This is a genomic window from Rhizobium sp. CC-YZS058, from assembly GCF_034720595.1.
In the GTDB taxonomy this organism is placed as follows: domain Bacteria; phylum Pseudomonadota; class Alphaproteobacteria; order Rhizobiales; family Rhizobiaceae; genus Ferranicluibacter.
The window spans coordinates 3195811-3422396 of record NZ_JAYESJ010000001.1 but is presented as its reverse complement, the minus strand read 5'-3'; the positions used below and the strand labels follow the sequence as shown (position 1 = coordinate 3422396).

The 226586-nt window shown below is 65.5% G+C and carries 207 protein-coding genes, 3 tRNA genes, 2 pseudogenes and 2 riboswitches (2 of these 214 only partly in view); of the genes and pseudogenes, 112 read left to right on the top strand and 100 right to left on the bottom strand.

The window, feature by feature from the left end; genetic code table 11:
* Window positions 1-42, bottom strand: partial view of an ROK family transcriptional regulator gene (locus tag U8330_RS16375; protein ID WP_323106311.1) — the 5' portion only. Its footprint begins 1191 nt before the window's first position; 42 of the gene's 1233 nt are visible here — the first part of the coding sequence; the start codon lies at window positions 40-42; the stop codon falls past the left edge of the window.
* 259 nt (window positions 43-301) lie between these two features.
* Here U8330_RS16375 and U8330_RS16370 point away from each other — a divergent pair, with 259 nt between their 5' ends.
* The 7 genes from U8330_RS16370 (at window position 302) to U8330_RS16340 (ending at window position 6993) form a co-directional block, all read left to right on the top strand.
* Entirely contained in the window at window positions 302-1324 is a 1023-nt protein-coding gene (locus U8330_RS16370) for a sugar ABC transporter substrate-binding protein (protein WP_323106310.1), read from the top strand.
* Window positions 1325-1580: 256 nt separating this feature from the next.
* A complete protein-coding gene (locus U8330_RS16365; protein ID WP_323106309.1) occupies window positions 1581-2684 on the top strand; it encodes an ABC transporter permease in 1104 nt (367 codons plus the stop codon).
* Window positions 2684-3481, top strand: a complete 798-nt coding sequence (locus U8330_RS16360; RefSeq protein ID WP_323106308.1) for an ATP-binding cassette domain-containing protein — start codon at window positions 2684-2686, stop codon at window positions 3479-3481. The genes U8330_RS16365 and U8330_RS16360 overlap by 1 nt, the downstream gene beginning before the upstream one ends.
* On the top strand, window positions 3478-4110 hold the full coding sequence (locus tag U8330_RS16355) for a nucleoside triphosphate hydrolase (RefSeq protein WP_323106307.1): 633 nt from the start codon (window positions 3478-3480) through the stop codon (window positions 4108-4110). The genes U8330_RS16360 and U8330_RS16355 overlap by 4 nt, the downstream gene beginning before the upstream one ends.
* A gap of 120 nt (window positions 4111-4230) precedes the next feature.
* A complete protein-coding gene (gene pyrC, locus U8330_RS16350) occupies window positions 4231-5289 on the top strand; it encodes a dihydroorotase (RefSeq protein ID WP_323107325.1) in 1059 nt (352 codons plus the stop codon).
* Window positions 5290-5330: 41 nt separating this feature from the next.
* Window positions 5331-6026, top strand: a complete 696-nt coding sequence (locus tag U8330_RS16345) for an orotate phosphoribosyltransferase (RefSeq protein ID WP_323106306.1) — start codon at window positions 5331-5333, stop codon at window positions 6024-6026.
* A 40-nt stretch (window positions 6027-6066) separates the two neighbouring features.
* Complete coding sequence (locus U8330_RS16340; RefSeq protein ID WP_323106305.1) at window positions 6067-6993, top strand: carbohydrate kinase; 927 nt, start codon at window positions 6067-6069, stop codon at window positions 6991-6993.
* A 38-nt stretch (window positions 6994-7031) separates the two neighbouring features.
* Here U8330_RS16340 and U8330_RS16335 read toward each other — a convergent pair whose 3' ends face one another.
* From U8330_RS16335 to U8330_RS16320, 4 genes are all read right to left on the bottom strand, one after another.
* The gene (locus tag U8330_RS16335; protein ID WP_323106304.1) at window positions 7032-7331 is read right to left on the bottom strand and encodes a type II toxin-antitoxin system RelE/ParE family toxin; all 300 of its coding nucleotides are present in this window, start codon (window positions 7329-7331) and stop codon (window positions 7032-7034) included.
* A complete protein-coding gene (locus tag U8330_RS16330; RefSeq protein ID WP_323106303.1) occupies window positions 7328-7591 on the bottom strand; it encodes a type II toxin-antitoxin system ParD family antitoxin in 264 nt (87 codons plus the stop codon). The genes U8330_RS16335 and U8330_RS16330 overlap by 4 nt, the downstream gene beginning before the upstream one ends.
* A gap of 228 nt (window positions 7592-7819) precedes the next feature.
* Entirely contained in the window at window positions 7820-9445 is a 1626-nt protein-coding gene (gene pgi, locus U8330_RS16325) for a glucose-6-phosphate isomerase (protein ID WP_323107324.1), read from the bottom strand.
* A gap of 150 nt (window positions 9446-9595) precedes the next feature.
* On the bottom strand, window positions 9596-11296 hold the full coding sequence (locus tag U8330_RS16320; RefSeq protein ID WP_323106302.1) for a long-chain-fatty-acid--CoA ligase: 1701 nt from the start codon (window positions 11294-11296) through the stop codon (window positions 9596-9598).
* Between the two features lie 343 nt (window positions 11297-11639).
* On the opposite strand from U8330_RS16320, the gene U8330_RS16315 reads away from it, so the two are divergent.
* From U8330_RS16315 to U8330_RS16300, 4 genes are all read left to right on the top strand, one after another.
* Window positions 11640-12851, top strand: coding sequence for an MFS transporter (locus U8330_RS16315; RefSeq protein WP_323106301.1), 1212 nt, complete (start codon window positions 11640-11642; stop codon window positions 12849-12851).
* A 110-nt stretch (window positions 12852-12961) separates the two neighbouring features.
* On the top strand, window positions 12962-14146 hold the full coding sequence (locus U8330_RS16310; protein WP_323106300.1) for an AI-2E family transporter: 1185 nt from the start codon (window positions 12962-12964) through the stop codon (window positions 14144-14146).
* 172 nt (window positions 14147-14318) lie between these two features.
* Complete coding sequence (locus U8330_RS16305) at window positions 14319-16379, top strand: NAD(+) synthase (protein ID WP_323106299.1); 2061 nt, start codon at window positions 14319-14321, stop codon at window positions 16377-16379.
* Between the two features lie 125 nt (window positions 16380-16504).
* Window positions 16505-16804 carry a hypothetical protein gene (locus tag U8330_RS16300; RefSeq protein ID WP_323106298.1) on the top strand — a complete coding sequence of 100 codons (300 nt, stop codon included), beginning with the start codon at window positions 16505-16507 and terminating at the stop codon, window positions 16802-16804.
* Here U8330_RS16300 and U8330_RS16295 read toward each other — a convergent pair.
* Window positions 16779-17498, bottom strand: a complete 720-nt coding sequence (locus tag U8330_RS16295; RefSeq protein WP_323106297.1) for a Crp/Fnr family transcriptional regulator — start codon at window positions 17496-17498, stop codon at window positions 16779-16781. The genes U8330_RS16300 and U8330_RS16295 overlap by 26 nt on opposite strands.
* A 345-nt stretch (window positions 17499-17843) precedes the next feature.
* On the opposite strand from U8330_RS16295, the gene U8330_RS16290 reads away from it, so the two are divergent.
* The gene (locus tag U8330_RS16290; RefSeq protein ID WP_323106296.1) at window positions 17844-20075 is read left to right on the top strand and encodes a PAS domain S-box protein; all 2232 of its coding nucleotides are present in this window, start codon (window positions 17844-17846) and stop codon (window positions 20073-20075) included.
* A gap of 20 nt (window positions 20076-20095) precedes the next feature.
* On the opposite strand, the gene U8330_RS16285 is transcribed toward U8330_RS16290, so the two are convergent.
* A complete protein-coding gene (locus U8330_RS16285; RefSeq protein ID WP_323106295.1) occupies window positions 20096-20983 on the bottom strand; it encodes a DMT family transporter in 888 nt (295 codons plus the stop codon).
* Between the two features lie 80 nt (window positions 20984-21063).
* Window positions 21064-21207, bottom strand: coding sequence for a hypothetical protein (locus U8330_RS16280; RefSeq protein WP_323106294.1), 144 nt, complete (start codon window positions 21205-21207; stop codon window positions 21064-21066).
* Window positions 21208-21329: 122 nt separating this feature from the next.
* Between U8330_RS16280 and U8330_RS16275 the strand changes: the two genes are divergently transcribed.
* Window positions 21330-22952, top strand: coding sequence for an ABC-F family ATP-binding cassette domain-containing protein (locus U8330_RS16275; RefSeq protein ID WP_323106293.1), 1623 nt, complete (start codon window positions 21330-21332; stop codon window positions 22950-22952).
* A gap of 62 nt (window positions 22953-23014) precedes the next feature.
* On the opposite strand, the gene U8330_RS16270 is transcribed toward U8330_RS16275, so the two are convergent.
* From U8330_RS16270 to U8330_RS16260, 3 genes are all read right to left on the bottom strand, one after another.
* Complete coding sequence (locus tag U8330_RS16270) at window positions 23015-23500, bottom strand: dual specificity protein phosphatase family protein (RefSeq protein ID WP_416236929.1); 486 nt, start codon at window positions 23498-23500, stop codon at window positions 23015-23017.
* A 175-nt stretch (window positions 23501-23675) separates the two neighbouring features.
* Window positions 23676-23843: a hypothetical protein gene (locus U8330_RS16265; protein ID WP_323106291.1), complete on the bottom strand. Its 168-nt coding sequence runs from the start codon at window positions 23841-23843 to the stop codon at window positions 23676-23678.
* A 147-nt stretch (window positions 23844-23990) separates the two neighbouring features.
* The gene (locus U8330_RS16260) at window positions 23991-24212 is read right to left on the bottom strand and encodes a hypothetical protein (RefSeq protein ID WP_323106290.1); all 222 of its coding nucleotides are present in this window, start codon (window positions 24210-24212) and stop codon (window positions 23991-23993) included.
* 288 nt (window positions 24213-24500) lie between these two features.
* Between U8330_RS16260 and U8330_RS16255 the strand changes: the two genes are divergently transcribed.
* Window positions 24501-26174 carry a methyl-accepting chemotaxis protein gene (locus tag U8330_RS16255; RefSeq protein ID WP_323106289.1) on the top strand — a complete coding sequence of 558 codons (1674 nt, stop codon included), beginning with the start codon at window positions 24501-24503 and terminating at the stop codon, window positions 26172-26174.
* A 217-nt stretch (window positions 26175-26391) separates the two neighbouring features.
* Window positions 26392-27522 (top strand): TadE/TadG family type IV pilus assembly protein, encoded by a 1131-nt coding sequence (locus tag U8330_RS16250; protein ID WP_323106288.1) that lies wholly within the window; start codon window positions 26392-26394, stop codon window positions 27520-27522.
* Between the two features lie 191 nt (window positions 27523-27713).
* Here the strand turns inward: U8330_RS16250 and U8330_RS16245 are convergent.
* Window positions 27714-27789, bottom strand: a tRNA-Thr gene (locus U8330_RS16245).
* 66 nt (window positions 27790-27855) lie between these two features.
* Window positions 27856-28878 carry a nitronate monooxygenase family protein gene (locus U8330_RS16240; protein ID WP_323106287.1) on the bottom strand — a complete coding sequence of 341 codons (1023 nt, stop codon included), beginning with the start codon at window positions 28876-28878 and terminating at the stop codon, window positions 27856-27858.
* A gap of 408 nt (window positions 28879-29286) precedes the next feature.
* On the opposite strand from U8330_RS16240, the gene U8330_RS16235 reads away from it, so the two are divergent.
* Window positions 29287-30636, top strand: a complete 1350-nt coding sequence (locus U8330_RS16235) for a biotin transporter BioY (protein WP_323106286.1) — start codon at window positions 29287-29289, stop codon at window positions 30634-30636.
* Window positions 30637-30903: 267 nt separating this feature from the next.
* The gene (locus U8330_RS16230; protein WP_323106285.1) at window positions 30904-32736 is read left to right on the top strand and encodes a methyl-accepting chemotaxis protein; all 1833 of its coding nucleotides are present in this window, start codon (window positions 30904-30906) and stop codon (window positions 32734-32736) included.
* A gap of 99 nt (window positions 32737-32835) precedes the next feature.
* On the opposite strand, the gene ppk2 is transcribed toward U8330_RS16230, so the two are convergent.
* The gene (gene ppk2, locus U8330_RS16225; RefSeq protein ID WP_323106284.1) at window positions 32836-33711 is read right to left on the bottom strand and encodes a polyphosphate kinase 2; all 876 of its coding nucleotides are present in this window, start codon (window positions 33709-33711) and stop codon (window positions 32836-32838) included.
* 178 nt (window positions 33712-33889) lie between these two features.
* Between ppk2 and phoR the strand changes: the two genes are divergently transcribed.
* The 7 genes from phoR (at window position 33890) to phoB (ending at window position 41709) form a co-directional block, all read left to right on the top strand.
* Window positions 33890-35119: a phosphate regulon sensor histidine kinase PhoR gene (gene phoR, locus U8330_RS16220; protein WP_323106283.1), complete on the top strand. Its 1230-nt coding sequence runs from the start codon at window positions 33890-33892 to the stop codon at window positions 35117-35119.
* A gap of 198 nt (window positions 35120-35317) precedes the next feature.
* The gene (locus tag U8330_RS16215) at window positions 35318-36352 is read left to right on the top strand and encodes a substrate-binding domain-containing protein (RefSeq protein WP_323106282.1); all 1035 of its coding nucleotides are present in this window, start codon (window positions 35318-35320) and stop codon (window positions 36350-36352) included.
* Between the two features lie 100 nt (window positions 36353-36452).
* A complete protein-coding gene (pstC, locus tag U8330_RS16210) occupies window positions 36453-37937 on the top strand; it encodes a phosphate ABC transporter permease subunit PstC (RefSeq protein WP_323106281.1) in 1485 nt (494 codons plus the stop codon).
* Window positions 37934-39259, top strand: a complete 1326-nt coding sequence (pstA, locus tag U8330_RS16205) for a phosphate ABC transporter permease PstA (RefSeq protein WP_323106280.1) — start codon at window positions 37934-37936, stop codon at window positions 39257-39259. The genes pstC and pstA overlap by 4 nt, the downstream gene beginning before the upstream one ends.
* A gap of 13 nt (window positions 39260-39272) precedes the next feature.
* On the top strand, window positions 39273-40088 hold the full coding sequence (gene pstB / locus U8330_RS16200) for a phosphate ABC transporter ATP-binding protein PstB (protein ID WP_323106279.1): 816 nt from the start codon (window positions 39273-39275) through the stop codon (window positions 40086-40088).
* A gap of 40 nt (window positions 40089-40128) precedes the next feature.
* A complete protein-coding gene (gene phoU / locus U8330_RS16195; RefSeq protein ID WP_323106278.1) occupies window positions 40129-40839 on the top strand; it encodes a phosphate signaling complex protein PhoU in 711 nt (236 codons plus the stop codon).
* Window positions 40840-41025: 186 nt separating this feature from the next.
* Complete coding sequence (gene phoB, locus U8330_RS16190; RefSeq protein WP_323106277.1) at window positions 41026-41709, top strand: phosphate regulon transcriptional regulator PhoB; 684 nt, start codon at window positions 41026-41028, stop codon at window positions 41707-41709.
* Between the two features lie 102 nt (window positions 41710-41811).
* On the opposite strand, the gene U8330_RS16185 is transcribed toward phoB, so the two are convergent.
* Window positions 41812-42366: a GcrA family cell cycle regulator gene (locus U8330_RS16185; protein ID WP_323106276.1), complete on the bottom strand. Its 555-nt coding sequence runs from the start codon at window positions 42364-42366 to the stop codon at window positions 41812-41814.
* Window positions 42367-42854: 488 nt separating this feature from the next.
* Here U8330_RS16185 and U8330_RS16180 point away from each other — a divergent pair, with 488 nt between their 5' ends.
* From U8330_RS16180 to U8330_RS16165, 4 genes are all read left to right on the top strand, one after another.
* Window positions 42855-44057 carry an aspartate aminotransferase family protein gene (locus tag U8330_RS16180; protein WP_323106275.1) on the top strand — a complete coding sequence of 401 codons (1203 nt, stop codon included), beginning with the start codon at window positions 42855-42857 and terminating at the stop codon, window positions 44055-44057.
* Between the two features lie 77 nt (window positions 44058-44134).
* On the top strand, window positions 44135-45052 hold the full coding sequence (gene argF, locus U8330_RS16175; RefSeq protein ID WP_323106274.1) for an ornithine carbamoyltransferase: 918 nt from the start codon (window positions 44135-44137) through the stop codon (window positions 45050-45052).
* 239 nt (window positions 45053-45291) lie between these two features.
* Complete coding sequence (locus U8330_RS16170) at window positions 45292-46278, top strand: Hsp33 family molecular chaperone (RefSeq protein WP_323106273.1); 987 nt, start codon at window positions 45292-45294, stop codon at window positions 46276-46278.
* 195 nt (window positions 46279-46473) lie between these two features.
* Window positions 46474-46956 (top strand): type II toxin-antitoxin system PemK/MazF family toxin, encoded by a 483-nt coding sequence (locus tag U8330_RS16165; RefSeq protein ID WP_323106272.1) that lies wholly within the window; start codon window positions 46474-46476, stop codon window positions 46954-46956.
* A gap of 220 nt (window positions 46957-47176) precedes the next feature.
* Here the strand turns inward: U8330_RS16165 and apaG are convergent, their stop codons facing one another.
* Complete coding sequence (gene apaG / locus U8330_RS16160; protein WP_323106271.1) at window positions 47177-47569, bottom strand: Co2+/Mg2+ efflux protein ApaG; 393 nt, start codon at window positions 47567-47569, stop codon at window positions 47177-47179.
* Between the two features lie 134 nt (window positions 47570-47703).
* Window positions 47704-48888 carry an O-succinylhomoserine sulfhydrylase gene (locus U8330_RS16155; protein ID WP_323106270.1) on the bottom strand — a complete coding sequence of 395 codons (1185 nt, stop codon included), beginning with the start codon at window positions 48886-48888 and terminating at the stop codon, window positions 47704-47706.
* A 41-nt stretch (window positions 48889-48929) separates the two neighbouring features.
* Window positions 48930-49008: riboswitch (SAM riboswitch) on the bottom strand.
* Between the two features lie 90 nt (window positions 49009-49098).
* Here U8330_RS16155 and U8330_RS16150 point away from each other — a divergent pair.
* The 3 genes from U8330_RS16150 to U8330_RS16140 all read left to right on the top strand — a co-directional run bounded on the left by U8330_RS16150 (window position 49099) and on the right by U8330_RS16140 (window position 52394).
* The gene (locus tag U8330_RS16150; protein WP_323106269.1) at window positions 49099-50196 is read left to right on the top strand and encodes a 2'-deoxycytidine 5'-triphosphate deaminase; all 1098 of its coding nucleotides are present in this window, start codon (window positions 49099-49101) and stop codon (window positions 50194-50196) included.
* Between the two features lie 74 nt (window positions 50197-50270).
* Window positions 50271-50344 (top strand) — tRNA-Gly (locus U8330_RS16145).
* A 334-nt stretch (window positions 50345-50678) separates the two neighbouring features.
* A complete protein-coding gene (locus tag U8330_RS16140; RefSeq protein ID WP_323106268.1) occupies window positions 50679-52394 on the top strand; it encodes a M10 family metallopeptidase C-terminal domain-containing protein in 1716 nt (571 codons plus the stop codon).
* 265 nt (window positions 52395-52659) lie between these two features.
* Here the strand turns inward: U8330_RS16140 and U8330_RS16135 are convergent, their stop codons facing one another.
* Window positions 52660-54585: a glycosyltransferase family 2 protein gene (locus U8330_RS16135; RefSeq protein WP_323106267.1), complete on the bottom strand. Its 1926-nt coding sequence runs from the start codon at window positions 54583-54585 to the stop codon at window positions 52660-52662.
* A gap of 57 nt (window positions 54586-54642) precedes the next feature.
* Between U8330_RS16135 and U8330_RS16130 the strand changes: the two genes are divergently transcribed.
* On the top strand, window positions 54643-55512 hold the full coding sequence (locus U8330_RS16130; protein WP_323106266.1) for a transporter substrate-binding domain-containing protein: 870 nt from the start codon (window positions 54643-54645) through the stop codon (window positions 55510-55512).
* Between the two features lie 33 nt (window positions 55513-55545).
* On the opposite strand, the gene U8330_RS16125 is transcribed toward U8330_RS16130, so the two are convergent.
* Genes U8330_RS16125 through U8330_RS16115 form a run of 3 tightly spaced genes read right to left on the bottom strand, consistent with a single transcriptional unit; the run spans window position 55546 to window position 57464 of the window.
* Window positions 55546-55947, bottom strand: a complete 402-nt coding sequence (locus U8330_RS16125; RefSeq protein WP_323106265.1) for a tellurite resistance TerB family protein — start codon at window positions 55945-55947, stop codon at window positions 55546-55548.
* Window positions 55948-55984: 37 nt separating this feature from the next.
* Window positions 55985-56806 (bottom strand): hypothetical protein, encoded by an 822-nt coding sequence (locus U8330_RS16120; protein ID WP_323106264.1) that lies wholly within the window; start codon window positions 56804-56806, stop codon window positions 55985-55987.
* 7 nt (window positions 56807-56813) lie between these two features.
* Window positions 56814-57464 carry a helix-turn-helix transcriptional regulator gene (locus U8330_RS16115; RefSeq protein WP_323106263.1) on the bottom strand — a complete coding sequence of 217 codons (651 nt, stop codon included), beginning with the start codon at window positions 57462-57464 and terminating at the stop codon, window positions 56814-56816.
* Between the two features lie 229 nt (window positions 57465-57693).
* Here U8330_RS16115 and U8330_RS16110 point away from each other — a divergent pair, with 229 nt between their 5' ends.
* A complete protein-coding gene (locus tag U8330_RS16110; RefSeq protein ID WP_323106262.1) occupies window positions 57694-58908 on the top strand; it encodes a calcium:proton antiporter in 1215 nt (404 codons plus the stop codon).
* Between the two features lie 5 nt (window positions 58909-58913).
* Here U8330_RS16110 and mntR read toward each other — a convergent pair whose 3' ends face one another.
* Window positions 58914-59363: a manganese-binding transcriptional regulator MntR gene (gene mntR, locus U8330_RS16105; protein ID WP_323106261.1), complete on the bottom strand. Its 450-nt coding sequence runs from the start codon at window positions 59361-59363 to the stop codon at window positions 58914-58916.
* A gap of 315 nt (window positions 59364-59678) precedes the next feature.
* Between mntR and U8330_RS16100 the strand changes: the two genes are divergently transcribed.
* The 4 genes from U8330_RS16100 to U8330_RS16085 all read left to right on the top strand — a co-directional run bounded on the left by U8330_RS16100 (window position 59679) and on the right by U8330_RS16085 (window position 63927).
* Window positions 59679-61043, top strand: a complete 1365-nt coding sequence (locus U8330_RS16100; protein ID WP_323106260.1) for an Nramp family divalent metal transporter — start codon at window positions 59679-59681, stop codon at window positions 61041-61043.
* Window positions 61044-61128: 85 nt separating this feature from the next.
* On the top strand, window positions 61129-61572 hold the full coding sequence (locus U8330_RS16095; RefSeq protein WP_323106259.1) for a DUF4174 domain-containing protein: 444 nt from the start codon (window positions 61129-61131) through the stop codon (window positions 61570-61572).
* A gap of 129 nt (window positions 61573-61701) precedes the next feature.
* Window positions 61702-62739 (top strand): glycerophosphodiester phosphodiesterase family protein, encoded by a 1038-nt coding sequence (locus U8330_RS16090; protein ID WP_323106258.1) that lies wholly within the window; start codon window positions 61702-61704, stop codon window positions 62737-62739.
* Between the two features lie 183 nt (window positions 62740-62922).
* Window positions 62923-63927, top strand: coding sequence for a Tim44 domain-containing protein (locus tag U8330_RS16085; protein WP_323106257.1), 1005 nt, complete (start codon window positions 62923-62925; stop codon window positions 63925-63927).
* Between the two features lie 80 nt (window positions 63928-64007).
* On the opposite strand, the gene U8330_RS16080 is transcribed toward U8330_RS16085, so the two are convergent.
* The 7 genes from U8330_RS16080 to U8330_RS16050 form a co-directional block, all read right to left on the bottom strand.
* Window positions 64008-64322: a type II toxin-antitoxin system YafQ family toxin gene (locus tag U8330_RS16080; RefSeq protein WP_323106256.1), complete on the bottom strand. Its 315-nt coding sequence runs from the start codon at window positions 64320-64322 to the stop codon at window positions 64008-64010.
* The gene (locus tag U8330_RS16075) at window positions 64309-64590 is read right to left on the bottom strand and encodes a type II toxin-antitoxin system RelB/DinJ family antitoxin (protein WP_323106255.1); all 282 of its coding nucleotides are present in this window, start codon (window positions 64588-64590) and stop codon (window positions 64309-64311) included. The genes U8330_RS16080 and U8330_RS16075 overlap by 14 nt, the downstream gene beginning before the upstream one ends.
* 58 nt (window positions 64591-64648) lie before the next feature.
* On the bottom strand, window positions 64649-66862 hold the full coding sequence (locus U8330_RS16070) for an FAD-dependent oxidoreductase (protein WP_323106254.1): 2214 nt from the start codon (window positions 66860-66862) through the stop codon (window positions 64649-64651).
* 14 nt (window positions 66863-66876) lie between these two features.
* Entirely contained in the window at window positions 66877-68085 is a 1209-nt protein-coding gene (locus U8330_RS16065; RefSeq protein ID WP_323106253.1) for an acetyl-CoA C-acetyltransferase, read from the bottom strand.
* A gap of 29 nt (window positions 68086-68114) precedes the next feature.
* Window positions 68115-68447 (bottom strand): type II toxin-antitoxin system PemK/MazF family toxin, encoded by a 333-nt coding sequence (locus U8330_RS16060; RefSeq protein ID WP_323106252.1) that lies wholly within the window; start codon window positions 68445-68447, stop codon window positions 68115-68117.
* Entirely contained in the window at window positions 68447-68665 is a 219-nt protein-coding gene (locus tag U8330_RS16055) for an antitoxin (protein ID WP_323106251.1), read from the bottom strand. The genes U8330_RS16060 and U8330_RS16055 overlap by 1 nt, the downstream gene beginning before the upstream one ends.
* Window positions 68666-68763: 98 nt before the next feature.
* Complete coding sequence (locus tag U8330_RS16050; RefSeq protein ID WP_323106250.1) at window positions 68764-70548, bottom strand: acyl-CoA dehydrogenase C-terminal domain-containing protein; 1785 nt, start codon at window positions 70546-70548, stop codon at window positions 68764-68766.
* Between the two features lie 348 nt (window positions 70549-70896).
* On the opposite strand from U8330_RS16050, the gene U8330_RS16045 reads away from it, so the two are divergent.
* The 5 genes from U8330_RS16045 to U8330_RS16025 all read left to right on the top strand — a co-directional run bounded on the left by U8330_RS16045 (window position 70897) and on the right by U8330_RS16025 (window position 77669).
* Window positions 70897-74676 carry a peptidoglycan-binding protein gene (locus U8330_RS16045; RefSeq protein ID WP_323106249.1) on the top strand — a complete coding sequence of 1260 codons (3780 nt, stop codon included), beginning with the start codon at window positions 70897-70899 and terminating at the stop codon, window positions 74674-74676.
* 187 nt (window positions 74677-74863) lie between these two features.
* Window positions 74864-75790, top strand: a complete 927-nt coding sequence (locus U8330_RS16040) for a sulfite exporter TauE/SafE family protein (RefSeq protein ID WP_323106248.1) — start codon at window positions 74864-74866, stop codon at window positions 75788-75790.
* Window positions 75790-76578 (top strand): TIGR02186 family protein, encoded by a 789-nt coding sequence (locus U8330_RS16035; RefSeq protein ID WP_323106247.1) that lies wholly within the window; start codon window positions 75790-75792, stop codon window positions 76576-76578. The genes U8330_RS16040 and U8330_RS16035 overlap by 1 nt, the downstream gene beginning before the upstream one ends.
* 82 nt (window positions 76579-76660) lie before the next feature.
* Complete coding sequence (locus U8330_RS16030; RefSeq protein ID WP_323106246.1) at window positions 76661-76897, top strand: Lrp/AsnC ligand binding domain-containing protein; 237 nt, start codon at window positions 76661-76663, stop codon at window positions 76895-76897.
* 10 nt (window positions 76898-76907) lie between these two features.
* Entirely contained in the window at window positions 76908-77669 is a 762-nt protein-coding gene (locus U8330_RS16025; RefSeq protein ID WP_323106245.1) for a class I SAM-dependent methyltransferase, read from the top strand.
* Window positions 77670-77690: 21 nt separating this feature from the next.
* Here the strand turns inward: U8330_RS16025 and pdeM are convergent, their stop codons facing one another.
* Window positions 77691-78419, bottom strand: coding sequence for a ligase-associated DNA damage response endonuclease PdeM (gene pdeM / locus U8330_RS16020; protein ID WP_323106244.1), 729 nt, complete (start codon window positions 78417-78419; stop codon window positions 77691-77693).
* 51 nt (window positions 78420-78470) lie between these two features.
* A complete protein-coding gene (locus U8330_RS16015) occupies window positions 78471-81005 on the bottom strand; it encodes a ligase-associated DNA damage response DEXH box helicase (RefSeq protein WP_416236870.1) in 2535 nt (844 codons plus the stop codon).
* Between the two features lie 163 nt (window positions 81006-81168).
* On the opposite strand from U8330_RS16015, the gene U8330_RS16010 reads away from it, so the two are divergent.
* Both U8330_RS16010 and U8330_RS16005 read left to right on the top strand, forming a co-directional pair.
* The gene (locus U8330_RS16010; RefSeq protein ID WP_323106243.1) at window positions 81169-81363 is read left to right on the top strand and encodes a hypothetical protein; all 195 of its coding nucleotides are present in this window, start codon (window positions 81169-81171) and stop codon (window positions 81361-81363) included.
* Window positions 81364-81448: 85 nt separating this feature from the next.
* Complete coding sequence (locus tag U8330_RS16005) at window positions 81449-81736, top strand: Rmf/CrpP family protein (protein WP_323106242.1); 288 nt, start codon at window positions 81449-81451, stop codon at window positions 81734-81736.
* A 74-nt stretch (window positions 81737-81810) separates the two neighbouring features.
* On the opposite strand, the gene U8330_RS16000 is transcribed toward U8330_RS16005, so the two are convergent.
* From U8330_RS16000 to U8330_RS15985, 4 genes are all read right to left on the bottom strand, one after another.
* Complete coding sequence (locus U8330_RS16000) at window positions 81811-83067, bottom strand: FAD-dependent oxidoreductase (protein ID WP_323106241.1); 1257 nt, start codon at window positions 83065-83067, stop codon at window positions 81811-81813.
* A gap of 118 nt (window positions 83068-83185) precedes the next feature.
* Window positions 83186-83941, bottom strand: a complete 756-nt coding sequence (locus U8330_RS15995; RefSeq protein WP_416236869.1) for an ABC transporter substrate-binding protein — start codon at window positions 83939-83941, stop codon at window positions 83186-83188.
* Window positions 83942-84096: 155 nt separating this feature from the next.
* Window positions 84097-84729, bottom strand: a complete 633-nt coding sequence (locus tag U8330_RS15990) for a YitT family protein (protein WP_323106240.1) — start codon at window positions 84727-84729, stop codon at window positions 84097-84099.
* 205 nt (window positions 84730-84934) lie between these two features.
* Window positions 84935-85876 (bottom strand): methyltransferase domain-containing protein, encoded by a 942-nt coding sequence (locus U8330_RS15985; protein WP_323106239.1) that lies wholly within the window; start codon window positions 85874-85876, stop codon window positions 84935-84937.
* Window positions 85877-86039: 163 nt separating this feature from the next.
* Here U8330_RS15985 and U8330_RS15980 point away from each other — a divergent pair, with 163 nt between their 5' ends.
* From U8330_RS15980 to U8330_RS15970, 3 genes are all read left to right on the top strand, one after another.
* Window positions 86040-86306 carry a DUF6460 domain-containing protein gene (locus tag U8330_RS15980; RefSeq protein ID WP_323106238.1) on the top strand — a complete coding sequence of 89 codons (267 nt, stop codon included), beginning with the start codon at window positions 86040-86042 and terminating at the stop codon, window positions 86304-86306.
* A 16-nt stretch (window positions 86307-86322) separates the two neighbouring features.
* Window positions 86323-86832: a CAP domain-containing protein gene (locus U8330_RS15975; RefSeq protein ID WP_323106237.1), complete on the top strand. Its 510-nt coding sequence runs from the start codon at window positions 86323-86325 to the stop codon at window positions 86830-86832.
* A gap of 101 nt (window positions 86833-86933) precedes the next feature.
* On the top strand, window positions 86934-88301 hold the full coding sequence (locus U8330_RS15970; protein ID WP_323106236.1) for an MATE family efflux transporter: 1368 nt from the start codon (window positions 86934-86936) through the stop codon (window positions 88299-88301).
* Here U8330_RS15970 and U8330_RS15965 read toward each other — a convergent pair.
* Window positions 88280-89365, bottom strand: a complete 1086-nt coding sequence (locus U8330_RS15965) for a quinone-dependent dihydroorotate dehydrogenase (protein WP_323106235.1) — start codon at window positions 89363-89365, stop codon at window positions 88280-88282. The genes U8330_RS15970 and U8330_RS15965 overlap by 22 nt on opposite strands.
* Entirely contained in the window at window positions 89362-89709 is a 348-nt protein-coding gene (locus U8330_RS15960) for a DUF952 domain-containing protein (RefSeq protein WP_323107321.1), read from the bottom strand. The genes U8330_RS15965 and U8330_RS15960 overlap by 4 nt, the downstream gene beginning before the upstream one ends.
* Before the next feature lie 126 nt (window positions 89710-89835).
* On the opposite strand from U8330_RS15960, the gene U8330_RS15955 reads away from it, so the two are divergent.
* Together U8330_RS15955 and U8330_RS15950 are read left to right on the top strand one after the other, a co-directional pair.
* Window positions 89836-90285, top strand: a complete 450-nt coding sequence (locus U8330_RS15955; RefSeq protein WP_323106234.1) for a hypothetical protein — start codon at window positions 89836-89838, stop codon at window positions 90283-90285.
* Between the two features lie 99 nt (window positions 90286-90384).
* Window positions 90385-91032, top strand: coding sequence for a response regulator transcription factor (locus tag U8330_RS15950; RefSeq protein ID WP_323106233.1), 648 nt, complete (start codon window positions 90385-90387; stop codon window positions 91030-91032).
* Window positions 91033-91041: 9 nt separating this feature from the next.
* On the opposite strand, the gene U8330_RS15945 is transcribed toward U8330_RS15950, so the two are convergent.
* Window positions 91042-94551 (bottom strand): PAS domain-containing hybrid sensor histidine kinase/response regulator, encoded by a 3510-nt coding sequence (locus U8330_RS15945; RefSeq protein WP_323106232.1) that lies wholly within the window; start codon window positions 94549-94551, stop codon window positions 91042-91044.
* A 229-nt stretch (window positions 94552-94780) separates the two neighbouring features.
* Between U8330_RS15945 and mscL the strand changes: the two genes are divergently transcribed.
* The 7 genes from mscL to U8330_RS15910 all read left to right on the top strand — a co-directional run bounded on the left by mscL (window position 94781) and on the right by U8330_RS15910 (window position 100407).
* On the top strand, window positions 94781-95218 hold the full coding sequence (gene mscL, locus U8330_RS15940) for a large conductance mechanosensitive channel protein MscL (protein ID WP_323106231.1): 438 nt from the start codon (window positions 94781-94783) through the stop codon (window positions 95216-95218).
* Between the two features lie 143 nt (window positions 95219-95361).
* Complete coding sequence (locus U8330_RS15935; RefSeq protein WP_323107320.1) at window positions 95362-96546, top strand: pyridoxal phosphate-dependent aminotransferase; 1185 nt, start codon at window positions 95362-95364, stop codon at window positions 96544-96546.
* An 85-nt stretch (window positions 96547-96631) separates the two neighbouring features.
* Window positions 96632-97627: a UDP-glucose 4-epimerase GalE gene (galE, locus tag U8330_RS15930; protein WP_323106230.1), complete on the top strand. Its 996-nt coding sequence runs from the start codon at window positions 96632-96634 to the stop codon at window positions 97625-97627.
* Window positions 97628-97803: 176 nt separating this feature from the next.
* Window positions 97804-98574, top strand: coding sequence for a glucose-1-phosphate cytidylyltransferase (gene rfbF / locus U8330_RS15925; protein WP_323106229.1), 771 nt, complete (start codon window positions 97804-97806; stop codon window positions 98572-98574).
* Window positions 98575-98576: 2 nt separating this feature from the next.
* Window positions 98577-99656 (top strand): CDP-glucose 4,6-dehydratase, encoded by a 1080-nt coding sequence (gene rfbG, locus U8330_RS15920; protein ID WP_323106228.1) that lies wholly within the window; start codon window positions 98577-98579, stop codon window positions 99654-99656.
* On the top strand, window positions 99653-100216 hold the full coding sequence (locus U8330_RS15915; protein WP_323106227.1) for a dTDP-4-dehydrorhamnose 3,5-epimerase family protein: 564 nt from the start codon (window positions 99653-99655) through the stop codon (window positions 100214-100216). Before rfbG ends, U8330_RS15915 begins: the two co-directional genes overlap by 4 nt.
* Window positions 100213-100407: a hypothetical protein gene (locus U8330_RS15910; protein ID WP_323106226.1), complete on the top strand. Its 195-nt coding sequence runs from the start codon at window positions 100213-100215 to the stop codon at window positions 100405-100407. Before U8330_RS15915 ends, U8330_RS15910 begins: the two co-directional genes overlap by 4 nt.
* 7 nt (window positions 100408-100414) lie before the next feature.
* Here U8330_RS15910 and U8330_RS15905 read toward each other — a convergent pair whose 3' ends face one another.
* A complete protein-coding gene (locus U8330_RS15905; protein ID WP_323106225.1) occupies window positions 100415-100738 on the bottom strand; it encodes a chorismate mutase family protein in 324 nt (107 codons plus the stop codon).
* Window positions 100739-100922: 184 nt separating this feature from the next.
* Between U8330_RS15905 and U8330_RS15900 the strand changes: the two genes are divergently transcribed.
* The 3 genes from U8330_RS15900 to U8330_RS15890 are packed head-to-tail and all read left to right on the top strand — an operon-like array spanning window position 100923 to window position 104568.
* A complete protein-coding gene (locus tag U8330_RS15900) occupies window positions 100923-102134 on the top strand; it encodes a glycosyltransferase family 2 protein (RefSeq protein WP_323106224.1) in 1212 nt (403 codons plus the stop codon).
* On the top strand, window positions 102134-103444 hold the full coding sequence (locus tag U8330_RS15895) for a glycosyltransferase family 2 protein (RefSeq protein WP_323106223.1): 1311 nt from the start codon (window positions 102134-102136) through the stop codon (window positions 103442-103444). The genes U8330_RS15900 and U8330_RS15895 overlap by 1 nt, the downstream gene beginning before the upstream one ends.
* A 20-nt stretch (window positions 103445-103464) precedes the next feature.
* Entirely contained in the window at window positions 103465-104568 is a 1104-nt protein-coding gene (locus U8330_RS15890; RefSeq protein ID WP_323106222.1) for a radical SAM/SPASM domain-containing protein, read from the top strand.
* Between the two features lie 100 nt (window positions 104569-104668).
* Here the strand turns inward: U8330_RS15890 and U8330_RS15885 are convergent, their stop codons facing one another.
* The 3 genes from U8330_RS15885 to U8330_RS15875 form a co-directional block, all read right to left on the bottom strand.
* The gene (locus tag U8330_RS15885; RefSeq protein WP_323106221.1) at window positions 104669-105481 is read right to left on the bottom strand and encodes a cephalosporin hydroxylase family protein; all 813 of its coding nucleotides are present in this window, start codon (window positions 105479-105481) and stop codon (window positions 104669-104671) included.
* 105 nt (window positions 105482-105586) lie between these two features.
* Window positions 105587-106663, bottom strand: a complete 1077-nt coding sequence (locus U8330_RS15880; RefSeq protein WP_323106220.1) for an FkbM family methyltransferase — start codon at window positions 106661-106663, stop codon at window positions 105587-105589.
* Window positions 106660-107880, bottom strand: coding sequence for an FkbM family methyltransferase (locus U8330_RS15875; protein ID WP_323106219.1), 1221 nt, complete (start codon window positions 107878-107880; stop codon window positions 106660-106662). The genes U8330_RS15880 and U8330_RS15875 overlap by 4 nt, the downstream gene beginning before the upstream one ends.
* Window positions 107881-108126: 246 nt before the next feature.
* Between U8330_RS15875 and U8330_RS15870 the strand changes: the two genes are divergently transcribed.
* The 3 genes from U8330_RS15870 to U8330_RS15860 are packed head-to-tail and all read left to right on the top strand — an operon-like array spanning window position 108127 to window position 111289.
* On the top strand, window positions 108127-108963 hold the full coding sequence (locus tag U8330_RS15870; protein WP_323106218.1) for an NAD(P)-dependent oxidoreductase: 837 nt from the start codon (window positions 108127-108129) through the stop codon (window positions 108961-108963).
* A gap of 20 nt (window positions 108964-108983) precedes the next feature.
* On the top strand, window positions 108984-110060 hold the full coding sequence (locus U8330_RS15865; RefSeq protein WP_323106217.1) for a radical SAM protein: 1077 nt from the start codon (window positions 108984-108986) through the stop codon (window positions 110058-110060).
* Window positions 110057-111289, top strand: coding sequence for a glycosyltransferase (locus tag U8330_RS15860; protein ID WP_323106216.1), 1233 nt, complete (start codon window positions 110057-110059; stop codon window positions 111287-111289). The genes U8330_RS15865 and U8330_RS15860 overlap by 4 nt, the downstream gene beginning before the upstream one ends.
* Window positions 111290-111342: 53 nt before the next feature.
* Here the strand turns inward: U8330_RS15860 and U8330_RS15855 are convergent, their stop codons facing one another.
* The gene (locus U8330_RS15855) at window positions 111343-112431 is read right to left on the bottom strand and encodes a hypothetical protein (protein WP_323106215.1); all 1089 of its coding nucleotides are present in this window, start codon (window positions 112429-112431) and stop codon (window positions 111343-111345) included.
* 443 nt (window positions 112432-112874) lie between these two features.
* On the opposite strand from U8330_RS15855, the gene U8330_RS15850 reads away from it, so the two are divergent.
* The 6 genes from U8330_RS15850 (at window position 112875) to U8330_RS15825 (ending at window position 118603) form a co-directional block, all read left to right on the top strand.
* Complete coding sequence (locus U8330_RS15850; protein ID WP_323106214.1) at window positions 112875-113288, top strand: hypothetical protein; 414 nt, start codon at window positions 112875-112877, stop codon at window positions 113286-113288.
* Between the two features lie 93 nt (window positions 113289-113381).
* A complete protein-coding gene (secD, locus tag U8330_RS15845; protein ID WP_323106213.1) occupies window positions 113382-115919 on the top strand; it encodes a protein translocase subunit SecD in 2538 nt (845 codons plus the stop codon).
* 383 nt (window positions 115920-116302) lie between these two features.
* Complete coding sequence (locus U8330_RS15840) at window positions 116303-116455, top strand: hypothetical protein (protein WP_323106212.1); 153 nt, start codon at window positions 116303-116305, stop codon at window positions 116453-116455.
* Between the two features lie 76 nt (window positions 116456-116531).
* Window positions 116532-116738, top strand: a complete 207-nt coding sequence (locus tag U8330_RS15835) for a hypothetical protein (protein WP_323106211.1) — start codon at window positions 116532-116534, stop codon at window positions 116736-116738.
* 196 nt (window positions 116739-116934) lie between these two features.
* The gene (locus U8330_RS15830; protein ID WP_323106210.1) at window positions 116935-117423 is read left to right on the top strand and encodes an Rrf2 family transcriptional regulator; all 489 of its coding nucleotides are present in this window, start codon (window positions 116935-116937) and stop codon (window positions 117421-117423) included.
* A 169-nt stretch (window positions 117424-117592) separates the two neighbouring features.
* Window positions 117593-118603 (top strand): KpsF/GutQ family sugar-phosphate isomerase, encoded by a 1011-nt coding sequence (locus U8330_RS15825; RefSeq protein WP_323106209.1) that lies wholly within the window; start codon window positions 117593-117595, stop codon window positions 118601-118603.
* On the opposite strand, the pseudogene U8330_RS15820 reads toward U8330_RS15825, so the two are convergent.
* From U8330_RS15820 to U8330_RS15800, 5 genes and pseudogenes are all read right to left on the bottom strand, one after another.
* Window positions 118573-119896 (bottom strand): annotated as a pseudogene (locus U8330_RS15820) (capsule biosynthesis protein). The gene U8330_RS15825 and the pseudogene U8330_RS15820 sit on opposite strands and share 31 nt — an antisense overlap.
* Complete coding sequence (locus tag U8330_RS15815; protein WP_323106207.1) at window positions 119886-121517, bottom strand: LTA synthase family protein; 1632 nt, start codon at window positions 121515-121517, stop codon at window positions 119886-119888. The pseudogene U8330_RS15820 and the gene U8330_RS15815 overlap by 11 nt, the downstream one beginning before the upstream one ends.
* 182 nt (window positions 121518-121699) lie before the next feature.
* Complete coding sequence (locus U8330_RS15810; RefSeq protein WP_323106206.1) at window positions 121700-122503, bottom strand: SDR family NAD(P)-dependent oxidoreductase; 804 nt, start codon at window positions 122501-122503, stop codon at window positions 121700-121702.
* Between the two features lie 31 nt (window positions 122504-122534).
* Entirely contained in the window at window positions 122535-123950 is a 1416-nt protein-coding gene (locus U8330_RS15805) for an aminotransferase class I/II-fold pyridoxal phosphate-dependent enzyme (RefSeq protein ID WP_323106205.1), read from the bottom strand.
* Window positions 123947-131461 (bottom strand): type I polyketide synthase, encoded by a 7515-nt coding sequence (locus tag U8330_RS15800; protein WP_323106204.1) that lies wholly within the window; start codon window positions 131459-131461, stop codon window positions 123947-123949. The genes U8330_RS15805 and U8330_RS15800 overlap by 4 nt, the downstream gene beginning before the upstream one ends.
* A gap of 424 nt (window positions 131462-131885) precedes the next feature.
* Between U8330_RS15800 and U8330_RS15795 the strand changes: the two genes are divergently transcribed.
* Entirely contained in the window at window positions 131886-132203 is a 318-nt protein-coding gene (locus U8330_RS15795; RefSeq protein ID WP_323106203.1) for a plasmid stabilization protein, read from the top strand.
* Window positions 132204-132250: 47 nt separating this feature from the next.
* Entirely contained in the window at window positions 132251-132736 is a 486-nt protein-coding gene (locus tag U8330_RS15790; protein WP_323106202.1) for a cupin, read from the top strand.
* Here U8330_RS15790 and U8330_RS15785 read toward each other — a convergent pair.
* The 3 genes and pseudogenes from U8330_RS15785 to U8330_RS15775 form a co-directional block, all read right to left on the bottom strand.
* Window positions 132733-134634 carry a potassium transporter Kup gene (locus U8330_RS15785; RefSeq protein ID WP_323106201.1) on the bottom strand — a complete coding sequence of 634 codons (1902 nt, stop codon included), beginning with the start codon at window positions 134632-134634 and terminating at the stop codon, window positions 132733-132735. The two genes, U8330_RS15790 and U8330_RS15785, sit on opposite strands and share 4 nt — an antisense overlap.
* A gap of 330 nt (window positions 134635-134964) precedes the next feature.
* Window positions 134965-136131, bottom strand: a complete 1167-nt coding sequence (locus U8330_RS15780; protein ID WP_416236868.1) for a nucleotide sugar dehydrogenase — start codon at window positions 136129-136131, stop codon at window positions 134965-134967.
* 801 nt (window positions 136132-136932) lie between these two features.
* Window positions 136933-137376: pseudogene (locus U8330_RS15775) on the bottom strand (hypothetical protein); the annotation flags it as partial.
* A 245-nt stretch (window positions 137377-137621) separates the two neighbouring features.
* Here U8330_RS15775 and U8330_RS15770 point away from each other — a divergent pair.
* Together U8330_RS15770 and U8330_RS15765 are read left to right on the top strand one after the other, a co-directional pair.
* A complete protein-coding gene (locus U8330_RS15770; RefSeq protein WP_323106200.1) occupies window positions 137622-138287 on the top strand; it encodes a response regulator transcription factor in 666 nt (221 codons plus the stop codon).
* Between the two features lie 3 nt (window positions 138288-138290).
* Window positions 138291-139706, top strand: a complete 1416-nt coding sequence (locus tag U8330_RS15765) for a HAMP domain-containing sensor histidine kinase (protein WP_323106199.1) — start codon at window positions 138291-138293, stop codon at window positions 139704-139706.
* Between the two features lie 112 nt (window positions 139707-139818).
* Here the strand turns inward: U8330_RS15765 and U8330_RS15760 are convergent, their stop codons facing one another.
* On the bottom strand, window positions 139819-140148 hold the full coding sequence (locus tag U8330_RS15760; RefSeq protein ID WP_323106198.1) for a hypothetical protein: 330 nt from the start codon (window positions 140146-140148) through the stop codon (window positions 139819-139821).
* A 375-nt stretch (window positions 140149-140523) separates the two neighbouring features.
* On the opposite strand from U8330_RS15760, the gene atzF reads away from it, so the two are divergent.
* Complete coding sequence (gene atzF, locus U8330_RS15755) at window positions 140524-142335, top strand: allophanate hydrolase (protein WP_323106197.1); 1812 nt, start codon at window positions 140524-140526, stop codon at window positions 142333-142335.
* 10 nt (window positions 142336-142345) lie between these two features.
* Here the strand turns inward: atzF and yacG are convergent, their stop codons facing one another.
* The 5 genes from yacG to U8330_RS15730 all read right to left on the bottom strand — a co-directional run bounded on the left by yacG (window position 142346) and on the right by U8330_RS15730 (window position 146359).
* The gene (gene yacG, locus U8330_RS15750) at window positions 142346-142573 is read right to left on the bottom strand and encodes a DNA gyrase inhibitor YacG (RefSeq protein WP_323106196.1); all 228 of its coding nucleotides are present in this window, start codon (window positions 142571-142573) and stop codon (window positions 142346-142348) included.
* Between the two features lie 164 nt (window positions 142574-142737).
* On the bottom strand, window positions 142738-143358 hold the full coding sequence (locus U8330_RS15745; protein ID WP_323106195.1) for a Maf-like protein: 621 nt from the start codon (window positions 143356-143358) through the stop codon (window positions 142738-142740).
* A gap of 17 nt (window positions 143359-143375) precedes the next feature.
* A complete protein-coding gene (gene infA, locus U8330_RS15740; protein ID WP_004435948.1) occupies window positions 143376-143594 on the bottom strand; it encodes a translation initiation factor IF-1 in 219 nt (72 codons plus the stop codon).
* 264 nt (window positions 143595-143858) lie between these two features.
* Complete coding sequence (locus U8330_RS15735) at window positions 143859-145361, bottom strand: glycosyltransferase family 39 protein (protein WP_323106194.1); 1503 nt, start codon at window positions 145359-145361, stop codon at window positions 143859-143861.
* On the bottom strand, window positions 145361-146359 hold the full coding sequence (locus U8330_RS15730) for a glycosyltransferase family 2 protein (RefSeq protein WP_323106193.1): 999 nt from the start codon (window positions 146357-146359) through the stop codon (window positions 145361-145363). Before U8330_RS15730 ends, U8330_RS15735 begins: the two co-directional genes overlap by 1 nt.
* A 151-nt stretch (window positions 146360-146510) precedes the next feature.
* Between U8330_RS15730 and U8330_RS15725 the strand changes: the two genes are divergently transcribed.
* Entirely contained in the window at window positions 146511-147485 is a 975-nt protein-coding gene (locus tag U8330_RS15725; protein WP_323107318.1) for a lysylphosphatidylglycerol synthase transmembrane domain-containing protein, read from the top strand.
* A gap of 32 nt (window positions 147486-147517) precedes the next feature.
* Here U8330_RS15725 and U8330_RS15720 read toward each other — a convergent pair whose 3' ends face one another.
* The 6 genes from U8330_RS15720 to U8330_RS15695 form a co-directional block, all read right to left on the bottom strand.
* Window positions 147518-147925 carry a low molecular weight phosphatase family protein gene (locus U8330_RS15720; protein ID WP_323107317.1) on the bottom strand — a complete coding sequence of 136 codons (408 nt, stop codon included), beginning with the start codon at window positions 147923-147925 and terminating at the stop codon, window positions 147518-147520.
* Window positions 147926-147998: 73 nt separating this feature from the next.
* Window positions 147999-148481 carry a UPF0262 family protein gene (locus tag U8330_RS15715; RefSeq protein WP_323106192.1) on the bottom strand — a complete coding sequence of 161 codons (483 nt, stop codon included), beginning with the start codon at window positions 148479-148481 and terminating at the stop codon, window positions 147999-148001.
* Window positions 148481-149782: a histidinol dehydrogenase gene (hisD, locus tag U8330_RS15710; RefSeq protein WP_323106191.1), complete on the bottom strand. Its 1302-nt coding sequence runs from the start codon at window positions 149780-149782 to the stop codon at window positions 148481-148483. The genes U8330_RS15715 and hisD (U8330_RS15710) overlap by 1 nt, the downstream gene beginning before the upstream one ends.
* A gap of 62 nt (window positions 149783-149844) precedes the next feature.
* Complete coding sequence (locus U8330_RS15705; RefSeq protein ID WP_323106190.1) at window positions 149845-150297, bottom strand: DUF2948 family protein; 453 nt, start codon at window positions 150295-150297, stop codon at window positions 149845-149847.
* 85 nt (window positions 150298-150382) lie between these two features.
* Window positions 150383-151675, bottom strand: a complete 1293-nt coding sequence (murA, locus tag U8330_RS15700; protein WP_323106189.1) for a UDP-N-acetylglucosamine 1-carboxyvinyltransferase — start codon at window positions 151673-151675, stop codon at window positions 150383-150385.
* A gap of 327 nt (window positions 151676-152002) precedes the next feature.
* On the bottom strand, window positions 152003-152263 hold the full coding sequence (locus tag U8330_RS15695; RefSeq protein ID WP_323106188.1) for a hypothetical protein: 261 nt from the start codon (window positions 152261-152263) through the stop codon (window positions 152003-152005).
* A 158-nt stretch (window positions 152264-152421) separates the two neighbouring features.
* On the opposite strand from U8330_RS15695, the gene U8330_RS15690 reads away from it, so the two are divergent.
* From U8330_RS15690 to U8330_RS15680, 3 genes are all read left to right on the top strand, one after another.
* Window positions 152422-152496, top strand: a tRNA-Thr gene (locus U8330_RS15690).
* Between the two features lie 181 nt (window positions 152497-152677).
* Window positions 152678-152848: a hypothetical protein gene (locus U8330_RS15685; RefSeq protein WP_323106187.1), complete on the top strand. Its 171-nt coding sequence runs from the start codon at window positions 152678-152680 to the stop codon at window positions 152846-152848.
* A gap of 221 nt (window positions 152849-153069) precedes the next feature.
* A complete protein-coding gene (locus U8330_RS15680) occupies window positions 153070-153321 on the top strand; it encodes a hypothetical protein (protein ID WP_323106186.1) in 252 nt (83 codons plus the stop codon).
* Between the two features lie 99 nt (window positions 153322-153420).
* Here U8330_RS15680 and U8330_RS15675 read toward each other — a convergent pair whose 3' ends face one another.
* On the bottom strand, window positions 153421-153684 hold the full coding sequence (locus U8330_RS15675; protein ID WP_323106185.1) for a hypothetical protein: 264 nt from the start codon (window positions 153682-153684) through the stop codon (window positions 153421-153423).
* A 90-nt stretch (window positions 153685-153774) separates the two neighbouring features.
* On the opposite strand from U8330_RS15675, the gene U8330_RS15670 reads away from it, so the two are divergent.
* From U8330_RS15670 to U8330_RS15660, 3 genes are all read left to right on the top strand, one after another.
* Window positions 153775-154713, top strand: coding sequence for a dihydrodipicolinate synthase family protein (locus U8330_RS15670; RefSeq protein WP_323106184.1), 939 nt, complete (start codon window positions 153775-153777; stop codon window positions 154711-154713).
* Between the two features lie 74 nt (window positions 154714-154787).
* Window positions 154788-155102: a hypothetical protein gene (locus tag U8330_RS15665; RefSeq protein WP_323106183.1), complete on the top strand. Its 315-nt coding sequence runs from the start codon at window positions 154788-154790 to the stop codon at window positions 155100-155102.
* 40 nt (window positions 155103-155142) lie between these two features.
* A complete protein-coding gene (locus tag U8330_RS15660) occupies window positions 155143-155883 on the top strand; it encodes a DUF72 domain-containing protein (protein ID WP_323106182.1) in 741 nt (246 codons plus the stop codon).
* A 2-nt stretch (window positions 155884-155885) separates the two neighbouring features.
* On the opposite strand, the gene U8330_RS15655 is transcribed toward U8330_RS15660, so the two are convergent.
* From U8330_RS15655 to U8330_RS15620, 8 genes are all read right to left on the bottom strand, one after another.
* Window positions 155886-156134, bottom strand: coding sequence for a DUF333 domain-containing protein (locus tag U8330_RS15655; RefSeq protein ID WP_323106181.1), 249 nt, complete (start codon window positions 156132-156134; stop codon window positions 155886-155888).
* A gap of 156 nt (window positions 156135-156290) precedes the next feature.
* Window positions 156291-158357, bottom strand: a complete 2067-nt coding sequence (locus tag U8330_RS15650) for an ATP-dependent helicase (RefSeq protein WP_323106180.1) — start codon at window positions 158355-158357, stop codon at window positions 156291-156293.
* Window positions 158358-158532: 175 nt separating this feature from the next.
* Window positions 158533-159015, bottom strand: a complete 483-nt coding sequence (locus U8330_RS15645; RefSeq protein ID WP_323106179.1) for a nucleoside deaminase — start codon at window positions 159013-159015, stop codon at window positions 158533-158535.
* A complete protein-coding gene (locus U8330_RS15640) occupies window positions 159012-160277 on the bottom strand; it encodes an amidohydrolase family protein (RefSeq protein ID WP_323106178.1) in 1266 nt (421 codons plus the stop codon). Before U8330_RS15640 ends, U8330_RS15645 begins: the two co-directional genes overlap by 4 nt.
* Window positions 160274-161851 carry a gamma-glutamyltransferase family protein gene (locus U8330_RS15635; protein WP_323106177.1) on the bottom strand — a complete coding sequence of 526 codons (1578 nt, stop codon included), beginning with the start codon at window positions 161849-161851 and terminating at the stop codon, window positions 160274-160276. Before U8330_RS15635 ends, U8330_RS15640 begins: the two co-directional genes overlap by 4 nt.
* Window positions 161848-163053 (bottom strand): amidohydrolase family protein, encoded by a 1206-nt coding sequence (locus U8330_RS15630; RefSeq protein WP_323106176.1) that lies wholly within the window; start codon window positions 163051-163053, stop codon window positions 161848-161850. Before U8330_RS15630 ends, U8330_RS15635 begins: the two co-directional genes overlap by 4 nt.
* A 166-nt stretch (window positions 163054-163219) precedes the next feature.
* Entirely contained in the window at window positions 163220-163861 is a 642-nt protein-coding gene (gene dhaL / locus U8330_RS15625; RefSeq protein WP_323106175.1) for a dihydroxyacetone kinase subunit DhaL, read from the bottom strand.
* A 44-nt stretch (window positions 163862-163905) separates the two neighbouring features.
* A complete protein-coding gene (locus U8330_RS15620; protein ID WP_323106174.1) occupies window positions 163906-164898 on the bottom strand; it encodes a dihydroxyacetone kinase subunit DhaK in 993 nt (330 codons plus the stop codon).
* Between the two features lie 368 nt (window positions 164899-165266).
* On the opposite strand from U8330_RS15620, the gene U8330_RS15615 reads away from it, so the two are divergent.
* The 5 genes from U8330_RS15615 to U8330_RS15595 all read left to right on the top strand — a co-directional run bounded on the left by U8330_RS15615 (window position 165267) and on the right by U8330_RS15595 (window position 171029).
* Entirely contained in the window at window positions 165267-166262 is a 996-nt protein-coding gene (locus U8330_RS15615; RefSeq protein WP_323106173.1) for an ABC transporter permease, read from the top strand.
* Between the two features lie 115 nt (window positions 166263-166377).
* Window positions 166378-167376 carry a substrate-binding domain-containing protein gene (locus tag U8330_RS15610; protein WP_323106172.1) on the top strand — a complete coding sequence of 333 codons (999 nt, stop codon included), beginning with the start codon at window positions 166378-166380 and terminating at the stop codon, window positions 167374-167376.
* Between the two features lie 80 nt (window positions 167377-167456).
* Window positions 167457-169028, top strand: a complete 1572-nt coding sequence (locus tag U8330_RS15605) for a sugar ABC transporter ATP-binding protein (RefSeq protein ID WP_323106171.1) — start codon at window positions 167457-167459, stop codon at window positions 169026-169028.
* On the top strand, window positions 169025-170056 hold the full coding sequence (locus U8330_RS15600) for an ABC transporter permease (RefSeq protein WP_323106170.1): 1032 nt from the start codon (window positions 169025-169027) through the stop codon (window positions 170054-170056). The genes U8330_RS15605 and U8330_RS15600 overlap by 4 nt, the downstream gene beginning before the upstream one ends.
* Before the next feature lie 25 nt (window positions 170057-170081).
* On the top strand, window positions 170082-171029 hold the full coding sequence (locus tag U8330_RS15595) for a sugar kinase (protein ID WP_323106169.1): 948 nt from the start codon (window positions 170082-170084) through the stop codon (window positions 171027-171029).
* Between the two features lie 19 nt (window positions 171030-171048).
* Here the strand turns inward: U8330_RS15595 and U8330_RS15590 are convergent, their stop codons facing one another.
* Entirely contained in the window at window positions 171049-172029 is a 981-nt protein-coding gene (locus U8330_RS15590; RefSeq protein WP_323106168.1) for a sugar-binding transcriptional regulator, read from the bottom strand.
* 178 nt (window positions 172030-172207) lie between these two features.
* Here U8330_RS15590 and U8330_RS15585 point away from each other — a divergent pair, with 178 nt between their 5' ends.
* The 7 genes from U8330_RS15585 to U8330_RS15555 all read left to right on the top strand — a co-directional run bounded on the left by U8330_RS15585 (window position 172208) and on the right by U8330_RS15555 (window position 180909).
* Window positions 172208-174259: a bifunctional aldolase/short-chain dehydrogenase gene (locus U8330_RS15585; protein WP_323106167.1), complete on the top strand. Its 2052-nt coding sequence runs from the start codon at window positions 172208-172210 to the stop codon at window positions 174257-174259.
* A 215-nt stretch (window positions 174260-174474) separates the two neighbouring features.
* The gene (locus U8330_RS15580; protein ID WP_323106166.1) at window positions 174475-175824 is read left to right on the top strand and encodes an LLM class flavin-dependent oxidoreductase; all 1350 of its coding nucleotides are present in this window, start codon (window positions 174475-174477) and stop codon (window positions 175822-175824) included.
* A 10-nt stretch (window positions 175825-175834) separates the two neighbouring features.
* On the top strand, window positions 175835-176674 hold the full coding sequence (locus U8330_RS15575) for an ABC transporter permease (RefSeq protein ID WP_323106165.1): 840 nt from the start codon (window positions 175835-175837) through the stop codon (window positions 176672-176674).
* A 53-nt stretch (window positions 176675-176727) separates the two neighbouring features.
* The gene (locus U8330_RS15570) at window positions 176728-177708 is read left to right on the top strand and encodes an ABC transporter substrate-binding protein (protein WP_323106164.1); all 981 of its coding nucleotides are present in this window, start codon (window positions 176728-176730) and stop codon (window positions 177706-177708) included.
* Between the two features lie 12 nt (window positions 177709-177720).
* Window positions 177721-178488 (top strand): ABC transporter ATP-binding protein, encoded by a 768-nt coding sequence (locus U8330_RS15565; protein WP_323106163.1) that lies wholly within the window; start codon window positions 177721-177723, stop codon window positions 178486-178488.
* 149 nt (window positions 178489-178637) lie between these two features.
* Window positions 178638-179573 carry a pirin family protein gene (locus tag U8330_RS15560; RefSeq protein ID WP_323106162.1) on the top strand — a complete coding sequence of 312 codons (936 nt, stop codon included), beginning with the start codon at window positions 178638-178640 and terminating at the stop codon, window positions 179571-179573.
* 79 nt (window positions 179574-179652) lie between these two features.
* The gene (locus tag U8330_RS15555) at window positions 179653-180909 is read left to right on the top strand and encodes a DUF5996 family protein (RefSeq protein WP_323106161.1); all 1257 of its coding nucleotides are present in this window, start codon (window positions 179653-179655) and stop codon (window positions 180907-180909) included.
* 44 nt (window positions 180910-180953) lie between these two features.
* Here U8330_RS15555 and U8330_RS15550 read toward each other — a convergent pair whose 3' ends face one another.
* The 4 genes from U8330_RS15550 to U8330_RS15535 all read right to left on the bottom strand — a co-directional run bounded on the left by U8330_RS15550 (window position 180954) and on the right by U8330_RS15535 (window position 185274).
* Window positions 180954-181676, bottom strand: coding sequence for an SOS response-associated peptidase (locus U8330_RS15550; RefSeq protein WP_323106160.1), 723 nt, complete (start codon window positions 181674-181676; stop codon window positions 180954-180956).
* Window positions 181677-181747: 71 nt separating this feature from the next.
* The gene (araH, locus tag U8330_RS15545) at window positions 181748-182698 is read right to left on the bottom strand and encodes an L-arabinose ABC transporter permease AraH (protein WP_323106159.1); all 951 of its coding nucleotides are present in this window, start codon (window positions 182696-182698) and stop codon (window positions 181748-181750) included.
* Window positions 182695-184227 (bottom strand): L-arabinose ABC transporter ATP-binding protein AraG, encoded by a 1533-nt coding sequence (gene araG / locus U8330_RS15540; protein ID WP_323106158.1) that lies wholly within the window; start codon window positions 184225-184227, stop codon window positions 182695-182697. Before araG ends, araH begins: the two co-directional genes overlap by 4 nt.
* 63 nt (window positions 184228-184290) lie before the next feature.
* A complete protein-coding gene (locus U8330_RS15535; RefSeq protein ID WP_323106157.1) occupies window positions 184291-185274 on the bottom strand; it encodes an arabinose ABC transporter substrate-binding protein in 984 nt (327 codons plus the stop codon).
* A 201-nt stretch (window positions 185275-185475) separates the two neighbouring features.
* Here U8330_RS15535 and U8330_RS15530 point away from each other — a divergent pair, with 201 nt between their 5' ends.
* Genes U8330_RS15530 through U8330_RS15520 form a run of 3 tightly spaced genes read left to right on the top strand, consistent with a single transcriptional unit; the run spans window position 185476 to window position 188205 of the window.
* Window positions 185476-186279: a FadR/GntR family transcriptional regulator gene (locus U8330_RS15530; RefSeq protein WP_323106156.1), complete on the top strand. Its 804-nt coding sequence runs from the start codon at window positions 185476-185478 to the stop codon at window positions 186277-186279.
* Entirely contained in the window at window positions 186276-187424 is a 1149-nt protein-coding gene (gene dgoD / locus U8330_RS15525; protein WP_323106155.1) for a galactonate dehydratase, read from the top strand. The genes U8330_RS15530 and dgoD overlap by 4 nt, the downstream gene beginning before the upstream one ends.
* Before the next feature lie 4 nt (window positions 187425-187428).
* Window positions 187429-188205 carry an SDR family oxidoreductase gene (locus U8330_RS15520; protein WP_323106154.1) on the top strand — a complete coding sequence of 259 codons (777 nt, stop codon included), beginning with the start codon at window positions 187429-187431 and terminating at the stop codon, window positions 188203-188205.
* A 39-nt stretch (window positions 188206-188244) separates the two neighbouring features.
* Here U8330_RS15520 and U8330_RS15515 read toward each other — a convergent pair whose 3' ends face one another.
* On the bottom strand, window positions 188245-188955 hold the full coding sequence (locus U8330_RS15515) for a RibD family protein (protein ID WP_323106153.1): 711 nt from the start codon (window positions 188953-188955) through the stop codon (window positions 188245-188247).
* Between the two features lie 176 nt (window positions 188956-189131).
* Here U8330_RS15515 and U8330_RS15510 point away from each other — a divergent pair, with 176 nt between their 5' ends.
* Genes U8330_RS15510 through arsC form a run of 4 tightly spaced genes read left to right on the top strand, consistent with a single transcriptional unit; the run spans window position 189132 to window position 191392 of the window.
* A complete protein-coding gene (locus tag U8330_RS15510; protein ID WP_323106152.1) occupies window positions 189132-189485 on the top strand; it encodes a metalloregulator ArsR/SmtB family transcription factor in 354 nt (117 codons plus the stop codon).
* On the top strand, window positions 189482-189928 hold the full coding sequence (gene arsN2 / locus U8330_RS15505) for an arsenic resistance N-acetyltransferase ArsN2 (RefSeq protein WP_323106151.1): 447 nt from the start codon (window positions 189482-189484) through the stop codon (window positions 189926-189928). The genes U8330_RS15510 and arsN2 overlap by 4 nt, the downstream gene beginning before the upstream one ends.
* Window positions 189929-189932: 4 nt before the next feature.
* On the top strand, window positions 189933-190967 hold the full coding sequence (gene arsB, locus U8330_RS15500; protein ID WP_323106150.1) for an ACR3 family arsenite efflux transporter: 1035 nt from the start codon (window positions 189933-189935) through the stop codon (window positions 190965-190967).
* A 2-nt stretch (window positions 190968-190969) separates the two neighbouring features.
* Window positions 190970-191392, top strand: a complete 423-nt coding sequence (gene arsC / locus U8330_RS15495) for an arsenate reductase (glutaredoxin) (RefSeq protein ID WP_323106149.1) — start codon at window positions 190970-190972, stop codon at window positions 191390-191392.
* A gap of 39 nt (window positions 191393-191431) precedes the next feature.
* Here the strand turns inward: arsC and U8330_RS15490 are convergent, their stop codons facing one another.
* The gene (locus U8330_RS15490) at window positions 191432-192154 is read right to left on the bottom strand and encodes a Crp/Fnr family transcriptional regulator (protein ID WP_323106148.1); all 723 of its coding nucleotides are present in this window, start codon (window positions 192152-192154) and stop codon (window positions 191432-191434) included.
* Window positions 192155-192298: 144 nt separating this feature from the next.
* Window positions 192299-193225, bottom strand: coding sequence for a LysR family transcriptional regulator (locus U8330_RS15485; protein WP_323106147.1), 927 nt, complete (start codon window positions 193223-193225; stop codon window positions 192299-192301).
* Window positions 193226-193348: 123 nt separating this feature from the next.
* Here U8330_RS15485 and U8330_RS15480 point away from each other — a divergent pair, with 123 nt between their 5' ends.
* The 6 genes from U8330_RS15480 to U8330_RS15455 all read left to right on the top strand — a co-directional run bounded on the left by U8330_RS15480 (window position 193349) and on the right by U8330_RS15455 (window position 198795).
* Complete coding sequence (locus tag U8330_RS15480) at window positions 193349-194548, top strand: MFS transporter (protein WP_416236867.1); 1200 nt, start codon at window positions 193349-193351, stop codon at window positions 194546-194548.
* On the top strand, window positions 194545-195012 hold the full coding sequence (locus tag U8330_RS15475; protein WP_323106145.1) for a cyclophilin-like fold protein: 468 nt from the start codon (window positions 194545-194547) through the stop codon (window positions 195010-195012). The genes U8330_RS15480 and U8330_RS15475 overlap by 4 nt, the downstream gene beginning before the upstream one ends.
* A 59-nt stretch (window positions 195013-195071) precedes the next feature.
* A complete protein-coding gene (locus tag U8330_RS15470) occupies window positions 195072-196154 on the top strand; it encodes an alpha/beta hydrolase (RefSeq protein WP_323106144.1) in 1083 nt (360 codons plus the stop codon).
* A gap of 73 nt (window positions 196155-196227) precedes the next feature.
* On the top strand, window positions 196228-197244 hold the full coding sequence (locus U8330_RS15465; RefSeq protein ID WP_323106143.1) for a zinc-dependent alcohol dehydrogenase family protein: 1017 nt from the start codon (window positions 196228-196230) through the stop codon (window positions 197242-197244).
* 118 nt (window positions 197245-197362) lie between these two features.
* Window positions 197363-197884 (top strand): cupin domain-containing protein, encoded by a 522-nt coding sequence (locus U8330_RS15460; protein WP_323106142.1) that lies wholly within the window; start codon window positions 197363-197365, stop codon window positions 197882-197884.
* Between the two features lie 188 nt (window positions 197885-198072).
* A complete protein-coding gene (locus tag U8330_RS15455; RefSeq protein WP_323106141.1) occupies window positions 198073-198795 on the top strand; it encodes a Crp/Fnr family transcriptional regulator in 723 nt (240 codons plus the stop codon).
* On the opposite strand, the gene U8330_RS15450 is transcribed toward U8330_RS15455, so the two are convergent.
* The 4 genes from U8330_RS15450 to U8330_RS15435 are packed head-to-tail and all read right to left on the bottom strand — an operon-like array spanning window position 198752 to window position 202219.
* The gene (locus U8330_RS15450) at window positions 198752-199285 is read right to left on the bottom strand and encodes a hemerythrin domain-containing protein (RefSeq protein WP_323106140.1); all 534 of its coding nucleotides are present in this window, start codon (window positions 199283-199285) and stop codon (window positions 198752-198754) included. The two genes, U8330_RS15455 and U8330_RS15450, sit on opposite strands and share 44 nt — an antisense overlap.
* A 12-nt stretch (window positions 199286-199297) precedes the next feature.
* Window positions 199298-199429: a cytochrome bd-I oxidase subunit CydX gene (cydX, locus tag U8330_RS15445; protein ID WP_323106139.1), complete on the bottom strand. Its 132-nt coding sequence runs from the start codon at window positions 199427-199429 to the stop codon at window positions 199298-199300.
* 36 nt (window positions 199430-199465) lie between these two features.
* A complete protein-coding gene (gene cydB, locus U8330_RS15440; RefSeq protein WP_416236866.1) occupies window positions 199466-200617 on the bottom strand; it encodes a cytochrome d ubiquinol oxidase subunit II in 1152 nt (383 codons plus the stop codon).
* A gap of 21 nt (window positions 200618-200638) precedes the next feature.
* The gene (locus tag U8330_RS15435) at window positions 200639-202219 is read right to left on the bottom strand and encodes a cytochrome ubiquinol oxidase subunit I (protein ID WP_323106138.1); all 1581 of its coding nucleotides are present in this window, start codon (window positions 202217-202219) and stop codon (window positions 200639-200641) included.
* A 103-nt stretch (window positions 202220-202322) separates the two neighbouring features.
* Here U8330_RS15435 and U8330_RS15430 point away from each other — a divergent pair, with 103 nt between their 5' ends.
* From U8330_RS15430 to hemN, 3 genes are read left to right on the top strand one after another with little or no spacing between them, the layout of a single operon-like run.
* Window positions 202323-203903, top strand: a complete 1581-nt coding sequence (locus U8330_RS15430) for an ATP-binding cassette domain-containing protein (RefSeq protein WP_323106137.1) — start codon at window positions 202323-202325, stop codon at window positions 203901-203903.
* The gene (locus U8330_RS15425) at window positions 203900-205525 is read left to right on the top strand and encodes an ATP-binding cassette domain-containing protein (RefSeq protein ID WP_323106136.1); all 1626 of its coding nucleotides are present in this window, start codon (window positions 203900-203902) and stop codon (window positions 205523-205525) included. Before U8330_RS15430 ends, U8330_RS15425 begins: the two co-directional genes overlap by 4 nt.
* Before the next feature lie 7 nt (window positions 205526-205532).
* A complete protein-coding gene (gene hemN, locus U8330_RS15420) occupies window positions 205533-206879 on the top strand; it encodes an oxygen-independent coproporphyrinogen III oxidase (RefSeq protein ID WP_323106135.1) in 1347 nt (448 codons plus the stop codon).
* 22 nt (window positions 206880-206901) lie between these two features.
* On the opposite strand, the gene U8330_RS15415 is transcribed toward hemN, so the two are convergent.
* A complete protein-coding gene (locus U8330_RS15415; RefSeq protein ID WP_323106134.1) occupies window positions 206902-207309 on the bottom strand; it encodes a DUF2000 family protein in 408 nt (135 codons plus the stop codon).
* On the opposite strand from U8330_RS15415, the gene U8330_RS15410 reads away from it, so the two are divergent.
* A complete protein-coding gene (locus U8330_RS15410; protein WP_323106133.1) occupies window positions 207308-208198 on the top strand; it encodes an AraC family transcriptional regulator in 891 nt (296 codons plus the stop codon). The two genes, U8330_RS15415 and U8330_RS15410, sit on opposite strands and share 2 nt — an antisense overlap.
* Window positions 208199-208208: 10 nt before the next feature.
* Here the strand turns inward: U8330_RS15410 and U8330_RS15405 are convergent, their stop codons facing one another.
* From U8330_RS15405 to zigA, 4 genes are all read right to left on the bottom strand, one after another.
* Window positions 208209-209228 (bottom strand): FecCD family ABC transporter permease, encoded by a 1020-nt coding sequence (locus tag U8330_RS15405; RefSeq protein ID WP_416236928.1) that lies wholly within the window; start codon window positions 209226-209228, stop codon window positions 208209-208211.
* Window positions 209225-210181, bottom strand: a complete 957-nt coding sequence (locus U8330_RS15400) for an ABC transporter substrate-binding protein (protein ID WP_323106131.1) — start codon at window positions 210179-210181, stop codon at window positions 209225-209227. Before U8330_RS15400 ends, U8330_RS15405 begins: the two co-directional genes overlap by 4 nt.
* Entirely contained in the window at window positions 210178-210990 is an 813-nt protein-coding gene (locus tag U8330_RS15395; RefSeq protein WP_323106130.1) for an ABC transporter ATP-binding protein, read from the bottom strand. Before U8330_RS15395 ends, U8330_RS15400 begins: the two co-directional genes overlap by 4 nt.
* 199 nt (window positions 210991-211189) lie before the next feature.
* Window positions 211190-211401: riboswitch (cobalamin riboswitch) on the bottom strand.
* Between the two features lie 62 nt (window positions 211402-211463).
* Window positions 211464-212666, bottom strand: coding sequence for a zinc metallochaperone GTPase ZigA (zigA, locus tag U8330_RS15390; RefSeq protein WP_323106129.1), 1203 nt, complete (start codon window positions 212664-212666; stop codon window positions 211464-211466).
* A gap of 222 nt (window positions 212667-212888) precedes the next feature.
* On the opposite strand from zigA, the gene U8330_RS15385 reads away from it, so the two are divergent.
* On the top strand, window positions 212889-213929 hold the full coding sequence (locus U8330_RS15385) for a zinc-dependent alcohol dehydrogenase family protein (RefSeq protein WP_323106128.1): 1041 nt from the start codon (window positions 212889-212891) through the stop codon (window positions 213927-213929).
* Between the two features lie 71 nt (window positions 213930-214000).
* Here U8330_RS15385 and U8330_RS15380 read toward each other — a convergent pair whose 3' ends face one another.
* Entirely contained in the window at window positions 214001-214732 is a 732-nt protein-coding gene (locus tag U8330_RS15380) for a GntR family transcriptional regulator (RefSeq protein WP_323106127.1), read from the bottom strand.
* A gap of 230 nt (window positions 214733-214962) precedes the next feature.
* On the opposite strand from U8330_RS15380, the gene U8330_RS15375 reads away from it, so the two are divergent.
* Both U8330_RS15375 and U8330_RS15370 read left to right on the top strand, forming a co-directional pair.
* Window positions 214963-215976, top strand: a complete 1014-nt coding sequence (locus U8330_RS15375) for an SIS domain-containing protein (protein ID WP_323106126.1) — start codon at window positions 214963-214965, stop codon at window positions 215974-215976.
* A 120-nt stretch (window positions 215977-216096) separates the two neighbouring features.
* Complete coding sequence (locus U8330_RS15370) at window positions 216097-216915, top strand: PfkB family carbohydrate kinase (protein WP_323106125.1); 819 nt, start codon at window positions 216097-216099, stop codon at window positions 216913-216915.
* Window positions 216916-217001: 86 nt separating this feature from the next.
* On the opposite strand, the gene U8330_RS15365 is transcribed toward U8330_RS15370, so the two are convergent.
* The 10 genes from U8330_RS15365 to hisD (U8330_RS15320) form a co-directional block, all read right to left on the bottom strand.
* Window positions 217002-217748 carry an amino acid ABC transporter ATP-binding protein gene (locus U8330_RS15365; RefSeq protein WP_323106124.1) on the bottom strand — a complete coding sequence of 249 codons (747 nt, stop codon included), beginning with the start codon at window positions 217746-217748 and terminating at the stop codon, window positions 217002-217004.
* A 12-nt stretch (window positions 217749-217760) separates the two neighbouring features.
* Window positions 217761-218630: a DMT family transporter gene (locus U8330_RS15360; protein WP_323106123.1), complete on the bottom strand. Its 870-nt coding sequence runs from the start codon at window positions 218628-218630 to the stop codon at window positions 217761-217763.
* Complete coding sequence (locus U8330_RS15355; RefSeq protein WP_323106122.1) at window positions 218620-219591, bottom strand: amino acid ABC transporter permease; 972 nt, start codon at window positions 219589-219591, stop codon at window positions 218620-218622. Before U8330_RS15355 ends, U8330_RS15360 begins: the two co-directional genes overlap by 11 nt.
* A 17-nt stretch (window positions 219592-219608) precedes the next feature.
* Window positions 219609-220889, bottom strand: a complete 1281-nt coding sequence (locus tag U8330_RS15350) for an FAD-binding oxidoreductase (protein ID WP_323106121.1) — start codon at window positions 220887-220889, stop codon at window positions 219609-219611.
* A gap of 157 nt (window positions 220890-221046) precedes the next feature.
* Window positions 221047-221871: a transporter substrate-binding domain-containing protein gene (locus U8330_RS15345; protein WP_416236865.1), complete on the bottom strand. Its 825-nt coding sequence runs from the start codon at window positions 221869-221871 to the stop codon at window positions 221047-221049.
* A 252-nt stretch (window positions 221872-222123) separates the two neighbouring features.
* Complete coding sequence (locus U8330_RS15340) at window positions 222124-223272, bottom strand: alpha-hydroxy acid oxidase (RefSeq protein WP_323106120.1); 1149 nt, start codon at window positions 223270-223272, stop codon at window positions 222124-222126.
* Between the two features lies 1 nt (window position 223273).
* Window positions 223274-224494 (bottom strand): hypothetical protein, encoded by a 1221-nt coding sequence (locus U8330_RS15335; protein WP_323107314.1) that lies wholly within the window; start codon window positions 224492-224494, stop codon window positions 223274-223276.
* Between the two features lie 88 nt (window positions 224495-224582).
* Window positions 224583-225332, bottom strand: a complete 750-nt coding sequence (hutC, locus tag U8330_RS15330) for a histidine utilization repressor (protein ID WP_323106119.1) — start codon at window positions 225330-225332, stop codon at window positions 224583-224585.
* 47 nt (window positions 225333-225379) lie between these two features.
* Window positions 225380-226393: a zinc-dependent alcohol dehydrogenase gene (locus U8330_RS15325; protein ID WP_323106118.1), complete on the bottom strand. Its 1014-nt coding sequence runs from the start codon at window positions 226391-226393 to the stop codon at window positions 225380-225382.
* Between the two features lie 3 nt (window positions 226394-226396).
* Window positions 226397-226586 carry the end of a histidinol dehydrogenase gene (gene hisD, locus U8330_RS15320; protein ID WP_323106117.1) on the bottom strand. It continues 1139 nt past the right edge of the window, so the window shows 190 of its 1329 coding nt (coding positions 1140-1329); the start codon falls outside the window, past its right edge — the gene reads right to left on this strand; the stop codon is at window positions 226397-226399.

Here is a 226586-nt window from a genome sequence, read left to right as displayed (position 1 = left end):
CGGAAGAGGGATCCCCCCATCCGCTGCGCTGAAATGGACCATGCTCTCCTCCCGCCGCGGCATGGCTGCCGGGCCGCACCTGGCCGCGCTGCTCCCAAACAAGGCGCTCTGCACAGGGCTTGGGCAGAGCATGCCATGGATTTTTAATAATTCAACTTGATTTATTTATTGACAGGCCGTTCCGGAATGTGTTTCCTCGCTAACGGAGACACGGTGGCTCAATGGAGGGATGCCAGAGCCGCCGCGTTGGCCAGAAAGGTTCGGCGCTGCCGGACCCGTTTTGATCCTTGGGAGGATATCCATGAAGTCTTTGATTCCCGCCGGTCTCGGCGCGCTGGCGCTTGGCGTCGTTTTCGCTGCTCCGGCCCAGGCTGCCGACGTTTCGGCCTGCCTGATCACCAAGACCGACACCAACCCTTTCTTCGTCAAGATGAAGGAAGGTGCTGAAGCCAAGGCCAAGGAACTCGGCGTTTCGCTGAAGTCCTATGCCGGCAAGATCGACGGCGATTCCGAAAGCCAGGTCGCTGCCGTTGAAACCTGCATCGCCGATGGCGCCAAGGGCATCCTGATTGCCGCGTCCGACACCACCGGCATCGTGCCGACCATCAAGAAGGCTCGCGATGCCGGCCTGCTGGTCATCGCGCTCGACACGCCTCTGACGCCGGCCGACAGCGCCGATGCCACCTTTGCGACCGACAACCTGCTGGCCGGCAAGCTGATCGGCCAGTGGGCTGCCGCCACGCTTGGCGATGCCGCCAAGGATGCCAAGGTTGCCTTCCTCGACCTCACCCCCTCGCAGCCGACCGTCGACGTTCTGCGCGACCAGGGCTTCATGATCGGCTTCGGCATCGACCCGAAGGACCCGAACAAGATCGGCGACGAGGATGATCCGCGCATCGTCGGCCACGACATCACCAACGGCAACGAAGAAGGCGGCCGCACCGCCATGGAGAACCTTCTTCAGAAGGATCCGACCATCAACGTCGTTCACACGATCAACGAGCCGGCCGCAGCCGGCGCCTATGAAGCGCTCAAGGCCGTCGGCCGCGAGAAAGACGTGCTGATCGTGTCGGTCGACGGCGGTTGCCCGGGTGTCAAGAACGTCGAGGACGGCGTGATCGGCGCCACCTCGCAGCAGTATCCGCTGCAGATGGCCGCGCTCGGCGTCGAGGCGATTAAGAAGTTCGCCGATACCGGCGAGAAGCCGCAGCCGACCCCCGGCAAGACCTTCTTCGACACGGGCGTCGCGCTCGTCACCGCCAAGCCCGCCGCTGGCGTCGAATCGATCGACGTGAAGGCCGGCAAGGACAAGTGCTGGGGCTGATCGGCAGTCCCGACGGGCACCCCCCGTTCGAAGGGCGGCTTCGGCCGCCCTTCCTTTGATCCTCTTCAAACCTATCCCCCGACGCTTCGCCGCGATCCGGGGACTGCCTGCAGAACCGCCGTGGCCGGCCCGGCCGCGATGAAGCGCTGCAGCATCGATCGAAGCGTGGAGCCAATCCTCATCCTCAGCGATGGGCAGCGCTCCGGACCCGGCCAGCGCGCAACAGCGCGGCCGTGGCGCAAGGGAGGCGAATGACATGAGCGAGCCAACAGCAGCAGCGACAGCACCGGGAACGCCGGGGCGCGCGCCGCAGGACTTCGAAACGGTCCTGTCCGGCAGTTCCAAACAGGTGGCATCCTTCGATACCAATCAGAAGAGCGCCCTGCAGCATTTCCAGCACTTCCTGCACTCGCGGCCCTCCGCCGTGCCGCTGATCGTGCTGGTCCTGTCGCTGATCATCTTCGGGTCGGTTCTCGGCAGCAAATTCTTCTCCGCCTTCTCCATGACGCTGATCCTGCAGCAGGTGGCAATCACCGGCATCGTCGGCGCCGCCCAGACGCTGGTCATCATGACGGCCGGCATCGACCTTTCGGTCGGCGCCATCATGGTGCTCTCCTCGGTCATCATGGGCCAGTTCGTCTTCCGCTACGGCTTTCCGGCCGAGCTTGCGATCCTCTGCGGCTTCGGCGTCGGGGCCCTTTGCGGGGCGATCAACGGCTGGCTCGTCTCCAAGATGAAGCTGCCGCCCTTCATCGTCACGCTCGGCATGTGGCAGATCATCCTGGCCTCGAACTTCCTCTATTCCGCCAACGAAACCATCCGCAGCCAGGACATCGAGGCCACCGCGCCTCTGCTCAAGCTGTTCGGCGAGAATTTCCGCATCGGCGGCGCGGTCTTCACCTATGGCGTCGTCGCCATGTTCCTGCTCGTCATCCTGCTCTGGTATGTGCTGAACAAGACCGCCTGGGGCCGCCATCTCTACGCGGTGGGCGATGATCCGGTCGCGGCCGAGCTTGCTGGCGTCAATGTCAAGCGCATGCTGATGTCCGTCTACACGCTTTCCGGCATCATCTGCGCGCTGGCCGGCTGGGCGCTGATCGGGCGCATCGGCTCCGTCTCGCCGACCGCGGGCCAGTTCGCCAACATCGAATCCATCACGGCCGTGGTAATCGGCGGCATCTCGCTCTTCGGCGGCCGCGGCTCCATCATGGGCATGCTGTTCGGGGCGCTGATCGTCGGTGTCTTCCAGCTCGGCCTGCGCCTCATCGGCACCGACCCGCAGTGGACCTATCTCATGATCGGCGTCCTCATCATCGCCGCCGTTGCAATCGACCAGTGGATCAGAAAGGTAGCCGGCTGATGGTCACGCCCTCCTATTCCGAAGCCCCCATCCTCACCGCGCGCAAGCTCGTCAAGCGCTATGGCCGCGTCACCGCGCTCGACCATGCCGATTTCGACCTGCACAAGGGCGAGATCCTGGCCGTCATTGGCGACAACGGCGCCGGCAAGTCCTCGCTGATCAAGGCGATCTCCGGCGCCGTCCGTCCCGACGAAGGCGAAATCCGGCTCGATGGGCAGCTGGTCAGCTTCAAGTCGCCGATCGAGGCGCAGAAGGCCGGTATCGAAACGGTCTATCAGAACCTCGCCGTTTCGCCGGCGCTCTCGATCGCCGACAATATGTTCTTGGGTCGCGAGATTCGCAAACCCGGCATCCTCGGCTCGGTGTTCCGCATGCTCGACAAGCCGGCCATGGAGAAGTTCTCGCGCGACAAGCTCTCCGAGCTGGGCCTGATGACCATCCAGAACATCAACCAGGCGGTGGAAACCCTCTCGGGTGGCCAGCGGCAGGGCGTGGCCGTCGCGCGGGCCGCCGCCTTCGGCTCCAAGCTCGTCATTCTCGACGAGCCGACGGCGGCGCTGGGCGTCAAGGAGAGCCGCCGCGTGCTGGAGCTCATCCTCGACGTGCGCTCGCGCGGCCTTCCGATCGTGCTCATCTCGCACAACATGCCGCATGTCTTCGAAGTGGCGGATCGCATCCATATCCATCGTCTCGGCAAGCGCCTCTGCGTCATCAATCCGAAGGATTACTCCATGTCAGATGCGGTGGCCTTCATGACCGGGGCCAAGGAGCCGCCGCGCGAGGCGATCGCGGCATGAGCATCAGCGTCGGCACGATCGCCGATCAGATCCTGGCGCGGGCCGAGGGCGCTCGCCGCTTCATCACCGCCATTGCCGGCCCTCCCGGGGCCGGCAAGTCCACGCTTTCCGAAGCGCTGCTCGAGGAACTGACCCGCCGCGGCGAGCGCGCTGCGATCCTGCCGATGGACGGCTTCCACATGGACAACGGCATTCTCGAGGAGCGCGGGCTTCTCAAGCGCAAGGGCGTGCCCGAGAGCTTCGATGTCCGCGGCTTTCTCGACATCGTCCAGGCCGTCCGCCGCGCCGACGAAGAGGTTCTCGTTCCGGTTTTCGATCGCGATCGCGAACTCTCGATCGGCTCGGCCCGGGCAATCGCGCCGCAGACCCGTCTCATCCTGGCGGAAGGCAACTATCTTCTCCTGAACGAAGCGCCGTGGACGCGGCTTGCGCCGCTGTTCGATTTCACGCTTCTCGTCGGCCCGCCCTATGCGGTGCTCGAAGAGCGGCTGCGCGCCCGCTGGGAGCATTACAAGCTCGACGAAGAGGAGATCCGCTGGAAGCTTTACGGCAATGATCTGCCGAATGGCGAGCGCATCCTCAACGGCTCGCGGCCGGCCGATCTGCGGATCGATCTCTTCGAACGTTAGGCCCATTCGACTGAGCGCGCCGCCGTGTTGTGGCGGGCAAAAAGAGGGAGCGGCATCACCTTGTCAAGCCGGGCGTGATGGGGCAAACGAAGGCGACACCCCAGAGAGCGAAGGCCGATGATGAGCGCTGAGCAGACCACCCACCTCACCCTTCGCCGCCCGGACGACTGGCATCTTCACCTACGTGATGGGGAGATGCTGAAGGGCGTTCTGCCGGACACCAGCCGTCATTTCGCGCGCGCCATCATCATGCCCAATCTCGTGCCTCCGGTGGTGACGACGGAGGATGCGGCAGCCTATCGCGCCCGCATTCTCGCCGTCCTTCCAAAGGAGCATCGCTTCACCCCGCTGATGACGCTCTATCTCACCGAGCAGACGCAGGCCGCGGATGTCGCGGCCGGCAGGGCAAGCGGGCTGATCACGGCGGTCAAGCTCTATCCGGCGGGTGCCACGACCAATTCCCACGGCGGCGTGCGCGACCTCGACAAGGTCATGCCGGTGCTTGAAAAGATAGCGGAGATCGGCCTGCCGCTCTGCGTGCATGGCGAGGTGACGACGCCGGAGGTCGATATCTTCGACCGCGAGGCCGTGTTCATCGATACCGTGCTCGACCCGCTGCGCCGCCGCCTGCCGGAGCTGAAGGTGACGATGGAGCATGTCACCACGCAGGATGGAGTCGAATATATTCGTGCAGCCGACCGCAATCTCGCCGGCAGCATCACCACCCATCACCTGATCATCAACCGCAACGCCCTTCTCGTCGGCGGCATCCGTCCGCATTATTATTGCCTGCCGGTCGCCAAGCGTGAGGTGCATCGTCTGGCGCTGCGCGCGGCGGCCACATCTGGCGATCCACGCTTCTTCCTCGGCACCGACAGCGCCCCGCATGTCGATCCGCTGAAGGAATGCGGCTGCGGCTGCGCCGGCATCTACACGTCGATCAACACGATGAGCTGCCTCGCCCATGTCTTCGAGCAGGAGAATGCGCTTGATCGGCTGGAGGCCTTCACCTCGCTGAACGGCCCGGCCTGGTACGGTCTGCCGGCCAACGAAGAGCGCATCACGCTCCACCGCCGCGAAGCGCCGCTTGCATTCCCAGCCAAGATCGAGACGGGCGCCGGGCCCGTGACGGTCTTCGATCCCATGTTCCCGCTGCATTGGGATGTTGTCGACGCCTGAAGCGTCCCATTCCACCCCCTCCATTTGCCAGGATGCCGCCCATGATGCTGAGTTCCTTTCCCGACAAGGCCGTGATGGCCGAGCTGCTTGCCCGGATGCTCTGGGAGATCAAGGCCGTGCATTTCCGGGCGGACCAGCCCTATAAGCTCGCCTCCGGCATGGCGAGCCCAGTCTATATCGATTGCCGCAAGCTGATCTCCTATCCGCGCATCCGCTCCACCGTCATGGATTTTGCTGCGGCCACGCTGGTGCGCGAAGCCGGTTTCGAAGCCTTCGACGTGGTGGCCGGCGGCGAAACGGCGGGCATTCCCTTCGCCGCCCTTCTGGCCGAGCGGCTGTCCCTGCCGATGATCTATGTGCGCAAGGCCCCGAAGGGCCATGGCCGCACCAGCCAGATCGAAGGCCATATGCCGGAGGGCGCCCGGGTCCTGGTCATCGAAGACCTGACGACGGCCGGCGTTTCCATGTTCACCTTCATCGACGCGATCCGCGCGGCAGGCGGCGTGGTCGATCACGGCATGGCGCTGTTCTACTACGATATCTTCCCGGAAGGCCGTGCCACCATGGCCAAGAAGGGCATCACGCTGCACAACATCGCCACCTGGCGGGAGGTGCTGGCGGTCGCGCGTGAGCAGGCACTCTTCGATTCGCAGACGCTCGAAAGCGTCCAGTCCTTCCTCGATGCGCCGCTCGACTGGTCCGGCCGCCATGGCGGCATCAGCGCGCTGGCCGGCTGAGATTGCATCGACACGACCCGTTCACAACCCGGAGACCGACATGATCATCTGCTGTGGGGAAGCCCTGATCGACATGCTGCCGCGCGAAAGCACGCTCGGCGAATCCGCCTTCGCGCCCTATGCGGGCGGCGCCATCTTCAACACCGCCATCGCGCTCGGCCGGCTCGGCATCCCCACCGGCTTCTTCACCGGCCTGTCCACCGACATGTTCGGCGATATCCTGCGCGAGACGCTCAAAGCCAGCAATGTCGACTTCGGCCCCTGCGCCACCTCCGATCTGCACACAACGCTTGCCGTGGTCAAGCTCGTGAACGGCTCGGCCACCTATGCCTTCTTCGATGAGAACACCGCCGGGCGGATGATCACCGAGGCGGACCTGCCGGCGCTCGGCGATTTCTGCGAGGCCCTGCATTTCGGCGCGATCAGCCTGATCCCCGAGCCCTGCGGCTCGACCTATGAGGCCCTGATGGTGCGCGAGCACGAGAAGCGCGTCATCTCCTTCGATCCGAACATCCGCCCCGGCTTCATCAAGGATCGCGCGGCGCACAAGGCGCGCATGCTGCGGATGGCGGCCATGTCGGACATCGTCAAGTTCTCCGACGAAGACCTCGACTGGTTCGGCGAGGAGGGCAGCCACGAGGCGCTGGCTGCCGAATGGCTGAAGCGCGGACCGAAGCTCGTCGTCATCACCAAGGGCGCGGACGGCGCGGACGGCTATACGAGCCGCGGCAAGGTCACCGTTGCCGGCGAGAAAGTCACGGTCGTCGACACGGTCGGGGCAGGGGACACCTTCGATGCCGGCATCCTGGCCTCGCTCAAACTCAACAACCTGCTGACCAAGCAGGCCGTGGCAAATCTGAGCGAAGCCCAGCTGCGCGATGCGCTGACGCTCGGCGCCAAGGCCGCCGCCGTCACCGTCTCCCGCGCCGGCGCCAACCCGCCTTTTGCGCATGAGATCGGGATGTGAACTTGATCGAAAGGTCGATTGGATAATCCGCCTCCGGCTCAGATCTCCGGAAACAGAAAGTCCTCATAGTTCTGCGCACCGTGAAGGATGTGCAGAACTTCAATCGTTTTACCCGTAATGCGGTAGAAGATCAGGTAGTTGCCGTGAACCCGTCTCCGCACACCAAGATGTGCGTAGCGCGGCAAGATTGGAAATGCCAAGGGCATGTCGCCAAGGCTTGTGCAGCGGGAGATGAGTTCCTGCACGAAGGTAACAGAGCGCTTGGGGTTGTCGAGCGCGATGCGGTCAGCAATTCTCTCCAGCTCGGCCTCCGCCGAACGGGAGATGAGGACGATCACGTCTGACGATCGGCTGTCATTCGTCCATATTTTTCGACGAGCCGATCCTCGACCTCTGCCACGGGCGAACTCCGCCCCGAGTCCATATCTGCGATGCCCCGCTCGATAGCGGCGTCGAGCGTTATAAGACGTTTCTCACGTTCCTCTAGCAACCGAACGCCCTCTCGCAAAACTTCGTCCCGCGAGCGGAAGCGCCCCGTGCTCACGAGGCTCTCGACGTAGTTTTCCAGATGTTCGCCAAGCTGCGCGCTCTGTGCCATAGCAAGTCTCCGCCACGGAGTTTAGAGTATGATCACCGACGACGGAAGTACGGATTCAACAAGGCGGCGGAAACCTTATCGCGGGCGTCAAGTTGCCCGGCGTGGCCTCATAAGGCCCGAGCGGCCGTCTCATCCGGCAGGTGAATGGTCAACGCAGTCATGCGGGTTCTCCAAGGCAGCCGGTCAAGTCTTGACCGGCCGCGTGGCTGCGTCAAGAGCGATGGCGCTTCACGATTTCGCCGCCAAGAGCGCCTTCACCAGGCCTGCCGTCGAGCTGTCATGGCCTTCGGGGCTTTGCTTGCCTTCCACCACCGGCAGCAGGCCGGTCGCCAGCTCCTTGCCGAGCTCCACGCCCCACTGGTCGAAGGAATTGATGTTGAAGAGCGCGCCTTCGACGAAAACGCGGTGCTCATAGAGCGCGATCAGGCGGCCGAGCGCGAAGGGCGTCAGCTGGTCATAGACGAGCGTCAGCGAGGGACGGTTGCCGGTAAAGACGCGGTGCGGGGCGATGTGGTCGGCCTTGGCCTCATTCATGCCCTTGTCGGTCAGCTGCGCCTTTGCTTCTTCCAGCGTGCGGCCCTTCATCAGCGCTTCCGACTGCGCCAGGCAATTGGCGATCAGCAGGTCGTGCTGGTGGCGGAGCTTGGGTTCATGGCCGTTGGCGGCGATCATGAATTCGGCCGGGATTACCGTCGTCCCCTGGTGGATCAGCTGGTAGAAGGCGTGCTGGCCGTTCGTGCCGGGCTCGCCCCAGACCACCGGGCCGCTGTCGCCCTGAACCGGCGTGCCGTCCAGCGTCACGCCCTTGCCGTTCGATTCCATGTCGAGCTGCTGCAGATAGGCGGGGAAGCGGGAGAGCCGCTGGTCATAGGGCAGGATGGCGCGGGAGGGGTAGCCCAGCACGTTGCGATGGTAGTAGCCGATCAGGCCCAGCAGCATCGGGAGGTTCTGGCGCACCGGTGCGGTCTTGAAGTGCATGTCGATGGCATGCGCACCCGCCAGGAATTCGCCGAACTTCTCCTTGCCGATGGCGATCATCAGCGGCAGGCCGATTGCCGACCAGATGGAATAGCGCCCGCCGACCCAATCCCAGAAGCCGAAGATCCGATCGCTGTCGATGCCGAAGGCGGCGACCTTGTCGAGCGCGGTGGAGACGGCGCAGAAATGGTGGCCGACGGCGGCCTCGCCCAGCGCATCGGCGATGAAGGCGCGCGCAGTCTGCGCATTGGTCATCGTCTCGATCGTGGTGAAGGTCTTCGAGGCGACGATGAAGAGCGACGTTTCCGGGTCGAGCAGCTTCAGCGTGTCGGCGATATGGGCGGCGTCGATGTTGGAGACGAAATGGGCGCGCGGGCCGTCATGCTCCGGCGCAAGCGCCAGCGTGGCCATGACCGGGCCGAGATCCGAACCGCCGATGCCGATATTGATGACGTCGGTGATCGCCTTGCCGGTCGCGCCCTTGAGCGTCCCGTTGCGGATTCCATCCGAAAAGCGGCCCATGGCCTCGAGCACGGCGTTGACGTCCGGCATCACATCCTTGCCGTCGACGAGGATCGGGGTGTTGGCGCGGTTGCGCAGCGCCGTGTGGAGAACCGCCCGGCCTTCGGTGAAGTTGATCGCTTCGCCGGCGAACATCGCGTCGCGCTTCTTGGCAACGCCTGCCGCTTCGGCCAGCTTCTCGAGGCCGTCGAGCACCCGGTCGTTGACTGCGCATTTGGAGTAATCGAGCAGCAGGTCGTCGAGCCGGACGCTGAAGCGCTGGAAGCGCTCGGGATCTGCGGCGAAAGCCGCGCGGATATCCGTTGCCTTTGTCTCGGCGGCGGTGCTCTTCAGTGTTTCGACCAGCGCTTGCATCATCGGGCTCCTCAGCAGCAGGGCGTCGGCGAACCGTCTCGCCGTCGGCCGAACCCTGTTTCGTGAAAACCGGCATTCGGCCGCGCTAGCTAGTCGCTTTGGAGCCTGCAAATCAAGACTCCTGCCGGCATTTTCGCCGCCCGCAGCGCTTCAGCCGCGCAGGTCCTTGCGCAGGATCTTGCCGACATTGCTCTTCGGCAGCTCTGCGCGGAATTCGATCAGGCGCGGCCGCTTGTAATTGGTCAGATGCGCGGCGCAGTGCGCGCGGATCGCCGGTTCGTCCAGCGTCTCGTCGCTTTTCACGACGAACAGCTTCACCGCCTCGCCCGAATGGCGATCCTCGACGCCGACGACCGCGCATTCCCGCACGCCCGGCATCATCATCACCACCTCCTCGATCTCGTTGGGGAAAACGTTGAAGCCGGAAACGAGGATCATGTCCTTCTTCCGATCGACGATCTTCACCAGACCCGACGCCGACATCAGGCCGATATCGCCCGTGCGGAAGAAGCCGTCGGGAAAGATGGCCTCGGCCGTTTCCTTCGGCCTGTTCCAGTAGCCGCGCATGACCTGCGGGCCGCGGATGCAAATCTCGCCGATATCGCCCAAGGGGAGCGCGCGGCCGTCGTCATCGCGGATTTCGACCTCGGTGGAGGAAAGCGGCAGGCCGATCGTGCCGGTGAAGTCCGGCAGGTCGAGCCGGTTGGCGGTGGCGACAGGCGCCGTCTCCGAAAGCCCGTAGCCTTCCTTGATCGGACATCCGGTCATCGCCTCCCAGCGCTCGGCCACCGGGCGCTGCACCGCCATGCCGCCGCCGAAGGTCAGGGTGAGCTGGGAGAAGTCGAGGTGCTGGAAATCGCGATTGTTCATCAATGCGTTGAAGAGTGTGTTGAGCCCGGGGAAGATGACGATCCTGTGCTTGCGCAGCTCCTTTACGAAAGCCGGAATATCGCGCGGATTGGGGATGAGCACATTGCTGCCGCCGAGCGCCAGTCCCATCAGCGCGTTCACGGTCAGCGCGAAGATATGGTAGAGCGGCAGGGCGCAGAGGAAGACCAGGGGGTCCGGGCGCGGCTTGCGCAGGAAGGCCGTTTCCACCCAGAGCGACATCTGGGCGATATTGGCGAGAAGGTTGGCATGGGTCAGCGTCGCGCCCTTGGAGATGCCGGTGGTTCCCCCCGTATATTGCAGGAAGGCCACATCCTGCGGCTTCATCGCGACAGGCGCCAAGCCGCGCCGGGCACCCTCTGCCAGCGCCCGGCGAAAGGACACGTGGCCGGGCAGCGACCAGGCGGGCACGAGCTTCTTGACCCGGCGCACGACGAGATTGACCAGATGGCCCTTCAGGCCCAGCATATCGCCCATGCTGGCGACGATGACATGGCGAAGGTCCGTGCGCGCGATGACCTCGGACAATGTATGGGCGAAGTTCTCCAGCACCACGATCGCCTTGGCGCCGGAATCCTTCAGCTGGTATTCGAGCTCGCGCGGCGTATAGAGCGGATTGATGTTGACGACGATCAGCCCGGCTTTGAGGATCCCGAAGAGGGTCACCGGATTTTGCAGGATGTTCGGCAACATGACGCCGACCCGGTCGCCCGGCTGAAGCCCGAGCGATTGCAGGTAGCTGCCGATCGCCGTCGCTTTCTGATGCAGGGTCGCAAAGGTCATGCTCGCGCCCAGCGAATGATACGCGGTTCGTTGCGCATGGCGCTTGCAGGACTGGTCGAAAAAATCGGCGAGCGAACTGTAGGGCAGGGGGTCGATCTCGGCAGGGACCCCGGGCGGATAGGACTTGAGCCAGGGCCGGTCCTCGACCAGCCCTCCCATGACTGCCGCACCGTCCACCATCCCGTCCTCCCTTAACCGCAGCCTTGGCAGGCTGCGCCTCCTCTGCCCGTCTTCTGCCGGCGCCGTCCTCCTCCGGAAGGGCCCGCATTCTTCGCAACGATCAGAAACGCAGTCTAGGCTAACATACAGACCGTTCAAGACACGTCTTCGTAGCTAACGTGTACGTCAACGTCAACAAGCCATGCGTCAGCGTCACTGTAGGCTTACCCCTGATGCATGGGTGACGCATCCGCCTTTGCCGCATCGGGCGAAGCGCGGTATTGCACTGCGAAACGAAAGCGCCCGCGGCCCTGTTCCCGGGCGGAGAGCCTCCCCCGATTCATCGAACACGGACGAAACCGCCATGTCGGACCACGTCATTTCCTCAACGGTCACGCCCCGGCGCGGCGGCATGTCTGCGGCCGAGCTGGCGCTCGCCGTCGGCGGCTTCGGCATCGGCACCGGCGAATTCGCGATCATGGGACTACTGCCGCAGGTGGCGGACGATCTTGCCATTTCCGTTCCCTCCGCCGGCATCGTCATCAGCGCCTATGCGCTGGGCGTGGTCGTCGGCGCGCCCTTGATCGCGGTGCTCGCCAGCCGCTATTCGCGCCAGCGCGTGCTTCTCCTGCTCATGGCGCTGTTCGCGCTCGGCAATTTTGCCAGCACGCTCGCGCCGAGTTTCGACCTCCTGGTCGGCGCACGGTTTCTGGCGGGCCTGCCGCACGGCGCCTATTTCGGGGTCGCCTCGCTGGTGGCGGCCGGCATGGTGGCGCCCCATCAGCGCGCCCGCGCTATCGGCCGGGTCATGCTGGGGCTGACAGTCGCGACGCTGGTCGGCACGCCGCTCGTCGCCTGGTTCGGCCAGGCGCTCGGCTGGCGCACGGCCTTTGCCATTGTCGGCGGCATCAGCCTCGTCACTATGGGCCTGATCAGCCTCCATGTGCCGAAGGACAGGGCCAATCCGGCCGCAACGCCGCTGCGCGAGCTCTCCGCGCTCGGCAAGACGCAGGTCTGGCTGACGCTCGCCATCTGCTCGATCGGCTGCGGCGGCATGTTCGCCGTCTTCAGCTACATCACGCCGGCGCTGACCGAGGTGGCCGGTATCCCGCTTTCAGGCGTGCCGCTGATGCTGACGCTGTTCGGTGCGGGCATGATCCTCGGCAACATCGTCGGTTCGCGGCTTGCCGACTGGTCGCTCTTGAAGGCGATCGGCCTGGCGTTGGTCTTCAACCTCGCCACTTTCGTGCTCTTCGCCCTGACGATGGACTCACCCTGGATCGCCGTCGTCAATGTCGTGATGGTCGGCGGCGGTTTCGCGGTCGTTCCCGGCATCCAGACTCGGTTGATGGATGTGTCCGGCGATGCGCAGACGCTGGCCGCGGCGCTGATGCATTCGGCCTTCAACCTCGCCAATGCGCTCGGCGCCTGGCTGGGCGGCCTGTCGATCGCAGCCGGCTACGGCTGGACATCGACCGGGATGGTCGGTGCCGTCATGGCGGTTTTCGGCATCGTGATCTTCCTTCTTTCAGTCAGTCTCGACCGGAAGAAGGGGCCAGGCGTCCGCGCAGGCTGAACTTTGCGCGAGGCGGGTCATATTTTGGCTGCCTTTATGCAATTGTCATCCCGGCCTGCGCAACATGGTGCTATAACCGCCGCACGGGCGGAGGAGCGAGAAGCAGGTTGATGAAGGATCAGGTGCGGGTGACGGCTGGCGATCGAGCACGGGTGCCGGCGGAGCCACGGCTGTTTGGGCGATCCGCCGCCTATGAGCGCTCGGCGTTGATCGGCCCCACATCGGCCGCCCGCTGGCTGCTGGTGTTCGTCCTTCTCGCCGGTGCCTATTTCTTCCATGGCTTCCTGGTTCCGGTTCTGGCAGCCACCGTCATCGGCTTTGCCAGTTGGCCGCTCTATCGCCGGCTGCTCGTGCTCGTCGGCGGCAGCCGCACGGTGGCTGCAACCGTTGCCATCATTCTGGTCGTCGCCTTCATCGTCACGCCGATTTCAATCGCCGTCGCCTATGCGGTGGACGAGTTCAGGGGCTGGGTCGTCTGGGCGATCGAGGCCAATGCGGCGGGGGCGCCGGTGCCGGCCTGGGTGCTGCAGCTGCCCTTCGGCGGAGCCTGGCTCGGCGCGCAATGGGCCAAGCATGTGGGCCATCCCGGTGCGCTGGGCGAGCTCGTGCAGCTCGTGTCCGGCTCCAATATCGGCAATATCTATCGCGGCGTGCTGCTGGTCGGCGCGTCGACGGCCAAGGCCTTCCTGACGCTGCTCTTCATGCTGATCACCCTGTTCTTCGTGTATCGCGACGGGGAGAAGTTCGTGGCCCAGCTCGATCGGCTGGGCGAGCGGATCCTGCCCATGCGCTGGGAGCGGGTATCGCGCATCGTGCCGCTGACGATCAGCTCGACCGTCACCGGCATGGGCTTGATCGCCATTGGCGAGGGGATCGTGCTCGGTATCGCCTACTGGATCGCCGGCGTGCCGTCGCCGGTCACGCTCGGCATCATCACCGGCGTCATGGCGCTGATCCCGGGGGGCGCGCCGCTCTCCTTCACACTCGTCTCGATCTATCTCGTCGCCGATGGCGCTGTGTTTGCCGGCACGGCCCTTTTCGTCTGGGGCACGGTCGAGCTCTTCATCGTCGACAAGACGCTGCGGCCGCGCCTGGTGGGCGGGCCGATCAAGCTGCCCTTCCTGCCGACCTTCTTCGGCCTTGTCGGCGGGGTGAAGACCATGGGCTTCCTGGGCCTCTTCGTCGGCCCCGTGCTGATGGCGCTGCTCGTGGCCATCTGGCGGGAATGGCTGCATGAAGCGGAAGCGCCGGTGGCCGCAGAGCCGGAGCCGGCGAAGCTCATCAAGCACGCCTAATCGCGTTTCTGCCTGTCCCTTCCGCCGGGAACCGGCAGGCACCCTGCCGTGTTGGCGCTTGCGGGCGCCCGGACTTCGACCGATAAAGAGCGCCTGAACGGCGGGCGCTGCAGATCCTCTGGCATCGTCCGTAATCGGATGAGAGGGGCTTCGCTCCGGAAGGACTGCCACGGTGAATTTCTTTTCTGCCTATGACCAGGGTTTCGTTCGCGTTGCCGCCTGCACGCCGCGCTGCGAGGTGGCCGACCCGGCCTTCAACGCCGACGAGGTGATCGCGCTGGCCCGACAGGGCCACGCCCAGTCGATCGGCCTGATGGTCTTTCCCGAGCTCTGCATCTCCAGCTATTCGCTTGACGATCTCCTCGGCCAGGCCGCACTTCACGAGGCGGTGCATGCGGCGCTGGCCACGGTTGTCGAGGCCAGCCGGACGCTGATGCCGGTGCTGCTGGTCGGCGCGCCGATCGAAAAGAACGGTCGGCTCTACAATTGCGCGATCGCCATCCACCGCGGCGCTGTTCTCGGCGCCGTGCCGAAGAGCTTCCTGCCCAATTACCGCGAGTTCTACGAGAAGCGCTGGTGCGCGTCGGGCCGAGACATGCGCGGCGAAACGATCACGATTGCCGGACAGACAGTTCCCTTCGGCGTCGATCTGCTGTTTTCCGCCAGCGACGTGCGGGGCTTCGTCTTCCATATCGAAATCTGCGAGGATGTGTGGATCGCGGCTTCGCCGAGCGACTTCGGTGCCTTGTCGGGCGCGCTGATCCTCACCAATCTCTCCGCCAGCAATGTCACCGTCGGCAAGGCGGCGACGCGGCGGCTGCTCTGCGCGGCACAGTCGGAACGCTGCTTCTCCGCCTATGTCTATGCCGCGGCAGGCCCGGGTGAATCGACCACGGATCTCGCCTGGGACGGCCAGGCCTGCATCTACGAGCTCGGCAATCGCCTTGCCGAGACCGAGCGGTTCCCCTCCGGCGCGCAAATGTGCGTGGCCGATATCGATGTCGACCGGCTGCTTCTCGAGCGGCTGCGCACCGGCACGTTCAACGATGCCGCAACCCATGCGGCCCGCGCCGACCGGGCTTTCCGCACGGTCGAGTTCCGCTTCCAGCCGCCGTCCGAGGACATCGGCCTCGTTCGTCCGCTCTCGCGCTTTCCCTTCGTGCCCAACAATGCCGAGCAGCTCGATCAGGATTGCTACGAGACCTACAATATCCAGGTGCAGGGTCTGATGAAGCGCCTGCAGGCGACCGGAATCCGCAAGATCTGCATCGGGGTCTCCGGCGGTCTCGACTCCACCCATGCGCTGATCGTCGCGGCGCGCGCCTTCGACCAGCTGGGCCTTCCGCGCGAGAACATTCTCGGCTTCACCATGCCGGGCTTTGCCACCGGCGACACCACCAAGTCGAATGCCTGGTCGCTGATGCGCTCGCTGGGGCTGACGGCGGAAGAAATCGACATCCGGCCGCTGGCCGAGCAGTTGCTGAAGGACCTGCGCCACCCCTATGCGGAGGGCAAGCCGGTCTATGACATCACCTTCGAGAATGTGCAGGCGGGCCTGCGCACCGATTTCCTGTTCCGCGCCGCCAACCGCTACGATGCGCTGGTGCTCGGAACCGGCGATCTTTCCGAAATCGCGCTCGGCTGGTCCACCTATGGCGTCGGTGACCATATGAGCCACTACAATGTCAACGCGTCGGTGCCGAAGACGCTGATCCAGCATCTGATCCGCTGGGTCGTGCGCAAGGACCTGTTCGACGCGGAGACGAACGCCACCCTGCTCGGCGTGCTCGACACGGTCATCTCGCCCGAGCTCGTGCCGGCCGACGAGACGGGCGCGCTGCAGAGCACGGAAGACAAGATCGGCCCCTATGCGTTGCATGATTTCGCGCTCTACTACATCACCCGCTTCGGGCTGAAACCGTCCAAGGTCGCCTTTCTTGCCTGGCACGCCTGGCACGACGCAAGCCTTGGTGCCTGGCCGGCCGGCTTCCCCGACGATGCCAAGGGCGCCTATGACCTTCCCACCATCCGGCGGTGGCTGGAGGCCTTCCTGTTCCGGTTCTTCACCACCGCGCAGTTCAAGCGTTCGGCCTCGCCCAACGGACCGAAGGTCACCTCCGGCGGCTCGCTGTCGCCGCGCGGCGATTGGCGCGCCCCGTCCGACGGCAATGCGCGCCTGTGGCTCGACGAGCTGCGCCGCAATGTCCCCGACCATGGGCCGGACAGGCACTGACCGTCGATCGACGGCTTTGGTCGAAACTGTGGCGGACCTCTGAAGGATTGGGGACGAAATCTCGCGATTGCCGTCGCTTTCGCTTCTGGCAGACTTGGCCCGTTCACATGCAGGCGGGCGAAGCGATGGCGTTGGTGCTGATCAGAGGCGGCAAGGAAGAGGCGAGCGAGGCGGTCACGGTTGCGGCCGTCGAGCGCGAGGCGCTCCGCCGACTGGCGCTCGTTTCCTTCCCGCGTGAAGCCGCACGGGAGGCGGCGACAGGGCGGCCGATGCCGCTTTCGTTGCGGATCTACGGCCTGCAGGTCCAGGCGATCGCGCTTGCACTCTGCAATCTCAATGAGATCCCTGCCGATTATTGCGCCGATCTCTATTGGCCGGCGCCGGAGGGCGTGGCGGCGCTCAGCGTGGTTCGACCGAAAGGCTGAGATAGGTCTCGTCGAAATCGGCGATGGCGGCCAGCTCGTCCCATTTCAAGATTTCGATCGTCTGGTTGGTCCAGCTGATCAATCCATCCCGGCGCAGGCCCTGGATCGTGCGGTTCATGTGCACGAGCGAGAGACCCAGCACATCGGCCATCTCGCCCTGCGACAGCGGAAAATGGAAGCCGTTGCCCTCGGTCAGCCCGACCGCGCGCAGGCGCACGAAGAGTTCGCAGATGAGGTGGGCCAGATGCGCCCGCTTCGAGCGGCGGCCCATCGCCACGATCCACTCGCGGTGGACCGCGCCATCCACCAGCGTCTTCAGCCAAAAAAGCCGCGTCAGGTGCGGAGCCGTGTGGGACAGCGTCAGAAGATCGGTATGATCGACGGTCACGATGCGGCAGGTGGACAACGCCACGATGCCATGATCCATCGTCTTCAGCATGAAGGCATGCAGGTCGACGAAATCGCCCGGCACATGCAGGGCGGTGATCTGGCGTGAACCTTCTGCGGTGAGCTTGTATCGCGCTGCGAAGCCCGCCGTCAGCACGGTGCTGACCAGGGGGCGGCTGCCTTGTTTGACGATGTCTTCGTCCGGCTCGACCTCCTTTTCCTTGTCGAGCACCGCGCGCAGCTGAGCACGTTCAGCCTCGGAAATGATGTCGTGGTTTTCCAGGCTGCGGATAAGAATGTCGATCACGTCCGGCTCCAACTCGTCCTTGCCGCAAGGGGCGGTCAAGGCGTTGGTTTCACCTTACCATCTCCAGCCGCTTCGTCATCATCTCGGTCCGCTTCTCGTCGGACTGAGTTGAACGAACCGTTCGGCGCCGCTTTAACTTCGCCGCTTGCGAGCGTGATACGCACCGGCCAACGGTGCGGATGACTGCGGCACGGTTGCCTCTTCTCTGTCCAAAACTATCAAACTTGAGGCAGACAAGATGTGCGCCATTGCAAATCGATGCTCGGCGCTCCATTGTCTGATGCATCGGGCCGTTCCGTCCACCGGGAACTCCTGTCGCAATTCAAGCCCGCATCGATCGTGTGAATGCAAGAGCCTGGTAACGTCAATGCCCAGCGACGCTTCGCGGCCCTTCGCCGAAGCGGTCTCCTCACCAGTGCCGGAAACAAGCATTTCGCCGCGCTGAGCGAACATGTGCGCGTCATGCTGGATGTGCCTGTCGCCATCATCTCGCTGGTGGAAGAGGACCGTCAGGTCTTCGCCGGCCAGTGCGGGCTGCCGGAGCCCTGGGCAACGCGTGGCGAGACGCCGCTTTCCCATTCCTTCTGCCAGCATGTGGTCGACCAGCGCGCGCCGCTCGTGGTCGGCGATGCGCGCGAAGCGCCGCTGGTGCGCGACAATCTGGCCATCGCCGAGATCGGCGTCATCGCCTATCTCGGCGTGCCGGTTCTGCTGCCGACGGGAGAATGCATCGGCGCGCTTGCGGCGATCGATACCGTGCCGCACCGCTGGAGCGAGCATGACGTGAAGGTCATGACTTCGCTGGCGCGGGTGCTGGAAAACGACATTGCCGTCACGGCCTCCGAACACAAGTTCCGCCGCATGTTCGAGGATATGCAGGAGGGCTATTATGTGGCCGAAGCGGTGCGCGACAGTGCCGGCCGGCTTACGGACATGGTCTTCGAGGAGGTCAATCCGGCCTTCGAGCGGTTGACGGGCCTCTCCGTCGATGCTGCCGTGAACGCGCGGCTCTCCGTTCTCGTTCCGGCCGCGCTCGAGGACATGCTGCCTGCCTATGACCATGTGCTGGCGACGGGCGAGGTCATCTCGCATGTCAACCGAACCGATCTCCTCGGCGGCCGCTGGTACGAAAACCGCATCCGCCGGCTGGACGACAGCCGTGTCGCCTCGATTTTCTCCGATGTCACCGACCGCAAGCGCGCCGAAGAGCGGCTGATCGCCAGCGAGGTTCACTGGCGAAACCTGTTCGAGCGCCTGCATGAAGGCTTCATTCTGGGCGAGGTCATCCGCGATGAGGCAGGCCAGGTCGTCGATTGGCACTGCCGCGAGGTCAACCGCGCCTTTGGCGAGTTGATGGGTGTTTCGGCCGAAACGGCGATCGGCCGCACGATCCGCGCCGTCCTTCCCGACGCCAACGAAACCTGGATGGATCGCGTCCAGGCCGCTGTCGATGCGGGTGCGCCAACGGTCTTCACCGGGCCGGCCGGACAGGACGGCCGGTGGTTCGAGGCCCATGTCCAGCCGTTCGGCGGCGAGGTCTTCGTGGCGCTGTTCGTGGATGTCACCGAGCGGCTGAAGATGGAAAGCGTGCTGCGCGACCGCGAGCGCCAGCTCCGCACGGTGGTGGAAACGGTGCCGCTCGGCGTGCTGCTGGCCGAGGCGCCAAGCGGGCGCATCATCATGCAGAACCGCCGCCTGGTGCGGATGCTCGGCCAGGACGCCATGGAGGCGACCTCGCGCGATCGATACACGATCTTCAACGCCAAGGATGCCGATGGGCGGCGCATTCCGCCGCAGGACTATCCGTTAAGCCGCATCGTCACCGGCCAGTGCGAAAGCGCCATGCTCGAGGTCATCTATCAGCGCCGCGACGGCAGCGAGACCTGGCTGTCCGTCTCCGCCGAAGCGGTGCATGACGCGGGCGGCAGCCTGACAGGCGCGGTTGTGGCCATTTCCGACATTTCCGACCGCAAGCGCGCCGAGGCCGAGCAGACGCTGATCAACCGGGAAATCAGTCACCGGCTGAAGAATACCCTGGCCATGGTCCAGGCCATCGCCACGCAGACGCTCAAGCGCGTGCCCGACCGCCAGATCGTCCAGTCCTTCGAACGCCGTCTTCATGCGCTGAGCTCGGCCCATGACGTGCTGTTTGCCCGGAATGCCTCTTCGGCGGCCGTCGGCGCGTTGATCCGCAACACGCTGGAGCGGATCGCGCCGATCGAGCGGATCGAGATGTCCGGGCCTACAGTCGATGTCGGACCGAAGGGCACCCTGTCGCTGGCGCTTCTCGTGCATGAGATGGGCACCAACGCCGTCAAATATGGCGCGCTTTCCAACGAGGAGGGCCGCGTCTCGTTGCTCTGGTCGATCGAGGGCGAGGGTGACGAAGCCGTTTTCCACCTGACCTGGCGCGAAAGCGGCGGCCCCGCTGTTTCCCCGCCCGGCGAGCGCGGCTTCGGCTCCAAGCTGATTGCAATGGGCCTTGTCGGCGCCGGCCAGGTGGAAACCCGCTTCGACCCGGACGGCTTCTCCGCCACCATGGCCGCCGCCCTTGCCAGATTGCGGCAGATGGACTGACGGCCGATCGGCGGCTCGGCTCAGGCGCGTCGCTTCCTGGCGCGCATTCCCGGCAGAAGGTCGAGCACCAGCAGGCATCCGAGCACGATGATCGCGGCGCCGGCAAGCTGCATGCCGGTCAAGGGTTCGCCAAGCACGACCGCGCCGACGAAGACCGCCACGATGGTGACGGCGAACTCGACGCTGATCGAGCGCGTCGCACCGATCGAGGCGACCAGCTTGAAATACAGCACATAGGTCAGCGCGCTCATTACCAGCGCCGAGGTGAACAGCGCCGCCCAGTCGAGCGGCCGCGGCCAGCCGGGGACGGGAATGATCAGCAAGAGGGGCAGCGTCATCAGCCCGCCGATCAGGAAAGCGGCCGAGGTGACCTCCAGCGCATCGACGCCGGCAAGCCGGGCGCTGACGACATTGCTGCCGAGTGCTGCGCAGAAGCAGCCTGCAAGGCAGGCCACGCAGCCGAGGATGAACGACGCGGTGACCGGAACGGCGGGAAAGCCGACCAGCAGCACGATGCCGCCCATGCCGAGCGCGAGGCCGAGAAGCCGGGACGGCGTCATGCGCTCCAGCCCCCAGAGCTGGGCGATGATCATGGAAAACAGCGGGATCGCGGCGACGATGATCGCCGCCATGGCCGTGCCGATCAGCGGCGTTCCATAGGAAAGGCCGATCAGCTGGCCAGCGACTGTGGTTGCGCCGACCAGCGCCAGCGGCCAGAAGCGGGCGGTAAACCGCAGCCGGCGGCCGGTAAGCCGGGCAAAGAGCAGGAGCGCGGAGCCTGCGATCAGCGCGCGCAGCGAGACCGCGCCTACCCAGCCGAAGCCGTCCACCACATGCAGAATGACGAGGAAGGACAAGCCCCAGGCGAGCGCCAAGAAGAGGTAGGAGGCAAGGTCGCGGGGCTGCATGCGGGCTCGAAGCGGCGGGAGAGACGATTGCCGGTGCTTACCCGATGGGGTGTCGCCGCGATAGCCCGTTTCTCCACTGATCAGCCGGGCAGCGTCACCGAACCGGGATCTGCCGGCATCAGAAACAGATAATAGCACGCCGCCACCACCATCGCGATGATGAAGATGGTGATCACGAAACGCCGCATGCCGCGGCCGGCTTTCTTGTTGGTGCTTGTCGTCATGGGCGCCCTAACTCGGCAGGCTCCGCTTTTGTTCCCGTCCATGCTGCAATGCGGAAAATGGGCGGGACAGGCGCGGCCGCCTATGCCATAAGGCGCCAAAATCGATCCAAGGCCGGGCCACCATGATCCGTATCGAAAATGTCAGCAAGCAGAACAGCCATCGTCTCCTCTTCATCGAGGCCTCCGCCGCGCTGAACAAGGGCGAGAAGATCGGCCTCGTGGGCCCGAACGGTGCCGGCAAAACCACGCTCTTCCGCATGATCACCGGCCAGGAAATCCCCGACGAGGGGCAGATCTCGGTCGAAAAGGGCGTCACCGTCGGCTATTTCGACCAGGATGTCGGCGAAATGTCCGGCCGCAGCGCGGTCGCCGAGGTCATGGAGGGGGCCGGACCCGTGAGCGTGGTTGCGGCCGAACTGCGTGACCTCGAAGCTGCGATGGTCGACCCGGACCGGATGGACGAGATGGACGCCATCATCGAGCGCTATGGCGAGGTACAGGCGCGCTATGAGGAACTGGACGGCTACGCGCTGGAAGGCCGGGCGCGGGAAGTGCTGGACGGGCTTTCCTTCACCCAGGCGATGATGGACGGCGATGTCGGCAAGCTTTCGGGCGGCTGGAAGATGCGCGTGGCGCTGGCCCGCATTCTGCTCATGCGCCCGGATGTCATGCTGCTCGACGAGCCGAGCAACCATCTCGATCTCGAAAGCCTGATCTGGCTCGAATCCTTCCTCAAGTCCTATGAGGGCGCGCTGCTCATGACCTCGCATGACCGCGAGTTCATGAACCGCATCGTGACAAAAATCATCGAGATCGACGGCGGCGGGCTGACAAGCTTTTCCGGCGACTATGCCTTCTACGAGCAGCAGCGCGCGCTGAACGAGAAGCATCAGCAGGCGCAGTTCGAGCGTCAGCAGGCCATGCTCGCCAAGGAGATCAAGTTCATCGAGCGGTTCAAGGCGCGCGCCTCGCATGCCTCGCAGGTGCAGAGCCGCGTCAAGAAACTCGAGAAGATCGACCGCGTGGAGCCCCCGCGCCGGCGCCAGACCGTCGCCTTCGACTTCCTGCCCGCGCCCCGCTCCGGCGAAGACGTGGTCAGCCTCAAGAAGGTGCAGAAGGCCTATGGCACGCGCACCATTTATGACGGCTTCGACTTCGTCGTCCGGCGCCGCGAGCGCTGGTGCATCATGGGCGTCAACGGCGCCGGCAAATCAACGCTGTTGAAGCTGGTGGCCGGCACGGCCCAGCCGGATGCCGGCACGGTGGCGCTCGGCGCCAGCGTGAAGATGGGCTATTTCGCCCAGCATGCGATGGACCTGCTCGATGGCGAGCGCACGGTGTTCGAATGGCTGGAGGACAGTTTCCCCAAGGCGGGCCAAGGCCCGCTGCGCGCGCTGGCCGGCTGTTTCGGCTTTTCCGGCGACGATGTCGAAAAGCGCTGCCGGGTTCTCTCCGGCGGGGAAAAGGCACGCCTGGTGATGGCCGCCATGCTGTTCGATCCGCCGAACCTTCTGGTGCTCGACGAGCCGACGAACCATCTCGATCTCGACACCAAGGAAATGCTGATCAAGGCGCTGGCGCTGTACGAAGGCACCATGCTCTTCGTCTCGCACGACCGCCACTTCCTCGCCGCACTTTCCAACCGCGTCCTCGAACTGACCCCCGACGGCATCCACCAATATGGCGGCGGCTACACGGAGTATGTCGAGCGCACAGGCCAGGAAGCGCCGGGGTTGCACAGCTGACGGATCGTCTTGGACAAGAAAGTCGATAGTCCGGAAGGCCGCCCGTTTTCAGCGGCTCGCACTCAGAACCCGATCGTTTCCTCAAACGCGTCCCAAGACTGGTACATCTGATAGCGACCGATTCCGCGGATGGGGACGTGGCCGTAGAGGGGGGAGATCTGGAGTTCGGCTTCGAGTTCGCTGCGGCCGGCGACAGCGCCGAGATAGATGGCGCTCGCCAGGCCCGTGCGGTTGGCGCCATGTTCGCAGTGGATGAGCAGCGGCTTCGGGGCGTCGCGCATCAGCGCGGCAAGGCGGGCGCCGTCCTCGTTCGACAAGACCTTCTTCGAACTCAGCGGAAGATCGATCAGGGTGATGCCGGCCTGCTTGGCCGCGGCCACTTCGTCCGCGTACCATTCAGTGCGCTTCTCGTTGCGCAGGTTCAGGATGGTCTTGATACCGTACTGCTTTGCGTAAAGGGCGACATCGTCGCCGCTCGGCTGGCCGGAGCGATAGAGTTCGCCGGGGATGACCGTGTGGAAATTTCCGGTCAGCTGGTCCACGCCCATCTTGGCGCCCAGCGTGGCAGGCAGTGCGGCAATGCAAAGGGCAGCGATGCCGGCGATGCGCAGGCGGCGGCGAAGGGGCGTCCGAGGGGCGGTCATGGGCTTTTCTATCCTGCCCCGAGGCAGGCATGCAACCCGTTCACGCAGAAGTCACCGCAATGCCGGACGGCCTTGGGTCTCACGAGCCGGCATCCTGATTGATGGCGTGGGGCGAGGGCTGGCTCGGCTGGTCGCGGGTGCGATCGGCCGACTGAACCCAGAAGACGGCCGCGGCAGCAGCGAGGCAGAGGATGACCACAAGGCTCGCGAGGAAGGTGGTGGTGCGGCGGGAACTCTGGGTGCGCATGGCGTGTTGACTCCGGGACAAGGGATGGCGCGCCTGCGCGACGCTCAGTAAGCGGGCCGAGCCTGCCGCAGAAACAAAGGAGCGCGAGGGATGGCGCTTTGGGTGTTGCCGGTCGAACCGGATGAAGGGGGAGGAGTTCCCGCGAGCTCAGGCGGAAAAGATGCGCTCGATGATGAAGACCATCTCCTGATCGTCCGAGCAGAGTTCGCAGCGCCCTTCGTCCACACAGGTCAGGATCGTGTCGATCTGGCGCTCGTTGCGCTCGCTGGCAAGCAGCAACACCCGGCGCAGATCGAACGCGCTGAGACTGACGGGCCGGCGCGTCAGGCGACCGGAACGGTAAACGCTCAACTGATAATTCTCGACCATTCCGGCCCCCGCTCGTTGGGCATAGAGATATCATGCTTATGCGAATGCGGATGTTTCAGTGCAGAAACGTACCAAGCTCGAAGGTTCGAAGAAGATCTCAGTCTTCTCGCGACACATGGACCTGTAGTTTCGAATATGTGATAATTCTTATATTATGTGGCGCAGCCTGTTTGTTCTTCTATCCGACTTAAGGTGCGGAGCATATCCATAGAATCAATGGGTCTACACGTGAGAATTGTTTAACCAGACCGTCGCAAACTATCCTTCCAAAAGAAGGAGGACGGGACCGTGTTGGGGCTAACGAGTTTCAGTGATGCAGCAAACGTTCTGCGCGCGCTTTCCCATTCGCAGGCAGTCATTGAATTCGATCTCACCGGCCGTATTCTTTCGGCCAATACCAATTTCTGCTCGGCCATGGGCTATGGTTTCGAGGAGATCCGCGGCCAACACCATTCCCTCTTCTGCGATCCAGCCACCGTCGCCTCTCCGGCTTACAAGGCCTTCTGGGCCGGACTTGCGGCCGGGCGGTTCGATGCCGGCGCCTATCGCCGGGTTGGCAAGGGCGGACGCGAGGTCTGGATCCAGGCCACCTACAATCCTGTCTTCAGCGGCTCCAAGCCGTACAAGGTCATCAAGCTCGCAGCTGATATCACTGCCGCCAAACATGCCGCCATCGAGAATGCCGGCAAGCTGGGCGCCATTTCCCGCTCGCAGGCCGTCATCGAATTCACCCCTGCGGGGGAGATCATCACCGCCAACCAGAACTTCTGCGCCACGCTCGGCTATCAGCTCGAAGAGATTGTCGGACGTCACCACCGGATCTTCTGCAAGCGCGACTATGTGGAAACGGCGGAGTACCAGAGCTTCTGGCCCCGCCTTGCCGGCGGCGAGTTCATTGCCAGCGAATTCGTCCGCATCGCCAAGAACGGCAGCGAGATCTGGATCCAGGCTGCCTATAACCCGATCCTCGATGCCGATGGCAAGGTGACCAAGGTCGTCAAGTTCGCAACCGACGTCACCGAGCGCATGAGCGCCATCAATGCGATGGGCGCGGCGATGAAGCGGGTGTCGAGGGGCGACCTGACCTGTTCGCTGAATGAGCGCTTTGTGCCCTCGATGGAGTCCTTGCGCGGCGATTTCAATGCCACGCTCGATCAGCTGCGCGAAACGCTGTCCGGCATCGGCATTGCGGTTGAGGCGGTCGCGTCTGCCGCCCGCGAGATCAGCTCCAATGCCGACAGCTTCTCGCGGCGGGTGGAGCAGCAGGCGGCGTCTCTCGAAGAAACAGCGGCGGCGCTGGAGGAAATCACCACGACCGTCAACGACACGAGCCGCGGTGCAGAGGAAGCCGGCCGTCTCGTCGCCAAGGCGCGCGAAAGCGCCGAATGTTCGGGCGATCTCGTCAGCACGGCTGTCGAGGCCATGGCCGATATCCAGAAATCCTCCGATGGGATTGCCAGCATCATCGGCGTGATCGACGAGATTGCTTTCCAGACGAACCTTCTGGCGCTCAATGCCGGGGTCGAGGCCGCGCGGGCCGGCGAGGCGGGCAAGGGCTTCGCCGTGGTGGCCCAGGAGGTGCGCGAGCTCGCCCAGCGATCGGCGCAGGCGGCCAAGGAGATCAAGAGCCTGATCGGCTCCTCCGGGTCACATGTGAAAACCGGCGTCGAGCTGGTCGGTCGCACCGGCGGAACCCTGCGGGCCATCGCCGACGAGGTGACGCGGATCGACAGCAATATCTCCAGCATCGCAGCTGCCGCCCGCGAACAGGCGAGCGGGCTGAGGGAGATCAACATCGCCGTCAACTCCATGGACCAGGCCACGCAGCAGAATGCCGCCATGGCCGAGGAAAGCACGGCTGCCTCCCATGATCTGGCAAACCAAGCTGCCGCCCTGCGCGAACTCCTCAGCCGCTTCGACTATGGCGCAACCAGCAGCCCCGCCCGGCGCGCCGCGGCCTGAGCGCGGCCAAAGACCCGGACTCATCCTGCGTTCGATCTTCAAGGCGCCCTGTCGAGACAGGCGGGGCGCTTTTGAGATGTCGTGCTGCGCGCAGTTTTCATCTCGCGCGCAATCCGAATGGTTCCATTCACCTTCGCTTAAGAGCGTTCGTAAACGGAAACATACGAATTCTGAGTCAGTGTAAGCTTACAATACATGATGAATGGAGTGACGAGACATGGATCGCCGGACCCGAGCCCTGCGGTTGATGCGTGGTTTTGCGCAGGCGCGTGGTGGCAATTTCGCCATGATGGGCGCCCTTCTGCTTCCTTTGCTGATCGGCGCTGCCGGCGTGGGTCTCGATGTGACGCGGCTCGTCCTGGCCAAGACCGAGCTGCAGGACGCCGTGGACATCGCAGCCTTGGCCGCTTCCTCCGGCCTTGCCAACGAGGTGATGACCCCGGACCAGGCAAAGGCCGCCGCCCGCAACCATCTCACCATCGCCATGTCCAATGCCAAGCGCTCGGGCATGACGGTGGAGGAGACGAAGGACGCGGAGGATGTGGCGAAGAACGCCGAGATCACGATCGATACTAGCGCCACCGGCGTCGGCAGCGGCAAGAAATACACCATCCTCGTCAGCGCCTCGCTGCACCAGAAGATGACGCCCTTGTCGAAGCTGCTGGGCTTGAGCGATGTCACCGTTTCGGCAAGCGGCCAATCGGTCGGCTCGACCGCGACCGAAAGCGCGCTGTCGATGTTCCTCGTCCTCGACCGTTCCGGTTCGATGGGAGAGGCGACCAACAAGCCGGGGATCAACAAGATCCAGTCGCTCAAGCTGGCTGTGGAGGCCCTGCTGGCCCAGTTCACCAAGGCCGACCCAGGGAACACCTATGCGCGCACCGCGGCTGTTTCCTATAATGGCAGCATGCAAACGCCCTCCGCCTTCACCTGGGACGAACAAACGACGCTCGCTTACGTCAAGGCGCTGACGGCGACCGGCACCACCGATTCGAGCAAGGCGATGGCGACGGCCTACACCGCGCTGACGAACGGCGACGAGGACAAGGTCCACAAGGACAAGACCGGTCTGATCCCGAAGAAGTTCATGGTCTTCATGACCGATGGCGACAATACCAGCACCGCCTTCGACACGGCCACCAAGGCAACCTGCGATACGGCGCGGGCGAACAAGGTGACCGTCTATACCGTCGCCTTCATGGCGCCCGCCAAGGGCAAGTCGCTCCTGCAATATTGCGCGACCTCGCCCAGCCACTACTTCCCGGCCGAAAATGCCGACGCCCTCATCGCCGCCTTTGCCTCCATCGGCCGCGACGCCTCGCAGCTCGCCGTGCGGCTGACGAAGTAGAGCGGACAAGGTCCGGCAAAACCAAAGGCTCTCTCCGCAGCACCAGGCAGCCGAGCGTGCGCCAAACCGGCTCAGGCTCGGCTGTTGGTGTTTTGAACGGCCGAAGGGCAACGTCTTGGTTCAGCCGAGAACGCCATCGGCGGATCTGCACCGATTAGGGTCAGTTCGAAAGATTTGTCTCTGGAGAAGAATGGTGCCGCTTACGTGACTCGAACACGTGACCCCATCATTACGAATGATGTGCTCTACCGACTGAGCTAAAGCGGCCCAAGGGGCGGCCCCGCTGGGGGCGGCCGGATGTGAGGGGGCTGATACCTGCAAAGCGGGGGAATTTCAAGACGTCTTCTGTGTCTTGTCGGAAAAAGCCTGTGCTTCGCTAGAGGGACGGGGCGCGACGCCGAGCCGCAAGCGGGCCTCGGCATATTCGGCCTCCAGCCGGTCGATCAGCGTGCTGACCGGTCCGCGGCTGGTCACCGCGCCGATCCCCTGGCCGGCGCCCCAGATGTCGCGCCAGGCCTTGGCGCCGCCATCGGCGGAGGCGGCGGCAAAATCGATGCCTTCGGCACTCATTCCCGAAAGCGCCGCGGGATCGAGCCCGGCCTTGAGGATCGACGCGCGGAGGTAGTTGCCGGGAATGCCGGTGAAATGGGCGGTGTAGAAAATGTCGGCCGCCTTGCTGTCGACGATCATCTGCTTGTAGTCGGCGCTGGCACGCGCCTCGTCGGTGGCAATGAAGGGCGAGCCGATATAGGCCATGTCGGCGCCCATGGCCTCGGCGGCGAGGATGGCGCCGCCGGTGGCGATCGCGCCGGAAAGCAGCAGCGGCCCTTCGAACCAGGCGCGGATTTCCTGGACGAGCGCGAATGGCGAGAGCGTGCCGGCATGGCCTCCGGCGCCGGCCGCCACCGCGATCAGCCCATCCGCGCCCTTGTTGATCGCCGAGCGGGCGTGGCGATCGTTGATGACATCATGCAGCACGAGCCCGCCATAGGCATGGATGGCCGCGTTGACCTCCGGAACCGCGCCCAGAGACGAAATGACAATCGGCACCCGGTATTTGACGCAAAGCGCGAGGTCGTGCTCCAGGCGGCGGTTGGTCTTGTGAACGATCTGGTTGACGGCAAAGGGCGCGCTCGGCCGGTCGGGGTTGGCGCGGTCATGGGCGGCAAGCGTTTCGGTGATCTCCGCCAGCCAGTCGTCGAGGGCCGAATCCGGCCGTGCATTGAGCGCGGGAAACGCGCCGATGACGCCCGCCTTGCATTGGGCGATCGTCAGGGCGGGATGGGAAATGATGAACAGCGGCGCCGCGATGACAGGCAGGCGCAGCCGGTCTTTGAGAATAGGGGGCAGCGCCATGCGATCGTCCTCGGTGTTGATTGACGTGTGCGTAAACGGAAGATAAGCCCAGCCTTCGTCGTTTGGCAAGCAAGGGACGCGGAGTTTTCCTGCGTCCACGTGGTCCTGATCCATCGGGCGGGAGACAGCGGCGGCGCGAGCGTTGCGCGACGTCGGGTGCGCTGCCGCGTGCTTCAGTGTCCTCGGGTTTCCGCTCGGCCTCGCAAGCTGTTCAGTCCGGCCGCGAGTTTGCCCTCCGCCCTTGCGGAACGCGGCGCCAACGGTTACCGAATCCTGAACAGCACCGGCATGCGGCGCTGGAGCATCGTCGGCCGGCCAAGACCGGCTGCCGGAACCGCGTGGATCTCTCGATCGCGTGCGGATGCCGGATCATCGGCGCTCCGACGTTCATGCCCAAGGGAGCAAGTGGTGAGCGGACTCGAAACGGCCATCAGGCAGGCGCTGGAGCGATCCGACCGCACGAGCGCGGAAACCCGCGCCAGGATCTACCAGTCGGCGCGCAATGCGCTGGAGGCGGGGCTGCGCAAGCAGAACATCGTTGACAGCGTGGTCGTGGCGCAGCAGCGCCACAGGCTGGAAACCGTCATTCACGGGATCGAGCAGGAGGAGCAGCGTGCAATCTCCTCTGCCCCGGTGAGCCAACCGGCCGCACCTGCGGCCAGGCCCGTCACACCGCCCGCTTCGTCGGCCATCCGCCCCGCAGAGGGCGGGCAACGCGCCGAGCCGCGGTTCGGGTCGGCCTCGACTCCGCCCTTCGCCGCCTCTCCGGCCGAGGAGCGACACGCCCCACGCGCGGATGCAGCGCCGAGCCTCGACGATGTCCATGATGATCCGGCCTATCCTGCGCCGCGCGAGACGCTCAGCGTTTCTCTCGACGGCGAGCGGTCCACGCGTGTGGATCCCCGTGCCCAGGAGCGCTTGGACGCGTCGCGCGATCGGAGCGCCGCGGGGTCCGATGCGCCGTCGCTCACCGCCGAACCGCGTGTCGCGCGCGATCGGGCTGCCGGTCGTCTGGCCGATCGGCGTGGTCGTGGCGGTCGGAAGAAGCAGGATCGTTTCGAGGACAGCAATGACCTCGGCCTGCCGGGCGTGGAGCCGCTCGTTCCGCGCCGCCGCCGCAGGGGGCGCTGGGTCTCCGGCCTGGCGGCCTTCGCCATTCTTTTCGGCGCGATCGGCAGTGCCGCCTGGTGGGTGGTCAGCACCGGCCTTCTCCAGGCGCCCGCGACGCTTCTGACACCGCAGAGCACCATCTCCGCCACCGATTTCGACGCCAGCGCCGGTCTGCGCACCCTCGGCGCCCAGGCCGGATTCTCCGGCGACTGGACCAATGTCTACCTGCCCGGCGAAGGCACGGCCACGCCAGGGTCCGCGGCAAGGCTCGAGGTTCTCGAGGATGAAGCCGGCAAGCGCCTGCGGATCATTTCGGCCGAAGAGGGCCCCGATGGCGCCGTCGCGATCGCGGTGCCTGCAGAAATCTTGGCACTTCTTTCCGGCAAAACCTCGACCCTGGCGCTGAGCGTGCGCGCGGACATGGGCAAGCCGACGCAATTCTCCGTCGAATGCGATTTCGGATCACTCGGTGGGTGCGAGCGTCATCGGTTCACGGTCAATGACGAGACGAGCGACATGCTGTTCAAGGTCAGCTTCGACCGCAGCCTCGCGCCGAACAGCCCCGGGCGGATTCTGATCAACAGCGATGTCTCCGGCCGCGGCGCGGCGCTGGACCTGTCGGCGATCCGCCTTCTGCCGGGGCAATGACTGAGTTCACGGGTGCGGCCAGCCTGACGCCACGGGCGCCCGCAGATTCTGCCGCGCACCGGCATTTTTGAACAAAAATAGGTCAGGCACTCGCCCTTGCGCCACTTGCATGCGCGTTCGAATAGTGTTCGATTTAAAGTTGCGTAAAAAAGCGACATAAGCTTAAAATTTAAGCGTAACTGACCGCTCATATTCAGACATCATCAAATCCTGATTTGTAAGCTGTGTTCACTGCCCGACCTAGCTTCAGGCATGAATGGAGCCAACATGTCCCTTCGCGGAAAACTTCTTGTCAGTATCGCCCTGCTTGTCGGCGTCATCGTCGGCATCTCGGCCTTTTCCTTCTCGGCGATGAGCCGAACCTCGCAGCTTGCAGCCTCGATCGTCACCGACCGTGTTCTGCCGATGGAGCAGCTGAAGGTCATTGCCGACCGTTATGCGGTCAATATCGTCGATACCGTCCACAAAGTACGGTCCGGCGCCCTCGGCTTTGCCGAGGGTTCCGCCAGTGTCGAGGCGGCGCTGCGCGACATCGATCAAAGCTGGAACGCCTATATGGCGACCTATCTCACCACGGAAGAAAAGGCGATGGCGGAGAGTTTCGCCAAGGATCGTCTGCAGGCCGATGCCAAGGTGAAGGTGCTGCTCGGGCTGCTGGCCAGCAAGGATCAGGCCGCGCTCGCCACCTTCGCGGATACGGAACTCTATCCGACCATCGACCCGCTGGGCGGCGATGTCGGCGCGTTGATCGATTTGCAGATCCGCGTATCGAAGGAAAAGTTGGCGGAAGGGCAGGCGTTGAAAACCCAGCTGACGCGCGTGATGATCGGCCTCTCGGCACTCGCCACCGGCATCGCAGCCTTTGCCGTCTATACCGTGGTTGCCGGCGTGGTTCGGCCGGTCAACTCCATCACCGGCGCCATGAAGGCACTTGCGGAAGGCAATGTCGATGTCGAGATCTATGGCGAAACGCGCCGCGACGAAATCGGCGTGATGGCGGGCACCGTTGCCGTCTTCCGGGAAAACGCGCGCGAGCGGCGCCGCCTGACGCAGGAAGCGGAGGCGAGCCGCGCTCTGTCCGAACAGGAGCGCCTGGCACGCGAACGGCGCCAGGCGGAAGAGGCGGAGGAAGTCCGCTTTGCCGTCGCCTGCATCGGCGATGCGCTTGGTCAATTGTCCGAAGGCCGGCTGACCTGCCGGATCAACGACCGGTTCGCCGAGCGGCTGGACCGGGTGCGGGTCGACTTCAACGCCGCGGTAGAGAAGCTCGAACAGGCCATGCGCAAGGTGGGCGAGAATGCCGAGGCGATCGCCGCCGGCTCGAACCAGATCCTGTCGGCCGCCGACGACCTCTCCCGCCGTACCGAGCAGCAGGCCGCCTCGGTGGAAGAAACCGCCGCGGCGCTGGAGCAGATCACCACCACCGTCAGCGATTCCAGCCGCCGTGCGGAAGAGGCGGGCGCACTGGTCAAGGAGGCCCGCAGCTCCGCCGAGCTGTCGGGTGACATCGTCGAGCGTGCCGTCCGGGCCATGCAGGACATCGAGGGCTCGGCGCGAGAAATCTCCTCCATCATCGGCGTGATCGACGAGATCGCCTTCCAGACCAACCTGCTGGCGCTCAATGCGGGCGTCGAGGCAGCGCGGGCGGGGGAGGCCGGCAAGGGCTTTGCCGTCGTCGCGCAGGAGGTTCGGGAGTTGGCGCAACGCTCCGCCGGCGCGGCCAAGGAAATCAAGGCGCTGATCAGCAAATCCGGGGGCCAGGTCAAGACCGGCGTCGAGCTGGTCACCCAGACGGGCGCCGCCCTTCAGCAGATCGTCGCCCAGGTTCAGGGCATCAGCATGAACGTCTCGGCCATCGTCGAAGGCGCGCGCGAGCAGGCGAGCGGGTTGAAAGAGATCAACCACGCCGTCAACACGATCGACCAGAACACCCAGCACAATGCCAGCATGGTGGAGGAATCGACCGCGGCCAGCCATTCGCTGGCGCGGGAGGCGGACGAGCTCTTCAAGCTGGTCGGCGGCTTCGAGCTTTCGCGAGGCGGCCAGCAGGCGAAGGTGCGGAGCGAGCGCGCGCCTCCTCGTTTCAACCGCGCCGCCTAAGCCGCGCTCAGCCGGCGCTCACACACCCTTAACGTCTGAAGGGCGGGCACCGTGCGGTGCCCGCCCTTCACCTGTCTTTCCCTCAGCGGCCGGCAGGATTCACTTCCTGAGGAAATCCGGACCGCTGCCCAGGATCTTGTCGTCGATCTCGCCGATCGCCACCGGATCCTTGCCGGCATAATCGAGCCGGGTCAGGATATGGCGGATGACATGCAGGCGCGCGCGGCGCCGGTCGTTCGCCCGCACCACGGTCCAGGGCGCCTTGTCGGTATGCGTCTCCTTGAACATGCGGTCCCGCTTTTCCGTATAGTCGTCCCAGCGCGTCAACGCCTCGATATCCATCGGTGAAAGCTTCCACACCTTCAGCGGATCATGGCGACGCTGGTGAAACTGCATCAGCTGCATTTCCCGGCCGATCTCCAGCCAGATCTTGATCAGCGTGATGCCCTCGTCGACGATCATCTTCTCGAAGCGCGGCGTCTGCGTCAGAAAGTGTTCGTACTGCTCGGGCGTGCAGAAGCCCATGACGGGCTCGACGCCGGCACGGTTGTACCAGGACCGGTCGAAGAGAATGAATTCCCCGGCCGAGGGAAAATGGGTGATGTAGCGCTGGTAGTACCATTGACCCTGTTCGGTTTCCGTCGGCTTGGTCAGGGCGACGATGCGGGCCGTACGCGGGTTCATATAGGCACGCGTCTCATGGATCGCGCCGCCCTTGCCGGCGGCGTCCCGCCCTTCGAACAGAACGATCACCCGCTTCCCGGTGGCCTGCTGCCAGGCCTGAACCTTGACGAGCTCGATCTGGAGGCGCTCGAGATCGGTCTTGAACGTGTCCTTGTCGAGCTTCTTGTCATAGGGGTAGCCGCCGGAAGACATGGCCTTCTTGGTGACCCAGTCCGGCAGTTCCGGCGTGTCGACATCGAAGCTCTTCGTCTTGCCGCCGATCTTCAGCGCCACCGGCAGAATGTCGTCCATTCGCAGTCCTCCTCGGTCTTGGCACCCGGCTCTCTCCCCACGGGTCTTTCGGGAGCTGGGCATAATTCCATTGTGGTTTCAAGCGGTCCGTGAAAATCATGTCACGGAACGGGTTTATGGCATGGTCGAGGCAGCAAAGGCTGCCGGTCGGAAAACGCGCCGACGCAGGAGGGGTTGCATGGCATTCTGGCGGCGTCTGGCGCGCAGGGCCTCGGGCGAATGGGGGCTGGTGCTGCTGTCGCTGCTTGCCGCCGTGGCCGTGGTTCTGTCGGCCGGCCATGTGGCGCTGGTGGCGCTCCTGTGGCTGGTCTTCATCGCGGCACTCCTGCGTCGCCCGAAGGAGGTGAAAGACGAGACTCACGTGATCGCCGACAGCCCGGAAGAGGCGCTGGACCTCGATGCGCTGGGGGCGGGCTTCGACGCGCTCGACATGCCGATCCTGGTGGTCGGGGCCGACGAGGCAGTGCTGTTCCAGAACCAGGCTGCCGAAAAGGCTTTCGGCGTCATCCCGCCGCTGACCGATCTCTCCGCCCGCGTCCGCTCGCCCGGCATTCTCGACATGGTGCGCGAAACCATCGCCACCGGCCGCGTCAACCAGATCGAGCATTCGGAGCGACTGCCGTCGGAGCTCGTCTACGTCGTGCGGGTCGCCCGCACCGTGATCGACGCGGCGGGCCGGACGACCGTCTACGTCATTTCCTACCGCGATATCTCGCAGGCGCGGCGGATCGACCGCATGCGCTCGGACTTCGTTGCCAATGCCAGCCACGAGCTGCGCACGCCGCTCGCCTCGCTGCGCGGCTTCATCGAAACCCTGCAGGGCCCGGCCCGCAACGATCCCAAGGCACAGGAGCGGTTCCTCGGCATCATGCTCGAGCAGGCAACCCGCATGAGCCGGCTGGTGGACGATCTCCTTTCCCTGTCGCGGCTGGAACTGAAGGCCCATATCGCGCCGGCCGACGAGATCGATCTCGTGCCGCTTATCAGCCATGTCTGCGATGCGCTGGGGCCGCTCGCCCGAGATCTCGACGTCGCCATCACCGTCAGTCCGCCGCCGGGCCCCGTCATCGTCCAGGGGGACCGGGACGAACTGATCGAAGTGTTCGAGAACCTTGTCGAGAATGCCTGCAAATACGGGCAGGAGGGCAAGCGCGTCGAAATCACCCTGTCGGGCGGCGGCAGCGACCCGGCCGAAGTCTCCGTGCGTGACCATGGTCCGGGCATTCCGGCCGAACATGTGCCGCGCATCACCGAGCGCTTCTACCGCGTCAATGTCGAGGCCAGCCGGTCGAAAAAAGGCACCGGACTCGGCCTCGCCATCGTCAAACATATCCTCACCCGCCACCGTGCGCGCCTCATCGTGCGCTCCACGCTGGGCGAGGGCACGGTCTTTACGGTCCGCTTTTGACAGCTTGACGGGATTATTGTGCAGCCGTTTTATTTTATTATTTCAAATCAGAGGGTTGCACTGTCATAAATGTTTTGCAGAACTGACATAAAAGCTCGGGGTGTCGGCCGCTAAAGGATTGGTTGCCGATAGATTGACGGCGAAAAAAGAGAGCGCTGCAGCGAAAGCGCACCCACCAGCCCACTTCGGGAGATTTCGATGAACACCCTCAAGCTTACCGCAGCCGCCCTCGTGGCGACCGTCGCCTTTGCCGGCGCTGCCGCCGCTCGCGACCAGATCCAGGTTGCCGGCTCTTCCACCGTTCTTCCCTACGCCAAGATCGTCGCTGAAACCTTCGGCGAGACCTTCCCCGACTTCAAGACCCCGGTCGTCGAATCCGGCGGCACCGGCGCGGGCCTCAAGGAATTCTGCAAGGGCGTTGGCCCGGACACGATCGACATCGCCAATGCTTCGCGCAAGATCAAGGACAGCGAGCTGGAGACCTGCAAGGCCGCCGGCGTCACCGAAGTCCAGGAAGTCAAGATCGGCTATGACGGCATCGTCTTCGCCACCGACAGCGGCAATGCCGACCTGAAGCTCGCGCCGAAGGATCTCTATCTCGGCCTCGCCGCCGAAGTGGTCGTCGACGGCAAGCTGGTCGCCAACCCCTACAAGAAGTGGTCGGACGTCAACAAGGACCTGCCGGACGCCACGATCGCCGCCTATATCCCGGGCGAAAAGCACGGCACGCGCGAAGTCTTCGAAGAGAAGATCCTGCATGCCGGCTGCAAGGACTCCGGCGCCGAAGAGGTCATCAAGGCTGCCGTTTCCGACGCCAAGGAGCAGGCCCGCAAGTGCATCGCGGTCCGCAAGGACGGCATGGCTGTCGACATCGACGGCGATTACACCGAAACGCTCGCCCGCATCGCGGCCAACAAGAGCGGCATCGGCGTCTTCGGTCTCGCCTTCTATGAAAACAATGCCGACAAGCTGAAGGTCGCCACCGTCAACGGCGTCGTGCCCTCGGTTGAAACCATCGCATCCGGCGAATATCCGGTCTCGCGTCCGCTGTTCTTCTACGTCAAGAAGGCGCATCTGGGCGTCATCCCGGGCCTGAAGGAATATGTCGAATTCTTCCTCGACGACCAGATGGTCGGTCCGGAAAGCCCGCTGGCCGCCTATGGTCTCGTCGCCGCTCCGGATGCCGAGCGCGAAGCCGCCCGCAAGGCCTTCACCGACGGCAAGCAGCTCTGATCCATGATGGATCATCCGGCGCGGCGCTTCGCCGCGCCGGACCCCTTTCGTCTCTGATTGGCCGGCTCTCCAGCGTGGACGAGACCGGGGGACCCGACCGATGACAGCATCACTCCTGTTCCTTCTCGTGCTCCTGATCGGAGCCGGTGCCTTTCTGATGGGACGCGCGCGCTCCATCGCTTCGGCCAAGGGCAAGCTCTCCTCCCTTCATTCGCTTCCCGGCTATCACGGCAGTTACGCAGCGCTTCTCTCGCTCCTGCCGGCGCTTCTTGTCTTCGCCGTCTGGCTTGCCGTCGCCCCGTCCGTCATCGATGATCGCACGCGCTTCGGCCTGCCGAACGACGTGCTGAACCAGGGCGCGGCCGCCACCGAGCTGGCGCTCGGCCAGGTCAAGTCTGTGGCCCGCGGCCTGCTTCTGCTCTCGCCGGAAGAGCGGGCCGCGATCGACAATGGATCGGTTTCGCTGCGCGACGGTCTGGCCGCCAGGGGCATTCCGCTCGCCGGTGACGGCGCGCCCTACATGGTCGAGTCCGCCAACCGGTATAATGCGATGAGCCAGACCAGCGCGCTCGCCATGGGCGGCGTGGTTCTGCTGCTTGCCATCGCCGGTGCGGTCTTTGCGCTACGCGGCATCGACCAGCGCTTCCGGGCCCGCAACAGGGTCGAGCGCGTCATCCTCGGCGCCCTCTTGCTCGCCTCCTCCATCGCCATCCTGACCACGATCGGCATCATCGGCTCGATGCTGACCGAGGCGCTGCGCTTCTTTGCCTCCGTCTCGCCGGCCGAGTTCTTCTTCGGCACGGTCTGGGATCCGCGCTTTGCCGCCGCGGGCAACACCGGCCAGGCCGGGCAGTTCGGCCTCCTGCCGCTGCTGGCCGGCACGCTCTACATCGCCTTCGTCGCCATGCTGTTCGCGGTGCCGATCGGCCTCTTCGCCGCCATCTACATGGCGGAATATGCGAGCAACCCGGTTCGCTCCATCGCCAAGCCGCTGCTGGAAATCCTGGCCGGCATCCCCACCATCGTCTACGGCTTCTTCGCCCTCGTGACCGTCGGCCCGTTCCTGCGCGACATCTCGGCCCAGCTGAACGGCCTCGTGACCGGCAATTATACGAGCTTCATCCAGGCCCAGAGCGTGCTGACGGCCGGCATCGTCATGGGTATCATGCTGATCCCCTTCGTCTCCTCGCTCTCCGACGACATCATCACCCAGGTGCCCCGCGCGCTGCGCGATGGCTCGCTCGGGCTTGGGGCGACCCGCTCGGAAACGATCAAGCGCGTGGTGCTGCCGGCAGCGCTTCCCGGCATTGTCGGCGCGCTGCTGCTCACCGCCTCGCGCGCCGTCGGCGAAACCATGATCGTGGTGCTGGCCGCCGGTGTTGCGGCGCGCATGCAGATCAATCCCTTCGAGCCGATGACGACCGTGACCGTCAAGATCGTCAACCAGCTGACCGGCGACCTTGAATTCACCTCGCCGCAGACGCTGGTCGCCTTCGCGCTTGGCATCACGCTCTTCGCCATCACACTCTGCCTCAACATCTACGCGCTCTACATCGTCCGCAAATATCGGGAGCAGTACGAATGACCGATTTCACCCATTCGCTGCCGGGTGCGCCCACCGCGCGTCCCGCCCAGGCCCGGCGCGATATCGGCATCAAGCGCCGCTACGCTTCCGAACGTCGCTTCCGCGCCTATGGCATTGCGGCGATCTGCACCGGCATTTTCTTCCTCTGCCTTCTGCTCTGGACGGTGATCTCCAACGGCTACACCGCCTTCCTGCAGACGACGGTCACGCTGCCGATCACCTTCTCCGAGCAGGTCATCGACCCCAAGAACGAGCGGGCGACCAATCCGGCCAAGCTGATGACGGCGAACTACCCGCTGCTGGTACGCGATGCGCTGGTGGCCAAGCTCGGCATCGATCCGAAGAACCGGGCGGATGTGAAGCTCGCCACCGACATGATTTCGGCGAGCGCCCGCACCCAGCTGCGCGACATCGTCGTCGCCAACCCGGCGATCATCGGCCAGACCATGCCGGTCGCCCTGCTTGCCGAAGGCAATATCGATTCCGCCAACAAGGGGCAGATCGATCTTTCGGTTGCGGAAGCCAACCGCAAGGTCAAGGACAAGCAGGTGGCCTGGATGAAGACGCTCGCCGAGGATGGCGCGCTGACGGCCAACTTCAACACCGGCCTCTTTACCTCGGGTGCGTCCTCGCGGCCGGAGGCCGCCGGCATCGGCGTCGCCGCTTTGGGCTCGCTCTACACGATGATGATCGTTCTGGTTCTCGCTCTGCCGATCGGCGTCGCCGCCTCGATCTATCTCGAGGAATTTGCGCCGAAGAACCGGCTGACGGACCTGATCGAGGTGAACATCAACAACCTCGCGGCCGTTCCCTCGATCGTCTACGGCCTGCTGGGCCTCGCCGTCTTCATCAACTTTGCCGGCCTTCCGCGCTCTGCGGCGCTGGTGGGTGGCCTGGTGCTGACGCTGATGACCCTGCCGACCATCATCATCGCCACACGGGCGGCGCTCAAAGCCGTGCCTCCATCGATCCGCGCAGCAGCCCTCGGTCTCGGCGCCTCGAAGATGCAGACGATCTTCCACCATGTCCTGCCGCTTGCCATGCCGGGCATCCTCACCGGCACCATCATCGGCCTTGCCCACGCGCTCGGCGAAACGGCGCCGCTGCTCCTGATCGGCATGGTCGCCTTCGTGGTCGATTTCCCCGGATCGCCGCTCGAACCCTCCACCGCACTACCGGTCCAGATCTACATGTGGGCCAACGAAGCCGAACGAGCATTTGTCGAACGGACCTCCGGCGCGATCATCATTCTCCTGATCTTCCTGGTGGTCATGAACCTTGGCGCAATCCTGTTGCGGCGTCGCTTTGAGCGTCGCTGGTAGTGAGGTAGAAACGATGAACATGATGACCGAAGCAGCACTCGAGAAGGCAGTGGACCAGAAAATGAATGCGGTGCCCCTGAAAATGGTCGGCAAGGATGTGTCGGTCTATTACGGCGAGAAGCGTGCGCTGTTCGACGTGAACCTCGACATCCGCGAAAACACCGTGACCGCGCTGATCGGCCCTTCGGGCTGCGGCAAGTCCACCTTCCTGCGCACGCTCAACCGCATGAACGACACGATCGACCATTGCCGCGTGACCGGCAAGATCACGCTCGATGGCGGCGATATCTATGATCCTTCGATCGATGTGGTGGAACTGCGCGCCCGTGTCGGCATGGTGTTCCAGAAGCCGAACCCCTTCCCGAAGTCGATCTACGAAAACGTCACCTATGGCCCGAAGATCCACGGGCTCGCCCGCACCAAGGCCGAGTTCGACGCGATCGTCGAGCAGAGCCTGCAGAAGGCCGGCCTCTGGAACGAGGTGAAGGACCGTCTGCACGAATCCGGAACCGGCCTCTCCGGTGGCCAGCAGCAGCGCCTGTGCATTGCGCGTGCCGTCGCCGTCAGCCCGGAAGTGATCCTGATGGACGAGCCCTGCTCGGCGCTCGACCCCATCGCCACCGCCAAGGTCGAGGAGCTGATCCACGAGCTGCGCGCCAATTACACGATCGTCATCGTCACCCACTCGATGCAGCAGGCCGCCCGCGTCTCGCAGCGCACCGCCATGTTCCACCTCGGCAATCTCGTCGAGGAGAACGACACCGACAAGATGTTCACCAATCCGGATGACCAGCGCACCCAGGATTACATCATGGGTCGCTTCGGCTGAGGCCCGTGCCCGCCGCGCCTCTTGAGACAAGGACAGGACCATGGCCAGCCATATCGTTTCCGTTTATGATGAAGACCTGAAATATCTGAGCCGCCGCATTTCCGAAATGGGCGGGCTCGCCGAGCAGATGGTCGCCGAATCCGTGCGCGCCCTCGTCAATGCCGATCTGGGCCTCGCCCAGAAGGTCATTTCCGACGATGTCGTACTCGACGATGCCGAGCGCCAGATCGGCGAAAAGGCGATCGTGACCATCGCCAAGCGCCAGCCGATGGCGGCGGATCTGCGCGAGATCATGGGCTCCATCCGCATTGCCGCCGATCTCGAGCGGGTGGGCGATCTCGGCAAGAACACGGCCAAGCGGGTGATCGCGGTGTCCAGCACCAGCCTGCCGCGCCAGCTCGCCCGTGGGCTCGAACATCTCGCCGAACTGGCGCTGATGCAGCTCAAGGAAGTGCTCGATGTCTATGCCTCGCGCTCGGCCGAAAAGGCCAAGAGCATTCGCGAGCGCGACAGCGAGATCGACGCCATCTACACCTCGCTGTTCCGCGAGCTCTTGACCTACATGATGGAAGATCCGCGCAACATCACCTCCTGCACGCATCTTCTGTTCTGCGCGAAGAACATCGAGCGGATCGGCGACCACGCGACCAACATCGCGGAAACGATCTACTACATGACCACCGGCGCCCAGCCGCTCGGCGAGCGCCCCAAGGATGATTCCGCAAACACGGTGGGTGCGCTCGCCACCTGAGTGATCCGGCTGCCGCGCGCCCCGTGTCTCAGGGCGGTCCCGCCTGCGTTCAACGGCGCTGGCGGCGCGGTACCCTCACTGTGCACTGACCCGCCGGCCTCCGGGGCCGGACAGCAAGAAGGGCCCTTGCGGCCAGTTGTGATCCCCGCACGCCGGACCGCCGGCGCGGGATGGGAGTAGGATGAAATGCAACCCAAGATAGCAGTCGTTGAAGATGAAGAGGCGCTGAGCGTTCTCCTCCGCTACAATCTCGAGGCGGAGGGCTTCGAGGTCGATACGATCGCGCGCGGCGACGAAGCGGAGATCCGCCTGCAGGAGCGCCTGCCGGACCTGCTCATCCTCGACTGGATGCTGCCGGGCGTGTCCGGCATCGAGCTCTGCCGGCGTCTGCGCCAGCGCAATGAAACGGAGCGGCTGCCGATCATCATGCTGACCGCACGCGGCGAAGAGAGCGAGCGCGTCCGTGGCCTGGCGACAGGAGCCGACGATTATGTCGTCAAGCCGTTCTCTACGCCGGAACTGATCGCGCGGGTGCGCGCCATGCTGCGGCGAGCCCGGCCGGAAGTGCTCTCCTCGCTCCTGAAATGCGGCGATATCGAGCTCGACCGCGAGACCCATCGCGTGCATCGCAAGAGCCGCGAGGTGCGTCTCGGCCCGACGGAGTTCCGCCTGCTGGAATTCTTCATGTCCTCGCCGGGCCGCGTCTTTTCGCGCTCGCAATTGCTCGACGGCGTCTGGGGACATGACATCTATGTCGATGAACGCACGGTCGACGTTCATGTCGGCCGGCTGCGCAAGGCGCTGAACTTCGCCAACATGCAGGACGTCATCCGCACCGTGCGCGGCGCCGGCTATTCGCTGGAAGGCTGATCGGACCCTCGGCCGGACGCTTCACACCCCGGCACGAACGAAAAAGCCCTTCCGAACACGAGGCGGGAAGGGCTTCTTCTCATTCGTTTTCCGTTTGCGCACTCAGCGCATGCGGCGGCGCTCGGCAGAGGGCTGGTAGGCGAGGCGGGCATGGAAGGTGCAGTAGGGCGACGTATCCGGCGCATCGTTGCCGCAGAAGTGGAACTCGTCCTTCATCGGATCGCCGATCGGCCATTTGCAGGTCCGGTCGGTCAGCTGCGTCAGCGCCAGCTTGCGCGACGAGGGCGATGCAATGTTGGTATTGGCCGGCTGCTGGGCGTCCTCGAAGAGAGCGACAGCGCGGTCCTGCGTTTCATGGATAACCATCGGGCTGGTGGCGCGGGCTGCCGGACGCGGCGCCACGGCGCGGGGCTGTTCCTGTGCCTGCGTGGCCGGCGCCGCGGAAACCGGACGAACGGGGGTCGCGGGCCGCTTCGGACGCGTAGCCGCCGGCGCGCTGCCGCCCGCCTTGGCACGACCCGGCAGGGACAGGCGATGCACCTTTCCGATCACGGCATTGCGGCTTACGCCGCCGAGCTGCGCGGCAATCTGACTCGCGCTCAGGCCTTCGGCCCAAAGCTTCTTGAGTTTCTCAACGCGCTCATCCGTCCAGTTCATGCTCTCGTGTCTCCCATCCCAGGCATTTCGGAGAGCGAATCCCTCACCGTGTTCCGGAAGCTCCGAAACCACAACGCCTTGACTCTTTTGGTGACTAGGTCCGCCGCATGCGTCTAGCAATTGAGAGTTAACCTAGAGATGGGGTGACTCCGTGACAAGAGTCGCCGGAATCGGCCCGAATCGATTTTTGAGTTTTCCCCAACTTGCTCCGTCGGTGTGATCATTTTGCAAGCCTGTCGGTGATGCGTGACGCGCATGGTTTCATGCGCCGCAAACCTCGACAAAAGCGGGAGTTTTGTTGACAGAAAGGCACGGAATGACAATAGTGCCGCTGCCGCCGCCAAGGCGGCATTTTTCATTGTTCCGGGCCGTTTCGAGCACCGGACGGCCACGCGGAGGTCCGCGCCGGCCGGCAAGGGAAGGCGCCGTTGCTTGAAAGACCGCGTTCAGCGCGCGGCGGTGGCGGCCAAGCGAAGGAGTTCCACGTCATGACCGAGGCCACGCCGCTTTACGACACCTATATGCGTGCGCCCCTCCGCTTCGAGCGCGGCGAGGGGGTCTGGCTGACGACGGAGGATGGCAACCGCTATCTCGATTTCGCGGCCGGCGTCGCCGTCAATTCGCTCGGCCATGCGCATCCGCATCTGGTCGCCGCGCTCAAGGAGCAGGCGGAAAAGATCTGGCATCTCTCCAATCTCTACGAGATCCCAGGGCAGGAGAAGCTTGCGGCGCGTCTGACGGCCAACACTTTCGCAGACAAGGTCTTCTTTACCAATTCCGGCGCGGAAGCCCTGGAATGCGCCATCAAGACGGCGCGCCGCTACCAGTTCTCCAAGGGCCGGCCGGAGCGCTTCCACATCATCACCTTCGAGGGCGCCTTCCACGGCCGGACGCTCGCAACCATCGCTGCCGGCGGCCAGGCGAAGTATCTCGAAGGCTTCGGCCCGAAGACCCCCGGCTTCGTTCAGGTGCCCTTCGGCGATCTGACGGCCGTCAAGGATGCGATCACCGACGAGACGGCGGCCATCCTCATCGAGCCGATCCAGGGCGAAGGCGGCATCCGCCTCGCATCGAAGGAATTCATGCAGGCGCTGCGGCAGCTCTGCGACGAGTTCGGCCTGCTGCTCATCTGCGACGAGGTCCAGTGCGGCATCGGCAGGACCGGCAAGCTCTTCGCCCATGAGTGGTCGGGCGTCACGCCGGATATCATGGCTGTGGCCAAGGGCATCGGCGGCGGCTTCCCGCTCGGCGCCTGCCTGGCAACGGCCGAAGCGGCCTCGGGCATGATCGCCGGCACGCACGGGTCTACCTATGGCGGCAATCCGCTGGCCATGGCCGTCGGTAATGCCGTGCTCGACGTCGTGCTGGCCGAAGGGTTCCTCGAGCATGTGCGCGACGTGGCGCTGGTCTTTCGCCAAGGTCTCGCCTCTCTGGCCGACCGCTATCCCGACGTGATCGCCGAGATCCGTGGCGACGGGCTGATGCTCGGCATCAAGGCCGTGGTGCCGGCGGCCGATCTCCTCAAGGCGATCCGTGCTGAGAAGATGCTGGCAGTGCCCGCGGGCGAAAACGTCATCCGCCTGCTGCCGCCACTGGTCACCAGCGCGGACGAGGCGCGCGAGGGTCTGGCCCGGCTGGAACGCGCCGCCGAGCAGCTGACCCGCGTCGAGCAGCAGCGCGCCAGCGCCTGATCCCAACCAACGGTTTCGTTTTTCCAGGCCGGGCGTTCCGACGCCCGGCATTCCGATTTTGAGAAGGACCGCATTTCATGGCCGAGACCCGACATTTCCTCGATCTGTCCGCGATGACCGGAGAACACCTGCGCGCGATCATCGAGGATGCGCGGGAGCGAAAGGCGGCCACCAAGGCGGGCACGGCGGAGAAACCGCTGGCCGGCAAGATGCTCGCGATGATCTTCGAAAAACCGTCGACCCGCACCCGCGTGTCCTTCGATGTCGGCATGCGCCAGCTCGGCGGCGAGACACTGTTTCTCTCCGGCACGGAAATGCAGCTCGGCCGGGCCGAGACGATCGGCGATACGGCCAAGGTGCTGTCGCGCTATGTCGACGCCATCATGATCCGCACCACCGACCACACCCGGCTGATGGAGCTTGCCGAACATGCGACCGTGCCGGTCATCAACGGCCTGACCGATGCCACGCATCCCTGTCAGATCATGGCCGATATCATGACCTTCGAGGAGCATCACGGACCGGTCAAGGGCAAGACGATCGCCTGGACGGGCGACGGCAACAATGTGCTCCACTCCTTCATCGAAGGCTCGGCCCGCTTCGGCTACCGCATGACCATGGCCGTGCCGCTCGGCTCCGAGCCGGAGGATCGCTTCCTCAACTGGGCGCGCAACAATGGCGGCGATGTCATGCTCTGCCATGACGCGGAAAAGGCGGTCGAGGGCGCCGACTGCGTGGTGACGGATACCTGGGTGTCGATGAACCAGGAGCATCGCGCGCGCGGCCACAATGTCTTCCAGCCCTTCCAGGTCAATCCGGCCCTGATGCAGCGGGCCGACCCCAAGGCGCTCTTCATGCATTGCCTGCCAGCCCATCGCGGCGAGGAGGTGGTGGACGAGGTCATCGACGGTCCGCAGTCTGTCGTTTTCGACGAGGCCGAGAACCGGCTGCACGCGCAGAAATCCATCCTTGCCTGGTGCCTCGGCGCGCTCTGAGCCTGCCCTTGAAAGGAACGGGCGTCATCCCGATCTAAGCCTCGACGACGGGTGCCAGGAGGAAGCTCTTGGCGCCTGTCTTGTTTTGTGATGATCACCCCACACGGATGCCGGCGCATCGCGCAAGGCCGGACGGCTGGAACCCCTGCCGTCCCGGTGCTTTATCAAGTGCGTGCCCGTCGCTATCCTGCAGGCCGATGCGCGATGCGCCGCTTGCAGGCAGGAAAGGAGCGTAGAGTATGACGCAGGAGAGCCATAGCCTCGGCCAGTTCGATTTCGCCGGCGACGATCATGTCGTGCCCTTCCAGGTCGAAGGGCTCGACGTGCGCGGCCGCGCCGTCCAGCTGGGCCCGATGCTCGACGCCATTCTCGAGCGCCACAACTACCCGCTGCCGGTGGCCCGGCTGGTGGCGGAAACGGTGGTCCTCACCGTCCTGCTCGGCACCTCGCTCAAGTTCGAGGGCAAGCTGATCATCCAGACCAAGAGCAATGGTCCGGTGGATCTGGTCGTCGCGGATTTCTCCACGCCCGATCGCGTCCGCGCCTATGCCCGCTATGACGAGGCGGCGCTGGCGCAGGCAGTGGAGCGCGGCGACACCCAGCCCCAGGACCTGCTGGGCGAAGGGATTCTTGCCTTCACCATCGACCAGGGTGCGCACACGCAACGCTACCAGGGCATCGTGCCGCTCGACGGTGCCTCGCTCGAGGAGATTGCCGGGGTCTACTTCCGCCAGTCCGAACAGATCCCGACCAAGGTGCGGCTCGGCGTCGCCGAATTGCTCGATCGTGACGAGAACGGCAAGCCGCGCCATCGCTGGCGGGCAGGGGGCATGGTCGCCCAGTTCCTGCCCGAGGCGCCGGAGCGCATGCGCCAGCCGGACCTGCCGGGCGGCGATGGCGCCGAGGACATGCCGGCGGAGATCGATGATCTATGGGACGAGGCCCGTGTCATGGTCGAGACGATCGACGCCGACGAACTGACTGATCCGATGGTTGGCACCGAGCGTCTGCTCTACCGCCTGTTCCATGAGCGCGGCGTTCGGGTCTATCCGCCGCAGCCGGTCTATGACCGCTGCACCTGCTCGCGCGAACGGCTGCGCGACGTTCTCGCCAGCCTCAGCCAGGAGGAGATCGACGCCTCGCTGGAAGATGGCGCCATCTCGGTGACCTGCGAGTTCTGCTCGACCACCTACCGCTTCGAGGCAACGGAGGTGCGGCCGCAGTAGAGCGGCGGTCCTTGAACGAATCCGGGTCAGCCGGGGGCAGACAGTGCCTCCGGCTTTTTCGTGCGCACAGCCTGCACGCCTGCGGCACACCCTTGCCGAATTTAAGAAGAAACTGATAAGCTTTTCGGATACGGAGCGAGCCGGGCGCTCGAGATCCGGAAGACAGGCAAGTCTAACGGGGCAGGTGGCGAAGGGATGGAGCAGGCCCATGATTCAGACCTCTGGATCGCCGAGTTTCTTGCCCAGATCGTCGCTGTGGACGCGTCTCACTTTCCCCGCCGTTACAAGCCGGTCATCCGCGCCGCGCCGCGCGTCGGCGACGTCTACTGGTGCGCCTTCAACGACCGACGGGACACCGCATTGCCGGAAATGTGGAAGACGCGACCGTGTGTGATCGTGAGCCGCAGAAACACCCTCCACGGCAAGGTCACCGTCCTGCCGTTCTCGACCGCACGCAGCAATGAAACCGATCCGATGGCCATCGAAACCAGCCGCGCTGTGCAGGAGCGCCTCGATAACCGTCGCAGCTGGATTTTGTGCGACCACCCCTGCATGGTCGCAACGAGCCGGTTGAGGCAGGTGAGAGGACAGGTTCCCAGGCTCTCCTCGAAGGAGCTCCAATCTGTCCTGACCCTGATGTCTCAAGCTCTCGCCGCGCCTCTCAAAGATTGCTCTTGACCAGACGAAGGATCGGCTTCATATTAGCATCATCTGCGGGGGTCAAAAGCCCTTTCGCCGCCCGGCAACGGGAGTTCGTCGCCAAGCCACCCTTCGGGGTGGCTTTGGTTTTTCTGGCAGGACGATCTGGGATAGAAGCTTCCCGAAATGTTCGAGCATAGCGCCGTCGCTTGGCGGTTGGCGATGCGGCCACGCGATGCGTTCGGCTTGCGTCCTGCCTTCAATTCAACGTCCGCGTCAGCCCCGGTGCATCCAGCGAGAAAGCCGGAATATCGACGGTGAAGGTTTCGCCATCGGCCGTGATCATGGAATAGTGGCCGAACATCATGCCGGAGGGTGTGTCGAGCGGGCAGCCGGAGGAATATTCGAAGCTTTCGCCGGGGTTGAGCACGGGTTGTTCGCCGATCACGCCCGGCCCGTTGACCTCGTCCACCTGCCCGTTCTCATCGGTGATGTGCCAGTAGCGGGTCATCAGCCGCACGGTTCGGGAGGAATGGTTGGCAATCTGGATGCGATAGCCCCAGACATAGCGACCATCGTCCGGGTCAGATTGCTCTTCCAGATAATAGGGCTCGACTGTCACCTCGATATCGCGTGTCAGCGCGCGGTACATGCTTCCAAAGTCTCCAGCGTTCCTGGCTGAAGTCTAAGACAAGATCGTTTCCCGAACGATAACAGATGCGTGTTGCTGTGCGCGATCGAAACGGGCCGCAGCAGGGCAGACCTGCCGCGGTCCGGCTTTGCAGATCAGGCCGAAACGCTGCGCAGCGCCTGTGCCAGGTCTTCCACCAGATCGGCGCCGTCCTCGATGCCGAGCGAAAGGCGAACGGTGCCGGGCGAAATGCCGAGTTCTGCGCGGGCTTCGTCCGTCAGGTTCTTGTGCGTCGTCGTGGCGGGGTGGGTAATCAGGCTCTTGGAATCGCCGAGATTGTTGGAGATGCGGATGATCTTCAGCGCGTCCTGCAGGGCAAAAGCCGCTTCCTTGCCGCCCTTCAGCTCGAAGCAGACGAGCGTCGAGCCGCCCTTCATCTGGCGGGCGATGATCTCGGCCTGCGGATGGTCCTTGCGGCCCGGATAGATGACGCGCGCCACCTGTGCCTGATCGGCCAGGAAATCGGCTGCCAGGGCGGCATTGGCCGTCTGTTGCCCGACGCGCAGCGGCAGCGTCTCGATGCCCTTCAGCAGGGTCCAGGCGTTGAAGGGCGACAGGGACGGGCCGGTATGGCGGAAATAATCGTGCAGATGCTCGTCGATCCAGTCCTTGGACGAAAGGATGACGCCGCCCAGGCACCGGCCCTGGCCGTCGATGTGCTTGGTGGCCGAATAGACGACGACATGAGCGCCGAGCTCCAGCGGCTTCTGCAGCAGCGGCGTCGCAAAGACATTGTCCACGACCAGCTTGCCGCCGACGCTGTCGGCGAGTTTCGCCACTGCGGCGATGTCGACCACTTCCAGCGTCGGATTGGTCGGGCTTTCCAGGAAGAAGACCTTGGTATTGGGACGAACCGCCTTTTCCCAGTTCTCGATGAAGCGCCCGTCGACCAGCGTGCATTCGATGCCGTATTTCGGCGCCAGGGTTTCCACGACCCAGCGGCAGGAGCCGAAAAGCGCACGGGCCGCGACGATATGGTCTCCCGCCTTCAGCTGGCAGAGAATGGCGGCCGAGATCGCGGCCATGCCGGAGGCGGTGGCGCGCGCATCCTCCGCACCCTCCAGCATGCACATGCGCTTCTCGAACATGTCATTGGTGGGGCTGCCATAGCGGGCATAGATGAAGCCGTCCGTCTCGCCCTTGAACCGCGCTTCGGCAGCCGCAGAGGTTTCGTAGACGAAGCCTTGTGTCAGGAAGATCGCTTCGGAGGTTTCGCCATGGTTGGAGCGCGTGGTTCCGCCATGAACGAGCTGAGTGGCCGGGCGCCAGGAATTGCTCATCGAACATCGCCTTCAAACAAAAAAACCGGCCGCAAAATGAGGCCGGTTTCCACCCGGCCTTTTTAGCTACTTGTTTAACGTGGCTGCAAGCCGGCCGGCCAAATCACCACGGAATTCGGCTTGCATACTGCCGGCTCGCGCTTGCGTCAATCTGGCTAGTCTGATTTTGTCCGCCGGGATGATGAAGGGCAGCATAAGGGTGGCCGGACGATGACGCGCGACAACGGCATTCTGGCGGACGGCGCGATTGAGGGCCTGTTTGCAAGCGGCGCGCTGATCAGCGAGGCACCGCTCGATCCCGACCAAATCCAGCCGGCGAGCCTGGATCTGCGCCTCGGCGCCACGGCCTTCCGGGTCCGCGCCAGCTTCATGCCGGGCCCTGGCCATCTGGTCGCCGACAAGCTCGACCGACTGAAGCTGCATGTGGTGGATCTGAGCGATGGCGCCGTGCTCGAAACGGGCTGTGTCTATATCGTTCCACTCATGGAGCGGCTCGATCTGCCGGCCGCCATGTCGGCCTCCGCAAATCCGAAGAGCTCGACCGGCCGGCTCGACATCTTCACCCGCGTCATCACCGACCGGGCGCAGGAGTTCGACAAGATTCCCGCCGGCTATCGGGGACCGCTCTACCTTGAAATCTCGCCGCGCACCTTCCCGGTCATCGTTCGGCGCGGCTCCCGCCTGTCGCAGATCCGCTTTCGCGTTGGCCAAGCCTTGCTGAGCGAAGCCGAACTTCTCGACCTCCATGCCCGCGAAACGCTGGTTGCCAGCGAAGCCCCCAACGTGTCCGGCGGCGGCATCGCGCTCTCGATCGACCTCAAGGGCACGGGTCCCGATGGGCTGATCGGCTATCGCGGCAAGCACCATACGGCGGTGGTCGATGTCGACAAGAAGGCCGGCCACGGGATCTATGACTTCTGGGAGCCTCTCTATGCCCGCGGCTCCGACGAACTGATCCTCGATCCCGATGAGTTCTATATCCTCGTCTCCCGCGAGGCCGTGCATGTTCCGCCGCTCTATGCCGCCGAGATGACGCCCTTCGATCCGCTGGTGGGCGAATTCCGCGTTCATTATGCAGGCTTCTTCGATCCGGGCTTCGGTCATGAATTGGCCGGCGGCCGCGGCAGCCGTGCGGTGCTCGAGGTTCGCAGCCACGAGGTGCCCTTCATCCTCGAACATGGGCAGATCGTCGGACGCTTGGTCTATGAGCATATGCTGGAACGTCCCCGCAGCCTCTACGGCCTCGGCGCCGGCTCCAACTACCAGGCCCAGGGCCTCAAGCTTTCCAAGCATTTCCGCGCCGAATAGCCCCGCCCATCCCGCCGCGCCTGACTGGCGGCCTTGACAGGCCGGCCGGCATGGGGGAAAGCTCTCGCTGCGTTGCGGGTATGATGTAATGGTAGCCTGTCAGCTTCCCAAGCTGAACGCGCGGGTTCGATTCCCGCTACCCGCTCCATAGAGGCTTGTCTTTCGTTCCATGCGCAGCTTCAAGCCACTACCTATGGGCATTCTCTGCGACTGGCACTGTGTTCATCCCACCTGCCGGTGATCTGGTATTGGCCAAGAACTGTTTGACGCAACCCTTTCTGCTTCGCACGCTCAGCCTCGCCGACGTCATCCATGCGTTCCTGTTGCCGTCGGTGTTAACCCCTTCATAATCGTTGTCTAGCAGCTACGAAAGTTGGCTATGTGGAACGCAGGTGATCTGCGCAATTATAACGTTTCCAAATTGAAAATATTAGTACCTATAAGGGAGTCTTCACCGCGACTGTATTTGCTTGAAAGGCGCGATGATGACGACTGTTCAGACCAGGACACTTGCCTCGGCACGAACTTTTGTTGAGACCATTGGTATCAATGTTCATGTCGGACAGAGTGGAACGGCCTATGCCGATCCTACAAAGGTCGCTGCGGCCCTTGGCTATTTGGGTGTCGATCTTGTGCGCACTCACCTGCCTTCCTACGCATCCGGCCTTGCCAGCATCAATGTTCTCGCGAAGAACGGCATCAAGTTCGATTTCACGCCGGTGCCGCATTTGACCGAGCAAACTGTGGACGTTGCCGGTTTTATTGCCGGGCTCGAGGCGCTGGAGAAGGTTTATCCAGGCAGTGTCGCAGCGATCGAAGGGCCGAACGAAGTCAATATCTATGCGGTCAGCGTGGGTGGAGTGAAATCGATTGCGTCAGCCGCCGAGGTTCAAAAGCAGCTCTACAGCGCTGTAAAACAGTCAGAAATCCTGAAAGACATCCCAGTCTACAATGTGTCGATCGGCGCAACAAATGCCGATCTTTTCAAGCAGCTCGGTGATCTTTCCTCATTCACGGATTATGCGAATTCGCATGCATACGCGATGTCGACCAGCAATATTTCCGCAGCTCTGGAGTACCTCATCGACTTCGCAAAAATTTCTGCGCCCGACAAGCCGGTCGTTATAACGGAAGCTGGTTACAACACGTTGGAGAGCTACTGGTACAACGGCGTGAGCGAGATCGTTCAAGCTAAGTACACGTTGGACACCCTGATGTCGGCCTTCGATCAGGGGGTCGCGAAAACCTATCTCTATGAACTCTATGATTTCCAGCCGGACTTACGCCCCAGTAGTGCAAACAGTCACTACGGTCTTTTCAATGCTGACGGCACGCCGAAATTAGCTGCCACAGCAATACACAACCTAACAACTATTCTGTCCGACAATGAATACGCGACCACTTCACTCGGCAATGAAGATTTTACCTATTGCTTGAAGGGGATGCCGTTCCGGGGACAAGATCTCGTTCTGGGCAAAACCAATGGATCCGTCGATCTGGTGGTCTGGTCGGAACCGATCATCTGGAGCCAGCTATCCCAGTCCGCGATCGTTGCCCCGACCTCGACAGTAACTGTCACCTTTGGTTCGGTTGAGGGGAGAGTTGACGTCTACGATCCGCTCCTCGGCACGTCGATCATCGCCACGTATTACGGTGTTAGCGAGATCAAGGTCGATATCTCCGATCATCCGCTGATCATCGAAGTCAACGCCACGGCGACATCCACAGCTGACAGCAGGACTTTTGCCGGTAACAACACCATGATCGGTGGTCAAAGCGCTGATCTCCTGAGGGGGTATGCTGGCGATGACACGCTGTATGGCAACGCGGGCAACGATAGAATTCATGGCTCGATAGGTGCAGACTTGCTTTACGGTGGCAGCGGTCTGGACACGTTCGTTTACAATAGCATCACAGAATCGACAGTCTCTTCGGGCGGACGCGATACCATTTTCGACTTCACCAAGGGGGACCGAATTGATCTCCGCGTCATCGATGCGAATTTCGGTGCGGCTGGAAATCAGAGCTTCACGTTCGTCGGCGAGGATGTCTTCCACGGCCTCGCTGGTGAGGTACGCTATGAAACGTCGTCGTCACAAGCGAAGATTTACGGCGACATCAACGGAGACGGTCAGGCTGACTTCTCGATCGTTTTGCAAAACGTGACGAAATTATCAGAAGGCGACTTTCTTCTTTAGACGATTGTTCTCTTCGCCTTCGTGTTTATGCGACGGCCATGGCGGGTTGCCGTCTGAAAGCGTGTTACCCTGCGGCCAGGTCAGGATGTCGCGCAAGATGTTTCCTTCGGAACAGTCCCGGGCCGATCGCATCGCTACACATCGAGCGCCGGTGACGCCGCCGGTTTTTTCAAGAACCTAGCCCTTTGGCCTCCACGGGCTCGCCCGTGGAGGCTTTCCGTTGTTGGAGGACCTCGAACGCTTTGGCGGTGCCGACCGCGAGCCTTCATTCAAGGCCATGTCCGACGTCGCTTTTCTCCGCCGGGCGGTGCGGCGTCTTTTGCCAGGCGGTGGGGCGGCGGCGGAGGTCGCGGACGGCGGACCAGGCTGCAGCGGAAATCGTCAACCAGTAGGCCGGCACCAGGAGCCAGCGCCATCCCACGGCCCGCTTCTCCACCCGTTGCATGGCCCCCAGCCCAAGGCCAATGGTAATGGCATAGCTGCCGAAAAGATTGAAAAGGTCGATTACGAGCAGAGTGGAGGACATCGTCCTGCCGATCAGCGAGGAGCCCGTCGAGAGAACGAAGAGCAGATAGGCGACGAAAGCCAGAATGAGCGGGTGGCCGAGCGCAGAGAGCAGCATGCCGCCGATCGTCACTTGCGCGAGGAGGAAGGCGCGGGGGCCGAGTTCGGCCAGGAGCCGACCCGGTTTGCGCATCATCACGATATAGGTCTGCAGCCAGCCCTTGTACCAGCGGGTGCGCTGCCCAAGCCAGACAGGCAGGGTCACCGGCGCATCCTCCAGCGTCGGCAGGCTGAGCACGCCGGTGCGGTACCCCAGTCGGTGCAGGCGCATTCCAAGGTCCGCATCCTCGGTCAGGTTGAACGGGTCCCAGCCGCCCACCGCGCGCAGCGGGTCCGTCTTGAAGTGGTTGGACGTGCCGCCGAGCGGCAGGGGCGCTTCGAGTTTTGCCAGCAGCGGCAGGAGGGCACGGAAAAGCCCGGCATAGTCGACCGCAAAGAGAGCGCTCAGCCAGGAGCTGCGGGCATTGCTGACGACGAGCGGCGCCTGAAGGCAGGCCACCTCCGCCGGCAGGGTGCGAAACGCGGCCAATGCCTCGCGCAGCTGGTCGGGGTGCGGGCGGTCTTCGGCATCATAGACGGTGACATAGTCTCCGCGCACGCCGGGCAAGGCATATTGCAGCGCCTTGGGCTTGGTGCGGGGGTGCGACGGCGGCACCAGCACGACCTCATAGTCGGGGCCGAGCCGCTGTGCCGCCACTGCCCGAAGGGTCGCTGCGTCATCCGCCTCGCAGACCAGCTTGATGTCCAGCCGGGAGCGAGGCCAGGAGAGAGCGTTCAGTGCGGCGATCAACTGCGGCACCACGGCGGCCTCGTCGTGAAGTGCCACCAGAATGGAATAGACAGGCAGCCTCTCTCCCTCTGCAATGCGGGGCGCAGGCTGGCCGCGGCGCGTGGCGGCAAAGGCCGAAACGCGCAGCAGGAATTGCAGGCAATAGACGCTCGTCAACAGACCATGGACGGCGAGAATCCAGCCGAAGGGGGCGAGGACGAGGCTGCTGAGCGAAACGGCGAGACCAAGACCCAGCAGGAAGCCCTGCCACCCCCGCCAGAGAACACGGGCGCTGAGATCGGGATCGGTGCGAAACAGCGTGTCGGTGGCCTGTTGCAGCCGCTGCTGCTCACCCGCTCTCCAGGCGGTGTCGCGCAGGAGGCTGGGCGATGCAATCGAGAGCATGGATGCCAGCGCCGGTCGGGAGGCCAGCCGCGCTTTCAGCCTCGGAAAAATGGCGAGCGTCGGGGCGATGACGGTCATGGGCGGCTGATCGGCCGAATAGACGCGCAGCATTTCCGGTCGGCGAAGCTGGCTGTCGAGATGGTGCGGGGTGGAGACCTGGTTGGGGTCGATCTCTCGCCGGAATGGCAGGCCGAGATCTTTGGCCATTGCCTCGAAAAGGGCGGCCTCGTCGACAAGACCGCTCGCCAGCGCTTCCCGATGCACGCTCGTGCCGCGGGCCTGGGCCTGCCACATCAGCGTCGCAACCATGCCGCCGGCCACGCCCAAGCGGAGCAGGGTCCGACCTTCCTCGATCTGCTCGGCCGAGAAGCTGTCGCTCGGTCGTGTCGGGCTGCAGGGTGCGGTCTCGGCTCTGGCCAGCGGCTGTGGGGCGAGATAGTCTGAAGGACGCATTGCAAATCCCGTCGAGAAGCTTGAAACAGTGCCTCCATCACGTGAGATCGGATGATAATGACGAGATCGGCCCTGCGGCAACGCCTGCGTTTCAGTCTTTTCTTATTAAGCTTACTTCTGGGCATGGCGGGCGTGCCTCTCCGGGCACAGGAAGCCGTCAAGGATCTGCCGCTGGCCTTCGACAGTCGGGAGCGGATCGCCAAGCCGGATCTGAGCGTGCTGCCTCGGCTTCGCTTTCTGACGACGGTCGATTTCCCGCCTTTCAACTTCATCGACCAGTCCGGCCGCCTCTCCGGTTTCCATGTCGATCTGGCGCGGGAGATCTGTCGCGTGCTCGAGGTGCAGCCGAAGTGCCAGATCCAGGCCATGACCTTCGCGGAGCTGCAACCGGGCCTAAGCGATCGGCAGGGCGAGGTGGTCATGGCCGGTGTGGCGGTGACCGAGGAGCTGCGCCGCAGCTTCGGCTTCAGCCGCCCTTATCTGCGTCTCCCCGCCCGCTTCGCGGCCAACCGCAAGGCTTTTCCCGCCTCACCCAGCGTGGAGGACCTCCTCGCACGGCCTGTCGGCCTTGTCGCCGGCACCACGCATGAAGCGATGTTCAAAGCCTTCTTTCCCGGCAGGGACGCGCAGAGTTTTCCCGAGCGCAGCGCGCTTCTGCAAGCGCTGAAGCGCGGAGAGGTCGGCTCCGTCTTTTCCGACAGCCTTCAGCTCGCCTTCTGGACGGCAGGCAGCGAGGCCGCCGGCTGCTGCCAGCTTGTGGGAGAAGCCTATATGTCGCAGCGCTTCCTTGGCGAAGGCCTGTCGCTGATGACGCGGAAGGACGAGCCGGCGCTGACCCAGGCGCTCGACCATGCGCTGCTGGAGCTGTCGCGCAGCGGCCGGCTGAACGAGATCTATCTGCGCTATTTCCCGACCGGCATTTACTGAGCGAGCGGGCCGCTTCTCCCGCGGCTAGCGTCGTTAGCGGGCAAGGGCGCCACGTTCGATCGCGGCACAGACGAGGCGGTCGAGGTCGAGCCGGTCGCTGATCAGTTTCAGGAGCCTGATCTCCTCGCTGCGAATGCGGCCATCGACGACGGCGATCTCCACCGCCAGCGCATAGGCCGTTTCTCGCAGACGGGGCGGCAGGGCCTCGCGCATGAGTTCGAGCGCGATATCGAGCCCTTCCGGTCCGGCAAGCAGCACCGCGCAATCTTCGGCGACCGTCACCAGCCGCTCGGTCTTGAAATCAGCGAAGACCGGCAGGGTGCGCAGCAATCCACCGATCTGCTCGAGCTCGCCTGCCGACATGGCACGATCGACGGCCGACATCATGACCATGGCATAGATCAGCGCATCCTCAGCGGGCAGATGCGAGGTCAAGGCGGGCTCCCTGCTGATTGGGGAAGGGGGCGCATGCCTAGCGACCGATCTCGGGAGCGGCGTCCTGGCCGGTGGCCGTATCGGCGAAGGGATCGTCGGACGGCGGCACGGTGCCCGGCATGGGGCCGCCCATCCGCGAGTCGGGCGCGCTGACGGGGCGGTAGAAGCCCTTGCCCAGCGACTTGGCGGTTTCCACGGCTGCGGCCAGCGGCGCCCCCGGCTCGGCTTCGGCCCAGCCGTTTTCGGCCAGCCACAGCGCCGGATCGTCGCCGCCGACCAGGCATTGCGTGGTCAGCGTTCCGCTCCAGCCATCCGTTGGGGTCCGGCACACAAGGGCACGGGCCCGCAGGAAGTTGCGAAAGGCGGTCCGTGCCAGCATGCCGCACGGCCATTCGCCCGAGGAGCCCTTGCAGCGGCGTTCGGGCGATTGCGGCTTCAGGCCTTCAAGCTGGATCTGGCGGCCCTCGAAATCGACGAGCCCCGCCGCCAGCGCCACGGGATGGCGCAGCACGGTGTCCACGCCATCCCCTTGAGCGCCCTGCTGGTCTTTGGCAGCAGCGGGTGCGGGGGCCTGCGGCGGGGGCAGGGGTTCGGATGTGACACTGGAGGCTGCCGGGTCATCGGTCTTGTCGGTGGACGATTCGGGCAGGACAGGCACCGCATCGTCCCCGCCGTCGGTGGCGGTTGCGCCGTTCTCCTCCGCGCCATCCAGTTCGCCCATGTCCGGCGTTTCCAGAACCAGATCGGGGGTGACGGCGCTTTGCCGGCCGGTGATGGCTGCCTTGCCGCTCAAGAGAATGGCGATCGTCAGCGCCAGGCAGGCGAGACCGCCCCCGGCCGAGCGGAGCGCGGGGTTCACCACGTCCTCACTGGCTGGCCCAGATGATACGCGCGATCCATTCGATGTCCTTCATGTCGAAACTGCGATTGGGATGGTCGGGATTGATCGAGTGGAGTTCGATGGCGCGGGCGCTCTGGCGCATCAGCACCTTGGCCATGACCTCGCCCTCGGTGGTCTTGACCACCACCCGGTCGCCGCGGCGCACCTGCGCGCCCGGCTCGACGATCAGCACATCGCCGTCGCGATAGAGCGGCATCATGCTGTCGCCCTGGATTTCCAGCGCGTAAAGCCCGGCCTTGGCCTGTGCGGCGGGAAAATCGACCACATCCCAGCCTTGCCCGGCGGGGAAGCCGCCATCATCAAAGAATCCGCCGGCGCCGGCCTGGGCGAAGCCGAGAAGCGGAACGGCCTGCGAGGGCAGGGTCCTGTCCATCGCCGCTTCGCCTTCGCTGCGCAAGAACTCCATGAACTGGGTGATGGTCGAGCCCGTGGCATCCAGCACTTTGGAGATCGATTCCGTCGAGGGCCAGCGCTCGCGCCCGTCGGCCGAATGCCGCTTGGACTTGTTGAACGATGTCGGATCGAGACCCGCGCGCCGGGCGAGGCCGGAGGGCGACATCTTGTGACGCTCGGCGAGCGCGTCGATCGCACCCCAGATGCGGTCATGTGAGAGCATCGGCGTCCTCATTCGAAAGGGCGGCTGCCAGCGGGTTCTCCTGGGCCTCCTCTGCGGACATTAGCGAATGCCGAAACCGGAGTAAAGGGAACGAGGAAAATAATCCTGTTGCAGGCGGATGCGCTAAAACTGCAATTGAAAAGCGGTGGCCCCGACCTATACTCGCCCTCACAATCCAGGCCGGCCGTTCGTCCCGGTCCCTTCCAACACATAGACAGGGTGACGCGGCGTGGTGCTGTCTCTCATTCGCTCCGAGCGATTTCTCATCCTGGCGATCCTGGTCGGGCTGGCCACCTTCTTCGTCGAGCACAGCCTGATCGAGGCGGGCCGGACGGTGGCGCTGATCGGCGCTGCGGTGCTGGTCGGAGCGATCATCCTGGCGTCCATGCGCGTGGCCCATCACGCAGAAGTGCTGGCCGCCAAGGTGGGCGATCCCTACGGCACGATGATCCTGACCCTGTCGGCCGTTCTGGTCGAAGTGATCATCCTCGCCATTCTGATGAGCACGGCCGGAAGTTCGCCGACGCTCGTGCGCGACACGATCTATTCCGCCGTCATGCTGGATATCAACGGCATCCTCGGCCTTGCCGCCCTGCTCGGAGGCCTCAAGCATGGCGAGCAACCCTATAACGACGATTCGAGTCGCACCTATTGCGTGATGATCCTCACCGCCATGGGCATTTCGATGATCGTGCCGGAGTTCGTGCCGCGCGAAAACTGGCACTATTACTCCGCCTTCACCATCGTGGCGATGATCACGCTCTATACCGTGTTCCTGCGCATGCAGGTCGGCCCGCACAGCTATTTCTTCAGCTACAGCTATCCCAAGACCCGCCGCGTGGCCCCGGCCGGCAAGCCGGGCGCGGCTGTGCCCGCCGCGGCCTCCGCATCGGTCTCCGCGGGGGCGGCCGTCGGATCGTCCGCTGCTGCCGCACCGGCCCAGGCCGTCGTTCCGGCGCCGAGCGAGGCGCATGAGGAGGCGGAAGACGAGCCCGCGTCCCGCTCCATTGCCGTGCTCATTGCCGGGGTCGTCATCATCGGCGGTTTGGCGGAGCTGCTTTCCGGCCTGATGGATGCCGGTCTCGAAGGAAGCGGCGCGCCGCCGATCCTGGCCGCCATCGTGGTCGCCGCCATTTCCGCCTCGCCGGAGATCATGACGGCGCTGCGTGCCGCGCTCGCCAACCGCATGCAGTCGGTCGTCAACATCGCGCTCGGCGCCTCGCTGTCCACCGTCATCCTCACCGTGCCGGTCATGGAAGGCATTGCGCTCTATACCGGCCAGCCCTTCATCATGGCCATGTCGCCGGTGCAGACGGTGATGATCACCATCACGCTCATCGCCGCGGCGATCAACCTCAATGATGGCGAGACCAATGCGATCGAGGGCATGACGCATTTCGTGCTGTTCGCCACCTTCATCATGCTGTCGCTTCTGGGGCTCTAGTCGCTTCAGACCTTGCCGGCAATGAAGCGGCGGAACGCTTCCAGCGTTTCCTCGCTGACATGATGCTCGATGCCCTCGGCATCGATCCGCGCCGTTTCGGTGCTGACGCCGAGGCACTTCAGCAGCGCTTCCACGGTCTGGTGGCGCTCGCGGCTGGCATGGGCCATCTTTTGGCCGGCTTCCGTCAGAAACACCCCGCGATAGGGCTTGCGCGAGACCAGCCCATCCGCCGCCAGCCGGGCCAGCATCTTGGCGACCGTCGGCTGCGCCACGCCCAGCCGCGCGGCAATGTCGACCTGGCGGGCTTCGTTGCCGTCCTCGATCAGATCGGCGATCAGCTCGACATAGTCCTCGATCAGCGCGCCCTTGCGCGCCTCCCGGGTCTGCCGGAAGCCTTCGGAGTGGATCTCCGCGCGCGGAAGCGGATCAGCGCGGGGAACGGTACGGCGCGCCACGGGTCTCGTCGTCCTCGCCTGGTTGGAACATCGGGTCCCGGCGTCTTAGCATGAGGAACCGCAAATCCTAGCGCCTTTCTCGCGGCATCCACCGCCGGCATCCCGCGCCCTTCCTGGGTGCGCCGCAATAAAAGCAGGATCAATGAAATATAGCCTCTTGCATAATGTTGGGGGCTGCCCTAGCTTCCGTGTCGTTGGACGTGCTGCGTCGCGCGGGCAATCCTGCCTCCTCCTGCCGCAGCCGCTCTCCGCTCGATTTGTCGTCTCGTGCCTTTTCTGCCTGTCCGATCCAGGCGGTCCGTTTCCGGAGCCTCCATGTCGCCTCACGATACCCTGCTTTCCACCGATCGACCCCATGCCGGCTGGCGCCATGCCGAACCGGGGGAGGAGCGCCGCAGCCTGGCGGATGTTCATTCGAGCGTGTCGGTGCCGAAGGGCGGGCTCTGGTTCCGGCGCTTCCTCGCCTTCGTCGGTCCCGGCTACATGGTCTCGGTCGGTTACATGGATCCCGGCAACTGGGCGACCGACATCGCCGGGGGCGCCCAGTTCGGCTATACGCTGCTGACCGTCATCCTGCTCTCCAACCTGATGGCCATTCTTCTGCAGTCGCTCGCCGCGCGACTCGGAATCGCCACCGGGCGCGATCTGGCGCAGGCCTGTCGCGATGCCTATCCGCGCCCCGTCGGCTTCGTGCTCTGGATCGCCTGTGAGATCGCCATCATCGCCTGCGATCTCGCCGAGGTGATCGGCACGGCCATCGCGCTCAAGCTCCTGTTCGGCATTCCGCTCATCGGTGGCGCGCTGATCACCGCGGCGGATGCCGTGCTCCTGCTCTTCCTCATGCATCGCGGCTTCCGCTTCCTGGAAGCCTTCGTCATCGCGCTGCTGACCATCATTGCCGGTTGCTTCATCGTTCAGGTCATCGCCGCCCAGCCGCCGGTGGCCGCCGTTCTGGCCGGCTTCCTGCCTTCGGCGGAGATCGTTTCCAACCCGGCCATGCTCTACATCGCCATCGGCATCATCGGCGCCACCGTCATGCCGCATAACCTCTACCTGCACTCCTCGATCGTGCAGACGCGCGCCTATGAGCGGACCGAGGCCGGCAAGCGGGAAGCGATCAAATTCGCCACCGCCGACAGCACCATCGCCCTCATGCTGGCCCTGTTCATCAATGCCTCGATCCTCATCGTCGCCGCGGCGGTCTTCCACACCTCGGGGCGTACGGAGGTGGCGGAGATCGAGCAGGCCTACGAGCTGCTGTCGCCGCTGCTCGGCCTCGGCATCGCCTCGACGCTCTTCGCCGTCGCGCTGCTCGCCTCGGGCCTCAATTCCACCATCACCGCCACACTGGCCGGTCAGATCGTCATGGAAGGCTTCCTGCAGCTGCGCATCCCCAACTGGGCGCGCCGGCTGATCACCCGCGGCATCGCCATCGTTCCGGTCGTCATCATCACCTGGATCTATGGCGAGCGCGGCACGGCCGAGCTTCTTGTGCTGAGCCAGGTCATCCTCTCCATGCAGCTGCCCTTCGCCGTCATTCCGCTGGTCAGCTTCGTCACCGACAGGGAGAAGATGGGCCGCTTCGTGGTGTCGCGCTGGGTGGGCGTTCTGGCCTGGATCGTCGCGGCCATCATCGTCGTGCTCAACATCAAGCTGCTGATCGACACCTTCTTCAGCTGAGAGCGCGCGCCTCGCGCAGACGTGAGGGAACGGCCGGGCGACCTCGGCCGTTTTCCGGCCATTCCCGCTTCGTGAAAGGCCGGTCATGAAAGCCCTCCTTGCCGCTCTCATCTTCGCCTGTTTCGTGCCAGGTCTGGCCAGCACCGCGGGGCTCGATACCTTCGCCTGGAAGAACCGCGTGCTGCTGGTGGTCGCAGGGGCCGGGAACAGCATGCTCGCGCAGCAGCGGCAGGGGATCGCCGCGCAGCGAGCCGCGCTTGCCGAGCGCGACATGGTCGTGCTGCAGGTGAGCGGCGACACGGTGACGCCGCTTTACGGCAATGCGCCGGGGGTCACCGCCGGAGAGCTTCTGAACGCCGCCAAGATCGATCCGAGCGCCAGCGGCTTCCAGGCCGTTCTGATCGGCAAGGATGGCGGGGTGAAGCTGCGCCAGGACCGCCCGGTCACCGCGGAGGCGCTGTTCGGCCTGATCGACGCGATGCCGATGCGCGCCGGGGAGCAGCGAGGGGCAAAGTCCTCCCGGCCGTGATCGCCCGTCGTCCCTCCCTGTCATCGGCGTGAAACGGAGACGTCATCGCCGCGTCACGACGCGGTCACCCGTCTGTCATCCCCATGCTCTACCCGCTGTCCGAACGGATACAGTTCGGGAGCTTCGACCATGCGTTGGCCTTTCCTCCTTCTCGCCGGCCTCGCGCTGGCTGCAGCGCCGGCACCTGTTTCGCCACGCGCTCCGCGCGCCGCCGAGGTAACCCGGACCAGCCAGATCCTTGGCCGACTGACCGATGCCAATCAGTGGCGCGCCCATGTCATGGTCGTTGCCCACCGAACGGGGTGGAAGGAGAATGGCCGGATCGTGCGGCCGGAAAATTCGCTGGAAGCGATCCGCAACGCCATCGCGCTTGGCGCAGAGATGATCGAGCTGGACGTCCGCCAAACCAGCGACGGCACGCTGGTGCTGATGCATGACGATTTTCTCGACCGCACCACGACCTGCCGCGGCGAGACGGCGAAGACGTCGCTTGCCCGCCTGAAAACCTGCCATCTCGTCATCGAGGGCACCGGCCGCGCGACGCAGGAGACCGTGCCGACCTTGGAAGACGCCTTCGCCGTCACCAAAGGGCAGATCCTCGTCAATATCGACAACAAGCTGACGCGCAAGATCCTGCCGCGCGTGGCGGCGCTTGCCCGTGCCCATGGCATGGCGCAGGAGATCCTGATCAAGGAAAACCTCTGGAACGAGACGCGGATCGGCGAGGCGAGGTCTCTCATCGCCGCTGTCGGACCGGATGTCACCTTCCTGCCGATCCTGGCCGATGATGCCGTTCGCGAGGCGGGCTTCATGGCCCGCGCCACCTCCGCGACCCATGCACCGGCCGCCGAGCTCGTCCACTGGCATGTCGACGGCACGCCGCTGACCGCCGATGGCGGGCCGCTTTTCTCCGCCAAGGCGAGGGCCGCCGCCATTCGCGGCAACTGGCATCTCTGGGCCAACACCTATCCGATCGTCAACCGCGCGCCGGGCCCGCAGGCCGGCGGCCGGGGCGATGAGCTGGCGGTGCGCGATGGCCGGTTTGCCGAAAGCTGGGGATTCTGGATCGACCGCGGCGCCACCATTCTGCAGACTGACGAACCGAAAGCGCTGATCGCCTGGCTCGACCAGAACGGCTACCGGATCCCCTATGATCTGACCAACTGAGGGTTCCTTTCAAGACGCCCGGCACAGGCGCGGTCGGCGGAGGGTCAAGCGGCGATGGCGTGATTGTGATGGGCCAGTTGGTCCGAAAGCGTGCTTTGGTCTTTCAGGAACCCCGCTGCCTCCCCATATAGGAGGCAACCCGCGGATGGGATGCGGGTCTTGAGGACAAGGAACAGATTGAACATGGCTCGCTTTTCACGCTCGCTCGCAATGGTCGCCGTGGCACTCACGGTCGTCGTCGCGGCCACGGATTTCGCGGAGGCGCGGCGCGCCGGCGGCGGGTTCGGCAGCCGTGGAACGCGCACCTTCTCCGCTCCTCCGGTCACCCGCACCGCGCCCGCTCCGGCGGCCCCCGTCGAGCGGACGATGACGCCGCAGACGACGCGTCCAGGCGCCAACCAGACCCAGCCCGGCATCGGCCAGACGGCGCAGGCGCGCCGGCCCGGCGGCTTCTTCTCCGGCTTCGGCGGCTCGCTGCTCGGCGGTCTCGCGCTGGGCGGCCTGATCGGCATGATGATGGGCCATGGCTTCGGCGGCGTCGCCGGCATGTTCGGCATGCTCTTCCAGCTCCTGCTGATCGCCGGCCTCGTCATGCTCGCCATGCGCTTCTTCGCCCGCCGCAACGCGCCGCGCCCGGCTGGTGCCTATGGCTCCGCGCGCGAGGCGAATGGCGGCTATGATGGACGTCCGGGCGGCGCCGGCTTCACCATTCCGAAGATCGGTGGTGGCCCGGCGGCACAGGCGGCCGCAGCGCCGAAGCGCGCCGGCGTGAGCGATGAAATCGGCATCGGCCCGGCCGATCTCGACCGGTTCGAGACGATGCTGAAGGATGTTCAGACGGCCTATGGCGCCGAGGATTACGGTGCGCTGCGCCGGCTGACCACGCCGGAGGCCATGAGCTGGCTTGCCGAAGAACTGAGCGAAAACGCCACCAACGGCGTACGCAACGAGGTGCGCGACGTCCGCCTGCTGCAGGGCGATCTCGCCGAGGCTTGGCGCGAAGAAGGTGGCGAGTACGCCACGGTCGCCATGCGCTATGAGAGCATCGACGTCACCCGCGACCGTGCGACCGGCAAGGTGGTCGAAGGCGATCCGGACCGGCCGACGGAAGCAACGGAAATCTGGACCTTCTTCCGCCGCCCCAACACCCAATGGCAGGTTTCGGCCATCCAGGGCGTGCAGGGTTGAGTTTCGACTACACATGACAGGAAAAGGGGAGGCGCCATCCTTCCCTTTTTTTATGCAGCGCTGCCGTCTAAGGGGTCGCGTCAGCTCTCGAAGAGGGCGGCATGCGTACCTGCACGCACGAAGACCACAAGCCCGGGCGCCCCTTCCTCCAGCCGGTACATCAACAGAAAATCGCCACCGATATGGCATTCCCGAAAGGCGCTGAGAGTGCCTTTGAGGGGGTGATCCATCGACTGCGCCGGAAGCGGTCCATCATTGGCGATCAACAATAACATCGCCTCCTTCATCCGCGCCAGGCCGAGCCGGCCGGAGCAGGAAAGCCGTTCCCAATCTCTCAGGAAGGCCCTGGTAAAATCGGCGCGCCGCGGAGGCGCGGCCCGCTTACCGGTCTTCACCGCTGTCGAGCGCGTCGATCAGCGCAGGGCCGTTTTCGAAGCGGGGCGTGTTCCCAGCGACGATCGAATTTGCTTCCTGCATGGCCGCGCGGGTCTCGGCATTCGGACGTGCGAGATCGAAGGGCAGGTCCTGCTCGTCGCGCACGCGCCGAAGGAACAGGCCGATGCCGTCCGAAAGAGACAGCCCCATGGCATCGAGTGCCTGAGCTGCCCTCTCTCTCGTCTCATCGTCCACCTGAATATGCAGTATGGATGTGCGTGCGGTCATGGCCGATCCTCTGCGCGCAGCTTGCCCTGTGGGTGGGATGTGCGCAAGGGCTCCGCCCTCAGGCCGCCTTCTCGACCGCACCATAGGGATCGAAGCGGCCGTAGAAGGTTTCGCCGCGCTCAGCCATTTCCTTGATGAGAGGGGTCGGCGCGAAGTGGCTGCCGTGGTCGCGGGCGAGCGTCTCGCAGAGCGCGGCGAAGGTTTTCAAGCCCATGCCGTCGATATAGGAGAGCGTTCCGCCGGTGTAGGGCGCAAAGCCGAAGCCGAGGATGGAGCCGACATCGGCCTCGCGCGGATCGGTAACGATGCCTTCCTCGATCGTGCGGGCGGCTTCGAGCGCGATGGTGACGAGGAAGCGCTGCTTCAGCCTTTCGACGCCGACTGCTTCCGCCGGCTTCTTTGGGAAGAGTTCGCTCAGCCCCTGCCAGAGGTGTTTCTTCGCCGGCTTGGCCGGATAGTCGTAGAAGCCCTTGCCGTTCTTTCGGCCCCGCCGGTCGAGATCGTCGACCATCGTGTTGATCAGCGCCATATGCCGCGGGTCGACCGAGGCCGCGCCGAGATCGGCGATGGAGGCCTTGAGGATCTTCTGAGACAGGTCGATCGCGACCTCGTCGTTGAGCGAAAGCGGGCCGACCGGCATGCCGGCCATCTTGGCGGCATTCTCGATCATGGCCGGCGGCACGCCCTCGAGCAGCATGTCATAGGCTTCGTGGATGTAGCGGAAGACGCAGCGGTTGACGTAGAAGCCGCGCGTATCGTTGACGACGATCGGCGTCTTCTTGATCTGGCCGACGAAATCGAGCGCGGCGGCGAGTGCAGCGTCCCCGGTCTTCTCGCCGAGGATCACCTCGGTCAGCGTCATCTTTTCCACTGGCGAGAAGAAGTGAATGCCGATGAAGCGATCCGGCCGCTTCGAGGCCTCGGCGAGGCCGGAAATCGGCAGGGTGGAGGTGTTGGAGGCAAAAATCGCATCCTCGGCCAGCACCGCCTCCACCTTGGCAATCACATCGGTCTTGACCTTCCGGTCCTCGAACACGGCCTCGATGACCAGCTTCACATCCGAAAGCGCGCCATAATCGGCCGTGGGCGTGATCCTGTCGAGCAGCGCCACGCCATCGTCCTGGCTGATCCGGCCCTTGCGGACCGAATCCTTGACCAGCCCTTCCGAATGGCTCTTGCCCTTGGCGGCTGCTTCCTCGTCGCGGTCGATGAGGATGACCTTGATGCCGGCGGCGGCGGCTACATAGGCGATCGAGGCGCCCATGAAACCGGCGCCGACGACGCCGATCGTCTCGAATTTCGTCTTGTCCACGCCCCCCGGCCGGCGGGCCCCCTTGCCCAGTTCCTGCATGGAAATGAACAGCGAGCGGATCATCGAGAAGGCCTCGGTCGTCTGGAGGATCTCGGTGAAATAGCGCTGCTCGATTTTCAGGCCCGTGTCGAAGGGCACCTGCAGCCCCTCATAGACGCATTTGAGGATGGCATGTGCACCCGGATAGTTGCCATAGGTCTCGCGGCGCAGAATGCCGGAGGCGGCCGGCCAGAGCTGCGCCGAGGCCGGCGTCCAGATGCCGCCGCCCGGTGCCTTGAAGCCACGCTCGTCCCAGGGCTGCACGGGCTTCAGCCCATCGCGGATCATCGCCTTGGCCGTGTCGATTAGCGCGTCGGGTTCTGCGAGCGCGTGGACGAGGCCCATGGCCTTGGCGCGCTGCGGCGTCAGCGTCTGGCCGGTCGTCATCATCTGCAGCGCGTCCTGCGCATTGGTCAGCCGCGGCACGCGCTGCGTGCCGCCGGCACCGGGGAAGATGCCGACCTTGACCTCGGGCAGGGCGATCTTCACCGATTTCTGATTGGAGGCGATGCGGCCATGGCAAGCGAGCGAAAGCTCGAAGGCGCCGCCCATGCAGGTGCCGTTGATCGCCGACACCCAAGGCTTGCCGCTGGTTTCCAGCTTGCGGAATACCCGCGTCAGGCTGCCGGCGAGCTCGAAGAGCTTGGCCGCCGCCTGGTCCGGATCGATCGCCTTCTGCTCCTCGTAGAAGGAGAACATGCCCTTGATCATGGAGAGATCGGCGCCGCCGGAAAAGGCCGCCTTGCCAGAGGTGATGACGGCGCCCTTGATCGCTGCATCGCCCGCCACCTGGTCAACGATCGCATCGAGTTCGGCCAGCACCTCCTGGGTAATGACGTTCATCGACTTGCCCGGCATGTCCCAGGTCACAAGCGCGATGCCGTTCTGATCCGTCTCCAGCGTGAAATTGGTGTAGCTCATGGTCTCTCTCCCTCTCACACGCGTTCGACGATCGTTGCCGTGCCCATGCCGGCGCCGATGCAGAGCGTCACCAGCGCCACGTTCAGGTCGCGCCGTTCCAGCTCGTCGAGAACGGTGCCGAGGATCATGGCGCCGGTGGCGCCGAGCGGATGGCCCATGGCGATCGCCCCGCCATTGACGTTGATCCGGTCGGCCGGGATGTCGAAGGCCTGCATGTAGCGCAGCACGACGGCTGCGAAGGCCTCGTTCAGCTCGAAGAGATCGATATCGGCAAGCGTCATTCCGGCGCGCGCGAGCAGCTTCTCGGTCACGTCGATCGGGCCGGTCAGCATCAGTGCCGGATCGGAACCGATATTGGCGAAGGCGCGGATGCGGGCGCGGGGGGTGAGCCCCAGCGCCTCGCCTCCCGCCTTCGAACCAAGCAGCACGGCGGCTGCGCCATCGACGATGCCGGAGGAATTGCCGGCATGGTGGACATAGTTCAGCCGCTCGATCTCCGGATGGGCCTGGATCGCCACGGCCTCGAAGCCGCCCATCTCGCCCGGCATCTGGAAGGACGGTGTGAGCGAGGCCAGCGCCTGCATGTCGGTGCCGGGGCGCATATGCTCGTCGCGGTCAAGGATCACCAGCCCGTTCTGGTCCTTGACCGGCACGACCGAGCGGTCGAAATAGCCGCTCGTCCAGGCATGGGCGGCTCGCTTCTGGCTTTCCACCGCATAGGCATCCACGTCATCGCGCGAGAAGCCGTATTTGGTGGCGATCAGATCCGCGGAGACGCCCTGCGGCATGAAATAGGCGGGCACGTTGACGGACGGATCCATGAACCAGGCGCCACCCGACATGCCGAGCCCGACGCGCGACATGCTCTCCACCCCACCGGCGATCACGATGTCGTCCGCCCCTTGCGCGATCTTGGCGGCGCCGAGGTTGACGGCATCGAGGCCCGACGCGCAGAAGCGCGAAATCTGCATGCCGGGCGCCGTCGTCGAATAGCCGGCCTCGAAGGCGGCCGCCTTGGGGATCACCGCGCCGGCTTCCATCACCGGATCGACGCAGCCCATGATGATGTCGTCCACCTGGCCCGTATCGAGCCCGGTGCGGTCGCGCAGCGCCTCCAGCATGCGCGCGGCCAGCCGCACGCTCGGCACTTCATGCAGCGCCCCATCCTTCTTGCCACGCCCCCGGGGCGTGCGCACATGGTCATAGATGAAGGCGTCGGTCATCGGTGTCTCCCATTCGACGTCAGCGTCGATCAGTATTCGAAAAGTGTCTGGAGGCGGGCCAGAACGTCGTCCACCACGGCGTCCGGTGCCTTTTCGACGAAGCGCCCGTGTCTTGCCTGCAGATCCACCGTTCGGATCTGATGGCAGAGAACGACACCCCTGGTCTTCATGTTTCCCTCGGGCAGCGGAACGGCAAAGCCGCGCATGCGCACAAAAGCACCGCCACTGCTGATTGGCGCAATCAACTGGACGCCAAGCATGTTGAACACCTGCGGCGAAACGATCATGACCGGTCGCGCCTTTGCCTGCTCGTGCCCGCGCGTGGGGTCAAGATCCACAAACCAGATGTCGCCGCGATCCATCAATCGGTCGTCTCATTGCCGAGCGCCGGCACGTCCATCCACTCGCGCTCGCTTTCTTCCCAGGCCGCATCTGGCTTGCATTGCGCGATCAGTGTCTCAAGCGCGTAGCGTGGGCGGGTACTAACGGCGACGAGACGACCGCTCTCCGCTGTGACATCGACCTTGTCGTTCAGATGCAGACCAAGCTCGTCCATGACGGCGCGTGGAATGGTCATCATCGCTGAGCCGCCTACACCGCGGATTGTTGAAACAGGCATGGCATCTCCCTCACAAGTTATACAAATATATAACTCTACGCCTGAATGATCAAGCCTTCCTAAAACACCGCCGCGTCCAGCGCCATCATCGTCTCCGCGCCGGCTTCGATGCGGGTGCGGCGGAGCGCGGTCTCGGGGAGGATGCGGCTCATATAGAAGGAGGCGGTCACGAGCTTGGCGTCGAGATAGGCGTCGCGCCCCTCGCTGCCTGCCGCAAGCTCGGCCTGTGCCGTCTTCGCCATCCGCGCCCACATGTAGCCGATGACCACGAGGCCGGCGAGGTGCATGTAGTCGGTCGAGCCGGCGCCGGCATTGTCGGGCTTGGCCATGGCGTTCGACATGAACCACATGGTCGCCGTCTGCAGGTCGGTCAGGCCCTTCTTCAGCGCCTTGGTATAGGGCGCCATGGCCGCGTCGTTGCGGTTCTCCTCGCAGAAATCGCCGATCTCCTTGAAGAGCGCCATGATCGCGCGTCCGCCGTTCAGCGCCAGCTTCCGGCCGACGAGGTCGAGGGCCTGGATGCCGTTCGCCCCTTCATAGATCATGGCGATGCGCGCATCGCGCACATACTGGCTCATGCCGTGTTCTTCGATATAGCCGTGGCCGCCATAGACCTGCTGCGCCATGACCGCATGGTCGAAGCCGCGATCGGTGAGCACGCCTTTCAGGATCGGTGTCATCAGGCCGAGCAGATCGTCCGCCTGCTGGCGTTCGGCCGGATCGGCGGAGCGGTGGGCGATGTCCGACTGCAGCGCGGTCCAGAGCGCGAAGGCGCGCCCGCCCTCATTGAAGGCGCGCATGGTCATCAGCGCCCGGCGGATGTCGGGATGAACGATGATCGGATCGGCCTTCTTCCCCGCCTCCTTGGCACCGGAGAGCGCCCGGCCCTGCAGCCGCTCGCGCGCATAGGCAACCGCATTCTGGTAGGCGATCTCGGAGATCGCGAGCCCCTGCATGCCGACGCCGAGCCGTGCCTCGTTCATCATCACGAACATGGCGTTCAGGCCGCGATTAGTCTCGCCTAGCAGAAAGCCGGTCGCCGCGTCATAGTTCATCACGCAGGTCGCATTGCCATGAATGCCCATCTTGTGCTCGATCGCGCCACAGGAGACGCCGTTCGGCGCGCGGCTGTCGTCCAGATGCTTGGGCACGATGAACAGAGAGATACCCTTGGTGCCCTCCGGCGCGCCTTCGATGCGGGCGAGAACCAGGTGGATGATGTTCTCCGCCATGTCGTGCTCGCCGGCGGAGATGAAGATCTTCTGGCCGGAAATCCTGTAGCTGCCGTCCGCCTGCGGCACGGCGCGGCTGCGCAGCAGGCCGAGATCGGTGCCGCAATGCGGCTCGGTCAGGTTCATCGTGCCCGTCCAGCGGCCGGCAACCATGTTCGGCAGATAGGCGTCCTTCTGCGCCTGCGAGCCATGAACGAGGATCGCGGCGATCGCACCCTGGGTCAGGCCGGGATACATCATCAGCGACATGTTGGCCGACGACATGTATTCAGCGACCGCCGTGTGCAGCGTATAGGGAAGGCCCTGGCCGCCGAACTCCTCCGGCACGGCAAGGCCAAGCCAGCCGCTGTCGCGATAGAGCGCATAGGCCTCGCGAAACCCCTTGGGTGTCGTGACCGAGCCATCCGGATGACGGGTGCAGCCCTCCTGATCGCCCGAAAGGTTGATCGGGAACAGAACATCTTCGGAAAGCCTGGCCGCCTCGCCGAGGATCGCCTCGATCATGTCCGGCGTCGCTTCGGCAAAGCCCGGCAGATTGTTGTGGCGCTCGATGCCGAGCACCGCATTCAAGATGAAGAGCGTATCGTCTACCGGAGCCTTGTAGATGGGCATCAGTTCCTGTCCTCGCCGCGGGCCCGCCTCAGGCCCGACCATATCCTCTCTGACGAGGCTAGCGAAATTTGACGTGCGCGTAAACGTCAAAAATGACGGAGAGCGGCAATTCCCGTCCCCTCGCATGGCTGCGCAGCCGCCGCGGCAAGGCAACGGCAAGAAAGGTTAAAAAATACGAACGAACCTTAACGGGTTGTTTACCACGTTTCGTGAAAGTGGCGCTTGGAGAGGTCACTGTTGATTCCGGATGCATCCCGCGGGTTCGGTCATCATGGCGCTCGATGAAGTCGGGAAGGGGGCGCTGCCTGCCCTTTGTCCGGTGGTGCCGCTAAGAGAGGCGAAGCAGACATGAACGGATCGCGACCAACTCCTCCGCGCCAGGGTTTTAGGGCTCAGGAGACTGCCCGTAGCAGGGACAGCGCCTCGCTCGAAGCGCTGAACCGGACGATCGAGGGGTTGGAAGCGCGGATCGAGGGACTGATGCCGGCCGCCGCTTCGGATCGCGCCGCGCGGCCGATGCCGCCCGAGCGCAGCGACCGGTCCATCTCCTCCCGTGCCGACGCGATCTCGGAAATTCTGGAGCGCCAGCGCACGCTGGCCGCAAGCCGCCTCGAGCGGGCAGCCAACCGGCCGGACACGCTGCGCACCGCGCCGCCGCGCCCTGTCGCGGCCACCTATGACGATCGCCGTCCGAGCGATACGGCAGGTCATTCGTCTCGCGCGTCTCAACCTGAATCCACTCGTCAGCCTGCCATGTCCGACACGGCCATGCGCGAGATCGCCGATGCGCTGGTCGGGCTCCGCCAGGAGCTCAAGCGCGATATCGAGGATGGGCTGACGCGGGAAATGATGGCTCTGCGCGCCGAAATCCGCGGAATCAAGGCCGAAGCCGCCCAGGACGATCGCCTTGCGGTCGATATCCGCTCCGATCTTCAGCGGCTGGCCGAGAGCATCAGCACGCTCGGCCACCAGGCGCCCTCCGCCGAACAGGATGCCTTGCGCGCCGAGTTCGACGATCTGCGCCGGATGATCGACGGGCTGGCCCGCGAAGACAGCGTCCGGCGGATGGAGACCCGCTGGAACGGCGTCGAGGAAGCGCTGTCGCTCTCCGACAGCAGCCGCGACGACGAACTCGTTGCGCTCGCCTATCGCCTCGACGAGATCAAGCAGCAGCTCGGCACGCTGAATGCCGGTCCGGCGCTCAACGCGTTGGAAGACAAGCTCTATGCCGTCGCCCAGGCCATCGACCTCATGGCCCGCAACATGCAGCCGGACGACCGTCGCTTCGACGGCCAGTTCGCCGATCTCGACCAGCGGCTGGACGAGATCAGCCGCGCCATTGTTGCCAGCGGCCGGACTGCCGATAGCCCCGGCGTCCTCCGTGTCGAAGGGCGGCTCGCCGATCTTTCCCGCCAGATCGACGGTCTGGCGCTACCGGACGAGAGCGGGCTTTCGAGCCGGATCGAAACCCTGGCGCTGCGCGTCGAGGATCTGGCCAATGCCCAGGCGGCCGCTCGGCTCGAGGAGCGCCTTGACCAGCTCTCGCTGATGATGGAGCGCGCCGAACGCGCCGCTCACCAGCCGGATCTCACCGATCACCTGACCGACATTTCCCGCAAGATCGATGCGCTCGACCAAGGCACCTTCAACGAGGCGCTGGCCGATCGGCTGGATGCGCTTTCGCGCCGGATCGAAGAGCTCGACATGCCGTCGGTCTCCCAGCATGAAGAGGCCGATCGTTTCGCCCGTCTGGAAGACCAGCTGACGGACATCGCGCTCCGCCTGCAGGAAACCCAGGCCGCCCCCTATGACGATGGCGCCGTGCTGCGCAGCCTGCAGGACCAGATCGCCAATCTGTCCTCGCTCGTCAGCCAGCCGCGCGAGGCGGCCCCGGTGGTCATCGCGCCGGAGTTCGAAGGCCGCATGAGCGCGCTTGAGGATTATCTGGCCTCCAGCGACGAATATATCATCGAAGCCGCCCGCCAGGCGGCCGAGGCGGTCATGGAGGCCTATTCGCGCAACGGCATCGGCCAGGCCGCCGGTGCCGCTCCGGCCGATATCGCCGCCATCTCCTCGCTTGCCGACGATCTGAAGACGCTCGAAACCTTGAGCCGCTCCAGCGAGGAGCGCACCGCGCGCACCTTCGAAGCGCTGCACGAAACGCTCGTGCATATTGCCGACAAGCTCGAGCGGATCGAGGAGCGGCACCAGGAGCAGATGCTCTTCAAATCCGCGCCGATGCCGCGCGCCGAAACCCCTCTCTTCTTCAACGAGCGCGCAGCAGCCGAGACCGAAGCGCGCCCGCAGCCGGCCGAGCGTCCGGCGATGGTGCGTGACGCGGCGCCTTCCGAAACCCTGACCTTCGGCCAGGCTGCGCCGCAGCCGGCACCGGACCTGTCGGCCGCGCTCGAAGATCCCTTCCTCGAGCCGGTGGATGAGACCGCCGAGCCGGCGCCAGCCAAGACCGGTTTCCTGGCCGGCCTCACCCGCCGCTTCTCGCGCCGCACGGCGAAGTCGGAAACGGCGCTGGTCACCAATGCCGTTGCCGAGCCCCGGGTCGACATGGACGGCCCGATCGCCGCGGACGTTGCCAACCAGCCGCTGGAGCCGGGCTCCGGCGTGCCGGACGTCAAGAAGATCCTGGAGCGCGTTCGAGCCGGACAGACGGCCCGCGGACCGGGCGTGGGCGAGGGCGACAAGTCGGACTTCATCACCGCCGCGCGCCGCGCCGCCAAGCTTGCCGCCGAAGAGGCCGACACGCAGACGCGTGCGCCGCTGCGGGCGGAAGCCAGCGGCAAGACCAGCCTGTTTGCGGCCAAGCGCCGGCCGATCCTGATGGCCGTCGGCGCCATCCTGCTCGCCATCCTGTCCTACAAGACCTTCGTGCCGATGTTCACCGGGGATGCCGCCGCGCCGGCCGCTGTGGTCGAACAGCCGCTCGAAGCCCCGGCCGATCCCGCATCCGAGGACGGAGCCGCCACGATCTCCGGCAGCGCGGACGCTGCCGCTCCGGTGGAGAGCGCTTCGAGCGCCACCGCTTCCACGCCTGCCGCCTCTGCAGAGCCTGTTCCCTCCGAACCCGCGGCGCCGGCAGTGGCCGGTGAGGCGACGGTCGAGGATCCGACGGCGGCGGCACCTGCGGCCGAGGCTTCTGCTTCCGACGCCGCAGAGCCCGCGGTCACCGAGCCCGCGGCCGAAGCTGCAGCACCCGCTGCCGTAAAGGTCGATGCTGCCACGCCGGCAGAGGCCGCGCCGCTTGCCGCCGCCCCGGTCGAGGTTCCGGCCGAGATCAAGCCGCAGGCGCTCGCCGATGCCGCCCGCAGCGGCGACCCGGCAGCCTTCTTCGAAATCGGGACCGTCTACACCGAAGGCCGCGGCGTTGCCGCCGATCTCGCCAAGGCGGCGCAATGGTACCAGCGGGCCGCCGATGCCGGCCTGACGCCGGCCGAATATCGCCTGGCCAGCCTTTACGAGAAGGGCTCCGGCGTACCGCGCGACGCGGTCAAGGCCCGCGCGCTCTACGAGCAGGCCGCCACCAAGGGCAATGCCAGCGCCATGCACAATCTCGCCGTGCTTTTGGCCAGCGGGTCGGCCGTCACCCCGCCGGACTTCACGGCCGCGGCCAAGTGGTTCGAAAAGGCGGCCGAACTCGGCGTGCGCGACAGCCAGTTCAACCTCGCCATCCTCTATGCCCGTGGCAATGGCGTGCCGCAGAATCTGGAAGCCTCCTACAAATGGTTCGCCGTGGCCGCCAAGGAAGGCGACGCCGATGCCGGAGCCAAGAGCGAGGAGGTTGCCAAGACGCTGTCGGCCGAACAGCTCGCCCGCGCTAAGGCCGCCGTCGACGCGTTCAAGATCACGACGCCGGATGCCGCCGCCAATGATGTGACGGTGCCGGATGCCTGGGTCGGCAAGGCGGAGAAGACCTCGAGCGTCGACATGAAGCGCGCCGTGCGCAACATCCAGGCAATCCTCAACAACAACGGCTTCGACGCCGGCAAGCCGGATGGCGAGCTTGGCGCGAAGACGATCGCCGCCATCAAGGGGTTCCAGACCTCGATCGGCCAGGAGCCGACCGGAAAGATCACCGATGCGCTGGTGAAGGAACTCCTGAAGCGCAACGGTTGAGGCCAAAGCGCCGCGCGGCGAGGAAAAAGGACCAGACGGACCCTGCCATGTCGCCCTTGGCGCTTCCTGGCCGGCGGGCCGTATCGTATGGCAAAAACAGGCGGCGCTCCGAAAAGGGCCGCTGAGCCGCATCCAGCCGCCCTCCGTTTTCCGGCGGGCGGCCTTCGCATGGCATCGAGGTCCTGTCGTGACGGTCTATCTGCCGATTGCCGAATTGTCGGTCAATATTCTCATCATCCTCGGCATGGGCGCCGCGGTCGGCTTCCTGTCGGGCATGTTCGGCGTCGGCGGCGGCTTCCTCATCACCCCGCTGCTGATCTTCTACAACATTCCGCCGGTCGTGGCCGTGGCCACCGGGGCCAACCAGGTCGTGGCCTCGTCGATCTCCGGCGCCATCACCCATTTCCGCCGCGGCACGATCGATATCAAGCTCGGCTGCGTCCTGCTTGTCGGTGGTCTTCTGGGCGCCACCGTCGGCATCTGGATCTTCGGGCTCCTGCGCCGGCTCGGCCAGCTCGATCTCGTGATTTCGCTCGCCTACGTCCTGCTGCTCGGCACGGTCGGCACGCTGATGCTGATCGAAAGCCTGCGGGCCATGCGCCGTGCCAAGCGCAACGAGCCGCTGTCGCTGCGCCGGCCCGGCCATCATGGCTGGGTTCACCGGCTGCCCTTGAAGATGCGGTTCAAGAAGTCGAAGATCTATCTGAGCGTCATTCCCGTCGCCGGCCTCGGCTTCTGCATCGGCGTGCTGACCTCGGTCATGGGGGTCGGCGGTGGCTTCATCATGGTTCCGGCCATGATCTACCTCCTGCGCATCCCCACCAATGTCGTCGTCGGCACCTCGCTCTTCCAGATCATCTTCGTCTCCGCTTATACGGTGATCGTCCAGGCAAGCGCCAACCGCTCGGTCGATATCGTGCTCGCTTTCGTGCTGATGATCGCCGGCGTGATCGGCGCGCAATATGGCGTGCGCGTCGGCCAGAAGCTGCGCGGCGAGCAGCTGCGGGCGCTTCTGGCCCTGCTGGTGCTGGCCGTCGGCCTGCGCCTCGCCATCGAGCTCGTTCTGCCGCCGGAGGATATCTATTCCATCGTCTCCGCCAGTGGAGGCTTCTGATGCGCCGGTTTCTGCTCTCGTTCTTGACCAGCCTCGCGCTCTCGCTCCCCGCTCTGGCGCAGCAGGCGCCGGCGGAGTTTCCCGAAAAGCTCGATATCGGCATCTCCACCAACGAGATCGCCATCACCTCCGATTTTCGTGGCGCGGACCTGACGATCTTCGGCGCGATCGACGGATTCGACGGCAATCTGCTCGCCCAGGGCAAGTACGATATCGTCGTCTCCCTGGAAGGTCCGAAGGAAAGCGCGACGGTGCGCAAGAAGACCCGCGTCTTCGGCATTTGGATCAACACCCGCGCGATGACCTTCGAGCTGGTGCCGGAATCCTATTCCGTCTCTTCCACGCGCGATATCGAGGCGATCGCGCCGGCCGAGGAGATGAACAATATGGGCATCGGCGTTTCGCATCTGACGCTGACGCCGATCGGCTTCATCGGCGATGGCAGCGGCGTGACCGAGTTCCGCGAGGCCTTCCGCCGGCTGCGGGAGACGAGCGGGGTCTATCAGCGCGATTCGGGCGGCGTGCAGTTCATCAGCGCCAGCCTGTTCAAGGCCTCGGTGCGCCTGCCGGCCGATGTGCCGAACGGCACCCATGTGGTGCGGGCCTTTCTCTTCCGCGATGGCACCTTCGTTGCCGCCAAGGCACTGCCGCTCCGCGTGGTCAAGACGGGGCTCGAGGCGGCGATCACCCAGGCCGCGCAGGAGAAGCCGCTGCTCTATGGCGTCATCGCCGTGCTGCTCGCCATCATCACCGGTTGGACCGCCAGCCTGATCTTCCGCCGCGACTGACCAAGGCTTTGACAGGGCGGCGAAACAGGTTATCTCGGCAGGCAGCCCGGCCGCTTGCGCGAAAGGGATCGAGGAGACCGAGATGAAGCCGATTTTCGTTCAGCTGCAATGCACCCCCGGCCAGACCTATGCGGTGGCCGATGCGATCTACAAGAAGGAGATCGTTTCGGAAATGTATTCGACGAGCGGCGAGTACGATCTGCTGATCAAGATCTACATCGAGGAAGGCCAGGATGTCGGCAAGTTCATCAATGATCACATCGCCACGGTGGCGGGCATCAGCCGCTCGCTGACCACGCTGACCTTCAACGCCTTCTGACGGACCGGGAATGGCGGACCAGCCTCAGGGCCGCAGGCCCGCGACCGGACGGCTCCTGGTCTTCGCGGCCGTGATCGCCGCCCAGGTGGCTGGTGCGCTCCTTGCTCATCTGCTGCCCTTCGAGGACCGCAGGGCGACATTGCTGGCGCAGGGGCTGATTGCCGCCGGCTTGACGGCCGGGTTCCGCCTGCCGCGGATCTGGCTCCCGGTCCAGATCCTCATGCCTTTCCTCGTCGTCTACGGTATCCAGCTGCCGGCCTGGGTCTTTCTCGCGGCCTTCGTGCTGACCCTGCTCATTTCCTGGAACAGCGCCGGCGAGCGCGTGCCGCTCTACCTCACGAATGCCACAACGGCGGCCGCGCTGGGGGAGCTGGCGGAGGAGGCCGGCGCGCGAAAGCTGGTCGATCTCGGCAGCGGGCTCGGCAGCGTTGTCCTGCCGCTCGCCCGGCGCGGCCCGCATCTCTTCGCGACCGGCATCGAGAACGCCCCGCTGCCCTATCTCGCTTCCCGGATCAGGCTGTCGGTCTCCGGCCTCGCCAATGCGCGGTTCCAGCGCCTCAGCCTCTGGAAGGCCGATCTTTCGGCCTATGACTTCGTCTACTGCTTCCTTTCGCCCGTGCCGATGCCGAAGCTCTTTGAGAAGGCGCGGGCGGAGATGCGGCCGGGGTCGCTTTTCGTCAGCAACAGCTTTCCCGTGCCGGACCAGACGCCGGAGCGCATCGTGCAGGTGGACGATGCACGGCAGACGAGGCTCTATCTCTATCGGATGTGAGGGTCGTTCCGGCCTGCCTCGTCAGGCAAGCAGCCGGTCGAAGCGGACGGAGTAGATCCGGTCGCGCCCGAGCATGTGGGCCATCAGCCGCGCCTGTTCGAAAAGGCCGGAAAAGGCGCGGTGCGCCAGGTCCATGCCGCCGGTGGTGACGCCGAAGGCCGGCATGACGAGCCGGGCGCCATCGGTCGCGAAGCAGGCGCGCCGAACCAGCGTCTCGCGCCGGCGGACGGTGGCGGCCGGATGCAGATGTCCGGCGATCTCGCCGGCGGCAGTGCCGGCTTCCGGCTCATGGCGGAAGGTCAGGCCGTTCAGCCGCAGCATCTCGAGTGACTGGCCGGGCAGGCCGGCCGGCGCCTCCGGGTCATGGTTGCCGGTGATCCAGATCCATTCGCGCCCGCGCGCCATGGTCTCGATCATGGCGCGGAAGGGGGCAGGCATATGGGCCGCGCCCTTGCGGTCGTGAAAGGCGTCGCCGAGACTGATCACCACCTTCGGATCGTGTCTGGCGATCAGCACTTCGAGCAGCTTCAGCGTCATCAGCGTATCATAGGGCGGCAGCATCATGCCGCGGCGGGCAAAGGCGGAGCCCTTTTCCAGATGCAGATCGGACACGATCAGCACCTTGTCCTCCGGCAGGTACAGCCCGCCCAGGGGATCGCACACGGCCTCGACGCCGTTGACGGTGATCCGCTCGGGAAGCGTGGGCGGCGTTTCGCCGAGGCGGCGAAGGGCATGGGACAGTCGGCTCATGGTCTCGTTCGGTCTTCGTCTTTCGCGCCGGACCGAAGTTTCGGTGGCCGGTCAGTCTGTGCCCATCGCCTCCGAGATCAGCTCGTCCGCGGCTCCCGCCAGCAGCAGATCCTGCGACTGGCCGGGCACCGCCTCGCGGCCGATCTCCAGCATGATCGGCACGGCCAGCGGCGACACCCGCGTCAGCGGCAAGTGGGTGATGTGGCTCTTGATTCGCACCAGCATATCGCCAAGCCGGCCGATATCCAAAAGCCCTGTTGCCGCATCGTTGCGCGTCGCTTCCAGAAGGATGTGGTCCGGCTCATGGCTGCGCAACACGTCGTAAATAAGGTCGCTCGACACGGTGACCTGCCGGCCGGTCTTCTCCTTGCCGGGATGGCGCGGCTCGATCAGGCCGGCAATGATCGCGCAGTTGCGGAAGGTGCGCTTCAAAAGAAAGCTCTCGTCGAGCCAGGCTTCCAGATCGTCGCCCAGCATGTCCTCGTCGAAGAGTTCGCCGAGCGAGGGCTGCCCGGCGGCAAAGGCCGCGCCGAGATCCTCCATGGCCCAGATCGCCAGCGAATAATCGGTGGCGACGAATCCCATGGGCTGCAGCCCGGCCCGGTCCATGCGGCGGGTGAGCAGCATGCCGAGCGTCTGGTGCGCCAGCCGCCCCTCGAAGGCATAGGCCACCATGAAGAAGCGGTTGCCGCGCGGAAAGGTCTCGACCAGCAGCTCGTCCTCGCGCGGCAGCATGGACACATCGCGCTGCACGGCCAGCCAGTCGCGCACCTGATCGGGCAGGTCGCCATGGGCTTCGGGATCGGCCAGCATGCGCCGCACGCGGCTGGCGAGGTAGGTGGAGAGCGGAAACTTGCCGCCGGCATAGGAGGGGATCTTCGGGTCCATCTGATAGCCCTGCGTCACCAGGCACTCGCTTTCGCGGATGCCTTCGAAGCGCAGCACCTTGCCGCCGAAGAGAAACGTATCGCCGGGAGAAAGCATTTCGAGGAAGAACTCCTCGACCTTGCCGAGCGTCAGCCCGCCGCGGCCGAGCATGGAGCGCCGACTGCCGCTGACGAGCCGGACATTGAGCATGGGCGATTCGATGATCGTCCCGACATTCAGCCGATATTGCTGCGCCACCTTGCCGTTCGAAACCCGCCAGAGCCCGTCTTCCGTCTTGCGGATCCGGGCGTAGCGCTCATAGGTGCGCAGCGCATAGCCGCCGGTGGCGATGAAATCGATGATGCGCTCGAAGGTCTCCCATTCAAGCGCGCGATAGGGCGAGGCGCTGGTGATCTCATCGAACAGGAGCAGCGGATCGAAAGGGGCGGCGCAGGCCATGCCGAGCACGTGCTGGGCGAGCACATCCAGCGCCCCGCGTCCCACAGGCGGCGTGTCCTGGGCGCCGAGATAATTGGCATCGAGCGCCGCCTGGCATTCCATCACCTCGAATCGATTGCCCGGCACCAGGATCGCCTGGCTCGGCTCGTCCATGCGGTGATTGGCCCGGCCGATGCGCTGGGCCAGACGCGAGGCGCCCTTCGGCGCGCCGACATGGATCACGAGATCGACATCGCCCCAGTCGATGCCGAGATCGAGCGTCGAGGTGGCCACGACCGCGCGCAGGCGGTTTTCCGCCATCGCCGCCTCCACCTTGCGCCGCTGGCCGGCATCGAGCGAACCGTGATGCAGCGCGATCGGCAGGCTGTCCTCGTTGATCGTCCAGAGCTCCTGGAAAAGCAGTTCCGCCTGGTTCCTCGTGTTGACGAAGAGCAGCGCCGTCTTGTGCCGCTTGATCGCCTCATAGACCTCGGCCATGGCATAGCGCGCAGAATGTCCGGACCAGGGCACGCGCCCATCGCTCTTCAGGATCGAGATCTCCGGCTTGGCGCCGCCTTCGACGAGGATCACGCCGGCATGGCGCTCCTCCTCCGGCGTCTGCGACACCAGCCAGCGCTGCAGGTCCATGGGGTCGGCGACTGTCGCCGAAAGGCCGATCGTGGTCAGGTCCGGCGCGAGCTTGCGCAGCCGTGCCAGGCCCAGGGCCAGGAGATGCCCGCGCTTGGAGGTCACCAGCGAATGCAGCTCGTCGAAGATGACGAATTTCAGGTCCTTGAAGAAGCGCTCGGCCTCGCCGTTGGCGATCAGCAGTGCCACCTGCTCGGGCGTCGTCAGCAGAATATCCGGCGGGTTCACCTTCTGGCGCTGGCGCTTGGCCTGCGGCGTGTCGCCGGTGCGGTTCTCGATGCGGATCGGCAGGCCCATCTCGCTGACGGGCTTCATCAGATTGCGCTCGATATCGACCGCGAGCGCCTTCAAGGGCGAGATATAGAGCGTGTGGATGCCGCGAAAGCCGCTGCCGGGCGGCACCTTGCCGCGCTCGGCGAGCGCCGTCAGCGCCGGCAGGAAGCCGGCCAGCGTCTTGCCGGCGCCGGTCGGCGCAATCAGCAACATGCTTTCCCCGGCCCGCGTCCGGCTCAAAAGGTCGAGCTGATGGGCACGCGGCTGCCAGCCCTTGTCCGCGAACCAGCGCAGGAACGGCGGTGGAAGGACAAGCGGGCCGGATGTGCCGGCGGGGGGAGGTGCGGAAAGCTGGTTCACGTCCTCAATGTAGCCTCGCCGCGGCGAATTTGAAGATCATCGGCCGCGCAGTGCCGGCTGCTTTCGAACGCTAGCGCACCGGCGCCGGGCTCTCGCGGAACCTTCCGCACGAGGCACCGTTCTCACCTCACTGTCACAACCGGAAGAACGGAAGGAGACGACGATGGACAAGGCACAGCCGAAGGCCGCGGAAAACGATATCCTGCAGGAGCCGGCAGAGGGCGATCGCGCCACGATCGACCGTGAACTGGCGCGCCAGGAGAGTGGCGCCGCCAAGGGTGAGTCCAAGGAAAAGAGCGCCGTGGGCAAGGCGATGGACGAGGCCGCGCCGCAGACCGGCGTGCGCCCGGGCCCTTGATGGATTACGAAAAAATGTCGTGCCTTAGCGGTTCCGAAAGGAGTAATATGGTTTGGGTGTCCTTCGAAACGGGAAGGGTGTGATCATGAGCTTCACGGAAAAAGAACGGGTCGAGAGCGCGGCTCCCGCCGAGCTCGCGCAGATCGGCCTTGGCACAGGGGTGGCAGCGGAGCGCCGGCCCGGTCTCAGCCTTGCCGAGGCCTACAGCCTGCCGGCCATGCCCGCCGAGCTTTGCGCGGCTGACATCCGTCGGTTGCGGCTTGAAGGACGGCGCGCGGCCTTCGAGGGACGCTCCATGGCCCGTTGCCCCTATGGACTGGCCGATCAGGCGCGGCGCAAGGCCTGGCTCTCCGGCTTCGGCGGTGAACGCTGAGAAGGACAGGTTTCTCGATCAGGCGTTGGTCTGCAGGGTAAACGTTGAACGGCGCGGACCCTTGCCCCGCAGGGTCAGCGCCCGAAACGGGCAGGCGAGAAGGGTTCAGTATCGGCAAAAGCTGGCTTGCCCGTCACGAGATCGGCCAGCAGCCGTCCGCTGACGGGCCCGAGCGTCAGCCCGTGATGGGCGTGGCCGAAATCGCACCAGAGACCATCTTGACCGGGAACGGCGCCGATCACCGGCTTCATGTCCGGCAAGCAGGGGCGAAAGCCCAGCCAAGGCTGCGCCTCCACCGGCGGCCCAAGGTCGAGCAGGCCGCGCGCTGCCGTCTCGCAGGCGGAGAGCTGGATGGCGTTGGCGGCACGATCGAACGAGGCGAATTCGATGCCGGTCGTCAGCCTGAGACCTTGCCGCATCGGCGCCAGCACATAGCCGGCCTCCTCGTCCACCACCGGCCGATCCGGCATGCCGCTCGCCGCCTGGCGATAATGGCGATGATAGCCGCGCTTGGCGGCCATCGGGATCCTGAGATTGAAGCGGGCGAGCAGCGTGGCGGACTGCGCCCCCAGCGCCACGACCACGTCACGCGCCCCGACACTCCCCTCCGACGTCTCGACGAGCCAGAGTTCTCCCTCGCGGCGCAGGCTCTCTGCCGAACCGATCGCAATCTGTCCGCCCTCACGGGTGAAGAGCCCGGCATAGGCGGTGGTCAGGGCAAGCGGGTCTTCCACCGTCAGCGGATCGCGCCAGTGAACGGCGCCGGCGATCGATGCTCCCGCATGGAAGGCCGGCTCCAGGGTCAGGAAGGCTGCGCGGTCGAGCACGGAAACGGCAAGTCCGTGGGAGGATCGCAGCGCCTCGGCTTCTTTCGCCGCCAGGGCAAAGGCGGCGGGATCCTTGTAGAGCGACACCCAGCCGCCGGCCCGCATCAGTCCTTCCGCGCCGGCGCGACGGGCGAGCGCCTTGTGTTCGTCGATCGAAGCCTCGATCAGCGGAAGCAGCGCCCTGGCGGAAGCCTCCAGAGCGTTCGGGGCCGAAGCCTGCCAGTAGCGCAGCAGGAAAGGCGCGATCTTCGGCAGATAGGACCAGTCATAGCGCACGTCCGATCGCCGGTTCATTCCATAGGCAAGAAGTGCGGAGAGCTTGCGCGGGAAGGCATAGGGAACGACCGAGGAGCGCTCGATCAGCCCCGCATTGCCATAGCTCGTGCCGTGGCCGGGTGCCGCGCGATCGAGGAGGAGGACCGAGCGCCCGCGGTCCTGGAGATGAAGCGCAGCGCTGACGCCGACAATTCCGGCACCAAGAACAAGACAATCGACGGTCACCATTCATTTCACCATGCGAGTCCGCCGCAGCTGGGGGCCAGGCGGCGCGAATGCAAAAGCCGGAGCGCAGGCGACTGCACTCCGGCGGAGGGTTCGGCAGACCGGCAGGCCGGTCAACGGATCAATAGATGTCGAAGGGGAAATACTTCTTGTTGATCTTGGCATAGGTGCCGTTCTTGACGATCGCGTCGATCGCGGCGTTGAACTTTTCCTTCAACGGATCGCCCTTGCGCAGACCGATGCCGACTTCCGTCTGCGTGCCGGGAACATCGCCCAGAAGCTTGCAGCAGTCCTTACCGTCCTTGTTCAGCCAGTCGACGAGAACGAACTTGTCGACGATCAGCGCGTCCAGACGGCCGTTCTGCAGGTCGGCGGTGGCTTCGTCGTTGCTCGGGTAGAGCTTCACCTCGGCGCCGGCCTTGCCATAGTGGTCCTCGGCATAATCGGCCTGGGTGGTGGAGCCCTGTGCGCCGATCGTGTGGCCTTTCATGTCCTCCGGCGTCAGCCCGGTCACCGCGCTGTCCTTCATCACGCCGACCGAAAGCGGCTGCGAATAATATTTGTTGGTGAAGTCGATCTGCTTCTTGCGTTCCTCGGTGATCGACATCGAGGCGACGATCGCGTCGAACTTCTTGGCGGTCAGAGCCGGGATCATGCCGTCCCATTCCTGGGAGACGATCGTGCACTTGGCCTTCATTTCCTCGCAGAGCGCATTGGCGATATCGACGTCCATGCCCTTCAGCGTGCCGTCCGTATCGGCATAGTTGAAGGGCGGGTAGGCACCTTCGGTCGCGATGGTGATCGTGTCTTCGGCCCGGGCGAGGCCGGTCGCGGCCAGTATCAGGCCAGCGGTCATCAGGATCGTCTTCACGCGCATTCCCCTTGTTCCTTCTTTTTAAGCCGTCGTCGGCCAGTGCAGCCTAACGCAGTCGCTGCGGCGCACAAGACGCAGAATGTAGGGGACGGGGTTCGACGTGCGGCAAGATGCCTGCCGGGGCCGCTCGCATCGCGCCTGCGCGGCGGGGACGAGGCTCAAAGAGCGATGTAGCGGTCGGCGCGGTGGTTGATCGTCAGGAAGAGATTGAGCGCCACGGCGCCCAGCACCGAATAGAGCACGATCGGCGGCGTGGTGACGAAGAAGGCGGCGGCGAGCACGCAGAGATCGATGGCAAGCTGCACGAGCCCGGCGCGGATGCCGAAGCGCTCCTGCAGGTAGATGCCGAGAATGCCGACGCCGCCGAGGCTTGCGCGATGGCGATAGAGCGCCAGCAATCCATAGCCGAGCAGCAACCCGCCAAGCAGCGCCGCCCAGCCGGGATGAATGGAGGAGATGACGAGGAAGCGCGACTGCAGGTCGGCGATCAGGGAGGTCAGCGCGATGGCCGCGAAGGTCTTGAGCGTGAAGGCGAGCCCCAGCCGTTTCAGCGAAAGATAGAAGAACGGCAGGTTGAGCAGGAAGAAGGAGAGGCCGAAATTGACGCCGAAGGCATAATGGAGAAGGAAGGCGACGCCCGCCGTGCTGCCGGTCAAAAGGCCGGCACTTGCCAGCAGGTAGAGGCCGAGCGCGGAGACGAGGCTGCCCGTCAGCACGCCTTGCACGTCTTCGAGAGGGGAATGCCGGGTGGCGTTGCTGTTCCACACGCCGAGAGCGGTCATCAGGGTCATGGCGCAAACTCCGCAAGAGAAAGGCGAGCGAGGGCGAGCGCCGGTGAGCCGGCGCGGCGTCAAGAAGTATTTCGATGACGTCTGGCGGGGAGAAGGGGGAAGCCCGAGCCGCTCCGACCCCTTCAAGATCAGGCTTTTCGCCCTGTTCGGCAAGCAAAATATGTAAGGATTGCTGACCTATTCCAACTTCGCAGCAATGTTGCGCTCACGGGTCACGCTGCGCAACGAACAGGATGCCGAAGATGGGGTTTCCGGCATCTTTGCGAATGGCCCTTCGCTCCAAAGTCACGATGCGGAAGCCGTACTGTGCGCAAAGCGATCGAATGTAGGCTTCCGAATGGGCGTAGCGCAGCGAGGGGCGCAGCACGACATCGCCATCCTCGCCCGCATCTTCCACGGAGAAGGCGAGCAGCCCTCCCGCTCGGACCAGGCGCGGAAGCAGGGCGAAGGGGGCCTTGAGATCGCCGAGATACATCAGCACGTCGGCCGCCGAGGCGAGATCGGCCCGCCCTTCGGCCAGCGCGCTGTTGAAAAGGCCCGAGGTTTCGGCGGGCAGGGAAAGGTCGGCCTGGCCAAGATGGTCGTAGAGCCCCTTCTCGGTCGCTTTTGCCAGCATGCCGGCAGAAAGGTCGAAGCCCTCCAGCCGCTTGACCGCCGTGCGGATCTCGGACCCGAACAGGCCCGTGCCGCAACCGAGATCGACCGCGAGTGGGAGAGGGCGCTCCGGCATGAGCGGCAGGACGAGGGCGGCCAGCGCCTGCGGCACGGTATACTCCAGCCGCTCCACGAGCGCCGTGTCGAACCGATCGGCATAATCGTCGAAAAGGCGGGCCACATAGGCGCTCGGCACCGGCGCCGGCGCCTCCTCCTGGCGCAGCACGGCCCGCTTCAGCCCGGCGCCGAACAGATCGTCCGGGCTCAAGGCCAGAACCGTGTCGAGAGCGGCGATCGCCGCCTCTTTCCGGCCGGATTTCTCCTCATAGTCGGCGAGCCGGAACCAGCCGGCCGCCCAGCCGGGCGCAAGCTCCAGCGCCTGGCGCACGAGATCCGCAGCGCCGGCATGGTCGCCGGCGTCCGCCAGCATCAGGGCATATTCGGCACGGCGGTCGGCAAGCAGATCGCCGGAGCTGAGCTGATGCGGGGTCATATGCGGGGTCCTTGAAAGCGGAGGGCCTTGGGGCAAGCGCAGATAGGGTCCGCAGCCGGCGAAAATCAAGCGGGCACCGGCCCCCTGTGAGTACGAGCCGCTTGCGGCGCAAAAAGTTTGGCCGCACAAGGCGGTGGAAGAACGAGAAAGGAAGAAGGGGCCGATGGCCGAAGGTCTGAACAGGTTTCTGGGCGATTCGCCGTTTCGGGTGATCGTCAAGCTGGTGATCGTGTCGATCATCGTCGGGTTCGTCATGACCTTCTTCGGCTGGACGCCCTATGAGATCTTCGACGGCGTGCGCTACTTCCTCCTCGATCTCTGGCATTCGGGGTTCGACGCGCTGGGCGCCGTCGGCGATTATCTGGTCATCGGTGCCGTGGTCGTCATCCCGGTCTTCTTCATCCTGCGCCTCTTGAGCTTCCGGCGCTGAGATGGACGGGGTTTCCATGACGAGCCGCCGCACCTTCCTGGCGGGCACCGCCGCCCTGTCGCTTGCCGCGCTTGCCGGCTGCACCACGACCGAAGTGCTTGGACCGCCAGGCTCGGGCAGCGACGAAACGGAAGCGGTGCTCGGCCTCGTCAATCAGCTGCGCCGCAGCCGCGGGCTCGGGCCCCTGTCCCGTGACCCGGCAGCGGCCAAGGCGGCGCTCTCGCAGGCCGATCGCATGGCCAAGGCCGGCAAGATGGCGCATCTGATCGGGCTGACCGACAGTTTCCTCAACCGGATGAAGAGCCAGGGAGTTTCCCTGCCGGCTGCGGAGAACATCGCCGTCGGCCAGGCCGACGCCGCCAAGGCCTATGATGCCTGGTTCCGTTCGCCCAAACATCTCGAAAACATGCTGGGGCCGCGCTACACCGGCCTCGGCGTGGCCGTGATGCGCAATCCGAAATCGGGCAATCATCCCTATTGGGCCATGGTGCTTTCCACGCCGCCGGTGCTCTCGGCCGGCGGTTGATCGCCCTATCAGCAAAACTCATTGGACGCGCCGGGGCGAAGCGGGTTTGGTAAGCGCAACGCCTGACTGACCGCGTTGACGGTCTCACACCGGACATTTCCATGCGCATCGAGAGCGACACCGCGCCCGCCGGCGAAGCCCGCCACGCGGGCGGCCCCTTTCTCGTCACCAACCGGCTGATCCTGTCGATCGCGGTGCCGATGACGCTCGGCTTCCTGACCACGCCGCTGCTCGGCCTCGTCGATACGGCGGTTATCGGCCATTTGGGCGATGCGATCCTGCTGGCGGGCCTGGCCGTCGGCGCCGTCATCTTCGACCTCATTTTCACCACCTTCAACTTCCTGCGCTCGGCCACGACCGGCCTCGTCGCCCAGGCCTATGGGCGCGGCGACCAAGTGGAGGAGCAGGCGGTGTTCTGGCGCTCGCTCGTCATCGCGCTCGGCTCCGGCCTGGTGCTGGCGCTTGCCTCGCCATTGCTGCTGTGGCTGGGGCTGCTGGTGCTTTCGCCGGGGCCGGAGGTGGAGGCGGTCACGCGCACCTATTTCTTCTGGCGCATCGTGGCGGCACCCGCTTCGCTCGCCAATTATGCGATCCTTGGCTATGTGCTCGGCCGCGGGCAGGGCACGCTCGGCCTCGTGCTCCAGACGCTGATCAACGGCGTCAACATCGTGCTGTCGATCACGCTTGGCCTCGTGCTCGGCTGGGGCGTGGCGGGTGTCGCCATCGCCACCATGACCGGCGAGATCGCCGGGGCGCTGATCGGGTTCACCCTCGTCTTCTCGCGGTTCGACCGGCGGTTCCGCCCGCCGCTGGCGCGCCTGCGCGATCCGGCACGGTTGCGGCTGCTGTTCAGCCTCAACCGCGACATCATGATCCGCTCCTTCGTCCTGCTGGCGACCTTCCTGCTCATGACCCGCGTCGGCACCGGCTTCGGCCCGGTCACGTTGGCCGCCAATGCGGTACTGATGACGATCTTCATGGTCGCCGGCTATTATCTGGACGGGCTCGCCAACGCGGCCGAGCAACTGACGGGACGGGCCATCGGCGCGCGCTATCGCCCCGCCTTCGACCGGGCGCTGAAGATGACGGCGGTGTGGTCCTTCGCGCTCGCCGCGCTGACGACGCTGATCTTCTTCCTGATCGGCACCTTTGTGGTGGAAACGCTGACGACGGCCGAGGATGTGCGGGCGGTGGCCACGCTCTACCTGCCCTGGGCGGCCATCACCGCGCTCACCGGAGCGCTCGCCTTCCTGATGGATGGCGTCTTCATCGGCGCCACCTGGTCGCGCGACATGCGCAACATGATGATCGCCGCCTTCCTCGTCTATCTGGCAGCCATTGCGGTGCTGGTCCCGGCTTTCGGCAATCACGGCCTCTGGGCAGCGCTCAACCTGTTTCTTGTCTGCCGCGGGCTCTTCCTGCTCCGGCTGGTCCCGCGCCGTGCGGCTCAGGCTTTCGCGGCCCAGTGATCGGTCTGGCTGTTGCGCAGCTCGCGGATCGAGGTGAGGCCACGCGCGTCGCACAGCTTGGAAAGGCCGCGCACGATCCGGCCGGGCAGGCTCGGTCCTTGATAGACCATTCCGGAATAGAGCTGCACGAGATCGGCGCCGGCTTCGATCTTGGCCACCGCTGTCTCAAGATTGTGAACCCCGCCGACGCCGATGATCGGCAGGCCGGGTCCCAGGCGCCGGCGCATCTTGGCAAGCACGATGGTGGAGGCCGCAAACAGCGGCTTGCCGGAAAGCCCGCCCGCTTCGCCGGCCTGCCGGACGTCGCGGAGCCCGTCCCGCGACAGCGTGGTGTTGGACACGATCAGCCCGTCGAGCGGATGGGCCAGCGCTTCGGCTGCAATATCGTCCATGCCCTCTTCGCTGAGGTCCGGGGCGATCTTCAGGAACACCGGAACCTTGCGCGCGCCGGCACCCACCTCCCCATCGCGCGCGGCGAGAACGGCCGAGAGCAGGGCGCCCAGGCTCTCGCGGGCCTGCAGGTCGCGCAAGCCGGGCGTGTTGGGCGAGGAGATGTTGACCGTGAAATAGCTGGCGACACCGGCAAAGGTGCGGATCCCCTGCACGTAATCGTCGATCCGGTCGGCCGAATCCTTGTTGGCGCCGATATTGACGCCGATCAGCCCGCCGCGCGTGCAGGCCTTCAGCCGCTCCAGCGCCGGGGCATGACCCTCATTGTTGAAACCCAGCCGGTTGATCACCGCCTCGTCGGCAACGAGGCGGAAGATGCGCGGCTTCGGATTGCCGGCCTGCGGCTTCGGCGTCAGCGTGCCGACTTCGGTAAAGCCGAAACCGAGCTTCAGCAGGGCTTCCGGCACTTCGGCATTCTTGTCGTAGCCGGCGGCAAGGCCGATCGGGTTCGGGAAGGCGAGGCCGGCGATGGTCTGGCGCAGGCGCGGATCGGCCGGCGCCGGCGCGCCGGGCACCAGCCCGGTCTTCAGCGCCTTGATCGACAGGCCATGGGCCTGTTCCGGATCGGTCAGGAACAGGGCCTTGCGGGCAATCTCGTCGATCCGGATCCTCATGCGAGCGGCTCGGGAAAACGATGCGTGCCATCGGGTGCGCGCGGCAGGGGATGCGCGCTCAGCACGGCGGAAACCGGCATCGGCCCGTAAAGATGCGGAAACAGCGCGCCCCCGCGAGAGGGCTCATAAACCAGCGCCTCGCCCAGCGCATCGCCGTCGATGGCGAGCAGCATCAGGTCGTCCTGTCCGGCGAAGTGACGCCGCGCGGTCTCCTGCACCTGGTCGGCGGTGGAAAAATGGATGAAGCCGTCGGCCTCGTCCACCGGTGCGCCCGTGAACAGGCCGGCCTCACGCGCCGCCGCCCACATCGGCGCGGGGAGAATCTTGTAAACAATGCCGCTCATCATCTGCCCTGCAAGCCTAGGCCCCCGCGCCGGCGCGGTTGCGCGTCTGTCGTGGACTTGCCGCAAATATGCGCAATTGTCCACAACCGACAGGCCATTCTGCCCCTTTCGACAGGAGACGGACCCATGACCCGACACGCTTTTCCCCTCGCAGCCGCCCTGCTGTTCTGCCCAGCCGCGCTTGGCGTCGGCGCTGCGCTCGCCGAAGAGGCGGCACCCGGACGCTATGCGATGCAGCGGGTGGAGGGCGGGATCGCCCGGCTCGATACGCAGACGGGGGAGGTGACGCTCTGCCAGGAGGCTGAGGGCCAGATGACCTGCCGCATGGCGGCCGACGAGAAGACGGCCTACGATCTGGAACTCGATCTTCTGACCAAACGGGTCGAGGCGCTGGAAAAGGCGGCGGAGCCGACGGCCGAGCGTTTCTCGCCGCGCCTGCCGACGCAGGAAGAGATTGACCAGACCATGGGCCTCATGGAAAGAATGATGCGCAGTTTCATGGGGATCGTCCGCGATCTCGACGGTGGGGAGAGGAGCCCCGCCCCAGAGCCCGGAAGCCAGCCCCAGAAAACGTGATGCCCATGGGCCGAGCCTTCGCCGTCACCCTGCCGGGATGATGGCCTCAAGCGCCCAGGGTCTGCTCTTCGTCAGCATGCGTTCTTGGGAGGGAACATCATGACGGACAGGATGACGATCATCGTGGCGGACGATCATCCGCTGTTTCGCGGCGCCATGCGTCAGGCGCTTGCCAGTGCGGCCGAGGGCGCGCTGATCGTGGAGGCCGGCGATTTTTCGGCCGCGCGCGCGGCGGCCGAGGCTCATCCCGAGGCCGATCTTCTTCTACTCGATCTCACCATGCCGGGCGTCAGCGGCCTGTCCGGGCTGATGGCGTTGCGCGCCGAGTTTCCCTCGCTCCCGATCATGGTCGTTTCAGCCCATGACGATGCGTCGACGGTGGAGCGCAGCCTGGCGCTCGGCGCTTGCGGCTTCCTGCCCAAATCGTCGAGCATCGAGGACATCCGCTCAGGGATCGAGACCGTCATGGCCGGCGATGTCCATGCGCCGGAAGGCATCCGCAGAGGCGGGGCGGAGGATGCCGATCTTCGCGGCCTCGTCCAGCGGCTCGCGACCCTGACGCCGCAGCAGTCGCGCGTGCTCTCGATGTTGGCGGAAGGCCTGCTCAACAAGCAGATCGCCTATGAGCTCGGGGTTTCGGAGGCGACGATCAAGGCGCATGTCTCCGCCATCCTTCTCAAGCTCAATGTCGACAGCCGAACGCAGGCGGTGATCCAGCTGGCGCGGCTGACCACCGTTCCCGCCTGAGCGCCCCCTTCATTCGGCCGCGGCGCGCTGCGCGAGAGAAGCCTGGGTCAGCCAGGCGCGCAGGGCGGCGGGGCGCACCGGCTTGTTCTGCAGCGCCACGCCATCCCGTTCCGCGGCAGCCCGCACCTCCGCCGAACGGTCGGCCGTGATCAGCAGAGCCGGGAGGGCGGCGCCGGAGAGGGCGCGCACGGCGGCGATGGCGCTGAGCCCGGTCGCCTGATCGAGATGGTAGTCGGCAACGATCGCATCGGGGCACGCGGCGCGGGCCGCCGCCTCGCCCTCTTCCCGCGATGCCGCCAGCGCCACCTGGCAGCCCCAGTTTTCCAAGAGCACCCGCATGCCGTCGAGAATGGCGGGCTCGTTGTCGATGCACAGCACCCGCAGTCCCGTTAGCGGCGTCGAGGCGGGCAGCGGTTTGGCCGAGCGGCGGCGTGGTGTCGCAACCGCCGTGTCGAGCGGTACGCCGACGCGGAACCGCGTGCCGCGGCCAGGGGTCGACTGCAGCTCCACCGCATGGTGCAGCACGCGCGAGATGCGATCGACGATCGACAGCCCGAGGCCGAGGCCGGAGGCCGTGCGCGCGCCTTCGTCCAGCCGGGCGAACTCCTTGAAGACCGTGCGGAACTTCGAAGCGGGAATGCCGATCCCGGTGTCGTAGACTTCGATCAGTGCCTGGCCACCGCGCCGCCGCACGCCGACGAGCACGCGGCCTTCGGGCGTGTATTTGATCGCGTTCGACACCAGGTTCTGCACCAGCCTGCGCAGGAGATTGGGGTCGGTGCGCACCGAAAGCTGGGTCGGCATCACGGTCAGCCTCAGGCCGCGGGCCCTTGCGACGGGGGCGAAATCCGTTTCGATCCGGCGCAGGAACTCGTTCAGCGGTACGGTCTGCAGCCGCGGTTTCATCGCCCCCGTGTCCAGTCTCGACAGATCGAGCACGGCGCCGAGAATCGTCTCGACCGATTCCAGCGAGGAATCGATGTTGTGAACCAGGGCGCGGTCGTCGGTCTCGCCGAGACGCTCCACCAGGGCGGAGGAATAGAGGCGCGCGGCGTTCAGCGGCTGGAGAATGTCGTGGCCGGCGGCGGCGAAGAACCGGGTCTTGCCATTGTTGGCCTCTTCCGCCGCGGCGCGGGCTTCCGCCACTTCGCGGTTCACCCGGGTCAGTTCCGCCGTGCGCTCGGCCACCCGCGCTTCCAGCGTCTCGTTGGCCTGTTTCAGCGCCATGTCGGCCGCCACGCGCTGGGTGATGTCGGTGCAGGTGGTGACGAGCCCCTTGTCCGGCATGGCATTGCTGCGCACCTCCACGATCCGCTCGCCGCCGCCAAGCGAGAGCTGGAACGGCTTTTCCAGCGTCAGGAAGCTGGTCGAAAGCGGGTCGCTCCCGTCCCGCACCCCGTCGCCGCGGGCTTCGAGAATGGCGACGATCTCGCTCAGGGGCACGCCGACCTGCCCGGTGCTTTCCGGCAGGTCCAGCAGATGGCGGAACCTCCGGTTCCAGATGATCAGCCGGTTGGCACTGTCGAAGACGGCGATCCCTTGGTCCATCTGCGACAGGGCGGTCTGCAGCATGTCTTGGTTATAGTGCAGGGCTTCGCTCGCCTGGTCGAGCAGCCAGGCGGTGTCGGACGAGGCGTCATCCAGCCGCTGCAGCACGAGCGAGAGCACAAGGCGGGCGGAAGAAGACCCGATGGCGCTGCCGAGCAGCTGTTCGGAGAAGGTGACGAGCGCCATGTCGGCGACCTGGTGATCCGCCAGCCGCCGGCCGATGCGGGTCTCGTAGCTGTGGAAGGATCTGAGCATCCGCTCTTCGCCAAGATAGCGCGCGATGGTGGTCTTCAGGTCCGAAACGGTGATCTTGGTCTTGCGGCCGCCAAAGGCGCGTTCGCTGCGCGAGGCCCGGCGGATGAAGATGCCGGCCTGCAGCCTCTCCAAAGGCTTCGGCGCGCGGGAGAGGGAGAAGAGCACGTAAGCGAGCCCGTTGATAATCAGGCTGAGCGCCGTTGCGTTGACCAGCGGATCGGCGCCGGGCCCGGAAAATGTGTCGGCGAAGGGAAAGAGGAAGGAAAGCAGAGCGGCGGCCACGCCCGAATAATCCGGTCCGCCGAGGCTCGGCAGGAAGAGGAGATAGGCCCAGGCAAGAAAGCCGAAGGTCATGCCGGCAATGGCACCCCGGGCATTGGCTTGGCGCCAGACGAGGCCGCCGAACAGCGCCGGCGCCATCTGCGCGATGGCCGCGAAAGAGAGCAGGCCGAGCGACGCGAGCCCTGCAGACATGTCGGCTGCCCGATAATAGGCATAGCCCAGCAGGAGCACGGCGAAAATTGCCCCGCGCCGCACATTGAGCAGCAGCCCCGCCATGTCGCGCGGCACGCCGCGGCCAAGCAGCTTGCGGCGCAGGAAGACCGGCATGACGATGTCGTTGGAGATCATGATCGACAGCGCCACGGAGGCGACGATGACCATGGCGGTAGCGGCCGAGAACCCGCCGATGAAAGCGATCATGGTCAGCGCCGGATTGCCATGGGCAAGCGGCAGGGTCAGGAGATAGAGGTCCGCCACGCCTTCGCCCTTGAAGGTCAGCATGCCGGCCACCGCCACCGGCAGCACGAACAGGTTGATGGCGATCAGGTAGAGCGGGAAGAGCAGGCCGGCGGTTCGCAGTTCCCGGTCGCTGCGGTTTTCCACCACGGTGACGTGGAACTGACGCGGCAGCAGAACGATCGCCACCGAGGAGAGGCCGATCAGCAGGATCCAGCGGGGAAGCGGCGTTTCGTAGGAGACCGCCGCCATGACCTGCGCATCGGCTGCCGCGCGCGCCATCAGATCCGCCGGGCCGTCGAACAGCGCGAAGACGACATAGAGACCGACCGCTACCAGGGCCACCAGCTTGACCACCGATTCCATGGCGATCGCCAGGATCAGCCCGTCCTGGTGCTCGGTCGCGTCGGTGTGGCGCGTCCCGAAAATGATGGCGAAACAGGCGAGAAACAGCGTGACGAGCAGGGGCAGTTCGACGAAGCCCTGCGGACCGGTGATCTGCGCGCCCATCATATGCGCGCCGATGCCGTAGCCGCTGGTATCGACCAGTGCCGCCACGGAGCCCGAGACGGCCTTGAGCTGCAGCGCGATATAGGGAATGGCGCCGACGAGCGAAATCAGCGCGACGATCGCCGCCACGGCCGGGTTCTTGCCGTAGCGCGCGCCGACGAAATCGGCGACCGAGGTCAGCCGCTCGGACTTGGCGAGCGCGATGATCCGGCGGATGACCGGCAGGCCGAGCGTGAACATCAGGATCGGGCCGATATAGATGCCGGTGAACTCCAGCCCGCGTTGCGCCGCCAGGCCGACCCCGCCGAAATAGGTCCAGGAGGTGCAGTAGATCGCCAGGCTCAGCGCATAGACGAGCGGCCTGCCGCCCGCCGCCGTGCGGGCCTTGCGGTCCCCATAGGCCGCGACCGCGAAGAGCAGCAGCAGATAGGCGAAGGCGGTGCCGAAGATCACCGAGCCGGACAGCATGCCCCATCTCCATTGCAAGAGCCCCCTTACCATAGGGGATGCCGGCCGCCTTGAACATTGGCGGCGGGCTGCGTCTTAAGTCGAAGACGGGGCCGGCAGCGACCGCAACTTCTTACAGTCATGCCTACGTAACGCTTCCCTTTCGTGCGCAGCAGGCTAAATTCAACGCAGGGGCGCACACGGGCGCGTCCCATCCGGGGACAGTGGATTTCGCCAGGAGAGTGGGAGCATGTTGAACGAGTTCAAGCAATTTATCGCCAGGGGCAATGTCATGGATCTCGCCGTCGGCGTGATCATCGGCGCGGCCTTCAGCAAGATCGTCGATTCCGTCGTCAACGATCTCGTCATGCCGGTCGTGGGCGCGCTCACCGGCGGCGGGTTCGATTTTTCCAATTATTTCATCGCTCTGACCGGCAATGTCACCGCCACGACACTGGCCGAAGCCCGCAAGCAGGGCGCCATCTTCGCCTACGGCAATTTCGTCACCGTCGCGATCAACTTCGTCATCCTTGCCTGGATCATTTTCCTCATGGTCAAGGCCGTGAACCGGCTGCGCGCCTCGGTGGAGCGGGACAAGGCGCAAGGTAAGCCGGAAGCGGCTCCGCCGCCGGCCGACGTGCTGCTGCTGACGGAGATCCGCGATCTCCTGCGCACCCAGCGCGTCTGACGCGGCTCCATTCATCAGCGGAGCTGATCGACGCGTCAGCACTTGTCGCGTGAACTCCGCCCGCGAAGCGGATAGAAGGCAGGCATGATCACTCACCGGCCGGGTCTCCCCGGCCGGTTTGCCGTGGAGACCCCGCCGTGGAAATGTCCGTGTCCAGCCTTGCCCGCCCGCTTGCCGCCGTCAGCCGCCGTGCGCTGGAGGCGCCGGAAAGCGGCATCGTCGAGGTGTTCAACTATGCCCGCGGGCGGGAGGGGCTCATTCCGATGTGGGTGGGTGAGGGGGACCTGCCGACCCCGGACTTCATCTCCCGCGTCGCCCGCCAGTCCCTTTCCGATGGCGAAACCTTCTACACCTGGCAGCGCGGCATTCCGGCGCTGCGCGAAGCGCTGTCGCGCTACTATGCCCGCCATTTCGATGCGGCGCTGTCCGTCGATCGGTTCTATGTGACCGGGTCCGGCATGCAGGCGATCAAGATTGCCGTCGAAGCGCTGACCTCGCCCGGCGACGAGGTGATCTATCTTACCCCCGCCTGGCCCAATATTGCCGCGTCCGCCGCCGTTTCCGGCGCGGTCCCCGTCGCGGTGCCGCTTTCCTTCGAAAACGGCCGCTGGCAATTGGATTTCGATCGGCTCGAGGCCGCCATCACGCCGAAAACGAGGGTGCTGTTCGTCAATACGCCCTCGAACCCCACCGGCTGGACGGCGACGAAGGACGATCTCAACGCGCTGCTGGCGCTCGCCCGCAAGCACGACCTCTGGATCCTCTCCGACGAAATCTATGCGCAGTATTTCTATGCCGATGCCCGGGCGCCGTCCTTCCTCGACGTGATGGAGGAGGACGAGAAGATCCTCTTCGTCAATTCCTTTTCCAAGAACTGGTCGATGACCGGCTGGCGCGTCGGCTGGATCGTGGCACCCGCCGCGCTGGGGCAGGTCATCGAAAATCTCATCCAGTACTCCACCTCCGGCGTCGCCGCCTTTATCCAGGCCGGCGCCGTCGCCGCGCTCGACGAGGGGGACGCCTTCCTCAGGGCCAACGTTGAGCGCGCCGCCCAGTCGCGCGACATCCTCTGCGACGCGCTGATCGCCACCAACCGGGTGGACACGCTGCGTCCGGACGGCGCGATCTATGCCTTCCTCAAGATCGACGGGGTCAGCGATTCCCGGCAGGCGGCGCTTGAGATCGTCGACCGGACCCTCGTGGGACTGGCGCCCGGCACCGCCTTTGGCGAGGGTGGCTCCGCCTTCCTGCGGGCCTGCTTCCTGCGCGATCCGCTGAAGGTGCGCGAAGCGGCAGGCCGCCTGGCGGACTATATCGCCAAGCTCTGAGCGGGACGCCTGTTTGAAGGGGACTTGTGCAGTGCGGCAAAACCGCGTTTTATCCCCGCACATTTGAGCAACAAGGGATTGGATAATGGCGGTATTGGTCACGGGCGGCGGTGGATATATCGGCAGCCACATGGTCTGGGCTCTTCTCGATGCCAACGAAGACGTGGTGGTGATCGACCGCCTGTCCACAGGCTTCCGCTGGGCGATAGCACCCGAAGCGCGCTTCTACGAGGGCGACATTGCCGACCAATCGCTGATGGCGACCATCTTCGCCGAAAACAGCATCGACGCCATCATCCACTTCGCCGGCTCGATCGTCGTGCCGGACTCGGTTGCCGATCCGCTCGGCTATTACGAGAACAACACGGTCAAATCGCGCAGCCTGATCGAGAGCGCGGTCAAGGCCGGCGTGCCCTATTTCGTCTTCTCCTCCACCGCGGCCGTCTACGGCACGCCGGATGTGCTCGAACCGGTAACGGAAACCGTGCCGCTGCGCCCGGAATCCCCCTATGGCTCGTCCAAGCTGATGACCGAGATCATGCTGCGCGACACGGCAGCTGCCCATCCCTTCACCTATACGGCGCTGCGCTACTTCAACGTGGCCGGCGCCGATCCGAAAGGGCGCTCCGGCCAGTCGTCTGCGCTTGCCACCCATCTGATCAAGGTCGCCTGCGCCACCGCGCTCGGCAAGCGGCCGTCGATGAGCGTGTTCGGAACCGATTACCCGACGCCGGACGGCACCTGCGTGCGCGACTATATTCATGTCTGGGACCTGGTGCAGGCGCATCTCAAAGCCCTGCAGCGCATGCGCGCCGGGGGCGGCTCGCTTGCGGCCAATTGCGGCTATGGCCATGGCTTCTCGGTGCTCGAAGTGCTCGACACGGTGAAGAAGGTGCATGGGGCCGAGTTTCCGGTCACCTTCGCGGGCCGGCGGGCCGGCGATCCGGCCATGATCGTCGCCAATCCGGCGCTCGCCCGCCAGGAACTTGGCTGGGAGCCGGAATTCGACGATCTGGAGCGCATCGTCCGCAGCGCGCTCGACTGGGAAGACCGCCTGTCGCGGCGCAACGCCGTCGATTGAAAGCCGCGGCTGAAACAGGCGGTTTCACGCCAGTTTGACAACAGCTTCGGCGCTTAAGGTCACGTCCACGATGAGCCTTCTCAGGACCTCTGGACGCCGATGCCTGTCATTGCCCTGCCACGCACCCACTGCCTTAACAGGCGCCCCGAAGGGCGCCGGGCGGAAGGACGTGTGGCATGAAGGCGGTCATCCTTGCCGGCGGGCTCGGTTCGCGCATTGCCGAGGAAACGCATCTGCGGCCCAAGCCGATGATCGAAATCGGCGGACGGCCGATCCTCTGGCATATCATGAAGATGTATTATGCCCACGGCATCCGCGACTTCATCATCTGCTGCGGCTTCAAGGGCTATGTGATCAAGGAATACTTCGCCAATTACGGGCTGCACATGTCGGATATCACCTTCGACCTTGCCCGCAACAGCGTCGAGTTCCATCGCCAGAGCGCCGAGAACTGGCGGGTGACGCTGGTCGATACCGGCGAGAGCTCCATGACCGGCGGTCGGCTGAAGCGGGTCGCGCGCTATCTGGATGAGGATGAAGCCTTCTGCTTCACCTATGGCGATGGCGTCAGCAGCATCGATATCGGCGCCACCATCGCCTTTCACCGCAGCCACGGCAGGCTGGCCACGGTTTCCGCCGTGCGCCCGCCGGCGCGCTATGGCGCGCTGCAGCTTGAAGGAACCGAGGTGCGGGGCTTCATCGAGAAGCCGGAAGGCGAGGGTGGCTTCATCAATGGCGGCTTCTTCGTGCTCTCGCCGCGCTGCATCGACCGCATCGACGGCGATCATGTGAGCTGGGAGGGCGAGCCGCTGACGGGGCTTGCGGCATCGGGCGAGCTGCGCGCCTTTCTCCACGAAGGGTTCTGGCAGCCGATGGATACCCTGCGCGACAAGAACCATCTCGAAAGCCTCTGGCAAAGCGGCGCTCCGCCTTGGAAGGTCTGGTAAGCATGACAGCGAATTTCTGGTACGGCAAACGTGTTCTCGTGACGGGGCACACCGGCTTCAAGGGAAGCTGGCTGGCGCTCTGGCTGAAGGAACTGGGCGCGGAGGTCACCGGCCTTTCGCTGGCGCCGCAGACCGAGCCGTCGCTGCACCGCCTGCTGGATGGTGCCTGCGAAGGGCCCGGCATTCTCGACATTCGCGACCGCACCGCCGTGCTCAACCACGTGCTGCGCAGCCGCCCGCAGATCGTCTTCCACCTGGCGGCGCAGGCACTGGTGCGGGCGGGCTATCGCAATCCCGCCGAAACCTACGACATCAACGTGCTCGGCACGGCCAATCTCCTCGATGCGCTGCGCGCCGCCGAGGATGTGCGCTCGATCGTGGTCGTGACCACCGACAAGGTCTACCACAATCCCGAAACCGGGCTCGCATTCATGGAGAGCGATCCGCTCGGCGGCGAGGATCCCTATTCGGCCAGCAAGGCGGCCGCGGAGATCGTGGCGGCCTCCTACCGGTCCTCCTATTTCGCGGCACGGCGCGTCGGGCTTGCCACGGCGCGGGCCGGCAATGTCATCGGCGGCGGCGACTGGGCGGAAGACCGGCTGATCCCCGATGCGGTGCGCGCCTGGCAGGCGGGTGCGACGCTGCATGTGCGCCGGCCGCGCGCCGTGCGCCCCTGGCAGCACGTGCTGGAGCCGCTCGGCGGCTATCTCGGCCTTGCCCAGCGCCTCTGGCACGCGCCCGAGGGGCTGGAGGCTTTCAATTTCGGTCCGGACCATGGCGAGGCCGCCTCCGTCGGCGCCGTGCTGACGATGGCGGAGCGCTATTTCGGCCGCGGCGGTGTGTTGCTGGGGGACGGAAGCGAGGGCCCACACGAGGCCGGCTATCTGGTGCTCGACAGCGGGAAGGCGCGCAGCGAGCTCGGCTATTATCCGCGCTGGCGGCTGCAGGAAACCGTGCGGCGAACCATGGAATGGTATCGCAAGCTCGATGACGGCACCTCTGCGCGTGAGCTGTGCCTGGCCGATATCCGCGACTTCATCCATGCCGGCCGGCGGGACATGCAGTGGAGAGCGGCGGGATGAGCGACCGCTTCGCCATCGAGACGCGCGCGCTCAACGGCGTTCTTCTCCTGGCGCGCAGGCGCTTGGGCGATGCACGCGGGCATTTTTCCCGCGTGTTCTGCGCACAGGATTTTGCGCCCTTCGGCTGGACGCAGCCGGTCGCGCAGATCAATGAAAGCCGCACGCGCCTGCGCGGCACGGTGCGTGGGCTGCACTACCAGGCGCCGCCTTACGCGGAGAAGAAGCTGGTGTCCTGCCTGGAAGGGGCGATCCTCGATGTCGCGGTCGACATCCGCCACGGGTCTCCCACCTTTCTTCAAAGCTTCGCCGCCGAACTTTCGGCCGAGAATGGCCGCTCCATGCTGGTGCCGGAAGGCTTTGCCCATGGCTTCCAGGCCCTGACCGACGAGGTTGAGGTCGTCTATGCCACCTCCGCGCCCTATGCGCAGGAGGCGGAACATGCGCTGCATAGCCTCGATCCGGCGCTGGCGATCGCCTGGCCGCTCGAGGTCGTCAATCTTTCGCCGCGCGACGCCGCGCACTCCTTCCTCTCCCCCAGCTTTACGGGACTGACGCTGTGATTGGACAAGGCACACCGGGGCTCGGCGCCCCGAAGACAGCAGACGACAAGGATATGCTTTGCCTGCCGGATCCGACGCCGGCCGTGGCCTTCGCGCTGCAGCGGCTCGGCTGGCATACGCTCGCCGCCGAAAAGGCGCTCGCCGATGCCAAGGCCGAAGAGGCGGCACTGGCCGCCCGGCCGGCGATCTGAGTGCTGCTCAGGCCCCGGGCGCTCCGTTCGCGTCGCGCCCGGGCGAAAGCACCTCGTCCTCGAAATCGATGCTGTGGCGGATCAGCTGCGACCACAGCCGATCGTAGAACAGCGGATCGAGCCCCAGCGCCTCGGCATGGGCGCGCACATTGGCCCGCACCTCGTCGACGCGCGAGGGAATATCGGCGGGCAGGCCGGCATCGGCCTTGATCTCGGCCGCCCGATTGATGAAGCTCCAGCGCTCGGCGAGAAGCTGCATCAGGCTGAGATCGATCCGGTCGATCTCCACGCGCAGCTCCTCCATCGACCGGCAGTCTGCAGCCTTTTTCATAGGTCTTCCGTTCCTCATCGTTCACGGCGCCGGCGTTTGGCGGAGGCCGGCCGGCTCCTGTCGAGCGGCTCTTCTAGAGCAATTCTTCGCCTCTGCGAACCGACTTTCGCAGCCGCACCACCGCCTGGCCAGATCAGCCTCGCGAAAGCCGCTGCGGATAGCCTGATCGAAACGGAGAATCCTGATGCGCACGCCGCCGATCCTGACCATTTGCGTTCCCTCGCGAAACCGCCAGGAGACCTTCAAGAAAACGATCGAGAGCCTCGTCGTCTCGCTGCGCACCGATATCGAGTTCATCTTCGCCGACAATTCCGACGATCCCTCGATCATGAACGGCTTCATGACCGAGATCAGCCGCGACCCGCGCGTCACCTATCTCCCCAGCACCGACCGCGTCCTTCCCATGAACGCGAACTGGGAACGCTGCATCGACACCGCCGCAGGCGACTTCATCTGTGTGATCGGGGATGATGATTATGTGGATCCGGAGGTGGCAGGCGTTCTGGACACGCTTTGCCGTGCCGAACAGGATGTCGATGTTCTGGTCTGGGCACGGCTGAACTACAATTGGCCCGACAATCGCCTTGTCCACTGCAATGTCGCGGTCCCGCTCGGAACCCGGCTTCAGGAGGTTAAGCGGGAGCACCTGTTTCAGGAATTCTTTTCCTGGCGGACCCATGATGCAACCCCGCATTGCCCCTTTTCGATCTACCATGGCGCCGTGTCGCGTCGGGTGATGAATGCGAACAAGGCGAAGTTCGGTGGCCGGCATTTCGGCCATCTCACCGTCGATTTCGAAACGAGCTGCAAGCTTCTGGTCAATGCCAAGCGGTTCTTCTACTGCGAGAGACCGTTCTCCGTGCTCGGAGCCTGCTTCGCTAGCAATTCCGGGACGATCGGCAACCCCGACGAGCTCAAGCGTCGGCATGCGCAGATCATGGCCGAGCTCGGCCGGAACATGGATGAAGATCCGTACATGAAGGATTTCCCGTTCGGTTGCATTCTCGGCGTGACCGCCGCAGTTGCGCAGGTTCAGCAATGGTTCTGCGTCACCTTCGGCTATACGCGTCCTGCCGGCTGGGAGCGGAACTTTGCCGAAGCCTGCGGAATCGACTGCGGCAATGCGAAGTCCCGCTATGCCTTCGATCTGATGGTCGCCGGATACAGGCAGGCGCTGAGCCAGTGGAAGGGTGGCCGCTTCCTCAAGTTCTTCAAGCCGAGATACAAGGAGGTGCGGGTCGGGAGCGTCTTCCAGGGCATGGACAAGACCACGCTCTATGTCGACGAAGTCATTCCAACCGTGGTGACGCCAGCCGATCTCTATCATTTCGTCGGCCAGGCACTCGTCTCTCCGTCCGAAATCGCAACAGCATTTGCCGGGAGAAAGGCTGCCTGATGAAGCGGAAAGTCGCGTCTTCTGCGGCGAAGTCGCACTCGCCGCGTCCCAAAGTTTCGATCCTGCTGCCCTCGCGCAATCGACAGCCTTACTTCAAGCAGCTGATCTTGGACATGATCAGCAACCCGCGTCGCGATCTTGAATTCGTCGTTGCCGACAACTCGGACGACGGATCGATCATGCGGGCGTTCATGGAGACGCTCAGCGACGACCGGATCCGCTTCCTGCCCTCTCTCGAGCGTCCGCTCGGCATGCGGGACAATTTCGAACGCTGTGTCGCCAACAGCCGCGGCGACTGGATGACGATGTGTGGGGACGATGACTACATCGACCCCAACATTCCGGATCTCCTGGACCGCGCGCTCCGTGAGAAACCCGATCTCGACATCATCTCCTGGTCCCGGATCTATTATCGATGGCCGGATAACCGAGAAAAAGACGGGAAAATCTCGATCAGCCTGCTGGATTTTCTTGGCGAAGTGCCAAAGGCCACTCTCCTTGACGAATATTTCATGTGGCGCCACCGCAGCTTGACGGCTGCTGTCCCCTTCACGATCTTCCATTGCCTCGTCTCACGAAAGCTGATGGACGCGATCCGCACACGGTTCGGGGGACGGTTTTTCGGCCATACGACGGTCGACGTCGACAATTTCTGCAAGATTCTCGTTACAGCAAACCGCTTTATGTATTCCGCACGCCCATTTTCAATCGACGGGGCCTGCAGACAGAGTAACCAGGCCCGCGCCCGGGGGGTTGAAAACTATTCGAAGCTGCAGAGCGAGATGGTCAAGGATCTCGGCTTCGACCCCAATGCCAATGGTCTCATTCGTGACTTCCCGTTTCCTTCCACCCTTGGCATCGCAGCAAGCGGCGCACAGGCCATCGAGTATTTCAAACGAAAGCACGGTCTTATGATCGATGGATGGCAGGAGAACTTCGCGAAATCATGCGAAGCGGACTGTTCTGCCTTTTCTCTGGATCAAGCAGACTACGAGCATGCCGTGGCGAAATACCGCGCCGCTTTCGCAGCCTGGGCGGATGGGCGTTATGCGAGGTTTTTCGACCCGCCGGCGCAGAAGCCGGTCCTCGAAACAAGCGAACTGCTCGGTGTCGTTGATCGCTCGCTGTTTGTCCCGGAATCAATCGGGGGCGTGGAGCGTCCCAAGCAGCTGTACGATTTCGTTCAATGGATTCTTGCTCCCATCGATCAACTCGTCACCGTGCCGTCCCTGTCTTTCGTGGCGAGGCCTGAGCAAGAGCAAGACAGTCCGAATATCCCAGATCCATCCCTGGAGCGCCGCTTCGGCTAACCGGATTTCGAGGAAAACTGATGCTGACCTTTCAAACAGCCAAGGATCCTGCGCAGAAGGCGTCTCGCGAAGAAAACCTGCTCCGTGCGCTGGAGCAGCGACGGATCATGACCCTGATCGTCGAGGTTGCCTCAAGCTGCAATCTCAAATGCACGTTCTGCGATGCGCATTCCGGCCGTGCACCGAAATTCCGCGAAAACGCGGGACTCATGAAGCCGGATACGTGGGCAACGGTGCTGGCAACCATTCAGGACTACTGCGCTCTGCGCGGTCCTTTGGAGATGATGCAGTTTTACGGCAATGGCGAGCCGCTTTTGAACAAGAAGCTTCCGGCGATGGTTGCGCAGGTCGTCGCTGCCGGCATTGCCCGCAAAACGCGTGTCATCACGAACGGTGTTCTGCTGACACCGGAAAAGTTGACCGAGCTTGCGGATGCCGGGCTCGACGAGATCCACATCAGCCTCGATACCATCGATCAGGGCCGCTATCTCGACATCAAGAAGAGCGATGAGGCAGGACGGGTCGTCGAAAACGTGCAGGCCTGCATTCCCGTCATCGAGGCGCGCGGGGACGTGCAGCTCTTCATCAAGTACTTCACGCGGGAGAGCAGCAATGCCTACGGCCTGGTGCCGGAGGACTCCGATTCCGTCCGTCAAACCTTCCTTGCCGCGTGCGAGCATTCCAACTTCGTGCATCTGAAGGAAATGCCGCTGGTGGATGTCGGGGTCGGCATGCTGAACGACAAGCAGGACTTCTCCTCGCCCTGCGAGATCCCGTTCTACCTCCTCTATATCATGCACAACGGCAAGGTCTCTGCGTGCTGCTCGGACGTCTTCAACGGTATGACCGTGGGTCGGCTGGTGGAAACTTCCGTCCCGCCCTTGGCCCCATCGCTGGTTCCAGCCAAACCTGCGGCCGTCAGCACCCTGACGCAGATCGTCGACTCCGCCGCCCTGCATGATATCCGCAAAAAACATCTCGAAGGGCGTTGCAACGAGATCAAGCTGTGTGCCGGCTGCGGAAACCGGACCCAGGTCGATCTCTCCCAGTTCTCCGACGAGACCATCGGGGCGATCCAGAGCTGGATCGCGCCACCGGCGGAGGAACCCGCCTTCTCTGCCTGAAGCACGCGAGTAACGGCTGTTCAGTGCAGTCAATGGAGACGGGTTTTCGCTCGTCTCCAAACGCTGTGTCGCCTAGGCAGAGAGACGGCCTTGGTTGCGATCACACCCGCTTCAAAAACCCATCCGGCGATGCCGTGATCGTCAGCTTGTTTTCGATCGTCCGGTCGTAGGCGAAGGAAAGCGGCGCGCCGTCGGCAGCCTGGCGGCCTTCCTCGGAGAGCGCCTTCATGTAAGCCCAGACGGCGGTCTTCGGATTGTCGCCCTTGCCCCAGGGGCGGTTGGCGCACATCTCGTCCGGCAGGTCCTCGACGCCCGTATCCCAGACGACGCAGTAGGAGCCTGGCGTCGTCAGCGGCGCATAGAGCTCCAGTTCGGCCAGCACGTGCTCATGCGTGTGATTGGAATCGAGAAATACCATGACCCGCTCGTAATCCTTGGCGATCGCCGCGATTTCGCCGAACAGCGCCGGATCGACCGAGGAGCCTTGGAATGTCTGGATCTTGTGGGCCAGCGGATGCCCCTCGATCCCGGCGCGGTTGTGCGGCCTGATATCGATGTCGACGCCAACCACCTTGCGCCGGCTGGCGCGCGGATCGAGGACTGCGCCGGCGGAAACCGCATCGGTGTAGTCGAGCAGCGCCAGCATCGAGGCGCTGAGCACCAGCGAGCCGCCATGGGCAATGCCGGTTTCGATGATCAGGTCCGGGCGGCAGGCCCAGATCAGCTCCTGCATGGCATAGCTGTCCTGCGGCACCTGGATGATCGGCCGGCCGAGCCAGGTGAAGTTCTGGGCATATTCGTGGCGGATCGATTCGCGAATCCAGATGTTGGACAGGCCGAGGAAGTCGCGATCCGCGCCGATCCCCTTGATGTTGCGATCAACGCGCTGACGGAAGTCTTCTACAGGGTCCATCCAGTCTCTCCTCGTAAGGTCACATCGCTGACCGTGAGCACAATCGAATCTGTTTCTCGTTCTAACCGAACTGAAAGGGGCAGGCGAGGCGGCGCAGCTGGCCGCTCACTCGACCCAGGCATAGAGAACCGTCTCCATCAGCTGCGGCGAATGATGTCTCAGGCTGAAGCGATAGTCGGGCACGAGCCCGCGGATCTCGGCCATGATCTCCGGAATGTCCGGTGGATAGTGGTAGACGCAGATGGCGAGCTTCGGTCGGTGCCGGCGGATCGTCTGCGCCGCGCCGGCAAGCAGCGGCAGCTCCATGCCTTCGACATCGGCCTTGATCAGCGTGACCTTTTCACCTTCCAGATAAGCATCCAGGGAAACGGCGGCAATCTCGCCCTCTGTGCTGGTCTGCAGGGCCACGCTCTGCAGAAGGCCGCTGGCGCTCTTTGCCGACATGCGGCCGCTGCCGCTCGACAGCCCAGCCTGGTTGAGGCGGATCTGGTCCGGCTCAAGTGCCCATTCCTGGTCCAGTCGGTCGCGCCGCGCCGTCAGGGCCGCAAATTGGCGGGGCGCCGGTTCGAAGGCGTGAATGGTGGAAAAAACCCCGGCATTGGCCCAGATGAACCTCTCGATCGAGTCGCCGACATAGGCGCCCGCATCGACATAGGCTTCCCGCTCGATGCCGCAGAAGCGCGGCAGGCAAAAATACTGGCTGGGCTCCCACACCGTGGAAAGCGGCGCGCGGTCGCCGGACAGCATGGCCGAAAGCACCGCGATCAGGGTTTCGCGCGAGCGCTCATCCTCCAACTGGGCCAGGCACTCGGCAAACCGCGCGAGCTGGTCGGCAACATACCAGGCGTCGAGCGAAACGGCGGCATATCCTGCCTGCGCAAGCCGGTCGGAGACCGGGCCGACGGCGTGGCGGGCCGTAATCAGCGTCAGGTCCGGCGCAAGGGCGGGCAGCGCCTCGATCCCGTGGATCTCGACCCCCTCCAGGAGCTGCCCCTGCTTGCCGGCATCGCCGTCGATGCAGCCGACCGGTTCTATTCCCTGCGCTTTGAGCCACGTGATCGCCCATGAGCCGAGAAAGCCGGCGCCGTAAAGGGCGATCCGGCCGCTGTCGGTCAGTGGAGCGGGGAAACGGGCGCGCAGCCGGGCCGCTTGCGCTTCAAGATCTGCGAAGGTCGTCATCATCGGCCATTGGGAACAGCATAGACCACCGCCCCCGTGCCACACCAGCCGTGCAGGCGGAAGAGGAGGGTGGTTTGGGGGAGGGTGTCGGCAAGAAAGGCAGGCGTGCGGAAGAGGCCGTCGTCATTGTGATAGACGGTGGCGGCGACCAGCGGCCGGTGGCGGGCAAGCGTGCGGCGCGCGCCCTTCAGGGCCGCCAGCTCCGCCCCTTCCAGATGCAGCTTGAGGAAGGTCGGCACCAGCCCGTCATGGCCGCTCAGCGCATCCACCGTCGTCGTTTCCACCATGGTCCGGCCGGTGGACGAGAATTGCGAGGCATAGCCGAGGCCGGCATGAAAGCAGCGTTCGCCGGCTTGCGCATCGAGCGCCATCGGGCTCAGCGCAATGCGCGTGCGGGTGTCTGCGTCGCGCTGGGCGAGGAAACGCGCGTAGCCGGCACGGTTGGCATCGTCCGGCTCCAGCGCCAGCACCCCGGCAAAGCGGCCTTCCGTCTGCGCCAGGAAGGCCTCGGTAACGCTGCCATGATGGGCGCCGGCATCCACCAGCACGGCGCGCGTGCCCAGCCGGGCCAGGATTTCCGGAATGAAAAACCGTACGCACTGGGTCACCGGCGCACCTTCGAAGGTCCACTCCTCGCGCAGCCGCCGCCAGGCGATGAACTGCAGGTGATGGGCGCGGGACAGGTCGTCGTCCCAGCGGGCAAGGGCCGCCTCCGTTGCCTCCAGCTCGTGGGGGAGGAGCGGCGGGGCGAACCAGCCGTTCGAAAGCGGATGACGGTCGCGAAAGCTTTCGGCCACATCGTAGAAGGGCACGACATGCTGCCATCCGTCGGCCATCAGCTCCAGTTCGAGCGGCAGATAGGCGCTCTGGGCAATGCTGACGGCAAGCAGGCAGTCGGCCTTGATGCTCTCCGGTACCGCATCGGGCGCCACCAGCCGCACGCCTGCCCAGGCCGGATCGCCTGCCAGGCGCTCGGCCTGGCGATCGACCACCATGGCGAAGTCGAGGCCGACGCTGCGCAGATGGTCGCGGGCAAGCCGACCGAGATTGCCGGCGCCATAGAGCACCAAGGGCCGCGCCGGCCGCACGGGTGCAAAGCGGCTCTCTGCGCGGTTGATCTCATGCAGAAGAGCGATCGCCTGGTCGGGATTGGGGCAGCGGGCGAAGCGCCGGCCGCGATGCGCGCCATCGGGACGGTCAAGCGGTCTGGCTGTCTGCATCACAGGTGGCTCCTCCCATCGGCGCCCGCCGCGGGCGCTCGCGGCAAAGTTTTGTTCCAGCTGGCCCCCTTGCCGGGCCGCGCGGAGGCGCGTTCGGAAGGGGGCGGACGTCCAAGGGGCTGCAACCCGCGTGCCCGTCGAGGCTATAGTGCTCGAAAGAGAGGCTGCGGGCGATTCGTCCTCGCGCCGCACAGCCGCCGTTCCTTTTCGATGACCTAACAGCCACCAGCTTTCCCGGACCTTGCCATGCCTCACATCCTCCTGACCGGCGCCACCGGGTTTGTCGGACGCCAGATCCACAAGCGGCTGGTCGCCAACGGCCATGCCGTCACGGCCATCCTGCGCCCGAACTCCGCCGGCCGGCTCGCCGCCCCGGTCGCAGGCAGCATCGAGACTCCGGATCTTTTTTCCGAGCCCGTTTCCTGGTGGCAGGCGGCTGCAGAGGGCATGTCGACGGTCATCCACGCCGCCTGGTTCGTCGAGCCGGGGCGCTATCTCGATGCGCCGGACAATCTCGCCTGTCTTGCCGGCACGCTGCGGCTGGCCGAGGGGGCGGAGGCCGCGGGCGTCGACCATGTCATCGGCGTCGGCACCTGTTTCGAATACCGGCTGCCGGGCGACCGTCTGAGCATCGACGCGCCCACCGGCCCGACCAGCCTCTATGCCGCCTGCAAGCTGTCGAGCTTCCTCACGCTCGAGGCCTTCTTCGCCAGCCGCCGGACGCGGTTTTCCTGGTGCCGGCTCTTCTACCTCTTCGGCGAAGGCGAGCATCCGCGCCGGCTGGTGCCCTATCTGCGCCAGCAGCTGGAACGCGGCGAGGTGGCGAAGCTTTCGGCGGGAACGCAAGTTCGCGACTTTCTCGATGTGGCTGCGGCCGGCGCGATGATCGCCGATGTGGTGGACACAGGTCAGCCTGGCGCAATCAATATCTGTTCTGGTGAGGCCGTGACGATCCGCCAGCTCGCGGAGCGTATCGCCGACGACTATGGCAGGCGCGACCTGCTGGAGTTCGGAACGGCGCCGCTCAACGCGACCGACCCGCCGGCGGTCGTCGGTCACTGCAACGCCCTTTCCAAAGGCTGATGGCCGCCGGAGACCTGCCGATGAAAGCTGAAATCAAGCCCCGCATCAATCTCGACGGGCGCACCGCGCTGGAAACGGTCATTCCGCTCGAAACGCCGTTCATCGTCTTCGTCGATCCGGCCAGCTCGTGCAATTTCAAATGCACCTTCTGCCCCACGGGGCACCGCGACATGATCGCCGAAACCGGCCGGTATCAGGGCGCGATGAAGTATGAGGTCTTCACCAAGGTGATCGACGACCTCGCCGCTTTCGACAAGCCGATCAAGGTCCTTCGCATGTACAAGGATGGCGAGCCGCTGCTCAACAAGCGCTTCGCCGACATGGTCGCCTATGCCAAGGCGAGCGGCCGGGTCGAATATATCGATACGACCACCAACGGCACCTTCATCACGCCCGAGCGCATGGCGCCGATTCTGGCCGCCGGCATCGACAAGATCAACATCTCCGTCGACGGCATGACGAAGGACCAGTATCTCCAGTTCACCGGCTTCAACTTCGATTTCCCGACCTTCGTCGAGAATGTGAAGTGGCTCTACGACAACAAGGGCCAGTGCGAAATCTCGATCAAGATCCCGGGCGAGCTGATCACCGAAGCGCAGAAGCAGGAATTCTTCGACACCTTCGGCGACTATGCCGACCGCATCTTCATCGAGAACTTCGCACCCTGCTGGCCGGAATTCGATATTGAGAAGCATACGGGCGTCAAGATCCAGACCGGCATCTACCAGCAGGAGATCGGCAACACCGATACCTGCCCCTATATCTTCTACGGCTGCTCGGTGAATGCCGATGGCCTCGTCTCCTCCTGCTTCCTCGATTGGGGCCGCAAGCTGATCATCGGCGATGTGCGCACCCAGTCGCTGAAGGAGATCTGGAACTCCGACACGATGAACGCGCTGCGCCTCCAGCATCTGGAAGGTCGCCGCTGCGAAAATCAGACCTGCGGCAATTGCGGCCAGCTGACCCATTGCCTGCCGGACAATATCGACCCCTATCGCGAAATGCTGCTCGAGCGCTTCCGCGCGGTCGTGCCGCTCAATCCCGCCGTCCGTGCCCCCGGCGGCATGCGGATCCCGGCGCCTATCGCGGCCGAATGAAGGTCCTGCACATCGCAGCGCATCTGGGCGGCGGCGTCGGCAAGGCGCATGCCGCCCTTTGTTCGTCGAGCGACCCGGCGATCGAGCGGCACTACTGCCTGCTCGAGCCTCCGCGCGACCGGCGTTTTGCCGATGAGATCGAGGCCAGCGGCGCGCGCATCACTGTCGCGCCGGATGCGGCCACCCTTCGCCGCGCGGCGGCGGCGGCGGATGTGGTGCAGATCGAGTGGTGGAACCACCCCCGTCTCTATGCCGCGCTGTGCGGGAGCGACCTACCGCCGCTGCGCAGCCTCGTCTGGTGCCATATTTCCGGGCTCTTTGCGCCCTTCGTCCCCGCGGCGCTTCTCGGCGCGGTCGATCGTTTCGTCTTCACCTCTCCCTGCTCGCTGCAGCAGGCCATGGTGGCGGAGCTCGGTGCAGAGGTCCGCGACCGGCTTCGCGTCATCGGCAGCGGCTTCGGGTTTCCCGTTCCACCATCGGTGCCGGCGGCCGAGCGCCATCCGCAGCGCATCACCTCGCTCGGCACGCTCGATTTCGCCAAGATGAGCCCGGCCTTTTTCGAGGTCGTGGATGCGCTGTCGCACCCGGTGGAGGTCACGCTCTGGGGCGGTGTAGACCCGGATGGGGCGGTCATCGCCGCCGCGCGGGCGATGCGCCACCCGGAGCGCATCGTCTTCAAGGGCCATACGGCCGATCCCGCCGCAAGCCTCGGCGAGGCCGGCATCTTTCTCTACCTCCTCCAGCCCCAACATTACGGCACGGGGGAAAACGGTCTCGTCGAGGCGATGTCGCTCGGCCTGGTGCCGCTCGCCTTCGACAATCCGGCCGAGCGCTGCATCATCGAGCCCGGCGTCAGCGGCTGGCTGGCCGCGAGCCCCGCCGAAGCCACGGCCCGTCTGGATGCCATGCTCGATGACGCGGCGGGCACGGCCGCCATGGGTGCGCGCGCCATGCAGGCCGCCGCGCGGCAGACGCCCGCAGCCTCGGCGGCAGCCTTTACGGCGCTCTATCGGGAGCTGATGCAGGTGGAGAAGCGCCGCATCGACTTCTCCCTCGTCCTCGGCAGGAGAGGCGCCGACTGGTTTCTCCAGACCCAGATGCGCGCGGGATGGGACGCCGCCGATCCGCGGCCGCTGCTCGCCCGCTTCTCGGGCGAGGGGGCGGAGGCCAAGGGCAGCCTTGCCCATTTCCGCGCCGCCCTGCCGGACGACCCCTCGCTTCGCGGCTGACACGCCATGAGAAAAGCCCCGCCGCGGGCTTGAGAGAGAAGAGACGGTAACGATCAGGCGACCGTTCCGCCGCAGATAAGGCCGACGGGCGCGATCATCGAGCGGACGATGCCGAAGAACTCGCGCGCATCGCGGGCACCGCCGATGAAGCGATCCACCATCAGCGCCTTGCCATGCAGGCCCCGGCGCCGATCCTGCGCCTTCGGCTCGCGGAATTCGGGCCTGAACAGCGGCGCCAGGTTGACATGGTCGAAGCGCTGCAGCGCCTCGAAATAGGCGTTGCCCTTCTGCACGAAGAGCGGCCGCTCGGTTTCCATCATCGCATCGATCATGCAGGCGCGCACGAAGTCCTGCGTGGCGGTGAAGGCGGTGCCGAACTCGCGCAGGCAGTGGAACTGCACTTCGGCGATCGCACCGGTCAGGCCAAGCGCGGCGGTGAAGGGGAAGCCCCAATTGGGATTGACGTCGGCGGCGGGCACATAGCCGCGCACGTTGATGGCCGAAAGCGGCCGCGCGCAGAAGGCCAGATTGTCCGCGAACAACAGAACCTTGGCCGCCCATTCATACTGCGGCACCAGTGTCTGCCAGTCGCTCGCCTCCGGCAGCGAGAGGATGCCCTCGACGATCGAGCGGCGAACGGCGCCGTGGTAAAGGCCGAACGGCATTTTCGGCACGTTCAGGCTGCCCTCCCAATAGAAGAAGGCCTTGAGCATGCCATCCTTCGAGAGGCGTTCGATCTGATAGTCGACGGGAATGGCCACGGGGCCGGCACGCGTCGGTTCATCCCGGCTGTCGATCTGGAAGATGTTCCAGCCAAGCGCGTCGATGTCGGGGACATTGGTTTTCAGGAAGCTGACGACCTTGGCAAGGTCGCTTTCCAGCGCATCGCCGGGTTTGACGAGCGTGACCCACTCGCCGCCACTCGCGGCGACCAGCGCGCGCCAGGCGGCCTGGGCGCCACGGCCTTCCGGCCAGGGAACGAAAGAGACGCGCGGATCGGCGGGGGCCTCGAGCGTGGCGCCGGGCGCAAGCGACACGAGAACCTCGATCTCCGCCTCGCGGTTCGCCAGGAGCGTGGCAAGCAGCGGCTCGGCGGCCGGATCGGCGGCTTCGACGGGAAGGCAGATGGAAAGCAGGGTCATCGGGATCTCCAAACCTTCGATCACTCGCCGCTGCGGAAGGATCGAAATGACGTCGGGCGGGCGCTGGCTGCCATGGTGCGGACACGGCCGCCGCGCAGCCACCCGACGATGCTGCAAGATCTAGAGCCACAATCTTTCGCGAGGCTGGTTTGCGCCGGCAAAACGTTAAACGCGTAAAATCGTCGTGATCGACTTAATCGTCCGCGAAAACCTGCTGCATTAGGGTTTGCTGGTCGCCGCGCTGCTTCATGCCGCCTCGGCGACCGACTGTCCCTCTCGCGCCGCAGGATCGTCCCGTTCTGCGGCGCTTTTTTTGCGCAGGCCGCGAGTCCTCGTGATTTGACTTTGGACCCGGTCGATGGTTCTTAGGCGCGCATTTCAAGCGGATGCAAGCGGGAGGCGAGGCCCCCGGCCTCCGCCAGGGCGGAAAAGGGCGAAACGCCGTGACGCGCGGATCAGGCAAGACGAGGTGGAGGGGCGAACCGGCACGGCTGGTGGCGCTTGTCTGGCTTGTTGCCGCCATGCTGGCGATGCCGATCGTCGCCTCCGCCCAACTCGTTGCGGCCAGGATCGCCTCCGAAGGCACGGCAAGCCGAGGCGCGGCGCCGGAAAACGGCGCAGCCGAGGTGGCGGCGCGCCAGGCGCTCAGGGCCGTTCCTGTCGCTGAGCTCCGGTTTCTTGCCGACCGTACGGATGCCAAGCCGCTGCCCGCCGGGCCCGATCCGTTTCTTCCCGCCACCGGTCTTCGCCTGGCACGCCTGCAGGGTGTTGCCCTTTCAAGCCCGCTTCCCTCTGCGGCCATTCGGGCGCACGAGGCTTCAACGCCGGAAGCACGGGCCCCGCCCGCCATCGGCTGACCCCTTTCTAGCGGCGGCGCGCCAAGCGCTGCCAGACGCCAAACTGGCAGGCTGCCCTCAAAAGGCATGGCCTGCGTACCTGGATCCATTCTCATGCGCACTTCGAAATGGGCCGTTCTGGCCTATGTCGCGATTACCCTGTTCGGGATTCTCGCGACACTCCCCAATGTCTTGACGGTCGAGCAGCGGCAGCGCTATGCCGCCTTCCTGCCCGTCCCCCCGGTCACCCTCGGCCTCGACCTGAAGGGCGGCTCGCATCTCGTTCTCGAGGTCGATGCGGCCGGCCTGCGTCAGGCGCGTCTCAACACCCTGCTCGACGAGCTGCGCGGCATTCTGCGCGGCGAGCGTGTGCCGGTGTCCTCGGCCCGCATCGCCGGCGATTCCATCGTCGTCACCATTGCCGATGCCGCCGTGCGCGACCGGGTTCGCCCGAAGGTGCAGGAGCTTGCCGCGCCGGCCAGCCCGCTCGGCTTCGGCACGGCCACCTCCGATATCGAGGTTACCGACGCCAACGAGGCGATCACCGTGCGCCTGACCGAGGCGGGCCTGAGCGAGCGCATGACCGCCGCCGTCGACCAGAGCCTCGAAATCATCCGCCGCCGCGTCGACCAGGTGGGCGTTGCCGAACCGCTGATCCAGCGCGTCGGCTCCGACCGCATTCTCGTCCAGCTTCCCGGCCTTCAGGATCCGACGCGGCTGCGCCAGCTGCTCGGCTCCACCGCGCAGATGAGCTTCCACATGGTCGACCAGACGGTCGATCCGAACGGCACGCCGCCGCGCGGCGTCGACATCCTGCCCGGCGCCAATGATCCCGGCAAATATGCCGTTGAGAGCCGCGTCGCCATTTCCGGCGAACGCCTGGCCGATGCCAAGGCCGGCTTCAACCAGCAGACCAACGAGCCGATCGTCTCCTTCTCCTTCGATGCGCAGGGCGCCCGGCAGTTCGCCGAAATCACCCGCGACAATGTCGGCAAGCCCTTCGCCATCGTTCTCGACGGCAAGGTCCTGACCGCGCCGGTCATCCGCGAGCCGATCATCGGCGGGCAGGGTCAGATCTCGGGCAATTTCACTGCCCAGGAAGCGACCGTGCTGTCGGCCCTGCTGCGCTCTGGCGCTCTGCCGGCACCGCTCACCATCATCGAAGAACGGTCCGTCGGCCCGAACCTCGGCTCGGACTCTATCCGCATGGGTGTCTATACCGGTCTTGCCGGCTTCCTCGCCGTCTGCCTGATGATGCTGGTGCTCTATACGTCCTGGGGCGTCATCGCCAATCTCGGCCTGCTGCTCCACACGATCCTGACGATCGCCGTGCTCGGCATGCTGGGCTCGACGCTGACGCTGCCCGGCATTGCCGGCATCATTCTTGGCATCGGCATGGCGGTAGATGCCAACATCCTCATCAATGCCCGAATCCGAGAAGAAACGGCAAACGGTGCCGGCGCCATGAAGGCGCTCGATGTCGGCTTCAACAAGGCCTATGCCACGATCGTCGATGGCAACGTCACGACGCTCGTCGGCACGCTGCTGCTCTTCCTGTTCGGCACCGGGCCAGTGCGCGGTTTCGCCATCACCATGATGATCGGCATCGTCATCTCCATGTTCACCTCGATCACCGTTGTGCGCCTGATGATGCAGCAGATGGTCGTGCGCCGGAAGATGAAGAAGATCGAGATTCATTCGATCTTCGGCAAGGTTCCGGCCCTGCCCAGCTTCTCCTTCATGCGTGGGCGCTTCGTCGCCATCGGCATGTCGGCCTTCCTGTCGATCAGCTCCGTCGTCCTGTTCTTCACCCCGGGCCTCAATTACGGCATCGACTTCGTCGGCGGCATCCAGGTGGAGGCGACCTCGCAGCAGCCCCTCAACCTGCCTGTCGTGCGCGAGCGGCTGGAGGGATTGAATCTCGGCGAAGTAGCGTTGCAGGATTTCGACCAGGGCAAGTCGGTTCTGGTGCGCGTCCAGCGCCAGCCGGGCGGCGAGGCCGAGCAGACGGTGGCGCTCAACGCCATCCGCGATGCCGTGGCGCAGGCCGTTCCGGGCGCCAGCTTCGAACGCACCGAAGTGGTGGGTCCGACGATTTCCACCGAGCTCGCCCGCTCCGGCTTCCTGGCCGTCGGGCTCGCCATGGTGGCGATCCTCTTCTACATCTGGTGGCGGTTCGAATGGCACTTCGCCATTGGCGCGATCGTGACGCTCATCCTCGACATTACTAAGATGATCGGCTTCTTCGCGCTGACGCAGATCGACTTCAACCTCACGGCCATCGCCGCGGTGCTGACGCTTATCGGCTATTCGGTCAACGACAAGGTCGTCGTCTATGACCGCATGCGCGAGAACCTGCGCAAGTACAAGTCGATGCCCTTCTCCGAGCTGATCGACATGTCGATCAACCAGGTGGTCATGCGATGCATCTTCACCTCGGTCGCCATCCTCGCCTCGCTGCTGCCGATGGCTATCTGGGGTGGTGATCCGGTCAAACCCTTTGCCTGGCCCATGGTGTTCGGCGTCATCGTCGCCACCACCTCGTCGATCTATATCGGCGGCCCGATCCTCCTCTTCCTCAGCCGCTGGTGGACCGAGCGCGAGGCGCAGCGCGCCCCGCAAGCGGGCCCCGGCCAGCCGGCCAAGGGTTGATCGAGCGGCCTCTCGCAGACAGGGTCGTCCTGCCTGCGAGGCGTTTCGGCACTGTCACCAAAATTTCATGGGGCGGCTCTCGGAGCCGCCCTTTTTTCGTCGCCGACTCTGCCTATATCGGGGCTCGAGATCGATGGAACAGCCAAGATCGCGATTCTGCTGTACTAGGATGAGTTTCCGCGGTGAAAGGCAGTTTGAGCATAATGCGCTTGATCATTCCCCGATCTTGAGAATCTAGGAATGAATTTGCGTAGAGATCGGTTTTGAAATTGACTCGATTGCTAGATTAGTCTAGCGTTCAGACATGCTGGGGGTCGTCCCCGGCCTTTGTCCACCTCCCCGCCCGCATCCTGCGTCGGGGCCTGAGCTGAAAGGAGAGTGCCATGTTCGACATTGCCGTGTTCGACCTTGCTCGTGCCGCCACTTTCTGTGGCTTTCGCCTTGCCGAGGATATGGGCTTTGCCCTTGGTGCTGCCGAGCTTTGGTGTCGGCCCGCCGGACCTGCATGCGAGATCTGTTCGCCGCCGCGAATGTGATCCGGACCAAACAGCAGACATTTCCAGGCAAGCCTATTGAGACAACCGTGCGTTTCAGCGCGGGGGAGAGACTGACATGAGCAAGCAAGTCATCGACTACAATGGAGAGCCGGTCGGCGTCGTCGTTCCCGATGCGGAATGGCTGAAGTTCGTCGCCGTCAAATATCAGGTCTGGGACCTCGATGCGCGCCGCTTCCGTACGGCCGCCGAAGCACGGGCTGCCGTCGAAGCGCATCTGGCGGCCGAACGCATTGCGCGCCCGCGCCCCGGTCTTGCGGCGTGAGTGCGATGGGGTCTGATTGAGCCCCCGCTTGCCAGCGCAGCCTGCGCTGGCATCATCACGCAGCTGTCACCTCCGATACAGAAGTTTCGCCACTTTTCAGCGTATGTTCATGTCCGCCGGCTTAGTCTTGTGCTAAAGCAGGTGGAATTCGCAGGGCTGGACCATTGCCGCCTGCGCGTCGTGAAAGAGCGGTCGGATGTTGACGAAAAAGGGAAAGTACGGGTTGAAGGCGCTGGTCGATCTGGCGCGTCTCGATCCGGGCGAGACGGCATTCATCACGGAAATTGCCACGCGCAACAACATTCCCAAGAAGTTCCTCGACGCCATCCTGCTCGAGCTGCGCAATGCCGGCGTGCTGAAGTCCAAGAAGGGCCCCGGCGGCGGCTACTCCCTGTCTCGTCCCGCCTCGCAGATCCGCATCGGTCATGTCATCCGCACGCTGGATGGTCCGCTCGCGCCGATTCGCTGCGCCAGCCGCACGGCCTATGAAATCTGCGACGATTGCAACGATCCGGACACCTGCGAGGTCCGTCGCTCCATGACCGTGGTGCGCGATGCGATGGCCGATATCCTCGACACGATGACGCTCGAGGATTTCGTCAACAATCCCGACATGACGCCCGCACGCCCGGCCACGCCGATCGAGGCCGGCTCGAAGGATCCGGTCGTCAAGCGCGTGATCTGAGTCACCGCTTCCGACGTGCGTGGCGCCTGCGGGCGCGGCGCCATTGATCTTTGCCGGCCTGCGCGGTAAGCCGCCCCTGCCATGGCGCGGACCTGTCCGCTTGTCCCGTTTTCGACGATGCCTGGCAGGAGCAGGGCTGCACGCCGCTGCGTCGCGTGGAGGATCATCAATGGCTGTGAGACAGATGGAAGACGGTGGCAGCGAGGCGGATCATGCGCTGGCCTCGATCGGCCGCTCGCTGGCAACGACGCTCGAGGGCGTCACCGCGCTGAACACGGCCTTTTCGACCGATCCCGTCCTGTCGCGCTCGCTGGCCGATGCCGTCGGCCTGATCGGGCAGGGCAAGGGGCGCGTCGTCGTGTCGGGTGTCGGCAAGAGCGGCCACATCGGCCGCAAGATTGCCGCTACGCTCGCGTCCACCGGCACCTCCGCCTATTTCGTCCACCCGACCGAGGCGAGCCATGGCGATCTCGGCATGATCACCTCCGACGATCTGTTGATCCTCTTGTCCTGGTCGGGCGAAACGGTGGAGCTCGGCAACATGCTGACCTACGCCCAGCGCTTCAAGGTGCCGGTCGTGTCCATTACCTCGAATGCCGAAAGCCTGATCGCGCGCAATTCCACCATCGCGCTCGTTCTGCCGCGCGTGGCCGAGTCTTGCCCCCATGGGCTGGCGCCCACCACTTCGGCGCTGCTGCAACTGGCCGTCGGCGATGCGCTGGCGATCGCGCTTCTGGAACGGCGGGGCTTCTCCGCCATGGACTTCAAGACCTTCCATCCCGGCGGCAAGCTCGGGGCGCAGCTGACGCTGGCCGAAGAGCTTGCGCATTCCGGTTCGGCGCTTCCCCTGCTGCCGCTCGGCAGCCGGATGGGCGAGGCGGTGATCGAGATGTCGGCCAAGGGATTCGGCGTCGTTGGCATCGTCGATGGCGACGGCCGGCTTGCCGGGATCATCACCGACGGCGACCTGCGCCGCCACATGTCCGGCGCCCTCCTGGAAACGGCGGTCGAGGATGTCATGTCGCGCAAGCCGCGCGTCATTCCGCCCAGGATGCTGGCGAGTGCCGCCATGCAGACCATGCAGGCGCAGAAGGTAACCGTGCTCTTCGTGATCGACGAAACCGGTCGTCCGACCGGCATCCTCCACATTCACGATCTTCTAAGGGCGGGTGTCGCCTGACGCTCGTCAGGTGCTGCGCTTGACCGGCCGCTTGCGCGGCGGCGGATCGACATAGGCGCCGGGCTCGTTCATCGTCCGCGACAGGAGCCGCTCTGCAATCGCCGTTGCGCCGGCATCCGTCCCGGCTGCGGAGTAGAAATTGCCGCGCACCTGGATCGCCGCCGCCATCAGCCGCAGAAAGGCCGAGCAGAGAGCGGCATCCGGCGCCATCGGATGCTGCCAGAACCGGTCGAGCGGCTGCTGGTCGGTCAGCCGGGCGATGTCGAAGACGGCCGCGCCCAGAACCTTGACCGGTTTGCGCTGCTGCAGCGCGTGCAGCCCCACGGTCGAGTTGACCGTGACGATCCCGGCAGAACGGGCAATCAGCCGGTTCAGGTCGCCACCGTCGAGGAAGACGATGCGGTCGCCGGCGCCGCTGCGCTCGGCACGCCGCCGCACCTCGCCCGCCCAGTCAATCAAGCCGTTGTCGAGCGGATGGATCTTGACGACCAGCCGCGCCCGCTGGTCCGCATGCGCGGCAAAGGAGGCGATGATCTCCTCGATCGCCTCGCGCTGATCGCGATAGGGGGAGTGGGCGCGCAGCTGGAAATCGGTCTGCAGCTGCAGGGGATAGATGAAGAGCGGCGCGTCCTCCGCGTCCAGGCGCGCGACAAGCATGTCCGCCGCGCGCTTCGCCCGCCGCTCGCCGGCGAGCCGCCGCAGCCAGCCGGCATATTCGATCAGCGGATGGGTGATCGCATGCCGGCGGTAATGCGGATAAAGGAACCAGAGAAACGCGTTCGGCAGATTGTAGAGCAGATCATAGCAGGCCTCTGCCAGAAAGGTCTGGCTGTAGCGGCGCGTCCAGTCCGGCTCCGGAAGCCCGTCTGCTGCGGCGAGAATTCGGTCCGGGTCGTTGGGAAAATGCGAGTTGGAGGACATGCCGTCGCGTTCGAGCGTCAGCCAGTCGGGTCGCAAATAGCCCATCTCGATCACCGCGATCGCAATGCCCTGCCGCTTTGCCACGCTGCAGGCGGTGCGGTGGTAGGGGCGCTCCTCGCCGAGCAGGATCAGGTCGGTGACCGCCTCGCGCCGGAGGAAGGCATCGATATAGGCGTCCCAAGCTTCCGGACGTCCCCGATAATCGTGCCCGCCGCCCCGGCGCCAGAAGATCCGGTCGCCGAGATTGAGATTGATCCGCAGGCAGCGATGACCCTGCGCCTCCAGCCGGTCGGCGATTTTCATGAAGATGGGCGAGGAGGGGCCTTCGAGAAACAGGAAGGTCCGATGCCCCGCCGCCCTCTCAGCGGTCAGGGTCGGCCTCATGGGTCACATCCTTGTGGATATTCGCGTGTTTCAGCGTGGCGCGCAGCAGATTCCAGGGCGCCTCGTTGCGGGGGAAGCCCGGGGCCTGTTTGGCGTTGCGCGCCGTGGCGAGCGGCACGATGAAATAGTCCGTGCGCGGATCGGGGAAGGGATCGGCGAAGGATTTGAGCAGCGGCGCGTGATCGCCGTAAAACACCAGCCAGACCGGCCGATCGAGACCGTTCAGATGGTCGACCAGCTGGCCGAGCGCCTTGTCCGATTGCTGCAGGATTTCCAGATAGATGCCGACCGGATCCCTGACCCCCGGCACGCGGCCTGGCTCCCAGGGGCCGTGATTGGCCATGGAGGCGACGAAGACGAAGCTGCCGGCCGAATCCGTCTGCGTGTCGATGATCTCGATCACCTTCTTCGTCAGCGCGGCATCGGACACGTAGGGGCCATCGCGCGAGGGATTGTGCTCGAACTTGTCGAGCATGGTCATCTCCTCGAAGCCCAGCAGCGGCATGGCCTTGTGGCGCAGGAAGAAGGTGCGGTCATAGGGGTGGACGAAATGGGTGGTGAAGCCGGCCTTCTTGAGCTTGGTCGGCCAGACGAGGTCGGTATAGTGCCGGGCGCGCAGATAGGGGTAGCTTGCATCCACATGCAGGTCGTCCGGCTCCAGCCCGCTCAGGACCGCGAATTCCGTGCGCAGCGTGTAGCCGCCCTCGAAGATCGTCGACAGACGGCCCCATTGGGTCGCCATGCGTTGCAGCCGGTCGATGGTCGGCAGGCGGATCGTATCGACGCCGTAATGGCGCATGTCGAGGAAGGATTCCGACTGCCAGACGAGCACCAGCGGCGCCTTGTTGTCGGCGTCGTGGCCGATCAGCTCGTTGACGGCGGCGAAGAAGGCCTCCTGCATCCCCGCCACCACCTTCTCGCGGCGCACGCCGAGCCAGAGGATGAAGTGGAAAATGACGGAGACGAAAGTGCCGAAGCGAACGGTGGAAACCTTGGCGTTGGGCTTGCCCACCAGCCGGCCGACCAGCGCCGCAATGGGCCGGTTCACGGGGCCCCAGAACAATGCGATCCAGGGCAGATCGGCACAGAGCACGAGCACGACGATCCAGAACAGCTTCGAATGGCTGGCATTGCCGGGCAGAATGCTCGGCTCGAAGATCATGTAGAGCGCAGAGACGCCGAAGACGTAGAGGAAGGCGATGATCCAGAAGACGATGTTCAGCGAATTCGCATAGAAGATCGACTTGTATTTGAAGACGTCGGCAACCAGCGCGATATCGGAAAAGACCAGCGGTTCGCGAATGAACTTGTACTTGGCGCGCGAGATGGCCGTGAAGATGATGAAAAAGCTCATACAGCCCGCCGCGGCATAGAGCGGGCGCCAGGAGATGGCGAAGAAGAGGGTAAAGATCAGCGCGATCACCGGCAGCCGCGCCACGACATCGCGGACGATGCCGAGCGGGCCGCGCCCCGGCGGCGTATGCACCCGCCGTTCGCGGGCAGGCAGGGCGAACTTGTCGGTCAGCACGATGACCGTGGCCGCCAGCACGAAACAGGCAAGGGTCAGCAAACGCGGATAATCGTGGAGTTCAAGCGAGATCGTCGCCAACGCATACCCTCATGGTCGCATCCAAAAATCCGGTCGGCCGGATCTTCGGCGGGTCGAAACCTGTGTCTGCCGCTTAAAGGGCGGTCGTCGCCCGCCTGTGGTCCGGCCTCCACCCTGTCGATCGGCCTTGGTCTAGAACCAATTGCAGGGGCGGGCAAGCAGCCTGCACGACCCTTTGCCACCTAGCGCCGCAACCGGCGGGCAAACCAGGTAAGAAGCAGGGGGCGGATGAGCGGCGCGAGCCGCGCCAGCGCAAAGAGCGTAGGCGAGAAAAACACTTCGCGCTCTCCGCGGTCGATGCCGACCCTGATTCGTTCGGCGACACGAACGGCTGGCCAGGGTTTGACCGTGCCCATGATCACCTCGGCCTCGCTCGGCCGGGTCAGCCGCTCGCGGTCGAGCTGCGGCGTTTCCGTATCCGGGGGATAGCAGATGCCGATCGTGATACCGAGCGGCGCCGCTTCGAAGGCGAGCGCCTCGGCAAAACCGCGCAGCCCGGATTTGGCAGCACAATAGGCGGCATAGCCTGGAATGCCGATCAATGCCGCGCCGGAGGAAACGAGCATGATGCGGCCCGCGCCCCGCGCAGCCATGCCGGCATAGACCGCGCGCACCGCATGAATGCAGCCTTGGAGATTGACCGCGATCTGCCGGTCGACGCTTGCCGCATCCTGCTCCAGGAAGCGGCCGGGCTCGACGATGCCGGCACTGGCAATCAGGATGTCGCAGGGGCCGAGGGCGGCCTCGCAGGCGGCCACGGCGCGGGCCAGGCCCTCGCCATCGGCCACATCCGCGCTTTCGACATGAAGGGAGGCCTGGGTGCCGAGGCTCAAGCGGGCTGCGTTCAGCGCATCGCGGCCACGCGCGATGAGCGAGATTCGGGCGCCCCTGGCGGCATAGAGCCGCGCCAGCGCCAGCCCGATGCCGCTGGAGCCGCCGGTGATGATGACATGCGGCGGGTGCGCGATCGGCGGGCGGGCGGGCATCAGAGCGTGCGGTCAGGACGCATGGCCACCCTCACCGGGTTGCCAGCATCTTCATCATCTGCTCGATATCCACCGAAGCCAGGCCGAAGTTGCGGTCGGTCAGCGCCTTCAGCTTCTCGGCCGTCAGCGCCACGGTCTGGCGGATCTGGTCCGCCGTGTGGTCGCTGGTGATGAAGAAGCGCAGCCGCGCCAGGCCTTCCGGCACGGCCGGGTGGATGATCGGCAGGGCGTTGACGCCCGCTGCCAGCAGATCGTTGGACAGCTGCACGGCGCGCAGCGAATCGCCCACCAGGACCGGCACCACGGAAAAGCCGGCCGAAAGCCCGGTATCGAGACCTGCTTCCTGCGCGAGCTTGAGGAAGAGCGCGCCGTTCTGGCGCAGGGCGGCTGCGCGCTCGGGCTCCCGCTCCAGAATGTCGAAGCTGGCGATGGCCGCTGCCGTCAGCACGGGCGCAAGGCCGACGCTGTAGACGAATCCGCCGGCCGAGGCCTTCATCACCGCCGCCAGCGCCGCGCTGCCGGCCACATAACCGCCGCAGCTCGACGTGGTCTTCGACAGTGTCCCCATCCAGATATCGACCTCATGCGGGTCGAAGCCGAAATGTTCGAACGTGCCGCGGCCGCGACGGCCGAGAATGCCGAGCGAATGCGCCTCGTCCACCATCAGCCAGAAGCCATATTCGGCCTTCAGCTTGAGAATGGCCGGCAGGTTGGCGACATCGCCATCCATGGAATAGACGCCCTCAACGATGACGAGGATGCGGCGATAGTCGCCAGCAACCGTGCGCAGCACGTTCTCCAGATCATTGGCGTCGTTGTGCTTGAACAGGCGGCGCGTGGCGCCGGAAAGCTTGATGCCGGCCAGCGCACTGTTGTGGATGAACTCGTCATGCACGACGAGATCCTTCGGCCCCAAGAGACAGCTGATCGCCGCGACATTGGTCAGATAGCCGCTGACGAAGCAGACCGCCGCATCGACGCCGTAGAACTGCGCGATGCGCTCTTCAAGCTCGGCATGGACCGGACGCTCGCCAGCCACCAGCCGGCTGGCCGAGGCCGAGATGCCGAAGGTCGTGATCGTGTCATGCGCCTGGGCCAGCACATGCGGATGTCGGTTCAGGCCCAGATAGTCGTAGGAGGCGAAGTTGATCAGCTTGCGGCCGTCGATCACCGTCGTCGCGCCGGCCGCCGTCTGGTGGGCACGGTAGAAGGGATTGGCGATGCCGAGCTGCTGGCTTGCTGCCTGCTGGGTCAGGACCTGCTTGTACTCCGGCAGATCCTCGAAGCTCTGCTGGCTGCGCCGCACGGGGGCCGGCACCTCCCGCTCGGAGCGGGCGATGCGGTTCCGTTCGGCCGATTGGTGCGCATTGCGCATGCGGTCGAGCAGGTTCTCCTTCGCGCGCGTGTTCATGCGCGGGCCGTCCGGCTGACCCTCATTGCTGTTCATTGGCTCGCCACTTTCTCCGCCGCGCTCGCCTGGTGGCGTTGCGCCAGCTCGTTCACGATCTTGTCCTCGCCGCCGTCGTCCTCCCCGCCCTGGTCGCGCTTGCTCACCTTTTCATAGAGCTTGCGCGCCACGTCGCCGACGGTCGTCGTGTCGGCCACGCCGGACAGCGGCATGTCGAAACCGGTATTCTGCTGGAAGCTGATCCCGAGTTCCACAGCCATGAGACTGTCGAGACCGATTTCCTTCAGCACCTTGTTTCGCGACACCGTATCCTTGGAAACGCGCAGGATTGCGGCAATCTCGCCGGCAACCAGATCGTAAAGCAGATCTTCCGCTTCCTGCGGCGATTTGCCCTCGATCATGGCGACGAGGTCCATCGTCTGGCCGTCGCCGCCGCTCGCATGCTGGTCGGCGCCGCGCAGCACGACGTCGAACAATGGCTGGCGGACGAGCGAGAGATTGCGCGCCGCCGCCCAGTCGAACTCGGAGAGCATGACGACGCCGGCATCGATGCTGCCGGGGTCGCTGGCCAGGATCGCTTCTACCTGCTCGAGCGCGGCCTGCGCCTTCAGGGCGGTCTTGCCGATACGCTTGGCGAGGATTTCGTTCACCTCGGCATTCTGGGTCAGGTAGCCGGCATCGGCAATTGCGCCGAAGCCGATGGCGAGCGCGGGAAGCCCTTCCGCGCGGCGTGCCCGCGCCTGGCCTTCGAGATAGCCGTTCGCCGCCACATAGTTCGATTGGCCGGGATTGCCGACCAGCGTCGTGGCGGAGGAGAAGAGGATGAAGTGCTCCAGGCTGTCGCCGCGCGTCAGCCGGTCGAGCACGCTTGCGCCCTTGGCCTTCACATCAATGACCGGCCGGTTGCGCGACGCGTCGAGATTGCTGATCAGCGCGTCGTCGAGCACCATCGCCGCATGGATGATCCCCTTGAGCGGCCCTGCCTGGCGCAGCGTCTCCAAAAGGGCGCCGGCCGCAGCCTCGTCGGTGACGTCGCAGGCATGCAGGGTCGTCGTGACGCCGAGCGTCTCCCAGCGGCTGATCGCGGCGAGCGTCGCGGCGTCGGCCTGGCCGCGTCGCGTGGCCAAGGCCAGACGGCGCGCACCGCGCTCCACCAGCCAGCCGGCTGCAGCGAGACCGAAGCCGCCGATGCCGCCGACGACAAGATGCACGCCCTCGCCATCCAGCGGCACCCGCTTGCGCGGCTGTTCGGCCACGCTGTCGCGGCCGGGCACCGGCGGCAGAACGATGATCTTGCCGATATGGCCGGCATTCTGCATCAGACGGAAGGCATTGCCGATCTCGTCATGCGCAAAGGCGCGATAGGGCAGCGGCACCAGCCGGCCTTCCTCGAACAGCTGGCCGACCTCGCTGAAGATCCGCTTGGTGAGAGCGGGCTGGCGCACCAGGAGCTGGTCCGCGTCGATGCCGAAATAGCTGACATTGCGGCGGAAGGGGCGCAGGCCGATCTTGCTGTCGGCGTAATAGTCGCGTTTGCCGAGTTCCAGGAAGCGGCCGAAGGGTTTGACGAGCGCCAGGCTCTGCTCCATCGCTTCCGCGAAGAGCGAGTTCAGCACCAGATCGACCCCCTCGCCCTGTGTCACGCGGCGCACATCCTCCACGAAGGAGAGAGTGCGCGAATCGAACACATGGTCGGCGCCGAGCATGGAAAGGAAGCGCCGCTTTTCGCGCGTGCCGGCGGTGGCGATCACCGTGGCACCGAAGAGCTTGGCCACCTGCAGTGCGGCAAGGCCGACACCGCCCGCCGCGCCATGGATCAGGATCGTTTCGCCCGCACGGATGCGGCCGAGCTCGACCATCGAATAATAGGCGGTCAGGAAGGCAACCGGCATGGTGGCGGCGGCGATCGGGCTCACCGTGTCCGGCAAACGCGCCACGCCTTCGCGCGCCACGACGGCATGGGTGGAGAAGGCGGCCGAGGCCATGGCCATGACCGAATCGCCAACAGAGAGGTCTTCCACCGCGCTGCCGACAGCGGCAACATGGCCGGAGAGCTCCATGCCGATCGTCGCGCCGGCAAAGCCGTCTTCCAGCGCTTCTTCCGGCAGCAGACCCATGGCCCACATCACGTCGCGGAAGTTGAGCCCCGTCGCCGCGACATGGACGACCACCTCGTTCGGGCCGGGCTGCGGCAAGGCGCAGGCTTCCCAGGCGATGGAATTGACCTGCGAGGCGACCCGCTGGCGGATCGTCGCGGCCTTGAAGGCCGTCGTGCTGCGAAGTCCCGCCTCGGCCGGGCCGGGCACGGCACGCAGTTCGAGCACCGTCCCATCCGCATCCACGGCCCATTCGCGATTGTCCTCCAGCCTGTGAAGCAGGCTGGTGGCAGCGGCCACGCTGCGCTTGGCGGCAGCCGGGGTGTCGAGCGCGCTGTCGAGCAGGATCACGTCGACGAGGTCATATTCGTTCTGCAGAACGCGGGCGAAGGTCCACAGGCCGGAATTGAGCGGCGAAAGCCCGCCCTTCGGCGCGCCGCCGGGGGCGACGATGACAAGGCGCGGCCGCTCCTCCGCTGCCGGCTCGACGCCGGCATGGTGGTGGCGGAGCACTTCGGCGAGCGCCGACAGCGCCATCACCCGCTGCTGCAGCGCGGACGAACCGGCATCTGCCGAGCCATCCGTTTCCGGCGAGAGATAGACGGCACGCAGCGCCCGGCCATGCAGCGCTTGCAGCGCGGCTGTCAGCTTTGTCTTGTCGGTCTCGAGGTCGCCGGTGAGCAGAAGCGGATGAGCCTCCGCGCCCGGAAGGCCGGTCGCGATGTTGCAGGATGCAAAGAGAAGCGGCAGAGCCCCAGCGGCATCGTCGGACGGATCGGTCAGCGCCGGCTGGGTCGTCTCGGCCCCGCGTGCTTCCAGCGCAATCACCGTGCCGTATGTCGTTTCACGGTCCTCGACGCTGATCGCGGTCAGGCCCAGATCGCCGAGGCACTTCTGCCACTGCGGCACGCTCGCCAGCCGGCCGATCGGGAATTCCGGGCTCTGGCTGCGGGCGAACCAGTCGTCGGTCAGCCCGAGCGTGAAGTCGCTGAAGACGGTGGGGGCTGGGATGACGGCCACCAGCGCCCCCTTGGCGCTCAGCCCGTTGCGTACCGCGCCGCGCAGCACCGTGTCCTCGTCCATCAACGGGAAGAAGCTGTCCGAGCCGCTGACGACGAGATCGATCGGGCCGATCGTCTTGAAGTCGTCCTTCTTGAGCACCCGCACCTGGGCGTCCTGCTCGAAGGTCAGTTCGAGGTTGCGCTGCGCATTTTCGCGCGGCTCGACCAGGGTCAGCACGGCATCATGCGCGGCGGCAAGTGCCGCGAGGCGCCGGGTGAAGGCGGGCGAGACGGTGCCGAGCTCGACGATGCGCAGTCCCTTGCCGCTCGCCGCGGAAAGCGCCTTTTCGACGGCCTGGAGAAGCGCGGACATCCGCTCCTCGGTTGCGGCCGAATGAACCGACTGATGGTCGAGTGTCGCTTCGCTGATGAAGGCCGGGCGACGGATCGCGCTGTCGTCCTCCGCAAGACCGCTCTCGGCGGCAAGCGAATGAGCCAGTCGGTCCAGCGCTTCCGCATAGGCATTGTTGATCAGCACGGCCTCGACCGCGCGACCGCTGGCTTCGCCGATCAGCTCCTTCAGGATCTCGCTCACCGGCGGCAGCGAGAACTCGTCGGCGATCGTCCAGCCGCCCGCCTTCTGTTCCGCCAGGCCGGCATCTTCCAGCACGATCAGGCAGTTGGTCAGGAAGCAACGGAAGGCGAAATCGCCGGGCAGCGCCCGCGTATCCACCCGTGTTCCGCCCTTGGCCAGGCGCAGCGCGATCTCGTGGCAGGCACGGTAGACGGCGGCATTGAAGAGCAGCGTGGTGTTGTCGATGCCTTCGCCGGCATCGGCGGGCAGGAGCGGCGCCGGCAGTGCCGGCAGGGTGGCCGCGCCGACGAGGCTGCGGTTGGACCGCACGGTCTCGTAATGGAAGGACAGCATGTCCAGCGTCTTGTGCTGGCGCAGATAGGTCCGGCGGAAGCGGCAGTCGTCGAAGGCGGCGATCAGCGTGCCGCCCCGGCCGAAGAAGCGGAACTTCGCCTTGATCGAGTTCGGGCTGACACGCTCGATCTCGGCCACGGCCCGCTCGATCGTCTGCCCGGCTGCCGCCAGGCGCACCGAGCCGAAGCGTACGGGAATATAGGGCGCGCCGCCCATTTCGCCGGTGAAGCGATCGAACAGGGCCACGAGCCCATGGAAGGTCGCATCGACGGAGATCGGGTTCAGGCTGTAGCTGACGAAGGGGTGGCCGGGAACGGACGGCGCCTTCAGCTCGACATCGATGAAGCGGTCGCCATAGGCCACAGCCTTGGTCATCAGCTGGAAGTCGGGGCCATAATCGAGGCCGAACTGCCGTGCGGTCTCGTAGGCTTTGGGAGCCAGAACCGTCGCGGTCCGCGCCAGGCCCACGAAGGAGGGCTTCACCTGATCTTCCGCATGCGCCACCGGCTTGCGGCTGCGGGCAACCGCATTCACCGCCCAGTCATCTTCCGAAAGCCGCTCGCGCGAGCGGATTTCGATATCGCCCGTTTCCGGCGAGAAGATCACGGACAGTTCCATGATGCGGCTGTCGCTCAATTCGAGCGGACGGACGATTTCGAGATTGGTGATTTCGACCGTATCCACGCCATGGAACTGGCGGGCTGCCGAAAGGGCGATCTCGATGAAGCCGCTGCCGGGCAGGATCGGCTTGCCGTCCACCACGTGCTGGGCGAGATCGGGGAAGAGATGCCCGTCGATATGGTTCTTCCAGCTGCCGCTGTTGAGGTCCGTCCGCCAGCCGGCCAGTGTATAGGGCGTGCGCGAACCGCGGCCGAAAAGATCGGCGGCATCGCTGGTGGCGGCCGGACGCAGTTCGGACGGCTCGAAGGGCAGGGTCGGCAGGCGCACGAAGGCATTGCGGCGGCCGAAGAGCCGGCCTTCTTCGAAGATCGCCCCGTGGGCAATGGCCCGCGCCATGGAGCGCGAGACCGGGTCGATGCCCTTTTCTCCGGCATCGCGCAGCAGTGTGGGAATGACCTGTCCGGGCGCGGCCGCCTGCTTCACCGTTTCCTTCAGATAGGAGGACAGGATCGGGCGCGGCGAGATTTCGATGAACAGCGAGCAGCCCATGGCGATCGCCGCCTCCGTGGCCGCCTGGAAGCGGACGGGCTCGCGAACATTCTTCCACCAATAGTCCGAATCAAGGCTCGCCCCGTCCAGCCGGTCGCCGGTCACGGTCGACAGGAAGGCGATCTCGGTGCTGCGCGGCGAGAGTGTCGGGATATCGGCCAGAAACGCCTTCTTCGCCTGATCGATGATCGGGTGATGGAAGGGATAGTTGATGTCGAGGATCTGTGCCGGGATCTTGGCCTTGCGGGCCGCGTCGCGGAAGGCGGACACTTCCGGCGCCGGGCCGGAGATCGTCACGGAATTATGCGCGTTGACCGCCGCGATGCAGACCGAATCGAGACCGCGGGCGCGGGCGAAGTCGCGCGCGGCATCTTCGCCGATCATCACGGCCGCCATCGTGCCCTGGCCGGCCAGGAGATCCTGGTGCAGCGAGCGCTTGGCAACGATGGCCACCGCATCCACCAGGGATAGCGCGCCGGCCGCATAGGCCGCAGCGATTTCGCCGACCGAATGGCCGAAGACGGCGGCGGGCTTCACGCCCATGGCGACCAGCGAATCCGACAGGGCCGCCTGCACGGCAAAGAGAAGGGGCTGGGCGATCTTGGTGTCGGCCAGCTTGCGGTCGAGCTCGGGGTCGTTCAGCAGCTCGATCAGGTCGAGCTCGGAGTGGAAGCGGAACAGGGCCGCAACCGAGGTATAGCACTGGCGGAAGTGCAGGTTTTCGCGGAAGGCATCCGCGCCCATGCCGGCCCACTGCGAGCCGTTGCCGGAGAAGACGAAGGCAACCTTGGCGTCCTTGGCTCCCGCTTCGCCGACCTCGCCGATATCGGAGGCCGGCTTCTCGAGATGGGCGGCGATGGCGCGGACGATGTCGTCCGGGTTTTCGCTGCGCGCCACGAAGCGATGCCGCATGCGGCTGCGGTTGGCGCCCGAGGCGGAGATGATAGCGCGCGCTTCTTCCTTCGACGTCTTGGCAAAGGCCGAGCGGTAGGATTTCAGCAAGCCTTCCAGGCTTGCCGCCGTGTGGGCGCTCGCCATGAAGACATGGCTGGTAGCGCTGTTGCGGGCGCGATCCTCAACCGGATCCGGGTCGGAAATGACCACATGCGCATTGGCGCCGCCGAAGCCGAAGGAGTTGATGCCCGCGAGCCGCGCGCGCTTGCCGCGCAGCAGCTCGATCGGATTGGCCGTGACGCGGACGTTGAGCCCTTCGAAATCGATGTTCTCGTTCGGCGTCTCGAAATGCAGCGAGGCGGGGAGATAATTGTTCTCCAGCGCCATCACCGCCTTCAGCATGCCGAACAGGCCGGAGGCCGGCTCGGTATGGCCGATATTGGACTTGATCGAGCCGATCGGCACCGGCGCATGGCGCCGCGCACCGATCACGGTCCCGATCGACCAGACTTCGGCGGGGTCGCCGACCTTGGTGCCGGTGCCATGGCCTTCTACGAAAGCAACCTGGTTGGCGTCGAGATTGTTGCCTTCATAGATGTCGCGCAGCAGATGGGCCTGCGACTCGCGCGAGGGGAGCGAGATGCCGTTGGTGCGGCCGGCCGAGTTCACGCCGGAGGCGATGATCTTGGCGTAGCTGCGGTCCTTCTCCTGCTTTGCCCGCTCGGAGCGGCGCAGCACGAAAACCACGCCGCCTTCGGCGCGCACATAGCCGGCGCCGTCATTGTCATAGGCGCGGCACAGGCCTTCCGGCGACAGCATGCGGGCCTGCGCAAAGCCGACGAAGGGCAACGGGTGGGCGAGAATATTGACGCCGCCGACGATCGCGGTCTCGATCTCGCCGGTCTCCAGCGCGCGCATGGCCTGGTCCAGCGCCACGAGCGAGGAGGAACAGGCCGTGTCAACCGTCATCGACGGGCCGGACAGGCCGAAGATATGCGAGATGCGGTTGGACACGATCGACAGCGTGTTGCCGGTCATGAAATAGGGGCCGGCCGCTGCCGGGTCTTCCACCGTCAGGTTGGCATGGTCGAGGCTGGAGGCGCCGATATAGACGCCGACCTTCTCGCCCTGCAGCGCCGAGATCGAAAGATTGGCATCCTCGATGGCGCGATAGGCGAGCTGCAGCAGTACACGCTGCTGCGGGTCCATATGCATGGCCTCGCGCTGCGACATGCCGAACACGCCGGGATCGAAGTCGTAGATGCTGTCCAGCACGCCGGCCGCGAAGGAATAGGTCTTGCCGGGATTGCCGATAACCGGATGCCAGAAGCGTGCAAGATCCCAGCGATCCGCCGGGATCCGCGTGACCATGCATTTTCCCTGCCGCAGGAGGCGGAAGAGAGCCTGGGGGGAATCAGCGCCGGGTGCGACACAGGCGCGCCCTATGATGTCTGCTGTCATATGTACCGAACGCTCTGAACTGGTCTAGGGGTTGCTCTGCCAATTGCATTGGCGACGTCAAAAATCAATCGGAACTTCCACACGGCAGCCCTGCGTGGCTACCTGTGGCAATTATGATGCCGCTTTGCCATGCAACATCGGGGATGCCAACGATGTCTTTGAGCATGCCGGCGCCTTCAAGCGAAAACAATTACCGCAACAAAGCGTAACGCTTGTGAGCAAAATGTAAGCCAATCCGTACATTTACGTACGATTTGCCGCCGATAAGCCCTGCAATTCACCAAGGTGTACTGTGACGAGCTTCGTCTTTGCTCGGTAAGGCTGCGCCATTGCGGCGAAATCGGACAGGCCCGCCTGGAACCTTGGTGCGGCTTCCTTCGTTTCTTAACCCGGTAAAGTTGATTCCACTATGGGAGATACCATCATGCCACAGGGTGACAAATCTGCCTATACGGACAAGCAGAAGCGGAAAGCTGCCCATATAGAAGCCGGATATGAAGAGCGCGGCCTGCCGGAGCAGGAGGCCGAGCGCCGGGCCTGGGCAACTGTGAACAAGGAAAGCGGCGGCGGCAACAAATCGGGATCCGGCCGGGGAAAGCCGGAGACACATGAGGCCTCGAAGAAGGGCGGTGAGAAGGGCGGGAAGGCTTCTGCAGGGCGCAGCGCTGCGCAGCGGTCGGCCTCTGCCAAGAAAGCGGCCGCCACCCGCAAGCGCAACGAAAGCCACGCGTCGCACGGATGACAGGCGCCAAGGACCCACGGCAATGGCGATTCGAGCCGGACGGCGCGATGCCCAACAACCCGCATCTTGCTGTGCTTCTCTACCAGCATGCCTTGCCGGAGAATGATCCGGCAGGCGCTCTCGAAAGGCTTTTCTCGGCGCATGGCTGGGAGGGGACCTGGCGAAACGGCGTGTTCCGATACCACCACTACCACAGTGGCGCGCACGAGGTGCTGGGCGTCGCACGGGGGTCGGCCGAGCTGCTGATCGGCGGGGAGGGCGGTGCGCGCCTGTCTGTCCGTGCGGGTGATATCCTGGTTCTTCCCGCTGGCACCGGCCACAAGAATCTCGGCAACTCCGACGACTTCCTGATCGTCGGAGCCTATCCGCCCGGCCAGCACGCCGAGATCGAGACCGGCCCGGCCGGCGAAGCGGAGCGAAGGCGCATCGCTCAGCTGCCGCTGCCGCAGACAGACCCGGTGGAGGGGCGGACCGGGCCGCTGCTCCGCCTGTGGCGCGCCGATACGTCCCAACTCGAGGACGGACGGTCCTAGATCGTCACCTGCTCGCCCAGTTCCACCACGCGGTTGGCAGGCAGGCGGAAATAGTCGGATGGGTCGATGCCGATGCCGGAGAGCGCGATATAGAGCTTGTCCTGCCAGTTCGGCAGGCCGGAATTGGGGTCGCTGATCAGGTTGCGCCGGCCGACATAGAACGAGGTCTGCATGATTTCGAACTTGAAGCCGGCCTTCTTGCAGAGCGCCAGCGCCTTGGAGACATTCTGGTCGTCCATGAAGCCGAAGGTGATCTCCAGCCGGATGAAGCGCTCGGACAGGCGCGTCAGTTCGATCCGCTTGGCCGGCGGCACATAGGGCACATCCGCCGTCTTGATCGTCAGCACCACATTCTGCTCGTGCAGCACATGATTGTGCTTGATGTTGTGCAGAAGAACGGCCGGCGTCTTGTCGGGAACGCTGGTCAGGAACACGGCCGTGCCGGGGACGGCAGCGGGGGCATGGTCGGACTTCTTCTCGATCGAGGCGATGAAGGTAGCGAGTGGAATATCATTCCTTGCCGTTTTCTCGCGCAGGATCAGCGAGCCGCGCCGCCAGGTCCACATGATGATCATGATCGCCGCCGCCAGCAGAACCGGCACCCAGCCGCCATCGTGGATCTTCAGCAGATTGGCGCCGAGGAACACCACCTCGAGCAGCAGCAGCGGCAGGAGGACGGCGGCGGAGGCGATCGCGCTCCAGCCCCAGACGGAGCGCAGGAACTGGAAGGCCATCAGCGTCGTCACCACCATCGCCCCGGTCACCGAGATGCCATAGGCGGTGGCGAGAGATTCCGAATCGCCGAAGGTGAAGATCAGCACCATGACGCCAATGAAGAGCAGCGTGTTGACCGCCGGCACATAGATCTGTCCGGTGTTCGTCTCGGAGGTGAAGGTGATCTGCAGCCGCGGCAGGAAGCCGAGATGGACCGCCTGGCGGGCGAGCGAGAAGGCACCGGTGATGACCGCCTGGCTGGCGATGATCGTCGCCGCGGTCGCCAGGATGACGATCGGCAGCAGCGCCCAGTCGGGATACATCAGATAGAAGGGATTCTCCGCCGCCTCGCGATGGGCGAGCACGAAGGCCCCCTGGCCGAGATAGTTGAGCGCCAGGGAGGGGAAGACCAGAATGAACCAGGCCCATTGAATGGGCTTGCGCCCGAAATGGCCGAGATCGGCGTAAAGCGCCTCCGCCCCGGTGACGGTCAGGAACACGGCGCCGAGAACGACGAGACCCACGAAGCCGGCATGGGTAATGAACCACAGGGCGTTCAACGGATTGAGGGCCTGGAGAATGGTGTAGTCGTCCCCGATATGAAGCAGGCCGCCCCAGGCCATGGCCAGAAACCAGAGCACGGTGATCGGGCCGAAGAAGTTGGAGACGGCTGCCGTGCCGCGCGACTGGACGACGAAGAGCAGAACCATGATCGCCGCCGAGATCGGCAGCACATAATCGCCCAGCGCCGGCGTCACCAGCTTCAGCCCTTCCACCGCCGACATGACCGACAGGGCCGGCGTGATCATCGCATCGCCGATGAACAGCGCTGCGCCGATGATGCCGGCGAAGAACAGGACCGGCATATAGCGCCCGGTGCGCTTCATCAGCAGCGCCAGCAGAGACAGCGTCCCGCCTTCGCCGTCATTGTCGGCGCGCAGCAGGAACAGCACATATTTGAAGGTGACGATGATGGTCAGCGTCCAGACCATCAGCGAGATCAGCCCCACCACCTCGTCATGGCTGACGCCATCATGCGAGAAGGGGCGCAGCGCCTCGCGGAAGGCATAAAGCGGGCTCGTGCCGATATCACCATAAACGACGCCGATCGAGCCCAGCAGGAGAACGAGAAATTTCGGCCTGCCGGCGGGATCCCGCGCAGAATGGTCGGCGGTGGCGGTCATGGCGTCTGGCTGGTCCTCTGTGGGGTATCATGCACGTCGACTGGCAACGATCAACATCCGCCCCCATGTGGCAGATGTTGAGGGGAAGCACTGGCCAGACTGCCGCCGGTAAGCGGCGCCCAGCTGTCGATCGATACAGGGAATGCTCATGGTAGATCAAGCGAGCATTCCTGTCGCCCTCATCACCTTTCCGACGGCGTGAGGCCAGAGATTCGAGAACCCCATGGTGCTACCGGGCGCCGGGGTCCTTGTCGTTGGGATCTCACGCGGCCTGGACAAGGCCTCGGGCTCATGAGGCTGCATGGGGCGATGCAGCCTCATCGGCCGCCATCAGTCGGATCCGAACAGATCCCGCGTATAGACTTTTTCGCCGACATCCTTGAGTTCCGGCGCAAAGCGGTTGGCGACGATGACGTCGCAGGTCTGCTTGAAGGTTTCGAGGTCGCGGATCAGCGGAGAGTTGAAGAAGTCGTCTCCCGACAGCGCCGGTTCGAAAACCACGACCTCGACACCTTTGGCCTTGATGCGCTTCATGATGCCCTGGATCGAGGAGTCGCGGAAATTGTCCGAGCCCGCCTTCATCACCAGGCGGTAGACGCCGACGCGCTTGGGCTTGCGGCGCAGGATACTGTCGGCGATGAAGTCCTTGCGTGTGGTGTTGGCCGAAACGATCGCGCCGATCAGCGACTGCGGAACCTGGTGATAGTTGGCAAGCAGCTGCTTCGTATCCTTCGGCAGGCAATACCCGCCATAGCCGAAGGATGGGTTGTTGTAGTGCGTGCCGATGCGTGGATCGAGGCCGACACCGTCGATGATCTGGCGGGCATTCAGCCCGTGGCTCTCCGCATAGGTGTCGAGCTCGTTGAAATAGGCAACGCGCATGGCGAGATAGGTGTTGGAGAAGAGCTTGATCGCTTCCGCTTCGCTGGAATCGGTCAGAAGGACCTTGATGTCCTTTTTCTGCGCACCCTCGACCAGCATGTCGGCAAACACACGCGCCCGTTCCGACTGCTCGCCGACGACGATGCGGGAGGGGTGCAGGTTGTCGTAGAGCGCCTTGCCTTCGCGCAGGAATTCCGGCGAGAAGATGATGTTGTCGCGGCCGAGCTGTTCGCGCAGGCCCTGCGTATACCCGACCGGAATGGTCGACTTGATGACGATCGTCGCCGCCGGGTTGATCCGGTTGACCTCGTTGATCGCCGCTTCGACCGAGCGCGTGTCGAAATGGTTGGTCACGGGATCATAATTGGTCGGCGTGGCGATGATGACATAGTCTGCACCACTATAGGCTTCTTCGGTGCTGTTGGTGGCGGTGAAATTGAGCTTGCGCGTCAGGAACTCGGAAACTTCCGCATCGATGATCGGAGATCGACCTTCATTCAGCATGGCAACCCTGCTCGGGTTGATATCGAAGGCCTTTACCTCGTGATGCTGCGCGAGAAGAAGCGCATTCGAAATGCCGACATAACCGAGTCCGGCAACTGCTACTTTCATCATCTGTCTCATAAACCCCAGGCTGGCTCGAAGGTGTTTCGAACCCGCCGATGTCAATCTGGTTGCTTTGCCTTACAGTAGCGCCTCGTTCGGTGCGCGTCATATCGAAAAGAGGAGAGTGGCAGCACAGCTCTCAGAAGACGCATGCCGGCTTCGCCACCTTTTCCGCGGCAGCCGTCGTGCCCGCAACAGGGTGATCAGGTCGAACAGACGGACCGTTCTGGACATGGCGGGCAATGGCTCCGGCGTTGCGCCACCCGTCTGGCATTTGGGTCGGCGACAAGGCGAGGCCTTTCGATCCGCACCCGCGGCGGCGCCCGGTTACGGCGCTGCCTTTTCGTTCGAGAGGGGGCGGCTGTCCATGAAGGCTATCGAGCAACCGCCTTCCGGCTCGTGGCCTTGGGCGGCAGGCGAAGACCACAGGCCCCGCCCGGAGGGCTGGAAAGCCTGTGGTCGTGTTGCGGTCGCCCGTCAGAGAACGCGGCCTGGCGTCGCCTCGGGAGCTGCGCCAGGGGCTGCAGGGGTCTGCGGCGCGTCTGGGGCCGGCAATCCGTCGCCCGGCAGCGGCCCGGCTCGTTCCGGGCCAAGGGCGGCAGGGCCACCCGCGTCGGGACCACCGAGGTCGGGGCCACCGGCATCCGGGCCATCAGCGCCGGGGCCTGCCTGGTCGGGTCCGGCCCGGTCGGGTCTGGCCGGGTCGGGTCTGGCCAGGTCGGGTCCGCCCTTCGGGCCGTCATGCTTGGGCCCGTGCTTCGGCCCATGCGGGCCGTGCTTGGGACCGGGGCCCTCATCGCCAGGGCCGCGCGGCGGGCCGCCCGCCGGGCCAATCGCTTCGGTGCGGCCATCGGCATAGACGATGTAGCTCGCCTTCAGGAAGCCATCGTCGAAGCGGCCCTGGACGGTGACGGGCTGATCCTTGGCAACCAGCTTGCCGCCTTCGCCCGCGCGACCGGTTTCCACCAGCATGCGGCCCGTCTGGTCCTGCAGCACGAACTTGTTGCCGAAGATTTCCGCCACCGTGCCCTTGATGGTGACGAGCGAGTCCTGCGGGAGGGCGGAGATTGCCACGGGGGTCAGCGGCGCCATCTCCACCTGCGGGCCCATCAGCTTCACCGCGCCGGCGCCGCCGGCCACGCCCAGCGCCAGGACCGCGATGGCGGCGACGCCGGCCAAAGTCCGGCGCGGCAGGTGCGGACCCTTTGGCCCTTTCGGCGCTGCGTTCGGGGTTTCGTCGTTTCCTGTGTGCATGTCGGTCATGAGAGGCGTCTCCTTAAAGGGTGGCGGAGTGATTTCCGCCGCCATGACCAGACGTCTAGCAAGACCCGCCCGGCAGCCCGCTGAACCCTGCGGTTCAGATTGAGTTCAGCCATCCGGCCTATAGGAACGGGGATCGTGGGGCGGGACGGCCGGTCAGAGCCCTTGTCCGGCGCGCTGTCGCGCTTAGCTCCGCTTTTTCAGGCGCATCACGCGCCCAGTCTTTCCGGGAGTGCGTCATGCGGGTTCTGCTTGTTGAAGATGACGAGGATCTGGCCCAGCGAATCGCGGCAGCGCTCCGGGCGGAGAAATTCGTGGTCGATCTCGCCCGCAATGGCGAGGACGCGCTGCATCTCGGCACGACCGAGCTTTTCGACGTCGCCGTCCTCGATCTCGGCCTTCCCAAGCTCGACGGGGTTTCCGTCTTGAAGGGCTGGCGGGAGGAGGGGCGCACCCTGCCGGTTCTCGTTCTCACGGCGCGGGACGGCTGGCCGGACAAGGTGGCGAGCTTTCGGGCCGGGGCGGACGATTTTCTGGGGAAGCCGTTCCGGGTCGAGGAACTCGTGCTGCGGCTGCGGGCGCTGATCCGCCGGGCCGCGGGCCATGCCGCCGCGCGCGTCGCCTGCGGGCCGCTGACGTTCGACGCCCAGCTCGGCACCTTCGAGCGTGACGGCTTTCCGCTGAAACTCACCGCGCTCGAGCATCGCGTTCTCTCTTGTCTGATCCTGCGGGCCGAAATGGTGGTCGAGCGACGCGACCTGATCGAGCGGGTCTATGAGGGCGATGTCGAGACCGATTCCAACTCGATCGAGGTCATCATCGCCCGTCTGCGCAAGAAGATCGGCGCCGAGCGGATCGAGACCGTCCGCGGTCGCGGCTACCGACTGACGGCGGGGGAAAAATAAGCGATGGAGAGCACATCCCGCACCGGCTCGATCGCCCGCCGTCTGCTGGTCTTTTCGGCCGTCTTTGTCAGCGCGGCGCTTGTCGTCGCGGTTCTCATCCTCTGGCTCGTCATGCAGACGGTGATGCGGGAGGAGTTCGACCGGCGGCTGGACAGCCAGATTGATGCGCTGCACGCGGCCCTGCTGATTGCTGCCGATGGAGGACTTAGCCTTTCGGTGCCCCTCGACGGGCCGCCCTTCGACCGGCCGCGCTCCGGCTGGGCTTGGCAGATCGAAACGGCGGAGGCCGATCTCGCCTCGCGCTCGCTCGGGACGCGTCGCCTAAATCTCGCCAGTGTCGTCGCGCAGCAGCGGGCGGAGGAGGGCCGTCGAGGGGTCGCACGCGCGCCGAGCGGCCCAGGCGGCGGGCCGGGCGATGCGCCCGGTCGTCCGCGTGCCGCCGATCTCGACCAGCCAGGCGGCAGCCTGCATCTGCGGTTCGCCACCCGCATGGTCGATAACCGCCTGGTGACGATCGCCGCCGCCGCCCCGCAATGGGCGCTGCGCGAACCGGCGGTGCGGGCGATCACCTGGCTTGCGCCCTGCATGCTGGCGCTCGGTCTCGTGCTGCTGGCCGGCACGGCGGCGCAGGTGCGCTACGGCCTGCGCCCGCTGCGGGCCATGGCGCGCGATCTGGAAGCCGTGGGCGAGGGACGGATCGAGCGTCTTCCCGACCCGGTCGTGACCGAGCTGCGCCCGCTCGCATCGAAGACCAACGCGCTTCTGGCACAGAACGAGGAGCGACTGTCCGCCACCCGGCTGCATTTCGCCAATCTCGCCCATGCCCTGAAGACGCCGGTCGCAAGCCTCAGCCTGGCGCTCGGCGCGGCGAATGATCCGGACGGCGCGCTGCGCGGCCTTGTTGGGCGGATCGACCACCGCATCCGCCATCACCTGGCCGCTGCCCGCCGCGCCATGGGCGGCGGCGAGGGCGTGCGGACGGCGCTGGATGCTCCGATCAGGGAGCTCGCCGCCATCATGACCCGCCTTCATGCAGATAGGCCACTCACCGTTTCGATCGGCGGGACGCACGGGCTGTCGGTTGCCTGCGATGAGAAGGATGTCGAAGAAATGCTCGGCAATCTCATCGACAACGCCTTCAAATGGGCAGGCAGCCGCATCGAGATCGCCGCTCAGGTCTCGGGTCGCATGGTGGAGATCTCCATCGCCGATGATGGCCCCGGCATTCCGCCGGCGCGGCGCGAGGCCGTTCTCCTGCCCGGTATACGCGAGGACGAGCGCATCCAGGGACACGGCTTCGGCCTGACCATCGTCAAGGAGCTTGCCGATCTCTATGGCGGGCGCCTCAGCCTGTCGGATGCGACCCCGGATGGACGAGGCCTGAAGGCCAGCTTGATGCTGCCGCTCGCGAGGGGCTAGCGCCAGTCCGGTGGATTAGGGTGGGGCCGGACCCTGTCCCTGGGTCTGCTTTCCCAAAGTGTCCGACGCGAAAACGAGCTTGCATCGGCTGGACATGCTCCGCGGCTGCCGCTCAGTCCTGTCTTCGCTGCCAGCGATAGATGGCGACGGCCAGCAGGAAGCAGACGATGGCGGTCGGCCAGAAGTCGGTCATCTGGTCAAAGGACCAGCGCCACATCTTGTAGGCGTCCAGATGCGGCGGTGCCAAGTGGACGCTGACTTCGTAATCGCGCTTTTCCCGCCCATGGAAATGCCCAGCCGCAAACGCGATCCCCATCAGCACGGCGATCCGCCGCTCGAAGACCAGGCAGAAGAACAGGCCGACCACCGCTGCGATGCAGAGCGCTTCAACGATGTGGCCGAGCCAGTCGAAATTGGCCTGGATGTAGGTCCAGTCGATCATGGCGGTCCTCGATCTTCCTCTTGACGCGCTCCGCTTGTCTCCCGTCCGCCCGGATGCAGGCAGGTTTATGGCGCGCTGCCCGGATAGGCAAGAAACACAAAGGTTTGCTCCATATGCTCAAAAAAGAGTCAAATTACTCCCTGTTGTATGCAATGATATGTGTCCGTAGGGTCTGTGTGGGTCTGGCATAGGCTTTGCAGGGTTTAGGTGATGTGTGCCCCTGCTCCATGTCTGGCTGCGGGGAAAGGGTTGAGCGGGGCGGAGGGTGCGGATGATGGACGCCGCTTCGCCACGGCTTCTGCCCGTCGAACGCGTGATCTGTAGCATGCACGGATCGATGATCCATGAGATGCCGACTGTTCTGGAGACCGCCTGATGTTCCCCCTCATTCTCGATCTCGCCTCGCTCAAGGTCGCCTATGCGGAGGGCGCGACGCCGCTCGATCTTGTGGAGGTGGTGCTGGCGCGCATGGCCGCGTCGCAGGATCCGGCGATCTTCATCACGCCGACCCCTGCCAACAGGCTGCGCGCCGAGGCGCGGGCGCTGATGGCGCATGCGCCGGCGCCCAACAGCCTGCCGCTCTGGGGCGTGCCCTTTGCGGTCAAGGACAATATCGACGTCGCGGGCCTGCCGACCACCGCAGCCTGCCCGGCCTTCGCCTATGATCCCGAGGTCGACGCCGTGGTCGTGGCAAGGCTGCGCGCAGCCGGTGCGCTGGTCATCGGCAAGACCAATCTCGACCAGTTCGCCACGGGGCTGAACGGCACGCGCTCGCCCTATGGCGCGCCGCGGTCGGTCTTCGATGCGGCCTATGTGTCCGGCGGCTCGTCCTCGGGCTCGGCGGTGGCGGTCGCCTCGGGCCTCGCCAGCTTCGCGCTCGGTACGGATACGGCCGGCTCCGGCCGCGTGCCGGCGGCCTTCAACAATCTGGTCGGCATCAAGCCGACGCCGGGGCTGGTTCCCAATGTCGGCGTGGTGCCGGCCTGCCGCTCCGTCGATGTCGTCACCGTCTTCGCCGCAACCGTGGGGGACGGCACGGCCGTGCGCCGGGTCATGGACGGCTATGACGCGCGCGATCCCTTCTCCCGGCAGGCCACGCCGGTCGCTCTCCCGACAAACGGGCTCAGGATCGGCGTGCTCGATGGCGCGGAGCGCGAGTTCTTCGGCGATGCCGCCTGTGAGGCGCTCTATGATGCCGCCATTGACCGGGCACGGACGCTCGGCGCCACGCTCATCCCCTTCGATTATGCGCCGTTCCGCCAGGCCGCCGAGCTGCTCTACAACGGGCCCTGGGTGGCCGAGCGCATGGCGGCGGTGAAGACATTTCTCGAAACCCATGCGGAGCATTTCGACCCGACGGTGCGCACCATCATCGAGGGCGCCCATGCCTATGATGCGGTCGATGCCTTCGAGGGGCGCTACCGTCTTGAAGCGCTGCGGCAGAAGACCCTGGCCGAATGGAGCAAGGTCGACATGCTGATGCTGCCGACCTCGCCCACCACCTATACGGTGGAGGAGATGCAGGCGGAGCCGATCCTGCGCAATGCGCATTTCGGCCGCTATACCAATTTTGCCAATCTCTTCGGCTATGCGGCCATCGCCATTCCCGCCGGGTTCGATCGCGACGGGCACTTGCCGGCAGGCGTCACCCTGTTCGGCCCCGCCTTCAGCGACGAGGCGCTGGCGCCCTTTGCCGATGCCATGCATCGCGCGCTCGGCGCCGGCATGGGCATCGACCGGACGGCCACGCTGCCGGAAGGGTCAAAGGTCAGCGAGGCGGACGATGGGCTGGTGCCCATCGTCGTCGTCGGGGCGCATCTGACCGGCATGCCGCTCAACCGCGAACTGACCGAGGCCGGAGGACGATGCGTGCGTGTCTGCCGCACGGCGGGCGATTACCGGCTCTTCGTGTTGCCGGATACCGATCCGCCCAAGCCAGGGCTGATCCGCGATTTACACTTTCGGGGCGAGGGGGTCGAGGTCGAGCTCTGGCGCATCCCGGCCGTAGCCTTTGCGCGCTTCGTACAGGCCATTCCGGCGCCGCTCGGCATCGGCAAGATCCGGCTGGACGACGGGAGCCTCGTCTCCGGCTTTCTCTGCGAGGCCCATGCGGTCGCCGGAGCGGAGGAGATCACCATGCTCGGTGGCTGGCGCGCCTATGTCCATCGGCCGAGGGCTGCGGAATAGTGCGCGCGCCTCAGTCCTGGTGCCGCGCGGTCTCGTCGTCCGGCGACTCCTCCGCCTCCGACACCGGGATCGCATAGCTGCCGGTCAGCCAGCGGTTGAGGTCGACATTGCGGCAGCGGTCGGAGCAGAAGGGATAGTGTTCCCGGTGCGAGGGGCGGCGGCACTCCGGGCAGGGCACGGTCTTGCGCAGGGGCGCCACGTTCGAGGTGGCGCGGCTGTCGGTGCTGTCATCGGTCATGGTCGAGCCTTCCAAGCGTAGTGGCAAGCCGAAGCTGCGCGAAAGGCGGCTCCGTTCGGCGTTGCCGTGAAGGGCGAGAGCGAGGCGGAAGGGGGGGGGTCGCGATCAGGCTCTCGGTCAGGTGCTGGCGCACTCTCATCGGCGCGCAAGCGGAAAGGCCGCAGTCAGCCCTGCAGCCAGGCGTCGTGAACGTCGAAACCCTCGCCGGAGAGCAGCGCCAGCGTCTCGTAGAGCGGCAGGCCGACGACATTGGTGTAGGAGCCGATCAGCTTGACCACGAAGGCGCCGGCGATGCCCTGGATGGCATAGCCGCCCGCCTTGCCACGCCATTGGCCCGAGGCAATGTAAGTCTCGATGTCGTGGCCGGAGAGACGCTTGAAGCGCACCTTCGTTTCCACCACCCGCTGGCGCAGCGTGCCGTCCGGCGTAATCAAGCAGACCCCGGTGTGAACACGGTGGCTGCGGCCGGACAGAAGCGTCAGCGCTGCCGCGGCCTCCGTCGTCGTCTCTGGCTTGGGCAGGATGCGCCGGCCAACGGCCACCACCGTATCGGCAGCCAGGATATAGGCGCCCTTGCGGTCCGGATCGTCGCGCAGCGCCTCTTCCGCCGCCTTCGCCTTTTCGGCGGACAGCCGCCAGGCGAGCGAGCGCGGATGTTCGGCGCGCTTCGGCGTCTCGTCCAGGTCCATCGGCATCAGCCGTTTTGGCTCAAGCCCCGTCTGGGCCAGCAATTCGACGCGGCGGGGCGAGCCGGAGGCGAGAATGAGCGTCTGGTCGGAGGCCATCGCGATCGCGCGTCCGCTTACTTGAAGCGATAGGTGATGCGGCCCTTGGTCAGATCGTACGGCGTCATTTCGACCAGCACCTTGTCGCCCGCCAGAACGCGGATGCGGTTCTTGCGCATGCGGCCCGCCGTATGGGCAATGATTTCGTGTTCGTTCTCAAGCTTGACGCGGAACGTCGCGTTGGGCAGCAATTCGGTCACGACGCCCGGGAATTCGAGGACTTCTTCTTTCGCCATAAGGGTCTTGTCTTTCTGGTCTGTTGCAAAAACGGGTGCCGGAACCGGCGCCTGCCTTGAAAATTTCGCGGAAACTACACAATCGCCGTTCGTTTGTGAACAACGGTTCCGGCTTTTCCGGCTTTTAAGAAAAACGGGGCGCAGGCAGAAGAGCAGGCTTCGGCCGGGCCGCGCAAAAGGATCGGCCTTCAGATAATGCATCCGGAGGCCAAGGGGAAGGGGCGGCGCCCATCTCGCTCGACCCTGTCCGTCGCTTGCATGGTGCTACCGTTCCACCCAGACATAGGCAAAGCGGTAGCTTTCGCCGTTGTGGTCATAATGGAAGGGAATGCTGACGATCTCCGGTGGCATGGTCAGCGGCGCATCGCCGAAAGTCTTGCGCACATGCGCCGCGAGCGAGGCGGGCATTGCCGGATCGCTCGGCGCGCCATCTCTGCCGCTGGCGCGCCAGACGACGAGGACCGGGCCCGGCGGCAGGCTGTCGTCGCCCATGAAGCTCGGATACCAGCGCGCATCGATGAGACTTCCCGGCAGATGCAGGCGCAGGTTTCCGGCCAGATGCGGATCCTGGGCGATCACCGCTGCCGGCGCGCCCTTCGCCGCGCCCACCTGGCGGGCAAGGTCGGAATAGGGCACGTTGATCTTTTGGTAGTTGCCCGTCCAGCCGGATCCGACGACCCTGAGCGCCAGCACGCTTGGGATCACCAGCATGATGATCAGCGCCACCGGCAGGAACCGGGAAAAGGCGAGCTTGCCGGACGTGCCGGCCGCCTGCAGCCTCAGGACGGCATAGAGCGGAAGGGTGATGAGCACCGGCGAGAGCCAGCGCTCCTTGAACGAGGCCGCGCCGGCAAACAGAACGAGACCGACCAGAAGAACGGCGAATATCGCCAGCATCCGCTCGATCAGCCGCGCTTCCACCGTCTGGTCGGGCGCGCGCGCCCAGAGCCGCTTGCCGTAGAGCACCACGAAAATCACCGTGGCGAGCGCACCATAGCCGGCAAAGCCTTCGAGGATCGAGGAAAGTCCGCCGATGATCTGGGTGAGGAGACCGGACGCGGCGCCTTCGCGCAGCTTGTCCAGCGAGCCTTCCGAGCCGAGCGTCAGATTGTCGAGCAGCCAGAGCGCATGCGGCAGGAGAACCATGAGGGCCGCGGCCGCCGACAGAAGGATGCGCCAGTCCAGCAGGCGCTTACGGGTTTCGGCATCGATCAGGGCCGCCAGTCCGGAGGTCGCGAGCAGCAGCGCGAAATTATACTTCGAGATCAGACCGATCCCCGCGGCAAGGCCGAGCAGCAGATAGGCAAGGGCGCTCGGCCGGCGAAGCGTGCGCATCAGCGCGAAGAGGAAGAGGGCGGCCGAGAAATTCATCGCGACCGAATGGGTCAGATCGCGCTGGGATTCGAAGGAGAGGTGGGGAATGGCGAGCAGGCCGAGGGCGGCGACCATGGCGAGGCCCCGCTCGGCCACCACCGTGCGCGCGGCGGCGTAATAGAGAAGGTATGTGCCGGCCAGAAGCAGGTTTTTCAGGATCGTCAGGCTGGCGAGCGAATTGCCGAACAGGCGGCTGACCGCAAAATAGACCCAGTTGTAGAGCGGCGGCTGCGTATCATACCCCCAGGCGAACCACTGGCTGAGCAGGCTCTGCTGCGCTTCGTCGAGCTCCAGTTCGTGCGGCAGGAGCAGCCTCACCAGCACCTGAAGCGCAAAATAGCCGCAGATCAGCAGCGGGAAGAGTGCCGGTCGCTTGAGAAACGCCTCGCGCATCACTCACCCGCCCGAGTCACGCCGCGGATGATGTAGCTTGCCGACTGACCGGACTGGAAATAGGTGCGCGCCAGCATCTCGGCGAGGATTCCCGTCGTGATCAGCTGGAGGGAGGAGAGGAACAGCATGACGCCGATGAGCAGCAGCGGTCGCGTGCCGATGTCGCTGCCGAAGATGAATTTATCGATGGCCAGATAGAAGAGGATCAGCGCGCTGATCGCGCCGCAGCCCAGGCCGAGCGAACCGAAGAAATGGCCCGGCCGCGCCTTGTAGCGCATGAAGAACAGGACGGAGAGCAGGTCGAGGATGACGCGGAAGGCGCGCGAGATCCCGTATTTGGACTGGCCGAACTGTCGGGCCTGGTGGTTCACCGGCACTTCGCCGATCCGCGAACTCGGCACGACCACGGCCACCCAGGCCGGAATGAAGCGGTGCATTTCGCCGATCAGCTGCACCTGCTTGATGACGGCGGAGCGGTAGATCTTCAGGCTGCAGCCATAGTCATGCAGCTTGACGCCCGTGATCTTGCCGATGAGGTAGTTGGCGCACCAAGAGGGCACCTTGCGCAGGAAAAGCCCGTCCTTGCGGTTCTTCCGCCAGCCGACGAGCAGGTCGAGCGCGCGGGCGTTCAGCGTCTCGACCATGCGGGGAATATCGGCCGGATCATTCTGCAGGTCGCCATCCATGGTGGCGATGAGGTGGCCGTCGGCGAGATCGATCCCGGCCTGCATGGCCGCCGTCTGGCCGAAATTGCGCTGCATCTCCACAAGGCGGATATCGGCCGCGTGCCGCCCTGCCGCTTCACGCGCCTTGAGAAGCGTCGCATCCGTGCTGCCATCGTCGACGAGAAAAAGATTCCACGTTCCCGGATAATGTGCCATCGCCTCCACGATCCGCGCGATCAGGGCGGCGATGCTTTCCTCTTCGTTGAAGAGCGGCACGACGATCGAAAGATCCGGGGAAGAGACGCCTTCCACAGCGGCGGCGGCAAGAGCCATGAGAAAGGTCCAGTTGACGAAATGCTGTCTTCCTTAACGGCCGCCCCGATGGAACACAAGCTGGCGGCGCGGCCGGCCGGGCCAGGCGGCCTCGCCTGGCGCGCCTGTGCCGATCAGCCCGAAGGGCGGGCGCAGCGGTGGAGAGACCATGATGAACGCTGAACGCGCCCACCATCCGGCCCGCTCATTCCTGGCCCGCCATTGGGTCGGGCTCGTCTCGCTGCTGGTGGTCGCGGGCTATGCGCTGCTGGTCGAGACCGTGTGGGGATGGGCGGTGCTGTTTGCCCAATGGCGGGCGATCGGTGGGGGCCGTGTTGCCGCCGCCCTCGCCATTCTTCTCGGCACGCAGCTCCTGCGGACCTACCGGATCTATGATTACTTTCCGGAAACGCGGCGGCGCTTCGCAAGCCTGTTCCGCGTCGTGCAACTGCATAACCTTGTCAATATTCTCTTCCCCTTTCGCAGCGGCGAGGCAAGCTTTCCGCTGCTGATGCGCGCCGAATTCGCCGTGCCGGTCGCCCGCTCCAGCGCCGCGCTTCTCTGGATGCGCGCGCTCGATCTGCATGCGCTGCTCTGCGTCGCCGGTCTGGCGCTCCTGCTCGGGCCGGGTCAGGGCGTGCTGCGGCGCGACCTGCTGGTGGCGGCTTGGTGCCTCTTCTGCCTGTTGCCTGCCTGCGCGCCTTTTCTCATGCGACGGCTCGGGCCGCTCGCCGCGCGCATCCCTCAGCCAAAACTCCGGCGGTTGGCGCTGGAGGCCCATGCCGGCCTGCCCGCGACCACGGGCGCCTTCCTGCGCACCATCGCCTTCACGCTTATCAATTGGGCGGCGAAGCTGGTGGCGCTCGGCTGGATCCTCGTCCTGCTCGGCCTAGAGGATTGGGCGCCGGCTATTGGTGGGGCGGTGGGAGGCGAGTTGTCGTCCGTGCTGCCGGTCCATGCGCCGGGCGGCGTCGGCACCTATCCGGCAGGCATCGCCGCCGGCGCCCTGGCCTTCGGGCACGATCCTTCGGGGGCCAGCCTGTCGCTGCTCGGTCGCGCAGCGGTCAATGCCCATATGCTGGTCTTCGTCTCCGCCCTCGTCAGCACCGGCCTCAGCCTATGCCTGTCTGCCCTACGGCGCCGCTAGTCCATTCTAGCGGGAACGCCTTCGCTCCAGCCTCAGACCTTCTCCTGCCCCAGCAGCCGCTGGCGGATGAGGCGTTCAAGATGGTCTCGCACCTCGCGATAGGCGGAGACGATCTGCGCGCGGGTGCCGGTCGCAACCGTCGGATCGGGCGTCGGCCAATAGACGACATCGATCGCCATGGAACGGGTCAATTCCAGCGCGGCGTGATGCGCCTCCGGCGCCAGCGTGACGATCATGTCGAAGTAGTCGTCTTCGAGCGCGTCCAGCGTGTGCGGCTCGTGGCGGCCGGCGGTCAGGCCCAGCTCGTCCAGCACCACGTCAACGAAGGGGTCTCGCTCGCCGGTGCGCACGCCAGCCGAGGCGACGTAGGTACCGGGCGGCAGCAGCGCCTTGGCAAGCACCTCGGCCATGGGCGAGCGGATCGCGTTCATGCCGCACATGAACAGCAGCGAGCGCGGCAGGCCGCCCCGGGGCGTTGCGCCTGTGCCCGGCGGTTCGAGCCCGGTCACGGGCCTATCCCCGCCAATAGAGCACGCAGACCAGCGTAAAGAGCCGGCGTGCCGTGTCGAAGTCGAGCTTGATCTTGCCGTTCAGACGGTCCTGCAGCGTCTGGGAACCCTCATTGTGGATGCCGCGCCGGCCCATGTCGATCGCCTCGATCTGGCTCGGCGTCGCGCTGCGGATCGCCTCGTAATAGCTCTCGCAGATCATGAAATAGTCGCGCACGATGCGCCGGAAGGGGGTGAGCGAGAGGATATGGGTCATGACCTCGGCCCCGTCCTCGGTCGAGATCGCCAGAACCAGCTTCTGGTCGACCAGCGACAGCTTCAGCCGATAGGGCCCGCCGTCGTGGCCGATCGGCTCGAAGGCGTTCTCCTCGATCAGGTCGAAGATCGCCACCGCCCGCTCGTGCTCCACATCGGGGGTCGAGCGGCCGATCGTTTCGTCGAGAACGACGTCGCAAAGCCGGTACCGTGTCGAGACCGGCGGCGTCATCAGGCCTCTCCGAGATTAAGCCGGATGGAGACGGAGCGGGCATGGGCCTCCAGGCCCTCGGCCCGGGCAATGGCGATGGCGGCGGGGCCGAGATCGCGCAGCGTGTCGGCATCGAGTCTCAGGATCGAGGTGCGCTTCATATAGTCGAGCACGCCGAGCCCGGAGGAGAAGCGGGCCGAGCGTGCGGTCGGAAGCACGTGGTTGGATCCGCCGACATAATCGCCGATGACCTCCGGCGTATGGCGGCCGACGAAGATGGCGCCCGCATTGCGGATCAGCGGGATCATCGCGTCCGGATCGGCGATCGCCAGTTCCAGATGTTCGGCGGCGATGCGGTTGGCAAGCGCCGGCGCGTCTGTAAGCGAGCCGACGAGGATGATCGCGCCGAAATCGCGCCAGGAGGCGCGCGCCGTCTCGCTGCGCGGCAAGAAGCTCAACTGCCGTTCCACCGCTTCCTCGACGGAGAGCGCAAGCTCGGCATCGTCGGTGATCAGGATCGACTGCGCGCCCGGATCGTGCTCGGCCTGGGCGAGCAGGTCGGCGGCGATCCAGTTGGCGTCGTTGTCGCCATCGGCGATCACCAGAACTTCCGATGGACCGGCGATCATGTCGATACCGACCGTGCCGAACACCTCGCGCTTGGCGGCAGCCACATAGGCATTGCCCGGCCCCATGATCTTCGCCACCGGGGCGATCGTCTCGGTGCCATAGGCGAGCGCTGCGATCGCCTGCGCGCCGCCGATCCGGTAGATCTCGTCGACGCCGGCCATGCGCGCGGCAGCAAGAACGGCCGGATTGATCGCGCCGCCCATGGCAGGCACGACCATGACGACGCGCGGCACGCCGGCAACCTTGGCCGGCAGCGCATTCATCAGAACGGAACTCGGATAGCTCGCCGTGCCGCCCGGCACATAGAGCCCGACCGCATCGATCGGCGTCCAGCGCGAGCCGAGGCCGACGCCCATGCTATCGGTGTAGATGTCGTCCTGCGGCTTCTGGCGGGCGTGATGCGCCTCGATGCGCACCGCCGCCACCTTCAGTGCGCCCAGCACTTCGGACGGCACCGCCTCGATGGCGGCATCGACCTCGTCCGGGCTCACGGCCATGGCTGTCGCGGCAAGGTCCAGCGTGTCGAAGCGCAGCGTGTACTCGGCCAGCGCCGCGTCGCCGCGGCTGCGCACATCGGCGATGATCTGGCGCACCGTCTGCCCCACATCCTCCGAGACCTCGCGCTTGGTGGTGAGGAAGGCGGAGAACTGCTGTTCGAAATCCGGCGAGCGGTGATCGAGGCGAATGGCCACGGCGGCAAAATCCTTGAGCGATGCAACATCGAATGAGGCGGAGCGAGCCGTCCGCCGGCCGATCAATCCTGCGGATGGCGCGGCTTGAAAGCGGTTTCCCACGCTCCGCCCGTATCTGCAAGCTGAACCTCGATGCATTCCACGTCGAGCGCGATGGTAGCCTCGCCGGCAAGGGTCAGTTCCAGCGTGCCTTCCGGGCCTTCGCCCCTCGGCGTGAAGCGCAGGGCGAGCAGCGAGAGAACCGTCTCGTCATCGCCCCGGGCAAAGCCGATCGAACGCACGGAGAGAACGCGGCGGAAGGAGAGCACGGCGCGTCGACGCTCGTAACCCTTCGCCTTGCCGGCCTTCTTGATCTCGCCCGCTTTTTCCCAGACGAAGCGGTTCAAGACCAGCGCGAAGGTGGAAAGCCGGGGAAGGTACTCGATCCCCGCCGGCTTGAAGACGGCATCCTGCACATGGGCGGAGACGATGCCGAGATCCTCGGCATCCAGCGCCATCAGCTTCAGCTCATCCATGCCGTCGTCCCCTTCACTCTGCCTGTCGGCACCCCGTGCCGCGTGGGGAATGAGATAGGACGGCGGCTGCGCGCAAGCAACCGGCTCAGTCGCTGACGCGTTCCACTTCGGCGCCGCAGCGGGTCAGCTTTTCTTCCAGCCGCTCGAAGCCGCGATCGAGATGGTAGACGCGCGAGACCATGGTGTCGCCTTCGGCCACCAGCCCGGCAATGACCAGCGACACCGAAGCGCGCAGATCGGTCGCCATCACCGGCGCGCCCTTGAGCCGTGCCACACCCTCGATCTTGGCTGTCTGGCCGGAGAGCGAGATGCGCGCGCCGAGGCGTGCGAGCTCCTGCACATGCATGAAGCGGTTTTCGAAGATGGTTTCGGTGATGTGCGAAACGCCGTTGGAGCGGGTCATCAGCCCCATGAACTGCGCCTGCAGGTCGGTCGGGAAACCGGGGAAAGGATCGGTGACGATATCCACCGGCTTGATGCCGCCGCCATTGCGGCGCACGCGGATGCCGCCTTCGGTCGGGGTGATCTCGGCGCCGGCGCGGCGGATCGCTTCCAGCGCCGTGTCGAGCAGCGCCGCATCCGTGCCCTCGAGCACGACATCGCCGCCGGCCATGGCGACCGCCATGGCATAGGTGCCGGTCTCGATGCGGTCCGGCAGCACGCGGTGGCGCGCGCCGGACAAAGAGGTGACCCCTTCGATGGTGATGGTGGAGGTGCCGGCACCGGTGATCTTGGCGCCCATGGCATTCAGGCAGTTGGCGAGATCGACGACCTCCGGCTCGCGCGCGGCATTGCCGATCACCGTCGTGCCGCGGGCCAGCGTCGCCGCCATCATCAGCACATGGGTGGCGCCGACCGAAACCTTCGGGAAGACATAGCGCGCGCCGATCAGCCCGCCTTCGGGCGCGGCGGCATTGATATAGCCGCCGTCGATTTCGATTCGCGCACCGAGTGCCGAGAGGCCCTCGATGAAGAGATCGACCGGGCGCGTACCGATGGCGCAGCCGCCCGGCAGCGAGACGCGGGCCTTGCCCTCGCGCGCCAGCAGCGGGCCGATCACCCAGAAGCTCGCCCGCATCTTGGAGACGAGTTCATAGGGCGCCGTGGTGTCGACGATGTTGCGCGAGGTGAAATGCACGGTCCGGGCATAGCTCTCGCCCTGACGTTCGCGCCGGCCGTTGACCGAAATATCGGCGCCGTGATTGCCGAGAATGCGGATCAGCTGCTCGACATCGGCCAGATGCGGCACGTTTTCCAGCGTCAGCGTGTCGTCGGTCAAGAGCGAGGCGATCATCAGCGGCAAGGCCGCGTTCTTGGCGCCGGAGATCGGGATGATCCCGTGAAGCTCGTTGCCGCCCCTAATCCTGATGCGATCCATGATCAATCCTTGGCTGCGGGTCCAGCAACCCGTCTCGTGTTCATGATGGGCGAAGCGCCAGCCGCATCCCGCACCTGGGAAGGGAACGGGAAAGAGGCTGCGCGCCGGCAAGGCCCGGAAAGTCCGCCTCAATAAAGGAAGGCAGGGGGAAAGAGAAGTCCCGGCCACTCTGCAGGCCGGCGCTTACCGATAACGCGCATCCGTAAAAAGATTGCCCTGTCCCATGCCCCATTTTCACCGTCCGCGCCGCCTCTGGATCGAGACACGCATGCTGGGCATGCCTGCCGACCGAAGACGGCGACGCGCCGGATCCTGACCGGTTGCCACCTAGTCGCGGGATTCGTCTTTTTCTGTGGCGGGCGCGACGCCGCTGCCCGCTGTGGGTGGCGAGGCGGAGGGTGCGGCGGGCAGGCCGGACGTTTCGTCCGCCGCGCCGGCGCGGCGGGCGCGGCCCTGCTGTTTGCGTTTCATCAGATTGTCGCGCAGCGTCTGCGCGGCCCTGGCGCGGCGCGCCTCCGCCTGCCGCTCCGCCTCGCTCTTGCGCCGAGCGGCAGCACTCTCCGGCCTATCCTCAGTGTCGTCACCCATGCGCTGCTCCTTATCTCTCGCCCAAGACGCGCCCCGAACCACGCTTATCCCGCGATGCTTTCGCTCAGGCGTCGATTTCTTTTCCGCTCCGCTTGCACTCCCCGTCAACCTATGGCAATAGGCCCTCGCTCCGACGAGGCACGAGCCTCCGTCCAGACGCTGCTATAGCTCAGGGGTAGAGCACTCCCTTGGTAAGGGAGAGGCCGAGAGTTCAAATCTCTCTAGCAGCACCATTTTCCTTCCCGTCAGGACAATGCAATCCGACCATGCCGAACCGCAGCGGCCGTTCGGCTATGGGATTTTGATGTCTTCGTGGCTCTTGCCACATCGCTTTCCTTCGCCGTCCTCCTGCATGCTCAGCCTCAGCCGATCGGTGATCGGCGACGATCGACAGGCTAGATGGGAGTGAATCACATGACGCATCGGATCGGCATCCTCGGTCTGCTGGCAGGAGACGCACCGGAATCGGCGCGGGCCTCTGCCTGGCCGTCCGCCCGGCAAGAACTGGCCATGTTTGTGCGGCTTGCTGCCGTGCTCTTCGTCCTGCTTGCGAGCGGGCTCGGTCTCGTAGCGTTCCTCCTTTGAGGCTTGGCACATGGCCGCATCCGTCACGCTCCTTCGGCTGGTTGGACAGATCCTCGCTGTCATGGCCCTGGCCAAGGTCTTGACCCTGCTCGGTGCCAGCAGCTCGCTCCCTTCGCCTTTATGAGATTTCTATCTTTCTGCCGTCGCACTGCCATGGAAATCCGCATGCGCTGACGTCCAGATTGATCCCGTCGTCGTGTCCGCCAGAAAGGACGTTCTCCATGCCCCGTGCCATTCCCGAATTCGCCGAGCTTCGACACGCCAGTGCCGGACCGATGCAGCCACGGTTTCGCATCGCGCCGGCACGGCGCAGCTTTGTCGTCATCGATCGGCTTGGCCGCGTCGGTGGCATTTTCATCAGCGAGGCTGCGGCCCGGCACTTCGTCTTCCAGGAGAATGGCGGCCGAGCCGAGGCGATCGTCGTTGAAGAGGGTTCGGTCGTGTCCGATCCCTTCCTGTCGAGCGCGGCATGAGCCACGGCGATGGTTGTCACGGGCCGCCGGAACGGCTGCGATATCGCTGACGGCGAACGGCCGCCGGCGCCGTGTCCGGACTGCGAGGCGGCAGCAGCGTTACTCGGCCTTGTCCACCGCATCGCCTGCAGCCGCGTGCTGATGGAACATCAGCTCTGGGAGGCCACCCGTCTTCTCCAAGAGGCAGGGCTTCTTGCAGAGGATCTGCGCCATGACGGCCACTTCCGCCGCGCAATGGATGCCCGGCGGTTCGGCGTGGCGATCGCGGCGCTTGCTGCAGGCTGCAGCCCTGTCCTCGTGGCCGAGGAGTCCAGGTCTGCCATGCAGCCTTGGCGGCAGGCTTGCGAAGGTCGCCCTTCTCATCCCGACCCCCACGCGTCCGCTCTCCTGCGCCTATTGATTGCAGCGTGCAGGCAGGAGGCCGTGCGCTGAGAACGCAAAAGGAGTCCTCTTATGCCCACTCTTGTGAACGTCCCGCCGGCTGACCATGTTGCTCACGTCTCTGCACTCGGCCGCAGGCTCGGCGATGGCATCATGACCGATCTTGTCACGCCTTTTCGCTGGGGCGCGGTCGATCTGCATGGCCTGAAACGGCTGGTCGATTGGCAGATCGCGGCCGGTGTCACCGCTCTTTCGCCCTGCGGCCTGATGGGCGAGGGGACCGCGCTTTCCCCAGAGGAACGGGCCCAGGTCATCCACGCCTGTCTCGACTCTGCAAAGGGTCGGGTCCCCATTATCCCGTCCACCGGCACCAACTGCACGGAGACGAGCATCGCGCTCACCCGCCATGCCAAGGCGCTTGGCGCCGAGGCAGCGCTGATCACGGTACCCTTCTACAGCAAGCCGAGCCAGGCGGGCATTCTGCACCATGTCACGCGCCTCGCCGAGGCCGTCGAATTGCCGCTCCTGATCGAGGACCGACCCGAGCGCACCGCCGTTGCGCTCGCCCCGGAGACGCTGACCTCACTTTGCCAGCTGCCCGGTGTCATCGGTGTCATCACGGCCTCTTCGCCCGCCCGCCTGCGGCCGTCGCCCGAGAGCGACCGTGCCCTTGCGAGCCTGTCGAGCGGCGAGGGGACCTATCTCGGTGCGGCTCTGTCCGGCGTCTTCGGTCTGTTCAGCCAGGTCGCCAATGTCTTTCCGGAAACCCTGGTTGCGCTGCAGGATGCCTGTCGCGCCTGCCGCATCGACGAGGCGCTCTGCCTTCAGGATGGTGTGCTGCCCATGCTCGAAGCCTTCGCGCGCTGGGGCGGTCCGGCCGTTGCCAAGCGGACGCTGGCGGAGAACCTGCCGATCCTCGATTCGGTCCGCCTGCCGCAGGCCGCCCTTTCCGGTGACGATCGGCTGAAGCTGACCGCGCATCTGTCGGGCAGCCTGCTCCACGCCTCGTGAGGTGCGGTCGGCGGGGCTCAACGCGGAACCTCGCCAGCGCTCGCTCGTTACGGCCGTAACCGCAGGAGAACCCCATGTCCGATACCACCGTGAAGACGATCTATGCCCTGTTCGACACGCGCGAGGGCGCCGATCTTGCCGTCGAGCATCTTGTCCAGCAGCACGGGGTGGACCGCAGCGATATCTTCATCGAGCCGAAGGGGACCGAAAACACTTCCGGCGTTCAGCCTTCGGGAAGCGACCGCGAGGATGGAACCGGCGAGGGTGCGCGCGATGACGGCGCGCTGGACGGTGCCCTGCAGGTCTCGGTCGATCTCGCCCTTGCCGATCTCGACGTGGCGGAGGCCACCCTGCGCGAGGCCGGCGCCCGCCAGGTGGAGCGACGATAGCGGGCTGCCGCCACAGGTCTGGAGCGGGGAGGATCAGCCGATGCCGATCATCGCCACCGCCGCCTGGTCGATCAATGCCAAGCAAGCCATGCATTTTCCGCGGGAAGGCTCAGGCCTGCAGCGCTACGCCGCCGTCTTCCCCGGCGTCGAGGTGAATTCGACCTTTTATGGCCACCACAAGCCGGAGACCTATGCCCGCTGGGCCGACAGCGTGCCGCCTACCTTCCGCTTCGCGCTGAAGCTGCCACAGAGCATCACGCATGAGCAGCGGCTGAAAGGGTGCCAGGCGCTGTTCGAAGCCTTCCTTTCAGAAATCGCGCCGCTTGGTCCGAAGGTCGGGCCGCTGCTGTGCCAATTGCCGCCGAGCCTTGCCTTCGATGCGCAGACGGTGCGCACCGCGCTGTCCATGATGCGAGGCCTCCACGCCGGGCCCATCGTGGTCGAGGCGCGTCATGCCAGCTGGCGGGCGGAGGAGGCCCTGGCCTTGCTCGAGGATCTCGGCATCGAACGCGTGCTCGCCGATCCCGCGCCGGTGTGGTCGGCGACGAGTTTTCCCCGCCCGCCCGCCTATGTCCGCCTGCACGGCTCGCCGACGCTCTACCATTCCTTCTATGAGGACGACGCTCTGACCCGGTTCGGCGCGCTTCTGGCACCGGGCAGCTGGTGCGTGTTCGACAATACCGCCTCGGGCGCCGCACTCGCCAATGCGCTTCGTCTCCAGGGCTTTCTCCAGGCGGGCGCCGCCGACAAAACCGGCAAGCGCCTGCCCGGGGTCGCGTGAACCTAGCGCAGGACAGGCGGATTGTAGATGGGGCGGCGGCCACCACTCTGCATGCGGAACAGGCTCCATTCCTCGATAATCATCTGATCCGGCAGGATGCAGAGCGTGATGGTCTGACGGCTCGGCAGTCGGGCGGATGTCGGCCGGCCTCCGAGGGATTCGCAGTAGTAGGTTGCAGGATTGTTCATCGCCTCGGCCGCAGCCGGCAGGACAAGCGCGAGCAGCACGCCGCACAGGAAGGAAAGTTTCATCGTCGTTCTCCAAGGGCCTTCGAACCATGACCCTCCCCATCATAGACGGGGAAGCTGAAGCGCGCATGAATAGGTCCGAATATGCGAATGTAAAGATGCGCTCCGCTGGTGTCGGGCAATGATCGGGCCGCCTTGCCTGTCCTGCCGGCTTGGTCTCTAGCGCCACATGCCGCGCATGCGGGCGCCGATGTCGATCGTGGCGCCTCGGGCGGCGCGCTCGGCCGGGGAGGGGGCGACCCTTGGCCAGCTGGTTGCCTCGAAGAACTGCAGCAGGGTGGCGGGGATGAAGCGGGTGCGGGCGGCATAGACATGCCGGTCCCCTTGCGCGTTCTGCCCATGGGTGAAGAAGCGCTGTGGCGTGATGAGGGCCAGGCTGTCGCGCGCCCGCGTCATGGCAACGTAGAGCAGCCGGCGCTCCTCCTCCAGCTCCGCCGTCGAGCCGGTGCCGAGATCGGAGGGAATGCAGCCGTCCACGACGTTGAGCATGAACACCGCCCGCCATTCCTGCCCCTTGGCCGAATGGATGGTGGAGAGGATGAGATAGTCTTCGTCGAGCAGCGGCACGCCCGCCTGGTCGCTGGTCGCATCCGGCGGATCGAGCGTCAGTTCGGTCAGAAACCGCTCGCGATTGGCATAGCCGCTGGCGATCTGTTCCAGCTGCAGGAGATCGGCCTTGCGGGTGTCGGCATCCTCGTGCAGCCGGTCGAGATGCGGTTCGTACCAAAGCCGCGCCAGGCCGATTTCGCCCGGCCAGCCGGCGTCTGCCTTGCGCAGGCTCATCAGCAGGGTCACGAGCGCCGGCCACGCCTCCCCAGTCTTGGCCGGCGGCGCGATCTCGGCCAGCGAGAGCAGGGGCTCGGCGTCGGTCGCGATCGTCTCCAGAATCCGCGCCGCGGTCTGCGGGCCGATGCCGGGCAGCATCTGCAGCAGGCGGAAACCCGCCACGCGGTCGCGTGGGTTCTGTGCGAAGCGGAGAACGGCCAGAAGATCCTTCACATGCGCGCTGTCGAGGAATTTCAGCCCACCGAACTTGACGAAGGGGATATTGCGCCGCGTCAGCTCCACCTCCAGCGGGCCGCTGTGGCTGGAGGTGCGGAACAGCACCGCCTGCTGCTTGAGCGTCATGCCGATCTCGCGGTTGGCGAGCACCTGGTCGGCGATGTAGGTCGCCTGGTCGGTTTCGTCGCGCACGGTGACGAGCAGCGGCCGCTGCTCGGAAGCGCGATCGGTCCAAAGATTCTTGGTGAAGCGCTCCCGCGCAAGGTCGATCACCCCGTTGGCCGCAGCCAGGATCGGCTGGGTCGAGCGGTAGTTCCGGTCGAGCGTGATGATGTCGGCGGGCTTGGGCGAAAATCCCTTCGGAAAGTCGAGAATATTGCGCACGGTCGCGGCACGGAAGGAATAGATCGACTGGGCGTCGTCGCCCACCACCGTCAGCCCCTGGCCGGACGGCTTCAGCGCCATCAGGATCGAGGACTGCAGGCGGTTGGTGTCCTGATATTCGTCGACGAGAATATGGTCGAAACGGCTGCCGATCTCGTCGGCGAGGCCGGGGTCGGAGACCATCTGCGCCCAATAGAGCAGGAGATCGTCGTAATCGAGCACGGTCTGCGCCTGCTTGGCCTCCACATAGGCCCCGAAGAGCTGGCGCAGCTGCTCCTCCCAGTTGATGGCCCAGGGGTAGGAGGCTTGCAGCACCTCCTTGATCGAGGTTTCGGCATTGACGACGCGCGAATAGATGGCGAGGCAGGTGCCCTTGGTCGGAAACCGGCTTTCGGTCTTCGAAAAACCGAGCTCATGGCGCACCAGATTCATCAGATCGGCGCTGTCCTCGCGATCATGGATGGTGAAGTCGACGCCAAGGCCGATCTGTTCGGCGTACAGCCGCAACAGCCGTGCGCCGATGCCGTGGAACGTGCCGGCCCAAGCCAGCGCATCGGTCATCAGCCCCGCATTGTTTCCGAGCACCTGTCGGCAGATCCTTTCGACCCGCCGCGCCAGTTCCGCCGCCGCCCGGCGGGAAAAGGTCATCAGCAGGATCCGACGCGGATCGGCGCCATGGACGATCAGATGCGCCACGCGGTGGGCGAGCGTGTTGGTCTTGCCGGATCCGGCACCCGCGATGATCAGCAGCGGGCCGCCCGGCTGCCGGTCGGCAAGGCCGACCCCATGCTCCACCGCCGCGCGCTGCCGGTCGTTCAGTTTTTCAAGATAGGCTGCCATCCGTCCTCAAGCATGCACGTCTTCCTTCCACCCCAAGCCCCCGTGACTCGCGTTCGGAACAAAGAACGAACGTAACAGCTCGCCGACCAGCTGCAAAGCCCATGACCGATGGAGGCGTTCGGCGCCCACCGATCTTTAAAGCCGAGATACCCGCGGTCTGTAGGGGAACGGCCGCTTACGCCTTGCCGTGGCGGCGGGCGTGGAGGGCGCGCACGGCGTCGGCGAGTTCCGGTGCGGGTCCGTCGATTTGGGCGCCGACGAGGATCTCCTCGATGGCGATGCGGCGAACCTTCTGGTCCGGCACGCCCATTTCAGCCCACCATTGCCCGAGCTGGCGAGAGGAGCTTGCATAGACGATTCGCCCGAGCCCGACCCAGCCATGGGCGGCCGCGCACATGGGGCAATGTTCTCCGGAGGTGTAGAGCGTTGTCCTGGACCGGTCTTCCGGCTTGAGGTTTTCGGCCGCCCAGCGCGCAAGCGTGAATTCCGGATGGCGCGTGCCATCGCCGCTCGTATGGATGCGGTTGCGATCTTCCGCCAGGATCCGGCCGCCGGCATCGACGAGCACGGAGCCGAACGGCTCGTCGCCCGCGTCCACGGCCTGGCTGGCGAGCTCCACGCAGCGACGCAGAAGTGTCAGGTCGGTCTCGGTGATCATGGTCTGTCTCCTGTCCCGTCCGGCCGGTAGATCCGGGGCCGTCCATTGTCGAAACTCTGGCGGCCGTTCTTCCAGCCTGCGATCACCCGGCTCACCGCGCGCACGGCGGCCTCCGGCCCGGCGGCGTCCAGCAGCACCAGCGTTGCCGGGCTGCCGACAGCCAGTCCATAGGGCGCGCCCAGTTGCCGTGCGGCCTGCGCGCCAACCATCGCAAACACGCGCTCCATGTCTTCGGCGCGGGAAAGCTGGGCAAGGTTGGCGTAGAGATTGGCCATGCGGATGAGCGAGGCATCGCCATAGGGCGTGAACGGGTTCAGCACATTGTTGGTGGCGATTGCGGCCACCACGCCGGCATCGGCAAGACAGTGCGCCGGCGCGACGCCGCGCGGCACCAGCCGGTCCCGGTCGCGGCCGGTCAGGAACAGGTCGGTCGCCGGAAGAACCGTTACCGCGATGCCGGCGCCGGCCAGACGCTGCGCCACCTCGCTCACCGCCGCCGGTTCCATGGCGGACAGCGTGGTCACATGGCCGATCGAAACCCGACCCTGCCAGCCATGCCGTTCCGTGGCGGCAATGACGGTGGAGAGATCGGAGCGGCTGGGATCCAGGCTGAAATCGAGATGGAAATCCACGGCGACGTCATGGGCAACGGCCAGCGCGAAGATCCGGTCGATATGGGCCTGCGGATCCGGATCGGTATAGGGGCAGCCGCCCACCAGATCGGCACCGCTGCGCAAGGCTTCTTCGAGCAGAGCATCGGTTTCGGGCTCCTGCGTCAGCCCTTCCTGCGCGAAGGCGCAGAGTTCCAGGTCGAGCGCGAAGGCGTAATCGGCCCTGATCCGCTTGAGCGCCGCAAAGGACCGTAGGCCCGCGCGCGGATCGACCTCCACGAAGCTGCGCATCCGGGTCGTGCCGTGGAGAATGGCCGCCTCCACAACCCGCGCAGCGCGGCCATAGACGTCCTCTTCCGTAAAGGCGGCCTTGGCGCTGGCGGTCTCGCGCACGGCTTCGCTGAGCGTCCCCTCGCAGATCCGGCAGCGGTCGAGAATGCAGGCCTTGTCGAGGTGAATATGGCTATCGACGAAGCCCGGAAAGGCAAAGGCGCCCTCTGCCTCCACCTCCTGCGCCGCCATGCCGCGCAGCCGCGGGCCGATTGCCGCGATCCGGCCGTCGCGGATGGCAAGATCCTGCAGGTCCGCTTCCCCTTCGAGGCTGACCTGCCGCAGGATGAGATCGAACAGATCCTCCGTCCCGTCTCTCATAGGCCGATCGCGCCTCCGTCGCTGCGTGGGTCATGGGCAGCCTCGATCAGCCCATCGGCGTGAATGCGGATGATGCCGGCCTGACCGCCGAGCGGGCTGAAGGCCGGGATCGGGGCAATGGAATGGCCGAGATCGCGAAGAGCCTCGCGCGTCGCCTCGCTCAGGCTCTCCTCGATCTTCAGGCTATCGGCCAGATCGGAGAACGTGCGCCCGAGCAGGAAGCGCGGCGCCGACAGGGCGGCGAGCGGGTCCAGTCCGTGGTCGATCAGCAGGCTGAGAAGGAGGCTCAGCGTCTGCGGCTGGCCATCCGCCCCTTGCGTGCCATAGGCGAGGCATGGCCGGCCCTCCTTCAGCGCAAGGCCTGGATTGAGCGTATAGAACGGACGTTTGCCGGGCGCCAGACAGTTGGGGCTTGCCGGATCGACGCTGAAGGCGGCACCACGGTTCTGCCAGAGGATTCCGGTCCGCCGGCCGACGACGCCGCTGCCCCAGTCGAAATAGAGGCTTTGGAGAAGCGAGGCCGCCCGTCCCTCCCTGTCCACCGCCGCCAGAAGCGCGGTGTCGCCAGTCTGGTGGCGATGCGGCCAAGGCAGGGCGAGAGCGGGATCGATGGCTCGCGTCTTGGCCGCAAGGCGCGCCCGATCGAGCAGGTCGGCCGAGACATCCGGTGCGAAGGCCGGATCGGCAATGCGATGTCGGTCGAGGAAGGCCTGTTTCACCGCCTCGACCACGGCGTGGTAGAAGGCGGCGCTGTCGGCAGACTTTCCCGTCATGTCGAGCCCGGAGAGCACGCCCATGATCCCGAGCGTCGTGACCCCTTGCGTCGGCGGTGGCGGGGCGAGCAGCGTCAGATCGCGATAGGGGAGGCTGAGCGGGCGCGCAATCTGTGTGCGGGTGGCAGCGAGATCTGCGGCGGAAACCGGCGCGCCGACCTCGGAAAGGTCTGCAGCAATGTCCTCGGCCAGAGCGCCATCGTAGAAACTGCGGGCGCCATCGGCGGCAATGCTGCGCAGCGTCTGGGCCAAAGCCGGCTGGCGTTGCAGGCCGTCGCGTGCGAAGAGCGCGGAAAAGCCCGGCCAGTCGGCCTGCTCGGCGGCGCGGAAATCATGCCAGAAAGTCTGGCTGGGACTGACGGGGAACCCATCCTCGGCAAGGCGGATCGCATCGGCGAGCAGCCTGTCGAGCGGCAGGGCCGCACCCCAGCGCTCGGCGGACATGCGAAGCGCCGTCTCCCAGCTGTCGACGAGACAAGCCGTCGTCAGCGCCGAGCGGGCCCCGCGCAGCGGAACCGGAGAATCGGGCTGCACCGCCGCTGCGGCCTGGCCGATGCCCAGCAGCGCCGTCGCATCGCCCTGCGCGTCAGCGATCATCCAGACACCATCGCCGCCGAGCCCGCAGAAATGCGGATAGACCACGGCGAGCGCGGCGCCTGCCGCCACCAGCGCCTCGATGGCCGTGCCGCCCTGCTCCAGCACGCGCGTGCCGGCCTCGGTCGCCGCCCAGTGCGGCGTGGTCACCATGCCAAGGGAGGAGCGGGCAGGGCTGGTCTTGCTCTGTCGCGTCCTGCCCGTCATCGGCGAACCACGCGGCCGTTTTCGGCGACCAGTCGTCCACCCCGGAAGACACGCCGCGTCTTCGGAAAGGCCACCACCGCTTCCGGCACATGGGCGGCCGGCAGCGCGACGAAATCCGCTCGGGCGCCAACCCGCAGCCCGTAGTCGTCCAGGCGCAGCGCCGTGGCGCCCGCCTCGGTCACCACATCGAAGGCGGCGCAGAGCGCCTCATCGGTGTAGAACCCTGAGCGATAGGCGATGATCTCGGCACGGTGCAGCATGTCGCCATCGCCGAACGGCCACCAGGAATCGCGGATATTGTCGCTGCCGGAAAAAACGGTCACGCCCGCCTGACGCAGCAGCGCCACCGGCGGAAAGGCATGGTGACCGGGTGCGTTGGTCATGATCGAAACGCCGCTTTCCGCCAGCCGCGCCGCCATGCGCTGCAGCGCATCCGGCCCCAGATCGCCGAGCCCATAGGCATGGCTCACTGCAACATGGCCCTGCATGCCGAGCGCGTTCGTGCGGGCGCAGATCTCCTCGATCGTCATCGCCCCCAGCGATCCGGCATCGTGCAGGTGAATATCGACATCGACGCCGCGCCGCTCGGCCACGCCGAACACGACATCGAGATGCCCCTTGATATCGCGGTCGAAGGACAGCGGATCGAGCCCGCCGATCACATCCGCACCGAGCCTGATCGCCGCATCGAGCAGATCCGGCGTGCCGGGGCTTTTCAGAATCCCGCTCTGCGGGAAGGCAACGAGCTGAATGTCGATCAGGTCTCCATAGTCTTCGCGCACCTTCAGAATGGTTTCGAGCGAAGCGAGACCCACCGACCCGTCGACCATGACATGGCTGCGCATCCGCAGGCTGCCATGGCCGATGCAGAGGTCGAGCTGGTCGCGGGCGCGCTTGTCCATCGGCGCGGCGGCGGCCATGTTCTCGGCCTGGAAGGCAACGCGCTCATGCACGTCGAAGCCGCCGGTGCAGGGCTTGTGCGGGATCCAGCGGTCGCCATAAAAACTGGTGTCGAGGTGGATATGCCCCTCCACGAAGGGCGGCAGCACAAGATCGCCCCCGAGATCGACCACCGCAGCCTGCGGATCGCTTCCGCTGCCGGATGGCCGGAAGGCCGCGATGCGGCCCTCAGAGACGGCGATGTCGCAAAGCGTGCCGTCGGGCAGCCGCGCATGGGTGAAGAGCGTGTCGGTCCTGGTCATGCCCCCATAGTTGGATCGGCAGTGCCCAACGTCCACCGAAATCTGCCGCCATCCACGATTCCTCGCGCCCCCTGCAGGAAAACCGTAACCTCTGTCTTACGGCAAAAGGCCGACCCATTGCGGGCCGGCCTTTTTGTCGCCGTCGTCGGTGTTCGCCTGGGCGCGCTCAAGCGAGGCGGGCGCGCGCGCCGTCGGAGAGTTCCTTGAGAATGATGGCGCAGGAGGTGGCACCCGCGTCGAGCACGCCGAGCGAGCGTTCGCCGAGCCGGCTGGCGCGGCCGATCTTGGCCACGAGGTTGATGGTCGAATCACGGCCCGTCTCGGCAGCCTGCACCAGCGCCTGCAGCGCCTCGGCGAAGCTCTTGCCGCCCGCCTGGGCTGCATCGAAGGCCTCGATCGCCGGCACCAGCGTGTCGATCAGCGTCTTGTCGCCGACCTTTGCGGAGCCGATCGACTGGATGCCCTCAAGCCCGGCATGCAGCATGCGGCCATAGGCGGGCGCGTCGATCGCATCCAGCCCCTCGATCGTCTCGGCAAATTCGGTGAACATCACGCCATAGAGCGGGCCCATGGAGCCGCCGATTTCGGTCATCAGAACGGTGCCGAGCGTGTCGAGCGCCTGGGACAGGCTGGCGTCGGCGCCCTTCAGTCGGTCTGCCGCCATGGAGAAGCCCTTGGCCATGTTCACGCCATGGTCGCCATCGCCGATCTTGCCGTCGATCTCGCTGAGATAGGCACGGTTCTCGACGATCCGGTCGGCCAGACGCAGCACGATGTCGCCGCTGCCGGCATTGGTGAAGCTCTGCATGGAATCCCCCGTTTGATCCTGTGTGGGTGCGCTGCTTGCCGGCATCAGAGGATGACCGTGCACTGGGCATCGGCCTCGATGAGGCCGGCCAGTTCCTCGTCGAGCGCCATGACGGTCAGCGTCGCGCCAACCATTTCGAGCGAGGTGAAGTAGTTGCCAACATAGGTCTTACGAACGCGCAGGCCCCGGGCGACGATCTCGCTCTCGATCGTATCGTTGAGAATATAGAGTTCGTTCAAGGGTGTTGCGCCCAGACCGGAGACAAGCACGGCCACCTCCGTGCCGGCCGGCAGGGCGTGATCGTCGAGCACGATCGTCACCATGTCCTTTGCCACATCCGCGGCCTTCTTCAGCGGCTCGACGCGGACGCCCGGCTCGCCGTGATGGCCGATCCCGACTTCCATCGTGCCCGGCTCGATCTGGAAATTCGGATGGCCGACGGCCGGCAGCGTGCAGGGACCGAGGCCGACGCCGATGGAGCGGCAGGCGTCGATCGCCTTCTGGGCCGTGGCGCGCACCTCCTCCAGGCTGGCGCCGGTCGCCGCCTTGGCGCCGCCGATCTTCCACATGAAGATTTCGCCCGCCACCCCGCGGCGCTTCTCCCGCTCGCTCGCCGGTGCCGAGCAGACATCGTCATTGGCAACAACCGTCGCCACCTCGATCCCATCCTTGGCAGCGAGCTTTGTGGCCATCTTCACGTTCATGTTGTCGCCGGCATAGTTGCCATAGAGCACGACGACGCCCTTGCCGCCATCGGCGGCCCGGATCGCATCGTGAAAGCTCTTGGCAGTGGGCGAAGAGAAAAGTTCGCCGACCGCCACGGCATCCAGCATGTTGCGGCCGGTATAGCCGATAAAGGCCGGCTCATGGCCGGAGCCGCCGCCGGTGATCACGCCCACCTTGCCGCTGACCGGCGCCGCCTTGGAGACGATCACGCGCGGGTTCTCCCCGAGGCGGACGAGGTCCGCATGTGCCTTCACGAATCCCTTCACCGTATCTTCGACCACGAGATCCGGGTCGTTCACAAAACGCTGCATGGTCACTCCTCCATTGGCCGGACCCGGCAACCGGTCCCCGCTTTTCCATTCGTCTCTGGCACCGTCCCGGCTCAACGCAGGCTGGCCCTGCAAGCCGCTCCCCGGCACCCGCATGAAATTTCTCACGCTGATGACTTTACAAATAACATTCATTGGTGGACAAATGTCAACATCAAGAGACGACAGATGATGAGGGTGCCTCGTCAAATGTTGATTGAGGAGGGGAGCGACGGCCTCGATCATGCCGTTCACCCTCACTTGACAAGAGACACAGATACCTGACAAATGTCAGGACGGAATGGCGGAGAGATCCGGAGGTGCCCAGGGAGGGGTGTCTCGCAACGGACGCTGCCGGGAGGAGACGACAGGTGACCACGCGACTGGACCGGCAGACCCTTTTTCTGGCAGCCATCAATGCGCTCGTCCTCGTTGCCGGCGCGTTTCTGGCGGGCGGCGGCTTCCTCGACAGCTACAATCTGCAGTCCATGGCCTCACAGGTGCCGGAACTGGGCCTCCTGGCGCTCGGCGTCATGCTGGCAATGATCTCCGGCAATGGCGGGATCGACCTTTCCGGCATCGCGCTTGCCAATCTCGCCGGCATCGTCGCCTTCAGCCTTGCTGGCACGATGGTGTCGGTCGACGAAGCGCCTGTCCTCTTCTCCTGGACCTTTGCCGCCCTTGCCCTGGTCATCGGCCTGGCCGGTGGCCTGCTCAACGGGATGATCATCGCCTATGCGCGGCTGACTCCCTTGATCGCCACGCTCGGGACGCAGCTGCTCTTCACCGGGCTCGCCATCTATCTCACCAACGGCTCGGCCGTCAGCCTCGGCTATATCGAGCCGCTCGACGACTTCGGCAATCTGCCGGTGCTGGGCGTGCCGCTCTGCTTCGCGCTCTTCCTTGCGATTGCTGCCGCCATCGGTTTCGTGCTGCTCTACACCCGCTTCGGGGTCCAGCTGCTGCTGCTCGGCAGCAATGCCAAGGCGGCGCGCTATGGCGGCATCAACGAACGGCGCCTGCTGCTCATCACCTACACGCTGGCCGGTCTGCTGGCGTCCGTCGCCGGCATCGTCATCGCCGCGCGCAATTCCTCGGTCAAGTGGGATTACGGCAGCTCCTACGTCCTGATCGCCATCCTCATCGCCGTGCTCGGCGGCGTTCGTCCGGAAGGCGGGCACGGCAAGGTGCTCTGCGTGCTGCTCGCCTCGACCGCGCTGCAGATCCTGTCGAGCCTGTTCAATTTCATGAACATCTCCAACTTTTTCCGCGATCTCGCCTGGGGCCTGCTGCTGCTGCTTCTGCTGGCTTCCGCCCGCGTCGATTTCACCTATTGGCTCAAGCCCAGCCGCCGCCCGGACAGCTAGGCGGCCGGCGCGCTGCCAACCGCGTGCCACACACATCATCCCACTCCGCCGCGGCAATGCGATCCGGCGGCCGAAGGGGAGGACCACAGCTTTGCTCGATCAATGGAGGAGACCAATGAGCATGATTACCAAACTTGCAGCCGGCACCATGCTGGCCGGCCTGATGGCCATGGGCGTCGCCCAGGCGGAAGACAAGCCGTCGATCGTCACCGTCGTCAAGGTGACCGGCGAAAACTGGTTCATCCGCATGGACGAGGGTGTCGTTGCCTATGGCAAGGACAATCCGAACGTCGATGCCAGCCAGATCGGCCCGGCCAAGGCCGATGCCGCCCAGCAGAGCCGCATCATCGAAGACCTCGTCGCCAAGAAGGTTTCGGCGATCGCCGTCGTGCCGATGGATCCGACGGCGCTGGAAGGCGTGCTCCGCCGCGCCGCCCAGCGTGGCATCAAGGTCATCACCCATGAAGGCGACAGCCTGAAGAACACCGATGTCGATATCGAGGCCTTCGACAACAAGGCCTTTGGCGCCCGCATCAACGAGAAGCTCGCCGGCTGCATGGGCAAGTCCGGCAAGTGGACGAGCTTCGTCGGCTCGCTCGGCAGCCTGACGCACAACCAGTGGGTCGACGCCGGCAAGGAAAATGCCAAACAGTATCCGGACATGGAGCTGGTGGCCGAGAAGAACGAATCCTTCAACGACGCCAACCGCGCCTATGAAAAGGCCAAGGAAATCCTGCGCAAGTACCCCGACATCAAGGGCTTCCAGGGTTCTTCCGCCATCGACGTCATCGGCATCGGCCGCGCGGTCGAGGAAGCCGGCCTGCAGGACAAGACCTGCGTCTTTGGTCTCGGCCTGCCGAAGGACACCGGTCCCTATCTCGAAACCGGTGCCGTCGACCAGATCTTCTTCTGGGATCCGAAGGATGCCGGCTACGTGATGAACAAGGTCGCCGACCTGGTTCTCAAGGGCGAGGAGATCAAGGACGGCATGGATCTCGGCGTCAACGGCTACAATAAGATGACCGTCACCAAGGGTCCGGGCAAGGGCATCATCATGCAGGGTCAGGCCTGGGTGGATGTCGATAAGTCCAACTACAAGAACTACCCGTTCTAAGACCCGACCGGGCACGGCGCTCCTTTCGCCGTGCCCACCCCCTCTTTGCTTCTGCGCGTCCACTCCGTCAGGAACGTCCGATGTCTGCCGTCACGCCCCTCGAAGCGGCGGGAAAACCGCCCTTCCTCGAGATCCGAAACATCAAGAAATCCTTCGGCGGCGTCCGCGCGCTGAAGGAGGTGAGCCTGGTGATCGAGGCCGGCAAGATCTACCACCTGATGGGGGAGAATGGCTGCGGCAAGTCGACCCTGATCAAGATTCTTTCCGGCGCCCAGACGGCGGATGAAGGCCAGATCCTCATCGATGGCCAGCCGACCGGCGCGGTTGCCGGCGATCTCGGTGCCATCGGCGCGCTCGCCGCCGGGATCGAGACCGTCTACCAGGACCTGTCGCTTCTGCCCAATCTCTCGGTCGTCGAGAATGTCGCCTTCTGCGAACAGTTGGTGGCCGCCTCCGGGCATCTCGCACGCCGGCTCGACCTTTCGACGCTGCACGCCACGGCGCGCCGGGCGCTTGCCGATGTGCATCTGCCGACCGACCGCGCCTTCCTCATGCGCCGCACCGACACGCTGCCGCTCGCCACGCGCCAGCTGGTGGCCATCGCGCGCGCCATCGCCTCCGAGGCGCGTCTCGTCATCATGGATGAGCCCACCACCTCGCTCACGCGGCAGGAGGTCGACAATCTGATCAAGGTCGTCGCCCGCCTCCAGGCCCGCGGTGTCGCGGTGCTCTTCGTCACCCACAAGCTGGAAGAGTGCAAGCAGATCGGCGGCCGCGCCATCATCATGCGCGACGGGCGCAAGGTGACCGAACTCGATGTCGCAACCCACAGCAAGGCCGAGTTCAGCCATTGGATGACCGGCCGCGAAATCAGCGAAATGCGCTACCGCACCGATCCGAAGCTCGGGCCCGTGCTGATGACGGTCGAAGGACTCGGACGATCCGGCGCATTTGCCGATGTCGATCTCTCGATCCGCAAGGGCGAAATCCTCGGCATCACCGGCCTGCTCGATTCCGGGCGCAACGAGCTCGCCCTGGCGCTCGCCGGCATCGCGCCGGCCTCCTCCGGCCGCATCCTGCTCGACGGCCAGGCGATCGCGCCACAAACGGCCGCCGAGTCCATCCGCCACGGCATCGCCTATGTGCCGGAGGACCGGCTGACGGAAGGCCTGTTCCTCGAAAAGCCGATCCAGGACAACATCACCCTGCCGATCCTCGACCGTCTGCGCAATGCCTTCGGCGTGATCAGCGCCGGCCGCGCGCGGCGCGTTGCCGAAGCCTCGATCCGCGACCTGCAGGTGGTGGCGCCCAACGTCGCACTGCCCGTGCAGTCGCTCTCGGGCGGCAACCAGCAGCGTGTCCTGATCGGCCGCTGGCTCACCATCGAGCCGCGCCTGCTGATTCTCCACGGGCCGACGGTCGGCGTCGATGTCGGCTCCAAGGATACGATCTTCCGCATCATCCAGCGGCTCGCCGATGGCGGCATGTCGGTGATCATCATCAGCGACGACCTGCCCGAGCTTCTGCAGAACTGCGACCGCATCCTCACCATGCGCCAGGGACGGATCATCGCCGAGGAAGCGGCGACCGCGATCGACGAGGACCATATCTACCGCGCCATGGCGGGCCATTCGAAGGAAACCGTGCAATGACCGAGGTGATGCCTGCGATCGAGGAAAGCCGCGCCCCGCGCGGCATCGGCCGGCGGCTCTGGGATCTCCTGGGCGACCGTCCGGAGCTGTTCACGCTGATGCTGGTCATCGCCACCTGCCTGGTGGTGTTCATCGCCAATCCGGACTTCTTCCAGATGAGCAATCTGGTCGATATCCTGCGCGCCTCCGTGGTGCGCGGCCTGTTCGCCATGGGCGTGCTGGTGGTGCTGGCGGCCGGCGGCATCGACGTGTCCTTCACCGCCATCGCAGCCTTTGTCATGTATGCGCTGACCATGCTGGTCATCAATGTGATGCCGGGCATGCCGCTGGCGGCCATTCTCGTCATTGCCGCGGCAGGCGGTGCCGGCTTCGGCGCGCTGAACGGGCTGCTGGTCCACAAGCTCGGCGCGCCCTCGCTGATCGTCACCATCGGCACGCAATATGTCTATCGCAGCTTCCTGCTGACCTTCGTCGGCACGGCGCTGTTCATGAACATTCCGGCCGGCATGGATGCGCTCGGCCGCGCCTCGCTCTACACCCATGTTTCGGCAAGCGGCGTGGCCTCCTCGCTGCCGGCCACCGTGCTGGTGCTGGCGGTGGCGGCGCTCGTCACCTGGTTCCTCCTCGAACGGACGCTCATGGGCCGGGCGATCTTCGCCGTCGGCGGCAGCCCGCTGATCGCCGAACGGCTCGGCATCAATCTCTTCACCGTGCGCGTCTTCGTCTTTGCCTATGCCGGCCTGCTGGCGGGAGTGGCCGGGGTCGTGCATGTGGCGAGCAACCGGCTGGCCAATCCCTTCGATCTTGCCGGCATGGAGCTCGAGATCATCGCCGCCGTGGTTCTCGGCGGGGCGCGGATCACCGGCGGCTCCGGCTCGGTCATCGGCACGCTGCTCGGCGTGCTGCTCATCACGCTCGTCAGCAACGTGCTGATCTTCGTCGGCATTCCGAGCACGCTGCAGCTGTTCATCGTCGGGCTGTTCATCCTGATTGCCGGCACGATCTTCACGCTGCGCAACCGGGGTTGAGGCTTTTCTTGTCTGGGAGGTTTTCGTGACTCATGATGTGTCCGTCGTCGGGCTCTATATTCTCGATGTGCTCGGCCGGCCGGTCGATGCCATTCCGTCCGGCGGCAATGTGGATTTCATCGACGAGATCCGCCTGACGGTTGCCGGCACGGCCGGCGGCACGGTGGTCGATCTGGCGAAGCTCGGGCTCAACTGCCTGGCGGTCGGTGCGGTCGGAGATGACGAGAAGGCCGATTTCGTGCTCTCGACGCTCGCGCGCCACGGCGTCGATACGCGCGAGATGCAGCGACTCGCGGGCGTGCCGACTTCCGCCACCATCCTCAACATCCGCCGCAACGGCGAGCGGCCGGCGCTGCATGCGCGCGGCGCCTCCGATCATTTCGAGATCGCGCAGGATCGGCTCGACGCGGTGCTGGCCGCTCCGATCGTCCATCTGGGCGGCACCGGCCTGCTGGCCAAGCTCGACGGCGAGCCGAGCCGGGCGCTGCTGGCCGCCGCCAAGGCGCGGGGCCGCATCACCACATTCGATCTTCTGGGCGCCAATGACGGTACGCTCGATTTGATCGAACCGCTCTTCCCGTTCATCGATTATTTCATGCCCTCGATCGAGGAAGCCCGGCAGATCTCCGGTGCCTCGGGCGTCGAGGAGGCCGGCCGCTTCTTCCTCGATCGCGGCGTCCAGCACTGCGTCTTCACGCTGGGCGGCGAGGGGGTCTGTTTCATGGGGGCTGACGGCACCGTGGTGCGCGAAGGGGCCTTCGCCATCGACGTGGTGGACACGACCGGCTGCGGCGATGCCTTCGATGCCGGCTTCATCGCCGCGCTGCATCACAAGATGGAGCTGCGCACCGCGCTGATGTTTGCCCAGGCCTCCGCCGCGCTGGTGGCGACAGGGCTCGGCTCGGATGCCGGCATCCGTTCCTTCGACGAGACCCGCGCCTTCATGGCCAGCGCACCGCGCAAGGCAGCCTGAGCCCGGGAGGCCCGCCCGCTCACTCGGCGAGCAGGCGGGTCGCCGTGCCCATGTCGGTGACGAGGTGGGTGGCGTAGCCGCCCTTCAGCACGGCGCGGATCGCCGTCGTCTTGTTCGCCCCGCCCGCCACGCAGAGACGCTTCGGCAGTCGGCTGAGATCCTCGAGCTCGATGCCGATGACGCGCCGGTCGAAGGCGCGGCTGATCTGGCGGCCCTCCCTGTCGAGGAAGCGGCAGATCAGCACGGCCACCGCTCCTTCCGCGGCATAGTCGTCGATTTCGGAATTGTCGGTCACATCGGCAATGCGCATGGTGCTGTCCGGCCCCAGCGCACCGACGCCGAAGACGATGAGATTGGCCTGGCTGATCCGCGCGAACTGGCGGCGCAGCACCGGTTCGCCCATCAGCGCATCGCGCAGCTCCGGCGAGCTCAGCACGGCGGGTGCCACCATGTTGACGCTGACGGCGGAAAGGTTGCGCGCCATGATGGCGGTGCAGAATTCGGCCGAAAAGGCGCGATTGCCGGCCGAAGCGCCGGTCACCTGCACGACGCTCAGGCCGTCGAGCGGCCGGGGAAGCTGCAGCGCTTCGGCGACAGCCAGCACGGTGCGCCCCCAGGACACGCAGATCGTGTCGCCCGGCTTGAGCAGCCGCTCGATCAGGCGTGCTCCGCCGGCGCCCAGCGCCTGCAGCGTCGCGGCATGGCTGTCATCGGCCTGCGCCGGCAGCACCATGGCCTGCTCCAGCCCGTAGCGTTCGGCCAGGCTGCGGGCAATGTCGGTGCGGGTGGCAACCTCGGCATTCATAAGAATGCGCACGATGCCGCGTTTGCGCGCTTCCTGGAGGTAATTGACGATGGTGGCGCGCGAAACGCCGAGCAGCTTGGCGATCTCGTGCTGCGTCAGCTGGTCTTCGTAATAGAGCCAGGCGGCCCAGACGATCGCGTCGTCGAACTCTGCCGGGATCGGCGGCGAAACGGATCCAAGGTCGTCGCGGGGCATGGGGGTCTTCCAGTGGGTTCTGCCTCTGACTGACACGAAACCCGACCTTGATCAACACGATCCAATTGCGGGTTGACTATTGTCAATGCTCTATAGCATTTGTAGAAGACCGGACGAAGCCGTAGGCTTTGCGATAGGCGCGCAGCAGCGGGTCAGCGAATAGGTGAGGGAGAGAGACATGCAGTCGAAATGGTCGGATGCCGAATTCCAGTCGGTGGTTTCCGGATATGAAGCGCGGGGCATCAACCGCGATGTGGCGATCCGCACCTATACGACCCGGCTGCTCGGCTCGGTGCCGCAGCTCGTTCTGCATGGCGGGGGCAATACCTCGGTCAAGACGGTGATGAACGACCATGACGGCACCCCGGTCGAGGTGCTCTGCGTCAAGGGCAGCGGCTGGGACATGGGCAAGATCGAGCCGGCGGGCTTGCCAGCGCTCCGGCTCGCACCGCTGAAGGCCATGGTCGAGTACGATCGCCTGAGCGACGACGACATGGTGATGCTGCAGCGCCGGCTGCTGCTCGATCCGTCGGCGCCGAACCCCTCGGTCGAGGCGATCCTCCATGCCATCCTCCCGTTCAAGCATGTCGACCACACCCATGCCAATGCGATCGTGGCCCTGACCAACCAGCCGAACGGCGAGGCGATCATCCGGGCGCTCTTCCCGGAAATGATCGTCGTTCCCTATGTCATGCCGGGCTTCGATCTTTCGAAGGCCTGCCTCAAGGCGTTTTCCGAGCGGCCGGATGCGCCGGGCATGATCCTGCTGAAGCACGGCATCTTCACCTGGTCGGACGATCCGCGCATTGCCTATGAGGCCATGATCGAAGCGATCGACCGGGCCGAGACGCGCATTGCACAGGGCAATCCGGCACCGTTCGGAACGCATGTGGCGCAGGGCGCGGCGCTGGCTCCGATCGCGGAGATCGCGCCCATCCTGCGCGGCGCGCTGGCCCTGCCGGGCGCGGAGGAGGGGCGGTTCCGCCGCTTCATCCTCGAACACCGCGTCAACGACGCCATCCTCGATTTCTGCGGCGCACCGAATGTCGCCGATCTCGTCCAGCGCGGCAATGCGACGCCGGAGCATGTCATCCACATCAAGCGCTATGGCGTTGCCCTGCCGGCCCCGCGGGCGGGCGCGCTCGACGTCTGGGCGGAACAGGCCCGCCAGGCCGTGGTCGACTATGCGGAGGCCTATCGCGCCTATTTCGCCCGCAACAATGCGCGCAGCGGCGGCGGCAAGACCATGCTCGATCCCATGCCGCGGGTCTTCTACATCGACGGCATCGGTCTCCTTGCCGCCGGCCCGACCCGGAAGGCCGCGCGGATCTCCGCCGATGTGGCGGAAGCGACCATCGAGGTCATCCGCGGCGCGGAAGGCATCGACCGCTTCGAGGCCTTGTCGGAGGAAGACCTGTTCGACATCGAATATTGGTCGCTGGAACAGGTCAAGCTCGCCAAGCAGGTGGAAAAGCCGCTGACCCGTCAGGTGGCCGTCATCACCGGGGGCGCGGGCGGCCTCGGCCTGGCGGTTGCCGAGCGGCTGAAGGCGGAGGGCGCGGAAGTCGCGCTGCTGGACGTCGATGCCGCGCGCGTGGAGAGCGAGGGGCGCCGCCTCGGCGGCCTCGGCATCGCCTGTGATCTCACCGATGCGCAGGCTGCCGCCGCGGCGATCGACCGGGTCGTCGAGGCCTATGGCGGGATCGATATCCTGATTTCCAATGCTGGCGCGGCCTTCCAGGGCGCGCTGCTCGACGTGCCCGACGATCGCTTCAAGGCTGCCTTCGATCTCAATTTCTGGAGCCATCATTATGTGGCGCGCGCGGCGGTGCGGCGGATGAAGGCGCAGGGAACGGGCGGCTCGATCGTCTTCAACGTCAGCAAGCAGGCGGTCAATCCGGGCGCGGAGTTCGGCCCCTACGGCACCTCCAAGGCGGCGCTGATGGCGCTGATGCGCCAATATGCGCTGGAACATGCCGCCGATGGCATCGCCGTCAATGCCGTCAATCCGGACCGCATCCGCACGGGGCTGATGACCGACGCCATGGTCGAAGAACGCGCCCGCGCCCGGGCGGTGACGCCCGAGGTCTATATGCGCGGCAACCTGCTGAAGCGGGAGGTGACCAGCGCCGATGTGGCGGAGGCCTTCCTTCATCTCGCCACCGCCCGCACATCCACCGGCGCCGTCCTCACCGTCGATGGCGGCAACGTCGCGGCCATGCTTCGCTAGGATGGTCGGGGTCGGGGTGGCGCTGCCTTCCCGACCCGCTTTCATGGGCCGGTGCGCCGGGTGGGTATCGGACGAGGGGATGCAATGCCATTGCGCCGGTCCGTTTGGCGCAAAACCAATTCGCGCTGAACCAGCACCGACGCAAATCCATTTCTCTATTAACATTATAGACTATGTAGTCTGTAGGTCCCATCAGCGATGCGAGAGGACCTGCCATGACACGCAAGATTAGACTGGGCGCATTCCTGCCGGGCGGCGGGCAGCACATCGCCTCCTGGCGCCATCCCGATCAGCCGGCCGACGGGGCGGTGAGCTACGCGTTTCACAAGCAGCTGGCGCTGACGGCCGAGCGCGGCCTGTTCGACGCCTATTTCCTGGCCGACAATCTGGCGATCGGCTTTGGTGGTGCGCGGGAAGGTGGCAATGCCAAGGTGGCGGGCTTCGAGCCGGTCACCCTCTTCTCCGCGCTCGCACCCTTCACGACGCATCTCGGCTTCATCGCCACTGCCTCGACCACTTATGAAGAGCCCTATACGACGGCGCGAAAGTTCGCCTCGCTCGATCTGATCTCGGGTGGCCGTGCAGGATGGAACGTGGTGACGACGACCGGCGACGCCACGGCCCAGAACTTCAACCGCGAAACGCAGCTGCCCCATGCAGAGCGCTACCGGCGCGCCAGCGAACATGTCGCGGTCGTCAAGGCGCTCTGGGACAGTTTCGAGGACGATGCCTTCCTGCGCGACAAGGAGAGCGGCGTCTTCTACGACCCGGCCAAATTGCACGAGGCCGATCACCGCGGCGCGCATTTCCAGGTGCGCGGCCCGCTCAATGTGGCGCGGTCGCCGCAGGGCCATCCGGTCGTCGTGCAGGCCGGGCAATCGGAGGATGGGCGCGGGCTGGCGGCGGAAACCGCCGAGGTCATCTTCACCGCCCACCAGCACATCGGGACCGCGCAGGCCTTCTACCGAGACATCAAGGCCCGCGCGCGCGCGCTCGGCCGCGACCCGGCCCATATTCTGGTCATGCCCGGCGTCTCTCCCTTCATCGGGCGGACGGAGGCGGAAGCGCGGGAAAAATACGACCGTCTGACCGGGCTGATCCTCGAGGAAGACGGCATCGGCCTCCTGAACGGCCTGACCGGCGGCACGCTGGATCTCCATGGATACGACCTTGATGGGCCCCTGCCGCCGGCACCGCCGACGGAGGGCATGAAGAGCCGTCAGGCGCTGATCCGCCAGATCGCCGACGAGAACCAGTTCTCGATCCGCCAGCTGTACCAGTGGGTCGCCTCGGCGCGGGGCCACTACACCGTGGTCGGCACGCCGGTGCAGATCGCCGATACGCTGCAGGACTGGTTCGAAAACGAGGCGGCGGACGGGTTCAACATTCTGCCGCCCTGGTTGCCGACAGGGCTTGAGGATTTCGTCGATCTGGTGATCCCCGAGCTGCAGCGGCGCGGCCTGTTCCGCACTGCCTATGAAGGGCGGACCCTGCGCGAAAACCTCGGCCTGCCGTTCCCCGTCAATCGCTGGGCCGCGCAGCCGCGGCTCCAGGCCGCCGAGTGAGGAGCGCGTGATGTCCGTCGACGATCTCCTCCAGGCCCGCGCCTTCGGTATCGGCGCCCAGTCCAGATCCACCGCCGACCCTTCCTGGCTGGCGGCTGCCGCGGGCGGCGCTGCGCCTTTGCTGCGGCGATACGGCCTCGTCCTTGCCTTTCTGGCACTCTGGCAGGCGTCCGCCACCTTCGGCTGGGTCAACCCCTCGGTCTTTCCGCCGCTCGATCGCATTCTCCTCGCCCTTTATCAGGGTCTCGCCAGCGGCGCGCTGCTCGATGACATTGCCATCAGCCTGCAGCGCTCCGGAATTGCCTTCGCCGCAGCCGTCGCGCTCGGCATTCCGCTCGGCCTGTTCATGGGCCAGGTGCGGGTCGTCGAAGAGGCGCTCGATCCGCTGCTGCAGTTCTTTCGCCAGACCTCGGCGCTGGCGCTCTATCCGGTCTTCATCCTTCTCCTTGGTCTTGGAGAAACCTCCAAGGTCTTCGTCATCTTCTGGGCAACGCTTTTCCCCATCCTGCTTGCCACGATCGGTGGGGTAAAACAGGTGGATGCCAGGCTGATCGAGATGGCGCGGACCTATGGCGCCGGCTCGCTTGCCATCTTCCGCCGCGTCGTGCTGCCGGCCTCCGTCCCGGCCATCTTCGTCGGCCTGCGGCTGTCCTCCACGACAGCGCTCCTCCTGCTGATCGCGGCCGAGATGATCGGCGCCAACAAGGGCATCGGCTTCCAGGTCATGAATGCCCAATACAATTTCCAGATCCCGCTGATGTTCGCCGCCATCCTGCTTCTGGCGATCCTGGGGCTGGCTGCCAATGCCGCGCTTGTTCTTCTGCAACGCCGCCTCTGCCGCTGGGCCTGACCGGCGCGACACGACCATTTTCCCTCAAGAGTTCTCTCAAAAGGTTTATCGCCATGACCCTTCATCCGCGCCTGCTTCTTCTCTCCGCCACGCTTGCCCTCGGGCTTGGCGGAACCCTTGCCCAGGCGGCCGACAGCGTGCCCTTCCGCTATCTGGCCAGCCAGGGCGGGCTCTCGGCCTATGAGCTTGCCGACGAGCTCGGCTATTTCAAGGACACCGGCATCACGCTCGAGAATGTCGGCTATGCCGCCGGCGGCCCGGCCTCGCTGATTGCGCTCGCCTCCGGCGATGTCGAGATCGGCAGCGCCGCCACCTCTGCCGTGCTCAACTCCATTGCCGGCGGCAATGATTTCGTCGCCGCCTATCCCTCAAACGGCATCAATGACGAGGTCCAATCGATCTTCTACGTGCCGGAAGACAGCCCGATCAGGACGATCAAGGACCTGGCCGGCAAGAGCATCGCCGTCAACACGCTCGGCGCCCATCTCGACTACACGGTGCGCGAAGCGCTGCATTCGGTCGGTCTGCCGTCCGATGCCGCCAATCTGGTGGTCGTGCCGGGCCCGCAGCTGGAGCAGGTGCTCCGCTCCGGCCAGGTGGATGTCTCTGCCTTCGGCTATTGGCAGACGACCTTCGAAGGCGCGGCCAGGAAGAACGGCGGTCTGCGCGCCGTCTTCGACGATACGGATGTGCTGGGCGAGATCGCCGGCGGCTTCATCGTGCTCCGGCGCGATTTCATTGCCGCCCATCCCGACCTCGCCAAGATCTTCGTCGAGCAGTCGCAGCGCGCGCTCGATTACGCGCGCGAGCATCCGGAGGAAACCAAGGTGATTTTCGCCAAGGCGCTTGCGGAGCGCGGCGAGAATCCCGACCTCGCCCAGTATTTCCGCGGCTTCGGCGTGCGCCCCGGCGGCAAGGCGGTAGACCGCGACCTGCAGTTCTGGATCGACGTGCTGGAGCGCGAAGGCAAGCTCAAGCCCGGCCAACTCGTGGCCAAGACCATTCTCTACAGCGCAGATTCGGCGAGCAACTGAAGGACCGGATCGATGGCCCTGCAACCTGCCGAGCGGGGGGAGGTGAGCCTGCGCCACCTCTCCAAGTCCTTCACCCTCAACGGCCGGCCGCTGCCGGTGCTGAAAGATCTCAGCCTGACCATCCGCCCCGGCGAGAGCCTGGCCATCGTCGGCGCCAGCGGCTCGGGAAAGACGACGCTGCTGCGCATCCTGGCCGGGCTCGAAGAGGCCGATGGCGGCGAGGTGCTGATCGATGGCCGGCCGACCTCCGGCGTCGGCCGCGAGCGGGCGGTCATCTTCCAGGAGCCCCGGCTTCTGCCCTGGTTGACGGTGATCGACAATATCGGCTTCGGCTTGGAAACGCAGGGCTTGCCGCGCGAGACGGCGCGCCGGACCGCGCAGCGCTATGTCGATCTCGTTGGCCTGAAAGGCTATGAAGCGGCCTATCCGCGTCAGCTTTCGGGCGGCATGGCCCAGCGGGTCGGCATTGCGCGGGCGCTGGCGGTCAAGCCGGAAATCCTGCTGCTCGACGAGCCGCTCGGCGCGCTCGATGCCATGACGAAGATCGGCATGCAGCAGGAACTCGCCCGCATCTGGCAGGAGGAGGCGGTCACCACGGTGCTCGTCACCCATGATCTCGAGGAGGCGATCTTCCTGTCGGATCGTATCCTCATCCTGCCGCGGGACAAGGGCGGCGCGCCACGGTTGATCGAGATCGACCTCCCCCGCCCGCGCGATCGCACCGCGCCTGCCTTCGTCCGCCAGCGCGAGACCCTGCTCGGCCTGTTCGGCCTGCACTGACGGGCGTCGCCCGTTGATCCGATCCAACCTTCAAGCCGAGCGCGCTGCGGGGCAGACGCGGGACCAAAACATGCTAGAGTAAGGCATGACTTGCCGAGTACGGCCCGTCGGGCCCGTGCTCGGCGCCATCGCGTCCGAGGAGATCGTCCATGAGCTGGAACCCCGCGCTGTCCCCCGGCTGCCCGGATGCGACGAGCCTGGATTCGATCGAAACTCTGATCATTCCGCGCTCGCGCGACATTGGCGGCTTCGAGGTTCGCCGCGCCTTGCCGGCGCCCAAGCGGCAGATGGTCGGGCCCTTCATCTTCTTCGACCAGGCCGGCCCTGCGGAGTTCCTCACAGGCAAGGGTATCGACGTGCAGCCGCATCCCCATATCGGGCTCGGCACCGTCACCTATCTCTTCCGCGGCGACCTGCATCATCGAGACAGCATCGGCTCCGACCAGATCATCCGCCCCGGCGCCTTGAACTGGATGGTGGCCGGCCGCGGCGTTTCACATTCGGAGCGGACATCGCAGGCCGGGCGCCAGGGGCCGCACAGCCTCTTTGCCATCCAGACCTGGTTGGCATTGCCGGAGCAGCATGAAGACATGGCGCCGCTCTTCGAGCATCACGGCGAAGACAGCCTGCCGATGATCGAAGACGAAGGCGTGTCCGTGCGCCTGATCCTTGGCACAGCCTACGGGGCGAAGGCGCCGGCCACGCTGTTTTCCGAGACCTTCTATGCCGATGTTCGCCTGGAGCCCGGCCGCCGCTTCCCCATGCCCGACGAGCACGAGGATCGCGGTCTCTATATCGTCGACGGGTCGGTCTCGATCGCCGGCCAGACCTTCGATGCGCCGCAGATGATGGTGCTGCGCCCCGGCGATCGCATCACGGTGGAGGCGGGGGCGCGCGGGGCGCGGCTGATGATCCTCGGCGGCGCGACGCTCGGTGGTCCCCGCCACATCTGGTGGAACTTCGTCTCCTCCTCGCGCGAGCGGCTGGAGGCCGCCAAGGAAGACTGGAGGGCGCAGAACTGGGGCCAGGGCCTGTTCGACCTGCCGGTCGATGATCACGACGAATTCGTGCCGCTGCCCGGCTGAGACCCGACACTCGGCCAAGCCGCATGGCGGGCCGCTCTCGCAGATGCGGGCGTCTCGCTCGTGATGGAAGGAGAACCCCATGCCCTGTTCTTGGGCCCCGCTCGATTATCTCAGCTGGCGCGAGACCTGCACGGCCCTGCACCTGTACCTGCAGATTGCCGGCAAGTATCGGCTGGCGCACACGCCCTGGCTCAACCACTCCTGGAACGCGACCTTCTATGTCACGCCGCGCGGGCTGACATCCTCGCCCATCCCGGATGGTGCGGGCATCGAGATCCTGTTCGATCTCCACGACCACCGTGTCGTCGGCCAGAACGGCGAGGGCGCAACCGCCTCCTTCGCGCTTGGGCCGATGACGGTCGCCGCTTTTCACGCCGCCTTCCTGCAGCTGATCGCCGAGCTCGGCGGCACTCCGGTCTTCAATGGTCAGCCGAACGAGGTGCCCTTTCCTGTTCCCTTCGCCGAGGATGATCGCGACCGTCCCTATGACGGCATGGCCGTGCGGCGCTTCCACCAGGGGCTGATTGCGGTCGATCGCGTCTTCAAGCAGTTTCGCACAGGATTTCTCGGCAAATCGAGCCCGGTGCACCTGTTCTGGGGCAGTTTCGATCTCGCCGTCACCCGCTTTTCCGGCGCTAAGGCCGCGCGCCATGGCGGCGGTATTCCGGCCCTGCCGGACAGTGTGGCGCAGGAGGCCTATGACCGCGAGGTTTCCTCGGCCGGGTTCTGGCCGGGCGGTGGCGGCGGCGTCGATTATCCGGCCTTCTACGCCTATGCCTATCCGGCGCCCGGCGGCTATCGCGCCGCTTCTATCAAGCCCGAGGCCGCGTTCTGGAGCGAGACGCTCGGCGAGTTCATCCTGCCTTATGAGGCCGTGCAGCAGGCGGAAGATCCCGATGCGGCGCTGCTGTCCTTCCTCCTGTCAACCTATGAGGCGGCGGCCACGCTGGGGCACTGGGATCGCGCGGAGCTGGAATGCGCGCAGGGAGAGGCAGGTCGCGTCCGCCCGGCCGATCCGCATCAGCCGGCCGCCGATCCAGCCGCGGCCGACGGCGCGGTCGAGCGACAGGACGGGCCGGCCAAGGGCCGCTATCTCCTGGTGCTCGATGGTATCGAAGCGGAGATGACCTATAGCCGGGCCGGCGAGGGGCTGATCATCATCGACCATACGGAGGTTCCGGCCGCCCTGCGCGGGCGCAAGGTCGGCGAGCGTCTGGTGCGCCAGGCGGTCGAGGATGCGCGGCGCGACGGCATCTCCCTCATTCCGCTCTGCCCCTTCGCTAAGGCCCAGATCGACCGCCATCCCGAATGGCAGGACGTGCTGCGCCGGAGCTAAGCAGGTTCCCTCTTGATGGGCAGTCTGCCGTCAGTTCCGCCTTGTCAGGCAAGCGGTGGCAGGCGGATCAGCGCGTCGTCGGGCAGCGGACGCTGCAGGGCCTTCGCCTCCTCCCAAGGCAAGGTCAGCCAGGCATCGACCTCCTCGGCGCTTTTCAGGATCACCGGCATGGCCTTCGGGTGCACGGCGCCCACCACGCTGTTCGGCGGGCAGGTCAGGAAGGCGTAGAGATCGGTGGTGATCAGCCCTTCCTTCACCTTGCGCACGCTCGTCCAATCCTTCACCCAGATGCCGGCGAAGGCCATCAGCGGCTCGCTCGCGTCACCGGCAAACCAGGCATTCGGCGTTCGTCCCCCGTCCTGCTTGCTGGCCGGGTCCGGCTCGGCGAAGCGGTTCAGCGGCACGATGCAGCGGTTTTCCACGCCGAGCCACCGCTTCCAGTGCTGGCTTGCCGTGTTGCGCACATTGGTGGTGCCGCCATCCGGCTCCATCGTCAGCAGCGTGTCGAAATCGACCGGCTTTCCCTTGGCCCGCAGCTTGTCGGCCCGCTTGCTCGCGGCCTCGAACAGCGCCTGGCGCGAGCTCGGCATCCCCCAGCGCACCGCGGCAAGCTCCCGCACGCCATCCGGCGCGTTGCGCACGATGGGGGCGAGGCGGTCGGGATAGACGTCGATCGTCGGCTCCATATTGCCGAGAACATCGCGCGCGGCGCGCGCAAAGTCCCGGATCGCCGCCTGGCTGGTGGTGAGGTTGTAAAGATTGCACATGGGTCTGTCCTCCGCCGCTGACTGTCGGAGATCGGGGAGCCGCATGCAAGAGCCACAGCGTGTCGTGCTTCTCAGGTCCTGCGTCCGGCAGCGGCCGAGCGGAGGTTGTCGAGCAGGACGGCAAGCAGCAGGATCAGGCCGCGCACCACATATTGATAGAACGCCTGGATGTTGAGCAGGTTCATGACGTTCTCGGCAATGCCCATGATCAGCACGCCGACGATGACGCCGGTCATGGCGGCCCGGCCGCCGGCCAGCGAGACGCCGCCCAGCACGCAGGCCGAAATGACCGAAAGCTCCAGGCCTGTCGCCGCATTCGGCTGGCCGGAGGTGATGCGGGAGGCGAGCAGAACGCCGGCCACGGCGCAGACGAGACCTTGCAGGGCGAAGATCCAGATCCGCATGGAGGAAACGCGCACGCCGGCCAGCCGCGAGGCTTCCGGGTTTCCGCCGATCGCCAGCGTGTTCTTGCCGAACACGGTGCGGTTCAGCACGAAGCCGAAGACGAGGAAGAACAGCGCCATCACCCAGATCGGCGTCGGGATGCCGAAGAATTTCGACAGCGCCAGCTGGTAGAAGCCGGGATCGTTGATGCCGACGGCGCGGCCATCGGAAGCGATGAGCGCCAGGCCGCGCACGATCTGCATGGTGGCGAGCGTGGTGATGAGCGCATTGATGCGGAAGCGGGCGATGACGACGCCGTTGACGAGGCCGACGGCGCCGCCGCAAAGCAGGGCGGCGATGAGCCCCATCAGGATCGAGCCGGTGGCGTTCGAAGCCATGACCGCGACCATGCCCGAAAAGGCGACGGTCGAGCCGACGGAGAGATCGAAGTCACGCGAGGCGAGGCAGAACATCATCGTGCAGGCGACGATGCCGATGGTGACGACCGACTGCAGCAGGCCCAGCATGTTGCGCTCGGTCAGGAAGTTCGGAACGGTCAGCGCCACGATGGCAAAGGCGATGGCGAAGATGACGACGAGGCCCTGTTCGCCGAGGAGGAGTTTCTTCAAGGACGTCATCGCGCATGGACCTGTTGGTTGGGAAGCTCGCTGGCATTGGAAACGTCGGGCAGGGCGGCTGCCAGAATGCGCCGCTCGTCATACTGGTCGCGCGGAAGGTCCGCCGCTATCCGGCCCTGGCACAGCACCAGGATCCGATCGGTGATGCCCATCACCTCGGGCAGCTCGCTGGAGATGACGATGATCGCCATGCCATCGGAGGCGAGTTCGTAGAGGATATCGTAGATTTCCGACTTGGCACCGACGTCGATGCCGCGGGTCGGTTCGTCGATGATCAGCACCTTGACGCCCTGCTCGGAGAGCCAGCGGCCAAGGATCACCTTCTGCTGGTTGCCGCCGGACAGATTGACGATATCCTGCCGGCGCGAGGGGGTGCGCACCCGGAGCTTGGCGATGAAGCGTTCGGCAAGCTCCGCCTCCTTCTTCGGCTGCAGGATGCCGAAGCGGGAGAAGTGCCGGCGCGAGGAGATCGCCATGTTTTCCTCGATATTGCGTCCCTGGACGATCCCCTCGGCCTTGCGGTCTTCAGGGCAGAGCACGAGGCCGGCGCGGATCGCATCCGGGGGGCTGTCGGGCCGGACCGGCACGCCGTCGACGCTGACCGTTCCCTGCGTGCGGCTGTCGGCTCCGTAGATCAGCCGGGCCGCTTCGCTGCGTCCGGCGCCGATCAGGCCGAAGAGGCCGAGGATCTCGCCCTGGCGCACGGACAGGCTCGCCGGCTGGCGCAGCTTGCGGCCGGCGATCTCCCTGACCTCGAGACGGACGGGACCGAGGAGACGGGGCCGGAAACCCCAGATATTGGCGATCTCGCGACCGACCATTTCGGAGATGATCTGGTCGCGGGTCACATGGGCGATGTCGGGATGGTGGGCGGCGAGCTTGCCGTCGCGCAGCACCGTCAGGCTGTCGCAGAGGCGGAAGATCTCGTCCAGCCGGTGCGAGACGTAGAGAACGACCTTGCCTTGGGTGCGCAGGCGGTCGATCAGGGCGAAGAGGATCTCGCTTTCGCGCGAGGAGAGCGAGGAGGTCGGCTCGTCGAGCGCGATGACGCGGGCATCGGCCATCACCGCCTTGGCGATCTCGACCATCTGGCGCTCGCCGAGCGAAAGGGAGGCGACCTTGCGGTCGGGGTCGATGTCGATGCCGATCTCGGAGAGCTTGTCGCGGACGACGCCCTGCAGCCGCTTACGGTCGATCACGCCCGCCCGGCCCGGGAAGCGGCCGAGCCAGAGATTTTCGGCCACCGTCAGCTCGGGCACGAGCTGGAGTTCCTGGTGGATGACGATGACGCCGGCCTGGAAGGCGTCGCTGACCGAACGGTAGCGCTGCGGCACGCCGTCGATGACGATCTCGCCGCTGTCGGCGGACTGGTCGCCGGAGAGCAGGCGGATCAGCGTCGACTTGCCGGCGCCGTTCTCCCCCATCAGCCCATGGACCGCGCCCCTGGCGACCGAGAAGGAGACGTCCGACAGCGCCTGCACGCCGGGATAGGCCTTGGAAAGGCCTTTGAAGTCGAGAAAGCTCTGCATGGTCTCACCGGAAGCGGAGTGGCCCGGCGGCTTGCCGCCGGGCAGGTCTGATCCTGTTTCGGATCACTCGATGCCGAGATCCTTGCGCACGGCCTCATAATTGTCGCGAAGCGCGAGCTGGCCGGCGGTCAGGATGAGCTTTTCCGGTTCCTTCTCGTTGGCGACCCACTCATACATGTTGAGCGCCGTCTCGTAGCCGTGCCGCTTGGGCGAGATGATGACCGTGCCGAAGAAGCCGGTGGGGGTGGGCTTCTTGAACTCGTTGATCGCCGAATCCGCACCGCCGATGCCGACGCCGATCATGCTGTCGGCCGGGATGCCGACCGTCTCGCTGGCGCGCACGGCGCCGAGAACGGCTTCGTCATTGAGGCCGACGGCGACCCAATGCTTGATGGCGGCGTTCTTGTTGAGCACGACGGTGGCGGCGTTCAGCGCCGCTTCCGTATCGGTCTTGGCCTGCGGCGCGTCGAAGATGTTGGCTTCGGGGAAACCTGCGGCTTTGAGAACCGAAAGAGCGCCATCGACGCGGTCGACCGCGGTCGGAAGCTGGTCATAGGACACGCGGATGGCGCCGACGTCCTTCATGTCCCAGCCCCGCTTCTTGATCTCGTCGACGAGCGTCTGGCCAACGGCCTCGCCGATTTTGGTTGCGGAAATGCCCATATGCGGCACGTCTTCGATGGGGCTGCCATCGGCATTGACCAGCCGGTCGTCGACCGTCATGACCTTCAGGTCGTTGGCGGCTGCCTTGGCGACGATGCCCGGGCCAAGCTTGACGTCGGGCGTGCAGATGATGAAGCCCTGGGCGCCCTGCGCGCCGAGATTGTCGATCGCCGATTGAACCTTTTCGCCGTCCTCGGCGCCGATCTTGACGAGCGTGAAGCCCTTCTCCTTGGCGGCCACGTCGGCAAACTTCCATTCGTCCTGGAACCAGGGCTCTTCCGGCTGCTTGACGATGAAGCCGATCTTGACGTCGGCAGCGAGGGTGGAGCCGGCGGCCATCAGCAGCACGGCGCCGGCAAGCAGCGCTTTCTTGAACATTCCCATTGTCTCTCTCCCACTTTGACTGCGCAAGCAGTGCTATCGGGATAATGTGTTTCATCATAACCGTCAATCTGACTTGTATGATGAATTGCATATGGCGTCCCGCTGTGGCAAAGAGGGGAGGGGATTCGACCGTTGCCTTCACCGGCGAAACAGGTCACGGATCAACGCCATGCGCCGGCGTTGACGAGGAGGCGAGTGGTAATGGCCGCAGACAAGCTCACGAAGCGCCTGGAGGCAGACCAGGGAGACGCGGCTCCCCGGCGTCCGCGCGTCCAGAAGAACATCACGCGGACGATCGCCACCGACATCTTCGACGAGGTCTTCGCCATCGGTGGCTTTCTGCCGACCGAGGCCGAGCTCTGCCTGCGCTACGGCGTCAGCCGCACCGTCATTCGCGAGTCGCTGAAGATCCTGGAATCGAAAGGCCTGGTGCGGGGTCGCTCGCGCGTCGGCACCATCGTCTGCGGCAAGGACGAGTGGAACATCCTCGACGGTCAGGTGCTCGAGTGGATCGGTCCGCGCATCTTCGAATATGATCTTCTCGGCTGCGTGCTGGAGGCCCGGCGCGCCATGGAGCCCTTCGCGGCCGAATTCGCCGCCGAGCGGGCCACCATGCAGGAGGTGGCGGAGATCGAGCGGGCCTGGGAGTGCATGCGCGATGCGGAAGGCGATCTGGAGGCCTTCACCAAGGCCGATGTCGCCTTCCATGCGGCCTTGCTCAAGGCCAGCCACAACCAGGTCTTCCAGCAGCTCATCAGCATCATCCAAGCGGCGCTCGAATTTTCGCTCCATGCCTCCAACGAGGCGGCGGATGCGCGCGGCGAGGCGGTGGAGCTGCACCGCCAGCTGGTGGAAGCGCTCCGCCTGCGCGACAAGGCGGCCGCGCGCGATTGCGTCAACCGCATGCTCGACGTCGCGGCGCGCGACCTTGCCATTGCGATGAAGAAACATCCCATTCCGGCCGAGCGCTCCGCCCGTCCGCTGTCAGAACGAGTCTCGTCATGAAAATCACCAAGCTCACCACCTACATCGTCCCGCCGCGCTGGATGTTTCTGAAGATCGAAACGGACGAGGGCATTACGGGCTGGGGCGAGCCGGTGGTCGAGGGCCGGGCGCTGACCGTCCAGGCGGCCGTGCACGAGCTCGAGGACTATCTGATCGGCAAGGACCCGTTCCTGATCGAGGATCACTGGCAGGTCATGTATCGCGCCGGCTTCTACCGCGGCGGCGCCCTCCATATGTCGGCCATTGCCGGCATCGACCAGGCGCTGTGGGACATCAAGGGCAAGGCACTCGGCGCGCCGATCCATTCGCTGCTCGGCGGCCAGGTGCGCGACCGCATCAAGGTCTATAGCTGGATCGGCGGCGACCGGCCGAGCGATGTCGCCAACAATGCCCGCGAGGTCGTGGCGCGCGGGTTCCAGGCCATCAAGCTCAATGGCTGCGAGGAACTGCAGATCGTCGACACCAACGAGAAGCTCGACAAGGCGGTGCAGACGATCGGCCTCATCCGCGATGCGATCGGCCCGAACATCGGCATCGGCGTCGACTTCCACGGCCGCGTCCATCGTCCCATGGCCAAGGTGCTGGCCAAGGAACTCGAGCAGTTCAAGCTGATGTTCATCGAGGAGCCGGTGCTTTCGGAGAACCGGGAGGCCTTGAAGGAGATCGCCAATCATTGCTCCACGCCGATCGCGCTCGGCGAGCGGCTCTATTCGCGCTGGGACTTCAAGGGCGTGCTGGCCGATGGCTATGTCGACATTCTCCAGCCCGATCTTTCGCATGCCGGCGGCATTACCGAATGCCGCAAGATCGCGGCCATGGCAGAGGCCTATGACGTGGCGCTGGCGCCGCATTGCCCGCTCGGTCCGATCGCGCTGGCCGCCTGCCTGCAGGTCGATGCCGTCAGCCACAATGCCTTCATCCAGGAGCAGAGCCTCGGCATCCACTACAACACCGGCAACGACATTCTCGACTACGTCTCCAACAAGGAGGTTTTCCATTACGAGGATGGCTTCGTCTCGATCCCTCAGGGGCCCGGCCTCGGCATCGAGGTCAACGAGGCCTATGTGATCGAGCGGGCCAAGGAAGGTCATCGCTGGCGCAACCCCGTCTGGCGCCATGCCGACGGCAGCGTCGCGGAGTGGTAGGATCATGACCGATCGTCTTGCCGGCAAGCGCATCGTCATCACCGGCGCCGCGCAGGGCATCGGCCTTGCCATGGCCGAGGCCTTCGCGAAGGAAGGTGCGGCCCTGCTGCTGATCGATCGGGACGGACCGCTGCTCGAAGAACAGGCCGTGCGGCTGCGCGACCAGAGAGCCCATATCCTTTCCGCCACGGCGGACATCACCGACGCCGCGGCGATTTCATCGGCGATCGGCCAGGCGGCGGTGGAGATCGGCGCCTTCAACGCGCTGGTCAACAATGCCGGCGTCAACGTCTTTTCCGAAGCGCTCTCCTTGAGCGACGAGGACTGGACCCGCTGCTTCGACATCAACCTCAAGGGCGCCTGGAACTGCAGCCGCGCGGTGCTGCCGGGCATGATCGCGGCCGGAGGCGGCGTCATCCTCAACATCGCCTCCACCCATGCCTTCACCATCATTCCCCACACCTTCCCCTATCCGGTCGCCAAGCATGCGCTGCTCGGCATGACCAAGGCGCTGGGGCTCGAATATGCGGCACACGGCGTGCGCGTAAATGCGCTGGCGCCCGGCTATGTCCGGACGCAGAAGGTGATCGACTACTGGAACAGCTTTCCCGACCCGGCCGCCGCCGAGGCGGAGACCCTGTCGCTGCACCCCGGCCGCCGCATCGCGGCGCCGAGCGAGATCGCTTTGGCCGCTCTCTTCATGATCTCCGACGAATGCCCCTTCATGACCGCCACCTGCCTGACGGTCGACGGCGGCCTGAGTGTGCTTCATCATCCCTGACGAGAGTCGACCTGTCCTCCTTCGTTCACGTCCCCGAGCCTATGCTCCCGAAGACGGCGCCACGGTCTTGTAGCGCAGGTGCACGGCGCCGTGGGGCAATGGGGTGCAGGCGAGGAGGGAGAGTTCCACTTTGCCGGCAAGGCCTTCTTCGCCAAACTCGATCACCCGGTCGGCGCCCTTGCGGGCGTCGAGTGCGGGGGCGACGACCAGGCTGATCTCGTCCACCAGCCCGGCGGCCAGCAGGGCGCCGTTGGTGCCGGCCCCGCCTTCGAGCAGGATGCGGGTGATGCCGAGTTCGCGGTTGAGCGTCTCCAGCATGGCGCCGATGTTCATCTCCTCGGTGTCAGACAGGAGATAGGAGACGCCGTCTTGCGCCAGTTCCGCCAAATGGCTGTCCGGCACGTCATGGCCAAGCAGGACGACGATATGATCGCCGAACAGCTCGCCTTTGTCGAAATGCAGCGTGCCGCTTCGATCGATGGCGATCCCGAAGCTCTTGGCCGCGCGGTTCGCGAAATGTGCGGGGCGTGCGACTGCCTGCGGGTTTTCGACCGGATGCGGACCCGCTTTCGACATTTCGGCCATCGTCACCCGCCCCACCATCCAGGCGTCGCCGCCATGCTCCGCATGGATCTGTTCGTAGAGCGTGGACCAGTCCGACCGGCTGCCGTCCGGGCTTTGGGTCAGCTTGCTCGGATGCAGGGTTCCGTCAGGAGAGGTGATCATCAGGCAGATGAGCGCGGGTTTCATGGGCTGACCTTTGTGAAGCGGAACCTTGATCTGCGCCTGAAGCTAGAGCCTGGTGGCGGCAGCGCAAGGCGGCAAGGGCTGCGAACGGTGGGAATGGCAATGAACGCAGACCCGACGCTTGCCAAAAGGCGCGGATGAGGTTAGGTCTTGTTCGATATTTCAACGGATATCGAATCATGGATGATCACCGTGCGCTTGCCGCATTCTCCGCTCTGTCGCAGGAAACCCGGCTGCAGATTGTGCGAAAGCTCGTTGTCTGCGGACCCGCAGGCATGGCGGCCGGGGCGATTGCGGAGGCGCTTGGACTTTCGCCTTCCAGTCTGTCCTTCCACCTGAAGGAACTCGATCGTGCCGGCCTCATCGATCAAAGGCGGGAATCCCGCTCGATCATCTACAGTGCGAGCTACCCCTCGCTGGCCGAGCTCGTCCGCTTCCTGATGGAAGACTGCTGCTCCGGCCACCCCGAGATCTGCGCTCCTGCAGCTGCCGTGTCGGTCTGCTGCTCCCCTCAGGAGGTGAAGGCGCAATGAGCACGACGGGTCTTGCGATCACGCCGATCGATCCGGCCGCAGACGATCTTCGCGCGGCCCTGTCCACTGCGCGGCTGCCGGTCGACGACCTCGCCGAGCCAGGCCGGCGCTTCTACCGGTTCGATGACGATGGCCGAGCGATCGGTTTCGGCGGCCTTGAACTGCACGGGGCGATTGCTTTGCTGCGGTCGGTCGTCGTCCTTCCGAAAAGCCGTGGGCAGGGGCACGGCCAGGCCATCGTTTCCGCCCTGCTGGCCCAGGCCGTCCACCTCGGCGTCGCCGAACTCTTTCTCCTGACGGAGGAGGCGGCGCCGTTTTTCGAGCGGCTCGGTTTTTCGCACATCGATCGCACAGCGGCACCGGCAGCGATCCGCCAGTCCCAACAGGCGCAACATCTCTGTCCCGCGTCCGCCTCGCTTCTCGTCCACCGAATCAAGGTTTAAGCCCATGAGCCGCTTCGAACGGTTTCTCACCCTCTGGGTGGCCCTCTGCATCCTCGTCGGCATCGCGCTCGGCCATCTCATGCCCGGCGTCTTCCAGGCCATCGCAGCCGTGGAGGTGGCGCGGGTCAATCTGCCGGTGGCGGTGCTGATCTGGCTGATGATCATCCCCATGCTCCTCAAGATCGATTTCGCCGCGCTCGGCCAGGTCGGGCGCCATTGGCGGGGCATCGGCGTGACGCTCTTCATCAACTGGGCGGTCAAGCCTTTCTCCATGGCACTGCTCGGCTGGCTGTTCATCGGCTGGCTGTTCCGGCCCTATCTGCCGGAGGCGCAGATCGACTCCTACATCGCCGGGCTCATCCTGCTCGCCGCCGCCCCCTGCACGGCCATGGTCTTCGTCTGGTCGAACCTGACCAGGGGCGAGCCACACTTCACGCTGAGCCAGGTGGCGCTCAACGATGCCATCATGATCGTCGCCTTCGCGCCCATCGTCGGCCTCCTGCTCGGCCTGTCCGCCATCTCCGTGCCCTGGGACACGCTGATCCTCTCGGTCCTGCTCTATATCGTGCTCCCGGTCATCGTCGCCCAGTTCCTGCGCCGCATGACCGATTCGGCGAAACTCGCTGCGCGGCTGCAGCCGCTGTCGCTTGCAGCGTTGCTTGCCACGCTGGTGCTGCTCTTCGGCTTTCAGGGCGAGCAGATCCTTTCCCAGCCAGGCGTCATCGCGCTGCTCGCCGTGCCGATCTTGATCCAGGTCTATTTCAATTCGGGGCTCGCCTATCTCCTCAATCGCTTGAGCGGAGAGGCCCATTGCGTGGCCGGCCCCTCGGCGCTGATCGGCGCCTCGAACTTTTTCGAGCTTGCGGTCGCGGCCGCCATCAGCCTCTTCGGCTTTCAGTCGGGTGCGGCGCTCGCCACCGTGGTCGGCGTGCTGATCGAAGTGCCGGTCATGCTTTCGGTGGTCGCCATCGTCAATCGCAGCCGCGGCTGGTACGAACGCGGCCAGGCTGTTTCCCGTGTCGTGCAGAAGGAGATCTGACCATGGACGCAACCATCTACCACAACCCTGCCTGCGGCACCTCCCGCAACACCCTGGCGCTGATCCGCCATGCCGGCATCGAGCCGCAGGTGATCGACTATCTGGCGACGCCGCCGAGCCGGGAGACGCTGGTCGCGATGATCGCGGCTGCGGGTCTTCGTGTGCGCGAGGCGATCCGGGAGAAGGGCACGCCCTATCTGGATCTCGGCCTTGATGATCAGACTCTCGGCGACGAGGCCCTGATCGACGCGATGCTTGCGCATCCGATCCTGATCAACCGGCCCTTCGTGGTGACGCCGCTCGGCACGCGCCTCGCCCGTCCTTCGGAGCGGGTGCTGGAGATCCTGCCGGACACGCCGCGCGGCGCTTTCGTCAAGGAGGATGGCGAGGTGGTCTTCGATGGCGAGGGACGCAGGGTTCTCTGACTTCCGCCGACCGGCCCATGACGGACGGGCGATCAGGTCTCAACTGCCGGCGGCCGGCTTGCCGATCAGCCGGTCATAGACCTCCTCCGGTCGTCCATAGCTTCCGCCGGCGATTTCCTCGAGCCGCGCGCGGTCGATGACATGGATATCGCCCCGGGTTGCGCGGATGGCGTGGATGCCTTCGAGGATATGCAGCTCGTTGGTCACGCCCGAACGGCGCACGCCCAGCATGAGCGACAAGAATTCATGGGTGAGCGGCAGGTGGTCGCCGTCGATCCGGTCGTGGCACATCAGCAGCCAACGGGCGAGACGCTCGTGCATCGTGTAGCGGCCATTGGCCAGCGTCGAATGGGCAAGCTGCAGCGAAGCCGTGAAGACATAGCGCAGCAGAAGATCGCGGATGCCCTTGTTGCTGTCGAACAAAGCGCAAATGGCGGCCGAGGGTGCGCGAAGTCCCGTTCCTTCGACCTGCATGAAGGTCCGGTTCGGTGTGCTGTCCGTCTGCAGCAGAACATGCAGCCCGCTCATGCCTTCGCGTCCGATATGGCTGACCTCGACCTCCTCGTCATCCCCGTTGGAGGCGATGACCGAGGCCAGGCCGCTTTCCAGAAACCAAACATAGGCCGTGGGTGTGTCGGCCTCCACCAGCGTATGGCGCAACGGCAGCACATAGGGCTCTAGGTGCGGAGCAAGGCATGCGAATTCATTGGGCGACAAGGCGCGCAGCAGCCGGTTGGTGATCTTGCCCTGTGTGATGGTCATCCCCGCTTCCCTTGCGGTGACGAGCCCGCTCTCGTGCCGCGACGAGCCGAAGCAGGGTCCAGCATGCGCCCTGACGAAGGCAATGACCACCCGCCAGTCCTCCCCTGTACCCTATCGTACCGACGGCGCGACCTTTTTTCCACGTCAACTCGCAAGATCCGCGTGTGGCGGCGCTGCTCCCGGCCGGTGGCGAAGCGCCTCGACAATGACGGCAAGGGCGGGCGACATCTGGCGGCGGCTCGGGTAATAGAGGTGATAGCCGCTGAAGGGCGGGCTCCAGTCATCCAGAACGGCTCGCAGCGCGCCGCGCGCAAGCGGCTCTTCGACGAGATCTTCCGGCACATAGGCGATGCCATAGCCGCGGATGGCCGCGTCGATCTGGGCGAGCGAGGTGTTGAAGCTCAGCTGCCCGTCGACGCGCACGCGCACCTCCCGTCCGTCCTTCTCGAACTCCCAGCTGTAGAAGCCGCCCCAGCTGACCTGGCGCATGTTGATGCACAGGTGGCCGACGAGATCCTGCGGGGTCAGCGGAATGCCGCGCTGCGCGATATAGGCGGGGGAAGCGACCGCGCGCAGCCGCCAGTCCGGGCCGATGCGCACGGCGATCATGTCCTTGTCCACGCTTTCGCCCAGCCGAACGCCGGCATCGAAGCGCTCTTCCACGATGTTGCGCATGCCGTTGTCGCTGTAGAGCTCGACGCGGATGTCGGGATAGCGGGCGAGAATGCGGGCGAGCTTCGGCCAGACCAGGCCCTGCAGCGCGTGGTCTGACAGGGTGAGCCGCACCGTGCCGGAGGGCGTGTCGCGATAGGCGACGAGACCGGCGAGCTCCGCTTCGATCTCCTCGAACCGCGGCGCCAGCGACTGCAGGAGCCTCTCGCCGGCCTCCGTCGTCGAGACGCTGCGGGTGGTGCGGGTCAGAAGGCGGACGCCAAGGCGCGCCTCCAGCTGGCGGATCGTGTGGGACAGCGTCGATTGCGAGGTGCCGAGCTGGGCGGCGGCGCGGGTGAAGCTGCGCGCCTTCGCCACTTCCAGAAACCAGATCAGGTCCTTCATATCCTCACGCTGCATCGCGCATCCTCTCCGCTTATTCATATCGAATTTCGATAGGTCCATGCCGTTTAGCACGGATTGTTGGGGGAATGGCTCGGTTTTATCTTCCCCTCGAAGCTTGCCGAAGGACGGATGAACGCCATGACGATCGCGCCGATGACAGTGATGGACGGGGAGCCGACGCGGCGCGGCGCCTGGAGCGCCGTGTTCTCCATGACACTCTGCGTCTTCACCCTGATCGCGTCCGAATTCATGCCGGTCAGCCTGTTGACACCGATTGCGACCGATCTCGGCGTGACCGAGGGTCACGCGGGCCAGGCGATCTCGATCTCCGGGCTGTTTGCCGTCGCAACCAGCCTTTGTCTCGCCGGGCTGACCCGGCGGCTCGACCGGCGCGCGGTCGTGCTCGGGCTGACGGGTCTCCTCGTTCTGTCCGGCATCATCGTCACGCTCTCGCCGTCCTATCCGCTGCTCATGGTCGGGCGCGCGCTGCTCGGCGTCGCGGTCGGCGGTTTCTGGTCTCTGTCCACTGCCATCGTCATGCGGCTCGTGCCGCAGGCAGAGGTGCCAAAGGCGCTAGCCCTGCTCAACGCCGGCAATGCCGTCGCCGCCACGATCTCCGCGCCGCTCGGCAGCCTGCTCGGCGCAATGATCGGCTGGCGCGGCGCCTTCTTCCTCGTCGTGCCGGTCGGCCTGCTGGCGCTTCTCTGGCAATGGATCAGCCTTCCCGCGCTCGCCCCGCGCGCCGGCGGCTCGGCCCTTGGCGTCCTGAGGCTGCTCGGGCGGCGGCCGATCGCGCTCGGCATGGCGGCGATCCTGATGCTGTTCATGGGCCAGTTCGCGCTGTTCACCTATCTGCGCCCGTTTCTGGAACAGGTAACCGGGGTCGGCATCGAAACCCTGTCGCTGATGCTGCTGGCCATGGGGCTTGCTGGCGCTGCGGGCACCGTGGCGATCGGGCATCTCCTCGGCCGCCGGCTCTTCAGCCTGCTCATCGGCATTCCCCTGCTCATGGCCGGGCTCGCGTTGCTTCTCCTTGTCGTCGGCCGGGCGGAGGCGCCGGTCTTTGCCGCCCTGATCGGCTGGGGCTTTCTCGGCACGGCGGCCCCGGTCGGCTGGGGCACCTGGCTCAGCCGCGCCCTGCCGGACGAGGCAGAGGCCGGCGGCGGGCTGCAGGTGGCCGTCATCCAGCTGGCGATCACTGCCGGCGCCTCGCTCGGCGGCCTGATGTTCGACAGCCTCGGCTGGCAGGCAACCTTCCTCCTTTCCGCCATGCTGCTCGGCGGCTCCGCGCTGGCTGCCCTTGCTGCCTGGCGGCTTTCCGAAAGGCGACAGGCATGACCCCGCTTTGCCCAAGGCTCAACCGCCGCCGCCTGATCGCCGGCTGCGCCGCCTTCGCACTTGGCCCTCGAGCCGTGCAGGCCGCCACAGACCCGAACAACCAGGACAGGACCCGCATGCGCATCACCCTGACCTTTGCCGAGCATGTGCTGACCGCAACGCTCTACGACAATCCCTCCGCGCGCGACTTCTTCGCCCTGCTGCCGCTCGACCTGACCATCGAGGATTTCGGCGGCAATGAGAAGATCGCCTATCTGCCGCGCAAGCTGACGGTGGAGGGCAACGGCCCGTTCGACAACGAGCAGCCCTACGACCTTTGCTACTACATGCCCTGGGGCAACCTCGCCATGTTCTTCGGTCCCTACAAGCATCCGGGGCTCGTGCGCCTCGGCCGCTTCGATACGGGCATGGAGGCGCTCCATGTCTCCGGCCGCTATCCGCTGCGTATCGACGTCCTTCGCTAAGTCCCCTCTCATCTCGACACGGCCTTCCCTCACCATGTCCTCACCTCAAGGAGTGCCCCATGCCCATGCCGTATGACCCAGCCGATGACTTCAACCCGACCCGCCGGGGCCTGATGAAGGCGACCGGCGTCGCCATGGCGGTGATGAGCATCACCCCCGCAATCGCCGCAGCCGAAAGCGGCGGTGCCACCGAGATCTGGGACAAGACCTTCCCGAAGATCGAGGCGGTCGACCACCGGAAGGTGTCCTTCAAGACCCGCTACGGCATCCTGCTTTCCGGCGACCTCTACATGCCCAAGGCGCGCGGCGATGCGCCCTTGGCCGCACTTGCCGTCAGCGGTCCCTTCGGCGCGGTCAAGGAGCAGTCCTCCGGCCTCTATGCCCAGACCATGGCCGAGCGCGGCTTCGTCACGCTCGCCTTCGACCCCTCCTATACGGGCGAAAGCGGCGGCGAGCCGCGCAACATCGCCTCGCCCGATATCAATACGGAGGACTTCAGTGCCGCGGTCGATTTCCTCGGCCTGCAGCCGGCGGTCGATCGGGAGCGGATCGGCATTATCGGCATTTGCGGCTTCGGCGGCATGGCGCTCAATGCGGTTGCCGTGGACAAGCGCGTCAAGGCGGTCGTCGCCAGCACCATGTACGACATGACCCGCGTCATGGCGAAGGGCTATTTCGACAGCATGACCCCGGAACAGCGCGCTGAGGCGCTGGAGCAGATGAGCCGGCAGCGCTGGGTCGATGCCGAACAGGGCACGCCGGCCTACCAGCCACCCTTCAACCCGCCGCTGAAGGGCGGCGAGCCGCAATTCGTCGTGGATTACCACGATTACTACGCCACGCCGCGCGGCTATCATCCCCGCGCCGTCAATTCCGGCAATGCCTGGTCGCAGACGACGCCGATGAGCTTCATGAACATGCCGATCCTGACCTATATCGCCGAGATCGCCCCGCGGCCGCTGCTGCTGATCCACGGCGAAAAGGCCCATTCGCGTTACTTCAGCGAAACGGCCTTCGCCAAGGCCGCCGATCCGAAGGAGCTGGTGATCGTTCCCGGCGCCAGCCATGTCGATCTCTACGACCGGATGGACAAGATTTCCTTCGACCGGATCGCGGCCTTCTTCGAACGGACTCTTGCCTGAGCTAATGTAGTCGCGGCTCCCGTTCTGCCCCGCCGGGCAGGCGGGGCCGTTCACACCCATCGAGGAGAGAGACATGCGTGCGACTGTTCTTCACGGCAAGGGCGATATCCGCTGCGACGAGGTGGCGGAACCGCGGATCGAGAAGCCGACCGATGCCATCATCAAGCTTTCCGCCTCCTGCGTCTGCGGCTCGGACCTCTGGCCCTATCGCGGCCTGCAGCCGAGCAACGGGCCGGCCCATATGGGCCATGAATATTGCGGCGTCGTGGTCGAGGTGGGCGCGGCGGTGAAGACCGTTCGGCCGGGCCAGTTCGTCGTCGGCTCCTTCTGCATTTCCGACAACACCTGTCCGCATTGCCGCTTCGGCTTCCAGTCATCCTGCGAGCAGCGCGAGTTCATGACCGGGGCGCAGGCGCCCTATGCGCGCGTGCCGCTGGCCGATGGCACGCTGATCGCCACCGACGAGATGCCTTCCGACGATCTGATCCCAAGCCTCCTCGCCGCCTCCGACGTGCTCGGCACCGGCTGGTATGCGGCGGATGCCGCGGGCGTGAAGGAGGGGGCGACCGCGGTCGTGGTCGGCGATGGCGCGGTCGGGCTGATGGGTGTCCTGGCCGCCAAGCAACTGGGGGCCGCGCGCATCATCGCCATGAGCCGGCACAAGAGCCGGCAGGATCTGGCGCTTGAATTCGGGGCGACCGACATCGTTTCCGAGCGGGGCGAGGACGGGATCGCCCGCGTCAAGGCGCTGACCGACGGGGTCGGTGCCGACTCCGTGCTGGAATGCGTCGGCACCCAGGAATCGATGAGCCAGGCCATGAACTGTGCCCGCCCGGGGGGCAAGATCGGCTTCGTCGGCGTGCCGCATGGCGTGCAGATCGACGGACAGACGCTGTTCTTCCAGCAGAAGAGCCTGATGGGCGGGCCGGCGCCCGTTCGCCGCTATCTGCCGCATCTGATCGACCTCATCCTGGAGCGCCGCATCAATCCCGGCAAGGTCTTCGACCTCGAACTGCCGCTTGCCGACGTCGCGGAAGGCTACCGCGCCATGGACGAGCGCCGGGCGATCAAGACGCTCCTGCGCGTCTGAGGCACGACTTGCTGCCGCCCAAGAGGGCGGCGCTCGGCAACCAGACGACCCCAAGCACCGGACCGGCCCGCAAAGCGCGGGCCGGCCCTCGATACCTCATGCCGAAAGGAAGACGATCATGAGTTCCATCCTTGCCGCCACGCTTGCCGCCTCCGCCATGGCCGCCACGGGCCTTCCAGCCGAGGAACGGCGGCGGGATGCGCCGCCCGCCATGTCGGCCGTGTCGAGCGACAGGCTGACCCTCATTCCCTCCGGCGCGGACGAGGCGCCGGCGCCGGAGGCCTTCTTTTCCGGCACCGTCCGCCTGTCCGGCCTCTACCAGGCGGAGGGCCCGGCGCGGATTGGCGGGGCCACGGTTACGTTCTCGGCCGGGGCGCGCACGGCCTGGCACAGCCATCCGCTCGGCCAGACCCTCTTCATCGTCGCCGGCCACGGCCTGGTCCAGAAGCAAGGCGAGGCTGCGCTGCGCGTCGGTCCGGGCGATGTCGTCTTCATTCCGCCGCAGGTGCGCCACTGGCATGGGGCGGTGGAGAACGAGGGCATGACCCATTTCGCGGTCGCCGAAGCGCTGGACGGCACGGCCGTCACCTGGGCCGAGAAGGTTTCCGACGCGGACTATGCCGAGGCAGCGCGCCGCTGAATGCGGAGAGCAGCCCGGGTTCCCGGCCTCCGGGTGTCTTCTGCTGTTCGCTCGCCATTGCATGGGAGGGTGTTGAACGCGCGCTTGGTCGGTTCTGGACCTGAGGCGCGCGATCCACTAGGGTTTCGGCCATGCTGGCCGTGGCTGCAGGGGGCCTCGGCGCGTGGAGCGAAAGTGCAGGCGCGCGGATGCGCAAGGACATACACAACAGCGAGATTCCGGCGCTCTGTGCGGCCTGCGAGGCGCGCCATCGCGGGGTCTGCGGCGCGCTCAGCCCGGCGCAGCTTCTCGCCTTGTCCAAGACATCGAGCAAGCAGAAGGCGGAGCCGGGCGCCGAGATCGTCGGCGATGCCGAGGTCGTCGACCACTATTCCAATCTCCTCTCCGGCGTCGTCAAGCTGACCAAGACCCTGTCCGACGGGCGACAGCAGATCGTCGGCCTACAATTCGCGCCCGATTTCGTCGGCCGGCCCTTCGGGACAGAGAGTGTCATCACCGCCCAGGCCGCGACCGAGGTCGATCTCTGTTCGTTCCCGCGCGGGACCATGGAGCGGATGATCGCCGATCAGCCGGAACTGGAACATCGGCTCTTCCAGCAGGCACTCAAGGAGCTCGACCAGGCGCGCGACTGGATGGTGATGCTCGGCCGCAAGACCGCCGCGGAGAAGGTCGCGAGCTTCCTCCTGATGATCGCCCGTCACATCGACCCCGCCGCCGACCCCGATCGCCGCAGCGCCGCGTTCGATCTGCCGCTCACCCGCGGCGAGATCGCCGATTTCCTGGGCCTCACCATCGAGACCGTCAGCCGCCAGCTGACCAAGCTGCGCACCGACGGGCTGATCCAGCTCGAAAACAGCCGGCACGTCCTCATCCACGACCTGCACCGGCTGGCGCGCCGGGCTGGCGATTGAGATCGCAGGCCGCCGCCTGCCCCAGAAGGTGGTCGCGTTCGAAGGCGATATGGCGGCGCATCGTGCCGAAGAAGGCGCGCAGCATGTAGCCGACCGCCTCGGGATTGTAGATCGGATGTCCTTGTCCGATGGCCAGCAGAACCTGCGTCAGCTCCTGCGCACTGCTGTCGTCTTCCAGATGCTCGGTCTTGAGCCGGCGAATGACCGCCTCTTCGCCGGCGCGCGCCACGGCGGGATAGATCGTCTCCTCCTCGAACCGATGCCCGCCGCGCAGGACCGGCAGCAGGCTGCCGGCCAGGGAGAGACATTGCAGACGATCCACCCCGTCGGGAAGCGCGTCGGCGATCTGCTCGAGCTCGTCGCAGAGCAGCAGCATCTCGTGGTGAATGCGCGCCAGGTCGATCTGGGCATAATGCATCGGCGGCCGGTCGGCGGTCGTCGGTAACGCCGGGGAAGGGCCCTCCCCGGCAGGGCGCTCGATACCGGACATGGCGGCGTGCCGTCACGGTGTGTCGAGCGGGGCGATCTCATCGGCCGGCGTGTCGCGCAGCACGCGCAGCTCGTACCAGAGGGCGTTCAGCACCCCGACAGTCGCAGCCAGTCCGAGGCCGAGGATCCAGGAAAAATACCACATGGCGGTCTCCTTTCGAGACTTTCTGACCGGCTGGCCTCAATAGGAGGTCGTGCCGGCATCGATGGTTTCAACGGTGACCTTGCCCCAGAGCACCTTGTAGACCCAGGCCGTGTAGGCAAGCACCAGGGGCATGAAGACCAGGGTCGCAAACAGCATGGTGCGCAGCGTCGAAAGGCTCGAGGAGGCGTCGAACACGGCGAGCGAATGGTTCGGATTGGTGCTGGAAGGCAGTAGGATCGGGAACATGGAGATGCCGACGGTGGCGACGATCATGCCGACCGAGAGCAGGCTGGCGAGCATGGTGAGCCCCCCCTGGCGGGCCTTGAAGCCGAGGGCGGCGAGCAGTGCCGCGGCAATGCCGAGACCGGGGACCACCCAGAGCAGCGGCACGGCGGCGAAGTTCGCATGCCAGGCGGCGGGATCGACAGAGACCGTCTTGTAGAGCGGATTGGACGGATCGGCCCAGGCGATCGGCGAGGTCACCGCATAGCCGCCGAGCAGGCCGAAGCGCACGAGGAAGCCGCCGCCGAGGAAGAGCAGCGCCGTCAGCACTGCGGCGGTGGCGCCGAACCGCGCAGCCCGGGCGGCGACGATGCCCTCCGCCTTGAAGGCCAGCCAGGCTGCCCCGTGCATGGCCAGCATGGCGAGCGAGACGAGGCCGCAATAGAGCGCCAGCGGGTTCAACAGGCCGAAGAGGGTGCCTTCGTAGATCGGGCGCAGATCGCTGGTGAAGTGGAAGGGCACGCCCTGCAGCGCATTGCCGATCGCCACGCCGAAGATGAGCGAGGGAACGAGGCCGCCGATGAAGAGCGCGATGTCCCAGCGCTGGCGCCAGGCGGGATCGGGCTTCTTCGAGCGGTACTTGAAGCCGACCGGCCGCAGGATCAGCGCCAGCAGCACGAGGAACATGGCGAGATAGAAGCCCGAGAAGCTCAGCGCATAGAGGGCCGGCCAGGCGGCGAAGATCGCGCCACCGCCGAGGATGAACCAGACCTGGTTGCCTTCCCAGACCGGGCCGACCGTGTTGATCGCCACGCGCCGCTCGGCGTCGGTCTTGGCGACGAAGGGAAGCAGAGCACCGACGCCGAGGTCGAAGCCGTCGGTCATGGCGAAGCCGGCCAGCAGCACCCCGAGAAGGAGCCACCAGATGACCCGCAGCACGGCGTAGTCGAAGAGAAAATCGAACATGATCCTAGTCCTTCAGTGCGTTCATTCGGCCGGCTGGAACTGGCCGGGACGGGGAGAGGTCGGCTCGAAGCGGGGCGTGAAGGTCTTGCCGATCTCCGGGCCCTTGCGGATGGCGGCGAGCATCAGCCGCACCTCGACCACCGCGAGCGCGCCATAGACGAGGGTGAAGAGAGCGATGGTGATCAGGAGATCGGTCACGCCCAGTTCCGAAGTGGCGAGGAAGGTCGGAAGCACGCCTTCGATGATCCAAGGCTGGCGGCCGAATTCGGCCACGAACCAGCCGAGCTCGGCGGCAAGCCAGGGCAGCGGCAGCGCGAAGAGCGCCAGTGTCAGCAGCCAGCGCGGCGCCTGCTGTTCGCGGATCGTATGCCAGAGCGACACGGCGAAGACGACGAGCAGCACGAAGGCCGACAGCACCATCAGGCGGAAGGTGAAGAAGATCGAGGGCACATGCGGCACGGTCGACCAGGCCGCATCCTTGATCTGCGCGTCGTTCGCCTGGCGCGGATCTTCGATGAACTGCTTGAGCAGCAGCGCATAGCCGAGATCCTGCGAGGCGGCCTCGAAGCGCTGGCGGGCTCCCGCATCGGCGCGGTCGACCTTAAGCGTTTCCAGCGCGTCGTAGGCGATCAGGCCGTTGCGAATCCGCCCTTCCGCTTTGGCCACCAGCTCGGTAATGCCCGGGATCTCCCGGTCGAGCGAGCGGGTGCCGATCAGGCCCATCACATAGGGGATATGGATGCCGAAGGCGGTGCTGCGGGCGTCCATGTCCGGCAGGCCGAACAGGGTGAAGGCGGCCGGGGCCGGCTCGGTCTCCCACATCGCCTCCATGGCGGCGAGCTTCATCTTCTGGTTATCGGTGATCGCATAGCCGCTCTCGTCGCCGAGCACGATGACGGAGAGAGCAGAGGCCAGCCCGAAGGCGGCGGCGATGACGAAGGAGCGCCGGGCGAGCGCCACATGGCGGCCCCGCAGCAGATAGAAGGCCGACACCGCCAGCACGAAGGCGGCACCGCAGACATAGCCGGCCGAAACCGTGTGGACGAACTTCGCCTGAGCCACCGGATTGAGCAGCACGGCCATGAAGTCGGTCACCTCCATGCGCATCGTGTCCGGATTGAAGGCCGAGCCGACCGGGTTCTGCATCCAGCCATTGGCGATCAGGATCCAGAGCGCGGAGAAATTGGTGCCGAGCGCCATCAGCCAGGTGACGATCAGATGCGCCCGCGCGGTCAGCTTCTCCCAGCCGAAGAAGAACAGGCCGACGAAGGTGGCCTCCAGGAAGAAGGCCATCAGGCCCTCGATGGCCAGCGGTGCGCCGAAGACGTCGCCGACATAGTGCGAGTAATAGGCCCAGTTCATGCCGAACTGGAACTCCATGGTGATGCCGGTGGCGACACCGAGCGCGAAGTTGATGCCGAACAGCACGCCCCAGAATTTGGTCATGTCGCGCCAGATGGTCCGGCGGGTCATGACGAACACCGTCTCCATCATGGCGATCATGATGGACAGGCCGAGGGTCAGCGGCACGAAGAGGAAGTGGTAAAGAGCCGTCAGCGCGAATTGCAGCCGCGAAAGCTCGACGAGAATGGGATCGATCATGGGTCAACCTTTCCGAAGAATGGCCGAGCGATAGCGCGGTTTTCACAGCCGCATCTTGATCTGGATCAACCCGCCGCCTGCCGCGCCATGCCAGAACGGCGGCATGACACTAAGACGCCTCTTTTCACATCGCCGCCTGCCGGCCGATCCCACCCCTGATACGGGCATGCTGGCGCTTGCCCGCCGCGCAGCCGATCCGCATCTGCGCCTTGTGCTCCGCTCCCAGGTCGGCCGCCTCCTGGCGCGCCTCGCTTTCCTCGGGCTCGGCGCCGCGTTGATTGGCGGTGCCGTAATGGAGGGCTCTTTCGATTTCCGCCTTCTCGCCGCCCTCCTCGCCAGCCTCGCCCTCTCTACGCTCGCCGGTTATCGTGCCGAAGCTGCGGCGCTGCGCGGCGAGGCGGAGGTGGCCGACGCGGTCGGCGCGGCCGCCGAGGCGGTGCTGCAGGCCATGCCGGCCCGCACGGCGCAGGCGATCGGCGCCGGATCGCTGATCGTTTCGCTGCAGCGCCATCCGGAAGCGATCGCCTCCCTCGTGGTCGGCCACCAGGCGGCGCGGCGGATGATGGGTCTCGGTCCGCTGCTCGCTGCCGCCGCCCTTGCCATCGTCTCCTGGCAGGCCTGCGTCCTCGTCCTGCTGCTGACGCCGGTGATGATCGTCTTCTTCGCGCTCGTCGGCGGCCTGATCCGCCAGCGCGCGCAGGCGCAGGAGGCGGAATTCGGTCATCTCGCCGGGCAGTTCGCCGATCGGATCCGCGCCCTGCCGACCATTTTCGCCCACCATGCCCTGCCGCAGGAGTCCGCCAAGCTGGACGCGCGGCTCGACAGTCTCGCCTCCCGCACCATGGACGTGCTGCGGATCGCTTTCCTCAATGCGGCGATCATCGATTTCTTCGCCTCGCTCTCCATCGCCATGCTCGCCGTCTTCCTTGGCCTCGGCCATCTGAAGCTGATGGCGTTGCCGGGCTTTGCAGGGCTTGCCCTGTGGCAGAGCCTGTTCATTCTCATGATCGCGCCGGACTATTTCGCCCCCTTCCGCCGCTTCTCCGAGCAGTATCATGCCAAGGCGGAAGGTGAGGCCGCGGCTGCGGCGCTCGACCGGCTGCTGGCGCCGACATGCGCCGCGCCTCCTGTGCCGCTCGCGCTGTCTGCGATCCGCGCCAGCCTGCCGGCCGCGGGCCTCGTGGTTCTCACGGGCCCGAGCGGCTCCGGCAAAACGACCTTGCTGCGCGGTCTCGCCGGCATCGACGGCGAGGGCGCTCCCCTCAGGCACCACACCCGCTGGATCGGCATGGATTGCCTCGTGCCCGAAGGAACGCTCGGCGAGGCGATCGCCTGGCCCGCGCCGCGGATCGACGCCACGCGCCTGGACGATGTTCTGGCCCGCGTCGGCCTTGCCGGCGACCCCACCATGCCGCTGCATGTGGGGGCGGGTGGCGTCAACCTCTCGGGCGGCCAGCGGCTGCGCCTGTCGATCGCGCGCGCGCTTCTGGCCGATGGCCCGGTTCTGGCCGATGAGCCGACCGCCAAGCTCGATCCGATGACGGCGGCGCTGGTGCGCACGGCGCTGACCCATATGGCGCGCCGCCGCCTCGTCCTCGTCGCCACCCACGACCGCGCGCTGATCGAGGCCGCCGCGCAGCGCATTGCACTCGGCGACAGGCTTGTCCAGGAGGAAGCGGCATGAGGAAGGCGTCCCACCGGACTCTCACTGAACCGACGCGGTCCAGGCATTGGCGGCCCGCTCTGGCTTGCGCGCTGGGAGCACTCCTCTGCGGGCTGCTGCTCGGCGGACTGTCGGCCTGGTTCCTGGGCGCGGTGGCGCTTGCAGGACTGTCGGCGGCGGCGCTGACCTTCAATTTCCATATTCCGGGCGCCCTGGTGCGGCTCTTCGCGATCGGCCGGGTTGCCGCAAAATATGGCGAGCGGCTGTCCGGCCACAGGGCCGCGCTCGAGGACCAGTGCCAGCGGCGGGCGCACCTCTTCTCGGTGCTCGCCGCGCGCCCGTCCGTCCGCCTTGCCGGCTGGCAGCTCGGCCGTCCGCAGGCCCTTGCCGATTATCTCGACGATGTCGAGGATGTCGACTATGCGCGGCTGCGGGCCGGATTGCCGCTCATGACCGCGACACTCGGCCTCGCGCTGCTTGCCGGTGCCACGGCCTGGCTGGCGCCCCTGGCGCTTCCGGCGCTGCTGGCGGGCATCGGCCTCTTCTGGCTCGCTGCCCGTGCCACGCTCCGCCAGGCCGATCCCCTCTGGCGCGGAGTGCAGGACGGGCGCCGGCAGGCGGCCGCCGCGCTTGGCCGCACGCTTGCCGCTCTCGTGCCGCTCAAGGCCGAAGGGGCCTTTCACCAGGAGATGCAGCATGCCTTCGCCACGCTGGCGCAGGCGCGGGCGGCGGGCAAGGCGATCCGGCTCGTCCAGGCGCGGCTCGACCTCCTGGCCGGGCTTGCCGGACCCTTGATGGCCATCCTCGTCTTTCTCGCCGCCTGGCTTGCCGGCGCGCGCGGCGAGGACTTGCTCACACCGCTGTTCCTGTCCTTCTCCTGGCTTGCCTTCGGCGAAACCCTGCAGGGTCTCGCACGAAGCCTTCTCGCCCGGCTGCGCCGCGACCATGCGCAGGCCCGCCTGGCTGAGACCGGCACCGCCGCGCCTGATCCAGCAACCCGGTCCCTCGGGGAGGAGGGTCTGGGGGCGATCGGCGCGGCGGCGATGCAGGCTGTCTCCGCCACCCATCTGACGCGCCGCGCGCCCGATGGCCGGACGATCGGCATGGCCGTCGACCTGAACCTTGTCGCTGGCAGCCCGCTGGTGCTGCGGGGGCCGAGCGGCTGCGGAAAGACCAGCCTGCTGAAGCAGATCGCCGGCTGGCTGGGAGATGACGTGTTGGCCTGCGATCACGGCCGGCTCGGCCCGCTGGCGCGGCGGGCGGCGAGCATGCTCTGCCTGCACGATGCCGCCATCCTTTCCGACAGCCTGCGCGCCAACTGTTTTGCGCCCGGCCGCAGCGATGCCGATCTTTGGGACGCGCTGGCCGCGGTCGAGCTTGAGCCGCGCTTTGCCGAGCACGGGCTCGACGGCTGGATCGCGCAGGAGCAGCTCTCCCTCGGCGAGGCGCAGCGGCTCAACCTCGCCCGTGCGCTGCTTTCCGACCGGCCGATCCTGCTCCTCGACGAGCCGACCGAACATCTCGACGCCGATCAGGCCGAGCGGATCATGGCGCGGCTCATCGCCCGCCTCTCCGATCGCATCCTCGTCCTGTCCAGCCATCGCCCGCTCAAAGGCGCGGCGCTGCGGACCATGACCCTGTGAGACCCTCATGACTGCCATGCCCTCGCACATGCTGCTTTCCACCACCGTGCCGCGCTATACGAGCTATCCCACCGCGCCGCAGTTCCATGCCGGGGTTACGGACGAAACGGTTCTCGGCTGGCTCGATCAGGTGGCGGAAGGCGAGCGGGTCTCGCTCTATCTCCATATTCCCTATTGCGAGCGCCTCTGCTGGTTCTGCGCCTGCCATACCCGCCAGACGTTGCGGTACGGGCCGGTCGCGGCCTATCTGACGGCGCTCAAAGAGGAGATCCGTCTGGTCGGCGCGCGGCTTGTCGGACGGGGCGTCGTCGGCGAGATCCACTGGGGCGGCGGCTCGCCGACCATTCTGACGCCGGAGGACATGCGCGCCCTGCAGGCCTTCACCGCCGAACACTTCACCCTTGCCGAGGACTGCCGGCTAAGCGTCGAGATCGAGCCGACGACGATCGATCCGGCCCGGCTCGACGCGCTCGGCGACATCGGGCTCCGGCGGGCAAGCATCGGCATCCAGGATTTCGACGCCGCCGTGCAAAAGGCGATCAACCGGGAGCAGAGCTTCGAGAGCACCGCCGCCGTGGTCGACGGCCTTCGGGCGCGCGGCGTGCCCTCCATCAATTTCGACCTGATCTACGGCCTGCCGCAGCAGACGCTGGAAAGCCTCGGTGCAACGGTCCGCCAGGCCCTGAGCCTGCGGCCGGAACGGATCGCCCTGTTCGGTTATGCACACGTGCCCTGGTTCAAGAAGCACCAGACCATGATCGACACGGCGAGCCTTCCCGGGCCGGAGGCGCGGCTGGCGCTGGTCGGCGCGGCGGAAACCGCCATCGAAGCGGCGGGTTACATGCCCGTGGGCATCGATCATTTTGCGCTGCCCTGCGACAGCCTGGCCCGCGCTGCGCGGGAGGGCCGGCTCAGCCGCAATTTCCAGGGCTATACGGATGATGGCTGCCGCACGCTGATCGGGCTCGGCGCCTCCTCCGTCAGCCGTTTCGCGCAGGGCTACTGTCAGAATGCTGCCGCTCAGGGTGATTATGCACGGCGGATGGCCGAGGGCCGGCTCGCGACGGTCAAGGGCATTGCGCTGTCCAGCGACGATGAGGTGCGCGGCGCGGTGATCGAACGGCTGATGTGCGACTTCTCCCTCTCGTCGCGCGATCTTCTCCGACGCTTCGGCCGGGCGGCGGAGCCTGTGCTCTCGACGGCGCTGGCGCTGGCGCAGGCTGGCGGCGGGCTGGTGGCGGAGGGCGAAACCTTTCGCGTTGCGGGCGATGCGCGCAAGATGGCGCGGCTGGTGGCGGCCGAGTTCGACGCCTATCGCGCCGGCAGCACCGCCCGCCATTCGCTGGCTGTCTGAAGGGCGGCAGGATGTCCTGCCGTCAGGGATGCATGCGCGCGCCCTTCATCACCTTGTCGACGAGCTTGCGCTCGGCCCGCAGGCCGAGGCCCACGAGCCGCGCCGTTTCCAGTGTGGTCTCGGCAAAGACGGCGCGATTGGCGACATCGTGGCCAGTCGCAAACATCTCCTCCACATAGGCGGCAGCCTGTAGTCCACTGGCGAGGAGCCGCGTGTGAATGGCGCGCAGCGTCTCCTGATCGGCCGACAGCACCATGACCGGCTGGATCATCATCGGGCTGTAGACATGGGCCGCCGCATCCCGATAGGCTTCGCCGATGATCCCCGCATGCGTTGCCACGATCCCGCTGGCAAGAAAGGCGGTGACGTTGAGCTTCTGCCACATGGCAAGGTCGTCGCGCAGGACGATCGCGATCTTGGTGTCGAACATGTCTGCAAACTCCGGTCTGGGTCTTCACGAGGGATCGCAGCTAGCGCGGGTCGCCGCTTCCGGTCTTGAACGTTCGTGCACACCGCAGCGCTTCGGTGATCGCTTGCGGCTGGCGCCGGGGCCGGAGGAGCTCGAGCGGATCGAGGCCCGCTTCCACGGCAACGGCTTCTCGCCGCATCGCCACGATACCTATGCGCTCGGCCTGACGCTGCATGGCGTGCAGACCTTCCGCTATCGGGGCATCGCGCGCTTCAGCCAGCCGGGGCAGGTGATCGTGCTGCATCCGGACGAGCTGCACGACGGCGCGGCCGGAACGGAGGACGGCCTCGTCTACCGGATGATCTATGTGCCGCCGGCGCTGATCGGGGCGGTGGAGGCGCACCGGTCCGCCCTGCCGTTCGCACCCGATCCGGTCGTCAGCGATGACGCGCTGGCCGGGGCGCTGTCCGAGCTTCTGTCGGACCTCGATCATGCGCCTGCCGCGTTGATGATGGATGACGTCATGGTCCGCATTGCCGCCGGTCTTGCCCGTCAGGCCCGCGCGCCGCGGCGGGCGGTCGGGGCGCCGGCGCGGGCGGCAGTGCTGGCCGCCTGCGCCCTGCTTCGGGAGCAGTGTACTGAGACGGTGTCCTCGGAGGCGCTGGAGGCGGCCACCGGGCTCGACCGCTATGATCTCGCCCGGCAGTTCCGCCGGTTGACCGGCACCAGCCCGCACCGCTACCAGATCATGCGGCGGCTGGATCTCGCGCGGCGCGCGCTGCGCGGCGGCCGACCTCTGGCGCTTGCAGCCGCGGAAGCCGGCTTTGCCGACCAGGCGCATCTGACGCGGCATTTCCGCAAGGCCTTCGGCATGACGCCCGGCCACTGGCTGCGGCTGCACCGCGGCTGAGCGGGGACCGTCAGCTCCGCCGCGGCTTGAGGATGAGCGCCATGACGAAAGCGGCGCCGATTGAGCTCGTCACGACGCCGACGGGCAGTTCCTGCGGCGGCAGCAGGGTGCGGGCAAGGAGATCGCTGCCGAGCAGGAGCGCCGCTCCCATCACGGCCGAGGCGACGGCCAGCCGCGCATGCAGCGGACCGGCAAAGGCGCGCGCCACATGCGGAATCATCAAGCCGATGAAGCCGATGACGCCGGCGATGGAAACCAGCAGCGCCGTGGCGAAGCTTGCGACGAGAAAGGTCGTGTTGCGCAGGCGGGTCACCGAGATGCCAAGGCTTTCGGCCGTCTGCTCGCCCGCCAGAAGCGCATCCAGCGCCCGGTGGCGCAGCAGCGCGTAGACAAGCGCCAGCGCAGCCCCGAACAGGCCGATGCCGATGTTCTGCCAAGTGGCGAGGCCCAACCCGCCCATGGTCCAGAACAGGACCGAATGGGCGGCGCGCTGATCGCCGGAAAAGACGAGGTAATTGGTAAGCGCGGTGAAGAGGAACGAGACGGCGAGCCCGGCAAGAACCAGCCGCTCCGGCCCATAGCCCGCCGCCCGGCGAAGAAGGAGCAGCACCACGGCGGTGGCGCACATGCCGCCGCAAAAGGCGGCGATCGGCAGGGTCAGCACGCCGAGCCTGTCGCCGATGCGGGTGATGACCGCCACCGCGCCCGCCGCAGCACCCGCCGACAGGCCGAAGAGAAAGGGATCGGCGAGATCGTTGCGCGTGACGGTCTGCAGCAGAAGGCCAATGACGCCGAGCCCAGCCCCCACCGCAATCGCCAGTATGGCGCGCGGCAGGCGCAGGTCGGTGACGATCCGGTCGATCGGGGTCATCGGCGCGCCATCGCCAAGCCCGAGCAGCTTGCCGATCGCGCCAAGGATGTCGGGGAGCGGAATGACCGTGGAGCCATAGGCGACGCAGGCACAGGCAAGCAGCGCGACCGCGAGAACGGCCGCGCCGATGCCGAGGAAAAAGCGAGCCTGCACGGTCAGAAGGCTTCCGGATGCATGGCACGGGCCATGGCGCCGATCGCGGCGACATTGTCCGGCCCCGGCGTCAGCTGCTCGTAGCGCAGTGCCACGAAGCGCTCGTTCTTCACCGCGTCGGTTTCCTTCATCGCTGGATGGGCCTTCAGGAAGTCGAGCAGCTTCCGGTAGCCGCTGTCGGTCTGGTAATCCAGCAGCACCAGGAATTGCGGGTTGCGCGCCGCCACGGTTTCCCAGTCGGTCGTGCCCCAGCTCGTCTCCATGTCGTCCATGATGTTGCGGCCGCCGGCTGCGGCGATCATCGCGGAAGGAATGGCGAACTTGCCGGCGGTAAACGGCTTGTCCTCGCCGGAATCATAGAGGAAGACGCGCGTGTCGCGATTGGCGCCGACCTTGGCCTCGATCGACGCCAGCTCGGCCTTCCAACCGTCCACCAGCGCCTTGGCCTCGGCCGCTTTGTCGAAGATCGTCCCCAGCCGCTCGATATCGCCGAACAGCAGGTCCATGGAGGCCGGCGGACGGTTCTTGTCGACATGGATGCAGCTCTCGCTGAGAAGCAGCGTCTTGATGCCATAGGGCTTCAGCGTATCCGGCGTCACCTCGCCGCCCGGCTTCAGGCCATAATACCAGCCGGCGAAGAGAAGATCGGGATCGACGGAAAGCAGGTTTTCCATGGTCGCATATTTCGGGGCGATCTCCGGGATCGCGCCCAGCTGCGCCTTGAAGGCGTCATCCAGCTTGTACCAGCCGGAGATGCCGGCGACGCCGACCATCTGCGGCTGAAGCCCGAGCGCGAAGGCCATTTTCGACATGTTGATGTCCTGCACCACCATGCGCTGCGGCGCGTGGTCGAAGGTCAGCGGCGTGCCGCAATTGTCGACGGTGACGGGATAGGCAAGCGCCGGGCCGGCGGCAAGGCTGGCGAGCGTGGCGAGCAGAGCGAAAGAGACGCGCTTCATGAGGGACGGGCTCCGAGATCATGCGGGAAGGGGATGTCGAAAATGGTCAGTTCGCGGTCTTCATGCGGATGGGGCAGGCGCAGGAGATCAATGCCGAACACATCGCGCACCGCGTGGCGCGATAGAGCCTGCTGGGGCGGGCCGCTCGTCACCAGGGTGCCGTCCTTGATGATTGCCACCTTGGTGGCGAAGCCGGGGACGAGATGGAGATCATGCAGTACGGCAATCACCGTCAGGCCGAGATCGGCGACGAGGCCGAGCAGCAGGCCGCGCGCCTGTGGATCGAGATGGTTGGTCGGCTCGTCGAGAAACAAGAGTTGCGGCTGCTGCACGATGGCACGGGCGATCTGGGCCCGCTGGCGCTCGCCGCCGGAGAGCGAGCCCATCTCGCGCCGCGCCAGTGCGGCAAGGCCGCAGCGCGCCAGCGCGTCGTCGATCAGGGTCAGCTCCTCGCGTCGCGGCATGGCGCCGCCATGGGGAATGCGGCCGAGCGCGACATAATCGCCGAGCGCGATGCGCCGATCCGGCTGGTCGGCCTGCCCGACAACGGCGATCCGCCGCGCGCGCTCCGCGGGTTTCAGGGCGGCCAGCGGCTGGCCGAGCAGGCTGATGGCGCCGCTACTCGGACGCAGCATGCCGCAAAGCATGTGCAGCAGCGTCGTCTTGCCGGCGCCGTTCGGGCCGACAATGGCCAGCCGCTCGCCCGGTTCGATCGACAGCGTGACGTCGCGCAACAGGCTGCGGCCAAAGGGGGCGCGATAGCCGAGGCCCTCGGCGGACAGGATTGCCGGCCGGGATGCTGGGGTCATGAACGCCTCCCCAAAACTGGCCGGTTCGCCATCGTCAGGGCAAGCATGGCCGGTCGGCGGGGCAGACGCCGCGGAGGGGTGGAGCGGGAGAGATAAGGGCACATGTCATCCTTCGTCCGTTTGGGATGCGAAGGATGAGACAGGCCGGCACGCAATCGCGCGCAGCCACGGCTCAACGCTTCCCGAAACACCCCGTTCGGTTGTTACGTCAGATGACGGCAGGTCTCCTGGCTTGCGGGTCGAAGGCGATGCCGGCCTTCCCGGTCTCGCGACCAGTGGCATGTTCGGCAGAACCTCACCGCATACAGTTGCGGGGGCAGCCACGGCTTCGGCCCCATTCGGGTTGTCCTCACCGTGTTCCCTATTAATCCCTCCGGCTTGGCCTCGGGAACCGTCTCGTGCAGTTAGGGCCGCGATGGCAGCTCTGTCAAGACGCGCGGCCACGACTGCCGGTTGCTGGTGCGAGGTCATGGTCAGGCTGCCTGCTGGTCCCAGCTGCGGAAGGGGTCGGGCAGGGCGCGCCAGCGTTCGGGGGTGAAGCGGTCGGCCTCGATCAGGCAGTCATCCAGCGCGCGGCGGATCCAGGCCTCGTCCATCGGCTCTGCGCCGATGAAGACGATCTCCTGGCGGCGGTCGCCCCAGACCGGATCGAGAAAGGGGGCCATCATGGCGCGGAAGCCCGGATCGTCCGGCCAGCGCGTTTTGGGCACCGCGCTCCACCAGAGCCCGCGCTTGGCCGTGCGGACAAAGGCGCCGGCCTGGCTCAGCTCGCCCACATGCTGCGGCCGGGTGGCCAGCCAGAAAAAGCCCTTGGCGCGCACCACGCCCGGCCAGCTGCGATCGATGAAGGCTTGGAAACGTTGGGGATCGAAGGGGCGACGGGCGCGGTAGACGAAAGAGCGGATCCCGTATTCCTCGGTTTCCGGCACGTGATCCTTGAAGCCGTGCAGCTCCTTGAACCAGAGCGGGTGCGTTTCCGCTTTGGCAAAGTCGAAGCGGCCGGTGCCGAGGATTTCAGCGAGCGGCACCTGGCCGAAATCGGCCTCGATCAGCCGGGCATCCGGGTTGAGCCCGGCAATGATCGTGCGGGCGGCGGCACGCTCTTGCGCGCTGGCACTGCTGACCTTGTTCAGCACCACAACATCGGCGAATTCGATCTGTTCGACCAGCAGATCCACCAGGGTCCGTCCGTCCCCATCGCCGGCTGTCTCGCCCCGGTCGGCCAGGAAGTCCGTCGAGGCATAGTCGCGCAGCAGGTTGGCGGCATCGACCACGGTCACCATCGTATCCAGCCGCGCGACATCGGACAGGCTGCGCCCGTCTTCGTCGCGGAAGTCGAAGGTGGTGGCCACGGGCAGCGGCTCTGCGATGCCGGTCGATTCGATCAGCAGATAATCGAAGCGGCCCTGTTCGGCGAGCAGGCGCACCTCGCGCAGAAGATCGTCGCGCAGCGTGCAGCAGATGCAGCCATTGGTCATCTCGACCAGCTGTTCCTCGGTCCGCGAAAGATTGGCGCCGCCATCGCGCACCAGGGCGGCATCGATATTGACCTCGCTCATGTCGTTGACGATCAGCGCCACGCGCAGACCCTCGCGGTTGGCGAGCACGTGATTGAGCAGTGTCGTCTTGCCAGCGCCAAGAAAGCCGGACAACACGGTGACGGGAAGCGTCTTCACGGAGCAGCTCCTGCATTAAGTGAAATGTTATACCGTTACGTTTGCATGGAACGGGGTGGGTTTGTCAACAGGCCGCGAGTCCCTTCTCTGGTCCACACTGTCGCAGGACCGCCGAACCGAGGTCGCCCGCAGCCCTCAATAGGAGCCGGCAAATCTGTCAGAAGACAGGACCGCGGCTGCGAACCGCGCCGTGGTGACCGATCAGGAGAGGAGGCGCGCGCCATGAAAGCCATGCTGTACGAGCAGTTCGGGGTATCTCCGGAAATCGTCACCGTGGACGATCCGACGCCGAGCGAGGAGGGCGTGGTCATCGCCGTCGGCGCGACCGGTCTTTGCCGCAGCGATTGGCATGGCTGGATGGGGCATGATCCGGATATCCGCCTGCCGCATGTGCCGGGCCATGAATTTGCCGGCCGCATCGTCGCCACCGGGCGGCGGGTCACGCGCTTCAAGGCGGGCGACCGAGTCACCGTTCCCTTCGTCTCCGGCTGCGGCCGGTGCAGCGAGTGCCGCTCCGGCAACCAGCAGGTCTGCCCCAGCCAGTTCCAGCCGGGCTTTACCCATTGGGGCTCTTTCGCCGACTATGTGGCGATCGATTTTGCCGAGACCAATCTCGTCGCGCTGCCGGACACGATCGACGATGCCACGGCGGCAAGCCTTGGCTGCCGCTTCGCCACCTCGTTCCGCGCGGTGGTGGACCAGGCTCGCACCAGGCCGGGCGACTGGGTGGCGGTGCATGGCTGCGGCGGCGTGGGCCTTTCTGCCGTCATGATCGCCGCCGCGCTCGGTGCGCAGGTGGTGGCCGTCGACATCGTCGACGACAAGCTGGATTTCGCCAGGCGCTGCGGGGCGGTGGCCACGGTCAACGCGGCGCACGTGCCGGACGTGGTGGCGGCCATCCGCGATATCACCAGCGGTGGCGCCCATGTCTCCATCGATGCGCTCGGCCATCCCACCACCTGCTTCCATTCGATCAGCAACCTGCGCCGGCGCGGCCGGCATGTGCAGGTGGGCCTCATGCTCGGCGCCCACGCGACGCCGCAAATTCCAATGGCGCAGGTGATCGGGCACGAGCTCGAAATCTACGGCAGCCATGGCATGCAGGCCTGGCGCTACGAGGCGATGCTGGCCATGATCGAGGCTGGCAAGATCGCGCCGCAGAAGCTGATCGGCCGCCATGTCGGCCTGGAAGAAGCCGTGCCGCTCCTGACAGGCATGGACGCCTCCCGCGACCTTGGCATCACCGTCATCGACCGGTTCTAGACCGATACAAAAGCCATGTTGTCAGACAACCTGACGGATGGCAGTGTCTGCAGGGCAGGGTCCGACCGCTGCTATTTGCGCACCAGGCTGAAGGTGAAGTAGCTGCCGCGGTGGTAGTCGATCGCGTAGATCACCGGCAGGCCGGCAGCACTAAAGCAGGTCTCTGTGATCAGCAGCGCGGGGCCGAAGTCGCGCAGGTCGTTGCGCGCCACCACCTCGTCCGGCAGCATGACGGCCTTGACCGAGGCGGCCGACATGCGCGGGCGCTGCTTGTGCTCGTCGAGCAGCGCCAGGAGCGAACCGCTCCAGTCGATATCGTAGAGTCGCGCCGGGATCAGGCTGCGCGGCACATAATCGAGGCAGTACATGATCGGCGTGTCGCCCTCGAGCCGCAACCGCTCGATCCGGATGACCCGCTCGCCGGGCTGCAGGTGAAGCTGGCGGGCGATGATCTCGTCCGGCGCTTCCTCGGCAATCGAAAGAACCTTGTTTTTCGGCTGGTAGCCATATTGGCGCGCCATGTCTGTGACGCTTTCGAAGACGGTGATCGGCCGATCCACATGCACGGCCGACATGGCGGAGATGAAGCGTCCGCGTCCGTGCTCGACAGTGATCACCCCGTCCTGTTCCAGCAGTTTCAGAGCCTCGCGCAGCGCCGGACGGGAGATCTTGAAACGGGCGGTCAGCTGCGCTTCGGTCGGCAGCTTGTCGCCCGGGCCAAGGCCTTCATCGCGGATCAGATCGGCGATGCGGTCGCGAAGCTGGATGACCAGGGTGCGCGTGTCGCGAAGGGGCTCGTCCAAAACTGACCTCGGCCGGGTGTGAGAGTTCTGCTGTCTTGTCTGACAAATCTGCAAAGGTCAAGCAGGCCCCATCCCCGTGCGCTGCGTCCGCCTTCACCATGGAGATCAGCCGCTCGCCTCGATGGCAATCACCGCTTCCCTGGCTTGACACGGAACGGCAGTGATGTCAGTTGTCTTACAACATTGCCGGGGCGGAGATGTCGCGGCAGCTCATGACAAGGGAGAGCTTCATGCTGAATTTCGACGAAGATCGGTTCCTGCGCATCCAGTCGGGCGCGAGCGGCTTTGCGGCCCGTTTCGATGCGGTGATCGGCGAATGCCTGGCTGCCGGCGCGGACAATGTCTTCTTTCTCGGCACCGGCGGCGCGGCCATTCTCATGCAGCCGGCCCACCAGCTCCTCCAGCGCCGGTCGCGCTTCCCGTCCTTCATCGATCTGACCGCCGAACTCGTCATCACCGGCTCGGCCAATCTGACCGCGAAGTCCATCGTCGTCATGCCGTCGCTTTCCGGCACCACCAAGGAAAGCGTCGCCCTGCTCGCCAAGGTCAAGGAGATCGGTGCGACCGTCATCACCCTGGTCGGCCATGAGGAAACGCCGCTCGGCAAGGGCGGCACCCATGTCTTCGTCAATTTTGCCGAAGACGACACGTCCTGCGAATCCTTCTATCTGCAGTCGCTCTACATCGCGCTGTCGATCATGAAGCACCGCGGCGAACTGGCCGAGTATTCCCGCATCGTCGGCGAATTGCAGGGGCTGCCGAAGCTGCTGCTCGAGGTCAAGCGCGCCTATGAGGACAAGGCGGAAGCCTTCGCCCGCATCCTCGCCGGCTCCGACTATCACATCATCACCGGCGCCGGGAATGTCTGGCCGGAGGCCTTCTATTACGGCATGTGCATCCTGGAAGAAATGCAGTGGATCCGCACCCGCCCGGTCCACGCTTCCGATTTCTTCCACGGTACGCTGGAACTGGTGGAGAAGGGCGTCAGCGTCATTCTCTTCAAGGGCGAGGACGAGGCCCGGCCGCTTGCCGAACGCATCGAAACCTTCGCGCCGAGCTACACCGACAAGCTGACCGTGCTCGACACTGCCGATTTCGCGCTTCCGGGCATTTCGGCCGATGTGCGCGGGCTGATCTCGCCGATCCTGCTGGCCACCGTGCTCGAGCGCATCAGCGCCCATCTGGAAGTCATGCGCAACCATCCGCTCACCACGCGCCGCTACTACAAGAAGGTTGCCTACTGAGCCCGCACCGGCGCATGCTGCGCCCCACCCTTCGCCTCGGCTGAGGGGCTTCCCAAACAGGCCGCAGATGCCCGACCGGCATGTGCGGCCTTGCCATATCCATCGTCAGGCTGAGGTTCCATGTCCCGTCTCCGCTTCGCCGTCGTCGGCGACAATTGCGTCGATCGCTTCAAGTCGCCCGTCAATCAATCGTTGATCGGCGGCAATGCCGTCAATGTCGCGGTCCAGCTTGCCGCGCTCGGCCACGAGGCCTTCTATTTCGGGGCCGTCGGCGCAGATGCGGATGGGCGACGCACGCGGGAGATCCTGGTCGCAAATGGCGTCCGCACCGACCATCTCAGCATTCTGCCGGGCGAAACCGCCTATACCGACATCGAAAGCACCCCGTCGGGCGATCGCGTCTTCGCCTATGAATCCTTCGGCGTCTGCGCCGATTATCGACCCGACGCCGAGGCGCTCGCGGTGCTGGCCTCCATGGACCATGTCCATCTCGGCTGGATTCGCGATCGCGGCCTTGTGCGCCGGGCCATGGCAGCGGCGGGCACGTCGGTGTCCCAGGATCTTTCTGTCAACAACGATCCCGTTCATCTGGGTGTCGAGGGCCTGCGGATTGCCTTCGCCTCGGCCGGGGAGGACCGCGCGGCAGCCGAGCGGATGCTGGCCGATCTTCTTTCGAAGGGCGCAGCACTCGCCGTCGTCACGCGCGGGGGCGACGGCTCGACCGCCAGCGACGGCAGCGCTGTTGCGGACGTTGGCATCCGCCCTGTGACGGTGGTTGACACGACGGGGGCGGGCGACAGCTTCATCGCCGGCTTCCTCGGCACCTTTCTCGCCGGTGGCGACCTGTCGCTCAGCCTGCAGGCCGGCCGGGATTGCGCCGCCCGAACCTGCGAACATGTCGGCGGCTTTCCCCAGACTCCAGGCCGGCTCGAAGAGTAAACGGGGCGGACCTCGAAGACCGCATCCGGCGAGCGGGTTGCCGGACTGGCTCTTCCGTCCCCGTTCCCGCTTCGCCGGACAGCGCGTCAGTGCAGGATCTGGCTCAGAAAGAGGCGGGTGCGGTCGTGCTGGGGGTTGTCGAAGAAGGCGGCGGGCGGAGCCTGTTCCAGCACGCGGCCCTGATCCATGAAGATCACGCGGTCGGCCACCTGGCGGGCAAACCCCATCTCATGCGTCACGCAGATCATGGTCATGCCTTCGTCGGCCAGGCTGACCATGGTGTCCAGAACCTCTTTGACCATTTCCGGGTCGAGTGCCGAGGTCGGCTCGTCGAACAGCATGACCTTCGGGTTCATGCAGAGCGCGCGGGCGATCGCCACGCGCTGCTGCTGGCCGCCAGAAAGCTGGCCCGGATATTTCGTCGCCTGCTCGGGAATCCGCACGCGCTCCAGGAAGTGCATGGCGATCTCGTTGGCCCTGGTCCTGCTCATCTTGCGCACCCAGATCGGCGCGAGCGTGCAGTTTTCCAGAATGGTCAGATGCGGGAACAGGTTGAAGTGCTGGAACACCATCCCGACCTCGCGGCGCACCTCGTCGATCTTCTTCAGATCATCGGTCAGCTCGATGCCATCGACGATGATCGAGCCCTTCTGATGCTCTTCGAGCCGGTTGATGCAGCGGATCAGCGTCGATTTTCCCGAGCCCGACGGTCCGCAGATGACGATCCGCTCCTTGCGCGCGATGTCGAGGGTGATGTCGTTCAGCGCATGGTAGCTGCCATACCACTTGTTGACGCCCAAAAGGCGGATTCCGGGGGGTGTTTCGGGGGACATGACAATCTCCGTCTATTTCAGGACCAGCCAGCCTGACAGGATGATGATGGCGGCGCCGGCCAGCGTATGGCTTTCCACCGGCGCGCCGAAGAACAGGGCGCCGTAGAGGCAGCCCCACAGGATCTGGCTGTATTGGAAGGGAGCGACCACCGAGGCATCGCCGAGCCGGAAGGCGCGGACGAGCAGCATATGGCCGGTGAAGAGCAGAAGCCCGGCGAGGGACGCGAGGCCTGCCAGGCCCATGGTCACGGCCATGAAGGCGCCGGCGGCGAGCGCGGTGGCGAGCGACAGCAGGGTCAGGACCACGAGCACGCTCGCGACGAGCGCGAGATCGGATTCCCCTGCCTTCGTGCGGCGCAGAAGCACCAGCGACAGGGCAAAGAGGAGGGCGGAGCCGAGTGCCGCCGCGTGGCCGAAGGTCAGCGCCGTTTCTCCCGGCTTCAGCGCTACGATGACGCCGGCAAACCCGGCGATGACGCCGAGCCAGGCCAGACGCGACAGGCGCTCGTGGAGAAAGAGGGCGGCAAGGAGCGCAACCAGAACCGGGGTCAGGAAGGCGAGAACATAGGCATCGGCGAGCGGCAGGGCGCTGAAGGCATAGTAGATCAGCAGCGTATCGCCGGCCAGAAGGACCGCCCGCAGGACGGCGAGCCCAGGATGGCGCGGCCAGAGCGCGCGCGCCCGCCCGGTTGCGGCCGCCGCAAGGATGACGAGGAGGAGCGCGACCAAGGTGATCATCGCCGTGACCTGCGGCACCGGCAGGCTCTCCGTCAGCCGCTTGACCAGCGCATCCGTTCCGGAAAAGGCGGAGAAGGCGAGAGGCACCAGAAGCGCGGCGCGCAGATTGGCGCGCGCCGGCTGCAGGGCAAGATCAGCGGGCATTGAAGCGGCCGAAATGGGCTTCGATGCGCGACTGCAGCATTTCGAGCCCGATCGAGAGGATCCAGTAGATCATCGAGGCGGTGATCAGCATCTCGATATGGCGGAACTCTGTCTGGCCCTGGGTGCGGGCGAGATACATGATCTCCCACACGCCGACGACGGAGACGAGCGAGGAATCCTTCAGCATGGCGATGAACTGGTTGCCGGTCGGCGGCACGATGACCCGCATCGCCTGCGGCAGGATCACGAGGAACATCGTCTGGTTCGGGCTGAGGCCGAGCGCGGTGGCGCCTTCCGTCTGGCCGCGCGGAATGCTCTCGATCCCGGCGCGGAAAATCTCAGTCATGTAGGCGCCGTAGCACAGCGACAGCGCGAGAATGCCGGCCGGCACGGCGCTGATCACATAGCCCACCTGCGGCAGGCCGAGATAGATGATGTAGATCTGCATCAGCAGCGGCAGGCCGCGAAACAGCGAGGTGTAGAAGGTGGCGAGACCGTAGACGGCGCCGTTCTTCGACAGCTTCGCGATAGCGCCAGCCAGCGCGATCAGCGTGGCGATCGCAATCGAGATCGCCGAGATATAGAGCGTCGTGACCACGCCCTGCGAGATCATGAAGCCGATCTTGCGGGCGATGAAGGCGAAGGAGAGATCGAAGGAATAGAAGAACAGCATCAGGAGCGCAAAGAGCTCGACCCAGATGGCGACGATCTGCATCCGCCGTGGCAGGAGCTGCAGCAGCCGCCAGTTGATCGCCAGCACGAGCGCGATGCTTATCGCCGACAGCGCCCGGCCAAGCTGCTTGTTTTCCTTCAGCCAGTCGGCCAGCGATGGGACGAGCTTGCCCATCCAGGTGGCGCTGATGCCCATGGCATAGAGCGCGGCCGCCACCAGCAGCAGGACCAGAAGGCCGCCGAGCCGCTTTGCGGCGACGGGATAAGAGAGGATCAAGCGTCCGATCATGGGTCTTTCCTTGCCGCTCAGGCAGCGCGCTCGCGCCACCAGTCCTGGGCCTGCAGTTTCCAATAGGTGAGCTGGGCCGTGGCGAGCCCCGCATAGCCGCCGGCCCAGACGAGCCCGAACGGCTTGAACAGGCGGTAGCGATCGGACTGCCCGAGCAGCGCCTCGGCCACCAGCTTGCCGCCGATCGCCGTGGTATTCAGCCCATGGCCGCCAAAGGCGGTGCAGTGCCAGACGCCCGGCTGCATTTCGCCGATCTGGGGCATGAGGTGGCGGGCATAGGACATCAGGCCCGACCAGGCGAGCTCGGTCTTGAGCGGCTTCAGCTGCGGATAGGTGGTGGTCATCTCGCGGCGGAGTTCGCGGGCAAGCGCTGCCGGCGAGGCGGCGCGCGTGGTGATGCGCCCGCCCCAGAGGATGCGCTCTCCGTTTTCCACGAGGCGGTAATAGTCGCCGGCACGGCGGTTGTCGCCGATCGCGTCGCGCGTCGCGATCGCGGTGCGGATCAGCTCGGGCGCCGGCTCGGTCAGCATCACATAGGTGGCGATCGGCAGGAAGGCGCGCTTGAGCTTGCCGACGAGGGAGCCGGTGTAGCCGCCGGTGGTAAAGACCACGCGCCGCGCCTTGACCAGGCCGTTCGCCGTGTGCGCCTGCTTTTCCGCGCCGTCGAGCGCGCAGCGGGTAACGGCCGATCCTTCGAAGATCTGTCCGCCCAGCCGCTCGATCTCGGCGGCGACGGCACGCAGATAGTTGAGCGGATGCATGTGAAAGGCGTTGGGGTCGCGCAGCGCCTGGAAGTAGCGGTCCGTCTTGAGATGGCTGCGCACCGCGTCCTTGCCGAGAAATTCCAGCGTGTAGTCATAATCGCGGCGCATGGCGTCGGCATAGGTCTTCAGGCTGTCGCCGCCGTCCTGGCGGAGCACGCTCATGATGCCGGGCTGCACATGCGCATCGGCGATGCCGAGCGTGCGGATCGTCTCGCGCACGAAATCGACGCCTTCGATCGACAAGAGATGCAGGGCGCGGGCATTGTCGGGCCCTGCCGCGCGGGCGATCGCCTCGCTCCCGGTGGCGAAGCCGGGGCTGACAAACCCGCCATTGCGGCCGGATGCGCCGAAGCCGACGCTCTCCGCCTCCAGCACGACAACGGAAACGCCGGCGCGGGCAAGCTGCAGCGCGGTCGTCAAGCCGGCAAGCCCGCCGCCGACGATCAGCGTGTCGCACTCCAGAGTGCCGGCAAGCGCCGGACGCGTCTTCGCATCGGCCATGGTGCGGCGGTAATAGGTATCGGGATAGCGCATGGGATGCTCGCAAGGGCTGCGGAAGAGGAAAGATGCGGACTGGCCAGAGCGGTGCGTTCGCCATCGTGTGAGCGAAAGCGGCGGCCGCACGCGCGCTGCGGCAGAAGACGCCACGCGCGCGAAAGGGGAGGCAGCGAGGCTGCCTCCCGCCGGGTCCTTAGTCGGCGCTGTAGTCCTTGCCGTACCACTTGGTGGTCAGGCTGGCGAGCGTGCCGTCCTTTTTCATCTCGGCGATGATGCCGCCGACCTTGGCGGTCCATTCCGGATCGACCTTTTCGCCGATCACGACCAGCGGCTCGCGGAAGGCATAGCCATCATCGAGGATGCGCAGCGGATAGCCGTTCTTGATCGCGTTCTTGGCCGTCTGCTCCGGCGCGATCACCGCGTCGAGGCGCACGCCATCGCCGAGGCGAAGGTCGTCGAAGGGCAGCATGGAATCGGCGAAGGTGCGGATCTCGCCCGGCTCGAGCTTGTATTCGACCGGCGGCACGCCCGGCGCATCGATTTCCAGCTGATGGCGGACGAAATCTTCGGAGGTGGTGGCGGTTTCGACGCCGATCACCTTGCCCTTGAGGTCGGCGACGGTCTTGGCCGTGCTGTCCTTGTGCACCACGTAGACATAGGGGCTATAGTAGTAGACGCCGGCGAAATCGATCACCTGGGCGCGCGCCTTGGTCGGCGTTACCGAGCCGACGCCGAGGTCGTAACGACCCTGCCAGCGGCCGCCGGTGAGCGTTGCCCAGTCGGGGGTCTGGAAGCTGACCTCGACGCCGAGGCGCTTGGCGATCTCGCGCGAGACGTCGATGTCGAAGCCGACCATCTCATTGTTGTCGTCCAGGAAGCTCTGGGGCGGCCAGCTGCTGTTGGTGGCGACGACCATCGCCTTGTTTTCCATCACGCGGTCGAGCGTTTCGCCGGCAAAGGCGGTGTCGGCAGCGGCGAGCATGGCAAGGCCGGCCAGAAGTGGCGTCAAGAGCTTCATCAGGGTTCTCCCATTTGTTCCCGGTGACATTTTGTAAGATGTCTGACAACAGTTATCGAGAGTTTCAAGCGCGTGTCAATGATGCATCGGGCGCGATTCATGCCGTCTGTGGATGACCGGATGTGAATTTTTCACAATCGCATCCGCGAGATGAGGGTGCGGTGCAAGAGAAGCTCACAGACCCCAAGTCTGCGGGAACGGGTACGGCAACTTGTCAGTCAGCCTATGCGGAAAAGCCGATGGAGCGCGCAGCTAGCGCCGGGGCAGGACCAGCGATGGGCCATCCGCCTTCAAGGCGTCGATCGAGGCGACGCCCATCAGGGCGAGGCTGATCGAGATCTCGCGGGTCAGGATGGCGATGATGTCGGCGACGCCGCGCTCGCCGGCGCCGGCCAGGCCGTAGGCATAGGCTCGGCCGAGCATGACGCCATCCGCCCCGAGGCCGATCGCCTTGACGATATCGGTGCCGCGGCGAATGCCGCCATCGAGCAGCAGGCAAAAGCCCGGGCCGACCGCGGCGCGAATGCCGGGCAGGGCGCGGATGGTGCTGGTTGCCCCATCCAGCTGCCGGCCGCCGTGGTTGGAGATCACCACGCCGTCGCAGCCGAGATCGCGGGCCCGCACCGCATCCTCGCGCGAGAGCACGCCCTTGACGATCAGCTTGCCCTGCCAGCGCGCGCGCAGCCAGGCGATGTCCGTCCAGGATAGTGTCTTGTCGATGCGGCGGGAGAGATTGGCCGCCTGCTCCAGCGCGCCACGTCCGAAATCGGGACGATGCTCGATCGCCCGCACTGAAGGGTGCCCGCTCCGCGCCATGTCGAGCAGCCAATGGGGACTGAGGAGAAAACGGGCGAGGAGGGCGGGCGTCAGCCGGGTCAGGGAGCGAAACCCGTTGCGCACATCGCGCTCGCGAATGCCGGTAATGGCCGTATCGACCGTCACGAACAGCGTGTCGACCGCGGCAGCCCGCGCGGCCGCCAGGAACTCTTCGGTCAACTCCCGGTCATCGAGCACGTAGAGCTGGAAGTGCAGCGGACCGGCGGTCTCGGCCCGCAGATCGGCGAGCGAGGCGATCGAGAAGGTCGACAGGCAGAGCGGAATCCCGGCCGCATGGGCGGCCCGTGCCGCCTTCGCCTCGCCGTGCCCGGAATAGAGCCCCAGGAAGCCGACCGGGCCGAGCATGAAGGGCAGGGCCTGCCGCACGCCGAGAAAGTCGGTCGACAGGTCCTGCGGTTTCGGCTCGACCAGCACGGTCTGCTTCAGCTCGTAACCGGCGAAATCCGTGCGGTTCGCCTGCATGGTCTGCTCGTCGAAGGAGCCGCCATCGATATAGTCGAAGAAGATCTTCGGCAGGCGGCGGCGGGCGAGGCGGCGGTAATCCTCGACATTGATCAGATGCATGTCAGCCTCGGTTGGGGTCGATCGCGTCGAAGAAGCGGGTCATCAGGTCCTCGCCGTCAACCGGCTCGCTGCCGGCCATGACGGCAGTCGAAAAGGCGATCAGCGAGGAGGTGGGCGTGTGGGAGGCAGCGCCCGCACGCAGGTTCATCACCAGGGTCGGGCAGAGGAACAGCGCCAGCCGCACCACCCGCCGCCAATCTTCCGGCAGAAGACCGCGGTCCTTCAGGCTGGCGAGCAGGGGCCGCCAGAGGCCGTCCGCCTTGGCGGCCAGCAGATCGCGGCGGACCGGGCTGAGGCCATGGTTGGTCGTCACGCGCAGAATGTCACCGTCGAGCGCCGCCTCGGCCAAGAACCGGTCGCTCGCCAGCGTGGGATCATAGAGCCAGAGCGGATGGGCCAGGATGTTGTGGAAGGTGGTCTTCACCTCGGCCAGCAAGCTCGGCACATGGTCGCCGGCAAAGGCGGGATCGAAGAAGGCAAGCCGCGCCGCTTCGCCCCGGCGCTCGTACCACACATTGGCGTTGTGGGCATCGCCATGGGCGGTCACGCCGCCGGCATCCGCTATCATGGTGGGGGCAAGGCGGGCCTTCGCCGCCTCGAACAGAGCGCCGATGCTGTCGCGGTAGAGGATGCCGTTCACGCAGAGGCGCAGGGCGGAAAAGCGGTCCCAATCGAGCGTCAGCCCCGGAAAGGCAAAGCTCTGGCCGACATAGAATCGCGACAGCCGCCCACCCGGGAAGCTGCCGGCCGGCGAATCGATCAGGCGCTCGAAGAACAGCCGGTGGATCGGCTCGGCCGCCACCTCGGCCGGAGAGACCGGGTGCAGCGTCTCCTGGTAGACCCGCAGCACCTCGGCATTCAGCGCCTTTTCCGCAGCCACCGCGCGCGCGCGTTCCTCCGGCTCGTCTGCGAGATCCAGCGCCCGCAGGACATCGGAAAAGCGCGGATCGCTGCGGCGGCGATAGACGAGGATCTGCTCGCCCGGGAGCACCGACATCAAAACCGGCTGGTCGACCGGCAGGCCAGCCCGGGCAAGCAGGTCGGCGCGGTAATATTCGCCGCTCATCGCCTCCTCGCCCTCCTCCTGGTGAAACTTGAAGAAGAAGGCGCCGTCGTCCGTTTCGAAGAAGCCGTTCAGCGAATTCAGGCTGTACTGGTCGTGATTGATCGCCAGTCCGCGCGGGCGGATGGAGAACAGATCGGCGAGAAGGGCGGACAGCATCGCCTCGGCGCCCTTGCTGTCTCCCTCCCGGGCGACCTTTCGGATTTCGGCCGTGCGGCTCACGGATGCGGTCATTCTCGGTCTCGTTTCATTTGGCGCCGTGCAGATAGCGGCTGCCGAGCACATAGCGGCTGCCGAGCACATAGCGGCTGCCGACATAGGTCAGCGTGTTGACAGTGGCGATGATCGGGCCGGACCAGGTCTTGCGGTGGAGAACGAGGCAGCTGTCCCCGCTGCGCATCTGCAGCAGCGCCGCCTGTTCCGGCCCGGCCGGCATGGCGCTGATCAGGTGCTCCACTTCGGTCAGCGGCGTGGCGTTCTGCAGATAGTCGTAGGTGGTCATCCGGGTGAAATCCTGCTCCAGATAGAAGGAGACAAGCGCCGGATTGACGAAACGTTCTTCCAGCTGCACCGGCACGTCGTTCTCGAAATGCAGCACGACCGAATGGTCGACCGGGCGCACCGTGTCGAATTCGAAGGCGATCAGCAGTTCGGGCGCCGGGGTCTCGATCCGCTCCAGCGCCACCACCTCGGCACGGAAGCGACTGCCCCGAGCCTTGACCTCGGTGGCGATGTTGCTGATCTCGATCAGCGTCGATTGCGGGCGCGGCGGCGCGACGAAGGTGCCGACCCCCTGGATGCGGCGCAGATGGCCCTCCGAGGTCAGTTCCCGCAGCGCGCGGTTGACCGTCATGCGCGAGACGCCCAAGGTGAGAACCAGGTCGTTTTCCGAGGGCAGGCGCGTGTTGCGGCCCCATTTGCCGCTGCCGATATTGCCCAGCACGAAGTCCTTCACCTTCTCGTAGAGCGGCGAGGCGGAATTCGGGAGCGTCTCCATGGTGCTTGTCTCCGCCTTGTTCGGCAGCGCGCGGTCAGGCGCGCGCCTCAATCGGCCACGTGGATGATGGTCTTCAGCCCGTGCCCTTCGCCGCGCAGCAGCCGTTCATAGGCGTCCGGCACCGCATCCAGGCCGGGCAGCACGGTCACGAAGCGCAGGAGCGCCGGCGCGAGCTCGGGAAGGAGGGCAATGGCCTCCGGCAGCTCGTCACCGAAGGCGTGGCAGCCGAGAAGAGCGATCTCGCGCTCGACCAGATGGTTCGGATCAAGCGACAGCCGGCCATGCGAAATGCCAACCAGTGCCAAGGCACCGCCGCCGGCAAGCAGCGAAAGCGCCGTTTCGATCGCCGCCACCGAACCGGTCGCGTCCAGCGCATAGCGCAGCCGGCCGCCGGGCAGGGCCGCGGCAACGGTGTCGGCCGAAAGCTCGATCGCCCGTCCCGCACAGACCTCTGCCACAAGGGCCGCCTTTTCGGCGTTGAGATCGGCCAGAAGCAGCGGCCCCTCGTGCAGGCGGGACAGAAGCAGCGCGCAGAGCCCGCCGATCGTGCCGCACCCGAGGACCAGAACCGGCTCGCCCGGGGGCGGGCGCAGGCGGCGCACGGCGTGGAGCGCCACGGCAAGCGGTTCGGCCATGGCGGCCACAGCAGGGGGCAGGGCCGGATCGTGCCGGTGCAGAAGCGCGGCCGGCAGGGTCACCGCCTCGGCAAAGCCGCCATCGCAGGCCTCGCCGACAAAGCCGAGCGCTTCGCAGATCTGGCCGCGTCCGCTGCGGCAGGCCGGGCAGACGCCGCAGGTGAAGCGGGAATCCGCTGCCACCAGATCGCCCACCGACAGCCCGTTGACATCGCGGCCCACCGCGATGATCCGTCCGCAGAACTCATGGCCGGCGGTGGAGGGGCTGCGGGTGATCCATTGTCCGGTGCGAAAGTTGTGAAGGTCGGAGCCGCAGATGCCGGCGGCACGGACGGCAAGCGTCACATGGCCGCGGGGCGGGGCGGAGGGGGCCTCTACCTCCTCCAGCCGCAGATCCTGCGCCGCGTGCAGCCGCACCGCCTTCATGGGTCAGGCTCCCTTTTTCAGGTAGCGCGCCCGCAGCGGCGACACGGCCAGCGCATGCGAGGAGAAGCCCTCGTAGAGCGCCAGATTGTGCGAATGCCGGGCGAACTCCGGGTAGGCGGGCGCAGTGACATAGCCGATCGAGGAGCGCTTGACGAAATCCGTCACGGAGAGCGGACCGAAGGTGCGCGCCCAG

Coding starts and splice junctions, on each gene's coding strand:
- U8330_RS16370 (WP_323106310.1), top strand. CDS start 302: ATGAAGTCTTTGATTCCCGCCGGTCTCGGCGCGCTGGCGCTTGGCGTC.
- U8330_RS16365 (WP_323106309.1), top strand. CDS start 1,581: ATGAGCGAGCCAACAGCAGCAGCGACAGCACCGGGAACGCCGGGGCGC.
- U8330_RS16360 (WP_323106308.1), top strand. CDS start 2,684: ATGGTCACGCCCTCCTATTCCGAAGCCCCCATCCTCACCGCGCGCAAG.
- U8330_RS16355 (WP_323106307.1), top strand. CDS start 3,478: ATGAGCATCAGCGTCGGCACGATCGCCGATCAGATCCTGGCGCGGGCC.
- pyrC (WP_323107325.1), top strand. CDS start 4,231: ATGAGCGCTGAGCAGACCACCCACCTCACCCTTCGCCGCCCGGACGAC.
- U8330_RS16345 (WP_323106306.1), top strand. CDS start 5,331: ATGATGCTGAGTTCCTTTCCCGACAAGGCCGTGATGGCCGAGCTGCTT.
- U8330_RS16340 (WP_323106305.1), top strand. CDS start 6,067: ATGATCATCTGCTGTGGGGAAGCCCTGATCGACATGCTGCCGCGCGAA.
- U8330_RS16330 (WP_323106303.1), bottom strand. CDS start 7,591: ATGGCACAGAGCGCGCAGCTTGGCGAACATCTGGAAAACTACGTCGAG.
- pgi (WP_323107324.1), bottom strand. CDS start 9,445: ATGCAAGCGCTGGTCGAAACACTGAAGAGCACCGCCGCCGAGACAAAG.
- U8330_RS16320 (WP_323106302.1), bottom strand. CDS start 11,296: ATGGTGGACGGTGCGGCAGTCATGGGAGGGCTGGTCGAGGACCGGCCC.
- U8330_RS16315 (WP_323106301.1), top strand. CDS start 11,640: ATGTCGGACCACGTCATTTCCTCAACGGTCACGCCCCGGCGCGGCGGC.
- U8330_RS16310 (WP_323106300.1), top strand. CDS start 12,962: ATGAAGGATCAGGTGCGGGTGACGGCTGGCGATCGAGCACGGGTGCCG.
- U8330_RS16300 (WP_323106298.1), top strand. CDS start 16,505: ATGGCGTTGGTGCTGATCAGAGGCGGCAAGGAAGAGGCGAGCGAGGCG.
- U8330_RS16290 (WP_323106296.1), top strand. CDS start 17,844: ATGCAAGAGCCTGGTAACGTCAATGCCCAGCGACGCTTCGCGGCCCTT.
- U8330_RS16285 (WP_323106295.1), bottom strand. CDS start 20,983: ATGCAGCCCCGCGACCTTGCCTCCTACCTCTTCTTGGCGCTCGCCTGG.
- U8330_RS16280 (WP_323106294.1), bottom strand. CDS start 21,207: ATGACGACAAGCACCAACAAGAAAGCCGGCCGCGGCATGCGGCGTTTC.
- U8330_RS16275 (WP_323106293.1), top strand. CDS start 21,330: ATGATCCGTATCGAAAATGTCAGCAAGCAGAACAGCCATCGTCTCCTC.
- U8330_RS16270 (WP_416236929.1), bottom strand. CDS start 23,500: ATGGGCGTGGACCAGCTGACCGGAAATTTCCACACGGTCATCCCCGGC.
- U8330_RS16265 (WP_323106291.1), bottom strand. CDS start 23,843: ATGCGCACCCAGAGTTCCCGCCGCACCACCACCTTCCTCGCGAGCCTT.
- U8330_RS16260 (WP_323106290.1), bottom strand. CDS start 24,212: ATGGTCGAGAATTATCAGTTGAGCGTTTACCGTTCCGGTCGCCTGACG.
- U8330_RS16250 (WP_323106288.1), top strand. CDS start 26,392: ATGGATCGCCGGACCCGAGCCCTGCGGTTGATGCGTGGTTTTGCGCAG.
- U8330_RS16240 (WP_323106287.1), bottom strand. CDS start 28,878: ATGGCGCTGCCCCCTATTCTCAAAGACCGGCTGCGCCTGCCTGTCATC.
- U8330_RS16230 (WP_323106285.1), top strand. CDS start 30,904: ATGTCCCTTCGCGGAAAACTTCTTGTCAGTATCGCCCTGCTTGTCGGC.
- ppk2 (WP_323106284.1), bottom strand. CDS start 33,711: ATGGACGACATTCTGCCGGTGGCGCTGAAGATCGGCGGCAAGACGAAG.
- phoR (WP_323106283.1), top strand. CDS start 33,890: ATGGCATTCTGGCGGCGTCTGGCGCGCAGGGCCTCGGGCGAATGGGGG.
- U8330_RS16215 (WP_323106282.1), top strand. CDS start 35,318: ATGAACACCCTCAAGCTTACCGCAGCCGCCCTCGTGGCGACCGTCGCC.
- pstC (WP_323106281.1), top strand. CDS start 36,453: ATGACAGCATCACTCCTGTTCCTTCTCGTGCTCCTGATCGGAGCCGGT.
- pstA (WP_323106280.1), top strand. CDS start 37,934: ATGACCGATTTCACCCATTCGCTGCCGGGTGCGCCCACCGCGCGTCCC.
- pstB (WP_323106279.1), top strand. CDS start 39,273: ATGAACATGATGACCGAAGCAGCACTCGAGAAGGCAGTGGACCAGAAA.
- phoU (WP_323106278.1), top strand. CDS start 40,129: ATGGCCAGCCATATCGTTTCCGTTTATGATGAAGACCTGAAATATCTG.
- phoB (WP_323106277.1), top strand. CDS start 41,026: ATGCAACCCAAGATAGCAGTCGTTGAAGATGAAGAGGCGCTGAGCGTT.
- U8330_RS16185 (WP_323106276.1), bottom strand. CDS start 42,366: ATGAACTGGACGGATGAGCGCGTTGAGAAACTCAAGAAGCTTTGGGCC.
- U8330_RS16180 (WP_323106275.1), top strand. CDS start 42,855: ATGACCGAGGCCACGCCGCTTTACGACACCTATATGCGTGCGCCCCTC.
- argF (WP_323106274.1), top strand. CDS start 44,135: ATGGCCGAGACCCGACATTTCCTCGATCTGTCCGCGATGACCGGAGAA.
- U8330_RS16170 (WP_323106273.1), top strand. CDS start 45,292: ATGACGCAGGAGAGCCATAGCCTCGGCCAGTTCGATTTCGCCGGCGAC.
- U8330_RS16165 (WP_323106272.1), top strand. CDS start 46,474: ATGGAGCAGGCCCATGATTCAGACCTCTGGATCGCCGAGTTTCTTGCC.
- apaG (WP_323106271.1), bottom strand. CDS start 47,569: ATGTACCGCGCGCTGACACGCGATATCGAGGTGACAGTCGAGCCCTAT.
- U8330_RS16155 (WP_323106270.1), bottom strand. CDS start 48,888: ATGAGCAATTCCTGGCGCCCGGCCACTCAGCTCGTTCATGGCGGAACC.
- U8330_RS16150 (WP_323106269.1), top strand. CDS start 49,099: ATGACGCGCGACAACGGCATTCTGGCGGACGGCGCGATTGAGGGCCTG.
- U8330_RS16140 (WP_323106268.1), top strand. CDS start 50,679: ATGATGACGACTGTTCAGACCAGGACACTTGCCTCGGCACGAACTTTT.
- U8330_RS16135 (WP_323106267.1), bottom strand. CDS start 54,585: ATGCGTCCTTCAGACTATCTCGCCCCACAGCCGCTGGCCAGAGCCGAG.
- U8330_RS16130 (WP_323106266.1), top strand. CDS start 54,643: ATGACGAGATCGGCCCTGCGGCAACGCCTGCGTTTCAGTCTTTTCTTA.
- U8330_RS16115 (WP_323106263.1), bottom strand. CDS start 57,464: ATGCTCTCACATGACCGCATCTGGGGTGCGATCGACGCGCTCGCCGAG.
- U8330_RS16100 (WP_323106260.1), top strand. CDS start 59,679: ATGTCGCCTCACGATACCCTGCTTTCCACCGATCGACCCCATGCCGGC.
- U8330_RS16095 (WP_323106259.1), top strand. CDS start 61,129: ATGAAAGCCCTCCTTGCCGCTCTCATCTTCGCCTGTTTCGTGCCAGGT.
- U8330_RS16090 (WP_323106258.1), top strand. CDS start 61,702: ATGCGTTGGCCTTTCCTCCTTCTCGCCGGCCTCGCGCTGGCTGCAGCG.
- U8330_RS16085 (WP_323106257.1), top strand. CDS start 62,923: ATGGCTCGCTTTTCACGCTCGCTCGCAATGGTCGCCGTGGCACTCACG.
- U8330_RS16075 (WP_323106255.1), bottom strand. CDS start 64,590: ATGACCGCACGCACATCCATACTGCATATTCAGGTGGACGATGAGACG.
- U8330_RS16070 (WP_323106254.1), bottom strand. CDS start 66,862: ATGAGCTACACCAATTTCACGCTGGAGACGGATCAGAACGGCATCGCG.
- U8330_RS16065 (WP_323106253.1), bottom strand. CDS start 68,085: ATGACCGACGCCTTCATCTATGACCATGTGCGCACGCCCCGGGGGCGT.
- U8330_RS16060 (WP_323106252.1), bottom strand. CDS start 68,447: ATGGATCGCGGCGACATCTGGTTTGTGGATCTTGACCCCACGCGCGGG.
- U8330_RS16055 (WP_323106251.1), bottom strand. CDS start 68,665: ATGATGACCATTCCACGCGCCGTCATGGACGAGCTTGGTCTGCATCTG.
- U8330_RS16050 (WP_323106250.1), bottom strand. CDS start 70,548: ATGCCCATCTACAAGGCTCCGGTAGACGATACGCTCTTCATCTTGAAT.
- U8330_RS16045 (WP_323106249.1), top strand. CDS start 70,897: ATGAACGGATCGCGACCAACTCCTCCGCGCCAGGGTTTTAGGGCTCAG.
- U8330_RS16035 (WP_323106247.1), top strand. CDS start 75,790: ATGCGCCGGTTTCTGCTCTCGTTCTTGACCAGCCTCGCGCTCTCGCTC.
- U8330_RS16030 (WP_323106246.1), top strand. CDS start 76,661: ATGAAGCCGATTTTCGTTCAGCTGCAATGCACCCCCGGCCAGACCTAT.
- U8330_RS16025 (WP_323106245.1), top strand. CDS start 76,908: ATGGCGGACCAGCCTCAGGGCCGCAGGCCCGCGACCGGACGGCTCCTG.
- pdeM (WP_323106244.1), bottom strand. CDS start 78,419: ATGAGCCGACTGTCCCATGCCCTTCGCCGCCTCGGCGAAACGCCGCCC.
- U8330_RS16010 (WP_323106243.1), top strand. CDS start 81,169: ATGGACAAGGCACAGCCGAAGGCCGCGGAAAACGATATCCTGCAGGAG.
- U8330_RS16005 (WP_323106242.1), top strand. CDS start 81,449: ATGAGCTTCACGGAAAAAGAACGGGTCGAGAGCGCGGCTCCCGCCGAG.
- U8330_RS16000 (WP_323106241.1), bottom strand. CDS start 83,067: ATGGTGACCGTCGATTGTCTTGTTCTTGGTGCCGGAATTGTCGGCGTC.
- U8330_RS15995 (WP_416236869.1), bottom strand. CDS start 83,941: ATGCGCGTGAAGACGATCCTGATGACCGCTGGCCTGATACTGGCCGCG.
- U8330_RS15990 (WP_323106240.1), bottom strand. CDS start 84,729: ATGACCCTGATGACCGCTCTCGGCGTGTGGAACAGCAACGCCACCCGG.
- U8330_RS15985 (WP_323106239.1), bottom strand. CDS start 85,876: ATGACCCCGCATCAGCTCAGCTCCGGCGATCTGCTTGCCGACCGCCGT.
- U8330_RS15980 (WP_323106238.1), top strand. CDS start 86,040: ATGGCCGAAGGTCTGAACAGGTTTCTGGGCGATTCGCCGTTTCGGGTG.
- U8330_RS15975 (WP_323106237.1), top strand. CDS start 86,323: ATGACGAGCCGCCGCACCTTCCTGGCGGGCACCGCCGCCCTGTCGCTT.
- U8330_RS15970 (WP_323106236.1), top strand. CDS start 86,934: ATGCGCATCGAGAGCGACACCGCGCCCGCCGGCGAAGCCCGCCACGCG.
- U8330_RS15965 (WP_323106235.1), bottom strand. CDS start 89,365: ATGAGGATCCGGATCGACGAGATTGCCCGCAAGGCCCTGTTCCTGACC.
- U8330_RS15960 (WP_323107321.1), bottom strand. CDS start 89,709: ATGAGCGGCATTGTTTACAAGATTCTCCCCGCGCCGATGTGGGCGGCG.
- U8330_RS15955 (WP_323106234.1), top strand. CDS start 89,836: ATGACCCGACACGCTTTTCCCCTCGCAGCCGCCCTGCTGTTCTGCCCA.
- U8330_RS15950 (WP_323106233.1), top strand. CDS start 90,385: ATGACGGACAGGATGACGATCATCGTGGCGGACGATCATCCGCTGTTT.
- U8330_RS15945 (WP_323106232.1), bottom strand. CDS start 94,551: ATGCTGTCCGGCTCGGTGATCTTCGGCACCGCCTTCGCCTATCTGCTG.
- mscL (WP_323106231.1), top strand. CDS start 94,781: ATGTTGAACGAGTTCAAGCAATTTATCGCCAGGGGCAATGTCATGGAT.
- U8330_RS15935 (WP_323107320.1), top strand. CDS start 95,362: ATGTCCGTGTCCAGCCTTGCCCGCCCGCTTGCCGCCGTCAGCCGCCGT.
- galE (WP_323106230.1), top strand. CDS start 96,632: ATGGCGGTATTGGTCACGGGCGGCGGTGGATATATCGGCAGCCACATG.
- rfbF (WP_323106229.1), top strand. CDS start 97,804: ATGAAGGCGGTCATCCTTGCCGGCGGGCTCGGTTCGCGCATTGCCGAG.
- rfbG (WP_323106228.1), top strand. CDS start 98,577: ATGACAGCGAATTTCTGGTACGGCAAACGTGTTCTCGTGACGGGGCAC.
- U8330_RS15915 (WP_323106227.1), top strand. CDS start 99,653: ATGAGCGACCGCTTCGCCATCGAGACGCGCGCGCTCAACGGCGTTCTT.
- U8330_RS15905 (WP_323106225.1), bottom strand. CDS start 100,738: ATGAAAAAGGCTGCAGACTGCCGGTCGATGGAGGAGCTGCGCGTGGAG.
- U8330_RS15900 (WP_323106224.1), top strand. CDS start 100,923: ATGCGCACGCCGCCGATCCTGACCATTTGCGTTCCCTCGCGAAACCGC.
- U8330_RS15895 (WP_323106223.1), top strand. CDS start 102,134: ATGAAGCGGAAAGTCGCGTCTTCTGCGGCGAAGTCGCACTCGCCGCGT.
- U8330_RS15890 (WP_323106222.1), top strand. CDS start 103,465: ATGCTGACCTTTCAAACAGCCAAGGATCCTGCGCAGAAGGCGTCTCGC.
- U8330_RS15885 (WP_323106221.1), bottom strand. CDS start 105,481: ATGGACCCTGTAGAAGACTTCCGTCAGCGCGTTGATCGCAACATCAAG.
- U8330_RS15880 (WP_323106220.1), bottom strand. CDS start 106,663: ATGATGACGACCTTCGCAGATCTTGAAGCGCAAGCGGCCCGGCTGCGC.
- U8330_RS15875 (WP_323106219.1), bottom strand. CDS start 107,880: ATGCAGACAGCCAGACCGCTTGACCGTCCCGATGGCGCGCATCGCGGC.
- U8330_RS15870 (WP_323106218.1), top strand. CDS start 108,127: ATGCCTCACATCCTCCTGACCGGCGCCACCGGGTTTGTCGGACGCCAG.
- U8330_RS15865 (WP_323106217.1), top strand. CDS start 108,984: ATGAAAGCTGAAATCAAGCCCCGCATCAATCTCGACGGGCGCACCGCG.
- U8330_RS15860 (WP_323106216.1), top strand. CDS start 110,057: ATGAAGGTCCTGCACATCGCAGCGCATCTGGGCGGCGGCGTCGGCAAG.
- U8330_RS15855 (WP_323106215.1), bottom strand. CDS start 112,431: ATGACCCTGCTTTCCATCTGCCTTCCCGTCGAAGCCGCCGATCCGGCC.
- secD (WP_323106213.1), top strand. CDS start 113,382: ATGCGCACTTCGAAATGGGCCGTTCTGGCCTATGTCGCGATTACCCTG.
- U8330_RS15840 (WP_323106212.1), top strand. CDS start 116,303: ATGTTCGACATTGCCGTGTTCGACCTTGCTCGTGCCGCCACTTTCTGT.
- U8330_RS15835 (WP_323106211.1), top strand. CDS start 116,532: ATGAGCAAGCAAGTCATCGACTACAATGGAGAGCCGGTCGGCGTCGTC.
- U8330_RS15830 (WP_323106210.1), top strand. CDS start 116,935: ATGTTGACGAAAAAGGGAAAGTACGGGTTGAAGGCGCTGGTCGATCTG.
- U8330_RS15825 (WP_323106209.1), top strand. CDS start 117,593: ATGGCTGTGAGACAGATGGAAGACGGTGGCAGCGAGGCGGATCATGCG.
- U8330_RS15810 (WP_323106206.1), bottom strand. CDS start 122,503: ATGCCCGCCCGCCCGCCGATCGCGCACCCGCCGCATGTCATCATCACC.
- U8330_RS15805 (WP_323106205.1), bottom strand. CDS start 123,950: ATGAACAGCAATGAGGGTCAGCCGGACGGCCCGCGCATGAACACGCGC.
- U8330_RS15800 (WP_323106204.1), bottom strand. CDS start 131,461: ATGACAGCAGACATCATAGGGCGCGCCTGTGTCGCACCCGGCGCTGAT.
- U8330_RS15795 (WP_323106203.1), top strand. CDS start 131,886: ATGCCACAGGGTGACAAATCTGCCTATACGGACAAGCAGAAGCGGAAA.
- U8330_RS15790 (WP_323106202.1), top strand. CDS start 132,251: ATGCCCAACAACCCGCATCTTGCTGTGCTTCTCTACCAGCATGCCTTG.
- U8330_RS15785 (WP_323106201.1), bottom strand. CDS start 134,634: ATGACCGCCACCGCCGACCATTCTGCGCGGGATCCCGCCGGCAGGCCG.
- U8330_RS15780 (WP_416236868.1), bottom strand. CDS start 136,131: ATGATGAAAGTAGCAGTTGCCGGACTCGGTTATGTCGGCATTTCGAAT.
- U8330_RS15770 (WP_323106200.1), top strand. CDS start 137,622: ATGCGGGTTCTGCTTGTTGAAGATGACGAGGATCTGGCCCAGCGAATC.
- U8330_RS15765 (WP_323106199.1), top strand. CDS start 138,291: ATGGAGAGCACATCCCGCACCGGCTCGATCGCCCGCCGTCTGCTGGTC.
- U8330_RS15760 (WP_323106198.1), bottom strand. CDS start 140,148: ATGATCGACTGGACCTACATCCAGGCCAATTTCGACTGGCTCGGCCAC.
- atzF (WP_323106197.1), top strand. CDS start 140,524: ATGTTCCCCCTCATTCTCGATCTCGCCTCGCTCAAGGTCGCCTATGCG.
- yacG (WP_323106196.1), bottom strand. CDS start 142,573: ATGACCGATGACAGCACCGACAGCCGCGCCACCTCGAACGTGGCGCCC.
- U8330_RS15745 (WP_323106195.1), bottom strand. CDS start 143,358: ATGGCCTCCGACCAGACGCTCATTCTCGCCTCCGGCTCGCCCCGCCGC.
- infA (WP_004435948.1), bottom strand. CDS start 143,594: ATGGCGAAAGAAGAAGTCCTCGAATTCCCGGGCGTCGTGACCGAATTG.
- U8330_RS15735 (WP_323106194.1), bottom strand. CDS start 145,361: ATGCGCGAGGCGTTTCTCAAGCGACCGGCACTCTTCCCGCTGCTGATC.
- U8330_RS15730 (WP_323106193.1), bottom strand. CDS start 146,359: ATGGCTCTTGCCGCCGCCGCTGTGGAAGGCGTCTCTTCCCCGGATCTT.
- U8330_RS15725 (WP_323107318.1), top strand. CDS start 146,511: ATGAACGCTGAACGCGCCCACCATCCGGCCCGCTCATTCCTGGCCCGC.
- U8330_RS15720 (WP_323107317.1), bottom strand. CDS start 147,925: ATGTGCGGCATGAACGCGATCCGCTCGCCCATGGCCGAGGTGCTTGCC.
- U8330_RS15715 (WP_323106192.1), bottom strand. CDS start 148,481: ATGACGCCGCCGGTCTCGACACGGTACCGGCTTTGCGACGTCGTTCTC.
- U8330_RS15705 (WP_323106190.1), bottom strand. CDS start 150,297: ATGGATGAGCTGAAGCTGATGGCGCTGGATGCCGAGGATCTCGGCATC.
- murA (WP_323106189.1), bottom strand. CDS start 151,675: ATGGATCGCATCAGGATTAGGGGCGGCAACGAGCTTCACGGGATCATC.
- U8330_RS15695 (WP_323106188.1), bottom strand. CDS start 152,263: ATGGGTGACGACACTGAGGATAGGCCGGAGAGTGCTGCCGCTCGGCGC.
- U8330_RS15685 (WP_323106187.1), top strand. CDS start 152,678: ATGACGCATCGGATCGGCATCCTCGGTCTGCTGGCAGGAGACGCACCG.
- U8330_RS15680 (WP_323106186.1), top strand. CDS start 153,070: ATGCCCCGTGCCATTCCCGAATTCGCCGAGCTTCGACACGCCAGTGCC.
- U8330_RS15675 (WP_323106185.1), bottom strand. CDS start 153,684: ATGAGAAGGGCGACCTTCGCAAGCCTGCCGCCAAGGCTGCATGGCAGA.
- U8330_RS15670 (WP_323106184.1), top strand. CDS start 153,775: ATGCCCACTCTTGTGAACGTCCCGCCGGCTGACCATGTTGCTCACGTC.
- U8330_RS15665 (WP_323106183.1), top strand. CDS start 154,788: ATGTCCGATACCACCGTGAAGACGATCTATGCCCTGTTCGACACGCGC.
- U8330_RS15660 (WP_323106182.1), top strand. CDS start 155,143: ATGCCGATCATCGCCACCGCCGCCTGGTCGATCAATGCCAAGCAAGCC.
- U8330_RS15655 (WP_323106181.1), bottom strand. CDS start 156,134: ATGAAACTTTCCTTCCTGTGCGGCGTGCTGCTCGCGCTTGTCCTGCCG.
- U8330_RS15650 (WP_323106180.1), bottom strand. CDS start 158,357: ATGGCAGCCTATCTTGAAAAACTGAACGACCGGCAGCGCGCGGCGGTG.
- U8330_RS15645 (WP_323106179.1), bottom strand. CDS start 159,015: ATGATCACCGAGACCGACCTGACACTTCTGCGTCGCTGCGTGGAGCTC.
- U8330_RS15640 (WP_323106178.1), bottom strand. CDS start 160,277: ATGAGAGACGGGACGGAGGATCTGTTCGATCTCATCCTGCGGCAGGTC.
- U8330_RS15635 (WP_323106177.1), bottom strand. CDS start 161,851: ATGACGGGCAGGACGCGACAGAGCAAGACCAGCCCTGCCCGCTCCTCC.
- U8330_RS15630 (WP_323106176.1), bottom strand. CDS start 163,053: ATGACCAGGACCGACACGCTCTTCACCCATGCGCGGCTGCCCGACGGC.
- dhaL (WP_323106175.1), bottom strand. CDS start 163,861: ATGCAGAGCTTCACCAATGCCGGCAGCGGCGACATCGTGCTGCGTCTG.
- U8330_RS15620 (WP_323106174.1), bottom strand. CDS start 164,898: ATGCAGCGTTTTGTGAACGACCCGGATCTCGTGGTCGAAGATACGGTG.
- U8330_RS15610 (WP_323106172.1), top strand. CDS start 166,378: ATGAGCATGATTACCAAACTTGCAGCCGGCACCATGCTGGCCGGCCTG.
- U8330_RS15605 (WP_323106171.1), top strand. CDS start 167,457: ATGTCTGCCGTCACGCCCCTCGAAGCGGCGGGAAAACCGCCCTTCCTC.
- U8330_RS15600 (WP_323106170.1), top strand. CDS start 169,025: ATGACCGAGGTGATGCCTGCGATCGAGGAAAGCCGCGCCCCGCGCGGC.
- U8330_RS15590 (WP_323106168.1), bottom strand. CDS start 172,029: ATGCCCCGCGACGACCTTGGATCCGTTTCGCCGCCGATCCCGGCAGAG.
- U8330_RS15585 (WP_323106167.1), top strand. CDS start 172,208: ATGCAGTCGAAATGGTCGGATGCCGAATTCCAGTCGGTGGTTTCCGGA.
- U8330_RS15580 (WP_323106166.1), top strand. CDS start 174,475: ATGACACGCAAGATTAGACTGGGCGCATTCCTGCCGGGCGGCGGGCAG.
- U8330_RS15575 (WP_323106165.1), top strand. CDS start 175,835: ATGTCCGTCGACGATCTCCTCCAGGCCCGCGCCTTCGGTATCGGCGCC.
- U8330_RS15570 (WP_323106164.1), top strand. CDS start 176,728: ATGACCCTTCATCCGCGCCTGCTTCTTCTCTCCGCCACGCTTGCCCTC.
- U8330_RS15565 (WP_323106163.1), top strand. CDS start 177,721: ATGGCCCTGCAACCTGCCGAGCGGGGGGAGGTGAGCCTGCGCCACCTC.
- U8330_RS15560 (WP_323106162.1), top strand. CDS start 178,638: ATGAGCTGGAACCCCGCGCTGTCCCCCGGCTGCCCGGATGCGACGAGC.
- U8330_RS15555 (WP_323106161.1), top strand. CDS start 179,653: ATGCCCTGTTCTTGGGCCCCGCTCGATTATCTCAGCTGGCGCGAGACC.
- U8330_RS15550 (WP_323106160.1), bottom strand. CDS start 181,676: ATGTGCAATCTTTACAACCTCACCACCAGCCAGGCGGCGATCCGGGAC.
- araH (WP_323106159.1), bottom strand. CDS start 182,698: ATGACGTCCTTGAAGAAACTCCTCCTCGGCGAACAGGGCCTCGTCGTC.
- araG (WP_323106158.1), bottom strand. CDS start 184,227: ATGCAGAGCTTTCTCGACTTCAAAGGCCTTTCCAAGGCCTATCCCGGC.
- U8330_RS15535 (WP_323106157.1), bottom strand. CDS start 185,274: ATGGGAATGTTCAAGAAAGCGCTGCTTGCCGGCGCCGTGCTGCTGATG.
- U8330_RS15530 (WP_323106156.1), top strand. CDS start 185,476: ATGGCCGCAGACAAGCTCACGAAGCGCCTGGAGGCAGACCAGGGAGAC.
- dgoD (WP_323106155.1), top strand. CDS start 186,276: ATGAAAATCACCAAGCTCACCACCTACATCGTCCCGCCGCGCTGGATG.
- U8330_RS15520 (WP_323106154.1), top strand. CDS start 187,429: ATGACCGATCGTCTTGCCGGCAAGCGCATCGTCATCACCGGCGCCGCG.
- U8330_RS15515 (WP_323106153.1), bottom strand. CDS start 188,955: ATGAAACCCGCGCTCATCTGCCTGATGATCACCTCTCCTGACGGAACC.
- U8330_RS15510 (WP_323106152.1), top strand. CDS start 189,132: ATGGATGATCACCGTGCGCTTGCCGCATTCTCCGCTCTGTCGCAGGAA.
- arsN2 (WP_323106151.1), top strand. CDS start 189,482: ATGAGCACGACGGGTCTTGCGATCACGCCGATCGATCCGGCCGCAGAC.
- arsB (WP_323106150.1), top strand. CDS start 189,933: ATGAGCCGCTTCGAACGGTTTCTCACCCTCTGGGTGGCCCTCTGCATC.
- arsC (WP_323106149.1), top strand. CDS start 190,970: ATGGACGCAACCATCTACCACAACCCTGCCTGCGGCACCTCCCGCAAC.
- U8330_RS15490 (WP_323106148.1), bottom strand. CDS start 192,154: ATGACCATCACACAGGGCAAGATCACCAACCGGCTGCTGCGCGCCTTG.
- U8330_RS15485 (WP_323106147.1), bottom strand. CDS start 193,225: ATGCAGCGTGAGGATATGAAGGACCTGATCTGGTTTCTGGAAGTGGCG.
- U8330_RS15480 (WP_416236867.1), top strand. CDS start 193,349: ATGACGATCGCGCCGATGACAGTGATGGACGGGGAGCCGACGCGGCGC.
- U8330_RS15475 (WP_323106145.1), top strand. CDS start 194,545: ATGACCCCGCTTTGCCCAAGGCTCAACCGCCGCCGCCTGATCGCCGGC.
- U8330_RS15470 (WP_323106144.1), top strand. CDS start 195,072: ATGCCCATGCCGTATGACCCAGCCGATGACTTCAACCCGACCCGCCGG.
- U8330_RS15465 (WP_323106143.1), top strand. CDS start 196,228: ATGCGTGCGACTGTTCTTCACGGCAAGGGCGATATCCGCTGCGACGAG.
- U8330_RS15460 (WP_323106142.1), top strand. CDS start 197,363: ATGAGTTCCATCCTTGCCGCCACGCTTGCCGCCTCCGCCATGGCCGCC.
- U8330_RS15455 (WP_323106141.1), top strand. CDS start 198,073: ATGCGCAAGGACATACACAACAGCGAGATTCCGGCGCTCTGTGCGGCC.
- U8330_RS15450 (WP_323106140.1), bottom strand. CDS start 199,285: ATGTCCGGTATCGAGCGCCCTGCCGGGGAGGGCCCTTCCCCGGCGTTA.
- cydX (WP_323106139.1), bottom strand. CDS start 199,429: ATGTGGTATTTTTCCTGGATCCTCGGCCTCGGACTGGCTGCGACTGTC.
- cydB (WP_416236866.1), bottom strand. CDS start 200,617: ATGTTCGATTTTCTCTTCGACTACGCCGTGCTGCGGGTCATCTGGTGG.
- U8330_RS15435 (WP_323106138.1), bottom strand. CDS start 202,219: ATGATCGATCCCATTCTCGTCGAGCTTTCGCGGCTGCAATTCGCGCTG.
- U8330_RS15430 (WP_323106137.1), top strand. CDS start 202,323: ATGACACTAAGACGCCTCTTTTCACATCGCCGCCTGCCGGCCGATCCC.
- U8330_RS15425 (WP_323106136.1), top strand. CDS start 203,900: ATGAGGAAGGCGTCCCACCGGACTCTCACTGAACCGACGCGGTCCAGG.
- hemN (WP_323106135.1), top strand. CDS start 205,533: ATGACTGCCATGCCCTCGCACATGCTGCTTTCCACCACCGTGCCGCGC.
- U8330_RS15410 (WP_323106133.1), top strand. CDS start 207,308: ATGTCTGCAAACTCCGGTCTGGGTCTTCACGAGGGATCGCAGCTAGCG.
- U8330_RS15415 (WP_323106134.1), bottom strand. CDS start 207,309: ATGTTCGACACCAAGATCGCGATCGTCCTGCGCGACGACCTTGCCATG.
- U8330_RS15400 (WP_323106131.1), bottom strand. CDS start 210,181: ATGAAGCGCGTCTCTTTCGCTCTGCTCGCCACGCTCGCCAGCCTTGCC.
- U8330_RS15395 (WP_323106130.1), bottom strand. CDS start 210,990: ATGACCCCAGCATCCCGGCCGGCAATCCTGTCCGCCGAGGGCCTCGGC.
- U8330_RS15385 (WP_323106128.1), top strand. CDS start 212,889: ATGAAAGCCATGCTGTACGAGCAGTTCGGGGTATCTCCGGAAATCGTC.
- U8330_RS15375 (WP_323106126.1), top strand. CDS start 214,963: ATGCTGAATTTCGACGAAGATCGGTTCCTGCGCATCCAGTCGGGCGCG.
- U8330_RS15370 (WP_323106125.1), top strand. CDS start 216,097: ATGTCCCGTCTCCGCTTCGCCGTCGTCGGCGACAATTGCGTCGATCGC.
- U8330_RS15365 (WP_323106124.1), bottom strand. CDS start 217,748: ATGTCCCCCGAAACACCCCCCGGAATCCGCCTTTTGGGCGTCAACAAG.
- U8330_RS15360 (WP_323106123.1), bottom strand. CDS start 218,630: ATGCCCGCTGATCTTGCCCTGCAGCCGGCGCGCGCCAATCTGCGCGCC.
- U8330_RS15355 (WP_323106122.1), bottom strand. CDS start 219,591: ATGATCGGACGCTTGATCCTCTCTTATCCCGTCGCCGCAAAGCGGCTC.
- U8330_RS15350 (WP_323106121.1), bottom strand. CDS start 220,889: ATGCGCTATCCCGATACCTATTACCGCCGCACCATGGCCGATGCGAAG.
- U8330_RS15345 (WP_416236865.1), bottom strand. CDS start 221,871: ATGAAGCTCTTGACGCCACTTCTGGCCGGCCTTGCCATGCTCGCCGCT.
- U8330_RS15340 (WP_323106120.1), bottom strand. CDS start 223,272: ATGCATCTGATCAATGTCGAGGATTACCGCCGCCTCGCCCGCCGCCGC.
- U8330_RS15335 (WP_323107314.1), bottom strand. CDS start 224,494: ATGCTGTCCGCCCTTCTCGCCGATCTGTTCTCCATCCGCCCGCGCGGA.
- hutC (WP_323106119.1), bottom strand. CDS start 225,332: ATGGAGACGCTCCCGAATTCCGCCTCGCCGCTCTACGAGAAGGTGAAG.
- U8330_RS15325 (WP_323106118.1), bottom strand. CDS start 226,393: ATGAAGGCGGTGCGGCTGCACGCGGCGCAGGATCTGCGGCTGGAGGAG.